Source organism: Vibrio paracholerae (assembly GCF_037672085.1).
In the GTDB taxonomy this organism is placed as follows: Bacteria; Pseudomonadota; Gammaproteobacteria; order Enterobacterales; family Vibrionaceae; genus Vibrio; species Vibrio cholerae.
In genome coordinates, this window is sequence record NZ_JBBHLM010000002.1 from 1,682,759 (window position 1) to 1,913,444 (window position 230,686).

Here is a 230,686-nt window from a genome sequence, read left to right on the forward strand (position 1 = left end):
GACAAGGTTTACCACTTCCTCACTTTGCTCAGTATCGGCATCTATTGGCTTTTGATCGCCGGTGTCACGATTCGCGTTGTCTTGAAAAGACGTGCGGTCAGCGTTTCTTTAGCTTGGTTGATGGTGATTTACATCATCCCGTTTGTGGGGGTGCTCTGTTATTTCCTGTTTGGGGAACTCAACCTCGGCCGTAAAAGAGCCGAACGCGCTAAAGAGATGTTTACCCCTTTCGGCCACTGGTTCCGCTCGCTCAATGATTGCCAAGCCCATGTACAAGAAGGGATGGGAGCACATATCTCACGAATTGATGAGCTGTGTAACAACCGAATGGGCATACCTGCCCTCAGTGGTAATACCTTATCTTTACTGAACTCTCCGAATGAAATCTTGCACGCCATCATTGATGATATTGAACGCGCCCAGTTTCAAATTCGTATGGTGTTCTACATCTGGCATCCTGGTGGTTTAGCCGATGCCGTTGCTTCGGCCTTGATTCAAGCCTCAAAACGCGGTGTCAACGTCAAACTGTTGCTCGATTCTGCTGGCAGCCCACGTTTTTTCCGTAGCCCTTGGGAAAAAATGATGCGCGACGCCGGAGTTGAGGTAGTACAAGCGTTAGAAGTCAGCCCTTGGCGGATCTTCCTACGTCGGCTAGATCTGCGCCAACATCGCAAAATCATTGTGATTGACGATGAAATCGCCTACACCGGCTCCATGAATATGGTTGACCCTGCCTACTTCAAGCAAAATGCAGGCGTGGGCCAGTGGATCGATATTATGGTTCGAGTGACAGGACCGACCGTGAATGTCCTCTCGGCCATTCATTGTTGGGATTGGGAATTTGAAACTGGCTCACGCATGTTGCCGAAAAATCCTGAATGCCGCCTCGAATCGAATCAACCTCAGCATCCGATCCAAGTTGTCCCTTCTGGTCCAGGTATGCCTGAGAATTTAATTTCTCAAGTGCTGACGTTAGCGATCAACCAAGCCAATCGATCAGTCTGCATCACTACACCTTATTTCGTGCCAAGCGCAGATTTGCTGGCCACATTGAAAATGACTGCGCAACGTGGCATCAAAGTCGACATTATTATTCCGAAAAAGAACGACTCGCTCATGGTGCAATGGGCTTCAAGAGCGTTTTACGGCGAATTGCTCGAAGCTGGCGTACAGATCCATGAGTTTGATGGAGGTTTGTTGCACACCAAGTCTGTCGTGATTGACCAGCAGTTCTGTTTAGTAGGGACGGTGAATCTGGATATGCGCAGCTTATGGCTTAACTTTGAGCTTACACTCGCCGTGGATGATCTGGAATTTACTCAACAGATGCATTGGCTGCAGCAGCAGTACATTGATCAGTCTCATTCCGTCGTTTATGCCGAGTGGGAGCAGCGCCCATGGTACAACCGATTCTTGGAGCGCGTATTTTATCTCTTTAACCCATTACTGTGATTTTCTCACTGAGTGGGGTTGCCATCCGGCACGGCGCCATGGTTTAAATAACGACTTAAATAACGTTTTGTAAAGTCAGACAAGGACAGCAGATGTCAGAAGGTAAAAAGACCCGCCTCGTTACCGCGGGACGCAACAAAAAATGGACACTTGGCGTGGTTAACCCCCCAGTACAACGCGCTTCTACTGTGGTATTTGATACGGTCGCGCAAAAAAACCAAGCGGCGATCAATCGCGCCAACAAAACCCTGTTTTACGGACGTCGTGGCACCACAACCCACTTCGCTTTTCAAGAAGCAATGGTTGAGATTGAAGGCGGCGCAGGTTGCGTGCTCTACCCTTGTGGCGCAGCGGCCATCACCAACGCGATTCTCTCTTTTGTTGCACAAGGTGACCATATCTTGATGGTCGATACCTGTTACGAGCCCACCCGAGACTTTTGTGAGAAAGTCCTGAAAAAGCTTGGTGTATCAACCACCTATTATGATCCTATGCTTGGTGAAGGTATTCGCGAGCTGATTCAACCCAATACCAAGGTTCTGTTTACCGAATCACCAGGCTCACTAACCATGGAAGTGCAAGATCTTCCCACACTCTCTCGCATCGCTCACCAGCACGATATCGTTGTCATGTTGGATAACACTTGGGCGGCAGGAGTACTGTTTTCACCTTTCGAACATGGCGTCGATATTTCCATTCAAGCCGCGACCAAATACATTGTCGGTCATTCTGATGTGATGCTCGGTACTGCGGTCGCCAATGAAAAGTGTTGGGCACAACTGCGTGAACACAGCTATTTGATGGGACAATACGCCTCACCTGACGATGTGTACATGGCAATGCGTGGATTGCGTACTCTCGATGTACGTTTACGCCAGCATGAACAAAACAGTTTACAGATTGCCCAGTGGTTGCAAACTCGCCCAGAAGTCGATCATGTTCGCCACCCTGCGTTAGAGACCTGTCCGGGGCACGAGTTTTTTGAACGTGATTTTACTGGCGGCAATGGCTTGTTCTCTTTTGTGTTGAAAACGACGCATCCAGAAGCCACAACCGCTCTACTCGATGGCATGCAACACTTCAGCATGGGCTTTTCTTGGGGGGGATTTGAAAGTTTGATCTTAGCCCATGAACCCAAAGCCTTTACCTCTCTTCGCTCAGTCGCGAATCCTCACTTATGCGGCACTCTGATCCGGGTTCATATCGGGCTAGAAAATGTCGAAGATTTAATCGCCGATCTGGAAGCGGGTTTTGCGCGCTACAACCAACATCTCAACGCCTGAACTTAGATAACCCTCCCCTCACTCCCATTTACTTGTCGGTATTACCAGATTTAAATCAAGTAGATGGGAGGCATAACCACATCAATAATCGATAACCCCTCCGACATCGTCCCGACCGTGACCATACGCACAACAATTTATTGCAAATCAGCAGCTATCCAAAACTTATGCAACGCTATACCTTAAGTTACTGCCTAAGGTTCCATCGAATGCTCATCTGAAGGGCAAACCGACGGCAACGATTCACGTTGTATTTTTTCGAGAGTAAGTGACGAATTATGGAAGTTTTCGTTCAGATTTTACTGCTGCTGGCAGTCACCATTTTGATCGTTGTCGGTTTTCAACGGCTACACGCACCAACCAGCCTCGCTTACCTACTGGTTGGCGTGATATTAGGCCCTTATACGATTGGCCCCACCATTGTATTGGCTGAGTTTGATGCCATTTCAGAATTTGGCGTGGTCTTTCTGCTGTTCACGATCGGCTTAAACTACTCACTTCCTCAGCTACGTATGTTGCGAGGTCAAGTTCTTACTCTAGGCAGTGGCCAAGTGGTTTTTACAACGTTATTCGTCACTCTCCTCCTCTGGCTTTGTGGCTTAACTCCCGCGGTCGCCTTTGTCTTTGGTGCTGTTTTTGCACAATCTTCTACCACTATTATGTCTAGCTTGCTCAGTGAGTCAGGTGAAACCAACACTCAGCATGGTCGATTTGGCTTAGCCATGTCCGTCTTTCAAGATGTTACAGCAGTACCTTTTTTAGTATTAATCCCACTACTGGGTACCGCATTAGCTCTTGATACACTGATGCTCAACTTAGGTTGGGCGATGCTCAAAGTTATCTGTGCTTTTGCATTAGTGATCTTGTTGGGTAAATGGCTATTACGACCGCTGTTCCATTTGGTTTCACAAAAACGTTCATCAGAAATTTTTACTCTCACCGTCCTTCTTGTCGCGCTACTGGCTGCTTGGACAACAGACAGCTTAGGTTTATCGCTGGCTTTTGGTGGTTTTCTGGCAGGCATGATCCTTGGAGAGACAGAATTTCGCCATCAAGTCGAATCCAGTATCCGTCCTTTTCGTGATGTCCTTTTAGGGTTATTTTTTATCGCGATAGGTATGCGTTTTGATCCATTCGCGCTACCTCCCATTTGGCACTGGGCATTACTCGGTGCCCTAGTGATTATTGGTAGCAAAATCGTGATCGTTTTCCTGCTACTCAGAAAAAATGCCACCCCCAAGGTTGCCTTACAGACAGGATTATTGCTCGCTGTCGGTGGTGAGTTTGGTCTAGCGCTCGTGGCTATCGCGATGGACTCTACAGTGATGAGTGCCGAATTAAGCCAAATCGCTATTACGGCTGTTTTGCTGTCCATGGTTATTGGCGCTGTTTTGATCCGTTTTAATCAGCAGATAGCCGCTCTGTTCTTTAAAGACATTCACAACGGCGCTTATGACTCTCCAGACTTTAGCGATACCCCCACTCCTCAAGTCGTGATCGGTGGATACGGTCGTGTGGGTCATACCATTGCCGTGTTGCTGGAATCTCGCGGTATCCCTTATATCGCTTTTGATAATGATCCTCATCGAGTCCAATTCGGCCGCGAGCAAGAAAAGCATGCGGTTTATTATGGAGAGATCTCCGATCACGAATTACTGGATGCAATTCACATCCAACAAGTTGCTTTGGTAATTATTACGGTAGATGGCCATGATGTCGTCTGGTCAACCTTAAAGTTGCTGCGTCAACTCTGCCCACAAGTTCCGGTTATTGCACGAGCGAGAGATTTAGAATCGAGTATTCGCCTGCGCGATGCGGGGGCGGTAAAAGCCTACCCAGAGACCATAGAGTCAAGCTTGCATCTTGGGCAGACCGCACTGCAAATTCTCGGTGTGCCTGATACTGAAATTGATACGCTTATCCAAGGGGTGCGAGATCGCGGGTACATTACGGTACTGAATGATAATGAACAGAATGAAACCCATCAATAAAACAAAAAGTTACAACTCTGTTCATGGTAAACCTTCACAAAATCACTCATAACTTAAGAACAGAAAAGCTTTAGGATTTACTCTGTACCTAAAATGTTAAGCGCAACAACAGCATTAACGGAGACTGAACGATGAAAAGATTTGCTCACATTGTGTATGTGGTTGACGGCTCATTTCCAGCCCCTTCCGCATCATTAACTACTGCAGCAGCATTGGCCAAAAACCATCATGCACGTTTAACTTTGCTTTTAGTTAATCAAGTACCTTCTTTTTCAACGGAAGTTCAGCACCTCTATCAACAAGCGCTACAACAACAAAGTGATGAACTAGAAAAATTAGCCAATAGCTTAAATCTCTCTGATTCTGTCTCGGTCAGCATCAGAACGGGGAAAAAATACGTTGAAGTGATTCATGCAGTGCAGGAATTACACTGTGACCTTGTGATTAAAGAATGCGAAGACGCGGCTTGGTTGCAACATCTTTTTGGCAGTGATGACATGCATTTACTGCGCAAGTGTCCGACACCTGTCTGGCTAATGAAACCTAAGCAAGTTCCCAAATATCGCAATGTGGTGGCCGCCATAGATTTAGAGAGTGACTCTCTGGAACCAAATCAAAAAGATAAACAATTGCTTAACCAAAAAATCTTAGAGATAGCGGCATCAATTAGCCTGATTGATAACGCCAATTTACACGTAATAAACGCCTACGATGTTCCGCAAGCAGGATTTATTGGCTTGTGGGTAGGAGAGTCCGATAAAAATGAGCAACAGTTGTATGAAAATGAACGGCGAGCCAAACGCTATGCGTTAGACAGTTGCCTAGCTCGCTTTAAACAAAAAGTTGGGGAGGAAACCTATCAGTACCTCAATCCACGCTTACATTTGGTGCAAGGCGCAGCGGCGCATGAGATCCCTAAATTTGCCCAATCGGCTAATGCTGATCTCGTAGTGATGGGCACGCTGGCTCGCTCAGGGATTGCGGGAGTTCTGATTGGCAATACCGCTGAAAATATTCTTTATCAGCTCAACTGTGCAGTAGTGACACTCAAGCCTGAAGGTTTTGTGTCACCGATTTTAGCTCCAAGCAAGTCATGAAACTTTCTTCTCACACGATGTTTCAAACGCCTTAGAGTTGGCAGAGTGGAATGAGATATTCACCTTATCGCGTGGGATTGGCTTGGCAGGGACAGCCAACTAAATGGTCGTTGACCAAACCACACGCTTGCATAAAGGCATAACAAATCGTTTCGCCCACAAACTTAAAGCCACGTTTTTTCAGAAATTTGCTCATGGCTTTTGATTCTTCCGTTGAGGCGGGTACATCGCTCATGCTTACCCAGCGGTTGATTTTGGGTTGACCACCGACAAATTGCCACAACGCGGCGTCTAAAGAGCCGAACTCCTGTTGTAACGCCAAGGCGGCTCGCGCATTCGAGAACACAGAAGCAATTTTGCCGCGATGCTTTACTACATCATACTCGGCAATGATCTGCTCAACATGGCTTTCATCACACAGTGCAAGGCGCTGTAAATCATAACCTAAAAAGGCTTGGCGATACCCTTCGCGCTTTTTCAATACCGTGAGCCAGCTTAATCCCGCTTGCGCCCCTTCCAAGGTGAGAAACTCGAATAGCTTGGTATCATCATGCACAGCTCTGCCCCACTCTTTATCGTGATATTCACGCTCTAAGGGATGGTTTATCGCCCAAGCACATACGCCCTGTTCCGCATTCATCATGCTTATCCTTCTTCGTTCAATGAGCAACGTGGCTCCAAAGAGCCACGTATTTTAAGGTCTCTAATCAGCGTTCACTGACATTATCGCTATTGTGGGACTTTTACATGATGGAATAAGCGATACAGCACCGGCACGACAATCAGAGTCAGTACGGTCGCAAAGCCCAAACCAAACATGATGGTTACCGCCATAGGCCGGAAGAAAATATCCGGCAGTAATGGGATCATACCGAGTATGGTGGTGACCGCCGCCATACAGACGGGGCGAACACGGCTCAAAGACGCATCGACAACCGCTAAATACGGATCTTTGCCGGAGTGCATTTCAATTTCGATCTGATCCAGTAACACAATGCCGTTTTTGAGTAACATACCCGAAAGACTCAAGAAGCCGAGCAAGGCCATAAACCCAAACGGCGTATTCAGCGCCAACAAACCTGTCGTCACCCCGATGACCGCCAAAGGTACTGTCAGCCAAACGATCAGCGACTCCTTCACCGAGTTAAATAAGAATACGGTGATAAGGAACATGAACAAATAACCCAATGGCATGGTTTTAAACAAAGAAGCTTTAGCATCACCGGATGACTCATACTCACCGCCCCATTCAAGGAAATAACCCGGCGGTAAAGGAATGGCTTCAATCTGTGGCTGCAAACGCTGTTGTAACGTGGCCGCTGTTTCTTCGCCTAACAAATCTGGGTCCGCCATCACCGTCAGCATGCGCTTACGATTTTTACGCACAATCAGCGGATCTTCCCAACGCATTTCGTAACCAAGGGTCACTTGCTGCAATGGAATATACTCACTCAGTGCTGGGCTCCAGATTTTCATGCCTTCGATATTACGAATGTCCACCCGCTCTTCTTCCGGCAAACGTGCCACAATCGGCATCAAGGTGGTGCCATCCCGATACACCCCTATGGTTTTACCCGAGAATGACATGGCTAAAAACTCATCCACATCCGCCTTGGTGATCCCATAACGACGCGCTTGGCTTTCATTAAACTGCGGCTCCAACACTTTGGTGCGTTCACGCCAATCGTGGCGGATGTTGTAGGCACCGGGGTCAGCGTACATCACATCCATCACTTGCGCTGCGATACTGCGCAGTACCGTTGGGTCTGAACCTACAATGCGCGCTTCAATTTTGGCTCCGCCACCTGGCCCTAACTCAATCTGTTTCAGCTTGTAGTTAATCTGAGGATAGCGGGCGTCTAAGTGCGCCCGAAAACGCGCCATCAAGGCAGCGAGCTGTTGGTAGTCCGTAACCCGTGTGGTGATCTCACCGTAAGCGGCATAACTTTTCTCTGGTGAGTAAGTCAGCATGAAGCGTTGTAGACCTTTGCCTGCGGTAGTGGTCACGCTGTCGACACTTTCTTGAGCCGACAACCATTTTTCCAGCTCTAATAAAATGGCATCCGTCGCTCGAATATCCGTCCCTTCAGGCATCCAAACATCGACCATAAACATAGGAGTGGTCGATGATGGGAAGAAAGCTTGTTTCACTTTAGTAAAGCCATACAAACTCGCTGCAAGTCCGAGCACCAATACGCCCATCGTGAGCCAAGCGCGCTTCATACAAAACTCAAGGAATCGTCGATAGACCACAAAGATAAAACCTTGGTAGGGATCGCTTTCTTCACCGCTGGCTGGCGCTTTCTGACCACGGAAGAACAGATCGGCAAAAAATGGCGTCAGCGAAATGGCCGTAAACCAACTCAGCATCAGCGAAATAAGCAGTACCGTGAACAAGGTTCCACAGTATTCACCCGTTGCATCTTCCGAAAGGCCAATAGGCGCAAAGGCAGTCACGGCAATCACTGTCGCTCCGAGCAGTGGCCATTTGGTTTGGGTGACAATGTCCGTTGCCGCTTGCAAGCGCGTTCGGCCTTTCTGCGTGCCAATCAAAATCCCCTCGACCACCACAATCGCATTATCCACCAGCATCCCTAAAGCGATAACCAGCGCGCCCAATGAAATACGCTGTAGGTCAATTTTGAAATACTGCATGAAAATGAAGGTGCCCAGTACGGTCAAAAGCAGGATCAGACCAATCAACAGCCCCGAGCGCAGCCCCATAAAGAACAGTAATACGATGATAACGATGGCGACCGCTTGTCCAAGGCTCACCACAAAACCACTGACCGACTTATCAACTTCTTTGGGCTGGCTATACACTTCAGCAATATCAATCCCGATCGGTTGTTGATATTTGAGCTCTGCCAAGCGGCGATCGAAGCGTTGCCCAACTTCCACCACGTTGACGCCTTGAGCGAACGAGACCCCCACGTTAAGCGCGAGCTTACCGTTAAAGGTGATAACGTTACTTGGAACTTCCACGTAGCCACGTTTAACTTCGGCCACATCGCGTAGATAAATCAGCCCTTGTGCGCCTCTTTCACTCAGGATCAGGTCGCCCAATTTCTCCACATCGTCAAACTCACCAGTGGGATGAATGCGAATGTACTCAGAGCCGATCCGGATCGCTCCGGCATCCGAGACTAAGTTTTGTGTCGAGAGCAGGTTGAAGACGGTTTGCGGCGAAATTCCCAGCGTGCTGATCCGTTTCATCGAGATCTCGATGAAAACCTGCTCTTGCTGCTGCCCGCTGACTGAGACTTTACTGACGCCATCAATTAACTCCAATTCACGGCGCAGATAATCCACATAATCAAGTAGCTCTTTATAGCTGTAACCTTCGCCAGTGACCGCCAACAAGATGCCATACACATCACCAAAATCATCGATCACCAAAGGCGGACTCACCCCCGGCGGTAAAGCGCCTTTTAAATCATTCACTTTACGCCGCAGCTCATCCCAGATTTGCGGCAAATCATCCGGACCATAATTGTTTTTCATTGTTACCGTGATCTGGGATAAACCACGGCTCGAAATCGAATTCACCTCATCGACATAAGTTAATTGCTGAATCGCTTTTTCCAGCGGATAAGTCACTTCCTCTTCCACTTGCTGGGGAGTTGCCCCCGGATAAGAGGTCACCACCATGGCATCTTTAATAGTAAAAGCGGGGTCTTCCAAACGTCCTAAATTAAAAAATGCGGCCGTCCCTCCAATCAAAAAAATCAGCGAAACCATCCAACTGATCACGCGATTATTGATGAAGTAAGCGGCAACACCTTGGTTCTCATTATTCTCTGGCGGGGTCTGCTTCTGTTCACTCATTGCCACGCTCCTCAAGGACTTGTACTTTCATTCCATCTCTCAATCTTGCAACGCCAGCGACCACTAAACGATCTCCCGCGTTAATTCCTTCACTGACTTGAACATGGTTGCGTGACGCTTTCGCTAACCGCACCTGACGTTTGCTCACCGTATTGTCGTTGTTGAGCAACCAAACATATTGAGCGGTTTTGTCTAACTCATCACCGTCGGCATTAAAAATGGCCTCAATCGGAACACTGATGGTGTTGAGTGGGTTTAGCCCAACATGTTGCCCTTTGGCACTCACTTCAACAGCCATGCCATCCAAGATCAGTTCTTGCTCTGGCATGGGCAGAGAAAGGGTGACAGTAAATGTCCCCGTGGCAGGGTCTGGCTCAGTGGTGAACTCTTTTATGCGTGCGGGATAAACTTGACCACTTGGGACACGCACCACGGTTTCTATCTTCGCCAACTCGCTGGACGTCGGCTGTGTCGCATACAGGCGATCAGGCAGTTGAATCAAGACTTCAACACTATCGATATTGTGAATATTGACGATTTGTTGACCAACCTGAACACTTTCAAACTGCTCGGCGCTGATACGCGAGATGATGCCATCCATTGGTGCACGTAATTGGGTGAAGGAGAGACGAAGTTTCGCCAACTCAAGCTCAGCACGAGCGATTTGGCGCTGCGCAGCAATTTCGTCAAACTGTGATTTGGCTAATAAGCCTTTTTCGACCAGTGGTTGTGAACGCCGATATTGACTATCAATCACGGAAAATCGTGCTTGAGCATTATCGACAGCCAAACGGTAATCGGTCGGCTCAATTTCAGCCAAGATGTCGCCTTGCTTAACGCGAGCGCCCTCTTTGACATGGAACTTACTGATTTCACCTGCCACTCGAAAACTCAAATGAGAACGTTCAGCCGCATTGGCTACCGCCGGAAAAAAGAGCTTATCACTGACTTTTTCTCCTGCCTGCGCCACGTTCACCCGTGGTAGCGTATCGCGTTCAAGCTTCGCGGGTTCACTGCATCCTGCGATCAACAGTAAATGAGCCAACCAAGCGGTGTAACGAATTTTTTTCATCCTACAGTCCTCGCTCCTTGACCCATTCACGCACTTTTATGCCCTCGGTCACGCCACTGACACCGGAAATAATGATCCGGTCGCCATCATTTAAGCCTGTAAGCACTTGGCGTTGATCATTCAAAGTAACCGCAGCTTTACTGACCAGCCCCGCGTCATCGACTCGCCATACGTATTTTCCCCCTTGCTCTGCAAACAATGCAGAAGTGGGGACCACCGTCGCGCTACCGCTCGGAGCCATGAGGCTTACACGCCCCGCCATACCCGGCAAAATGCCGACATCATTGGGTCTTTCCATCACCATAGTCACTTTATAAGAGCGGGTTTTGGAATCGGCCTCAGTATCTATCTCTTGAAATTGCAGCGGATATTGGCGGTTAGGGAACGAGTCAAACACCATATGCACTTCTACACCATCATGAGAAAAGCGATTAAGCAAATGATCGGGAAGGAGAAACTGCACTTTGAGCAGTTGATTGGTTTGAATATTCATCACCCCTTGCTTGGCTGCAACATACTCATACTGCTCTGCTGGGATCAGCGAAATAGTGCCATCATAAGGGGCGATCAATTGGGTATAACGTAGATTGGCTCTGGCTTGCTCCCAGGTGGCTTTCGCGGAATTGTGATTGGCTTGAGCTTGGTCGAAATCCTGCTCGGACACGACTTTGTCTTGTCGTAATCGCTGTGCCCGCTGAAATTGCACATCGGCTAATTGAAAATTGGCGTTGGCTTGCTGTTCTAACAACGCATATTCGTCAGGGTTGAGTCTGGCAAGTACCTCACCTTTCTTCACCTCTTGTCCGGCTAAAACATCAATGGTTTGTAGTTGTCCGGGTACACGGAAAGCGAGCACCGCGCGATCGCCAGCCGCCGTAGTGGCTGGAAATTGGCGAGAAAAGGTGTTGTTACCTACGGACACAGTGGTCAGTTTAGCTGGCCGCGAATCGGGCTCAGGCACGGGAGGAAGCTCTTTTCCACACCCCACCAGCAAAGTGGAGCAGATGGAAAAGGCCAAAAGGGTTTTGTTCATACCAATTACCTATGCTTAGACATAGCTCAAACATAGGTGAATCAGTGCGTTAACTCCACTCGCACCATCGATTTTTAACCAAATATTAGCGAAAGTAAGAGCGGCATTTCATACCGCTCAATAATAACTCGCGCCTATCTATACCCAAACAACTTGGAGTTGCAGGTAGGCGGCAAGTGAGTGAGTCCCCATGAACATAGGCAAACTATGTGATTGGGGTGAACAAACGTAGCCAACACCGCTGCGGCTTCAAGTAGTAAGGGGATATTCACTACGATTTGTAATTGGCGCTGGTGACTAGAGTTTGCGAAACTCGCGGTTGACCTTAAACGCTTCGGAGGTGACATACGCCTCCACACCACGAATTCGACTCTCGACTTGGCTGAGATCGCGATCTAGCGTGTGCAACAGCTCTTTTGGTGCTTGCCCTTGTGCCCAAGGTTTGCTTTTCAGCGTATGCTCTTGCTGACTACGAATATCTTCGCGGTACTGCTTCGGTAGCTTCTCCAGCATCAGAGCCATTGCCACATAAGCAACCAGCACTAAAAACGTCCCACCCAGCAAGGCGGCGGTGATCACTAAAATTCGCACCAGCCAAACCTCTAGGCCGAAGTAATTCGCTAATCCTGCACAAACCCCCGCTATTTTGCCGTTATATGGGTCGCGGTACAGCTCGCGTTTACTCATAGCGATTTCTCCAGTTTGGGGTTTCATCGTCTAAGATCCGCTCTAAGGTTTCCACGCGCTCTTGCAAGCGATTTGCCTTATCCGACAGGGTGCGCAGAAGTTGCAGCTCCTCATCCGATAGACCATCCCCGGTTTTGCGTTTACTCCGGTAGTGGAGGATCAGCCACAGCGGTGCAACAAAGATACAAAAAACGATCAATGGCACGGCGATAAAAAATGAGGACATAGTCTACTCCCAATTATTGGTCTGATTTCATCTGAGCTTTAAGCTTGTTTAGCTCTTTTTCAATCTCATCTTGTGCTTGTAGCTCAGCAAATTCTTGCTCTAAAGAGCGCACTTGGCCTGATTGTGCATAAAGATCGGCTTCCGCTTCCAGCTCATCGACTTTACGCGAGAACTGCTCAAACTTTGCCATCGCTTCTTCGCTACGACCCGCGTGCAAATGACGCTGCACATCGCGACGATGACTCGCCGCTTGGCTACGAATCGCTAACGCTTGCTGTTTCGCACGGGTTTCAGTGATTTTGGTTTCGAGCTTACCAATTTCGCCCGTCAGCTTTTCAATGGTTTCTTCGACAAGCGTCTGCTCTGTGTGCAAGCCTTTCAGCACATGTTGCAGTTTCTGCTTCTCGATCAGTGCCGCGCGCGCCAAATCTTCACGTTGTTTAGTCAGCGCCAGCGTCGCTTTGTTCTGCCAATCCTCTAACTGCTGTTCAATCGACTCCACTTTACGCGCCAGCTCTTTTTTATCTGCCATTGCTTTGGCGGAATTGGTACGCACTTCCACTAACGTATCTTCCATCTCTTGAATAATCAGGCGGATCATTTTCTCTGGATCTTCTGCTTTATCCAGTAGCGCGCTGATGTTGGAATTTACGATGTCTGCAAAACGAGAAAAAATACCCATGACGTTTCTCCTATCCTTCAGTGCCAAACACTGAGATTACCGCTGCAGCCCCATGCTGTGCGTTGGTTGCAAAGATAAATCCAAATTACGTGCCAACTTTTAAATCCATATTTTTCAATCAATTACAAATATACCGACTTTTCCACTCAGCATGCTATGATGAAATTCACCAACAGTTGGTCAATTTCACCACTTTGAGGAAATAGAGGATGCAACAAAGCTTGCTCGGAGAGTCACCTGCGTTTTTAGCGGTGTTAGACAAAGTCTCACGTTTAGCGCCGATCGATCGTCCTGTGCTGGTCATTGGCGAGCGCGGAACGGGTAAAGAGTTGATCGCCCAGCGCTTGCACTATTTATCAAAACGTTGGGAACAACCGCTGGTGTCGCTAAACTGCTCGACGCTCAGTGAAGGACTGATCGATTCAGAGCTGTTTGGCCATGAATCAGGCTCGTTTACTGGAGCCAAAGGACGCCATCAAGGACGTTTTGAACGTGCCGAAGGCGGTACGCTGTTTTTAGATGAATTGGCCACTGCACCACTCTCAGTGCAAGAAAAACTGCTACGCGTGATCGAATACAGCCAATATGAACGTGTCGGTGGCAACCAAGTATTAAACGCGAATGTGCGTTTGGTATGTGCGACCAACGCGAATTTACCGCAAATGGCTCAGCAAGGCACATTTCGCGCGGACTTACTGGACAGACTGGCGTTTGACGTGATTCATTTGCCTGCACTTCGCCATCGGCCAGAAGATATTGCGCTGCTTGCCGAACATTTTGCTATTCGCATGTGCCGTGAACTACAACTGCCACTCTTTGTTGGTTTTAGCCCCAATGCATTACACCAACTGCAAGCCTACTCTTGGCCGGGCAATGTGCGTGAGTTGAAAAACGTGGTGGAGCGCGCGGTGTATCAACATGGATTGAATAGCCAACCAATTGATCAGTTAGTCTTTAACCCGTTCCAATCCAGTGACATTGTCACCGACGTATCTGAGCGGGTTGACGTTCACCATACCACTCATACCGACTTCCATTTGCCTCTTGACTACAAGGCATGGCAGCAACAGTGTGATATTGAGTTGTTACAAGCGGCACTCACGCAAGCGAAATTTAATCAAAAGCACGCCGCGCAGTTGCTGGGACTCAGCTATCATCAATTTCGAGGCATGATGAGAAAGTACCCACAAATGAACAGTGAAAACGCCTCGCCTCATGTTGAGTGATATGCGGTAAATGCGCCTTTTCACTTGGTTTCGTTCGAAAAACAATGGTAAATTAGCGGGATTTTGAGGCTTGCCAGACTCTGGCCAGCGCCTCGTGACTGACTCAGATCACTATGAATGCATTATTACGATTTACGCTAGGGCTGTGCAGCATGACTCTGCTGGCAGGCTGCGGAGAAAACATCGACCACAGTAAGATCCGCAGTAGCGGCTTTGTCTACTGTGGTGAAAGTGCGCCGACCACCTTTAATCCGCAGCTGGCGGATAACGATATCACCTCTGATGCACTCGGTCCGCAGATCTACAACACCTTGCTGACGATAGACCCCGAAACACACTTACCCGTTGCCAGTTTAGCCAGTAGCTGGACCGTTAATAGCACCGGACTTGAGTATGTGTTTAAGCTGCGTCCCGATGTCGCGTTTCAAACCACTCCTTGGTTTAGCCCGACACGTCCACTCAATGCCGATGACGTCGTGTTCAGTTTTCGACGCATTATTGACCCGACCAATCCCTACCACAAAGTAGGCCAAACTCAATATCCTTGGTTTAAAGGTATTGATTTTCAGAATCTATTGGTTGATGTCAGCGCGCTCGATGACTTAACCGTAAAGTTTGTCCTTAGCCGGCCTGATAACAGTTTTTTATCCAACATCGCCACTAGCCACGCGGTGATTCTGTCGTTGGAATACGCCAATCAGCTCATCATTGATGATGAAAAAGAGAAGCTGGATAACCTTCCACTGGGTACTGGGCCTTTTTACCTTGCCGAATACCATCCGCGCGATTTAATTCGTTTGAAACGTCATCTCCAATATTGGGAAGGTGCGGCAAAAGTCGAGCAAGTGGTGTTTGATATTTCACAACGTGGGACTGGCATGCTGGCCAAATTGCTGCGCAATGAATGTGATGTGCTCAATGCACCGATTTCCAGCCAGCTGCCCGCGATTGAAAAGAACCAAGATATTGTGCTGCAAACCACACCAGCCATGAATGTGGCCTTTATCGCGGTGAACACTCAACATCCTGCGTTAAATGACAATCGCGTGCGTAAAGCACTCAATTTCGCGATTAATCGACAAAATATCTTAGATTCTGTCTATTACGGCACTGGAAGCATTGCTTTTACCATCTTGCCCCCCACCTCTTGGGCCTATCAGCAAGATACTGCGCAGATTCGCTATGATCGCAACTACGCGCGATCTTTGCTGCGTGAGGCTGGATTTGCAACGGGGTTGGAACTGACCATGTCAGTGCCTGTAGAGCCGAAAGCGTACAATCCTAGCCCACGCAAAACGGCAGAGCTGATCCAAGCGAATCTCGCCGACATTGGGGTGACATTACGCCTCATCAGTGAAGATCGCTCAGAGCGCAAAGAGCTGAGTATACGCAACAATATTGACCTGTACTTAAGTGGTTGGACGGGAGATACGGGAGACCCGGATAACTTCTTACGCCCTTTACTCTCTTGTGATTCCAACCGTGCAGGTCTCAATGTCTCCATGTGGTGCGACAGTGACTTTGATTTTCTGTTGGACTTGGCGCTTGAGGTCAACAAGCCGCGCTATCGCCTCAATCTGTATCATCAGGCGCAAAACATCCTCAATCAGGAGTTTCCAGTGATTCCTCTCGCCCACGGCATACAGTTTACCGCTTATAGCAAATCATTAATGGGCGTTCGCATTAGTCCATTTAATGTCCAACCGTTTAATACTGTAGAGAGGGTGGCCGAGTAATGTTCGTCTATACGGTCCGTAAATTTAACTTATTTATCATCACCTTGCTCATCTTGACCATGGTCGGCTACAGCTTGGCTAGATTTGACCCGCACTCTCCTTGGACGCTGATCGGCTTTTGGCAAGGATGGTCAAGCTATTTGGTGCAACTGATGGAATTCAACTTTGGCCTCAATAAAAATGGGGTGCCGATTATCCATGAGTTACTGATGGTATTTCCAGCCACCATTGAGCTGTGTACCATCGCGTTTATCCTCTCTTTGCTCGTGGGAATTCCTATCGGAACGCTGGCGGGGATGCGACAAGGGAAATGGCTAGACACCATTATCTCGTTCATTTCGATGTCTGGTTATTCTGCCCCTATTTTCTGGCTGGCTATGATGATGATCATGGCGTTTTCACTGCATTTCCCGGTATTTCCTGTGGCGGGACGCTATGACTTGCTGTATCAAATTGATCACATTACCGGCTTTGCCCTGATTGATGCCTTTTTATCGCAGTCCCCCTACCGCAGCCAAGCGCTACAAAGTGTGATAGAGCATTTAACGCTGCCCTGCCTGGTATTGGCACTCGCGCCGACCACGCAAGTCATCGGCCAAATGCGCGCTTCGGTTGCCGAAGTGATAAACCAAAACTACATTCGCGCAGCCAAAATTAAAGGCCTATCTAATTACAAGATCGTCACTCAACATGTTTTACGCAATGCGATTCCGCCAATGATCCCCAAATTTGGTGTTCAGCTTTCCAGCATGCTGACTTTAGCCATTATTACCGAATCGATCTTTAACTGGCCTGGCATCGGCCGTTGGTTATTAGATGCATTAGCAAACCGTGATTTTATGTCGATCCAAGCAGGCGTTATCGTTGTCGGTACTCTGGTCCTAACGGCCAATATCCTCTCTGATTTGATTGGAGCAGCAGCTAACCCCTTGGTAAGGAAAGAGTGGTATGTTAAGCGATAGTATTTATCAAGAAGAACATATTCCAACCCAGTTTGAGCGTTTCTGGCGAAGCTTTCGCGCGAATAATCTCGCCATGTTTGGCTTGTGGTCTATGCTGTTTATTGCATTGGTGACCATTTTGTCGCCTTGGATTACACCTTACGATCCGCAAATGCACTCCAGCGTGTTACTCCTGCCTCCCTCGTGGGAGCTAGAAGGCACTGTTGATTATTTCCTTGGCACTGATGACCTAGGTCGGGATATTTTGTCTCGTCTTATCGATGGTTCACTGTTTAGCATAGGCGCTGCAGTCTTGATTACACTGATTGCAACCTTAGTCGGAGGAACCATTGGTGCACTGGCTGGCATGACCAAAGGGCTGCTCTCTAGCACCCTAAATCATATTCTCGATACGGTGATGTCCATCCCCTCACTGCTATTGGCGATCATTTTTGTGGCCTTTTTGGGTGCTGGTGAATTCAACATTTTACTGGCGATTGGTCTAGCACTGATCCCGCGCTTTATTCGCTCCGTGTATGTTGCGGTACACAATGAAGTGGAAAAAGATTATGTGATGGCGGCGCGTCTAGATGGTGCAAATGAATTTTATCTACTCTGGCATTCGATTTTCCCTAATATTTTGCCCATTATCGTAGCGGAAATTACCATGGCACTCTCGATTGCGATTCTGGATATCACCGCGCTCGGATTTTTAGGGCTTGGTGCGCAATCACCCAGTACAGAGTGGGGAGCGATGCTCGGTGATTCAGTCGAGCTCATCTATATTGCTCCTTGGACAGTGACTCTCCCCGGCTTAGCCATTATGTTTACGGTGGTGGTGATTAACTTGGTCGGCGATGGTGCGCGCCAAGCCCTCAATGCGGGAGTCGAATAATGCCGTTACTTGATATTCGTCACTTGACGATTGAGATTGATACTCCACAAGGTCTTGTGAAAGCGGTTGATCGTATGAGCTTGACCATGAATGAAGGGGAAATTCGTGGCTTAGTGGGTGAATCAGGCTCAGGTAAGAGCTTGGTAGCGAAAGCGATTGTCGGTATCTGTAAAGAAAACTGGCGCGTCACGGCTGACCGTATGCGTCTTGGCAATATTGATTTGTTGCAGCTCACCCCGCGGGAACGCCGACGCGTGATCGCACGCGATGTGGCAATGATTTTCCAAGAGCCTTCCACCTGTCTTGATCCATCTGAAGAGGTTGGACGACAACTGATTGAGTCCATCCCATTTCGCACCTTCGAAGGACGCTGGTGGGAGCGTTTCACTTGGCGGAAAAAGCAGGCGATTGCTCTGCTGCACAAAGTCGGCATCAAAGATCACAAAGACATCATGTCCAGCTACCCTTATGAGCTGACGGATGGCGAGTGTCAGAAAGTAATGATTGCGATGGCCATTGCTGCCAAACCGAAATTGCTGATCGCAGATGAACCCACCAACGACGTGGACCCCATCACTCAATCGCAAATTTTACGTTTGCTGAGTCGCATGAATCAGGTCAATAACACCTCGATCCTGCTCATCGGCCATGACTTAACCACCATTACTCAGTGGGCGGATCGCATTACGGTTATGTATTGCGGGCAATCGGTGGAATCGGCGGAAACTGCAAAAATTGTGGCAGAGCCAAAGCACCCCTACACCGCAGCGCTGCTGAAAGCCATGCCAGATTTTAGTGACTGGATCCCGCACAAACAGAAATTACAATCTCTCCCCGGCTCAATTCCGCCACTGCAACACTTACCGATTGGCTGCCGCTTAGGGCCACGTTGCCCTTACGCTCAGCGTCAGTGTGTTGAAGTCCCTCATTCGCGCTGGGTAAAAAACCATAAATTTTCTTGCCATTTCCCGCTCAACATGGAGTCGCCACAATGAGTGCGCTGTTAGAAGTCACCAATCTGCACAAAGACTTTGTCACTCGCTCAGGCTTTTTACGCAAACAGATCCAACATGCAGTAAAGCCGATCAGCTTTACTCTTGAAGCAGGACAAACGATTGGTTTTATTGGTCAAAATGGCTCAGGAAAATCCACTCTCGCTCGCATGTTAGCGGGGATGGTTGCCCCGACCGGTGGCGAGATCCGCGTTAACGGGGAGTTGTTAGAACATAAAGACTACTCGACGCGCTGTAAATTGATCCGGATGATTTTCCAAGACCCGAATACCTCGCTCAATCCACGTTTACAGATTGGGACGATTCTGGAAGGGCCGCTGAAACGAAATACCGGCATGACACCAGAAGCGCGAATGCGCCGCGTAAAAGATACGTTGCAACGTGTCGGTTTACTGCCAGAGCATGCTTACTTCTATCCTCAGATGCTGGCGACAGGTCAGAAACAGCGTGTCTGCTTGGCTCGTGCGCTCATCTTACAGCCTTCCATCATTATTGCCGATGAGGCCTTGAACGGTCTGGATATGGCGATGCGCTCGCAAATCCTCAATCTGTTTTTGGAACTGCAAGAAGAGATGGGCGTCTCCTTTGTGTATGTATCCCAGCATATCGGAGTGATCAAGCACATCACTGACAAAATCATCGTCATGCATGAAGGAGACGTGGTCGAAGCGGGGGAAACTCACGAAGTGTTGGCGGATCCTCAGCATCCCATCACCCAACGTATGATTGAGAGCCACTTTACCAAGGCTCCCACCTTTAAGTATTGAGTGATGAAAAGAGGGATTGCGCTCGGGCTTCTCACCCTTATTAGCCACTGTACCTTTGGTCAAGAGAATTGGCGCGATCCCGCCTTTATTGAACGGGCTTTTCTCAACATTGCACTGCGTAACGAGTACTCCGCAGGTGAAAAACCACTCAGTAAATGGCGTGAGTCTCTACGCATCTATTTTGATCACCAAGTGCCTGATAAAGCCCTGCATGAGCAATTAGCACGCGATCATGTACAACACCTCGCCCAAGTGACTGGGCACTCGATTCAGGTGGTGACAAACCGTACTGAGGCCAACGTGATTTGGGTGTTCACCCAACAATCAAAGTGGCAACAAGCCTTAGAAGAGTTGGCGGGTAAATCCGCCACCCAAACCATGCATGGTGCAATCTGTCAGGCCAATTATTCCACCAATTCGGCCTCTGAGATTGTTGCGGCTTCAGTCGTGATTCCGGTCGATCAAGCTCGTGACCATGGCAAACTGCTGGCGTGTATTGTCGAGGAGATCACTCAGGTGATGGGATTACCCAATGATTCAGAGCTCGCCTACCCTTCGATCTTTAACGATAAAACGCCGGAAGATTTGCTGTCCCCATTGGATGTGATTTTACTCAAGCTGCTCTACGAACCTGAATTAAGCAGTGGCATGAGGCAACCGCAACTGCAAAGTTTGCTCAAAGCAAAGCTCAAACAGTACGAGCAGCAAGGTGTATTGGAGAATGCGGTGCAAGAAGCGCGTTCTTCACCGCTGTATGAGTGGTTACGCTAAATACTTCACCGCACCAGTTAGCGGCGGTGAGTGAGTTTTTTCAGTTCAAAGTCAAACTCATCAGGGAACAAAATCACCCCTTCTTCATTGTCGTTAGGAAAAACCACTACGGATAAATCATCCTGCTCTAAACCTTGTGTCCAGCGACTAAACCATTTGTTCAAGCCAATCGATTCTGGCTCACACTCAGCCCATTCGCCGGTTGCCCACGCTTGCGCAAATTCACGATGCGGCCATACCGGAACACACTCTTCCTCTTCCGTATTGAGCATTACGCAGCCGTGCTCATCTTTTAAAATCCACACTTGCTGGTTAGCCACAATCTCTTTTAAACAATAATTGAATCGTTGCTCTTGGTCATATTGATTGATGAGCGCCATTTGCTCTGCGGTTAATGGATTGGACATGTCTTTTTCCTATCAGGATGTGGTTATGGACGCAATTTTCGAGGGATTTGCCCCATTGCACAAGAAAAATATCCATGGCAACACCATGCTTTAAGGGTCGATAAACATAAAAGGCAGTAAAAATAAGCGCCCAATCATGGGCGCTTCGTTAAATCAGAAGTTAGTTTTAATCGAGAGGCAGATCTGGCGCAATCCATTCTCCATCAGCATCCTGCTCGATACGTAACCGTTGATCGCCAGCAGGCGTCCTTAAGTATCTATCACCATTCACCAACACCACGTGATAGTAGTAATGGCCTACTCGCACAACACGGATGAAACGACTTAGCCATTGTCCACCCAAATAAGTTTTAATGGTGGCTTTATGTAGCCCGTTAGTGGCTATCTGAATATTAGTGATTTGATCTCTTACCCGATACATTTCAATTTTTTGCGCGGGAATTTTTCCTTTCGGCAAGGTTTCATCAAACGGTTTAGGACGATAAAACTCAATTTTTGCTGTATCAATATTGCCAAATAACAGTTGATCCACTTGCTCACGAGCATTCAAATAAGCGTGAGATAGACGATTTTTCCGTGCTAATTGGGCATAGTTTTCTGACCACTTGGTGTTGAGCGCACCAGTAAAGTGCACATTGGTCATCAACTGATGGAAATTCGCAAAATCATCGACATTTTGCAAAATAATGGCGCCATTTTCATCGACTTGGAAGAAGTCGCGCAATCCACCCTGACCAGGTCCAAAAGCATCATCATTCAGATATTGTTTAGGCACAAAATAGGTGGCCGGGAAGTTATCGTTAATCACCGCGCCGGGGTTGGCATCATCCGCACCGTGATGCACTAACTCCATACCATTATTCCGGCCTAGTCGGTCATTGATTTTGTCTTTCAGGCCGATAACTCGGTCCGAAATAATCCCAAGGTGCATATTGTTTACCTTGTTGTACAAATCTTCGTTTTCAAACAACTCCTTGATCTTTGGAGCTAATTTTTCAGGATCCTTGATGGACTTTTTCCAATCCGCCCACGGCTCCGGCATTTTGAACATATCGGGAGCGCCGTAATCCGAAATATGCGTCATCACACTAAACAAGTCATAGTCGGCCGTCATCGGTTTTCGACTGGTGGGATTGCCCATCACCATCAAAGGTGTTGGAGCGATAGTATTGCCATTCTCAACCACATACACCCTCCACAATCCCTGTTCATCTTTACGGTAGTGAAGCTCGACACCATTGGAAACCCCATAGTACATACCAGTCTCAGAGCTATATTCCAGTTCTGGAATTAATGGCTTATCACCACTTTGCAACTCTTTTAAGCGCTTATCATCAATACTCAAATGTACGGGCACAGCGGCACCACTATTGATCGCATTGTCTGAGTATTGATTAAAGCGATCCACCTGCGCTCGAGCGGATGCTTTCGCGTATTTTTGATCCACAGGAATAAAACCAGCGTGTGGTCCCCAATCCGAACTTTTGGATTTAATCAGTAAGCTCTTACTGCTGTACAGCCCCGATTCCAACAAACTGCGGTTATTCGGGTCAACAAATCGAATACCAATTACCAGGTTTTCTTCGTCGGCAATGTTCGCGATTACTTTGCGGTCCGTGCTTGGAATACCCACGACTTTATCTGGATCAAAATCTGGGCGATCTTTGGATGAGATACGAAAATCGCGAGACTGATAGACTTTCGGGGCATAAGGATCGGTATTTTTCCGCTTAATCTTCTGTACTCGCTGTTTGATTTTGAGCGAAGTGGATTTGGCACCTTTCACAATATCCGTAACAGGCAGCACGTTCATTTGATCAAAGATGGTTTTGGGTAAGCTTAACCACGCGTCTTTAGCCTGCTTTCGTGCCACTTTCAGATCAACATCAAACACCTCACCCACCACACGTTTATTACTGCCGATCTCAATGACGTTAATGGCAGAATTAACCTTATATCTTCTCGGTAATGACTTTGAAATAACCTTCCCGGTCATTTTTCCGGTTGTAAAAGCCGCCTTACCGATTGGTAAGAAAAAGCCAACATCAGAGATAAGACCAAGCGACCCCATACCGTAATTTCCTTTTTGAAAATCTTCCACGGTAGCCCAAACCGGAACAATCGCCTGCATAACACCTTTCGCATAATCCCATGCTGTTGTGGTAGTTTTTAACTGATCTCGATTATCTATCATATGTTTAGATATAACACTCGCGATCAAATCCTGATCCAAACCATAGCTCATGCTTGCTTGCGTATACTGGGATTTACAGTAGTTATACCAAAAATACATTGACTCCATATTCTCCCAAGTACATTTAGGGGCAACGCTTGGATTCAATTCAGAAAAAAGAGGGGATTCATCACTTAAATCATTGTAATCCAAATCCTGATCTCTAAACGAAATACTATCGATATCAAATAGACCAGCAATAGAGCTTGGCAAGCGCACGGTATAACCTAAATTGGTACTGGTTAAGATGTATGCCTTGGCCTCTGCATCAGTTACGCTTGTGGCAAGCCCATTTCCACCAACCGTCTGTTGTGCTTTATACAGTTTTATTCCGTGATGTAGTCGAGCAGCACCCTGTTTTGATTTTCCTAGAGTAAATTCTGATTTACCTGTCAATTTTGCTTTAGACTCAATAACTGCGCCTAAAAATGAACCGAGCTTTTTCGATAAACGATTATGGTTTTTATGCCATTCATTTTGCACTGTATTAGTAAGGCTACCTAATGCTTGGTTATCTTTCTGAATCCAACTAGCATCTACATCGTAACCATAACCTGGAAGTAGACTCAATCGACCATGAATCAAATAAGGTTTCCATAATTCATTCACTGCATGATGACCAATCCCATAACCATAAAGCCTTGATTTTGTATACATTTCATCCGTTAATGGATACATATGTATATACTCAACAGCCCCTGGCTGACACTCATCAGAACAATCAGACATCTGTACATCAACGACTACGATTTCTGATTGAAGATCTTGATAGGTGCTATGCCATGACAATAAAGAATCCACGACCGCATCTTTTCGTTGCTCGTCACTCATATTGCCAGCGAATTTAAGCGGCAAGTTTGAATCAGTAAAAGTTGAATAGACTAAATCACGAAACGCTTGTTTCACATCCAGTTGGGTCAAACCAACCTCTTGCAATTCATCAAACAGCGCTGGCTCCAAACCGCTGCCGATGTAAGCTTCTAAAGCTTTTTCGGTCAATTTTAACGACAAGCGATGCAGTAAGCTGGATTTAATGTTATTGGGCGATCCATAAGTGTAAACCGTGTCGATACCGACGGCATCAAGGGCGGCTTTCACGCTGAGCATCTCCCAATCTTCTAAATTATCCGCTTCTTTTTGATAAACAGTCGCCGCAATTTGTACGAAGTTTTTACCTAAGAAGCCCCCTTCGACACCTCGGTTATTGATCGTACCCGCCTCAATATCAATACTCACCTCAGGGTTGTTTGAAGAAAATACCGCCAGTGCTAGCTCTACCCCATCCAAATCAGGATAACGCATCGTAATTTGCATATGTAAGTACGCATCGGTCGGATGAATATTCAGCTCATGATCCAAACTTTCACGTGGAGGAACAAAATCCCAAGGAGGAATTGCTACAACCGATAACGGCTTAAATGAAAAATCACTATTCCAAAACATGGGTAGATTCCCCTTGAATGGCCCGTCAATCACTTTCTTATTTTGAATCTCCCCTGCAAATGAGTAATAGTCCGATATTCCAAGACTCCAATCTTTAGGTATGTATGCAGATAACGGCTCTAGCATATTATCGTAATAATCACTGAACGTAGCATCCAGGGCATGACCAATATACATACCGTGATCTTTGAATTTTCGAACAGAAATGGCTTCCCCTCCAAAATTTGACTTGGAATAAATCTTTGGGAAGCCGATATCGAGTGAATCCTCTGACATTTGATCATAGTTATCTTCGATATTTGACCACTCTCGTATCAAGTGTTCATTGAGAAACTCTGCATTATTGAGCAATTGCATACTTGACGTAATATTGGGGGAATATTGGAACGCTAGTGATGCTTGGATTTGCTGTTCACTACCGTATTCAAAATGCGAGTCTTGCTCTAACTCCGCCAAAATATGTAGACGCAGTAAGGCTGCCAAACGTGACCTATCAATATTTTCCGATACAAGCCCATGCCTTATCGCAGGCTCAATCAAACTCGTTTGCAAAAATCGCTCAATATTTTCCTTGGTTTTTTCTTCAAGGAAATTGCGTGACAAGCCGTTATTGTATGCTCCCTTTACGCCGGTTTTTCCCGCTAAAACCTCTTTGACAAAGATTGCATAATTTACAACGTTACTGGTGTTTTTGAGTCGATAATCCTCTTCACCAATCGAGATAGGAAGCAAATCAACAAAGTCAGCACTCAAATCTTGCTGCAAGCTAATCAGAAACGGCACGCTGAGAAGATCGGTCAACATTAACAGGTTGGAAATTGGCCCAGCCTTCACAGCTTGCTGCTCATAGAGTGCAACGCCAGACTGCAAATCGTAACTTTGTTGTACTAATTCACTACGTACATGACCGGGAAACGCCACATTGGTAACAATACATTGGGCATCAGGGTCATTATCCCCTGTGGTCATTGCATCACGTTTGAATGATAGTATCCCCGCCTGATCGTCGAGCACACCAAAATAGACCTCTTTGGAGCGGTAGGGACTTTTCCCCCTTATCTGCCCGTTGTATCGCATCACTTCAACGTTGATTATGGTGCCTTTGGCTATCTTATAATCTTGTTGGAACTCTGTATCTACCGAGACTTGGCAAGCGTATTATTCTGTATCAGGATAATAGATATTTTGCGCAGAGTACCTTACTGGCAAAGCACCATAAGCTATATTAGGTAAAATACTCAACACTGGAAGCATGGCTGAAAAAATCAAGCTATGCCTAAGCGATTTCTCTTTTTTCATAAGTAAGAAAATTCCTATTTATATTTTAATCATAACCCCATATCCAAATTTAATTAAGTTGACATATCATTCCATGATGCTTAGGGATAGTTTGAGTCTTTAAGACAGCATGAGCATTACAAATGTGTTATTTACCCATACTTACAATAGCCTAACATTGATTTTTGATACAAAAAAGAGTCAGAGTTAGCATGCTAGAATAAAAACATAACACTCAATATATAATATTGAAAAAATAAAAACATTTAGAAAAACAATTAAAAAATTAAACGTATAAAATAATTAACTAACAATGTGGTAAATTAAAAATCATTATCGTGAGATATTAAATTGATCAAACAATTAACATAAAACTAAAAAACAAAATTATCACAACTTATCTTTCCTTTGTCTTTTGTTAATTCTATAGGCTTTATTATCACTAAGAGTGAACTGAGATTGTTCATTGACATAAAAGTCAAATAATTTGACTTTTATGTCAATGGTGAGCAATAAGGGAATGAATGTAGGGCAAGTATAAAAATTTTTGAAAATTCCCACCCGACATCAATAAGACGGGTGGGAATATACCTAAACGACTTGGCGTTGCAGGCAGCAAGTGAGTTCATCCCTATGAGCCTAGACAGACTATGTGATTGAGGAGAACGAAGGCCACTGCTTCAAGTAGGAAGAAGACCTGCGTATGAAATCACACTAACTCTGTTTGTAGCCAAGGCCAACCTTGCTTCTTACGGCTTAGGGTGTTTTCCATCATCAGTACGCCGTCTTTTGCATGCTTAGCCAGTTTGTCTGACCATTCTCCTTTAAACAGCAGACGAGTTTGCGCGGTAGTGATGTCGGTCAGCATCAGTGCTGCAAGAGCCAATGATTCCTCATCACAACGACGTTGCAGATCTGCCTCCAAGGCATCAATCATATCCACGACTTGCTCTAGCGTAGCCAGTTCAACCTGACCTACCACCAACTCACGGCCATTGAATGGGTAAGCTTTAAGATCTTTTTCGACCAGCTGCGCCGCACTTAAACCTTCAATGTCAGTTTTCGCAATCAGTAGCGCTTTGATAAAGCCTTCCAGATCGGTAATGCCCGCTAATACCGCTAACTCAGCCACCGCATCTCGGTCTTTTTGCGTGCAGGTTGGTGAGGCAAAGCCAACCGTGTCAGACAAAATGGCAGAGATCATCAGTAACGCGAGTGGGCGTGTTATTTCTGCATTTTCCATTTTGAACAGATTGAACAAAATAGTGCTGGTACAACCGACAGGCCAAATCCACGCTTCCAGTGGATTCACTGTCATCACATCACCAAGACGATGGTGATCGACAATCCCAAGAATTTCGGCTTGATTGAGATCATCCGGTGCTTGCGCTAAATCGGTGTAATCCACTAACCACACTTGTTCGCCCGCCACACTGGTACGTAATTCTGGCTGCTCAACGCCAGCCACATTCAAAATGTGTTGTGTTTCGCGGTTGATTTCACCTTGGCGTACCGCCTTCGCTTCTAAACCACGCGCTTTTAAAAGCTCAGTCGCCACTAATGCGCTACAAATACTGTCACTGTCTGGGTTTTTATGACCAACGACTAAAATCATTCTGTTACCTATTTTCTCTTTGCCATCAAACGGGCGTAAACAAAGGGTGCACTCTACTCAATTTCATAATTTCTTCATGGTGCTAAATCAAAAAAACCTTTTTCTGCCTACAACTCGCTTGAAATTGCGAATAGTTCTCAACTATATTGTCGATAATAATTCTCATTCATTGCACGCGGTATTCTATGAACTCTTTAAAATGGCCAAACATGGCAAATCATCGCGTCCTTGTCTCTCTGTTTAACCTCAGATACAAGCGACTGCTGCTGCCTATCGCTCTCTTTGCTTTGCTTGTCAGTGAGAATACTCGCGCAGTGACAGTCGAAACCTTAGCGGATTCATTCTGGGCGGTGTCAACTTATGTGGCCTTTACTTTAGCGATTTATCATTGGGTGTCTCGCTGGCTGGATGGTGCACACGCTTTAGTCAGCGCTTATCACCGCTCGCGAAACCTACAAGTGGTGATTGCCGCTCTACTGGGTGCTTTGCCAGGTTGCGGAGGGGCGATTGTTGTCACTACGCAATTTGTCAGCGGCAAAGTGGGTTTTGGAGCTTTGGTCGCGGTATTAACGGCCACGATGGGCGATGCCGCTTTCTTGCTGCTCGCCAGCCAACCAGTGACTGGGCTTTATGTGATTGGGATTGGGGTTGTAACGGGTTGTGTCACTGGTCTAGTGATCAATGCTCTGCATCGGGATGATTTTATGCGTCCTGCGCTCACTGAACTGAGCAATAAACTGCGGACATCTTGCTGCTCCGCCACTAGCGCCGTCTCTTTTAAAGCGATCAATCTCCAAGGGTTATTCTGGAAATACCTTTTACTCCCTGCATCCCTAGTGGCGTTTGCCTCTTCATTTCAAATCGACATCAACCAAGTGTTGTCACTGCCTGAAATGAGTATCGAATGGATAGGTGCTTTACTGGCCGTTAGCAGTATGCTACTGTGGGCGCTCACGCAAGAAATTGAAGATTATCAATCCACCGTGAGTGAAGACGATAAAATCCGCACTTCACACCCGATGCAAAAAGCCGCGCAGGATACCAACTTCGTAAGTGCGTGGGTGATCATCGCCTTTCTTGCCTTCGAATTGACCCTGCACTTTACGGGATTTGAAATTGGCGCAAATTGGGGGAATTGGGGCGTATGGATGCCTGCACTTGGCATTATGATTGGCCTCTTACCCGGCTGCGGACCGCAGATCCTCGTCACCAGTTTGTACTTGTCGGGTGCACTGCCATTTTCAGCCCAATTGTCGAATGCGATTTCGAACGATGGTGATGCGTTATTCCCCGCCATTGCGTTAGCACCGAAAGCCGCGTTAATGGCCACGCTCTATTCCTCAATTCCCGCCGCGATAGTGGGCTACGGTTACTTTTGGTTGTTTGAGATGTAATTGACAAACAAGGAGCTCTTAACCCCTTGTTTGTGATTGAATAATAAAGCTAACCCACTGTAAAAATGGCGCGGCTTTGTAACCCCTTCTCTAAGTTAACGATGAGCAGTTTGGAAGGTTCGCTGCTTAATTGCTCTCCTGTCCAATAGTCATACCATTGCACCGGATGATTGGCGACCAAGGTAAACACTTGAGCTTTACCGTTGAAGTTAAACAAGCAGTGCAGATCATTCTTATCGGTCAGCGGTAAGAAGGCATGGCGCATGCTCAGAGAAGTGATTTTGGCCGCCTTCTGACTGTATTGGAATCGTTTGAGTAAACGTTTCAGGCTCTGTTTTGCAAACGGTGTTAATGTCGGCAGTGGGTCGCCTGACAATAGCAAACCACCGCTGGCGAGCAGTAAATTACGGTGGAATTCGTAGCTGGCGCGATCGGCACTTTGATTGGGCAGCGAGGTGAGCGTTAAGCAATCCGGATCGATTTGCCACAGCTGCCGGTGCTGCCAACTGCGCATTAAGGTTTCACGCGCAATTTGGCAAAAGCGATCGGCATTGCGCTCTACATCATCCGACACACGCATTGCATCCACCAAACCCAGTGAAGGCCACATCGGCGCATTACAACCGAGTAGCCATGCATCGCCTGCGCCTTCCGCGATGGCTTGCATGCCCATTCGATACGCTTCTACACCCGTAACACCCGATTGAAAACGCTGGCCTTGTAGCGTTCCCCAGTAGTTGGCATCCAGCTTAAAAAGCTCAACGCCCCACTCTTCACGTAAGGTTTTGACCACTTGGGTCAAATGCTCTTGCACGTCAGGATGAGAGCCATCCAACACATACCAAGGAGTACAACGCCAACCGCCATAAGTGATCTCTTCGGCTTTGAGTGGCTGACCTGCGGCATTTTTCACAAACCAGTCCGGATGCTGACGAAAAACCGCAGAATCCGCTTCCGCGATAAAAGGCGCGAGCCAGATAGCGGGCTTTTTACCTTGAGCGCGAATATCGGCAATCACTTGCTCAATACCACTGGGGAATTTTTGGGATGGCGTAAGCCAATCGCCCATAAAGGCTTGATAGCCATCATCCAGCAGCACCCACTCCAATTCTGGATGACGCTCCGCCAATATCGCGACATTCTCTTTGATATCTTGCTCGGTCACCTCTGCATAATAGGCGTACCAAGAACACCAGCCCATTGGTGCAGGATCTTTGAGATGGGGTCTTGGCGGATGGTGGCGAGAAATCGCCTCTGCATAGGCTTGGTAAAGCTCCGACATGGATTCGCCTTCTAAGCAAATCACCGATTCCAACTGATTGGTGATCCAATCTTGTGGTCGGGTTTCCTCTCCATCAATAAACGCGCTTAACACCCAATGCTGCGGGTGGCGATGCACTTCAAAAAAGCCCGCAAAACGCTGGCAAGAAGTAAAGCCAAACAACAGATAGCGGCCAGCGGCCTCTATCATCAAGGTATTGTAAAAACGCTTTGGCGCATCATGCGGGTAGATGCGGTAACTGAGATTGTTATCTGGGCATCGTCCAACTTCTTGGATATGGCTTAGCGTCCCTGAGGTTTGCGACAGCATTTGAAACCCATCCCCCACCAAGCGGGCATCCGATTCGACATCCAATAAAGTGCTAAACAGTGGATAACGGCGTTCAAAAGGTCGATTATGTAGCCCGATATATCGCGCGGAAAGCTCATTACCTGCGATCTCCAGCTCAATGTCCGATTGCTGCTCTAGGATTTCTCGCCCATTGGCTAATCTGAGATGGCTCATTGATTCTCTCCTTTTTGCTCTGAGTATCCACCCAACTGCGTATAAAACAGGCTATTTATACTCAAACTGTTTATAACTGCGATCAAGCAACAAACTCAATCTAAAACGCCTAGCTCTCGTTTTACCATGACCATGTGATCTCAAGAAATGCCTATAGCCAATTTAGGTAACAAAACTGTGCGGCTGCACAATCAATGTGCAAGATTTTTAAGATAATTTTGATCATTAAGGTTACACACGGCGTTTGCTCTGAGTTATCCACAGAAAATGTGGATAAGGCTACTGGTGTCGAAAAGCGATTGCACCACGACGATAACCCCATGAGTGCAAGGAAAAACAGGTAAAAAAATCCCCGAGTAACACTCAGGGATTGTGGGGTATTTGGGAGACGCTGATGGTTGTCAGTATTAATCTTTTAGATAGATCAGCCAGTACCACATGCCAACAAACACACCGCCACCAACAATATTGCCTAAGGTCACTGGAATGAGGTTATTGACGATGAAGTTAACAAAGTTGAGATCTGCATACTGAGCGATATTCGCTCCTGTCATTGCCCAAAAACTCTCTGGCGCAAAATACTTAATCCCAATCGCCATCGGTACTTGGAACATATTGGCAATACAGTGCTCAAAACCGGAAGAGACAAACATGGCCACCGGCAGGATCAAGACCATCACTTTATCGGTTAACGAGCGGGCACTAAAGGTCATCCAAACCGCCAAACAAACTAGGATGTTACACATCAATCCAAGCGCGAAAGCTTGCAAGAAGGTGTGATGCAATTTGTGCTGGGAAATCGCCATCGCATTTAAGCCAAGCTGACCGCCATCTTCCATAAACTGACGGGTGGCGAGCATGATAAACACTAAGATAATCGAACCACACAAATTACCGAAGTAGACCACTGTCCAGTTGCGAACCAATTCTTTCCACGAAATTTTACCACTCGCTTTCGCCACCAAAATCAACACTGAACTGGTAAACAGCTCACCGCCAGTAATGACGACTAGGATTAAACCTAAGCTAAAAGCTAAGCCGCCGAGCAGCTTAGTCACCCCGTAAGGCATATCGTGGGCACCAGTCGTGACTACGGTATAAAAAACAAAGGCAATACCGATTTGGATGCCAGCAGAAATCGCCAACAGGAAAGATTTGTACGCCGCTTTTTTAGCTTTACCTTCACCCGTAATGGCGGCACGTTCAGCCATCTGGGGTGGGAGAAGAGAATCGAATTGGTTATGTTCCATGAGCTTGTTACATTTTGACACACAACAGAAGAGGTGGCGGATAATCGCTCTATTTCCCCTTGAGTTCAAGGGCTATTTGTCATGTTCACGAAAAATGTTTAGATACCCGTCCTACTTGGAGTCACAGCGCGGTTTTCTCCGTCTATTCACCTCAACTCTCGCGTTCGGTGGTCACCTTGACCTTCACTCCTCTCGCAGTGAATTTTGTGCTGTTGTTCAAAACATTTTCCTCATCTTGCGCTGAAAAAAACACCAGATCGGGTCAAGCTAACAGTTCTGCGAGCACAAGATTGCGTGTTGATGCTGCGCAGCCTATTGTTGCCGCAACAACAGCTTAAAAAGGTAATAGCCATGAAATTCACTCAACAGCACATCGATGAGCTTAATTTACTGCTGCAATTTGATTTGAGCAGCGCAGCGACCGGCATCAAAGTGCACCACGATGCGTCTGAAGCGGTACAAGCCGCTGTGATTCGTCTGTATAACAAAGGCTTATGTACTCAACCTGATGGTGGTTACCTCACCGATGAAGGCATCGAGATTGCCGAACACGCTGACCGTGTACTGCGTGTACTGAACGCGTAATCCTGTTTTGAATGAGCGCTTTACTGCGCTCATTGCCTTTCTCCCTTGATTCCAACTGTGTTACGGTAGCCACCTCATTCGCTCTTAGATAAAGGATGAACTGATGAAAAGAGTTGTCGTGATAGGTGCAGGATGGCTAGGTTTGCCACTGGCACAATGGCTTAAGCAACAAGGCCATATTGTGTATGCGACACGCACTACCCCACAGGCTGTTCAAACTCTTGAAGATCAAGGTATTGAGAGTTTTGTTTGCCAATTAGATCAACCCGATGGTTTAAGCGATGCTTTGCTTGAGCGGCAATGCGATACCGTCATTGGCTGCTTTCCTCCCGGTTTTCGTCAAGGCGCTGGCGAGCACTATGCCAAACATTGGCAAAACTTGGTGCAGCATGCCAAACAGGCCAATATTCAAAAACTGGTGATGATCAGTTCAACCTCTGTGTATCCCGATATCGCCAAAGCGATGAATGAACAAGACGCCTCTTTGGCATTGGCACTGGATAATTCCGCTTTTGATGCGAAAGCGCGCATCTTACTCAAAGCCGAACAGCATGTGATCACCTCAGGTATGGATTACACCATTCTGCGTTGCAGTGGCCTGATGGGGCCTAAACGCCACCCATCACGCTTTGTCAGCAAAATGGCACAAGTCAGCCGACTCGCGCCAGCCAATATGCTGCATCTGTATGACGCGATTGGTATCGCTCATTTTTCACTAGAGCAGCTCCCCTACTCGATTATCAACGCCACAACCCCCAACACGGTCAGTAAAGCGGAGTTTTATCAGGCCGCACTCGACGCAGTAGCAAGCGAACTGCCTCTGCCACCGCTGTGTGATAAAGAGGAGAAACGGATTGTGTGCGACAAATTATTGGCAGCTGGTTACCGTTTTCATTTCTCTCACACCTTAGAGGCTGTGCACGGTTATGAGTAAACGCTTGTATCAACAGATTGAAACCCTATGGGATTACTTGCAGTTGCACCAACAACCCGACGTTGCGGATCTGATTTTGGTGCTCGGCAGTAACGATGTCCGTGTGGCAGAACATGCGGCAAAACTCTACCACCAAGGCCTTGCCCCTTATGTACTGTTTTCCGGTGGCTTTGGCCGTTTTACTCAAGGGGTATTTAACCACAGTGAGGCGGAGACTTTTGCCGCGATCGCTAAAGATGCTGGTGTCCCTGAACACGCGATTTTGCTTGAGACACAATCGACCAATAGTGGTGAAAATCTACATTTCAGCCATCAGCTATTGGTGCAACAAGCTTGGCCTGCCAAACGCATCTTACTGGTGCAAAAACCTTATATGGAACGTCGCGCTTATGCGACATTTATGCAACAGTGGCCAGAATCGGTCGAAAGTGTGCAGGTTACCTCACCCGCAGGCAGTTTTTTTGACTATTTAACTTCAGAGCTCACCAGTGATTTTGTGCTCAATGCCATGCTGGGCGATTTTGAACGCATCCGAGATTATCCAGCGCTGGGTTTTCAAATCACGCAACCTATCCCAGAGCCAGTGATGCAGGCCTATCAAGCTTTGTTGCCATTAAAAGTGCATCTTGAAATGTCATGATTGTGGCATCGGTTTTGCTTAGCTATTTTGGGGTATAGGTTACTTTTTTAGATAGTGACTTTTTTAGATAGTGACTTTTTTAGATAGTTACTTTTTTAGGTAGATGCTACTTTTTGAATAGAAGTGACTTTGGGAATGGAAGTGACTTTTTGGATAGAAGTGACTGTTTGAGTAAAAATGAACGTTGAGGTCGCCTCCACTTTCCAAACAGCAATCAAGGAGTTTGATTATGGAATTACAACGTCACCACTGCTACGACCTTATTCACATAGGAATGCGTGAATTGTTGGAAGATCGTATGGGCTATTACTCTGCGCTTGATTATCAGCAGACCTTGTATGGCATGACGGGTAAATCCAGCTGTTTAACCATGTCCGATGATGAATTAGCGTCAACCCTTGAAGCCCTAAGAAGCGAAGGCTACCTTCACGAATTACATGACTTCTCCAACTAGTCTGATGGCTCAGGTAAGTACACTGAACTTCGTCATGTGTGACAGATGAGGATGGCGAAAGCCATCCTTTGTTTATCTCCGTATCCCTCCTGACTTCAAATCATTACGGCCTTGAGCATGGCTTAAGCGACCGGTGCTTGCCTCTATAGAGAACCCAAACATCGCTTAACAGTTTTTCTTGCCAAAGAGTTTCGCTACACTGTCGCCACTCATTTGACTGGACGTACCCAAAATGAAACAACTGCTCGACTTTATTCCACTGATCATTTTTTTCGCTTTATATAAGTTTTATGACATCTACGTAGCAACAGGGGCGCTGATCGCCGCCACGACAGTTCAAGTGATTGTCACTTATGCTATGTACAAAAAAGTGGAGAAAATGCAGCTCATCACATTCGTGATGGTTGCTCTGTTTGGTGGCATGACCTTAGCCCTGCATGACGATAACTTCATCAAATGGAAAGTGACGATTGTGTATGTGGTTTTTGCGCTCGGTCTAACCATCAGCCAGATCATGGGTAAGCCTGCGATCAAAGGGATGCTCGGTAAAGAGCTCACCTTGCCGGATGCGGTATGGTCAACCATTAACTGGGCATGGGTGATGTTTTTCAGCGGCTGCGCTGCACTCAATCTTTATGTTGCCTACCACCTACCGCTTGATGTCTGGGTTAATTTCAAGGTATTTGGTCTGTTGGCGGCAACCTTAGTGTTTACTCTGCTCACGGGAGGCTACATCTACAAACACCTTCCCCATGAACCCAAACAGAAAAACCAATAAATTGTCCTGATGGCATACCCAAACGATTTGGCACTTCAAGCAGGAAGGAGATTGGCTGGGCATAAAGGGATGATCCAGTGACGAATTTGTGGTTATAATCCGCCCCCTAATCCACAGCGACCGTATTCGGTCGCTGTTTTGTTTGCTGTGGATCCCCAAATGAATCAAACCGTAAATTCACCTAAAGGCCAGCTTCTGCTGCGCACACTCGCAATGCCTGCCGATACGAATGCAAATGGCGATATTTTTGGCGGCTGGATCATGTCTCAACTCGACTTAGCGGGCGGTATTCTCGCGAAAGAGATCTCCTGTGGACGCATCGTGACTGTTTCTGTTTCCAGTATCACTTTTAAAAAACCTGTCAAAGTCGGTGACGTGGTATGTTGCTACGGCGAATGCACCAAGATTGGCCGCACATCGATGTCGATCAATCTCGAAGTGTGGGTTAAGCCGGTCAAAGAAGAGGGGGTCGGCGAACGTTTTCAAGTGTGTGAAGCCACCTTTAACTATGTGGCGATTGATGCAAATGGCCGTCCCAGAGCAATAAGCCTCAGCAATGGATCACAGAAATCATCTTGATAGGCTGTGTTTCACAAGCGAGTTGCGTAGAGTATTGACTTTGCTTTTGGTCAGTTGATAAGGATTAAAGTGTTATGTGGTATGTGATTTTTGCGCAGGATGTCGAGAACTCATTAGAAAAACGTCTGAGCGTACGCCCAAAACATCTGGAGCGTTTACAACAACTGCAAGATGAAGGCCGTCTGCTCACTGCAGGCCCCATGCCAGCCATCGATTCCGAAAATCCGGGACAGGCAGGCTTTACTGGCTCAACCGTGATCGCGGAGTTCGCCTCCTTAGTTGAAGCACAAGCTTGGGCGGATGCCGATCCTTATGTCGCGGCGGGTGTTTATGCCAACGTCATTGTTAAACCTTTCAAAAAAGTATTCTGATATGAAAAAAATCGTCCTGAGCAGCGTTATCGCCTCGACTCTCCTTCTCGTCGGTTGCAGCTCTGGCTCAGCAGAAAAACAGCGTAACCTTGAGCTATTGGCGGGTAACCGCGCCAGCTTACTCTCGACCGAGTTACCATTGGAGTTTGGCCCTCTGAATATTCTCCGTGCTACCGCCAAAGGCAGTACTGTTGAGCTAATGATGGTGTACAACACGGATGCCAATAATGCCAAACCGACCGAACAAGTACTGCAAAGCGCGGTCAGTAGCTTCTGTGCTAACAAAGACATCCGTTCGAATCTGGATGTTGGGATCAGCTACCGCATCCAAATGCGCAACACGCGTGGTCAATTAATGGCCGATCAGTTGGTCACGAAAGAGAGCTGCAAGCAAGGTTAAGCGAGTTTACAGTCATCAAGCTATACCCAAACGACTTGGAGTTGCAGGTAGGCGGCAAGTGAGTTCATCCCCATGAGCATAGATACATTATGTGATTGGGATGAACGAACGTAGCCAACACCGCTGCAGCTTCAAGTAGCAAGGGGATATTCCAGATTGACTCTCGAGCAACACAAACGAAAAGAACAAAGGCCTCATAAGAGGCCTTTGCGGTTTCTAACGGTTTACTCAAACTACTTGGCGTTGTAGGTAAACCTCAAGTAGGAAGCGTATATCAGGCTTGCCATTCTGCGCGCAGTGCTTTCGCTGCGTTGACCATGTTAGTGAGTGCCGCTTCCACTTCTGGCCAGTTGCGGGTTTTTAGACCGCAATCTGGGTTGACCCACAAACGCTGTGCTGGAATTTTTTCTGCTGCTTTGCGCAGCAGATCTTCAATCCATGTTTGTGCAGGAATGTTCGGTGAGTGAATGTCGTACACGCCTGGGCCAATTTCGTTCGGGTAGTTAAACTCTTCAAACGCTTTGAGCAGCTCCATGTTGGAGCGCGATGTTTCAATGGTGATCACGTCGGCATCCAGTGCCGCAACCGATTCGATGATCTCGTTGAATTCGCTGTAACACATATGGGTATGAATTTGCGTTTCCGGACGCGCGCTACCCGCGGAAATCTTAAACGCTTGCACTGCCCAATCTAAATAGGTTTGATGATCGCGTTTTTTCAGTGGTAAACCTTCACGAATCGCGGGTTCATCAATTTGAATAATATTGATGCCTGCATCTTGCAAATCCGCCACTTCATCACGCAGTGCCAACGCCAATTGCTGAGCAATCTCTTGGCGACTGATGTCTTCACGTGGGAAGGTCCAGCACAGAATGGTCACAGGCCCCGTCAACATCCCTTTCATCTGCTTAGAAGTTAGAGATTGCGCGTAAGTTGACCACTCCACCGTGATCGGTTTTTCACGTTCGATATCCGCCACCACAATCGCAGGTTTTACGCAGCGTGAACCGTAGCTCTGCACCCAACCAAACTGCGTGGTTTGGAAACCGGCGAGGTTTTCAGCAAAGTATTCCACCATGTCGTTACGTTCCGCTTCACCGTGTACCAGCACATCTAGCCCTAGTGCTTCTTGGCGTTTCACTGCATCAGCAATATGGCCTTTCAGTGCTTGCACATACTCTTGCTCGCTCAGCTTGCCTTGGCGATACGCACTACGCTCAGTACGGATCTCACCCGTTTGTGGGAAAGAGCCAATGGTCGTGGTCGGTAAGAAAGGCAGACCCAATACTTCTGCTTGGTGATGAGCACGCTCAATATAAGGCGCACTCCGCTCTGCCAATGCCGCCGTAATATTGTTGATACGCGCTTGCACAGAAGCCTTGTTCACCGTGTGAGAAGATTTGCGCGCAGCAATCGGCTGGCTGTAGGTATCACACGCTAAAATTGCGGCGGCATCCCCCTCCAGAGCACAGCCGAGCAAGGCGACTTCGGTCACTTTCTGCTTAGCAAACGCAAACCAGCTGCGGGTTTCTGCGCTTAGATCGCCTTCCAGATCCAGATCGACAGGGCTGTGCAGCAGTGAACAGGAACTGGCGACCCACAAACGCTCACCCAGCAAGGTTTTTACAGGTTGTAGACGAGCCAGAATGGCACTCAAATCGGCACGCCAAACGTTACGGCCATTGATGACCCCCGCAGAAAGCACCCAATCGGAAGGCAAGCGGTTCACAATAGTTTCGAGCTGCGCTGGAGCGGCCGAAATATCCACATGCAAACCATCGACAGGCAGTTCGACTATCTTATCAAGCGTGTCTAACACTGAATCAAAGTAAGTGGTCAGGAGCAGTTTGACGTCACCGCGGATCACCTGATAAGCCAGCTTAAATGCTTCTTGCCAACGGGGTTCCAGCTCTAACGCCAAAATAGGCTCATCGATTTGTACCCATTGCACACCCTGCTTCGCCAGCTTGCTCAGAATCGCTTGGTAAGCGGTCAATAAACGCGGCAACAGCGTTAAGCGATCAAAGCCCTCTTCCACTTCTTTACCTAAATAGAGGTAGCTCACAGGACCAAGCAGCACTGGTTTTACATCGTGACCCGCTTGCAGCGCTTCATTCACCTCTTCAAACAGTTGTGGCCAGCTTACATTAAACGTGTCGTGAGAGCTGAACTCCGGCACGATATAGTGATAGTTGGTGTTGAACCACTTGGTCATATCAGAAGCCGCACTGCCCGTTCCGCAACCACAAGCATTTTGTGACTGACCACGACCGACACGGAACAAAGTATCTAAATCAGGAAAACCGTGGCTATGGCGCTTAGGCACATGGCCGAGTAACAGCGTGGTGGTGAGTACATGGTCGTACCAAGCAAAGTCACCCGCGGTCACAAAGTCTAATCCGGCTTCTTTTTGCAATGCCCAGTTGTGTTGGCGAATTTGACTACCGACCTGTTTCAAAGCCGCTTGGTCAATCTCACCACGCCAGTATTTTTCAAGAGCAAATTTAAGTTCGCGTTTTTCGCCAATGCGGGGATAACCAAGAATGTGTGTCGTTGTCATGTGAAAATCCTTTGTCTGTTCTTAATAGGTCGTAGAAGCTCTAAGCTGCCTCAGCACATCGAAAGATGTCTGGATGGCTAAACTATCGCGTTGTACGCCTTCGAGGACAAGGTTCATTTATTCAACTTGTTTATTAGTAATTTTCATGTTGGCACTGGCAACTATCAATTTACCTTTACTATTTATCACCAAACTGCTTGGAGTTGCAGGTAGGCAGTAAGTGAGCTCATCCCCATGAGCATAGACACACTATGTGATTGGGGTGAACGAATGTAGCCAACACCGCTGCGGCTTCAAGCAGGAGGGTTATAGCCATCTAGATGTTTACAGCTCCGAAAAATCGGCGTAACTTAGCTAAAAATTCATGTTGGCTTAGGGATAAGTGAGGAGAGTTCATGATAGAGCTGAAACATTTGAAAACGCTGATCTCGCTACGCGATACCGGTTCACTGACCGCCACCGCGACCTCGTTGCATCTCACCCAGTCTGCGCTCTCGCATCAGATTAAAGACTTGGAAGCGCGAATTGGCGGGCAGCTTTTTTTGCGTAAAACACGCCCAGTGCGTTTTACCACCGAAGGCGAAATTTTGCTGCGTTTGGCGGACGATATTTTGCCTAAGATGTCGCGCGCCGAGAATGAACTGGCGAGCCTTAAAGAAGATGTGAATGGACGCCTGCACATGGCGATTGAGTGCCACTCCTGCTTTCAATGGCTAATGCCCGCCCTGCGCGAATATCAGGTCAGTTGGCCAAATGTGGCGCTGGATTTTTCGTCCGGCTTTGGGTTTGAACCTCTACCCGCGCTGTTAGCGGGGGAATTGGATTTGGTGATCACCTCAGATATTTTGCCGCGCTCAGAAGTGCATTATGAGCCGCTGTTTGATTTTGAAATGCGCCTTATCACCGCCACCAACCACCCGTTGGCAGACAAAGCAGGTATTGAACCCCAAGATTTGATCGATCAAACCATGCTCACCTATCCGGTGCAAAAGCAAAGGTTGGATGTCGTAAAACACTTTTTGCACCCCGCAGGCGTTGAGCCCGCACGCTGGAAGCAAGCCGACAATACCTTGATGCTGGTACAAATGGTGTCGGCAGGATTAGGCGTCGCGGCTCTACCGAATTGGGCAATCAGCGAGTTTTCACGCCAAGGGCTCATCACCAGTAAACCGTTAGGTAAAGGGCTATGGCGTCGCTTGTTTGCCGCCACTCGCCATAGCGAAAAAGACAAACGCTACCTGCAAGCCTTTTTCGCTACCGCACGCCAACAATGCAAAAGCCACCTTGATGGGATCAAGATGGCTTCACTTTAGGCATCACTACCGAGCATAAGCTTTGAACTGGTTGGTAAGAGGATCGTATTGATAACCCAGTACGTCTAACTTACCGACCAGATGCTCAATATCCATTTCATAAGTGCTGATCAACTCATCCAGACTGTCACATTCCAAACGCAGTTTTTCATTGACGATGCCCAGCAAGATCACGCTATCGAAGTTTCGTACGTTGCTCAGATCCATCACATCACTCCTGATTGAATGTTTTCACTCAGCGTTTCCGCTCCCCAACTTCATCAAGCATAGTCGCTATTTGGGTAACGAAAAGTGATCTGTGCGACGCACTTCACTCCACTGCGCTACAACGGCATTTGATACAAACCGTGGAATCCGGTTGCGGATGCCAGTACCAAAAGCCCTGCGAGCAATAACTGCCATTTAGTGACGGTTTTGCCAGAGATCAAATGCCAGCACCACGCCACGACACCTGCAATCAGCAAACCAAAGCTCATCACAATCGGCATCAATAGTGTTTGCAGTTGCTCGTCATTCAAACCAGAAACATAAGGCAAGAGGCATAACGCAGTGAGCATGGCAGATACAATCCCTACCACAGGCAAGATTCGATGAAAGGCTTGTAAGCGTGAGCGAGCCAGTGTCAGTAGCAAATGTCCGAACATCGCACCCAGCAGGAAAATCGCCGCAACGATATTGAGCGATGCAGGCCATGCCGGCGCTTCGCTGATCAAAATCCCGACGTAAGCCAGTGCTAAACCATTGGCTAAATACATCACCCACAGCGGGCCTTCTTCACGCGTTTTTTTAGTCTGCACTTGCGAATAGAAGTAAAACAGTGCAAACACCACCAGAAATGCTTCAATTTTGATCGACGCTACGGCCAACCAGAGCACCGCTAACGCAGGCAATACTTTGTGGATACGACCACGCTGCCCGGGGCAAATTTCCCCCTTGACCAGCACCAGTGTCAAAATGATTTGCGCGCCCAATAACATAGGTGCGAATACGGAAATCAGAGAATAAAGCATAGTTTGCCAAATCAGAGAGCTGTCGAGGTGGCAGATAATAGCAAACCTCCTTCGAGAACCCCAAGCAGCGGCCGCGAATTTCCTCTGTGGATGAAACTCCGGTGGTGTGAACTACTCAGACCAGATCGCAAAATGGCTAAAAGTGCAGCAAGCCAAACAAAAGTGGGACGACAAAACATCACAATAGGTTATAGTTTGCGTCCAACTATAACTAGAGAATGATATGAAAATTCGATTATTAGTCAGCATTTTATGCATCCTGTTCGCCGGTTGCGCCTTACAACAAACCAACCGCGCACTCCAACCCGACCAACGCTGGGTCACTCAAACACTGCCCAATGGCCTTACTTACCATCTCTACCCAGACAGTGAACAAGAAGTCTCTATTCGTTTGTACGTTCACGCAGGTTCAATGCAAGAAACCGCGCAGCAAACGGGTTACGCTCACTTCATCGAACATATGGCATTTAACGGAACCCGCCATTATCAGCACAATGATGTGATTCGGATGTTTGAGCAAAGTGGTGCCCAGTTTGGTGCCGACTTTAACGCTTTAACCGGCTACGACCGCACGGTTTATCAGCTCGACCTACCTAATGCGCAAAATATCGATAAAGCGCTATTGTGGTTTGCTGATATTGCTGACGGTTTAGCGTTTGACGCTGATGAAGTCGAAAAAGAGAAAGGGGTGATTTTGGGGGAGTTTCGCGCCTCACGCACAGAAAACATGAGCTTAGAGCAGCAGTTTTATCTGCACCAGATCCAAGGGACCTCCTACGCGGATCGCGATCCCCTCGGCTCACGCGAGTTGGTGCAAGCCGCCACTCCAGACAGTTTGAAAGCCTTCTACCAACAGTGGTATCAACCTCAATTAGCGGAACTGGTCATTACTGGTAACTTTACCCTTGAACAAGGCCAACAGTGGGTTGAGAACTATTTCTCCTCATGGAAGAAAGGCACCACCGAAAAGCCAGCTTCGATTTATCACCAAGCCCTGAATAACCAAGACCTAGTCGCTCCGGTGACTGCAGGAGAATCGCCTAGCCTGACCTTGATCTTCCCCCAAGGCTCAGCAGCGATTAAAGACTATGCCAGCCAGCAAGAGTTTTGGCGCGACGACGTCAGCGAACAGCTATTGCACACACGCCTAGGGGCGGCATTCAATGATGCAGCGCAAGCTACGACGGGCATTTACGCGAGCCATTATGTAGTCGAAGGCCAGCGTTACACTATCATCAGTGTCGGATTTGCGGCCGAGCAAAGAGAGAAAGTGCAAGCCTTGTTACTGGAAACGCTCGCTTCAGTGCGTGATTACGGGGTGACCAAAAATGAGTTGGATATCATTATGCGCGGTTATCGTGAGCATTTAACCTTTTTACAAGAAGATCGCGAAGCCATAACCCCAGCGAGTCATGCCAATCAAAAAGTCTACTCAATTGTATTTGATGAACCGATCCAAGCGACGCTCGATTACCAAGCGAGCTTGAGCAAATTTATTGCCTCAGCGACACCAGAAATGATCAATCGTCATATCCAACAGCAATTGAGCCAAAACCCTGTCTGGGTTGTTGGCGTTGCGGCCACTGAAGATGCGCAAGCGTTGAAAAATGCCTTGCCACAATGGCGTAACGACCTAGCGCAACCTGGCAATCAGCCTATCGACCAACAAGTCGATAGCCCATTCACCCAGCAATTTACTGCGGGCGAAGTGGTGAAACAACTCGATATTAATGACGAACCACAGGTGACTTATTGGCAGCTTGATAACGGTATTGACGTCTATTATCTGCGCAATATTGAAGCCAAAGATCGCGTCTTTGTTCAATACGCCAGTTCGGGTGGCCAATTCGCGTTACCTGCAGACCTACTCCCTGCCGCTGAAATTGCTCCTGCAGTGCAAATGCGAAGTGGTTTAGATACGTTGAACGGCTCTCAGTTTGATCGCTACCTTCGTCAGAAAGACATTGGTTTCTATAGCTATATTGCATCGACCAGTCATGGTTTCGAAGCCAATAGTAAAGCGCAAGAGTTACCTGAGCTGCTGGAAATACTCCATTTATTGTCAACTCAAGTCAAAGTCAGTCCTGATCAGCTCAATTCAGTGAAAACCGAATTTACTCAAAATCGTAGTACGTATTTTGACTCTCCTATCGGCACTTTCATACGTGAGGTCAGCCATCAAAGCTTTATCGAGGGCAGCCCATACAGAATGCGCACTCCTGAACAGGTCGCCCAAGTCACGGCACAGCAAATTGAGCAGGTTCATCAACGTCTCTTCAGTGAAGGACGCAATAATACGCTGGTCATCGTCGGTGATATTGAGCGCTCTCAAATCACCCCGATGTTGCGTCAGTACGTAGCAAGCTTACCTTTGACCAAGGGAACGCTTTCACCTATGACCAGCCAGTTGCTCAAACCGGTTGTACCACGCCTAGAATTAGCACTTAACAATGAAAACTCGACTCAATATTCCTTACGCCTGCTCTCTGAAACTCAGCCGCGTACAGCAAAAACCGTCTTTATCGATGATATGTTGCAACGTATTGCGACTCAGCGTTTACTCACTGAAGTTCGTGAGCATCAAGGTTTAGACTACACGCCACAAGTGATCCCTTACGTGGTCGATGGAGATATTCTCAATGATTGGATACTGTCAGCCTTAGTTGACCCGAAAAGTGAACCACAAGTGGCCAAAGTGATGCATGAAGTTGCGAATGAGCTTGCCCAAGGTGTGATGCAGCAAGAATGGGATATCGTCAAGCAGAAGTTCTTGATAGATATGAAAACACTTGAGAAATCACCCGCGCAACAAGCCTACACCGTGGTACGTTATGCGATTCATCATTATGGGATTGAGGCCATCTACAAGTTTGAGGAGATGACACAATCCATCACCCTCAGCGAAGTCAACCAACGAGCTCAAGCGTTATTTGGCAAAGATACGATGTCACAAGAGCTGATCATGACGCCTAAGGCTAATCCTAAAGGCTAAGCGCTGAGCACACTCATCGAATCAATACTCATTATTCAACCTAAACCAAGCCCGCCAAGCGGGCTTTGTTATGAGTGGCGTTTTGGGGAACCGATATTTCCCCGGCTTTGCTGGCTATATCAACTCGCTAAATAAGCGAGCAGACGCTGCGCAGTCACAATCCCTTTGTATTTATTACCCTCGACTAAAACCCAAGGTGGCGGTGGATTGGTTTTGAGCAACGAGGCTAATAGCTTGAGGTCTGTATCATGAGCCAGTTTGACTTGCGGCGTGCGCATGATTTGATTGACGGGTTTGCGCCAAATAGCGGCTTCACGTGCCGTTTCTAATTCAGTACCCATGGTAGGTGTAAGGTGTAAATTCAGCGCGGCTCTATCCACCAAGCCGACACATTCACCGGCCGTGACGACCGGTAAAACATCGGACTGCACCGAGTTAAAGTATTCCACCGCCAACGAGAGTGGATCTCCGGGGTCGAGCCGATATTGAGTGAAAATCGCTAAACTTTGCAGTGTTGTAATTTCGCTTGATTGCTTATCGGCTTCACGGTTGGTCAGCTTAAGATGTTTGCGATAATCCGAGGCATGAATAAGGTTACTCAGTGGCAAAGGCTTGGCGAAAAAGAATCCCTGTAATAGGTCTACCCCCAACGACTTGAGGACATACACTTCATGTTCAGTCTCTACCCCTTCGGCGACAACCTTAACACCCAAAGTATGGGCAAGATCGGTCATCATTTTTACGATGGCGTAGCGGCGTGACCCCACTTCGATATTAGTCACAAACTCTCGATCGATTTTCAAATAATCAAACTGACACTCCGTTAGGTAAGAGAACGAAGAAAAGCCCGTGCCAAAATCATCAATCGCGACAGTAACTCCACGATTTCGTAAATACTGCAGCACTTCGCCGCCTTGTGATTGAGAGTCAAAGTAAGCCGTTTCCGTTAACTCCACCGTGATATTTTTCGCCAAAGTCGGCGTTTCAGCGAGCATGTCAACCACGCTTTGTAAAATCTGCTCAGCACTCAAGTCGCTGTTTAACGAACGATTGATGCTGACTCCCACATGGTGACCAAATAAGGCGTGAATTTTAGGCAGATCCTTCAGGGCTTTGCCGCCAACCAACTCATCTAACTGATTGATCAGCCCCAGCTCTTCGGCTATTGAAATTAACTCTTGCGTTGATGCATGCAAAATCTCAGGAGCTTGAAAACGGCAAAGCGCCTCAAACTTCACCACAGACCAACTCTGGCTATCCACAATGGGCTGATAAAACACTTCGACATCGCCATTTGCTATCCATTTCTGTACCCATTTTTCCAGTGTTTTACGACGCTCAATCTGCTGATGGATTGCGCGATCATAAAAGTTGATATGTCGAGTTTCCCCCGCGTGGTGCTCCAACATGGCTTGGATGGCATGGGGAACGAGGCGCTCTATTTTATCGGTATCCACATTTAACACCGAAACCCCTAAACGCCCCTTAGCAACGGCTTGATGAGCTTCCTGCCCACCTCGTTGTCGTAACTCAATAAAAAACTGGCGTAAAGTACGCTGTAACCCAACCAAAGGCTGAGCTTCTAGGTTTTTCTCCGCATCCAACTGACACAGAAAAATCCCTTCACCGTGATAGCCACACAGTTGCACTTGTCGGTTCTGCGCCAAACTGGCAGCCAGCAGGCGGATCTGCGCATAGTATTTATCGCTGCTGAATTTAGGCTGTATCGCCAACACAAATCCAGTGGTGGTTTGCTGCTTAGGTAAACGCTGTTTCAACTGAGCACTGAATTTAGACAGCGTCGGTAATTGTGTCAGTAATTCGACATCGCCCGCTTGCTTATCCAGTACGCGATCCAAATGCGGTGCCAGATCCGTGGTAAAGCCGATATAAAAGATCTGCCCTTTCTGAGGACTTAAACGTTTAATGGATAGGTCTTGCGGCCAAACTTCGCCAGAAGCGCGCTGAGATAAAATCGTTCCGCTCCAGCCGCCTTGCTCACGCAATTGCTGCCACATATCCACATAGAAATGCTGCGAATGTTTGCCCGAATTGAACATACTGGTTTTTAACCCCAGTAGCTCATTTTGTTGATATCCCGTTTGCTGCTCAAAATAACGATTGCACGCCAAAATTCGCGTTTGATCATCGGTAATCACAACCCCATGATGGTCATTATCAAATAAAGCATCAAAGGCAAAGGCGGATTCCATACCAGAATGGAAAATCAGTAATGGTGTAATCGTCCCTCGAACAAGCTGGCTACTCACTTCGTCAACCGAAAACGAGACTAATGCCACCAACTTTTCGGCGCTCACCAATAAGGTATTGAGACTCTGTGGCGCTGAACCTGCTTGCGCGAAAAAGCCCGCGGCATCCTCGCGCTGAGTCAAAGGCAAGTACTCAAGAAAATCGTCGGGCTTGGTAATCGAGCGAGAATTTCCCACCAGTGATTGCCACATCACAATATCGTAATCCATGTGCTGACTGGCTAACTGGTAACACCAATCGAGTGGTGCATAACGAGTTTTGAAGCCGATACTTTGTGGTTGTACGGTTGATACATTCACACTCATCCGGTATCCCTAAACTGATGATGTTGATTCTGTGACCACCTTAGAACAGCTTGTCACCCCATACAATGAACTCTGACGCATAACGTTAACTTATCCCTAACTAAAGTATTAGTAACTAAAAACTAACTTGCCTACTTTTCTTTTAGACCTTGATTCCTTTCGTGGATTATTTCGCAAGTAAGAGTGAAATAATCCCTTAGCAAAATCGGGGCAATGTTACGGTAGATACTGGCCTTGCAAGCCGCTATAATGCCGCCCTCTTAATCTTGAGGCCAAAATATGCACAGCGAAGTTACCCCTATCCACCACTACAAAAAATACTGGGCCGAGTGTTTCGGCACAGCGCCATTCTTACCGACCAGTCGTGAAGAAATGGATCAATTAGGCTGGGATAGCTGTGATGTGATTATCGTGACCGGCGATGCTTATGTTGATCACCCAAGCTTTGGTATGGCGATCATCGGCCGCTTGCTTGAAGCACAAGGCTTCCGAGTTGGGATCATTGCGCAGCCAGAATGGCAAACTAAAGATGCCTTCATGGCGCTTGGCAAACCGAACCTGTTTTTCGGTGTAACCGCCGGTAACATGGACTCAATGATCAACCGCTACACGGCGGATAAAAAAATTCGTCACGACGATGCGTACACCCCAAACAACAAAGGTGGTATGCGTCCTGATCGCTGTTCATTGGTTTACTCACAACGTTGTCGTGAAGCCTACAAAGATGTGCCGATTGTGCTTGGTGGTATTGAAGCCAGCCTGCGTCGTGTCGCGCATTACGATTACTGGTCAGACAAAGTTCGCCGCTCTATCCTGCTGGATGCGAAAGCCGATATTTTGCTATTCGGTAACGCAGAGCGCGCACTGGTTGAAGTGGCACACCGCTTAGCCAATGGCGAATCCATCAATAAGATGGTTGATGTGCGCGGCACCGCAGTGAATTTGGCTCAAGTCCCTGAACATTTTAAGATTATCGATTCCACCCGCATTGATCAGCCAAACAAACCCTTTGTGCCCAGCAATCCGTATGAAGTGGAAACCCAGTGCGCGACCAAAGGTGATGAGAAAGAAGAAGCGAAACCTATCACCATTCGCCCATCGCGCCATGATGCGAAGACCACCGCAGTGCGTCTGCCTTCATTTGAAAAGCTGGTGAATGACCGTATTTTGTACGCGCACGCCAGCCGTGTGTTGCATTTAGAAACCAACCCTTATTCAGGCCGTGCGCTGGTGCAGCGTCATGGTGACCGTGAACTTTGGGTTAACCAAGCACCGATCCCGCTCACGACTGAAGAGATGGATTTCGTGTTTGGCCTTTACTACGCCCGTGTTCCGCACCCTAAATATGGCGATGCGAAAATTCCGGCGTACGACATGATCAAAACCTCGGTCAACATTATGCGTGGCTGTTTTGGTGGCTGTTCATTCTGCTCTATCACCGAGCACGAAGGGCGCATCATCCAGAACCGTTCGCAAGAGTCGATCATCAATGAGCTGAAAGAAATCCGCGACAAAGTGCCGGGCTTTACTGGTGTGATTTCAGACTTGGGTGGCCCAACAGCGAACATGTACCGCCTTGGCTGTTCAGATCCAAAAGCAGAAGCGAACTGTCGTCGCCCAAGCTGTGTGTTCCCGGGAATCTGTCATAAGCTGAATACCGACCACAAACACACCATCGATCTGTATCGTGCAGCGCGTGATGTGGATGGCATTAAGAAAGTGGTGATCGCTTCTGGTGTACGTTACGACTTGGCGATTGAATCGCCTGAGTACGTGCGTGAGCTGGTGACTCACCACGTCGGAGGCTATTTGAAGATTGCTCCTGAGCATACGGAAAAAGGCCCACTGAGCATGATGATGAAACCGGGCATGGGGACGTATGATCGCTTTAAAGAGCTGTTTGAAAAATACAGCGCTGAAGCAGGTAAAAAACAGTATCTGATCCCTTACTTCATTGCCGCTCACCCGGGGACTGAAGATGAAGACATGGTCAACCTCGCACTGTGGCTGAAATCCAACAACTACCGTTGTGACCAAGTACAGAACTTCTATCCATCGCCAATGTGTAATGCTACCGCGATGTATCATGCAGAAGTGAACCCGCTGAAACGCGTGAAATACAAGAAACCGGAAAAGGTGCCAGTGGCGAAAGGTGAAGCGCAACGTCGCTTGCATAAAGCCCTGCTGCGCTACCATGATCCTGCCAACTGGCCGATGATTCGTGAAGCACTGATTGCGATGGGCAAACGTCATCTGATTGGTGATCGCCCTGAGTGTCTGATCCCAGAAAAAGATTCAGACCTAGTCACCCCAGCACAAAGCCGCAAATCAGGTCGTCATGGCGCGAATCGTTTTGCGACCAAGCATACGCATAGCCAACCGGGCTTTGATGCGCTGCGTGGTAACAAATCTGGCGGCCAAGGTCGTCCGAACAGCGGCAATAAATCGAATCAGGGCAAACCTGCCAGCAGTAAACCGACAGGCAATAAGCCAACGGCGAACAAACCTGCGGACAACCAACCTGCTCGCGGTGAACAAAACCGAGGCCAACAAGGTCAACGTGGTTCAGCGACAGGCGGTAAACCGCAAGGTTCTGGGCGTCCTGCCAGCCGTGGAAATACTCAACGTCAGCCGCAACGCGCACGTTAAACCCTATTTACCTTATTCTCTCGCTTCTAGGGAGAGTTCCTTATCCCCCCTTCTAGGAGAGGCTCTTCTTCTCCTCCTTCTAGGGGAGATCCTTCTTCTCCCCCTCTAGGGGAGATCCTTCTTCTCCCCCTCTAGGGGAGATCCTTCTTCTCCCCCTCTAGGGGAGGTCCTTCTTCTCTCCTCCCCCTTTTAGGGGGAGGTCGGGAGGGGGTATTTTCAAAGCATCGGCACCACCGAAAGCAGTAACAATCCCCCCATCACCCCATTAAACCAACGCACATAATTGGGATGGTTCATCCAGTAGCTCAGTTGTTTGCCTGCGGCAGTCCACACACTGACTGAAGGTAAATTCACTAACGCAAACACCAACGCAATCAAACCGAGCTGTAGCCAACTCGCATTCGGGTTAAATACACTCACCGCCGTGAGCGCCATTGACCAACCTTTTGGGTTCACTTCATTGAGGTGGGTTTTATCGCGTATGTGGCGATTGGCTTAAACAGCCATACCAAGCAATCACAGCTCAGCTTTGAGCAGCATGTCCGCTTTGCCAAAGAAGTGGTGGAATGCCATAACATTACTGGCATGAACGAATACTTACTGCGCGTGGAAACCAAAGACCTAGTGGCTTACAAGCGCTTCCATGCCGATGTGCTTGGCGAATGTGCAGTAGTCAAATCCATCACCACCATGGTGGTGATGGATTCACCCAAAGATGAGCGGCAGTAACCTCACCAACAAGCACAGCTGCAAAAAGAAACGCCTTCCAAATGGAAGGCGTTTTTACATTAATCACAGATTAATCGGTTAGCTCACTGGCCAATTCTTCGGCGAATTTCTGCTCCGCCGTTTTTGGCTTTTCGGTTTGCGCAAAACCGCGTAGCCCCACCACATGTACGTGCTCGTGATCTTTAAACACTTTACGTACCAGTTTGTAAGTGGTGCCCTTCTCTGGGCTGATGTTCTCTGGCGCTGCAATCAGTAACTGCATATCCAGACGCTCACACAGCTCAAACAAGGTGGCGATGGATTTGGCATCCAGTCGCGCGGCTTCATCAAGGAATAACAGGCGACAAGGCACAATATCTTTACTGCGCAGACGACGCGACTCTTCTTCCCAGCTTTGTACCACCATCAGCAGGATGGACTGACCGGTACCGATCGCTTCACCGGTCGACAATGCTCCTGACTCAGCTTGCAGCCAACCATCCGAACCACGGTTGACTTCCACACTCAGCTCTAGGTAGTTACGATAATCCAAAAGCTCCTCACCCAAGACTTGAGGTGAACGTTGACCCATATCGATGTGTGGGTTCACACGTTGGAAAAGCTTCGCCATCGCTTCTGAGAAGGTGTAACGCGCGCTTTCAAACAGATCTTTGTGTTGCGCTTGCTGCTCAGACAATCCTGCTAAAAGGATTTCATGACTCTCACGCACTTTCACATTCAGGCGCACGCCATTCACCTGACCAAAGGAGATGTTCGACAGTCCTTGGTTGAGCATGCGGATACGGTTTTGCTCACGCTGAATAGTTTTGCGGATGATGCTGGCTACCGAATCTGAACTGATCGCCAAACGTTGCTCACGCTGAGTCAACTCTTCGGTTAGACGCGCCAGCTCCACTTCCATCTCTTCAATCGCTTCGACCGGATCGTCGGTGCGAATGATGTCTTGACGAATGCGCTCACGCAGATGCTGATATACCGCAATGTAGAACAGCACTTTACGCTCAGGACGTGAGTTATCTTCCGACTGACGCAGTGCATCGCGCAGATCTTCATTGTTGGCGACCGCGAGACGCAGCGCACCCAAGGATTTATCCGACATTGAACGCAGTTCATCGGCAGACAGGTAAGCCAACTCACGCTTGTGCAGACGACGTTCAACATCGTTCTCACGCGCCAGACGCAGTACCGAGCACCAACCCGCTTTCGCGTTGACCACGAAAGTACGCAGATCTTGATAATCTTTCTCGACTTTCTTCATGCGCTTGACCAGCGCTTTCATTTCCAGCTCAGTAGATGTGATGGTGCGTTCGTATTCGCTCTTACGGCTGCGCGAAGTGTGCAGACGTTCTTGCAGCTCATCGCGACGACGCTGAGCACGCTCAATCGCACCTTCGTCAGCATGCACACCAAACTCTTGTAGCTCTTGTTTGAACTCTTGCACCGTTTCCAGCTTAGCTTGGTGCGAACTTTTCAGTGATGCCAACAGCTGATTGTATTGGCTGAGCTGAGCTTGCGCCTGTTTCAGCTCTTCACGGCTGCGGGTACGTTCACTTTCCGCCTGCACCAATTTCGCTTTGAGCTGTTCACTCAGCTCACTGCTTTGGTTGAGCAGATCCACCGAGTCGGAATAAGCAAAGTGGTGACGGCGTTCAAGCAGATCCGACAGCGCAAAAATTTGCGCTTTGAGTTGCTGCAGTGCATGGTCCGCTTGCTGGTATTGTTGCTCCAGCGCATCAAACTGCTCTGGGTCGGCATCGAGTACTGCCGCCACTTTTTCCAGCTCGCTGATGGTGCGGCCATGCGCCGCGATAAAGGCTTTTGCCTCAGTCAGCTGTTGCAGTTTCTCTTCAAGCTCTTGGTAACGGGCTTCGAGCGTCTCTTCGTCAAGTAGACTCATTTGCGGCGCAAGTTTGTCTAGCGCAGCTAACGCTTGTTTACTGGCTTGCAACTGGCTACGCAGTTGCTGCTCTTGCGCTTCAAATTCGCTGATCGAACGCAGCAGTTGGTTACGCTTATCGCGCGCATTCGCCAAGGCTTGTTCAGGATCAGCATCAAACGCCACTTGCAAGTGCATCGCGACAAACTGGTTGAAGCTCGAGTACAGACGTTGCAGCTTTTGCGAATCGAACGAAGCTTTGGCGTGTTGCTCAACCACGTCATCACGCTCTTCACGCAGCAGCTCTAAACGCTGCTCACGCGCCGCACGGCCAAACAGTGGAATGGCTGGGAAGCGCGAGTAGCGCATTTGGCGCTGATTAAGCTGAACGCACACCGCGCCTTCCAGCTCTTCGGCATTGAATGAACTGTCATCAAACGCATCCACATCGCCTTCGATGAGGTAGAGATCTTCCGGACAGTCATCCAGTTCAACCAGTTTTTCTTTAATACCAGAGAGATCTGACACCACAATCGCGTGACGTGCAGGGCCGTACATCGCACTAAAATACGGCGCATCATCAATGGTGATGTCGTCATAGATTTCTGACAGCAGCACACCGCCGAGCGTATCTGCCAGCCCTTTTAGACGTGGATCGTTAGAGCCCCCCGGAGACGCTAAACGCTCAATTTCGCTATCGAGTTTCGCGCGGCGCTCGGCGAGCTTATCTTTCGCCATGGATTGGGCTTTTTCCAGCTCCAACACTTGCTGCATGTGCGCCATGACAGACTGGCTATCGGCAAGTTCTGCACCACTTTGCTCGCGTAGCGTTTCTAACGCATCGTTAGCTTTGATCCATGCAGGCGCAATCGACTCAAAACGGGCGATTTGCGTTTGCAGCTCTTGCTCTTGATGGCGCAGCTGACCACGCTGTTCACGGCAGTTTTCCTGCTCGGTTTCCAGCTCTTCTAAGAGTGCCGAGTGGCGCTCACGCTCTAGCTCGACGGTCGCGGCATCATCCAAGGCCACACTATGTTGTTTGTGGTATTGGGTTGCCAGATCACGCACGCTGCGTTGCTGTTCAAGTTGGCGCTCAAGGTCACGCTGTTGTGCTTGCCACTGCGCTTCATTTTGCAGCACATTCTGAGCTTCACGCGCTTGGCGGATCACTTGCTGCGCTTGGCTCGCAGCTTCACTGCGCGCGACCTCACCCAGCACGCGTTTCACCAATTCAAAGGCATGGTTAAACTGCTGCGCCGCGGCCGAAGACATATCGAGCTTATGCTTGAGTGCTAACAGTTCGCTGGTGCGCGTTTCCTGCTCCGCTTTCAGTTGAGTCGCTAACGCTTGCGCACTTTCCGCAGTGAGTTCTGGCCTATCCAGTAAGCGGCGCGCTTTATCGAGCGCTTGCACGGCTTGCTGATATTGCAGTGCACGGGTTTGCTGCACATCAAGGGCTTGCTGATAATCGGCCAATTGCGATTTGAGGCTATCGACTTCCTCTTCGCTAATGATCGCACGCTCTTCAGCCTGCATCACTCGTTCATTGGCTTCTTCGACCACCATCATCTGCTCTTCGAGGCGGAAATTCAGCTCTTCGAGATCTTCTTGATAGCGTTCAATTTTTTCCTGCTGACGCAGCGCGTTTTGCACCAATTGCAAGTGGTCAGACGCGCCTTGGTAATCTTGTTCCAGCGCCGACTCTTGCTCAACCAGCAGTTCTAACTCTTCATGAACACGGTTCAGCAAGCTGTTTTGCTCAATCAGGGTTTCACGAGAAGAGAACAGCTCACCGCGCAGAGCCAAGGTTTGTTCCACCTTGTTACGGCGATCATTGGCGTGGCGCATGTAGTCTGCGGCTACATAGTTGGTCGATTCGGTGATCAGGTGTTTGAACAGATCGCGATCCGCTTGCGTGGTCTTGATCGCTTCCAGCGTCATGCGGTTTTCACGCAGCGCGGATTCCATATCTTGGAACGCTTTCTTCACGCCGCCATTTTGTGGCAGCAAATAATCACGCAGTGAGCGGGTGATTGCACTGGAAATACCGCCGTAAAGCGAAGCTTCAATCAAACGGTAGAATTTTGAACGGTCTGAGCTGTTACGCAGTTTTTTCGGGATCACGCCAAATTCAAACATCTGTGCGTGGTAGTCGACAATCGAAGGGAAAGATTTGAAGTGCGCGCCTTCAATTTGACCCACGGCATCTTTCACTTCATTGATTTGGCGAACACGCGCATGTTTGTCGGACACGGTTTCGACCAACACATCGGTCGGTTTAACATGGCTTGGCAAACCTTGGATCAAGAAAGGTTTGATATCGACTTTCTTATCGCGTCCCGCCACTTGTTGCAGCTTCACCGCAAACAGTAAACGTTGGTTACGTGAGTTCACCACATCCAGCGCGGCGTAACACGCCCCCGCTTGCAGCTTACCGTACAAACCTTTATCGCGTGACGCTTGCGAGCTCCCCGCTTCGGTGGTGTTACGGAAATGGAGCAGGCTTTGGTCTGGGATCAAAGCGGTGATAAACGCCGCCATGGTAGTAGACTTACCCGCACCGTTACCACCGGATAAAGTGGTCACTAAATTATCAATGTCAAAGGTACGCGCAAAGAAGCCGTTCCAGTTGATCATGGTTAGCGATTGATATTTACCTCGTTCAATCATGCTTCATCTTCCCACTCGGTTTGCTCTTCGTCGTACTCAGCTGTTGGGTTTTCCAACAGGCTTTGCTGGCTTGGTTCTGGGGTATGTACCACGGCTTCACCATCACGGATCAGACGCAGCTGCGCTTCACGCACATCACCGCCCAAACGCACATCCGCACCAAAACGAAATACCGCTTCAGTGATGCGGAATTTGCCCGTATCACCAATGGTGATCAGCATACCGAGGCGACGTAACCGACGCAGCGAAGTACGTACTTTTTCAAACAGCTTCTCGCGATCCAGATCCGATCCGCTCGCACGGTTGGTCACCAGCTTCATCAGCTTCTTCTCTTCCACCAGTGTCAGTAGCTCATCGTACAGCTCTTGGTTAGTGAAAATGCCTTCATGCGCTAAACGTTCAGGGCTCAAATAGAGGAAACAGAGCACTTTACCCACCAGCATATCCAGCTCAGAGAGCACACTGCGGTTGATAAGCGACGTGGAACGAGGACGCAGATAGAAAAAACCTTCCGGCGCGCGCACCAGTTCAGTGTGGTAGCGTTGATAAAACAGCGCCAAATCCGGCTCAAAATCTGACAGGAAGGCGTGGTTATCCAAATCGTCACTGGAAACATGACGCCCCGCGCGCAGCAAACTGTCTAGCGCTGGAAATAGCGGGTTTGCAATCGCTTTGGCCAGATTCTCTGGCATGTATTCATTAATATCGGTCGATGACATTCGCTTGTACCTTTGCGCCAAAATCGTTGATCGCCGTCCAGTCAGGCTGGATAGCGCGGTAGTCGGACTCGGAGTAACCTAGCCTTACCGCTTGGTCGACAACCATTCGGGCTAAATCGAAATGATGGGTTCGTGGATGGCTGGTTAGGTAATCACGCAGCACAAGGGCTAAATCAATCGCTGCGCCCTGCTCTTTATGCACTTTCAGCATGTCGCCAATCCGCTGCGCAAGTTCATCGTTCACTTGTTGCAGCTCTTCGTATTCCACTTCTGTCGGCACATGACCAGTAACTTCTTCGTCACGCAGGGTCAAGGTTTCATCACGCAGATCGGATAGACGTTCTGCATCGGCGTAAGTGAGATACCAAGGTTGTTCAAAATAGTCGTTCATTGACTGACGCAGACGTTGGCTGAACGCGCGGTTCTGATCCATATCAATCGCGGTACGAATAAACTTGTGGACGTGGCGATCGTAACCGATCCAAAGATCAATCGACTGCTGACCCCAACTCGTGATGCGGTCAAGCTTCATCTGCAGCGCAAACAGCGTCTCTTCGATAAACTCAAGCTCAGGATCACCATAGACGCGCTCTTGAATATCGAGAATTTGCGTTTGCAGCTCATCACCTGCCGCTTGCAAGGTATCTTGCAGCTCACGCAGTGTGGCGGAAGTCTCAGACAGCAAGGCCTCACAGTTGTTGATCGCATCGCGCCAATCTTTATTCAGCAGATCGGCAATCTGCTCTTTGACCGATTGCTGCTGCTCATCCATCACACGCTGGTTAAGGTCGATGCGATCGAAGATTTCACTCACCGAATATTTGAGCACGCCAAACACGTTTTTGCGCCAATGGGCGACACCGCCGCCCTGCTGCGCGGATTCCACGGCTTTCGCCATCTCATCCGCCACCATAGAGAGTTGGATGGATAGTTTGAGTTTGGAAAATTCGCGATGACGAACATAGTAATCGGTAATGCCGATCGCTAAAGGAGTCAGACGGTAGATGCTGGCACCTTCCGTCATTTCGCTGGTAAAGCGGCTTAGTAAGCGCTGCTTGACCAGATCATTAATCGCATTGTTAGCCCGAAAGGCTGAGGCTTCTCCCGATTCTGCAAACAAGCGCGTCACTATCGCGAATGCATCGTGAAGTTCCCCTTCTCCGAGCTCTTCATCAAATCTTTCATTACTGAGCACAGCAATCGCGAGCAAAAATGCCAGCCGCTCAGTAGGTAGATTCAATGAGAAGTCATACTGTTTTACCCAAGTGACGAGTTCGTCGATGGGCTTTTGCACAGTATCCTGAGTAAACTCACTCATTGTGTGTCCTGTTATTGTTTTTTCTTAGCCCATACGTGAATGTATCGGCCCAATGAGAGGTAAGGCTCCTGACGGCAGAATTTGCGCTCCAGTGCCACCAAATCCTCATACTGGTATTCGCCCATATTTTTCATGTTTCCGATGTAATCACTGAAACAACGAATACCGGATTTCCCGCAGATCTCAAAACCCGATTCTTCTATCCATTGGTAGACCTCTTCGGGGAGCAAGCCTTTCTGCGGTTGTAATTTAAACCGTTTGCGGTGCGGCATATCCCCTAGCACGTGCGGAATGTTGCCACACACGGCGTTTTTGTAAACCAAACCGTGATAGTTGTAAAACATCACCGACACCATGCCGCCCGGTCTGACTTGCGCCAACAAATTTTGCAACGCCGGTTTGGGCTCCGCTAACCATTCCATCACCGCATGAAACAGCACCAAATCCACGGGCGCCTCAAGGTGTGCTTGAATCGTCTGCACTGGTGAATGGACGAAGCGATACTGCTCAAGCAGGCCATTGTTTGCAATATCCTGTTCGGCCAATTGCAACATTTCCGAAGAAAGATCACAGAGTGTCACTCGATGCCCAAGGCGAGCGATTTTTTGCGATACTTGCGCCAAGCCGCCACCCGCATCGAGTACGTGCAATGGAACTTTTTGCGTGCCCAGTTGACTGAGAAGCAGCTCCAAATCTTCCCAAACAATGACTTGGCGGATCTCACCTTTGTCAGAACCGTATATATTTTTTGCAAATTTGTGGGCAATATCGTCGAAATTGCGATCTTCTGTCACAGTAGCTTGAGTTATGATAACGAACCGTGCCTGCTATTCTGTCATACGAATGGCAGGAATAAAGAGGCTTCGACTCTTTTTATAATCAAGTGCTGTTTTTTCGGACTGTTTTCTCTATGTTTGAGCTGAAAAAAATATTTTCTTCACTGTTGATGCCTCTGCCAGCGCTGCTGATCATTGGTTTCGTGGGCCTGATGCTGATCATGTTCACGGCAAAACGTAAAACTGGCTGCCTAGTAGTGTTGTTCTCCCTCACTGGGTTATTTCTGGTTTCCTTTCAACCCGTGGCGACTCGTTTGTTGATGCCACTTGAACGTACTTACACGGCATTTTTACCCGTAGAAGGTACTCTTGACTACGTCATGGTGCTCGGTAATGGCCACGTCATAGATGATGATATTCCCCCCACCTCTGAACTTACTCGTGCTGCGCTCATGCGCTTAACAGAAGGCATTCGTATTAGTCGTATGTATCCGGGTTCGAAACTTATCCTCTCCGGTTACGCTGGCGGTAGCGAAGTTAGCCATGCTCGGATGATGGCGCGTGTCGCTTTGGCGTTAGGCGTACCTAAATCGGATATCATTTTGCTAGAAACCGCTAAAGATACTTGGGAAGAAGCGCGCCAAGCGGCCGCTTTCGTACAACAAAAACGTATGGTGTTAGTCACCTCAGCGAGCCACATGAAACGTGCGATGCGCGAGTTTGAATCAGCGGGTTTAAACCCGATCCCAGCTCCAACTAATTACTTAGGCCACCTCAATATCGTTCAACCTTGGGATAAATACATTCCAAGAGCGCGTTATCTTGAGCAAACCGAGCAGTATTGGCATGAAACGTTAGGACTGATGTGGCAAACCCTACGAGATACTATCGCAGGAGATCGCAGTGAACCTGAATTTACCCCATCCGTTGTTGAAGAGACACCGAGCGCTCCTTAGTTTTCATTGAATTAATGAATACGTAGGAAGACGATGGACGAATTAATTGTGAAATGTCTTATAGTTTGATGAATGAATTTCGTTGCGATGGTGAGATTTGCAGTCTAAAATCCATCCGCAAACGATAAAAACGAGTAAATATTTAAACCGCTGTTTCTCGGCGGTTTTTGTTTTTTATTACTTTAGGTTTATTACTTTAGGCATAGTGATTGAAGCGCTTTACGTACGGCATAGTGTTGGACATGTGCTCGCACAGAGTGTGAAGATTCGCTCAGTCTCGCCTTACTTCTGCTGATTAAATCCACCGATGTTATTCGCTGGCAGCAGTCATCGACAGGAACACTCTATGGCTACGATTAAAGATGTGGCGCGCCTTGCGGGCGTGTCAACTACCACTGTTTCTCACGTCATCAATAAAACTCGCTTTGTGGCAGAAACCACCCAAGAGAAAGTGATGGAAGCCGTTAAGCAGCTAAACTACGCCCCAAGTGCCGTAGCACGCAGCTTAAAGTGCAATACCACTCGCACGATTGGTATGTTAGTGACCCAATCCACCAACCTGTTTTTCTCGGAAGTCATCGACGGTGTGGAAAGCTACTGTTACCGTCAAGGCTATACGCTGATCCTGTGTAACACAGGCGGCATCTATGAAAAGCAACGCGATTATATCCGCATGCTGGCCGAAAAACGGGTTGATGGCATTTTGGTGATGTGTTCAGACCTGACCCAAGAGCTGCAAGATATGTTGGATGGACACAAAGATATTCCAAAAGTGGTTATGGATTGGGGCCCAGAAACGTCACACGCCGATAAAATCATCGATAACTCAGAAGAAGGCGGCTATCTCGCGACCAAATATCTCACCGATCGCGGTCACACTGAGATTGCATGTTTGAGTGGTCACTTCGTCAAAGCCGCATGCCAAGAGCGCATCCAAGGTTTCCGTCGCGCGATGGCGGAAGCCAATTTGACCGTCAATGAAGATTGGATCTTGGAAGGCAACTTTGAGTGTGATACTGCCGTTTTAGCGGCGGATAAAATCATTGCGATGGACAAGCGCCCCACGGCGGTATTCTGTTTCAACGATACGATGGCATTAGGTCTGATGAGCCGTTTGCAACAGAAAGGCATACGTATCCCAGAAGATATGTCTGTCATCGGTTACGATAATATCGAATTAGCAGAATACTTCTCTCCACCACTGACCACAGTGCACCAACCTAAGCGTCGTGTGGGTAAGAACGCATTTGAAATTTTGCTAGAACGCATTAAAGATAAAGAACACGAGCGCCGTATTTTCGAAATGCACCCGGAGATCGTAGAGCGCGACACGGTGAAAGACTTGACAAAATCCTAACTTTCTTGACAATTCATAACGCCTATATTTGAAAGCTTGTCACATAAATATGACAAAACATATGTAGTGCGAGTATTATTAGTAGGGCTCATTCTCACATTTGAAATATCAGTATGTGAGAATGACCCAAGAATGATTAATTTTTATCAGGAAAATGTCACGCACAGGGCAAACCATTCGAAAGAGTGGGACGCAAAGCCTCCGGCCTAAACCAGAAGACGTGGTAGGTAGCGGGGTTACCGATGGCAAAATGCATACACTATGTTGACTCATCATTGACACTATGAATGCATGCTTTCGCTAATTTTCTCGGACCTGACTTGGTGGCGTATGTAACAATACTCCGAGACTAACAGCATGGATAAACCAGTATTAAAAGATTCAATGCGGCTCTTTGAGCAGCTAGGACGTGTTAAATCTCGTTCAATGTTTGGTGGCTTTGGTATTTTCGTCGACGAAACTATGTTTGCGCTTGTGGTTAACGATACGCTGCACATCCGTGCAGATGACGCCACAATCGAAAAGTATAAACGGCAAGGTTATGAACCTTATGTTTACAAAAAACGTGGCTTCCCCGTTGTAACTAAGTACTACGCTCTACCTGAAGATTGTTGGAGTCATCCAGACTCTATCCTCAATGAAGCGCGTGCAGCACTAGAGGTCGCTAAGGCCGAACGTGAAACTCAAGCACAAGCGAAACCTGATCGTTTGAAAGATCTTCCTAATTTGCGTTTAGCAACAGAAAGAATGCTCAAAAAAGCAGGTATCGAAACCGTCGAGTCTCTTCACACTCTTGGCTCTGTCGAAGCTTATAAAGCGGTTCAACGAACCCACACGGCAGAGGTGAGTTTAGAGTTGCTATGGGCTCTAGAAGGCGCAATCGAAGGTAAACATTGGTCGGTGATCCCACAAAATCGTCGTGATGAGCTATTAAGGCATCTCTGAGTTTCATTTTGAGTTCATCAACGCCTGTAATCATCCAGTGTTTTTACACACCCTATATTTCATAACGCGTCCAAAGTGGCGCGTTATTTTTTTGAAAGAAAAACGGCCTTTGGCCTGTCTTTACTTTTAGGCTCTCTATGTATCTCCAGTAAATTCAGTTACAGACGATATACTTGAGTAATGAGCGATACTCTAATGACTTGGAGTGACAAGTTGGCGGTCAGTGTGTGCACCCACATCAAACCAGAGACACTCTATGATTGGGTGAAGAAACGTATAGCCCATACCGCTGAAGAGCCAAGTAAAACGGGCAATATCACGCCCTACAAACCATAAAGTAATGACTAGGTACTCGAATGTATAAAAAACTCATCATCGCCATTGTTTTGATTGCGATTGCCGCGCTCTTGGTGACACAGTTTAGCCAATACCTCACACTGGATGTCGCGAAAGCCAAACAAGCCGAATTGGCGAATTATATTGATGCCCATTTGCTGCAAGCCGCACTGATCTATTTTGTGGTGTATGTTCTCCTAACCGCATTTTCAATCCCCGGCGCAACGGTCGTGACTTTGTTGGGAGCTGCCCTATTTGGCTTTTGGTTGAGCTTACTGCTGGCTTCTTTTGCCAGTACCATTGGTGCCACTCTCGCCTTTCTCAGTAGCCGCTTCTTATTGCGAGATTGGGTGCAAGCTAAATTCGCTGATAAATTGCAAACCATCAATCAAGGTATTGAGCGAGATGGCGCGTTTTATTTACTCTCTCTGCGACTGATCCCGATTTTTCCATTTTTCCTGATTAACTTAGTGATGGGGCTAACACCTATCTCCACTTGGCGTTACTACTGGGTCAGCCAACTTGGTATGCTGCCAGGTACGGCGGTGTATCTCAATGCTGGTACTCAACTGGCGGAAATCTCAAGCCTAGGCGAAATTGTATCGCTCCCTGTGCTCGCTTCATTCGTTTTGTTAGGCGTATTTCCGATAGTGGTGAAATGGCTCATGGGCAAAGTTCAGCAGCGTGCCACTCAATCGCCGGTGAAGTAAGTCACTCTTGGTAAAATTAAGCTAGGAAGGACAATGAAAATCTACACGGCTACTCATCCGCTTGAAGCGCACATGCTGATGCAGCTTTTGCATCAGCAAGGGATAGCGTGTGAGTTGCGTGGAGAAATGCTGTTTGCGCTGCGCGGCGAGATCCCGATGGATTCCAGCAGCGCCCCTTCACTTTGGCTACAGAAACCGGAGCAACAAACCGCAGCGCAGCAAATCATCCGTGAATTTCTCAATCCCCCACCCGCCGAATGCTGGCAATGCCCAGCGTGTGGGGAGCATCATGAAGGGCAATTTTCCGCCTGCTGGCAGTGTGGTTTTAGCCAAACCGCTCAGTGAGGGATTAACGGATTTGGCGCTGGATAAACTCGATAGAACGCTGATTAAAAAGCTCAGGCTGCTCGACATTACATACATGACCGCAGTTTGGGATTTCATACAGCTCACTTTGTGCGTGGAGCGCCACCATCTCTTTCACCGGATGGATGAACATGTAGTCCTTCTCTCCCATCAAATATAAGGTTGGGATCGGCAATTCACGGTCGCGGAAATAACGCATCAGCGGATTCACCTCAGCGGTTAACGTAAACCAACGTTTAAATTCTTTCTGACAGAGCTTTTGCGCTTCACGAATAAACAGATGGCGAGACTCTTTTTGACTACGCTGCGGCATCACTATATAAGCAAATAAGCGATACAGCCACATGTACGGGATGAGGTGCTTACTCAAATGTCCTAGCTTAACCAACACTTGCGAACGAGCATTAAGCCGTGTAACCGCGCCACCAAGCACCATAGAATTGACCCGATGCGTGGCAAGCTCAGCAAGGTTACGGACTATGATGGTACCCAGCGACATGCCCACAAAATGCGCCGACTGGATTTTCAAGTGATCAAGCACTTTCAGTACATCCAGCGTCACGGTCTTAAACGTATAGCGATTGGCAATCCAGTCTCTCAGTAACTGATTGGATTTCCCATGGCCGCGCAAATCAATCAGCAATAAATTGAAATGTTGCCGATACGCTTTGATCTGCTTGAACCATATGGATGAGCTGCCCCCCGCACCATGAACGAACACCACCCACTCCTGACTTGTCGGGTGAAGATAAGTTTTGTGAAACAGCACTTTTTCGGCAATGGCAGTCATAGGGGAAGACATTGAAACCTCTTAATTACGCAGGCCAAGACTACCATAATCTTAGTCGAGAGAATCCCCCCAGTTGTAAGAAACTGTTGAGTGAAACAGAAAAAAGGCACCTTGCGGTGCCTGAGAAATGATTCATAGACCCAAACGATTTGGAGTGGCAGCCCACACCGCTGCCGCTTCAAATCGGACGGTGATATCGTTAGCCAAATCGCGCGAGCCGATACATCTTCATATACTCTTGGGCAGACTCTTCCCAACTGAAGTTTTGCTGCATCGCACGTTGTTGTACTTTCAGCATCTCTTCTGGCTGCTGCAGATAAAACAGAAGTGCCCGCTGCATAGTAATCAATAGCGCTTCTGGCGTGGGCTCTTGGTAACCAAAGCCTGTCGCGCGCTCCGGGAATTTATCGTAATCGTTCACCGTATCTTTCAAGCCACCCACTTCACGAACAATAGGCAGAGTGCCATAAGCCATGCTGTAGATCTGATTGAGCCCACAGGCTTCAAATTCAGAAGGCATTAAGAAGAAATCCGATCCCGCTTCAACCCAGTGCGCTAAACGCTCACTGTAGGTCTCGACAAACGCAAACTTGGCCCTATGAAAATGAGCAATCTTATTCAGCCGCGCAGCGACTTCCGGTTCACCAGTACCAACAATCACCACTTGAACTTTATTGCGCAGGAACTGCTCTAAAATCGGCAACAAGTAATGAAAGCCTTTCTGATGCGTTAAACGGCAAACCATACCAAACAGAGGTACATCGGTAACTGGCAGGTGTAACTCTTCCTGCAGCGCCGTTTTACACAGCACTTTACCCTTGCGCATCGACTCAGGCTCATCGTTGTAGGTCGCAGGCAGATAGTGGTCGGCTCTTGGATTCCACTCACTGTAATCACAACCGTTGACAATACCGTGTAAATCGCGCGCTCGGCGCACAAAATCATCCACCAGCCCGTGAGCCCCAAGAGGCGTTAAAAGCTCAGCCGCATAATTAGGACTCACCGCATTCACTTTATCCGCAAAAGCGATCCCCGCCCGCAGCATGCTCACGTGATCGTGACCGTATTGCAGAAATTCCATACCCGATAAATTGAGCTCAGGAATGACTTCTAATTGATGGTAGGAAAAGATCCCTTTAAAAATCGCGTTATGCACCGTCAGCACACTTTTGACTTGCTCAAAAAAGCTGTCATAGCGATAACGGGTTTTCAGCAAAAAAGGCACTAAGCCTGTGTGCCAATCATTCGCATGAATGATGTCAGGCTGAATACCAAGTTTCGGCAGTACGTCCAAACACGCTGCAGAGAAAAAACCAAACCGTTCACCATTATCCGCATAGGCTTGATTATTCTCAGCATACAGCGCCGGGCGGTCAAAATAAGCAGGGCAATCAATTAGATAGATTGGCACACCGTCTAGCTCGCATTTTAAAACACGATACTGAGTGTGCGGCCAGTGTGTCAGCTCTGTTTCCAGTACTAACTCTGCGTCTTCCTTTCCCGGTACTGAACGATAAGCAGGCAGCGCAATGGCTACCTGCTGATGCAACGCTTTCAACGCTTGTGGCAGCGCTTTTGCCACATCGGCCAGGCCACCACTTTTTACCAGCCCCTGTACTTCTGAAACGGTAAACCAAACGTTGAATTGTTCCATTCTAGAATCCTACCTTACTACCTTTCGCAATCACCACAATCCCTTCATCGGAAACGTGGAAACGCTTTCTGTCCAGTTCCAAATCTTCACCAATGATGGTACCGGCGGCGATCTCGACATCTTTATCGATAATGGCGCGCTTAATCGTGCAGCCAGCTCCAATCTTTACATCGCCCAAGATAACAGATTCACTAATAAAAGAGCCAGCAGCAATGTTGCTACGGAAACCCAGAACCGATTTATAAATGGTTGATCCTTGGATATAACTTCCCCCAGAGATCAAGCTATCTGTGATTTTGACTTTCTTGTCTTTGACATCCACAAACGTCGCAGGTGGCAAAGGAGGATAGTAGGTGTGCAGTGGCCAGCTGCGGTTGTATAGCGAAAATTCTGGCTCTTTGTCGAGTAAGTCCATATGTGCCGACCAGTACGATTCGATGGTTCCGACATCACGCCAGTAGGTCGATTCCTTCTCTCCCTTAATTTTGTTGGTCGTGAAGTCATATACATAGACTTTACCGCGCGGGAACATTTTCGGAATGATGTCTTTGCCAAAGTCATGGCTGGACTGGTTATTTTCAGCATCTTCACGCAGTTCTTTACTGAGCGTTTCCGCTTCGAAGATGTAGTTACCCATCGAGACCAGTGCCCACTCAGGCTCACCGGGGATCGATTTGGGATTGCTCGGTTTCTCTTCAAAACCGACCATTTTGCCGTTTTCATCCACTTCAATCACACCAAACTGAGAGGCTTGGCTGATCGGCATACGCAGTGCAGAAACGGTCAATTCCGCTTCCATACGGCGATGGAAATCGAGCATTTGGCGAATATCCATCTTGTAAATATGGTCTGAGCCAAAAATACAGACTTGATCTGGCGCGACGATCTCAACAAAACGGAGGTTTTGATAAATCGCATCGGCAGTACCTTCATACCAACGTTTTCCATCACGCATCTGTGCAGGAATAATGTCGATAAAACGATCCGTGATCCCAGAAAGATTCCAGCCCTTTTTCATATGAATGTATAGCGATTGCGATTTGAACTGCGTCAGAACATAAATCCGCATTAAATCGGCATTCACGAAGTTATTGAGTGCAAAGTCGATTAAACGGTAGCTTCCACCAAAAGGAACTGCCGGCTTGGTACGAGTTTCAGTCAACGGTTTCAAACGTGACCCTTCTCCTCCCGCCAAAATCATGCCTAATACTCCAGCCATGTGTTGTTCTCCATTCTTTTATAATATTTGCCGAACCACGAAATTTTGCTTGGGGGTTCTGGCTCGGCGCTCCATGCTAACCGACAGCAACATCAGTACGACAGCCAGCACAAATGTGCTGAATAAACAATGCAATCGGTTGGCTATACGTTATCGAATCCTTGGCCGAATACCAATCAATTTCTTAAAATCTCAGTGGTGAAACAAGACGAGATGGAAAAGACTTATTCCAACTCACACTCTTGGGGTGGTTCAATGACATAAACCTCATATTCAGCCATCACGGCACATTAACTGCCTGAATGTCAGCCCACCTCCTAAATAATGAAAATGATGATTTAGCGAAGAAAATCGCTCAATACATAGAAAAGAATACGTAGCGGATAAATATCGGACTGAGAAAGAGCGTTGGGTTCTGGGGCGCAAAGTTTGCGAGAAGGTAACGCCAGAACTCGCTATACCCAAACTACTTGGATTTACAGGTAGGCGGCAAGTGAGTTCATCCCCATGAGCATAGATAAGCTATGTGATTGGGGTGAGCAAACGTAGCCAACACCGCTGCAGCTTCAAGTAGGAAGGGTATAAAAGGACTCAGATTGAGTGGTTAATCTCATAGTAGGCAGGATCAAAGTGTAAGACTCTTTCGTGAGTCACACTCTGGCAAATTGATGATGAAAAGCATCAATACCAATCTGGTATTTCTCAGAACTGCTTCGCAAAGCCTGATACAAAAATAAGACAAGGCAGCGAAGCTGCCTTGTCTTATTTTGATTGAACAAAGGATGAGTCGGATTATTTCGCGTTTTTGCGTTTATCCGTGACCAACCATTTACCCTCTTGGTAAACCGCCATCCAACCGGAAGGTTTACCCTCTGTCTCGGTACGCACATAATGCTCTTTCTCTTTACGAGAGAAGCGCACCACAGCAGGTAAGCCATCAGGGTCATGCGCGGGAGCAGAAGTCAGATACTGGTATTTTTCTGGCAAACGCTCAGCAAAACGTTTCAACTCTTCCACCAAAGGCGCGCGCGTTTCACGCGATTTAGGGAAATTGCTCGCCGCAAAGAACAGGCCTGATGCCCCATCACGCAGCACAAAATACGCATCCGAATTTTCACAAGGCAGTTCAGGGAAATGCACTGGTTCTTCTTTCGGTGGTGCAACTTCGCCATTTTTCAGGATCTTACGCGTATTTTTACAAGCATCGTTGGTACAACCCATGTACTTACCAAAGCGGCCATTTTTCAACACCATGTCTGAGCCACATTTATCACACTCGACGGTTGGGCCTTCATAGCCTTTGACTTTGAACTCGCCTTCTTCAACGATAAAGCCTTCACAGTTCGGATTGTTACCACAAACATGTAGCTTACGCTTATCGTCAATCAGATACGCATCCATCGCCGTTTCACAAATTGGGCAACGCTTCTTAGCACGCAGTGCTGCGGTTTCGACATCCTCTTCGAGAACGTTGATCACCCCTTCTTCGTCACCTAAGTTGATGGTGGTTTTGCAGCGCTCTTTCGGCGGTAATGCATAGCCAGAACAGCCTAAAAACACCCCAGTCGATGCTGTACGAATCCCCATCGGACGCGAACAGGTCGGACACAAAATGTTGGTCATCACGATGTGATTAGGCTTCATGCCACCTAAGCTTTCATCTTGCTCCGCCGTTTCGAGGTCGCGACTGAAATCAGCAAAGAACTCATCCAGTACTGCTGTCCAGTTCACTTCACCTTCGGCGATTTGATCGAGTTTCTCTTCCATACGCGCGGTAAAATCGTAGTTCATCAAGTCGTCAAAATTCTCATCAAGACGATCGGTGACAATTTCACCCATTTTTTCCGCGAAGAAACGGCGCTGATCGACTTTCACATAGCCACGGTCTTGAATGGTGGAAATGATCGATGCATACGTCGATGGGCGACCAATGCCACGCTTTTCCAACTCTTTCACCAATGCCGCTTCCGTGTAACGCGCTGGCGGTTTGGTAAAGTGCTGTTTCGGATCTAAGCTGACAAGCTTTAGGCTATCACCGACCTTCACCGGAGGCAGGATCTGATCTTCGTTTTTACCCAACGGGCGCTGTACGCGAGTCCAACCATCAAACTTGAGGATACGACCTTTCGCTTTCAGGGTGTACTCTGCCGCTTTTACACTGACTGTCGTGGAATCGTATTGCGCAGGTGTCATTTGACAAGCCACAAACTGATTCCAAATCAGGGCATACAGTTTGTGTGCATCCGCTTCCATTCCTTCCAGATCGTCGGCGGTGACAGTCACATCCGAAGGACGAATCGCTTCGTGCGCCTCTTGGGCATTTTGCTTGCTGCCATACACATTTGGCTGGCTTGGCAAATACGCCTCACCGTAATGCTTGGTGATGTAGCCACGCAGATTCTCGACCGCTTCCGCACTCAAGTTGGTTGAATCGGTACGCATATAGGTGATGTAACCCGCTTCATACAAGCGCTGAGCGAGCATCATGGTCTTTTTCACCCCATAGCCAAGGCGAGTACTCGCGGCTTGCTGCAGGGTTGACGTAATAAAAGGCGCACTCGGTTTACTGGTGGTCGGTTTGTCTTCGCGTTTGCACACTTCGTACTGCGCTTTATTGAGCGCAGCAACCGCCGCCAGGGCTTGCGTTTCGTTCACGGGCTTGAAAGCTAAACCGTCTTTTTGGGCCACCAATAGGCGAAAATCTTGCTTGTCTGCGGTCAAGGTATCGGCATTGATGTCCCAAAACTCTTCCGGAACAAACGCTTTGATTTCGCGTTCACGCTCAACCAGAAGTTTCACGGCGACAGACTGTACGCGACCGGCAGAAAGGCCACGCGCCACTTTTTTCCACAGCAGTGGTGAGACCATAAAGCCCACCACGCGGTCCATGAAACGGCGTGCTTGTTGAGCGTTAACGCCATCCATATTCAGTTCACCTGGCTGCTTAAAAGCCTGCTGAATGGCGTTTTTGGTGATTTCGTTAAATACCACTCGTTTATATCGCTTTTCATCGCCACCGATGATCTCACGAAGGTGCCAAGCGATGGCTTCTCCCTCGCGGTCCAAGTCGGTTGCGAGATAAACGCTGTCAGCGTCTTTCGCGAGCTTTTGCAGCTCAGCCACCACTTTCTCTTTACCGGGCAGAATTTGGTAATTGGCTTGCCAGCCGTGATACGGATCGACACCCATCTTTTTGATCAGCGCTGCGCGTTCTTTTTCACGCTTCTGCTGCTCTTTATCAGTAGTAGATGCTTTCTTAGTCGATGCTGCCGCCGCTTTACCGGTCGGTGTGGCCGTTTGCCCTGCTGTAGGCAGATCACGCACGTGTCCCACACTGGATTTCACGATAAAGTCTTTACCAAGATACTTATTGATGGTTTTAGCCTTGGCTGGCGACTCGACGATAACGAGTGATTTACCCATATTGACTCAATTGTCCTTCATCATTTGGCGCGATTTAAATCGCATGACGTTCTAAAATGTAATTCTTTTTTTACTATCGAGCCAGATAACAAGAAGATCAACTTGTTTTTTCTAAAAGCTTTTTATTTGCTCGACAAATCGACGAAATGTTGTTCTGCTGTCAAAAACGCGCCCATACTAAAGTGAAGCGCGGTATACCGCGACCCCAAAACGACGAAATATGCAATAACTCACAAATTCATCTAGAGAACAAATCGCCCTTTTCCTGCTTTCTGTCAAGGTTATCACCGGTTACCTACTTATAATGCCTGCATCCAATGGTAAGGAGTTATCACCATGAGCCATAAAAAACCGATCACTGAATTTGAACTTTTACTGATTGCTAACCAGTTAATTCAAGATCATGAGTGTTACATCGAAGGCATGCGTGCCACTCAAGTGGAAGAGAAAGAAGGCGTGTTAGTGTTTAAAGGTGAGTATTTCCTCACTGAACAAGGCCTTCCTACTGAGAAAACCACAGCGGTATTTAATATGTTTAAATATCTCGCTCATCATCTCTCACCCGAATTTACCCTACAAAAATAATAAAAGCCTCGTAATGAGGCTTTTTTCAATCACTTACATCTATTCCAAAACCGATTTTATCGCCATCGGTTTTGGGCAGAGAGTGACACTTTAGCGGCTTAATTGCGCAAACTTGTCAAAGTAATCGGGGAACGTTTTTGACGTGCATTTCGGATCATTGATCGTCACTGGTGTATCACTCAACGCGACCAGAGAAAAACACATCGCCATCCGGTGATCGTCATAGGTATCGATTGCCGCATGGATGAGCTTAGTTGGAGGCGTAATCACAATGAAATCTTCCCCCTCTTCGACTGTCGCGCCCACTTTACGCAGTTCGGTGGCCATTGCTGCCAAGCGATCCGTCTCTTTTACGCGCCAGTTGTAAACGTTACGAATGGCCGTGGTACCTTTGGCAAAAAGTGCAGTCGTCGCTATCGTCATCGCCGCATCTGGGATATGGTTAAAATCGAGATCTACCGCATTCAGTTCACCACGGCGAGCAATCACATAATCATCGCCCCACTCAATTTGCGCGCCCATCTTTTCCAATGCATCCGCAAATTGAATATCCCCTTGGATGCTGTTTTTACCAATACCGGTCACTTTTACCTCACCGCCTTTAATGGCAGCTGCAGCAAGGAAATAGGAAGCAGAAGAGGCATCACCTTCAACGAGGAACTGCCCCGGAGACACATAAGATTGCCCCGCTGGGATCACAAATTCTTGATAATCGTGGTTGATCACCTGAACACCAAACTGTTCCATGATGTGCAGTGTAATGTCGATGTAAGGCTTAGAAACCAGCTCACCGACGATCTTGATGGTCACTTTGCCCAGCGCCAACGGTGCCGACATAAGAAAGGCGGTCAAAAACTGACTAGAGATAGAACCATCGATAGTCACCGTTCCTGCTTGTAAGCCCGTCCCTTGAATACGCAGTGGCGGAAAGTTTTCCTGCTCCAGATACTCAATTTGTGCGCCGGCTTGACGAAGAGCATCCACCAAGTGGCCAATCGGGCGCTCTTTCATGCGCGGTTCACCAGTCAGTACATAGTCGCCTTGTCCAAGACACAACGCCGCCGCTAGCGGGCGCATTGCAGTGCCTGCGTTACCTAAAAACAGCTCTAATGGCTGAGTCGTGTGAAAGGCTTGGCCCAAACCTTCTACTTCACAGGTGGTTTTATCGGCCGAGAGGCGATAGTTCACACCCAGCTTGGTCAAAGCATTGAGCATATGGCGAATATCGTCGCTATCGAGCAAGTTAGTAAGACGAGTCGTGCCTGAGGCTAGCGCAGCCAGCAAGAGCGCACGGTTTGAAACGCTTTTGGAACCGGGAAGATTCACTTCCCCAGAGATGAGTTCAATCGGTTGTAGAGTCAAGCTTTCCATTGGATGTTGTGTTTCCTTGCGCCGCTGAAAGTCCTTGTGGTAATGGGTCGCGGCGAAAATTCTTCGTATCCGCAGACTAACCAAATTCATGCGCTAGCGCTAGCCTTTATCTTGCTCGCAATGAATTTTTATTTCTGTTTATGCAATCTCGACCAAGCCTGGGATTTCGCAAGCATCAAGATTGGCAAACTTCATCAAAATCACTAAGATCGCGGCTCATTCACTTTCGGAATGGCTCACTGGGACTTCTAAGGCAAACCAATACGATGGCTATTTATCTGACCGAATTATCGCCGGAAACGTTGACATTCCCCTCTCCTTTTACTGCGTTAGACGACCCTAACGGCCTGCTTGCATTTGGCGGCGATCTCCGTCCTGAGCGAATTTGGGCGGCTTATCAACAAGGCATTTTCCCTTGGTATGGCCCTGAAGACCCGATTTTGTGGTGGAGCCCTTCGCCACGTGCCGTGTTTGACCCTACTCGGTTTCAACCTGCCAAAAGCGTGAAGAAGTTCCAACGTAAACATCAGTATCGGGTTAGCGTGAATCACGCGACGTCGCAAGTGATTGAGCAGTGCGCGCTCACTCGCCCTGCGGATCAACGTTGGCTCAATGACTCAATGCGCCATGCGTATGGCGAGTTGGCGAAACAAGGTCGTTGCCATTCTGTCGAGGTGTGGCAGGGCGAACAACTGGTGGGTGGGCTTTATGGCATTTCCGTTGGCCAACTGTTTTGTGGCGAATCCATGTTTAGCCTCGCAACCAATGCCTCGAAAATTGCGCTTTGGTATTTTTGCGACCATTTTTCTCGCCATCAAGGGCAGTTGATTGATTGCCAAGTGGTGAATCCGCATTTGCAATCTTTAGGCGCAACGACCTTGAGCCGTGAACAATTTATCCAATCGTTGCTATCTTTTAAGGAGAAGCAGGTGCTCAGTGGCTGTTTTGAAACTCAGTGGCTCGCCACCCCCACTTCGCCATGTGCCTTTGAGGATTGATGCATGAGCTCAGATATTCAGCAAATTCGTATTGGCTTAACCAATAACCATCCTTGTAGCTATTTAGCGGATCGGATGGAGCGCGTCGCCGTGGCGATTGATCCGCAGATGCAAACACCCGAAACCTATGAAGTGCTGATGGCAAATGGTTTTCGGCGCAGCGGCGATACCATCTACAAACCGCATTGTGATCATTGCCAGTCTTGCCAAGCTCTGCGAATTCCTGCGCCCGATTTTGTGCCAAGCAAAAGCCAAAAACGTTTACTCAAGCTGCTCAGCCAAGAGTTTCATTGGCAGTTGAAACCAGAACTGGATGAAGATTGGTACACCCTTTACGCGCGTTATATTTTCGCTCGTCATCGCCACGGCTCCATGTACCCACCCAATAAAATGGAATTTGCCAAATTTGCCCGTGCAAAATGGCTTAATACTCAATATTTACATCTTTATCAGGGCGAAAAGTTGGTCGCGATTGCCGTCACCGATTTACTCCCAAACAGTGCGAGTGCGTTTTACACCTTTTATGACCCAGATATTTCGATCTCTTTAGGCACCTTAGCGGTACTTTGTCAGCTCAATTACTGCCAACAGACCAAAAAGCAGTGGCTTTATTTGGGATATCAAATCGATGAATGCCCAGCTATGAACTACAAAGTCCGGTTCAATCCACATCAAAGGCTAGTAAATCAACGTTGGCGAGGGTAGAATACGCCGCAACTTCCCATATTGAACGTTTAATGGCAGAATCCTGCGCCGTTAAAGATCGCCAAATTTCTAAAGAGGATTAAATGGCTAAAGAAGACGTAATTGAGATGCAAGGCACTGTCCTTGATACTCTTCCTAACACAATGTTCCGTGTAGAGCTTGAAAATGGTCACGTAGTGACAGCTCACATCTCGGGAAAAATGCGCAAAAACTACATCCGCATTCTAACCGGTGACAAAGTCACTGTTGAGATGACTCCTTACGATTTGTCTAAAGGTCGCATCGTCTTCCGTGCTCGTTAATCTCTGATTTCCGAACGCAACAAAAAGCGGAGCTTATGCTCCGCTTTTTGTTTTGCTACAGCACTTATTAATCAATACATTAGCAAAATATCGACGGCGTTCAACCAAGAATCCATATACCCTTCTTACTTAAAGCAGTCGCGGTGTTGGCTACCACTTCAAGTGATTTGGGTATAACAAAGAATCAAGCTCAAGTATAGCGCCGCAGCTCTTTATCACTGTAGCAGCCTGCTGTATTCATGCCGTACTCCGGACACAAAAAAGGCGCGATAACGCGCCTTTTTAAGATAAGAGTTAATTCTCTTACTCGATATCAATCACATCGAATTCGACTTCTGGGTTGACGTCAGCATCGTAATCAATGCCTTCAATGCCAAAGCCAAACAGCTTGATGAACTCTTCTTTGTACATGTCGTAATCGGTCAGCTCACGCAGGTTCTCTGTGGTGATTTGTGGCCACAGATCACGGCAGTGCTGCTGAATGTCATCACGCAGTTCCCAGTCATCCAAACGCAGACGATTGTGATCATCCACTTCCGGCGCTGAACCATCTTCTTTGTACAGACGTTGACTGAACATGCGGTAAATCTGCTCCATACAGCCTTCATGCACGCCCTGTTCACGCATCTTCTTGAACACCATCGCGATGTAGAGCGGCATCACAGGAATCGCAGAGCTTGCTTGAGTCACCACAGATTTCAAGACTGCAACGTTCGCGGTACCGCCTTTCGCTGCCAGCTTTTCGTTCAGCGCTGTCGCTGCGCGATCTAGGTCCATCTTGGCACGGCCTAAAGCGCCATCCCAGTAGATTGGCCAAGTCAATTCAGTACCGATATAGCTGTACGCCACGGTTTTGCAACCTTCAGCAAGAACACCCGCCTCTTCCAGCGCTTGGATCCACAGTTCCCAATCTTGACCGCCCATCACGGTGACAGTGTCAGCGATTTCTTGCTCGGTCGCAGGTTCAACACTGGCTTCAATGATCACATCTTTATTGGTATCTACCGCGGTAGAGGTATACGTTTCGCCGATCGGTTTCAGTGCAGAGCGCACTAGCTCACCCGTGTCTGGCATCTTACGCACTGGAGAAGCCAATGAGTAAACCACCAAATCAATCTGGCCAAGGTCTTGCTTAATCAGCTCAATCGCTTTTTGCTTCGCTTCGTTCGAGAACGCATCGCCGTTCAGGCTTTTTGCGTACAAGCCCGCTTCGTGCGCTAGCTTGTCAAACGCTGCTGCATTGTAGAAACCCGCAGTACCTGGTTTTTTGTCAGTGCCCGGCTTTTCGAAAAATACGCCGATCGTCGCCGCACCACCGCCAAACGCCGCAGCGATGCGTGATGACAGACCATAGCCGCTAGACGATCCAACAACCAACACGCGCTTAGGTGCGTTTTTGATCGGACCTTGTGCTTTTGTGTAGGCAATTTGTTCTTTTACGTTCGCTTCACAACCCACTGGGTGCGTTGTTGTACAGATAAATCCACGAATTTTAGGTTTGATGATCATATTCAACTTCCTTAAAAAATCGTCGCTAGGATAAAAGGTTCAGACACAAACCGCATCTAATTTCTCTCAATTTCGCCGAAAATGGCCAGTGGTTGGAGCACTCATTGGGGCATTTTTCCCGTTATGCTCACAAAAAACTCAATCAATAAAAATAAAGAGGGCTTCTGATTTTCCCCAAACAACTTGGAGTTGCAGCTAGGCGGCAAGTAAGTGAGTCCCCATGAGCATAGACAAACTATGTGATTGGGGTGAACGAACGTAGCCAACACCGCTGCAGCTTCAAGTAGGAAGGGGATAGAAGCCCTCGATACTCTATTTTATTTGTTACGCCACACTGTTTAACTTAGGTTTAGTGGTCTGATGGGTATGGATTTGCGAGAAATCATGGCTGAAATGATCGACCTGAATCGCACGGCTACGCAGTTTTTCTGCCGCCAGAATCGAGGCCACTTCATCTGCGCTCAACACACCCGCTTGCTCTGCTTGTGCCAAGCGATCAACCAGTAGTCCTTTACGCGCCACTTTGCCCTCTTTCACCCCTTGTTGCAGTTTACGCTCTAAGCCTTTAACGCTGTACATGGCCAAAAACGCGTTTTCCATCAAGCCAACGCTGTCATCTTCACCTTTACCGATGTAGCACAGCGCGGTTAAACGATCACGATGCGCTCCTGGGGTCATCAGACTTTCTGCGAGTTTGACCGCTAACTCATCACTCGGTGGTGCAAAGTGGTTGCCTAGCGGGAACAGCAGCCCTTTCAAGATGGCTCCGACCCCAGTCACAGGGTAATTACGATACGCTTGATTAAGCGATTTCGCTGCGTGATGCAAACAGTACTGCATCGCATAGTGTACGTAGTCTAAATCCGCTTGATGGCGGCCTTCATCTTCATACTTTTTCAGTACCGCCGAGCCCATGTACAGATAGCTCAGTGCATCGCCTAAGCGTGCTGAAATCATCTCTTTACGTTTGAGCTCGCCACCCAAGGTGAGCATTGCCACATCCGCACTCACCGCTAAAGCACGGCTCAGGCGAGTCATCTGCTTATAGTAGTCTTGTGTGGGGCCACTCATATTCGCTTTAATAAAGCGTGAACCCGTCAGTGCAGCAAACAGAGCACCAAAGCTGTTTTTGGTCGCGTGGGCAATGTGCTTGAACAGCAGTTCATCAAACGCTTTCGCCCCTTCTTGTTGATCTGGATTGGCTGCCGCTTCCATCTCTTTGAGAACATAAGGATGGCAACGAGTCGCACCTTGACCGAAGATCATCAGGTTACGCGTCAAAATGTTCGCCCCTTCAACCGTGATTGCCACGGGTACGCCGAGATAGTGCGTCGCCAGATAGTTCATTGGGCCATCTTGGATAGCACGACCAGAATGAATATCCATCGCATCATTCAAAATGGTGCGCGCGATTTCCGTCATGTGGTATTTGGCAATCGCCGTGACAATTCCCGGTTTCTCTTTGAGATCCAAAGAGGTGGTGGTCAAAGTACGGGTCGCTTCCAGCAAGTAGGTTAAACCGCCGATACGTCCCATGGCTTCCGCCACACCTTCAAATTTACCAATCGACATCCCAAACTGCTTACGCACATAGCCATATGCGCCTGTGGTGCGAGCGGTGAGGTGGCCAATCGCGGTACCCAATGCAGGTAGGGAGATCCCGCGTCCTGCCGAGAGACACTCCACCAACATGCGCCAGCCTTTACCTGCGTAATCCGCCCCACCAATCAGCCAATCCATTGGGATAAACACATCTTGACCACGGGTTGGGCCGTTCATAAAGGCCAAACCTAGTGGGTCGTGGCGTTCGCCAATCTCTACGCCTTCATGGGAGGCAGGGATCAGCGCACAAGTAATACCAATGTCTTCTTTATCGCCAAGCAGATGCTCTGGGTCACTCAGTTTGAAAGCAAGACCCAGCACAGTCGCCACTGGTGCCAGCGTGATGTAACGCTTGTTCCAGCTTAAACGGATGCCCAGCACGTCTTTGCCTTCATGCTTGCCGTAGCAGACCACACCTTGGTCAGGAATGCTGCCCGCATCCGAACCCGCTTCCGGCCCTGTCAATGCAAAGCAAGGAATATCGGTGCCATCGGCCAAACGTGGCAGCCAGTAATCTTTCTGCTCTTGGGTGCCGTAGTGTGACAACAGCTCACCAGGGCCCAATGAGTTCGGTACCATGACCGTCACTGCAGTGCTGATGCTACGCGTAGCAATGCGTGACACTATGGTCGAGTTCGCCAGAGCCGAGAACTCACGGCCACCGTACTCTTTGGAAATAATCAGCGAGAAGAAACGCTCTTTACGTAGGTAGTCCCACACCTCTTTGGGGAGATCGCGATCTTGTTTGACTATCTTGTAGTCATCCAACATAGCGAGCAGAGTTTCCAACTCGTTGTCGATGAAAGATTGCTCCTCCGCTGACAAGGTCGGTTTCGGATAATGGTGCAGCTTGGTGAAATCAGGCTTACCAGAGAACAGTTCACCATCCCACCATACACTGCCCGCTTCCATCGCTTCTTTCTCGGTTTGTGACAGAGGAGGAAGCACTTTCTTAAACATTTTGAAAGCGGGGTCGCTGATCCATTTTCTGCGTAGAGAGCTCATATTCAGATCCTTTTGTTCACTGGTTACACTGTTATTTTTGTTATGAATCGGTTAGTTATTTCGCCGCCACACCGGCCGCGAGGTATGGAATCAGTTGATCGACCACAGACTTAGGATCAACTTTGCTTCCAAAATCATTTTCTGCAATCTCTGCCAACGCTTGACTCGACGCCATGGTAAAGACGCAGGTACCTAAGGTGAAATGCAACCGCCAAAACAAGGTTTCGCGAGTCAAGTTGGGGTTCGCCTTAAGCACGGAATCGGTAAATAGGGTTAGCACATCATTGTAGCGATTGGTAATAAACCAACGGAGATGGCCCTGCACATCGGTATAACCCCGACCAATCAGCAGCATAAAACGGCTGGTGCCATTGGGGCGCAATTCGCTTAACGAACGCAAGGGAGCACGTAGCGCTTCAAAAACTTCAGCCATATCGTAATCGTCCCGCTCGTTAAGCCGCTCAAGCGACTGTTTCATCTCCGGCATGAAAGCTTCGAGATAACGATTGAGTACCGCTCGAACTAAGGTTTTTTTGTCACCAAAATGGTAGTTGACCGACGCAAGGTTCACCCCCGCTTTACTGGTGATCGTGCGCAAAGAGGTATCATTGAAACCGTATTCCGCAAACAGCCCTTCTGCTACATCCAATATTTTTTCCTTAGTACTACTGCGTAATGCCATTTCAATCACTCGTATCAAACAACTGTTTGAAATATACTCTCGCCACATTTGATTAACAAGCGATTAACATCACATTTTCTCGCCATGGTCTGACCAGATGCAGCTAAGTGCTTGCAACACGATGAAAAGTCGTCCACAAAAAAATTTAAAAATAATTTGCGAACTTTTGGAACTCTTTGCCAAACGTCCAGTCTGAATAGACGTGATTGACAGAGCTTTGAGAGTTTTACTGGCCGTCAAATTTGGTTCTCGACCCGCTGTCACCAATTACGCTGCTTTTTCCTTTTTATTAACTCCTATACTTGTGTACGCCCAAAACCAGATTGTTTTGGGCGTTTTTTTATCTGGTTTATTTTGCTCAAGTCGGTTCATTGGTAGCTTTTCATTCAAAAATTCAGGACTTAGAGCACCGCGATAAGTCGTTAGGCCCCCAGTCACAAGGGCGGTTACTCGAAGAGAGTTTGATCCAAACCCTAGTCGTGGCGATCGAACTGCGTATAATGTGCGACCCCATTCAGAGCTCGATTTTCTTATGCTGATCACTCAATCACCTATCACTGAACACCGTTTCGCAGGGCAAACCTTTTACCTCAAACGGGATGACAAGCTTCATCCACATTTCAGTGGTAACAAAGCCCGCAAATTGATGACGTTGCTTGAAGGGGATTTTCCCGGCATCACCACCTTAATCAGCTATGGATCGGCACAAGCTAACTCGCTCTACTCTTTTGCAGCACTTGCTAAACTGCGCGGTTGGCGCTTGGAGTTTTACGTTGACCATATTCCCGCGTGGCTGAAAAATTATCCAATAGGTAACTACCGTGGTGCACTGGAATTGGGAGCAACCATTATTGAAACGCGCTCACTAGGGGCTAGGCATCCACGAGAATTTATTCAGCAACAACGCAAGCCAAATGCCGATTGCTTGGTGATTGAGGAAGGTGCGCACAGCCCCTTTGCTGAACCGGGGATCAAACAGTTGGCGTTAGAAATGCTCGAATGGATCCGCTACCAAGCCCAGCCAGATTGGGTGGTCGCCCTGCCTTCCGGCACCGGAACCACGGCGCTCTACTTACACAAATATTTGCAACCACACGGTGTTGAAGTCATTACCTGCCCTTGTGTGGGTGACGAATCCTACTTACGTGAGCAGTTTTTAATGCTCGGTGAAACCTCTCACCCGACGGTTCTGACCTCTACGACTAAGCACTATTTCGGTCATCTTTATCAAGAGGATTATCAGATATGGCAAGCGTTACTGGCACAAACTCATATTGAATTTGATCTGTTATACGACCCGCTGATGTGGCGTTTATTGTCAGCTTGGCGTACCGAGAACCCAGAGCGAAACTTGCTTTATCTACACCAAGGCGGTTTACTGGGAAATGAAAGTATGTTGCCGCGTTATCAGCGGCAGTTTAGCGAATATACCCTTCCTACTTGAAGCTGCAGGTAGTTTGGGTATAACCAGAGGATGGAGAGTTTTCAATGCGTACTTTGATTGGGGTAGTCGTGACATTAAGTTACAGTGTCGCGTTGCATGCGGCACCGACGCCAGCGAAACTGCCGATCGTGATCGGCGATGATATTGCTAAACGGGTCTGCTATTACCAAGATCAGGCTTATTCAGAAGGCGCCGTGATCTTAGTCGGTGAAGTGTATCTCTCTTGTCAGCGCGCCAATGATTTTGAAACCAATGGCCCGCTGAAATGGTTACCTCTGAATGGGCAGAGCAATCAAACACCGAAACCTAAGCTAGTCCACCCATAAGGGTATATTTGACTTCAAGGTACTCTTCAAGGCCGTGTTTCGCCCCTTCTCTACCAAGGCCCGACTCTTTGATGCCACCAAAAGGCGCTAACGTGGTGGAAATCAACCCTTCGTTGATGCCGACAATCCCCGCTTCGAGTGCTTCACTCATGTGCCATGCCCGGCGCAAAGATTGGGTATAACAATAAGCGGCCAAACCCGAATCGGTCGCATTGGCTCGCTCGATCACTTCTTGCTCAGAGCTAAAACGAAACAGTGCGGCCAAGGGGCCGAAGGTTTCTTCGTCAGCAACGCGCATTTCGTCGGTCACTTCGGTTAACACGTGTGGCTGGAATAAACGGCTGCCCGCTTCAGGCAGCGCACCAAACATCACTTTCGCTCCTTTGCTTTGAGCATCCACTATATGTGATGTGACTTTAGCAACCGCGGCATCATTGATCAGCGGACCGATGTTTACACCTGCATCCAAACCATAACCAACGTTGAGTCTGCTGACCCGATCCACCAACTTGGCAGCAAATTGATCGTATACCGCGTCATGGACATAAATCCGGTTAGCGCACACGCAAGTTTGTCCAGCATTACGAAATTTCGCCACCATCACACCATCAATCGCAGCATTAATGTCCGCATCTTCAAACACAATAAACGGCGCATTTCCTCCCAGCTCAAGCGAGAGTTTTTTCACATTATTAGCTGATTGTGCCATCAAAAGCTTGCCAACTCCGGTTGAGCCAGTAAATGAGAGTTTGCGTACCGTTTTGCTTTCCGTCAGTACACGCCCGACTTCAATCGCATCGCCCGTCACCACTTGCAATAAACCATCAGGGATTCCCGCTTGTTGCGCGAGATCGGCCAAAGCTAAAGCCGTAAACGGCGTATCCGGCGCTGGTTTTAACACCACGGCGCAACCAGCTGCAAAGGCAGGGGCACATTTACGGGTAATCATGGCGGCGGGGAAATTCCAAGGCGTAATCGCGGCAACAACCCCAACAGGCTGGCGAGAAACCATAATTCGCGCATCAGGTTTATGGGATGGGATCAGCTCGCCATAAGCGCGTTTGGCTTCTTCAGCGTACCATTCCACAAAGCTTGCGGCGTAGTGAATTTCCCCCTTGGCTTCAGCCAGCGGTTTACCTTGTTCAATGGTTAATAACTTCGCCAATGATGCATGATGCTGTTCAATAAGCTCATACCAACGGCGCAAAATTTTGGCTTTATTTTCAGCGGGTTGCTGGCGCCATAAAATTTGCGCTGCCTGCGCACCTGCAATCGCTTCTTGCACCTGAGCCGCACTCAAGAAAGGAACAGAGCCAATAAGGGAGCCATCAAACGGATTGGTTACCGTTTGCCTTGCCTGTGACTCACCTAAAATCCACTGCCCATTAATAAAGGCGCTTTGGTGAAAAAATGGAAAATCGGTCGGTAACATGGCAAGACTCCTCATCAGTGACCCGTTAGCCTCTAGGCTTTAGTTCTATACTCAAATGACTTGGAGAGGATACACCGTAGCTCAGCACAAACACACGAATGATTTCATCCATCATGATTTGCTGCTGTTTGGCATCAGGCAGTTCCACCGCGGCCAGCAACTGCGGCCATAAAAACTGACCATGAAAGAGATTCATCAAGGTTGTCGCCATGGGAGGCACTTCTTTCTCAATCAGTTTTCCATCCTTAATGGCAGCTTGCAGCCATACAGTCAGCGCCGTATCTTGAGTCCCCATCAACGCGAGATATTGCTGCGTTAAGGCTGGATCGCGCACAAATTCCCCCACAATCATCCGCAGCACATCAAGGCCAATCGTTCGATACAGTAGGTCAATTTTTGCCGCAAAGTAGTCGTGCAACTGATCCGCCAGAGAGCGGGTAGATTGATACTCAAAGCCAACCTTATGCGGTTGTGCCACCAGAAGATTGATCACTTCAATAAAGAGCAATTCTTTACTGGTAAAGTGGCGATACAAGGTGCGTTTTGAGGTACCTGCGCGTTCACAAACGCGATCCATATTCGCTGCATGGAATCCAAACTGGGTAAACTCTTCTTTTGCTGCTTCAATCAGCGCCAACCGTTTTTGCTCACTGAGTTTCATACCACGATTTCCTCAATTTCATCGGTTATCAATATCATCTGCTATCACTATAAGTCCGACTTTCTTGAAAGTACACCCGTGAGTTTCCCCATAATAAAAGTATCGACATGATCGCTTTGAAATGGCAGTTAAACAGCCAATCAGTGGCACAGTTAGCAAACTGATTATTCATCAAGCCTGAGCGAAAATGCTTACTGGTGAGGCTATCTCTTTGTTATTAACTGTGTAGAATTGTTGCGCACAAGACTACCTACGAATAAAACCCATGGCTACGGATAGAAACGGCAACCATCATTTAATCTGTTGTGACGAATGTGGGCTCGTGTCAAGCTTACCTAAGTTAAGCCAAGGGCACATTGCTCATTGCCCACGCTGCGGACATACGCTCACACAAATTCAAAAACATCCGTATCAGACCACTATCGCTCTCGCGATAAGCAGTCTGATTTTGCTGATGCTGAGCCTCTCTTTCCCTTTTATGTCATTTAGCGTACAAGGACTGACTCAAGAAATTACGCTATTGAATGCGGCTAAAATGCTTGAAGAGTTTCAAAACGTTTTACTCGCTATTTTACTGTTTTCGACGGTCATCTTACTGCCCGCCCTGTATCTGGTGATCATTCTCTTTCTTTATGTGAAAGCGCTACGGTCCAAAAAAGCATTACCCTCAACATCAGAACTCTGGCTCACCAAACATCTGTGCAATCTGCTGTTTAAAGTACAGCCTTGGTTGATGGTGGATGTCTTTTTGATTGGAGTGTTGGTTAGCCTCATTAAAATCGCTTCTCTTGCAGACGTCTCCATGGGCAACTCTTTTTGGGCATTCTGCTGCTTTTCGGCCTTAATGGTAAAAACCGTGTCATCGGTTGATCGCTTCTGGTTGTGGCAACATTTTATTCCTGCACGTGTCCCTCAGGGAGTGGCGTCAGGCCACACTCATTGCACGCACAATCACATTAATTGCCACAACTGCCAGCAAATCAATCCCATTACATCCGCCAAACATCCGAAATGCGTGCGCTGCGGAAGTCGATTGCATGCTTACCATCCAAAGTTAAATTTGCAGTGGGCTTGGGCACTGTTGCTGGCTGCCATCATTTTTTATATTCCGGCCAATCTTTATCCGATGATGTATACCGTGAGTCTCGGAAAATCAGAAGGCTCAACCATTATGCAAGGGGTGATTGTACTGTGGCAGCTCGGCTCTTATCCGGTGGCGATGGTGATTTTCTTAGCCAGTATTTTTATCCCTATGGCCAAAATGTTTGCGCTCGGTTGGCTCTACTGGCAAGCCGGAAAGCTCAACGTATTTCCAGAGCAGCAGAACCTAAAGCGGCTCAAACTTTATCGTGTGACCGAATTCATTGGCCGCTGGTCAATGATTGATATTTTCGTCGTCGCTATCTTGGTCGCGTTAATTCAACTGCATAATCTGATGGCGATTTATCCCGGCCCTGCCGCTCTCTCTTTTGCGGCAGTGGTCATTTTAACCATGCTATCTGCTATGGTTTTTGACTCACGAATCTTGTGGCAAGAGCCACCCGTATCCCACCAACAACAATGAATTGAGAAACTTCTATGAGTGATGAACCTCAAGTTAACGCTGAAGTGAGTGCGCAAAAGCAGCTCTCTGCGATTTGGATCATTCCTATTCTGGCGCTTGCGATGGGACTGTGGATGCTGTTTCAGTACGTCAATAGCACCGGGCCGAAAATCACCCTCATTCTGCCGACGGCAGATGGGCTTGAAGTGGGGAAAACCCAAATTAAAGCGCTCAATGTCAATGTCGGGGTGATTACCGACATTAAGCTCAGCGATGATTACCGACACATCATTGCCACCGCGCAAATGGTGAAAGATGCCGATCGCATGCTTCGCGAAGATTCGCTTTTGTGGGTTGTGAAACCTCGGATTGGTAAAGAAGGGATTTCCGGACTCGATACCCTACTTTCTGGCGCTTATATCCAGCTGCAGCCCGGCCAATCCAAAACGTTTCAAGATGAATTTTCTGTGCTCGACTTACCCCCTATTGCACCGCCTGATGCCAAAGGGTTACGCCTGATTCTGACCAATAAAGAGGCAGGGAAACTGAGTGTCGGCGATCCCGTTATGTACGAAGGATTCACGGTTGGCCGCGTGGAAAGCACCCAGTTTGATGTGGAAAGCAAAAAGGCTCAATACCAACTTTTTATCTTTGCCCCTTACGATAAATTGGTGAATACACGCTCCTTTTTCTGGCTCAATTCTGGGATCAATCTTCAACTGAATGCCGAAGGGCTCGAATTCAGCTTAGGGTCGATAGAAAGCCTACTCAAAGGCGGAGTCACCTTTGGCCAGCTACAAGAAGACGACTCGGGCCAACAAATTACCCAGCAAATGACCGAATTCCTCCTGTTTGACGATGTGAAACAGATCCGTGAAGGTATGTACGGTGACTACATCGAGTTTGTGATGATGTTTGATGAATCGGTACGCGGACTCAGACCTTTAGCACCCGTTGAATATCGCGGTTTAAGGATAGGGACGGTGACTAAAATTCCACTCAAGACAGAAAGCACCAATGTCTACATTAATATCAAACGCATTCCTGTTTTGGTCAGAATCGAACTCGGACGTCTCTATGATAACTTTGGCACAACCGATCTCCCCAACTTGAAAAAGCGTATGCAAGATGAGTTTGCCAAGGGCTTAAAAGCCTCCTTAAAAACAGGAAACTTAGTGACTGGCGCGCTGTATATCGATACCGATTACTTCCCTGATGAGCCAACCGATCCCCTAACCCAATTTGATGGGTACCCAATGTTTCCGACCAAACAAGGCGGATTTGCAGAAGTGCAAAAACAAGTCACCGAACTTCTGAGAAAGCTCAACGGATTGCCTATGGATGATACGTTGGCGTCGCTCAACAGTACGTTAAAAACCTCAGAAGCGCTGTTGGCTTCGGCAGAACGCATTCTCAAAAAACAAGAGACACAAAATCTGCCAGCGGATATTCAAGCGAGCCTAAAACAACTGGAAACCACTATAGGTGGTTTTGGCCCTGAGTCGACGGTGTATCGTGAGCTTGAAACCACATTAAGAGAGCTCAACCAAGTGATGGCCGAATTTAAACCTGTGCTGCGCACCATTAATGAAAAACCTAATGCATTGATTTTTGGTGAAAGTAATGCAGCAGATCCGATTCCCGTGAAAGGAAAGCAAGAATGAAAACATGGTTATTAATGATGTTAACCACATTGTTGGTCGGCTGCGGAGGAACGCCACAGCCCAAAGTCAGTTTTTATTTACTGCCAAACAACCCAGAACTGAGCGAGCTTACCCAACCCAAAACATTGCCTTTGCTGGTGGTTCAACCCGTGGAATTGGCGGCTTATCTGGATACGCAAGGGATTGTTTATCGTCAGTCGGAAACGCAGGTGATCCAAGCCAGACAAAACCAGTGGGCACAGCGCCTTAGCCCACAACTGACACAGCGTATCACCAATGATCTGCGCCGTAAGCAATCTCGCTACTGGCCTGCGCCTTTGAATGCTTCATCCATCCAGCAAGAGCACTGGAAACTGCAGGTAAGATTGCAGCGATTTAATGGTGTCTACACGGGCAATGCCGAAGTGGCTGGCAGTTGGGAGCTGCTCAACCCAAAAGGAGAAAGCATGTTAAACCAAGAGTTTAGTTTTCAGGTGCCGCTCAAAGATACGGGCTACCCCGCTCTGGTTGAAGCGCTCTCTGCGGGTATAGATCAACTTTCAACTCAGATCGAAACCCGATTGGTAACTCGCTAAACAGACAATCAGGTTACCTGATCCAACAGAAAGCTCGACACAATGTACACCAGCAAGTTTACTTTTTACCATCACTCAAGGTATGATGCGCGACAAGTTAACCACATGGTGGTCAAGGTTGCCTGCCAATTTGAAGTTGCAGGTAAAAACGTCAAAGGCATGGGGATTCGTACAGACTCCCCTTTCCCAATTGTGAAATTGAGGAGCAACACACTATGAATCCTTCTTTTACTCGTTCAATGGCTGTAAAGCGCTCATTGCTTAGCGCGGTGATCGCCTCGGCTTTATTGTTGGCTGGCTGCGGTGAAGCGCCACAAGTCAGTGCCCCCGCTCCTGTGACCAAACCCGCATTAACCGAGATTGTCGCGAATCAGCGTGCCTCTGACCTTACTTTTAATGGCGTAGTGCGCGCCGCTAAGAGGGCTGATCTCGCTTTTCGTATTAGTGGCCGTTTAACGGATATCGCAGTAAAAGAAGGCGACCAAGTGAAAAAAGGCCAGTTACTGGCGAGCCTCGACTCACGAGATGCCAAAACGGCGCTGGAAGCTGCGCAACTTGAGCTAAAAAATACCGAACAAGAGTACCGCCGCGCCAAAGCCATTTTTGAGAAAACCCAAGCCATTTCTAAAGCCGAGCTGGATAAAGTCACCAATCGCTACGATCTTGCCAAAAACCGCGTAGAAGAAGCCAAACGCAAACTGGAGTACACCCAAATCACCGCCCCGTTTGATGGCGTCATCAGTGAAAAAACCGTCGAGAATTTTGCTCAAGTGCAAGCCAATCAAGTGATCATGATTTTGCAAGATCTGAATGATTTGGAAGTGGCGATTGAGATCCCGCATCGTGTCATGCTCTCAGGTGTGCGCAATACCCGCGCGATCGCCGAGTTAAGCGCGATTCCCAATCAGCAATTTGATTTACAGCTGCGTACCTACTCCACTCAGCCAAGTTCGGATTCACAAACTTACTCTGTAGTGCTTGGTTTTGAAGATTTGAAAGGCTTTCGCGTGATGCCCGGCATGTCGGCCAAAGTGCTGCCGGTTGCCGAGGATACCGCTGCGCAAAACACGCTCATCACCCTACCACTCACCGCTCTAGTGCCAGATAACCAAGGCAAACAATTTGTGTGGGTAGTCAATGCGCAAGACCAAGCGGAAAAACGTTACGTCGACATTGGCACCACCTACAAAGATCGCGTGGTGATCACTCAGCATCTCAAACCGGGTGAGCAGGTTATTATCGCCGGTGTTTCGAGTGTGCGCGAAGGCATGACCGTTCGTCCCTACACGGATAACAACGGAGCCCAATAATGGATATTGCACGTTATACCCTTGCCAAACGCACCAGCGTTTGGGTGCTGATAGCCCTAACCTTGATTGGCGGCTACATCAGCTACCTCAAATTGGGTCGTTTTGAAGATCCTGAGTTTGTGATTCGCCAAGCGGTGATTGTGACGCCCTATCCGGGTGCCACCGCGCAAGAAGTTTCCGATGAAGTGACCGATGTCATCGAAGGTGCGGTGCAAGCGCTGCAAGAGCTAAAAGAAGTCAAATCGGTTTCGATGCAAGGCCGCTCTGAAGTGACGGTAGAAATCAAACTCGAATTTGCCAAATCCTCCGCGCAGTTGCAGCAGGTATGGGACAAATTACGCCGCAAAGTCGCGGATGCGCAGCGCCAACTGCCTCCCGGTGCGGGCGCTTCAATCGTTAACGATGACTTCTCTGACGTGTACGCGCTGTTTTACGCAGTGACAGGAGAAGGCTTTAACGACAAACAGCTGCAAGACTACGTCGATACGCTGCGCCGTGAACTGGTTTTGGTGCCGGGTGTTGCCAAAGCCGCCACATTGGCTGAGCAGCAAGAAGCGATCTTTATCGAGATGTCCAGCGAACGCATGGCGGAATTTGGCCTTTCGGTTGAACGCGTGCTGCAAGTGCTACAAAAGCAGAGCCTAGTCACCGTTGCAGGCAGCGTCGATGCTCAGCAGATGCGCATTCCGGTGATCCCTAAATCCAACATCAGCTCCTTGGCTGACCTCACTAATTTGCAAGTGGCGGTCGGTAGCAACAATGCGGTGGTACGCCTAGGTGATATTGCCAACATCAGCCGTGGCTACACCGAGCCAGCATCGATGCTGATGCGCTATAACGGTCAGCGTGCAATTGGCTTTGGTATCTCGAATGTCACCGGCGGTAACGTGGTCGAGATGGGCGATGCCGTCAAAGCACGCTTGGCTGAACTTGAAAGCCAGCGTCCACTGGGCATGGATCTGCATGTGATTTCGATGCAGTCTGACTCGGTGCGCGCTTCGGTGGCCAATTTTATCGATAACCTGATTGCCGCTGTCGCCATCGTGTTTGTCGTGCTCCTGCTGTTCATGGGCGTACGCTCAGGCGTCATTATCGGTTTTGTTTTGCTGCTTACTGTTGCCGGTACCTTATGTGTGATGCTGATTGATGACATCGCCATGCAGCGGATTTCGCTCGGCGCGCTCATCATCGCCCTCGGCATGTTGGTGGATAACGCGATTGTGGTCACTGATGGCGTACTCGTGCGTTTTCAACAAGATCCGAACGCCGATAAACAGCAAGTGGTCTCTGAGGTGGTCAATACCACTAAATGGCCACTGCTGGGCGGTACGGTGGTGGGTATTTTTGCCTTCAGCGCAATTGGCCTGTCCCCTTCCGATATGGGCGAATATGCCGGCTCACTGTTTTGGGTGATCCTCTACTCGATGTTTTTGAGTTGGGTGTTTGCGGTGACCGTCACCCCCATGCTGTGCCATGACTTTCTACGCGTTAAAGCTCCCACCAAAGAGGCGAAACCGTCTAAATTGGTAACGGGTTATAAAGCTGTACTGCAATGGGTGTTAAGCCACCGCGTGGTCAGCTGTGCGATGCTACTCGGCACCTTAGTGGCAGCGGTATGGGGCGCTCAGTTTATTCCGCCGGGCTTTATGCCAGAGTCGCAACGACCACAATTTGTGGTTGACGTGTACTTGCCACAAGGCTCGGATATTCGCCGCACCGAACAGGTTGTCGCCAGCATTGAGAAAGACGTGGCGCAAAAAGACGGTATTACCAATATCACCAGTTTCATCGGCGGTGGTGGCCTGCGTTTTATGCTGACCTACTCACCCGAGGCGCGTAACCCAAGTTACGGCCAACTGCTGATTGATATTGATGACTACACCAAAATTGCCCCATTAGTAGGCGAGTTGCAAAATGAGCTGGATGCCAAATACCCGGATGCCTCAATCAAGGTGTGGAAGTTTATGCTCGGTCGCGGCGGCGGCAAGAAAATTGAAGCCGGTTTCAAAGGCCCAGACAGCCATGTGCTGCGCCAATTGGCTGAACAAGCCAAAGCAATTATGCATAACGACCCGAACTTGATTGCGGTGCAAGATGACTGGCGTCAACAAGTGCCGGTATTGCAACCCGTGTATTCCGCGCAAGAAGCACAGCGCCTTGGCTTAACCACACAAGAAATCAGCGCCGCGATCGCGCAAACGCTCAATGGCCGTAATGTTGGAGTGTATCGCGAAGGCAATGACTTGATCCCGTTGATGGTTCGCGCACCAGAAAATGAACGCCACCACGAACGTGCGATTGAAAACAGTGAAGTGTTCAGTGCGCAAGCCGGTCGTTACGTTCCGGTGAGCCAACTGGTGGATTCGGTCGATACTGTCTATCAAGATGCCTTACTGCGCCGTATTAACCGCATGCCGACCATCTTGGTACAAGCTGACCCTGCGCCGGGTGTGATGACGGCCGATGCGTTCAATAATGTGCGCGAAAAAATTGAGCAAATTGAGTTGCCAGCTGGCTATGAGCTGATTTGGTACGGTGAATACAAAGCCTCGAAAGACGCCAATGAAGGCTTGGCGCTCTCCGCGCCTTACGGCTTTGCGGCGATGATTCTCGCGGTGGTGTTTATGTTTAACGCGCTGCGTCAGCCACTCGTGATCTGGATGACCGCCCCCTTTGCCGTCGTGGGTGTCACCATTGGCCTTATCGCCTTTCAAACTCCGTTCGAGTTTATGGCGATCCTCGGCTTTTTAAGCTTGATTGGTATGATGGTGAAAAACGCGATTGTGTTGGTTGACCAAGCGGATGCGGAAATTCGCGAAGGTAAAGAAGCTTACTTCGCGATTATTGATGCGGCGGTGAGCCGTGCACGCCCGGTTCTGCTAGGTGCATTCACCACGATTTTAGGTGTGGCTCCACTTCTGGTAGACCCATTCTTTAAGAGTATGGCGGTCACCATTATGTTTGGTTTGCTGTTTGCCACCATTCTGACCTTAGTCGTGATCCCGCTCTTCTATGCCGTGCTGTTTAGAGTGAAAGTCGCCAAAGCATAATCAGGCGGTTAATCTCACCCTTCCCAACCAATAAGGCTCCGCAAGGAGCCTTATTATTCGAGAAAACCAAGCACAATTGTTGTGATTTTGCCCACTCCAGCTACTTTGTAAGCAAACGCACTCAATGCGCGAGTTTTTTTCGGATTTCTGCTTGACCATCCACAATAGAATCATTAAATTAGCGCCTCGTTAGCCAAGCGGTTAACGATTCGGTGAGTTGTCCGAGTGGCTGAAGGAGCACGCCTGGAAAGTGTGTATACGGCAACGTATCGAGAGTTCGAATCTCTCACTCACCGCCACATTCAAGTTTAAAGACGTCCTAGGGCGTCTTTTTTGCTATTTATACCCAAACGACTGAGCATTGCACCAATACAGCGGCAATGCCCAATCGCAGGGAAACTCCCTAATCATCCTGTTTCGAGCACAACCCGATGAACCGTAAAAAGAAAATTAATCAGACATTACAAAAACGCCTTAAAAAGCAACATGCGAAATTACACCCGAGCAACAAGCCTCGTTATATTTCTAAAGCAGAGCGGGCTAAACTCGCAGCAGAACAAGAAGCGAATCCCGAGCTTGGAACCCGCGATGCAAACCCTACTGAGCCCTCGCTGAGCAATAGCGCATTACAGTAATAGACGGTGCTCAATCGGGTGAAATTGACTGGCGACATCGATTAAATGTTGCGCGGTCAGTTTCGGCACCCCATACACTTCCACCTTAACCTGAAAGCGTTGCGCAATTCTGGTCACCAAAGGCTCAAAATCACCATCCCCAGAGACGAGCACCACGGTATCCACCTCCTGAGCTAATTCATAGCCATCAAGGGCAATCCCGACATCCCAATCCCCTTTCGCGCTACCATCACTGCGCTGGATAAAAGGTTTTAGCATCACCTCAAAGCCAATCCCTCGTAAAATATGATGAAATTGCCTCTGCTGCGGATCTTTACTGGCAATCGCATAGGCATTGGCTTTCACTACCGTACGATTTTGCGTCACTTGCGACCAAAACTGATTGTAATCAAAGTGCCGGCCATATTGCTCGCGGCAGGTGTAATACACGTTTTGCACATCCACCAAAATGGCAATTTTTTCCATTGATTCCTACTTAGTTATTCTTGATTTAAGGCTTAACTCCGCACTTATTCTACACCGTTATTTAGAAACCAATTCATACATATGCTATTTAGGGCTGTAGTTCGGCGGTAAAGTCACCAAATCTATTTCTTTTGACAACCCCCCTCTTGGCACTGGGTTTGGCCAAACCAGCGCGAGAGGCGCATTCTGTGCTTGGCAAACAGGAGATACATTCGGTCACTGATCCCCTTTAAAATCGGCAGACGAGTAATGAAAAGCCAGCGATGTCGATTGACCAAACGCCACGCAAGCACTGTCACATCTAAGCCATATAAAAGTTGTCCTTGCTGATCGATACCGTGCAAGATAGACAATGCACGTTGTTTATCGATCGATGGGTAGCAGGACATCGTATCCGTATCATGCACATCCACCAGCAAAATTCGCGCTTGGTGATCCGCCGTTTTTAATGCGCGCATCTCGTTACAACAGAGCGGACATTGTCCATCAAAAAAGATCACCAGATCTGGCTTATTCATGGCTATTGACCTCAGATTCATCATTGCAATCTGTTACGCACACTCTCTTTTCGAGGATCAATCCCATTACCGCAACCGCAGCGCGTGATCGCTCAATCCCTTTGACCGTATAAACGCTCATTAACCCCATCATCGGTATTGAGAGTGGAACTTGAGTAAAAAAATTGGCCTGTACTGTTTTACCAACGATTTACGAGTGAACGATAACCCGCTACTTGAGCAAGCCGCGCAGCAAGTGGATCGCTTAATCTGTTTGTACTGTTATCCCTCGATTACGCCATTTTTGGCGCGCTACGCCCAGCAAACACAATGGGGCGAAGCCAAAAAAAGGTTTCTCAACCAAACCTTGGTTGACTTAGACCATTCGCTCAGTACGCTAGGCCAAAAGCTCTGGGTGACGCCACTTTTGCCCTATCAGGCGCTGCGCCATCTGCTGACTCAAGTCGAGATTACGGATATTTATGTGGATGCAGTGGCGGGCTCAGATGAGCGCCAAGCTATCGCGCGCATTCATCAGGACTTTTCTTCTGTGCATATCCATCAGCAAGCTCTGCACAGCTTATTGAGTGAGCCGCAGTTGCCGTTTGCACTTGAGGCGCTACCGAGCACCTTTACCCAATTTCGTAAGCAAGTAGAAACGCTCTCCCTCTCTTCTGCGCCGATGGGTTATCCGCGTGTTTTGCCACCCATTGAGCAAGGCTGGCAGTTGCCTTTGATGGATATTGTTACCGAGCCGAATCACAGCGCCTTTGTCGGTGGTGAGCAAGCAGGGCTGACGCATTGCCAACACTATTTCTCCTCCATGCTCCCCAGTCGTTATAAAGAGACGCGCAATGGGTTAGACGGTATGGATTATTCCACTAAGTTTTCGCCTTGGCTCGCGCTCGGCGCGGTTTCGCCAAAAACCATTTATGCCATGTTGCAGCGTTATGAAGCTGTACATGGCGCGAACGATTCCACCTACTGGATTTTCTTTGAGTTACTGTGGCGTGAATATTTTTACTGGTACGCGCGGCGCTATGGCGCAAAACTGTTTCGCTTCTCTGGGATTGGCGAGAAAAAACCGCTCACCAGTTTCTATGCGCAGCGCTTTTTACAGTGGAAGCACGGAGTAACGCCTTTCCCCATTGTGAATGCCTGTATGCGGCAACTGAATCAAACGGGTTACATGTCCAACCGTGGTCGACAGTTAGTCGCCAGCTGTCTAGTTCACGAACTAGGCTTAGATTGGCGCTATGGTGCCGCTTATTTTGAAACCCAGTTAGTGGATTACGATGTCGGATCCAACTGGGGCAACTGGCAGTATTTGGCGGGAGTCGGAGCCGACCCACGCGGCTCGCGGCAATTCAACCTCGCAAAACAGGCGCACACTTACGATCCAAAGGGCGAATTCGTTGCCAAATGGTGCGGAACGGCTTGTGGCAAGCTAAATGCTCTCGAAAATTTGCGCTCGACAGTGTCGATATGGTTGACTGGCCAATCGCCGCCAGCGCGTCACATCTTATCCATCATCCTCATAATAAGGAAAGCTCATCATGAATATCGTGATCATCGGTGGCAGCGGCGGTATTGGTTTGGCGATGGTGCAAGAAGCACTGAACCGTTTTAGTGAGGCCAACGTGCATGCGACTTACCATAGTACTACGCCGACGTGGCAGCACCCTCGGCTGAATTGGCACGCACTCGATGCCACCCAAGAAGCGCAGGTACAAGCCCTGAGTGAGAAATTTAGCCGAGTCGATTGGCTCATCAACTGTGTCGGCGTACTGCATACGGCAAGTAAAGGACCAGAAAAGAACCTCAATGCCTTAGACGCGGATTTTTTCCTCTACAACCTGACCCACAATGCCTTGCCTAGCCTACTGCTTGCCAAGCATTTCACCGCCAAACTGAAGCAGAGTGAGGCGGGCAAGTTTGCCACGCTTTCCGCCAAAGTTGGCAGTATTAGTGATAACCAACTCGGCGGTTGGTACAGCTATCGAGCATCGAAAGCGGCGCTCAATATGCTACTGAAAACGTTAGCGATTGAATGGCAACGCTCACTGAAAAAAGGGGTGGTGTTGGCACTGCATCCCGGCACGACCGACACCAAACTCTCTGCGCCGTTTCACAGCAATGTCGCCCCAGAGAAACTGTTCAGCTCCGCCCGTGTTGCGCACGATTTGATTGGTTTGATTGCAGCGGCAACGCCTGAACAAAGCGGCGGATTTTATGCCTACGATGGTCAGGCGTTGCCTTGGTAAAGCGTAGGGATTAGCTAAAGGTGGATAGATTAGCTAAAGGTGGATAGATACAGCGCCTCAACCTTATCGCGCGCCCATTGAGTTTTACGCAAAAACTTGAGCGATGATTTAATCGATGGGTCATTTGCAAAGCAGTTGATATTGATACGCTGATGTAACCCACTCCAGCCATAATGCTCCACCAAGCGAGTGACGATTTTTTCTAGGCTTAGGCCGTGCAGCGGGTTGTTAACTTGTTGGTTCATTAGAGGGTTCTCTGTGAAAATCTGCCTTTCATCAGGCAGAAAATGGGAATAGGCGATGAAGCTGCGCCCACCCTTGGTAAAGTGAAGCTGCCAATCTTACTTCAGTATCCCCAGCGCTTTCAATTTGCGATAGATGGTATTTCTGCTCAGCCCAAGCAAACGCGAGGTTTGGCTAATGTTGCCTTGCGTTGCTTGGTAGGTTTTGAGTGTTCTACCTTCTCTCGGTTTCTTCTAGAAACGTGGAGTGAACCAATATAACCAACACTGCAACTCCAAGTTGTTTGGGTATAGAACGACGAATATCACACTTAATTGTGTGTGGTACAAATCTATAGCGAGTGAATTATTTTTGCTATTTCGGCAAAACCCAACATCCATTAATTTTAGCTCATCAGTTAAATACTTTATGAGCCAATAAATGATCACCGAACTCACCAATGCCCATTTAATTAAAGGCAACCTTCAAGCAAATAGTAAAAATGAAGTTTTTGCAGAATTGGCGCAAATGTTACTTGAGAATAACCGCATCAGTAACAAAGAGGATTTTTTAAACGACATTGAAATACGTGAAAAATTAAGTGTCACCTCAATGGACGGCATCGCCTACCCACACTCAAAAAGTAAAGCCGTTACAAAACCTGCCATCGCTGTTGGTGTAAAGCACGAAGGCATTGAATATGGAGACGATGAAGGCATAAGACCGACCGTATTCTTCATGATTGCCTCACCCGATAACGGTGCAGACCACCATATTTATGTTCTTCAAGAATTATTCGGAAAATTTAGCGAAGAGTTTATTGAAGATATTCATAACGCAAAAAACGAACATCAAATCCTTAATATTTTAATTCAATCATAAGGCGTGAAATTATGAGTACCCTAACCGCTCAAGCTACTAATAATAGTAGCGATTTCAAAAAAATTCTCAGTACCATGAAAGGCCACCTTTTATTTGGCACCTCACATATGTTGCCATTTATTGTTGCCGGTGGTGTACTATTGGCGCTGGCGGTAATGGCATCAGGTAAAGGTGCGGTTCCTGCGGACGGTTTATTGGCGGATATTTCTAATATCGGCATTAAAGGTCTGGTGCTGTTCCCAATTATTTTGGGTGGTTTCATCGGTTATTCCATTGCCGACAAACCAGCACTCGCGCCAGCGATGATCTCATCTGGTATCATGGCTGACATGGGCGGCGGCTTCCTTGGTTGTATCGTAGCGGGCTTCATCGCGGGTGGTGTGGTATTCCAACTTAAGAAGATCCCTCTTTCTGCCAACATGACTGCGTTGGGCGCTTACTTTATCTACCCTCTTATCGGCACGCTTATCTCTGCAGGTATCGTTCTATGGGGTATCGGTGAGCCAATCAAACTGTTCATGGCTTCGATGAACGAATTCCTAGCTTCAATGGCTGGCGCTTCTAAAGTGGTTCTAGGCACGATTCTTGGTGGTATGACGGCATTCGATATGGGGGGTCCAATCAACAAAGTCGCAACGCTATTCGCTCAAACTCAAGTGGACACTCAACCATGGCTAATGGGTGGTGTGGGCATCGCAATCTGTACGCCTCCTCTAGGCATGGCGCTAGCCACCTTCCTATTCAAGAAGAAGTTCACTAAGCAAGAGCAAGAAGCAGGTAAAGCAGCAGCAATCATGGGTTCTATCGGCATCTCTGAAGGCGCTATCCCGTTTGCAGCCAACGACCCAATGCGCGTTCTGCCTTCGATTGTGGCGGGTGGTATTGTCGGTTGTGTGTTCGGCTTCCTAACCGATGTTCTATTACACGCACCATGGGGCGGTCTAATCACAGCGCCTGTATCAAGCAACATTCCAATGTACGTTGTGGGTATCGCACTAGGCTCACTAACAACCGCACTTATCGTTGGCTTCTGGAAACCAGTAGCTGAAGAAGAAGCAGAAGATGAAGTTGCTTCGGTTGCACCAACCCTAGCTCAAACAGCACCAGCAGCAGGCGAAGGCGAGTACGATATAGTTGCTGTCACCTGTTGCCCATCTGGCGTAGCACACACTTTCATGGCAGCCAAAGCACTTGAGAAAGCAGGCGCAGCCGCTGGCATCAAAATCAAAGTCGAAACGCAAGGTCAAAATGGCATTAAAAACCGCATTACTGACTTAGACATCGCCAATGCGAAGCTGGTTATCCTCGCTCACGATATCCAAGTGAAAGACGCTCACCGCTTTACCAACGCGAAAGTCATCGAATGTTCGACCAAGGAGGCGATGAAAAAAGCCGCCGAACTTATCCAAGCTTAAACCTTAAGTTCCTCCCCCAGAGCCCTTTCCCCCAAAGGGCTCTATTTTATTTGCGACATTACCTTTTGCTGACTTGGGGAGAATAGCGTGACAACGCTTGCCCCTTCTCTGCCGGTTTAACAATCAAACCGATGCCCACAAAAAACAGGACACACGCGATAATTTGCGCACTGCCAAGCACTTCATCATACATAAAATAACCAGAGACCAAGGCAAACACGGGCACCAACAAAGTCAGTGGTGCTGTGGTACTGAGTGGATAGCGAATCAGTAGTCGGTTCCACACCCAATAGCCAAACAAGGTTGTGGGATAAGCTTGAAAAACCACCGCCACGGTGGTGCTGACATCCCAAACCTTCACGGCTTGTTCAATGATCTCAGGGCCATAGAGAACCACGGCAAATAGCACCAGAGGAACGGGTGCAAAAAGCATCCCCCATACATTGAAAGCAAACGCTTGAGTGGTTTTAGAAGCTTTGACGATCATTCCCATCACCGTCCAGCACGTTGCTGCAATCATAATAAACATCAGCCCCTGCATGGTAATGTTGCCATTCGTCGCGGAAACCAATATCAGTAGAGCGACCAACGCCATACCCGCACCGAGCACTTTGCGCTTGGACGCCGACTCTTTATGAACCAAGATACCAACGGCCATGCTAATCAGTGCATTCGATGACAGTAAAACCGAAGACATACCCGATGAGAGGCCAGCCGTGATCGACCAAGAAGCCATGCCCCAGATGCCCACGCCAAACACCACGCCGTAAGCCAATAGATAGCGCCAAGCAACGTTGGGACGGGCAATAAAAAATATCGCGGGGATCACCGCCAAGCTAAATCGCGCTGCGGTGGCCAATAGTGGATGCACGTCCGTAATCCCCAATTTGATCATCGAGAAGTTAAATCCCCAAATCGCCATAACAAAAATGGCTAAAAATAAATCGTTTCGACTCATTACTGTCCTCCCTTTTGGTTGAAAAAGAGTATTACTTGGGTACAGTTAACGGTACAGATACAATTTTTTACGCAAAAACCAGTACAGTTGAAGAGAATGAGTATTTATAGAGCGTTGGCAAATCAGTTTATTCGTGAAATCGAAGCAGGAAAACTTGCAGAAGGAAACCGAATGCCTTCGCTCCGTCAGCTGTCTAAGCAGCAGGGCGTAAGTATGTCGACTGCCGTCAGTTGCTATCATGAATTAGAATCCCAAGGATGGATTCATGCTCGCCCGCAAGCTGGCTATTACGTAGCTCCGCAACGCAGCAAACACAAAACGCCAGAATGGGCGCAGTTCGTCAGCCAGGTTTCAACCGTCAATCAAAGCTTCGCGATTCACTCCCCACAAAATGGGCCACTCGGCATTTCCAGCACCAATATCGATGAAACCGCGTTAAACGAGTTGGAGTGTAGTTTTCGACGTGCGAATAAACGGATAGGAAAACGCCTCAACCAATATCCGAATCCCCGTGGGGAGCCATCTCTGCGTCATGCGCTGAGCGATCATTTCGCCAAGCTTGGACTGCATATCAATCCGGATGAGTTGATCATCACCTCAGGCTGTATGCCAGCCATCAAGGCAGCACTTGAAGCCTGTACCCAAGTGGGTGATGCCATCGCGATCAGCTCACCTTGCTTTAGTGGAATTTTGGATTTGCTCGGGCAAATGGGACGACAGATCGTGGAAATTCCCTCTTTGGACGATGGGGTCGATCTGCAACAATTGGAAGCGCATTTGCAACAAGGCGTCGTAAAAGCGGGCGTATTTTGCACCTCGCACATGAACCCTCAGGGGATCACCATGTCGGCGCAGCAAAAACAAAAGCTGGCCGAGCTTGCCAATCATTATCAAGTGCCGATGATTGAGGATGATGTTTACTTAGAACTGTCCTATTCTGAGCACACACCCCTGCCAGCGAAATGCTATGACCAAGGTGGATTCATCCTTTGGTGTGGCTCTGTGTCTAAGAGTTTGTCGCCCAGTTATCGTCTCGGCTGGTGTCTACCCGGACGGTTCATTGAACGCTATCAGCAACAACACAGCGCAGCCTGTTTTGGCGTCTCTTTACCGATCCAGCTGGCCATTGCCGACTTTATCGAAACGGGTCACTACGCTAAGCAGTTAAAGCGCCGTCGCAGCAAGCTGTTGGCCTTACGACAAGCCTATCTCGCCTTTTTGTCTGAACGGCTACCAAGTAAAGTGAATATCAGTCACCCACAAGGGGGCATGGTGCTCTGGCTGCAAGTTCCTGGTTTGAATCTGAGCCAGTTTATCGCGTTGATAGAAGAGAACCGGATCGATATCCGCTTAGGGCAACGGTTCAGTACGTTGTCGCTCTACAACGACTGCCTGCGCATCAATATTGGGTTTGAATTAACCAAAGAAGTGCAAGATGAGCTGAGTCAGCTCGCCAAAGCAATAACTCAATCTTGTTAACTCGCCTAGAAACGGCCGTGTCGTTGGCTACTTTTTCATCTGCACCAATGCCGCGGCATTTAAAATCGCGTCTTTCGTTGTCACGTCAATGACTTTAATGTGCTTGAAGCGTTCTGGTTCTTTAATCGCCACATCGTGCGCAAAGATCACCAGTTTCGCTCGTTGCACATCTTTGCCCGTGATTCGATTGATGATGCCGTTGGCGCCTTGTGTTTCTACTTTGATTTTCACTCCCGCCAGACAGGCGGCTTTTTCGAGTGATTTAGCCGCTAAAAACGTATGAGCAACGCCAGAAGGGCACGAGGTGACGGCAAGAATGTCGGCTTGCCCTTCTCCAATCACCGATGAAAAAGCAAGTGACTGCCCCTGCTCACTGTCCTGCTCGTGCACCGTTTTCTTCAGGGCAATAGCAATCAGTGCCGTGGTCAATGCACCGGCGATAGTGCCAAGAATATACCCTAGCTTGCCGTCCACAACGGGCAGCACAATCCAACCGCCCCAAGGGGCATGATTGAGCACTTGAAAGAGAAAACCAATCACGTTGCCAACAATACCACCCACAATAATTGCAGGTAATACGCGTGCGGGATCAGCGGCGGCAAATGGAATCGCCCCTTCACTAATGCCAATCATACCCATGATGCCCGCCGCTTTTCCGGCTTCACGTTCATCTCGCTTGAATTTACTTGGTGACAATAAGGTCGCAAGCGCCATCCCCAATGGTGGGGTACAAATGGCAATCCCCACCCCACCCATTAGCCAAGGTTGGGTGTTGACTTGAGTTTGGGCAAAAAGCGTGGCGACTTTATTGATTGGGCCGCCCATGTCAAAGGCAGTCATCGCCCCCAATACCGCTCCGAGCACCACTTTGCCGGAATCGGCCATCGACGCCAAAAATTGATTGAGCCACAGCATACTGCTGGCAATCGGTACGCCGATTAACCACATTACAGCACCACAGGTTACAAACGTCCCCACCAGCGGATAGATGAAGATGGACCCCAGCGAGCTCATGCTGTCGGGGAGAGCGATTCTTTTCAGCTGACGAACCACAAAGCCTGCAAAAAAACCCACGATGATCGCGCCAATAAAGCCGGTTTGATATTGGTTTATCGCAATCCAAGTGCCAATCATACCTGGGGCCAAACCGGGTTTATCTGCCATCGAGTAAGCTATATAACCACCCAATACCACAGTAAACAGGGTTAAACCGGCAATACCCATTTGAGCGATATCCGCCAACACGCCCTCTTCTGGCACTGCTCCGTGACCAGACATCATCACTGAAAGCGAGAGCAACACCCCACCCGCCACAATAAACGGCATCATGTGAGAGGTACCAAACAATAGATGCTCTTTAACGCGAGCTAATCTTTGTGCCATTGGGCTCAGCGGCGGGTAATCGGCATAATCCATTACTGGTGTAGAGCTTAATGTTGAGTGGTGTGGGTGAATGAAAAGGGCGAGTGCCTGCTCAACACTTTCTGCGGATTTAAGCTGTTCAACAAATCCCTCTTCAATCAATTTACTGGAGATTTGTGCCAATACTTCAATGTGGTGATGATCTTCTCCATCCGGTGATGCCAGCATAAAAAACACATCAGAAAGCTGACCATCTTCTGCGCCATAATCAATCCCTTTGCGGCTAATACCAACCGCAACAGCAGGCAACGCCACCGCAGCACTTTTGGCGTGTGGAATGGCAATCCCTTCTTCAAACCCTGTATTTCCGATCTCTTCTCGTCGCCAGATGTCGTTTAAAAATTGCTGCTTATCGGTCAATTTTCCTGCGTTATCGAGCAACTCAACCAGCTCAATCAGAACATCTTCTTTGTTATTGGCTTTCAGATCTAAACAGATGATTTCAGATTCGATCAGATGGGTAATATCCACAATTGTTTTACCTTACTGTTGTTTGAATTGGCATTGCCATCCCGATGCGCCTCGCGCACGCGCGTGGCTAAGAGTAACGAGCGATACTCCTTCAATACACAGGACAAAAGAGGCAATAACTGGATTAATGTAACATTCGATTTGAACTGTGAACTGGGTCTTGGCCGAAAACGGAGTATTTGCCAAGCGCTATGTTACTATCGCCGCAAAAATAACAATGAGGGATTTCCATGAAAATTGTTGCGGTCACTGCCTGCCCAACGGGCATTGCTCATACTTACATGGCGGCCGATGCTTTGACCAAAGCCGCACCAAAGTACAATGTGCAGATCAAAGTGGAAACTCAAGGTGCGATGGGTATCGAGAATCCTCTCACGCCTTATGACCTCTCTCATGCCGATAAGGTGTTGATCGTCTCCGATATCGACATCGAACAGCCTGCACGATTTGAAGGGATGAAGGTGGTGAAGCTCACGATCGAAGAAGTGCTACTCAATGTCGATACAGTCTTTCTCGTCCACTGCCGCTGATCCTTGGCATGATGCATGAATTCCAAGTCACCTTCTTGGTGAATGATGTGAATGCCAGCGCCCATGTTGCCCAACCGCTGTCTCGCGTTGCGCGTAAGTTCAAAAGTACCCTACATATCATCAACATCACCAGAAACCGCAGTGCTGAACTCACTAAATCTCTCGCAGTATTGCAGGTGGGATTACAAGAAGGTGATTTATGCCAAATCACCGCCATCGGTATTGATGCTGAACTCGCCTGTTTCGTGATTAAAGACATGCTTTCTGCGCATTACACGGTTGTGGGCTCCAAGATCAACTATGAATTCTCTAGCCTGCTCGCAGAGCGCCTGCCACAAATATGCCCGCCGAGTGAGGTCAAATGGCACTATGCTAAAGCCCATACCACACTGACCAAATTCGAGTGTTTGAAAGGGTTAGCGCAACTGATCTACCCCGTTTCGCCCGATGAGCTGATTTTAGCTTTTATCAAACGTGAAGAACGCTCTTCCACCTGCGTAGCGCCTGGGATTGCGATTCCCCATGTGATGTTTGCAGACATAGAACACATTGCGGTTGCCGTTATTAAGAATGATGAGGCGATGGATTGGGCCTCTCAAATGGGAGAGGTACATTTAGCGATTGCTTTGGTAATACCAAGTAAGCCCAATCGAGAGCAAATCATTACCGCAACCAACCTGACCCGAAATTTACTGTGCGATCAAATGGTGGAACGTTTACTGCTGACACGCAGCGGCGTTGATTTACAAGCTCTGCTGATGTACGCGATGTCACGCTTGTTAAATTGAAGCGCGATAGTCCGTTGGTGTACGGCCTGTACGATTTTTGAAAACGCGGCAGAAGTAATTCACATCTTTAAACCCACAGCGTAGCGCCACTTCATTGAGCTTAAAGTTGTACTTTTTCAGCATAAATTTTGCTCTATCAACCCTGACCCACGTAATGTAATCGGCCAAGGTCATATGCCCTTGCTGACGAAACAGCCTCGATAAATGGTTGGCAGAGATACTAAAACGCGAAGCAATACTCTCTCGCGTGATCGGGCGGTGAAAATTCTCTTGGATATAGATACAGATCCCTTGGTAGAGATCCTGCACTCGGTTTTGTGGCTGCTCTGTCGGCGCATTCAACATAGTCTGGGTATATTGAAGCAGAGCTTGCAGCAACAGCTCATCCATCGGTTTTTTATGATTCTCACGCGCCAATGAGCTGAGCGCTTCTAAGATGTTATCAATAGCAAACCCTGAGCGCGTTTGGATACTGTGCTTTTGAATATCATAAAAGTTGGCTTCGCCTTTGCGCTTACTAACAAAACTCAGTCCTAGTTGGCGGCGTCCAAATAGCATGCTCAACACGGAGCAATCGGTATCCCAGTTCGGTTTATTCCAACAGTTAGCGGGAATAAAAATCGCATCTCCGGCTTTGGCAATTATTTTCGTGACTTTACGGTCATGGCTTTCCATTTCATTTATATACTCTCCACCTAAAACCAATTCTAAGCGTGGAAAATTCACCTGATAACTGAATTCAGGCGGTGTATGAAAATCACCCGCAAACCAAATATGATGAAATGATTCACGCTCATTAAGCACCGAGGAAATCAAATCATCAAATATCATATGCAAACTCTCACTTCGTCATCGAATTTTTATTAACGTCAGGTATACCCCGAATGCCATTGAGTCTCTTTGAGCAACATCACATTCAAGTCAGAATGATACAATAATCCAGTTTTAACACCAATTCTCTAGCACAGAACCTCACCATGAATAACAACAAACACAATATAAACAAATGAAAATTAATGAATTAACCTTATGTTCATTACTTAAAATTGGCTTTACCATCCCAATAGATGCTACGAGATCTAAATCACACCAAACCAATATCGTTACAATCCTCCAGTGAATGTTTTATTTCTGCACTAATAAGAAAAATAAAAAAATTAAAGAATAACTCTGACATAAAAATAAAATGTACAGAGGTCTCTATGATCAACCAATTGATTAATGCCGATTTAATTCAGCTTGATCTGCAAGCGAATTCCAAACAAGCCGTATTTGAAGAACTGATAAATATCCTACATGCCCAAGGGCGAATTTCAGATAAAGCGGCATTCTTAAAAGATATTCAAGCTCGTGAAGAGTTAGGTAATACCGGATTTGAAGATGGTGTCGCTATTCCGCATGCTAAAAGTGCAGCGGTGACTCAACCAGCTGTTGCAATTGGTGTCAGCCGAGAGGGTATCGACTATGGCGCAGAAGATGGTTTGCCTTCCAAGCTTTTTTTCATGATCGCCTCCCCCGATGGCGGCGATAACCACCACATTGAAGTGTTGGCCGAACTCTCTTCCAAACTGATTGAAGAAGGTTTTATCGAGGCTTTTCTCAACACCAAAAACTCAGAGCAAGCACTAGAATTACTGCTGAAAAAATCCGCGCCTACACCTCTTGCAAACCAAGCAGAAAGCAAAGGGCTGATTATCGGTGTTACCGGTTGCCCGGCGGGTATTGCTCACACTTACCTTGCGGCTGAAGCACTGGAAAAAGGCGCGGCGGCTTTGGGTTTTGAGATCAAAGTGGAAACCAATGGCTCGATTGGGGTGAAAAATAGCCCAAGTGCGGAAGAGATTGAACGCGCTGAAGCGATTGTTGTCGCCTGTGATAAACAAGTCGACATGGCACGTTTTGCCGGCAAACGCCTCATCAAAACAAATGTGAAAGCGCCAATTCGTGATGCACAAAAGCTGATTAATGAAGCGTTAAGGGCGCCAACTTATCAAGCTGAAACGGTTAAGACTCAATCGGTGGCAAATAAAGCCTCACAAGCTCGCTCAGATTTGTATCGCTTTTTGATGAATGGCGTTTCGCACATGATCCCATTTGTGGTAACCGGCGGGCTTTTAATTGCACTGGCTCTCGCGGTGGGTGGTGAGCCAACCGAAGCAGGCATGGCCATTCCTGCGGGCAGTATGTGGAACCAAATCCTTGAAGTGGGCGTAGTGGCCTTTACCTTGATGATTCCCATCCTTGCCGGCTACATCGCCTACGCCATTGCCGATCGCCCTGCGCTCGCTCCCGGTTTGATTGGTGGCTGGATTGCCAATAACGGCTCTTTTTATGGTGCTGACGCAGGTACAGGGTTTATCGGTGCCATCATCGCAGGTCTATTGGTCGGTTATTTCGTGAAGTGGATTACTTCCATTAACTATCACAAGTTTATCCAACCCCTAGTGCCGATCATGATCGCGCCGATCACGGCATCGCTGTTCATCGCTGGTCTGTTCATTTTCGTTATTGGCGCTCCCATTGCGAGCCTGATGGATGGCCTCACGGCTCTACTGACTAGTATGAGTTCCGGCAACGTTATTCTGCTCGGCATCGTACTCGGTGGCATGGCAGGCTTTGATATGGGAGGCCCATTCAACAAAGTCGCTTTCCTATTCTCTGTAGGCATGATTGCCAGCGGCCAAACTCAATTTATGGGGGCGATGGCCTGTGCGATTCCCGTTGCACCACTCGGCATGGCACTCGCAACAGCGATGGGCCGTAAGCTCGAACTGTTTGAGTCTTCTGAGCTTGAAGCTGGTAAAGCCGCAGGCGCGATGGGCTTAGTCGGTATCTCTGAAGGCGCCATTCCTTTTGCGGCGCAAGACCCAATGTCAGTCATTCCAGCCAACGTGTTGGGCTCTATGGTTGCCGCTGTCATGGCATTTTCTTTTGGCATCACCAACAGTGTGGCTCACGGTGGCCCCGTAGTCGCCCTGCTTGGCACAATGAACTACCCACTGCTTGCCCTACTTTGTATGGCGGCTGGTGCAGGTGTCACCGCCATCACCTGTGTGACGCTCAAAAAAATCCGCTCACAAAAGTTTGAAGCCGCTGCGGCTTAATTCTCCCTTCCTCGTTATGGCTTGAGGTTCCACTCAAGCCATCTTTCTAACGGTGACGACAATGACTCAGATTCCGACTCAGGATACAGCCCTACCAGAGGCAGTATTCTTCCCGATGACCAACCACATCCAAAACTACGCATGGGGCAGTAAAACCGCTTTGCAGCAGTTGTTTGATCTCGAAAATCCAACCCATGAACCCCAAGCAGAGCTATGGATGGGCGCTCATCCTAATGGCTGCTCCGGTATCGCCATTAACGGAAAAATCGTTCAACTTTCCGACTTTATTGCGCAAAATCCACACTTGATTTTGGGTGAATATACTGCACGGCAGTTCGGCGAACTCCCTTATCTGTTTAAAATTTTGGCGGCGGAAAATGCACTCTCCATTCAGGTCCATCCAAACAAACAACAAGCAGAGCGAGGCTTCGCCCAAGAGGAGAAATTAGGCATTGCGCCCACGGCTGCCTACCGAAATTACAAAGACCCAAATCACAAACCGGAATTGGTTTATGCGCTCACCGAATACCAAGCCATGAATGGCTTTCGTGCCAACCAGGAAATCCTTAACTACTTTATTGAATTATCGATAGATGAGATTCAGCCGCTCGTTGACGCATTCCAATCAAATCCGACAGAACAAGGGCTCAGAGACTTTTTCTCAGGGCTACTCTCATTACAAGGGGAGATCAAAAACCGTGCGCTTGAAGTATTGATAACTCAAGCTAAGCAGATTGATCTGCCTCTTTTCCAGTTGATCGTCGAATTGGAAAAACACTATCCCAATGATATTGGTTTATTCGCCCCTCTGATGCTCAATGTGATTACCTTGCAGCCAGGTGAAGCGATGTTTTTAGACGCAGAAACGCCGCACGCGTATTTGCACGGAACAGGCCTTGAGATTATGGCCAACTCAGACAATGTGCTACGCGCAGGGCTCACGCCAAAATATATGGATATTGATGAATTGGTGGCATGTACTCAGTTCAAACATAAGCCACTTGAACAACTACGCCTTAAGCCTGAACTCATTGACGGGTGTGAACAATATCCGATCCCAGTTGCCGATTTTAAATTTGCCATCATCCCACCTGCAACTCAGCAGACTATCGGCGTTCAGAGTGCAGAAATTGTGCTGCCTCTCGATTCTTCAATGATATTGACACATACAAATGGTGAGCAATGCCTTGTACGAAAAGGACAATCTGTCTTTATTCCGGCTTATGCTGAGCAATACACCATTGAGTGTGATGGTCGTGTAGCAAGAGCTTTTAGTGCCTAGTATTAGCCTAAAAGGCCAGTTTCACTTATTCCCAAGATTCGAGTGCTCGATTTAGGGTAATAATTGAAATTGGCCAAATTAAATGGAGGGGCAGTTAACAGGGCAAATGTTTAACCGCATTAACCCTCAGATACTGTATAGCCCGGAACTTTAAACCAGCGGCGGCACATATCGAGGAAATAGCCGTACAACACACCCATTCCACACGACACCAATGCATTGGTGGCCACAGCAGTAATGATTTGATCGGTAGAGGCGCCTACGGTGAAGAGAATGGCGGCATAAACCGGCGATTGAAAGAGAACATAAGCCACGAGATCGGAAAGATTTTTCATCCAACCGGTTGAGGAAACTTTGCGCCCTTGGCGAAGAACATAATCTCTAAACACACCATACGGCCAAGCGATCGCAATATTAACGGGAATGGAAAGGGTTCGCGAAGCAAGTGATTGTTGAAAGGTCATTCCAGACACAAAAATCTCAATAACCATGCCTGTTACAAAACAAAAGACGACCATCGCAAAAGTATCAGCCGCTGCATGACGAATACAAAACGGACCACGAGCTTTCATTTACATCCCCTATAAAATATATCACTACAATTTTGCAACCATGACCAAACATGTCACTGCCATAATTCCGAATTGGCAGTTTATGGAACTATTAAACCATACAAAAATCAGTTTTAGGCTTTGTTTTTAAACTCGCGTGGTAAATAAAAAACCAAAAAAAGTAATTAAAGTAGCATCTACAGCTACTTTTACGCGTTCTTAGTCAAAACATCGGTTGGTCAGTTTACGTTTAGTAATTTTATTACATCTCGCTGAGGCAGTTTCTTGCCAGCCGAACTTGGCCACACGCATAAGAAAGGAAAAAAAGAAAGAAAGAAGGAAGAAACAGAGTGATTTACTCTACCGATGGTAAAGAAGGTTCGCGATGAAACTGGTACAGACGCTCTGAGTGTTGTTCAAGCGCCATATCTAGCTCATGCTCTGCAATGGGTTTAGCGATAATGTCATCTGCCCCTGCAGAGAGCATTTTATCTCGGGTATCTTTGAAAACATCTGCGGTACAACCAAACAGCAGTATCTTGGCTTGCGGCAGTGGCAACTGACGAATTTCTCTGGTGGCTTGGATGCCATCTTTTAACGGCATGTGGTTATCCATTAAAACGAGATCAAATGAGCTTTCCTGTAACGCGGTAATCGCTTGTACACCATCCATCACACTATGGCACTCGAAACCTTTATTGCGCATAAAAGCTTCCAGAATCATGATGTTCGTACGATTATCTTCGACAATCAGCACCCGTAAACCGGGATACGTTTTGGCTTTAGTAGGTTTCACATCTTCGGTCACCGGTTCGGTAATCGCTAATTTAACGCTCACCTTAAAACAAGAACCCTGCCCAACTTCACTTTGCACTAAAACACTGCCATTCATTAATTCCGCAATCTGTTTAACAATAGCCAAGCCTAAGCCTGTACCACCAAAACGCCGTGTTGTGTGTGATTCCGCCTGTTCAAAGGGTCGAAAGATACGCCCTAATGACTCTTGCGCGATGCCGATCCCCGTATCCTGCACTTTGATGATCAAGTAATTCTCTTCGTCACAGCTTTCTTCACTTAACCCTATTGCGACAAAGCCTGCTTCGGTAAATTTCACCGCATTACTAAGCAGATTGAAGATAATTTGCCGCAGACGCGCCTTGTCACCGTAGTACCAGCGTCCATCGGCAATTTCAGAATTCAGTTGGAATTTCAGTCCTTTTTCTGCACAAAGGCTGGAATAGATACTTTTGATGCTGCCGATGATCGATTTGAGCGGAAATGCACTGTGATCCAACTCGAATTTGCCTTGCTCTATTTTTGAATAATCTAAAATCTCATTGAGCAGTGACATCATATGTTCGCCCGATTCGTAGAGACTGGTGAGGTGCTGTCGCTGCTTAGGGGTCAATTCATCTTTCAATAGGATTTGCGCGGTACCGAGCACACCATTCATCGGCGTTCGGATTTCATGGGAAAGCGTAGCTAAAAATGCACTTTTCGCTTTGGTCGAGGCCTGAGCTTTGACTTTCTCTGCTTCTAGGTAAACCGTTTTTTGGTTGAAAGTATCAATAAGATGGCGGATCTCATCCTGAGATTTGTACCGAATATCGATAATTTCACCCTCTCTCGACTCACTCACCTTTTTCGCAATTAAGACAATTGGGCGGATCCAATAATGGCTAATTAAAAAATACCCCACCATCACACAGAGCAGTAGGATCGGCATCAATCCTTTTTCGATGTTGATGATTAAGTCGAAGATGATTTCATCGACATGCTGATTCGCATTCACCACTTCAATCTGCCAATTGAACTCGCCAAAACTATAGTAACTGACCAACGCATTATCATAAGTGCGGAAGTTATGTGAGACGACCTCAACCCCAAAGGCATCTTTAAGATTCACACCTAAGTTGTACTGCTCTGCTGTCGCAGAAACGAATTGGATTAAGCTTTCAAGTGAGAGATCAACGGTAGCAACGCCCGCAAACTGACCGTTACGATAATAAGGGGTCGAGACAGTGATCATTTCCACACGGGTATAGGGGTCAACATAGACAGGTGACCAGAAATATAGCCCTTCGGCTTCACGTTCTGCAGCCAAGTACCAGCTTTCTCGATCATACCCCCGGCTTTGGGGTTATTCCATGAGCTCAGTTGGTCAACCTGTCCATCGGTTGCTTTATTAAAAAACAAGCTGTCATATCTTAGTGAGGGGTGAGTTGCCGATAGATTGGGTTCCGGCCACAACCCTCCGCTAATGATCACTCCGCCAACAACAGAAAATAGTGAGCGCAGCATGCGCTCTTGCTCTTCCTTATCGGCTGCGCTTTTGCCAATGCTGGTAACACTCTGCAGAACCCCTATCGAGTTATTCAATGGCTCACGAATTTGGGTAGCCAGTAACTCCGCTCTCAGGGCTAGATTATTTTTCAGCTCTTTTCTAAATGGGACTTCAAGCCCCCAATAACTCAGCGTTCCTACAATCGCAAGGAAGAAGGCCAAATAAATGGTCAGCGCTAGAATACTTTTCTTTTTAAGCGAGGAGCGAATAGCCATAACCAACTGAATTATTTTTTGTTTACAAAATTATAGCGAAATTATTCTGTCAGGCTTTCTTTTCTCATCGATTTTCCATGGCGCTGTGCACAAACTAACATTCTTAGGCAGGAATTTGAGCCTTAAACGCTGAACAGAGAGAACAAGCGGATGCTCTGAGCACGCTTTCCAGATAAAATGGGCGCACTGATATTTATTGAGCACTCACATCTCATGCAAACCTTACAAGAAATCCTGCAGCAGCCGGAATTAGAAAACAAACTCCTCAATCAAGCTAAAACCGTCGGTATTGTTACCGCTATGGCATGCTGTCCTAATGTCTTACCCCCTGAAGAATGGCTCCCCTTCCTATGGGGTGGAGAAGAGATTGCACCTTTTTCGGATCCTATCCAATTAGAAAACTATTTCGAGCACATCATCGCACTTTGGAATGAAACACGATCTCAGCTACTAGAAGGCAACTGGCAATGGCCAACTGACTACTTGTTGGATGAGGCAGAAATCGTGAATCAAGAGGTACGTGATTTTTGCGAGGGGATGCTACAAGGTTGGCAATTAGCGCGTGATGATTGGGAAGTGCTGATGCCAGATGATAGTTCAGATAATACCCTGCTTGGTGGCGTGCTTCTTTCATTAAGTATGCTCTACGATCCTGAAACATCGATCGCCACACTTTATGAGCAAGGCTTCACAGGTTTAGAGCAATTTGCTGAAATTTATCATGCGATTCCAGTGATGTTGTGTGGTATCACACAACGTGGTGTCACGTTAGCAGAAGCTCAGTAGCCATCATGTTTGCTAGACATGCCCATTTTACAGACGATGGGCATGTCTATTTTCAGCACAACAGACAGCTTACTTACGCGTTGCCCTTCACTTTTAAATTCAGTTGTTCAGCGAAATCCAACATACGATTAAGCGGGATAAGTGATTTCACTCTCAGCGCTTCATCTACAAAAATTTCATGCTGTTTACCACCTTCACGCAGTGCTTGTGCAATAGCCTGAAGGCCATTCATCGCCATCCAAGGACAATGCGCACAACTACGACAAGTTGCTCCCGCACCTGCAGTTGGTGCCTCAATCAGCTCCTTCTCGGGAACCATTTGCTGCATTTTAAAGAAGATACCTTTATCCGTAGCAACAATCATTTTCTGCTGTGGTAATGTCTTAGCCGCTTTAATGAGTTGGCTTGTTGAGCCTACCGCATCCGCCAATTCAACAACACTAGCAGGCGATTCAGGATGAACCAAAATCGCAGCATCAGGATAAAGTGCCTTCATCTTACGCAGAGCATCAGCAGAAAACTCATCATGCACGACACATTCACCCTGCCATAACAGCATATCTGCGCCCGTTTTCTTAGCAATATAAGCACCTAAGTGTCGATCTGGGCCCCAAATAATAGGTTTACCCTCAGCATCTAAGTGCTCAACAATTTCCAGCGCAATGCTTGATGTCACTACCCAGTCAGCACGCGCTTTCACCGCCGCTGACGTATTGGCGTAAACCACTACCGTATGATCAGGGTGCGCATCGCAAAATTCAGTGAACTTGTCTGCAGGGCAGCCAAGGTCGAGAGAGCACTCCGCTTCAAGTGTCGGCATTAAAATGCGTTTTTCTGGGGTCAAAATCTTTGCAGACTCCCCCATGAAACGTACGCCTGCAATAATCAAGGTCGTTGCTGGATGACGATTGCCAAATTTTGCCATCTCTAGCGAATCACCCACAAACCCACCTGTCGCTTCAGCAAGCGCTTGAATTTCAGGATCCGTATAGTAATGAGCAATCAACACCGCATCTTTCTCAATTAAGAGTTGTTTGATCTCAGCGATATAAGCTTGCTTTTCCTCATCCCTAAGAGGGATAGGTTTTGGGGGAAAGGGATAAACTGTATTTATAGTATCGAGTATGTGGCTCATTGCTCTTGCTCTACACAACTTCCATAGACGGAGCATTGTACACTCTAGCCAGCAGCAAGCAAAATTGAATGCCCTAAACAAGGAGGGAGAAATAATGTGTAGCTATGAATAACCCTGCCCATAACAGAGTGAAAAGCTGAAACGAACAAGAGCTGCATTCGCAGCTCTTGTCTTTATTTAAGGCTTTCTTTGGCAATTTTAGCAGAAGCACTGTCGGGATATTCATCGACCGTTTGCTGATAAAATTTGCGTGCCTGTTCGGCATTATTATTGCGCTTCGCAATATCGCCTAATTTGACTAATGCATCAGCACGTTTGTTAGAGCTTTTATCCGAGACGACCGCAGCAAAACTTTTCGCTGCTTCTTTATCTTCTTTTTTAGCAAAGTAGAGTTGGCCTAACCAATAATGCGCATTGGCAGAGAAGGTCGAATTGGGGTAGTCAGTCTGAAACTTTTGGAAAGCGGCAATAGCACCAGCATAATCACGCTTTTTAAGGATCAGATCAACGGCATTCTGGTAAGCAGCCTGTTCATTAGTATCGCTACTGAAGGTGCCCTGTACAGCTTCATCATTGCTGCTTGTTGATAGTTTGCCTGCTGCGGAAGGCGATTTCATCTCACCACGCAAACGATCAAGTTCTACAAACAATTCCCTTTGACGCTGCAACATTTGTTGCATGTCGTAATTGTTTTTTTCAATCTGGCCCCGTAATTCATTGACTTCAAGTGTCATATCATCGAGTTGCTTTTGCATTTGCAACTGAACGATATTGCGGCTTTCAACTAAACGTTCAAGACGTTCAATTTCAGAACCCCGTGAACCACTTGTTGAGCTACCAGAGCTGCCACCTAGACTCGATACTGGAGCAGGTGCAGCGAGCACAGAGCTCGCTGCACTAGCCAGTAACATCAGCATGACAAGGTGCTTTAAGTTACTGAACATGAGGCATCACCTCAATTAGTAAACCAGGACTGCACGACGGTTTTTCGCGTACGCATCTTCTGATTGACCTAGTACTAGAGGCTTCTCTTCACCGTAGCTAACGATAGACAGTTGACCAGCTTGAACACCCAGAGCTTCTAAGTACTTAGCAACTGCTTGAGCACGACGCTCACCCAGTGCGATGTTGTACTCTGGAGTACCGCGCTCATCAGCGTGACCTTCGATAGTTACGCGTAGGCTTGGGTTTTTAACCAGGTAAGCAGCGTGTGCTGCTAACATTGCTTCGTAGTCGCTCGCGATAGTCGCGTTGTCGAATGCGAAGTAGATAGTTTGGTTTTGACGCAGAGCTTGCTCTTTCAGTTCTTGCTCAGTCAGTTGACCTTGTGCGTTCAGACCATTTGAATCAACAGTTGAAACTGCTGATTGGTTAGTTTGAGAACCTGAATTCGCAGCATCATCGCTTGAACTACAAGCGGTAACAGCCAAAACTGGTAGCGCAATCAGTAGACTTTTAAGAACTTTGTTAAGTTGCATTTCCTATTCCTTTCTATTAAACAGTTACTTGTTATAAAAACGGTGACCATGCTGGAGCACGAACGCGTCCATTGGTTGCCGGTAGTCTTGCTTTAAAGCGTCCATCAATGGAAACCATCGACAAAACGTTGGCCTGATTGTAGATGGAGCTATATATCACCATGCTACCATTCGGCGCAATGCTTGGGGATTCATCTAACAAGGTTTTTGTTAGAATCTGCATTACCCCAGTTTGTAGATCCTGCTTCGCGAGATTGAAGCCGGAGTCACTACGATTCACCATCACCAAGAATTTTCCATCCGGTGTAATTTGGCCACCCAAGTTTTGGCTACCTTGCCAAGTTAAACGCTTGGTTTCACCACCGGACAAATTTACTTGATAAATCTGTGGTTTGCCACCTCTATCTGAAGTGAAAATTAAAGATTTACCATCCGGGTGCCAGAAGGGCTCGGTGTTGTTGGAACGGCCACTAGTCACTTCTTTTAAGTTACGAGTTGCCAAGTCCATAGTGTAGACCTGTAAATTACCAGTTTTTGATAAAACCAGCGCTAGCGTTTTACCATCTGGCGAGAATCTGGGCGCACCATTATGACGAGGGAATGAAGTCAGCTTATCTCGCTTCCCACTATAGATATTCATCATATAGATTTCGGCTTGCCCGTTTTGGAAACTAACATAAGCCAGTGTCTGACCATCAGGCGACCAAGCAGGTGACATAAGTGGCTGTTTAGAACGAAGTACAAGACGTTCGTTGTAGCCATCGTAATCAGCAATTCTCAGTTGATAAGGATAAGGATCCTTATCATTGACCACAACGTAAGCAATACGCGTCAAGAAAGCGCCACGTTCTCCCGTCAATTCTTCATAAACTAAGTCGGCAATACGGTGTGCGTACTCACGCATCCTAGATGCAGGAACGGTAGCCACTTTATTAAGTAAAACATGATCTTTAGACAATACCAATTGACCATCCTGAGACAAAGCTTTGCTCTGCCCTTGGGTCAGTTGCCCACGTACAATATCGATCAGTTGATAGCTAATCACATAGCTACCTTCTGCATTTTGCGTGATGGTACCCGTCAATAAAGAGTCAACGCCCATAGACGTCCATCTACCAAAATTAACCTGCTCTTCACTGTAGGGTGTTTGCGGCATTTTGCTGGTAGGTACTGGGCTAAATTTACCACTACGCTGCAAGTCAGAGGCAATGACTGCTGACACATCTTCAGGCAACTTGTTTACGCCTTCCCACTTGAAAGGAACTATCGCAATCGGACGTGCAGAATCAATACCGTCAGTGATAACAAGCTCCAATGCTGCATTCGCAATATTAGTAAAGCCGGTACCGATGAGCATCAAAACAAAAATTAATCGCTTAAACACAAGCCTTCCCTTCCTTATTCAGGTGCTACGGTTAAATTAATATTCTTAAGTTTTTCCACTACGTCAGGTTGATCTTTAGGTAATGGAAAACTATTCACTTGGGCAACAGCACGTTTGGTTGCTGCACATAAACGACTATCGCCATCCAAAACAGTTAAACTCCCTAGCAGTGCGCCAGTTGCTGTTGGAATAAGCTTTAGGTTCACCCTACACTGCTTTCCACGAAAGCTATCTTCTACTAACAGATTTTGCCGAATCAGTTGTGTATAAAGGGCACCATAACGTCCCACTTCCGAAGTAACAAACTGCTGACGTGCAGCATTATTTTGCTGACTTTCTTCACTTAAGCTACCAAAAATGTCATTCAAGGCAGCCTCTTGAGCTTTACGTTCAGCTTCTGCTTTTGCAGCACGTTCTTTTTCTTTCTTAGCTTTATCAGCAGCCTCTTTGGCCGCCTTTTCTTTTGCTAAACGTTCTTGTTCAGCTTTCGCTGCTACTTCTTTTTCTCGTTTGGCTTTTTCTTCCGCAAGTTTGGCTTCTTTTTCACGCTCAACACGTTGCTGTTCTGCCTTTGCAGCTGCGGCTTCTTTCGCAACGCGTTCTTGCTCTGCTTTTTTAGCTGCATCTTCTTTTACTTTGCGTTCAGCCTCAGCCTTCGCTGCACGCTCTTTTTCTTCACGAGCTTTCTGCTCAGCGGCTAAGCGCTCTTGTTCTTTCTGCTCACGCAACTTTTCCGCTTCACGAGCCGCTTTGGCTTCTTTAGCCTGTTGCTCTTTCAACTGGCGGATCCGCTCTTCTTCTGCTTGTCGATTTTTCTCTAGCTGTTCGCTTTCACGACGGAGCTTATCCAGTCGGTCTTGCTCTTTTTTCGCAGCATCTTCACGCTGACTACGAATTTGCTGAGCTTGTTGACGAACTAGCTTAGGATCAATCACCACAGCTTCAATCATCTGTCCTACAGGCTCAGGGTCAGACATGGTAAAATCGGCCCCCCAAAGCAAAATCGCCATCAGAGTGCCATGCATAGCCAGTGAAATAGTTATTGATTTAGCATCGTTACTTTTTCTGGACTTATTCTCTTTCATGCTCAGTGTTAAACCTACTACTTAAGGTCCGTCAGTAACCCTACTTTGGGTATACCAGCTCGGCCTAGCTCGTCCAAAACTAAAACGATCTCTGCGTAAGGCGTAGCAGCATCACCACCAACCGCAACCGGAGAGTTAGGCTTAAGTGTGAGCTCAGCTTTCACTCGTACAATAACATCTTGCAGGGATAGGCCACGTTGCATTTCTTCGTCATTGACGCTTAAGCCAACATTACCCTCTTTATCAACCTCGACGATGATAAAGCTAGATTCGCTATCGCCCGCCAGATCTTGTGCTGATTTGGCCGAATGGGTTTTCGGCAACTCTACATCGACACCTTGAGTTACAAACGGTGATGTCACCATAAAAATGATGAGGAGAACCAGCATAACGTCGATATAGGGAACCACGTTAATCTCTGCTTTCATCTCACGTTTTTTGGTTTGATAGCCAGCCATAATTATTCCCTGCCAGCCATCGCTTGACGGTGGAGAATGGTATGAAACTCTTCTGAGAAAGTTGCATAAATATGTTCAAGCTTACTCACTTTATTGCTAAGACGGTTGTAAGCCATAACTGCTGGAATAGCAGCAAATAGACCAATCGCCGTTGCAATCAGAGCTTCTGCAATCCCAGGTGCCACCATCGCTAACGTGGCTTGCTTTACCTCTCCAAGAGCGATAAAGGCATGCATGATACCCCACACTGTTCCAAATAGACCGATGTATGGACTAATAGAACCCACGGTTGCCAAGAAAGGTAAGCTGGTTTCAAGTGAATCGACTTCGCGAGCTACTGCTACGCGCATAGAACGTCCAGTACCTTCCATTACAAAGTCTGGTGCTCCTGGGTTAGTTTTGCGTAGACGTGCAAACTCAGTAAAGCCGGCATAAAAAATTTCTTCGATGCCATAAATGTCATCTTTACGTTTTTTGACATCTTGATATAACGCACCAAGGTCCATGCCGGACCAAAAGCGATCTTCAAACGCATCGGCTTCTCGTTCAGCTGACGAGATAATTTTACTACGTTTGATGATTGCCGCCCACGAGGCAACCGACATACCCAAAAGGGTCAGCATTACCATTTTTACTAATAAGCTAGCTTGTAAAAAAAGGTCAAGAAATGAAATATCAGCAGTCACTGCAGTTTAACTCCAAACTGATTAATTGAGGCAAAGCTCTGGGCCTCATACTCTCATTGTCAATACATGCTACCTTAACCTTAGCTTTAGACAACAAAGCGCCATCAGGATTAACAAGTTCCTGACAGAAAGTTAAAGAAGCCTTTTTTAATTCGGACACTCGGGTCACGACTTCTAAATGTGCATCTAACTTAGCACCTTTAAGAAAATCGATTTCCATGTGTCTGACCACAAAACCAATACCTTGTTCCAGCAAAATCTGCTGGTGAACACCAACAGCGCGGAGCATCTCAGTACGGGCTCTTTCAAAGAATTTTAGATAATTTGCGTGATAAACCACTCCACCAGCGTCAGTATCTTCGTAATACACCGTGACTGGCCAATGAAAAGTGTTCATGATTTGGATAAAAATCTCATACGCCGAGGAATGGTCGCTACTATAGCGCAACTCGCTCACGATAGTACAAGCCTGCGTAATGTTTTCTTACCTAATGATAAAAAATTAGCGCTGTCTCAAAATTACAGCGCTAATCTGCATAAAAACTCATCAACAATACGAATTGATCTAGCTTGTTAGCTGCACCAACGTCAAATAACTCAGAATGGTCAATGATAGATATGGGCTGAACACGATCTGCCATATCCAGTGGCGGGGTCTAAACCCTACCCCAAAGACCATACTGGCACATATTGCCCAAATCATCAGCGGCGCAATGACTGCGTTGAAGCCGCCGATTCGATCTGCGTAACTACTTGGATCCCACATGACCATAGCGGTATTGTAGAAGCCTAATAGTAGCGATAAGGCCTTGAGCAAGGCCTTATCGGTGATGTCGTGGCAGCGAGCGATCTTTTCAGACCACTTTAATTGCCAATCACTCACTATCTTTATCCATCATCTCAGTGTGCTCTAACCAAAGAGCATTGATGATGCCGAATGCACAGGCGAGTAATACGCCAAGGATCCATGCGAAATACCACATAATGAGCGCTCCTTAGTACAGTGAATTCTTGTTATCTTCGATGAATTTATCATCGAGACGGCCAAACATTTTGTAGTAACTCCAGATGGTGTAGCCCAAAATGATGGGTACCATGACAAATGCAACCACAGTCATCAGTTCTAGCGTCAGCTTGCTTGAAGTTGCATCCCACATAGTCAAGCTATGAGCCGGATTCAAACTTGAAGGCATCACGAATGGGAACATGGCGAAACCTGCGGTGAAGATAACGCCAGCGTTACCTAAGCTAGAGGTTAAAAATGCCAAGCCACCTTTATCTAGACGTGACGCCAAAACCGAGAGTAGAGGCATCAAAACACCCAGCGCAGGAGCTAACCACAGTACTGGTACTTGTTCAAAGTTGTGTAGCCAAGCGCCCGCTTCACGAATCACTTCTTTGTTAAGCGGATTCGATGCTGCATTACCGTCAATCGCACCAACAATCATATAACCGTCGATGTACTGAATCCAAAAGCCCGCGGCCACAAAACACGCAGCGGTGAGCAAACCGGTCAGTTGTGCCACATTACGTGCACGTTGGTGTACATGCGATGTCGTTTTCATCTGCAGCCATGCAGAGCCTTGTAGCAAAGTCATGAACAAGCTCACAAGACCACAGAGCAGAGCAAATGGATTGAGCAGACCAAAGAATGAACCATGGTAAGTCGGCATCAAGAAATCACTCAGTTGGAAAGGGACACCTTGTAGCAGGTTACCGAATGCCACACCAAAGATAACCGGCGGAATGAATCCTGACGCTGAAATCGCTAAATCCCAGTTATTACGCCATTTTGTGCTCTCGATTTTTGAGCGATAGTCTAGACCGACAGGACGTAGCCACAGCGCAGCAAGTGTCACAATCATGGCCAGGTAGAAACCTGAAAATGAGGTAGCGTAAACCAACGGCCATGCGGCAAATAAAGCACCACCGGCTGTGATGAGCCAAACTTGGTTTCCATCCCAGTGTGGGGCAATAGAGTTAATCATCACTCGGCGTTCGTTATCAGTTTTACCAATGATAGGGACTAGCGCCCCAACGCCCATATCAAAGCCATCTGTGATGGCAAAACCCACGAGGAGCACACCAATCAGTACCCACCAAATGAGTCGTAAGATCTCGTAATCAAACATGGTTGTTTCTCCTTGCCTTATGCTTCAACTTGGCGGTTGACTTGATCCTGAACGGACTCTGTGCCTTGTTCAAAATGGTAACGTCCGGTTTTCAGGCTGCTTGGACCTTTACGAGCGAACTTAACCATTAAGTACACTTCTGCAATCAAGAAGATGGTGTAGAGTGCCAAAATCGCCAGCATTGAAGTAATGATCTCTCCTGCACTCAATGCAGAAGCGGCAACGTTAACGGGAAGAATTTCACCGACCGCCCAAGGTTGACGACCATATTCAGCAACAAACCAACCTGTCTCGACCGCAATCCAAGGTAGTGGGATACTGAATAGTGCGGCTTTGAGAACCCACTTTTTCTGTTCAATTTTCTGGCGACAGGTTTGGATAAAGGCGGCACCAAACACGACTAGCATAATAATGCCACAAGCCACCATGATGCGGAAAGACCAGAACAGTGGCCATACTGTTGGGATAGAATCATCCGCTGCCGCTTGGATTTGCTCTTCTGTCGCATCCGTCACTTTATCCGTGTAACGCTTCAGAAGTAGGCCATAACCGAGATCATGTTTTACTTCATCAAAGGCAGCCATGTTTTCCGGCGTTTTTTCACCAGAACGCAGACGCTCTAGTAGATCGTAAGCGTAAATACCGGTGCGAATTCGCTCAACGTGTTCATCACGCAAATCACGCAGGCCTACAACTTGTTCGTCAAGTGAACGTGTTGCAATGATCCCCAGTGCAAATGGAATTTTGATCGCGTAGTCGGTCCGCATTTCCTCTTGATTTGGAATACCAAACAAGGTGAATGCTGCAGGTGCTGGCTCGGTGTGCCATTCAGACTCAATCGCCGCCAGTTTCACGCGCTGAACTTCACCAAGCTCATAGCCTGATTCATCACCAAGCACGATAACGGATAGTACAGAAGCCATACCGAATGATGCCGCAATCGCAAATGAACGACGCGCAAAAGCAACATCGCGACCTTTCAATAGGTAGTACGCACTGATACCCAAAATGAACATTGCGCCTGTGGTATAACCTGCCGCAACGGTGTGAACGAACTTCACTTGGGCAACTGGGTTCAGTACCACATCAGCAAAGCTCACCATTTCCATACGCATGGTTTCAAAGTTAAACTCTGAGCCTACTGGGTTTTGCATCCAGCCGTTTGCAACCAGAATCCATAGAGCAGAGAAGTTTGAGCCTAATGCGACTAACCAAGTCACGACTAAGTGTTGTCGTTTGGAAAGTCTGTCCCACCCAAAGAAGAATAAACCAACAAATGTAGATTCTAGGAAGAAGGCTACCAGCGCTTCAATCGCAAGTGGAGCACCAAAAATGTCACCTACATAATGAGAATAGTAAGACCAGTTGGTACCAAACTGGAACTCCATGGTAAGGCCGGTTGCCACACCTAGAGCAAAGTTAATCCCGAACAGCTTACCCCAGAATTTGGTCATGTCCTTGTAAATCTGCTTGTCGGTCATGACATAGAGTGACTCCATGATAGCAAGCAAAAATGCCATCCCTAGAGTGAGGGGAACAAACAGGAAGTGATACATCGCAGTAAGTGCAAATTGCAACCGCGATAAATCAACGACATCGATCATGGTAACTCCTTTGTGTCGGCTGAATGACACGTTCGACATAGAACAACAATTACAATGTTAAAAAAACTATAACACTTTGCTACAAAATAAATTTGTTGTTGCAACTATGTACCACTATGGTTAGTTAATTGTTAAGTTGTAGCTAATATAGCTGTGGCTAATACTAATGCCAAAACCCGCTTGTTTCAAAAGGTTTATAGGAGAACCGCGCCTTGATCTAAATCAAGTTTCGCGCCAGCTATGTGGTTAATAAACAAACAAAATGATCCAAATCAAAAGAGGTAAGCAATTTGTGTTATCTAGTCGTGAAAAAAGCCATGTAATTCGCTTGAAAACAATCAACGGATTAACATCACATCCAAAAAATCCAACAATTGAGTGAGGGAAGGAAATACAAGAAATGAGAACTTTGTCAAAAAAGAGTATCTCGCTCGGTTTAACAAGCGAGATTTGTAACATTATTTTTCAATACCGAAATGCAAATAAGCGCGATCCGTCGCGATACGGCCGCGTGGTGTACGTTGTAAATAACCCTGCTGAATGAGAAATGGCTCAAGAACATCTTCTATCGTATCTTTCTCTTCGCCAATGGCTGCCGCAAGGTTATCGATTCCGACTGGGCCACCTGAAAACTTTTCCATTATTGCTAACAGCAGCTTTCTATCCATGTAATCAAAGCCTTGATGGTCAACATCAAGCATATTGAGTGCCCTATCAGCGGTTTGCGCACAAATGTGCCCATCCCCTTTTACTTCGGCATAATCTCGTACCCTGCGCAGCAGGCGATTGGCAATCCGTGGGGTTCCACGTGCACGGCGAGCCACTTCAAGCGCACCCTCACTCTCCATTGAAAGACCGAGACACTGCGCACTACGTTGTACTATGTATTGCAAATCAGCAACTTTGTAATATTCCAAACGTTGGACAATCCCAAATCGGTCACGTAGTGGTGACGTCAGCGAACCTGCCCGGGTGGTGGCTCCAATTAAAGTAAAAGGAGGGAGATCAATTTTGATTGAGCGCGCTGCTGGGCCTTCACCAATCATGATATCGAGTTGGTAATCTTCCATAGCAGGATAGAGCACTTCCTCAACCATAGGACTCAAACGATGAATTTCATCAATAAACAGCACATCGTTTTCTTCAAGGTTGGTTAACAGTGCCGCTAAATCTCCCGCTTTTTCCAATACCGGGCCTGAAGTAGTACGAATATTTACGCCCATTTCGTTAGCGACTATGTTTGCTAAGGTGGTTTTACCCAAGCCCGGAGGCCCGAAAATCAGCAGATGGTCTAAGGCTTCTTGGCGCATTTGTGCTGCTTTAATGAAGATTTCCATCTGATCACGAACATGATCTTGACCTTGGTAATCGGCAAGCTTTTTGGGGCGAATCGCTCGATCAATCACCTCCTCATCTTTGAAGTGGTTGCTGATTGGAGCAATTAAACGATCGGCTTCTATCATATTTTCTCTATTGGCTTAATGGCGATTGTTTTTAACAACGGAAGAACGTAAACCGTTACACCATAGATTTGAGCGCTTCACGGATCAACTCTTCACTGCTCATTCCTGCTTTAGCCACTTGCGATACCGCTTTGGAAGCTTGAGGGGGCTTGTAACCTAGCGCCAATAGCGCGCTCATGGCTTCTTCCTGAGCATTTTGAGCAATCACGGGCGTAGAATCGATAGGTGCCGCATCGGTTGCAGGTGTAAAGAGATCACCCGCACCCCATCCTTTCAAACGATCTTTCATTTCCACCACCAATCGCTCAGCCGTTTTCTTCCCGACTCCCGGTAATTTAATGAGGGTAGAGATATCTTCTTTTTCGACGCAAGTCACAAACTGATTTGCTGTCATACCAGAAAGTATTGCGAGCCCCATTTTGGGTCCCACCCCATTGGCTTTGATCACCTCGCGAAATAGCGCTCGCTCATTGACCGTGTTAAATCCGTACAATAGCTGTGCATCTTCCCGCACGACAAAATGAGTATAGATGATGGCTTCTTCACCGATATTGGGAAGTTCGTAAATACAACTCATCGGCATTTGTACTTCATAGCCAATCCCGCCGATTTCAATCAAAATTTGTGGTGGGAGTTTTTCAATCAGCGTACCGCGAAGACGTCCAATCACGTGGGATTCCTTACTTGATGAGGGAGCAAAAATGTGCACAAGATGATAATCAATAACTGGATGGATAGCCAGTAAAAAGCATATTGAACCTGTTTACCGATAGCGACCTTTTCGAGCACTCGTCGCTTGACCGGCGAGCGCGATGAGGGTTTTGTTGGTATTAGCGTGACAGATCGCCACCCCTAATGCATCCGCAGCGTCCGCTTGCGGTTTACCAGGTAACTTCAACATTTGTTGCACCATATGCTGCACTTGGCTTTTATCCGCCGCCCCCGTTCCAACCACCGCCTGTTTGATGAGGCGCGCAGCATACTCATAAACGGGTAAATCCGCATTCACCGCTGCGACAATCGCACTCCCCCGCGCTTGGCCAAGTTTTAACGCAGAGTCCGCATTCTTGGCCATAAAGACTTGCTCAATGGCAAAGGCATCCGGCTGAAATTGGGTGATGATTTCACTCACGCCCGCATAGATTTGTTTCAGGCGTAACGGTAACTCGAGATCGGAAGTACGGATACAACCGCTACCGAGGTAGATAAGGTGTCGTCCTTGCTGACGAATCACACCATACCCCGTCACGCGCGATCCAGGATCAATCCCTAAGATGACAGACATAACTCACTTGCCTTGTTCGTTTAAAGATGGGCTACACGCGCCAGAAAAAGAGAGTGGGCTTACGCCCACCCTTTCATTTGTTGCTCGTTACTTACGACGCCAAGTTGTACCATTCGGTCCATCTTCAAGCACAATTCCCATTTCGTTCAACTTGTCACGCGCCAAGTCAGCATTAGCCCAATCTTTTGCCGCACGAGAATCATTACGTAGCTTGATTAAAGCTTCAATTTGCGCCGCATCTTCATCTTCCGCACTGCCTTGGAAGAAAGCCTCAGGCTCTTGGTAAAGAATACCGATCACATCAGCCAACTCACGCATTAAGCTGCCCAAAGCGCTCGCATTGATCATATCTTCACTCTTGAGTCGGTTGATTTCACGAGCCATATCAAACAGCACCGAATACGCTTCTGGCGTATTGAAATCATCGTTCATAGCAGCAGTAAAGCGCGTCACGTACTCTTCGCCACCCGCAGCTGGCACGCTACGATCTAAACCACGCAGTGCGTTATAGAGCCGCTCTAACGAAGCACGTGCTTGATTGAGGTTTTCTTCACTGTAGTTTAATTGGCTTCTGTAGTGTCCTGACATCAAGAAATAACGCACCGTTTCTGCGTCATAATGGCCCAAGACATCGCGAATAGTGAAGAAGTTATCGAGTGATTTCGACATCTTCTCTTTATCCACCATCACCATACCACTGTGCATCCAAGTGTTGACGTATTGGGTATCATGGGCACAGCAAGATTGCGCAATTTCGTTTTCATGATGCGGAAATTGCAGGTCAGAGCCACCACCGTGGATGTCGAAATGGTTACCCAAAATTGACGAGTTCATCGCTGAACACTCGATGTGCCAGCCCGGACGGCCAGGGCCCCAAGGGGATTCCCATGTTGGCTCACCCGGTTTCGACATTTTCCAGAGCACGAAATCCAGCGGACTGCGCTTTGCCGCTTCGATATCCACACGTGCTCCCGCTTGGAGTTGATCAAGATCTTGCTTGGAAAGTTTACCGTACTCGCTGTATTGGCTCACTTCAAACATCACATCACCGTTATCAGCAACATAAGCAAAACCACGCTCAATCAGGCGCTCAACCAGAACAATGATCTCTTCGATATAAGCCGTCGCACGTGGTTCAACATCGGGACGTTTGATATTCAGGGCATCGAAATCCGCATACATTTCTTGAATCAAGCGTTCTGTCAATGATTCGCACGTTTCTGCGTTTTCTGCAGCACGCTTGATGATCTTGTCATCGATGTCGGTGATATTACGCACAAAGGTCAGATCGTAGCCAAGGTAACGAAGATAACGAGCTACCACGTCAAATGAAACAAATGTCCGCCCATGTCCGATATGACAGAGATCATAAATAGTGACTCCACACACATACATGCCCACTTTGCCGGCAACGATTGGTTTAAATTCCTCTTTCTGTCTTGTGAGTGAGTTATAAATCTTCAACATGATCTCTATCTGATTACCATCAAAATTATAAATGGCGGACAGTATAACAACTCAAAGATTACTAGGTCATCCATTTGATGTTTTGAATGCACAAAAAGTTAGGCTAAACTCTGGCTCTCAATGGATAAATGCGAAGGTAAAACTCATGATCACCCTGCATACCAATTTTGGTGACATCAAAATTCAGCTCAACTTTGAAAAAGCGCCAGTAACCAGCGCAAACTTTGAGCAATATTGCCGTGAAGGTTTCTACGACAACACTCTCTTTCACCGTGTGATTGACGGCTTTATGATTCAAGGCGGCGGTATGACTTCGGGACTGCGTGAAAAAGAGACTCGCGATCCTATTCGTAACGAAGCAAATAATGGTCTGAGCAATAAAGTGGGTACGATTGCCATGGCGCGCACCATGGATCCTCACTCAGCGAGCTCACAATTCTTCATTAACGTGAATAACAACACTTTCCTCGATTTTCGTTCTGAAAGTCGTGATGGTTGGGGTTACTGCGTGTTTGGTGAAGTGGTTGAAGGCATGGATATCGTTAATAAGATCAAGGGTGTGAGCACCGGTTCTTATGGCATGCACCAAGATGTCCCTCTAGAGGAAGTGGTGATCACTGGCACCACTATCGAAGCTTAATTTTACTCGGAGCGCTTAGGCGCTCCTTTTGCTGTGAAACATGCATACACTATTTATTTCCGATCTTCATCTCTCCCCCAAGCATCCTGATATCACCGCTTCCTTCATTCAATTTATGCGCGAAGAAGCCATCAAAGCGGATGCACTTTATGTCCTTGGCGACCTTTTTGATTTTTGGATTGGGGATGATGACCCAACCGCCTTTGCCGAGCAGATTAAATCCGAGTTTCGCCAACTGACTCAACAAGGTGTGCCATGCTATTTCACTAAAGGAAATCGCGATTTTCTGGTTGGAAAACGGTTTGCTCAACAAACAGGAGTGCAGCTGTTACCGGATGAAGCCGTGATCGACTTATATGGGCAAAAAGCCGTCGTAGTGCATGGAGATACACTCTGCACCCAAGATACACGCTACCTTGCATTTCGAGCCAAAGTACATCAGCCTTGGTTACAGCGATTATTTGGACTTCTTCCTTTTGCACTTAAGCAAAAGCTTGTCCGCAAAATACAGTCAGACATACGAGATGACAAACAACATAAGTCCATGATGATCATGGATGTTACACCCAGCGAAGTCATCGCGGTTATGCATCGATATAACGTAGATTTAATGATTCACGGTCATACACACCGCCCTGCGATTCACTCCATTCAAACCGAAGACCAGACTCTCAAAACACGGATTGTGTTAGGTGATTGGTATAGCCAAAGCTCGATCTTGGTCTATTCTAAACTAACTGGCTACTCATTATTGTCGAGACCACTCATAAATATTGAGTAATCAATTAGTAATAACCATGTTCTTGACCAATACTTATCTCGGTAAACCCTTAAAATACTGACAAAATAAACAACAACCCGAAAATAGGTAAATCTTTGAAGTACTCGTATGTCGCTAGACAACCCATATTGGATCGTGAAAAAAGCACCATCGGTTACGAACTTCTCTTTCGTGATGGGCCTAAAAACACGTTTCCAGACATCGATCCCGAGGAAGCCACTAGCCGCCTCCTTTCCGATCATTTCTTGACCGCACACTACAGCACTCTGGGTGATCTTCTTGGATTCGTAAACTTCCCTTATCAAAGTTTACTCAATATGGTGCCCACGCTGTTTCCGGTTAAAAGTCTGGTTGTCGAAATTCTTGAAGATTGCCCACCAACCCCTGAACTGCTCAGCGCTATCAAAAAAATGGCTCAGCTCGGATACAAAATTGCACTGGATGATTTTATCCCAAGCAATGATTGGAAAGCATTTCTACCTTATATCTCGATTATCAAATTTGATATTCGTCTCGTGCCTATCCCGAAAGCCAAGCTCTTTATCAATAAACTGCGCTCCATGAAAATTGAGTTTCTGGCCGAAAAAGTTGAAACCTACGAAGAGTTTGAACAGGCCAAGCAAGCGGGTTTCCACTATTTTCAAGGTTACTTTTTTAGTAAGCCTGAAATTATTCAGCGCAAAGCCCTGCAACCCTCTTTTCTGACCATTGTGCAACTACTTAAAGAAGTCGCGAAACCCGAAGTTGATTTTCGTGAAATTGAAACGATTGTCGCCAAAGACATTTCTCTTTCATATAAGCTACTCACGTTCGTAAACTCTTCAGCAACAGTGAGTTCAAAAATCCAATCTTTCCGTCAAGCGCTGGTCTATCTAGGGCAACAGAAACTCCGTAAATTCATTTCGCTCGTTGCGATTGCTTCAACACAAGATTCTAAGCCTGATTATCTATACAACCTTGCCATTCTACGCGCCCGTTTTTGCGAAATGCTCAGTGAACGAGTGCCGACAAACATCGCCCCTGGAACCGGATTTCTAACCGGCATGTTTTCTGTGCTAGACAGCCTACTTGATCAGTCTCTTGATTCCATTGTCAAAGAAATGCCCATCGAGGAAGAAGTCAAACAAGCTTTAACTCAAGGCAGTGGTACTTTAGGGCAAATATTGGCATTGAATAAAGCTTATGAAATGGCAGATTGGGGGCAAGTCGTGGCTCTTGGACAAGCACTTAACCTTCCAAACGAGGCGCCAACGGAATGCTATATCGAAGCCGTCAAATGGACAGCGGATCTTCTTGGTGTACAAACCTAAACTGGTAATTACGCTTACGGGCCGATAAACTCCATCTACCTACTCAACGTTTATCATTTCTATGTCCTGTTATTGCGGAAATACTCAACCTTACTCGCAATGTTGCGAACCTATTCATCTCAATCCTCACAGTGCTCAAGTTCCTGAACAGCTGATGCGAGCACGTTTTAGTGCCCATATTTTAAAGAATGTTGAGTTTGTGATTGAAACATACCATCCCTCTTGCCAAGCCAGTAATGAGCGTGATGCGATTAGCGAATCGGTACATAGCCATTGGCTTCGCCTTGAGATCATTTCGACCCAAATGGGCGCAACCCCTAACGAAGGTTTTGTTCACTTTAAAGCGTTTTTTGAGCAAGAGGGTAAAGCGTTTTGTCTTGAAGAGCGTTCTCGATTTCTCAAAGAAAATAACTGTTGGTTTTATATTGACGGTGAATTTCCCGCCGCCATCAAACAAGGCCGCAACGACCCTTGTGCTTGTGGTAGTGGCAAGAAATATAAAAAGTGCTGTGGATAATAGAGTAAAGCCTGCATGCGCAGGCTTTCGCTTATTCTTGATCGACCATCCATTTCTTAAACGCTTTGCGTTCTTCCTTTGAGGCTTTGCTATACCAAAGTTGAAGTTGTTCTAAGTTATTCTGGGGTATCGTTGAGGCATTTTCTAGTTTTAGGTTTGTATCTACTGCTGTTTCGTGGTTGGGAGTTGGCAAAATAACTCTAGTGTAGCCAATAGCAGCAATCCCGCCTTTTTGATTATACTCAGTAGCCTCATGGTTATAATTCCGGCCTAACTGGATTCCAGCTTTAGGAAGAGTATCTTCTTGTTTGATGATTTCTCGGCCAGACTCATCAACAAGTTTCCATTCGAGATGAGTGATTTTTTTGCGAGCCTCCGTTGCATCTTTGTATTTAGGAAGCTCAAAGCTTAAATTTACATCTGAGGCAATAAATTTCGCTATGATTACATCACTATAAACTTTTGTAACGTCTTCGCGCTCATTGAAACTGGATATATAACGAAATACAATTTGGTTTTCTCCATTTTTAAGCTCAGCTTTTTTGTCTCCAAACAATTGCCCATCAAGTTGTGGGGAATGCATATTGACAGATAACAAGTCAATTTCTGCCGGTAAATTCAACTCAATATTTGCCAGTACAGAACCCGAGCTCAGAATATAGATTAACCCTATAACACCATAAAACTTCTTCATTTCCTATTTACCTTCTATTAATTCACTTCAAAATACTTCCTAACTTAGGCTACAGCAATATCAACCACATAAACATCAAACAGTGTGGTGAAGTTCAATGTGTTCATAAAATAAAAAAGCTCGGCACATTGCCGAGCTTGAACTATGAGACGAGAGGTAAAGATTACCAGTAAACACGCGCACCGATAGCGAACTTGTTCTCAGAATCTTTAGTCTCTTGTTTAGAGTAACCATACTCAGCATAAGTACGGAACCATGATGCTGGCTTGTATTCGAGACCTAGATAGCCGTAGTCTGTATCCTTACATTCTACTTTATTCCCTGCTTTATCTTTACATATATCATTACCGACTTCGAAATCGACCATTTGGTAACCGATATAAGGTTTAAGAGTCTTAGTTAGCTGATGAGTGACACCCAAGCTCACTGCATCTTGGTCATTGTTTTTTCCATCTTTATCAAATGCAGAGTAAGTTACACCAAACAAAGTGCTGCCTAGTGTGTATTCACCAGTAACCTCATAGAATTTAGTTTCATCGCCTGGAGTTTTTTCCCATTGACCAACGCCAGCATGTAATGCTAAGTCACCGAAAGAAGTACCTGCATACAGTTCTAACAATTCTTCGTTTGGATTAGCTGCATCACTTTCAGGTAAACCATAGCTTGCTTTTACCCAGAATGAATCGTGAGTAAATTCATATTTGATCAATGAGCTGTTCAACCAAGCCATTGGATACAATACACCGTCACTCTGGCCATATACGTAAGAGTATTCAGCACCGTATACGTCATCAGCGATAACAGACTGTTTACCAAACTTTAGCGAGCCATATTCAGTACCAACACCCAACCAATGCTTACGTACATCCCACTTATCAGCTTCAGTTCCCTTTTGGCTTCGAATGCTAAATTCTACTTCACCTAGAATATCAACACCTTGCTCAAGAGTATATTTCGCTTTCACACCAGCACGTGATGAACCAGCATTCAAAGTGGCATCTTTGTGTTCTTCAAAATCAGCCTGAACACGGATTTGACCGTAAAAATCAACGGTACCTGCGTCTGATTTTAGAATTTCAACTGCGTTTGCAGAGCCTGCGGCTGCAAGCACTGCGAGTGCTAATAGAGTTTTTTTCATGTTAATCCACTGCCTTTTCTTAATATGGGAATTCCTTGTCCGGTTCCCTGTTTTTTGATGATGGTTTTCCAACTCTTTGTTTGGTCACCACCGCCATTAGATTCGTGGTTAAGATTGCAAAAGAATATTCTGTATGTCAAATACCATAAAAAAAACAAAGAAAAAAAACATAAAATCTTTAAATTCAACAAATTACATTGTTTTCATGATTTTTTTCGGCTGACTTCTTAACAAAAATAGGCCAAATCACAGACTCACAACAACCCGAGAAAACAGCATTAAATTCCAAAAATTAACACATAAATGGCAAAATTAGGATATTAATAAAAATTAAACCTAGGATTTGGAGCTATATATTTTTTATAAAACAAAATAAATTTAAGTTCCTGAAGGTTCAGTTTTTATTTGTGAACAAGATCTAGATTTCTATCAAAAGCACACGATTTCGTGAAGTAGGTATCACTCAGTGATCTGTGCTACCATCGTGCCATCGCACTTTGGACACCTCTATGCTGACAAAAAACATTCAAGATTCCATTCGCAACAGTTATCAAAACTTACAAAATCAATTGGAAAACTTCATTCCTCGTCGCGCTCAAAATTTCTTAGTTGCCGAGATGGCCAAAACCCTTTGTGGGTCTTATCACAAATCGACTCGAATGTTAGTGGCAGAAGCAGGAACGGGCATAGGCAAGTCTCTCTCCTACTTAATGGCGGTTATCCCCGTGGCGGTGGTCAATAAGCGGAAAGTCGTGATCTCCACAGCCACAGTGGCCCTTCAAGAGCAACTGCTCAATAAAGACTTACCGCTTTATCGCAGGATCAGTGATCAAAACTTCTCATTTATTCTTGCGAAAGGCCGTCAACGTTATTGTTGTAGCGAACGTTTAGCCGCAGCCTGTGGGATTGATGATGGGCAAATCGCGCTATTTGAAAGTAAACCCAAACCTCATGAGACAGAGCTGCTTGCAGAGCTGCATACTGCCCTGAGCCAAGGGAAATGGGATGGTGACCGCGATGGCTGGCCAAGCCCGATTAGTGATGAATTGTGGTCAGTCATTGTCAGCGATAAACATAGCTGTAATGGCAGCTTTAGTGCTCATCGCCACTGTCCATTTCAGAAGGCACGTTCAGAACTGGATAAGGCCGATGTGATTATTGCTAACCATAGCCTAGTAATGGCCGACGCGGATTTAGGTGGGGGCGTTATCCTGCCCGCCCCCGAAGAAACGATTTATGTTTTTGACGAAGCGCACCATCTCCCTACGGTCGCGCGCGAGCATGCATCGGCTGCCGCGACGTTAAAAGGAGCCGCGAGCTGGTTAGAAAAGCTCAATCAATCCTTATCCAAGTTCACCGCTCTAGGTGATGAAAAACGTGCCGAGCGATTCGCTGAAGAGGCGCGCACGGCGATACAGTACTTAATCCCGACTTTGAATCAGTTACCCAAACAGTTTGTGGCTGAACAATTTGTTGAGGGAATTTACCGTTTTGAGCACGGCGAGTTACCACAATGGCTGGCTGATGAGTCACAAGCTCTCAGTAAGTCATCACAAAAAGCGATGCAATCTGTGAGTAAAGTAGCTGATTTAATTGCTGAAAAAGTAAAAGAAGGCGAACTCGCAACACGCATCGCTGAACCTGCGTTGGGCGAATTGGGGTTTTACGTACAGCGTTTAGAAAACTTGACCCAAGTATGGCAATTAATGGCAAAACCCAACAAAGATAAGGGAGCGCCTTTAGCGCGCTGGCTTGAAGTCAGTCCTGAACGAGAAGGTGACTATTTAGTCAGTGTTTCGCCTCTGGAAATCGGCTGGCAACTGGATCAGCAGATTTGGAGCCGCTGTGTGGGGGCGATATTAGTTTCTGCGACCTTAAGAGCATTAAATTCATTCAGCTTCTTCTGCAGGCAAGCAGGGATCAGTGACAAAGTGGAAGATGGAGTGCAATTTTTAGCTTTAGCCTCGCCATTTGATTACCCCACACAAGGTGAATTGCTGATCCCCAAAATGGACATGGAGCCACAAGCCGAGGGCTATACCGCCTATTTAGCCAAAAAAGTATTGTGTTATCTGCAAGCTGACAAAGCCAATTTGGTCCTCTTTGCTTCTTATTGGCAAATGCGTGAAGTGGCAGAGTCTTTAAAAGTCGAGTTCACCAAACGTGGTTGGGCACTGCAGGTGCAAGGTGAGAAATCTCGATCAGAAATTCTAAATAAACATAAAAAGCTGATTGAAAAACAGAAAACCAGTGTTTTATTTGGCACTGGAAGTTTTTCGGAAGGTCTAGATCTGCCCGGTGAACTCCTCGAAAATCTGATCATCACCAAAATCCCGTTTGCCGTTCCAACCTCTCCGGTAGAACAAGCCCATGCCGAATATATTCAAGAGCTGGGCGGTAACCCTTTCATGCAAATTACCGTTCCTGAAGCCAGCAAAAAGCTCATCCAGTCGGTTGGGCGTCTACTGCGCAAAGAGCGGGATTCTGGTAGAGTGGTCATCCTTGATCGGCGGGTAGTATCAAAGCGTTACGGAAAAGCGTTGTTGGATGCCTTACCGCCCTTTAAGCGCACGATTGAATACTGATAATAACGATTAACTCACCACAATTAGGATTGCGCTTTTGATGGAATGGATAGAACCCACCACGATAATGGTGCTGGCTCTTGTTGCTTTTATTGCCGGATTTATCGATGCGGTCGCAGGCGGCGGCGGAATGTTGACCGTGCCAGCACTACTTTCGCTAGGTTTACCGCCTCATTTGGCTTTGGGAACCAATAAATTAGCTGCGACGTTTGCTTCATCAACCGCGGCATGGACTTACTATCGTCAAAAACTCTTTGATCCTGCATGTTGGAAACGCGCTTTTATTGCAACCTTGATTGGCGCCATACTGGGCACCTTGGCCGTTGATGCGATCAGCACGGATTGGCTACGTAAAGTACTCCCGCTGATTATTCTGGCTGCGGCTTTATATACGGTTTTGCATCGCCCCCATCAAACGGAACAAAGTGTCACACCTGAACCATGTCCTAAATTGCATCGCAAGCAGATCCTGCAAGGCATAGGGCTAGGATTTTATGATGGCTTAGCGGGTCCTGGCACTGGCGCGTTCTGGACGGTCAGCTCAATGGCGCTGTATCGCTTCAATATCCTGCTGGCTTCGGGACTTGCCAAAGCCATGAACTTAACCAGTAATTTCACCTCACTGGTGACTTTTGCACTACTCGGTCATATTGATTGGCTGTTGGGTTTGACCATGGGAGTCTGTTTGATGGCAGGTGCGTACGTCGGAGCTCACTCAGCCATTCGCTTTGGAGCGCCGTTTATCCGTCCCCTATTTATTTTAGTGGTCACCATTTTGGCGGGGAAATTGGCTTATGACGCATGGTGGGTGGGATGATGGAGAGCTACAACAAATTTCATACGATTCTCAACGAGCTCAAGCATTCTGCCGCCCAGCTCGACCGTCAACGTGGTGAACATCATCGCCCGTTATTTGATGAGGTGTTATTCCATTGCCACGGAAAGCTATTAACACCTTGTGTTGAAGAAGCTCATTCAACACTGCAAGCCTTAATCCGTGAAAAAGAGAGTGGACGTTTGACGGCATTGCGCGCGGAATATTTATCTGAACGGCTACTTGCACAAATCGCCGCACTGACTCGTGAGCTTTCAACTCAAACTGTGCGTCGTAACGAACCAAAACCGCACGCTTATTTTAAAAAACCCATTAATGAGCTTTATCAGGAGCTAGCTCAACATCAAGATTGGGAACGTCGTTTGATGGATTTGGTGCGTGATAAAGCCCTGTTGCTTGAGCAAGCCTCAGCAACAGAGAAAGCGGCGGCTCAGCAAGCTCTGTTGCAATCTGAGCAGCGACTCAACCGCTGCCGTGAAGCAAAAATAAAAATTGAGAAACGAATTACTACTCAAGAGAGAAAAGCGTAAATGTCGACTCCATCGATTCCACTGAATGAAGCCTCTGATGAGATCAAACTCGCGGTCGATCTTATCTATTTATTAGAGTCTCATGCGATTGAGCCCCAGATCGCGCTTGCTGCGCTTGAGATCGTCAAACGCGATTTTGAACAAAAACTGGCAGACGCTGCAGTATCACCCAGTATTCAACCACAAACCATCGCTCCCCTGTCAGACGAGTAACTCTCGTCTGACAACGCTTGGCCTCAGTTCACTTTAAACTGCCCGACGAGAGTTTGTTGTTCAAACGACAGCCACACAATTTTCCTACCCACTTTTTCGGATCTTATTTTTTCTTACTTTGTTGGTTCACTATTGAACCAATAATTCGCCGGACTTGAGATCCCGAGCTTAGGTGATAACATCAGCCCCAAGTCAACCAAAAGGAATCGCAATGAAAGTTATCAGCTTCAACATAAATGGACTCAGAGCCAGATTGCATCAACTGCAAGCGTTGATCGACAAGCATCAACCTGATGTGATTGGCCTACAAGAGATCAAAGTCCATGATGAGGCGTTTCCTCGTCAAGAAGTCGAGGCCATGGGCTATCAAGTCTATTTTCACGGTCAAAAAGCGCACTACGGTGTGGCCATTTTATGCAAACAAACGCCTGTCGAAGTGATCAAAGGCTTTCCAACCGACAATGAAGAACACCAAAAGCGCATGATCATGGCGACATTCGCTGATCAAAATGGGCAAAAGACCACCATTCTCAATGGCTATTTCCCACAAGGTGACAACGTCGAACACGAAACCAAGTTTCCTTACAAACGTCAGTTTTATCGTGATTTGATGACCTATCTGCGTGAACACCGCAGTAATTCAGAGCGTCTGGTCGTGATGGGTGACATCAATATCAGCCCACTCGATCTGGATATCGGGATCGGTGAAGCCAACCGCAAACGCTGGCTGCAAACAGGAAAATGTTCATTCCAGCCTGAAGAGCGTGAATGGTTACAAACGCTTTTAGATTGGGGACTGGTCGATACTTTCCGCCAATTGCATCCTGACGTCAGTGACCAATTTTCGTGGTTTGATTACCGCTCACGCGGCTTTGAAGACAACCGTGGACTTCGAATCGATGTGATTTTGGCAACACCAACGCTAGCTGAAACCTGCCAAGAGGCTGGCATCGATTATGAGTTACGAGCGATCGATAAACCTTCCGATCATGCGCCTATCTGGGCAACATTCAAGTAATCGAGTGCTCTGACGGCTTACTTAAAAATCCCCATCGACATTGATGGGGATTTTTTATTTAGCTGCGAGGCTTTAGGTAGGCAAGAAAACGTTGTTCCGCCTGTTTAAAACACCACAAAATGATGAAAGTCAGCGCCATATAAAACAGCCCTGCACTCAAAAAAGCTTCAAATGGCGCATAGTATCGAGAATTGACTAATCGTGCCGCGCCAGTCAAATCCATGATGGTGACGATCCCTGCCACGGCACTGCCATGCAGCATAAAAATCACTTCATTACTGTAAGCAGGTAAGGAACGACGCAGCGCACTAGGTAAAATAATTCTTTGGTAAGTTTGAAAACGGCTCATACCATAAGCTTTGGCAGCTTCTACTTCACCTTTCGGAAGCCCGTTGATCGCCCCACGGATAATTTCCGCCGTATAAGCCGAGGTATTTAAGATAAAGGCCACCAAAGCACAAAACCAAGCATGCTCCCATAAGGTATCTTTGACCGGAAACCACTGATCCATACCGTAATAAATCAGATAAAGCTGCACTAAGAGTGGCGTTCCACGCAGAAAATAGATGTATCCCCATGCCGGAAGGCTAAACCATTTTTGCTTGCTATTTCGGGCAATCGCCAGCGGAATGGCGCACAGCAAGCCGATTACGAGTGAAAGGCTCACGAGCCAGACAGTGGTCCAAAGTCCACTTAGGTAAATAGGCAAACTGTCGATAATCAGAGAAAAGTCCATCTTTACCTCGTATGAATACTGAATTTACGTTCTAGCAGCTTGAGCAAACCGGTCGACACACTGGTAAAAAATAGAAAGATGATGGCCACCGCCATGTAAAAGGTAAACGGCATCTTGGTCGAGCCAGCGGCCAGCGAACTGATGCGTACCATATCTTCAAGGCCGATGATTGAGACAAGAGCGGTCGTTTTCAGCAGCACCAGCCAGTTATTGCCAAACCCAGGAATAGCATGGCGAATCATCTGCGGTAATAAAATTCTCCGAAAGCTCATCGCTGCACTCATACCGTATGCTTTCGCCGCTTCCAATTCACCTTTATCCACGGCAAGGATTGCGCCACGAAACGTTTCCGCCATATAAGCCCCAAAAATGAAGCCGATAGTTAACACGCCCGCGACAAAAGGGCTGATATCTACATAATCGGGCAGATAGGCTACCCATTCATGATTCGGATCTCGGGCTGTCAGCCATTGGTTGATGAACTCATTAAACCAACTGAGACCATTGTTGAGTAAAATCTGCCCACCAAAGAAGATCAGCATCATGAGTACTAAATCCGGAATACCGCGAATGATAGTGGTATAGAGTGTCGCAATGGCTCGAGCCCAGCGGTAGGGTGCCATTTTAGCGAGTGCGCCTAACATACCTAGCAGCATCGCTAGCAAAAGGGACAGCACGGCAACTTCAATAGTCAGCAGCGCGCCTTTCAGAATAGAGGCTTCATAGCCTTGTAAATCCAGCATATGACTCGTTCCCTGAGTTGGATTACGGGTTGTTGGTGACATCAGGAACGAGTGCCAACAACCCGAAATACAGTGAGCTTTAATCGCGAATCCATGATTTCAAGCTACCGTCCTGTGGACGGCAACTCGAAGTGATAAGAACGCTTTTATTCACCGTAAACGTCATACTTGAAGTATTTGGCTTGTATTTGTTGATAAATCCCTTTTTCACGCAGTGCCGTGATCGCCGCATCGAGTTTTTCGGTTAACTCTTTGTCTTGCTTGCGCACCGCTATGCCCATACCTTCACCAAACCATTTTGGGTCTGTCAGTGAAGGGCCAACAAATTCATAAGCATCACCACCGGGTTTGTTGAGCATGCCCTCTTCTAATGCGGAGGCATCCCCTAATACTGCGGCGATCCGGCCATTGGCAAGGTCTAAATACGCTTCATCAAACGAACCATAACGCACGATATCGACAGTACCACCATAATTGTCAGTGATGTATTTATCGTGGGTTGTTGCACGTTGCACGCCAATTTTAACACCCTTCAAGCCTTCTTTAGTAAAGGCTAAATTCGCACCTTTTTTAGCAATAAATTTGTTTGGGATCAGTGCGTATTTACCGGTGAAATCCACTTTTTTCTTACGCTCTTCAGTGATCGACATCGCTGCAATAATGGCATCGTACTTACGCGCTAACAAAGACGGAATAATGCCATCCCAATCCTGTGGTACGATTTTGCACTCGACTTTCATCTCAGTACACAACGCATTGGCCATATCCACGTCAAACCCTTTCAAAGAGCCATCGGCTTCTGTCCAGCTAAACGGAGGATAAGCGCCCTCAATACCAAAACGTACTGTTTTCCATTCTTTGGCTTGCGTTACCCCACTGATTGTTGTGGCAATTAATGCTGTCGCAACTAACCACTTTTTCATATCCATACTCCTGTGATTGTTTGTCTTAATGTTGTGTTTACTATTGTTGTAATATCAATTTCTTACTTAAAAATTACTCTTCAAAACTCAGGCTCGACTGCTCGCTATTCTTATCAGTAACCACAGTGTCCATAGCAACCGCCGATCTCATCTTTCGAAACAATAGATGCTCTCGATTTGCCCATCTAATAAATAGACGAAATAAACTGCTTCAACCGCTCAGAATCAGGATTTTTAAACAGTTTTTCAGGTTTACCCTGCTCTTCTACTTTGCCTTGATGCAAGAACATCACATGATTGGAGACATCACGAGCAAACGCCATCTCATGGGTCACAACTAACATAGTGCGGCCTTCTTCTGCCAAATCTCGCATTACGCCCAGTACTTCACCGACAAGTTCCGGATCGAGTGCTGAAGTCGGCTCATCAAACAACATGACTTCAGGCTCTACGGCAAGAGCCCGTGCGATCGCCGCGCGCTGTTGTTGACCACCCGAAAGGTGTCCGGGGTAATAGTCTTTACGTTCGTATAAACCGACTTTGCGCAGTAGACGCTCGGCTTGCTCAATGGCTTGCGCTTTGGGCACACCGAGAACGTGTACCGGAGCCTCAATAACGTTTTCAAGCACGGTCATGTGTGACCAAAGATTGAAACTCTGAAACACCATGGCTAAACGTGAGCGGATGCGCTGCACTTGCTTCTCTTTGGCTGGCTGCACTATGCCTTGATGCGTGGTTTTCATCTGAATCAATTCACCCTTGACCCAGATTTCACCCGCAGTGGGAGTTTCTAATAAATTGATACAACGAAGAAAAGTACTTTTGCCAGAACCTGACGATCCAATGATGGAAATAACATCGCCTTTTTGTGCTTGAAGGGAGATGCCTTTCAGCACTTCATTCTGACCAAAAGTTTTGTGCAAATTCTTAATTTCAAGCGCGGGTACATCTGTCATGCGCTAACGCTCCCTGTTTATATCAATGAACTTCACTGTTCATTTTTGAAACAAGCTAACACTCAACCCAAAGCCGCGCAACAAATTATTAACCCAACAAATATGACTGAATAACGATTTAATTTGCACACTAATGCAAATATAAGTCGATTCATCTTCTTCTCTTTTTGGTACAATTTACTCTCACATTTACTGAATGCTTTCATTCCAATCGCATAATTTTCTTATGTTCAAGCGGACTTAGTACTTATCTACAACGCCCAATAACTTGCACATCACACGATTAATAAATAGTCACTCTGGTAAGATAAAATTATTAATAAATTTTTAACAATGTCACATTCCGTACACATCCTCACTTCTACTGTTAGCAAAGCCTGCATTTTTCTGATCCTTTTTCAACGTTTTAAAGCGTAATAAAACTCGCAAGATGAAAAAATATTTCAAAGCAAATGCACCCTATGTGTCTGATATCACTAGGCATGTGTAGTTTTCTTTCATATTTATTCGTAAAGTGATCAAGATCAATCGCCCTTATTGATAAGCACGTTAAACTCGCCACAAATATAAGGTCATCATAATGATCAGTATTTGTGTTAGAAGTAGCCCATTTGACTCGTGTCAGAAACGCTTCAACACTTTCTTTATGCATGCAATTAAACAGTATTCACCACTGAATTACTTACTTTTACAAATATGAGGAATCATATGTCAGACGTTATGAACAAAGAGCGCTCAGACATTGAGACGAAAAGCTACCGGGAGCTTCACCGTCCTGCGTCTGAGTTTGCAACTCGCTCAGAATACTTGGATCATGAACTGCAGATCATGAAACCACGCCGCTTTGGTCTCAACTTACCAGGGCGAGATTTCCGCTTTGAACTAGAAGATTTAGTTCCTGCACTCGCTGGAACTATCGGCATTATTGCCATGTATTCTGCTGTAATGATGTCTTGGGCCGACGGTTTAACTCAAGCGTGGGACCACATTAACTTAGGCAAAGAGTTTGCTATCGAAGTCGCACGTGTGGAAATGCTTTTCCCTGCGCTGTTCTTCTGTGTGATTGCCTCAGGTTTCTTAAACCCTCGCGCTAACCTTGCTGGCAACCACGGCCCAATGATTCCTCTGATTGGCTCTATCGCTCTGGCCGGCGCTCACCCTCTTGCTCTTGCTATTCTTCTCGGCGTTTTTGGTTTATTGCTCAGCTACTTCAAGGGTGGTTCAAAACTGGTCAACCTCACTTCTGAGGGGACGGCTGGTGGCCTACTTATTTTCCTTGGTTTCACTGGAGCCATGAGCCAAATCACCTCAATACAAGATTGGGCCGTTGGCTTGCAATCTGCCGACGTTGCGGCAGGCAGCATGGGCTACATTGGTCTTGTCGTGCTTGGCGTGAACATCGTGATTTATGCTCTGCTCGCTAAGTTTAACCTGCGCTGGTTAGCGATCCCGGTGTGTGCATTTACTGGCCTTGTGATTGCGCTTGCTTTAGGTGCGGGTTTTGACCTGAAATTTGAAACCCAAATGGGCTTGCCAAACCTAAACCCTGTTTATTGGTGGGGCAGCACTGAGCAAGGTTGGATGTTGGGAATGCCAAATCTGCAACATTTCATTGCTTCATTACCATTTGCGATTCTTGCCGTAGCGATGTGGTCGCCAGACTTCTTAGGCCACCGTATCTTCCAAGAGTTGAACTATCCAAAACGTACTGAAAAAGTATTAATGGATGTGGATGACACCATGACTATGTGTTCTATCCGTCAAATGGTGGGCACCTCTCTGGGTGGCGGTAACATCACCTCTTCTTGGGGTACATACATGATCCCAGCGGCGATTGCGAAACGCCCAATTCCAGGAGGAGCTATCATCCTCGGCTGTTTGGTGATGACAATTGCGATTCTTGGTTTCCCAATGGATGCGGCAGTATGGCCACCGGTTATGCGCTGTGCTTTGCTAGTGGGTGTATTCTTACCACTCCTTGAAGCAGGCATGCAAATGGTGAAGAACACCAAAGACTCACAAGCAGCAGGTATCTGTATTTTCGGTTCAGCGGTGGTAAACCCTGTACTAGCTTGGGCTTTGACTATGCTTCTGGACAACAATGGTCTGATTGGTGACAAAGAGCGCGCTGCAAAATTGTCATTCATAGACAAAGTTTTGATCCCCGGTGGTGTGCTAATCATCTGTTTGGTTGCTATGCTTGCTGTTGGCATGCTGGAAAGCCAATACGGTCTGCAAGCTTGGTTATAATCGCCATTCTTGATTTGGGTAGCGCTGACTGCGCTACCCAAACTTTATTTTAATTTTTTAACTTTTATTGATTTAGTTTAAGGTTTACGAAAAATTTTTAGCGTAGAGTGGCTACATTAAAGGAACTAATAGCGATATCCATATTCAAATAGTCACAGTGTGAATTTGGATATCGTTATTGAAGAGTGTACTGCTCCCCTCGGGGATAGCTGGCTCAACGGCGAAAACAGTACGTGTTTTTTCTACTCATAAAGGTAGGTATGTCATGGCAGAGCAATTTGCTAAAGCTTGGGAAGGTTTTGCGGCAGGTGACTGGCAAAACGAAGTTAACGTTCGTGATTTTATTCAAAAGAACTACACACCGTACGAAGGCGACGAATCTTTCCTAGTCTCAGAAGGTACTGAAGCGACCAACAAGCTTTGGGCTAAAGTAATGGAAGGTATCAGACAGGAAAACTCAACTCACGCTCCTGTTGACTTCGACACTTCTCTTATCTCTACCATCACAGCTCACGACGCTGGCTACATCAACAAAGATCTTGAAAAGATCGTTGGTCTACAAACCGATGCTCCACTGAAACGCGCTATCATCCCTAACGGTGGTATCCGCATGGTGGAAGGTTCATGCAAAGCATACGGTCGTGAACTGGATCCACAAGTTTCAAAAATCTACTCTGAATACCGCAAAACTCACAACGCAGGTGTATTCGACATCTACACTCCAGAAATTCTGGCTTGTCGTAAATCAGGCGTATTGACTGGTCTTCCAGATGCTTACGGCCGTGGTCGTATCATCGGTGACTACCGTCGTGTGGCTCTGTACGGTATCGACTTCCTAATGAAGGATAAACTGGCTCAGTTCAAGTCTCTGCAAGAGCGTTTTGAAACTGGCGAAGATCTGCAAATGACCATGCAATTGCGTGAAGAAATTGCAGAACAACATCGTGCGCTTGGCCAAATGAAACAGATGGCAGCGAAATACGGTTACGATATTTCTCGCCCAGCTGAAACAGCACAAGAAGCAATCCAGTGGACTTACTTCGGCTACCTAGCGGCTGTGAAGTCTCAAAACGGTGCTGCAATGTCTCTTGGCCGTACTTCAACTTTCTTGGACGTGTACATTGAGCGCGACATGAAAGCTGGCAAGATCACAGAAGTTGAAGCGCAAGAAATGATCGACCACTTCGTTATGAAGCTGCGTATGGTTCGTTTCCTACGTACTCCTGAGTACGATGAGCTGTTCTCTGGCGACCCAATCTGGGCAACTGAGTCTATGGGTGGTATGGGTCTGGACGGTCGTACGCTGGTTACACGTACTAACTTCCGCTTCCTGAACTCACTGTACACCATGGGTCCATCTCCAGAGCCAAACATCACGGTTCTTTGGTCTGAAAAGCTGCCTGAAGGCTTTAAGAAGTTCTGTGCAAAAGTGTCTATCGATACCTCGTCTATCCAGTACGAAAACGATGACTTGATGCGTCCTGACTTCAACAATGATGACTACGCTATCGCATGTTGTGTATCACCAATGGTGATTGGTAAACACATGCAGTTCTTCGGTGCTCGCGCTAACCTTGCTAAAACACTGCTATACGTTATCAACGGCGGTGTGGACGAGAAGCTGAAAATCCAAGTGGGTCCAAAAATGCCTAAGATCACCGACGAAGTGCTCGACTTCGACGATGTATGGCACAAACTGGATCACTTCATGGATTGGTTGGCAACACAGTACGTCACATCACTGAACGCTATCCACTACATGCATGACAAGTACAGCTACGAAGCGGCTCTAATGGCGCTGCATGATCGTGATGTATACCGTACTATGGCGTGTGGTATCGCTGGTCTGTCTGTGGCTGCTGACTCACTGTCTGCAATCAAGTACGCGAAAGTAAAACCAATTCGTGACGAAGACGGTGTAGCTATCGATTTTGAAATCGAAGGCGACTATCCAAAATTCGGTAACAACGATGCACGCGTTGACGACATCGCTTGTGAACTGGTTGAACGTTTCATGAACAAAATTCGTTCACTGAAAACTTACCGTAACGCAGTACCAACTCAGTCTATCCTAACTATCACGTCAAACGTGGTATACGGCAAGAAGACAGGTAACACGCCAGATGGTCGTCGTGCAGGTGCTCCATTCGCACCGGGTGCAAACCCAATGCACGGTCGTGACGAGAAAGGTGCGGTAGCGTCTCTGACTTCAGTAGGTAAACTGCCATTTGCTCACGCGAAAGACGGTATCTCTTATACCTTCTCTATCGTGCCAAATGCACTGGGTAAAGATGAGAACTCTCAGCGTGCCAACCTTGCTGGTCTGATGGATGGTTACTTCCACCACGAAGCCGGTATCGAAGGTGGCCAACACCTGAACGTTAACGTTCTAAACCGTGACACTCTGCTTGATGCAGTTAAACACCCAGAGAAGTACCCACAACTGACTATCCGTGTATCTGGATACGCAGTGCGCTTTAACTCTCTGACTGCTGAACAGCAACAAGACGTTATCGCTCGTACTTTCACTGAATCTCTATAAGATTTAGTGAGCCTCTTCAAAGCCCCGTTTCGACGGGGCTTTTTGTTTTTCCGCACTACATCATGTATTTCTGTATCTCACGGCACATTTGTGCTTTTTTCTATTAGGTTTATTCGCCACAATAGCTCATGATTGATGAGCTTTTGTTTTATTTCTCCGAGACATAGTCGACTAACCATGAAATCGATTCGCTATTTACCTTTACTGTTCATCAGTACTTACGCGGCTGCGGCGCAGACTTCAACCTTCTCTTTGAGCATCGATAACGACGGTGTATTCGGGGTAGATCAAAATTACACCAATGGCCTTTTCCTGAGCTATACCTCTGGAGCTATTACCCCTTATTGGGCTGTGAAACCACTCAGCTTATCCATTTGGGGCGCTCCCAGTTTGGATAAGTGGGAATTCACCCTTGGGCATAAAATGTGGACACCTTCTGATATTGAATTGACCAAACCACAATCGAATGAACGCCCCTATGCAGGTTATTTACACACTGAATTCAATTACCTCAGCCTACATCCCCAACAAGCACAACGCTTTAATCTCACCTTAGGGATGACAGGGGAAAGCGCCTTGTCAGAAGAGGCGCAAAAATTGGTGCACAGCATTACGAAATCCGATGAGCCCAATGGCTGGGCATACCAAGTGGAAGATCAATTGGTGGGTAGCCTAGGTTATCGCTCCCATTTTAACTGGGGTCGCTACCATGCTTTAGCCGGCACAGAGTTAGAGCTGGCCAATATTTCTGAAGTCAATATCGGCAACTTTCGCAGTGACCTTTCCTCTGGACTCATGTTGCGCTGGGGAACCGATTTAGAAAACAACTTTGGCGCAGCCCAAATTTCGGTTGAGAATCCGTTTACTCCCGGCATGATTGGGGCATCCAACCAAGGCTGGTTTGTGTTCACTGGTATCGAGGGTCGCTATCGATTTAACGATGTGACGATTGAAGGTGACAGACCGCTGCATGGCTTAGATCAACCAGCCGAATATTACCAAGTGCATGTTGAACCGTGGCAAGCCACTGCTGTGGTCGGTTTCGCTATGTATGCTCGTAGTTTTGGAGCCAGTTTAACCTTTACCGCTAACACTCCTGAATTTAAAGAAGATAAAGAGTCGATTAGCGGTACCGGTAACGTGGCTCTGTACGCTTTCTTCTAACGTGGAAAACCGATGCTCTACAACGTAAAGCGTCGGCAATCATGCTCTAAACTTCCTGCACGTGTCTCGACTTCACGGCTGGTCACGCGCAGTTGAGTGTTGTACGACTCCAACGCTTGCATTGCACTCGAAATCTGGCTCATGCTGTCAGCCATCGCTTGACTGGTTGCCGACAGCTCTTTTATCGACGAGAAAATTCTTTCCGTTTGCGATGCGGCCTCATCCGTCCCTTGGGTAATTCGCTGTAACGCTTGCATGGCTTGATTACCTTTGCTTTGTCCTTCTTCCATGGTCTGCTCTGATTGGTTCATAAACAAAATCACTTCCGCACTCTCTTTTTTCATGGTTTCTATCGTGCCGGAAATTTCGCTGACTGCATTGACCGTTCTGACCGCTAAACTGCGCACCTCATCGGCAACAACCGCAAATCCGCGGCCTTGCTCACCCGCACGAGCCGCTTCAATCGCCGCATTGAGTGCCAATAAATTCGTTTGCTCTGCGATACCGTTAATGATGTCCATCACAGAGTCGACTTTGGCGGAAGCTTGCTCTAGCTGCTGAATATGGCTGGCGGCTGACTGCAAAATACTCCCGACCTCTCGTAAAGAACCAATCGCAGCACTAATAACTTTACTGCCTTCCGCAGCCGCCAAAGTCGAGGCTTTACTCACATTGGCGACCACTTCGAGAGAATGAGAGACTTGCTGCGTGGTCAAACTGACCTCTTCGGTTGCTGACGCGAGTCTTTGGGTTTGATCCATCACATCAGACTGACCGCGCACCAGATTATCAATCGCTTGATTGAGCGCCACAGCATCCCCCGACAATGCCACACTACGATCTTGCACGACATGCACTAAGCCGCCGAGATTTTCGCAACTTTTGTTTACCGCAAATGCTAACTGATTAAATTCATCTTTTTTATTGGATGTCAGAGCTAAGCGCTGAGAGAGATCGCCAGAAGAGAGCTTTTCTAATACGCGGCCTATCTGCGTTAACGCTTTAGATAGCGAGAAACTCACCATCATAAACAGCAATATGGTCAACACCGCCAGAATCACGCAAGCGACTAGAATGGAGAGCAAGGTTTGCTCACCCGCTTTCTCAGCTAACGATTGATAATGACCACTCACCTCATCTAGCCGCTGTGCAGTTGACTCAATAACACCTTGTGCTTTCGCTTCACTATTTAGCAATTTTTGTTCAATATCTTGCACTTGCTGCGACAGCTCACTGACTCGCAAAAATGTGGTTTTAAACTGTTCAATTTCCGCTTTATACAGATCGAGCATGGCGTAAGATTGCGACATGCTGACAAAACCCGCTAACGCCCGATTGAATAAGCGCAAGTTTTGTTCATTCGGTTGTAATAAGTAATTTTGCTGGGCTTTGATCATGGCTTGAAAATCGGAATTGATGGTTACCATTCCGGTTTCATCAATTTTCTTTTCTATAGTCGCTGCCAGTTTTTTCAGATCGGCCAGCTTACCATCATCGACGTTAAAACCAAGATCGCCTTTAATCTCAAGCCACGGCTGCATATCGTCGTTAAAAGCCTGCACCGCTTGCTGTAAAGCGTTGCCTTCATTAGCAAAGTTATTCTTGGCAAGAAAGCGCTTATCCCCTTCCACTTTCTGCATTAGCTGAGCCAAGCGCGTTTTAATCTCAGACACCTTGCTTGAGGAGAGATGCTCACGCTCAGCGGCTAATTCAAACAGCTGTGCTTGAGTCGCAAATAAAGCCGCAGAGCCCGCCGTCACATTGCCACTTTGTTGATATTGCGAGTTCATCTTAGATAAACTTTGCGCGGTAAAAACCGCTAACCCGATGAAGCCCAAGCAAAGTACAAGGATAAATAAGGTGATTTTTTGCTTTTGTGAAAGTTGCGTGACATCCATCTTTTCACTTCCTTTTTAAATATTGCATCACTGCACTGTTCAGTTCGCCAGCTTGCCCACTGGCAACAGATACTCTTTCTTTATGGATAGCAAAAGTTTAGACCTAGGATGCCGAACTTACCCATTTTTCACTGAAATTGATTGTTCGCGTCCAAGAGAGTCGGATACATAAGAGCACCTCTGGGCAGGATGAGCAGAAGGGAGAAAAAGTCCAAATGCTTACCAGCCCTTGCTGTAACTGGTGATGCAACCAATTATCAGGGAGATAAACCTATTTAATCCCTGCTATTTGTAATAAAATAACGGCCAAACTACATAACTGAGAAGCGCTCATGTCTACCATTGGTCGAATTCACTCTTTCGAATCTTGTGGCACTGTTGATGGCCCAGGAATCCGCTTTATTGTCTTCCTGCAAGGGTGCCTGTTCCGCTGCAAGTATTGTCATAACCGAGACACTTGGGATACCCATACGGGTCGTGAAGTCACGGTTGAGGAAATCATCAAAGAAGCGAAATCTTATCGCCATTTTATGAACGCTTCTGGTGGCGGCATCACCTGCTCTGGTGGGGAAGCCATGCTGCAACCCGAATTTGTTCGTGACTTATTCCGCGCCGCGAAAGCCGAAGGTATTCATACCTGTTTAGACACCAATGGCTACGTACGTAAATTCACACCTGTGATTGATGAAGTGTTAGAAGTGACTGATTTGGTGATGCTCGATATCAAACAGATGGATGATGAAATTCACCAAGATTTGATTGGCGTGTCTAACAAACGTACCTTAGATTTTGCGCGCTACCTGCATCAAATTGGTCAAAAAACTTGGTTGCGTTACGTGGTAGTTCCAGGTTACACCGATGATGAAGCTTCCGCACATCAACTGGGTGAATTTATTAAAGACATGGAAAACATAGAGAAGATTGAGTTGCTGCCTTACCACAAACTTGGCGCGCACAAATGGGAAGCCATGGGTGAAGAATATCCACTGGAAGGAGTGAATCCACCAAGCAAAGAAACCATGGATAAAGTCGTCGCAATCCTTGAGCAGTATCACTCAAACGTAAAATATTGATTCATCCTCTTGGCGTTATCGTAAAAAATACCAACCTCGGGTTGGTATTTTTTTAGGTAACGCAATTGGAACTCGCACAAATCGCTTCAACCATCATTCTCTTCATCGTGTTGTTCTGGGTAAGAAAAGATACCCAACACGCGCTGTGGCCAAAGTTTCGGGATGACAAATCATTCCAACATCTCACCTACTTTGTAATGTTGGGCCTCTTTCTGCTTTGGTCAGCACAAGCCAGTGTCAAAGAAGGATTGAGCATTCATTTTCTCGCCTTAACCACACTGACTATGATGTATGGTTGGCGCAGCGCTTTTATTCTCACCCTGCCGGTCAGCGCCGCCCTCGCACTGTTTGGCAAAGTAAGTTTTGCCGCTTTACCCGAATATCTGCTGCTGTCGAGTTTGCTGCCAATCTTGATCAGTTACTCAGTTTTTGCATTAAGCTATCACTACCTACCGAGAAACATCTTCGTGTTTATATTTGTAGCTGGCTTTTTTAATGCCGGCGTTACTGGCAGTTTGCATCTGTTGCTTAACTCCCTTTATATCTGGCAACTAGGGACTTATGACTGGACCACAATCACCGATAACTATTTGATTTTTGTTCCGCTACTCGCCTTCCCCGAAGGCCTACTGAATGGCATGGCACTCGCCATTTTGGCCATATTCCGCCCTGAGTGGCTGCGCGTTTTTTCCGATCGCGATTATTTGTACAACCACTATCATCATTAAGCATGCTGTTTTTTTGTGCTTTCACTATTAAAACCGTGTTGAGATCATGTTTCACTCTGCACCAATGCTGTTAACCTTAAATCAGCAAAATAATAACTCTGATTTGAAGTGAGGCTTTACATGGAAATGACCAACGCTCAGCGTTTGATCCTATCGAACCAATATTTCCTTATGTCACAACTCGACCCTAATAACGCAAACAAATACAAGCGCTTACAAACAATTGTTGAGCGTGGCTATGAGCTACACATGCGTGAACTGAACCGCGAGTTTGGCTGCCTGCCTGAAACCGAGTGTCGTGAAATCATCGACATCATGGAGATGTACCATGCGATGCAAGAATCCAACCGAATGCTGGACGATGCTGCACGCAAAGATGTAGACCAACGCCGTTTGACATTCCTAGGCTTTGATATGGCGACCGAAGCACAGTTGGTCAATTACGTCCGTTTCTTAGTGGACTCTGAAGGTCTCTATCCTCAGTTTGATAAAGGCGAACACCATTTCAACAGCCAAATGCCGATGTTGGTAAAATATCGCCGTATGCTGACCACTTGGCGCAACTGCCCACGCCAATACCATCTATCAGGCAATGAATTGCGTCAAATCATGAACGCTTAGTATCTATCTCTTTTCTATCCGTACAAAAAGCTGGCCTCGGTCAGCTTTTTGTTTTGCCTTTATTGCCTCTTTCAGCACCTACTTTGTTATTCCCCCTCTCCTATTTAGCCGAAATCACGAAATTGAAATTTATCCATAATTGTTAAGCAAAAGAGTGAATTACGGACTAGGCTTAAATTGTTAGGGAATTGTATACAGCGGTTGTATGTCGTCATGACATTTTCAAAGGGGAAACAACTATGAGTATTTTTGAACACTTTCAGGCACGCTATGAAGCCGCCAAGGATGAAGAGCTATCCATTCAGGACTTTCTGGCTCTGTGTAAAGAAAACAAAAGTGCTTATGCCAATGCCGCAGAGCGCTTGTTACTGGCTATCGGTGAACCCGAGATGATTGATACATCCAAACACTCGCGCCTTAGCCGTATTTTTTCCAACCGAGTGATTGCTCGTTATAAAACTTTCGAAGATTTTTATGGCATGGAAGAGGCCATAGAACAGATCGTCGCTTACCTCAAGCATGCAGCGCAAGGCTTGGAAGAGCGCAAACAGATTCTCTATTTACTCGGCCCAGTGGGCGGTGGTAAATCTTCACTGGCAGAAAAGCTCAAAGCATTGATGCAACAAATGCCCATTTATGTGTTATCAGCCAATGGTCAACGCAGCCCTGTTAATGATCATCCCTTCTGTCTATTTGATGTGAATGAAGATGGTGAACTGCTTAAACAAGAATATGGCATTGACCGTCGTTACTTGCGTTCCATCATGTCACCTTGGGCCGCCAAACGCCTGCATGAATTTGGCGGTGACATCACTAAGTTCAAAGTAGTGAAAGTACGCCCATCTATTTTGGATCAAATCGCGGTCGCCAAAACTGAACCGGGTGATGAAAACAACCAAGATATTTCGTCTCTGGTCGGTAAAGTCGATATCCGTAAACTCGAACACTTTTCACAAGATGACCCAGATGCCTACAGCTACTCCGGTGCGCTATGCCGCGCCAACCAAGGTTTGATGGAATTCGTGGAAATGTTCAAAGCACCGATTAAAGTGCTACACCCACTGTTAACGGCCACCCAAGAGGGTAACTATAACGGCACCGAAGGACTCTCTGCTTTACCGTTTGATGGGATGATCCTCGCCCACTCCAACGAATCTGAATGGCAGACTTTCCGTAACAACAAAAACAACGAAGCGTTCCTAGACCGGGTTTACATTGTCAAAGTACCTTACTGTTTGCGCGTTTCAGAAGAGGTCAAAATCTACCAAAAACTGCTGGATCACAGTGAGCTCTCCAAGGCCCCTTGTGCCCCAAGCACACTCGATCTGCTGGCGCAATTTAGCGTGCTGTCACGCCTGAAAGTGCCAGAAAACTCTTCCTTATTCTCAAAAATGCGCGTCTATGATGGTGAAACACTCAAAGATACCGATCCAAAAGCCAAAAGTTATCAAGAGTACCGTGATTACGCAGGCGTTGACGAAGGCATGTCTGGGCTTTCCACCCGCTTCGCGTTCAAAATCCTGTCTCGCGTATTCAACTTCGATCACTCAGAAGTCGCTGCGAACCCAGTGCATCTGTTCTACGTTATTGAACAGCAAGTCGAGCGTGAGCAATTTCCACAAGAAACCGCCGATCGCTACTATGAGTTCCTCAAAGGCTATTTAATCCCACGCTATGTCGAATTCATTGGCAAAGAGATCCAAACCGCTTACCTAGAGTCTTACTCTGAGTACGGTCAGAATATTTTTGACCGCTACGTCACCTACGCCGACTTCTGGATTCAAGATCAAGAGTATCGCGATCCAGAAACGGGCCAACTGTTTGACCGCTCTGCACTCAACAGTGAACTGGAGAAAATTGAGAAAACTGCGGGGATCAGCAATCCAAAAGATTTCCGTAATGAAATCGTTAACTTCGTACTTCGTGCACGTGCCAACAACAATGGCCAAAACCCAGTGTGGACCAGTTACGAGAAATTGCGCACTGTGATTGAGAAAAAGATGTTCTCCAATACTGAAGATCTGCTTCCAGTCATCTCCTTTAACGCTAAGACCTCATCCGACGATCAGAAGAAACACGATGACTTCGTCGCTCGTATGATGGAAAAAGGATACACCGAAAAACAAGTCCGCTTGCTGTCTGAGTGGTACTTGCGAGTACGTAAATCCTCATAGTGTGTATGCCGTGTAATGGTCGGTGGTAGTGCAACTACCGCCACCTACGGTTACCTACCCCACAGAATCGCTGTTGGGCTGTAGGTCACCCCCTCAACAAACTCGCGTTCGAGTTTGAGGTGATGTCATTAGGGAGAGGCTCATGGCGCAATTTATCGACAGAAGGCTAAACGGCAAAAATAAAAGCACCGTCAACCGACAACGCTTTTTACGCCGTTACAAAGAGCAGATTAAAGAGTCGGTTGCGGATGCCGTTAACCGCCGCTCAATCACTAATACCGAGTCTGGAGAAGATGTTTCGATTCCAACTCGTGACATTAAAGAGCCGATGTTTCATCAAGGCAAAGGCGGTGTGCGTGAACGTGTGCATCCGGGCAATGACCAGTTTATTCGTGGCGATAAAATCGATCGCCCTAAAGGTGGTCAAGGCAGCGGCGGCTCAGGTGAAGGTGAGGCCAGTGCCGATGGTGAAGGCAGCGATGATTTCGTATTCCAAATTTCCAAAGATGAATACCTCGATATTCTGTTTGAAGATTTGGCGCTACCCAATCTTAAAAAAAACCAAGTTAACAAAATCACCGAATGGAAAACCCATCGTGCGGGTTTTCAAACCTCAGGTGTGCCCTCCAATATTTCTGTGGTGCGTTCACTGCAGCAATCTTTAGCGCGCCGCACGGCGATGACCGCTGGTAAACGCCGTTTGATGAGTGAGTTGGAAGAGGAACTCGAACGTATTCAGCGCAGCGAACCACCACAAATCATGGAAGAGATGCGCATCAAGCAAGAGATTGAAGAGCTACGCAATAAAATCGATAGCGTGCCCTTTATCGACACCTTTGATTTGCGCTTCAAAAACTACGAAAAGCGCCCGATTCCCTCCAGTCAGGCAGTGATGTTCTGCTTAATGGATGTTTCTGGGTCTATGGATCAACCCACCAAAGATATTGCGAAGCGTTTTTATGTATTGCTCTATCTATTCCTAACTCGCACCTATGAAAATGTAGAAGTGGTGTTTATCCGTCACCATACCCAAGCTAAGGAAGTGAATGAACACGACTTTTTCTATTCACAAGAAACCGGCGGCACCATAGTTTCCAGTGCACTCAAGCTGATGCATGAAATTATTGAAGCTCGCTACCCACTCGGTGAGTGGAACATCTATGGCGCGCAAGCCTCTGATGGGGATAACTGGGCAGATGATTCACCCCGCTGCAAAGAGTTACTCTCTAACAAGCTGCTGCCCTATTGCCAATACTATGCCTATATCGAAATCACGCGTCGCTCACACCAAACGTTGTGGCACGAATATGAAAAATTACAGGCCTCCTTCGATAACTTCGCGATGAAGAACATCCGCAGTGTTGAAGATATTTTCCCTGTGTTTAGGGAGCTATTCCAAAAGGAAAATGCGTAGGGAGATTGTGAGATGACTACCAAAGCCAAAGCCGCACCTAAGCGTAAAGCAACGAACAGTAAGCGACTGCCCGATGGCCCAGATTGGACGTTTGAACTGATCGAGCGCTACCACCAAGAAATCCGTCGCGTGGCAGAGCTTTATCGTTTGGACACTTACCCAAACCAGATTGAGATCATCACCTCAGAGCAGATGATGGATGCCTATTCCAGCATCGGTATGCCGATCAACTACAACCACTGGTCGTTTGGTAAAAAATTCATCCAAACCGAGCAAACCTACAAACATGGCCAGATGGGGTTGGCATACGAGATTGTGATTAACTCCGATCCTTGTATCGCCTATCTGATGGAAGAAAACACCGTAACCATGCAAGCCCTGGTGATGGCGCATGCCTGTTACGGCCACAACTCCTTCTTCAAAGGCAACTATCTATTCCAAACCTGGACAGATGCCAGCTCGATCATCGATTACCTGCTGTTTGCCAAAAACTACATTGCCGAGTGTGAACAAAAATTTGGCGTGAACGAAGTGGAAAAGCTGCTCGACTCCTGCCATGCCTTAATGAATTACGGAGTTGACCGTTATAAACGTCCCGAAAAAATCTCGATTGCCGAAGAGAAAGCGCGGCAAGAAGAGCGCGAAGCTTATCTGCAATCGCAAGTGAATGCCTTATGGCGAACCGTGCCGAAAAAGGCCGTAGAGCAAGAGAAGCAACGCCGCTTCCCGAGTGAACCACAAGAAAATATTCTCTATTTTATTGAGAAACACGCCCCTTTGCTGGAGCCTTGGCAGCGTGAAATCGTGCGTATTGTGCGTAAAGTCAGCCAGTATTTTTATCCACAAAAGCAGACGCAAGTCATGAACGAAGGATGGGCGACGTTTTGGCACTACACCATACTCAACCATCTTTATGATGAAGGCTTACTCAGCGACAAGTTCATGCTGGAGTTTTTGCACAGTCACACCAGCGTTGTGGCACAGCCGCCCTACAACAGCCGTTATTTCAGTGGCATTAACCCTTATGCACTCGGTTTTGCCATGTTCCGTGATATTAAGCGGATCTGCGAAGAGCCGACCGAGGAAGATAAAGAGTGGTTCCCTGAATTGGTGGGGTCAAACTGGTTGGATGCAGTGCATTTTGCAATGCGTAACTTTAAAGACGAAAGCTTTATCAGCCAATATCTGTCACCTAAGCTGATCCGCGACTTTAAGTTCTTTGCGATCTGCGATGATGATAGAAAAAATCACATTGAAATCAGTGCTATTCACGATGATCTCGGATATCAACAAATCCGCGAGAAACTCGCGGCGCAATACAATCTCAGTAATCTTGAACCCAACATTCAAGTGTATAGCGTTGATGTTCGAGGCGACCGTTCGTTAACCTTGCAGTATGTACCACACGATCGTATTCCGTTAGATCCAAGCTACGAGGAGGTGCTGAAACACTTGCACCGTCTATGGGGTTTTGAAGTCAAACTGGAGGAGGTCAAAGACACAGGAAGAAGAGAGATCCTCGCAACCTGCCCCAAAAAGAACGACTCGGAAAGTCGAATCTAAGTACTGGGGCTGCAATACAACATCCCTAACACTTAATAAAAAAGCTCCTGCAAAGGAGCTTTTTTCTGCTTAGCTGATTTTTTCTACTTAGCTGAAAGATAACTACTGCGCACGCTCAGCCACGATGCGTCGCACCACTTCCAAATCTTCTGGCGTGTCCACCCCTGCTGGCGGTGCTTCTAGCGCAACCGCAACATGGATTTTCTCACCATGCCACAACACACGAAGTTGCTCTAAACATTCAATCTTTTCAAGCTGGCTTGGCTGCCAATCCAGATAAGTGTTGATAAAGCCTGCGCGGTAGGCATAGATGCCGATATGGCGCAGCAAAGGCTGAACGATAGCTTTATCGGCTTTGGCGAAGTTATCACGATCCCAAGGAATCGTGGCACGACTGAAGTACAGCGCATAACCGTTTTTATCGGTGATCACTTTTACCGCATTCGGGTTGAATACTTCCGCTTCATCGGTAATTTCCACCGCCAACGTTGCCATCGGCGCGCTGCATGCCGCTAAATTATCCGCGACTTGGCGAATAATCGCCGGTGGGATCAAAGGCTCATCACCCTGCACATTCACCACAATGTGATCGGCGGGAATCGCCATTTTCGCCACCACTTCCGCCAGACGTTCTGTGCCGGATTGATGATTCGGTGACGTCATACACACCACACCACCGAAGGCTTGAACCGCTTGTTCAACACGCTCATCATCGGTTGCAATGATCACGCGGTCAGCTCCCGCTTGCATGGCTTGTTCATATACCCACTGAATCATTGGCTTGCCGCCAATGTCGGCGAGAGGCTTACCCGGTAAGCGCGTGGATTGGTAACGCGCAGGGATCACGACAGTAAATGACATTAGCGTCCCTCATCCATGCTCATGCTACGAGCTTCCGGCTCTAAAAGCACAGGAATGCCTTCTTTGATGGGATAAGCCAGACGATCCAACTTACAAATCAGCTCTTGGCGATCTTTATCGTAAGTCAGCTTACCTTTACATACTGGGCAAGCGACGATTTCAAGCAGACGGTGATCCATACGATTCCATTACCTCTTTAATTTTGTCCACAATACGCTGCTCCGCTTCTGGAGCAAACTGAGCTGAAACGGGAAGATACCACCAATTTGGCTGGGCAAACTCAGCGCATTTTACGGCATCTTTTTCTGTCATGATCAGATGATCGCCTTGCTGCGCCAGTTGATTCAACTGAGCAGCATCAAAGGCTTGATGATCGGCAAAACCTTGGCAGTGAACTAAATCGGCATTGAGTTCACGCAAGGTATTAAAAAATCGGGAAGGATGTCCAATCCCTGCGATGGCGCACAAGCGAGTGAGCTTACTCACTGCACAGCGTTCACCCGTCTTAAGATTCACCGCATCCGTCGGTTGCAGATGCATTGCGATTTCATTGGTCTTTGCCACGCCACCATTAGTGATAATGAAATCGACTTCATCGAGTCGGCTGACAGGTTCACGCAGAGGACCTAAAGGGAGCAATTGCTGGTTACCGAAACGGCGAACGCCATCCACTACTGCAATTTCAATATCACGCTGCAGCGCATAGTGCTGCAAGCCATCATCCGTAATGATGATGTTGACCCCGTGCTCAAGCAGCGCTTTTACCGCTTGGCTGCGTACAGGATCGACCGCTACAGGCGCTTTGGTACGCTGAAAAATGAGTTTCGGCTCATCACCGCAATGCTGAGCTGGCGTTTGCTCATTCACCACGAGCGGATAGCTGGGCGCTTTAGCGCCATAACCACGTGAAACGACCCCGGGACAATAGCCAAGGTTTTGCAGCGTTTCCACCAGCCAAACCACAACAGGGGTTTTGCCATTACCACCGGCTGTAATGTTACCCACCACGACCACGGGTAAGGGTGCACGATAGGAGGGTTTGTCGCCCGTTTGATATGCTTTACGCCGTGAGCGGCTGATGACACCAAACAGTACGCTGAATGGCCACAACAGTGGCCATAACAGATAACCTAATGGATGGCGGTGAAACCAGATCTTTTCTATCACCACTATTCACCAAACTGGATGCGATGAAGCTGAGCGTATGCGCCATCTTGCGCCAACAAATCGGCATGGCGACCACGCTCAATGATTTCACCTTCATCAACCACAAGAATTTCATCTGCTTGTTCGATGGTAGATAAACGGTGCGCAATGACCAGCACGGTTTTGTTTTTCTGCAGCTCATCTAACGCCGCTTGAATGGCACGCTCCGATTCAGTATCCAGTGCTGAGGTCGCTTCATCAAGGATCAGCACAGGTGCATCGCGCAGCAATGCGCGAGCAATCGCCACTCGCTGACGCTGACCGCCAGATAAACTGGTGCCATTCTCACCGATCACGGTATCCAAACCTTGCGGCATGTTTTCAATAAACTCCATCGCATGGGCTTGACGTGCGGCTTGCTCAATCTGCTCGCGGGTGTATTCACCTTCGGCAGCGTAAGCGATGTTATTGGCGATGGTGTCGTTAAACAGATGTACGTTTTGCGAAACCAAGGCAAAGTGACGACGCAGATTGGTCAGCTTGTAATCACGCACATCGTGCCCATCAAGACAGATCGATCCACTGTCGACATCATAGAAACGAGTAAACAGGTTCGCGATGGTTGATTTTCCAGAACCAGAACGGCCGACCAGTGCTACTGTTTTTCCTGGTGGAATTGAGAATGAGACATGGGATAACGCAGGTTTTTCTTTGCCTTGGTAGGTGAAAGTTACGTCTTTCACTTCCACTTCACCGTTGGCGCGATCTGCTTCATATTTGCCATTATCGCGCTCGGTTTCGAGATCCATCAAACCAAACAAGGTTTGGCAAGCGGCCATGCCACGCTGGAATTCCGACGTTACGCTGGTCAAAGCTTTCAGCGGACGCATTAGGCCAAACATGGCTGAGAACACCACAGTAAATGTACCCGGAGTCAACTCAGCGCGAATCGAATCGACACTGGCTAAAAAGAGCACCGCAAACAGGGCAAGTGAGGCAATCATTTGAATCACGGGATCTGCAATCGACTGCGCCGATACCAGCTTCATGGTTTGTTGGCGCATGCTGTTACTGACTTTGTCAAAGCGTTTGCGTTCGACCTCTTGACCGCCGTAGCTCAGAACCACTTTATGGCCCTTGAGCATCTGCTCTGCCGATGAAGTCACATGCCCCATCGCCGTTTGCATGTTGCGCGAAATCTTGCGAAAACGCTTAGAAACAAAGCCAATCGCAAAGGCCACCACTGGTGCAACTACGATCAATACCAAAGAGAGTTGCCAACTATTCCAAAACATCAAGGTGAGCAAGCCAATAATGCTCGCCCCTTCACGCACAATACTGACTAATGCGCGACTGGTTGCCCCTGCCACTTGTTCAGAGTCGTATGTGATGCGTGATAATAAGCCGCCCGTTGACTCTTGGTCGAAAAAACGCACGGGCATGTGCATGAAATGGTTAAATAGACGGCGACGCATCTGCATCACCACGTTACCGGAAACCCAGCTCAAACAGTAAGAAGAGGCAAACCCACTTAAACCACGCACAAACATGAGCCCTAAAATCATAAACGGCAGAATGCGCAAGAAGTTGGATTCAGCATTACCAAAACCTTCATCCAATAAAGGTTTTAGTAAAGAAATCATATAGGTATCAGCAGCGGCATTAATAACTAAGGCTATAGTTGAAACCACCAAGCCCGCTTTGTATAAGCGGATATAAGTCCACAGACGCTTAAAGGTCTGCCAGTTAGATTCGTCAGAGTGCAATGACATAAAGAAGCTTTTCTGATTATAAAATTGCGCTCATTCTACTCCTTTACGCAGCATCTGCCTATACCAAGGCTGCCAGCCAAGGCTACGTTGGGTAAACCAATCCAGCTGATCTGGATAGAAAAAGAGGCTAATTTGCCCAGCTTGTCCAGTATCTAGCCACTCAACTTGCTGAGCTTGATAACGTGCCACGACTTGCGGATTAGGCAAGTTCCAGCGGTTATCTTTCGCCACAGAAGCAATCGCAAGTTTGGGATTCACTTGGGCAATAAACTCTGCAGTGGACGACGTTTTACTGCCGTGGTGCGGTACGATCATCACCTCACTTTGCAGTTGCACTCCGTCGCGAGCAAGCAGCCACTCCCCCATAGCCGTGACATCCCCGGAGAGCAGTACAGAATGGTTAGATTGAGTATCAGTCATACGAATCACACACGAATGCGGGTTGTACGCTCGGCTAACCGCTTGTGGTGGCCATAACACCGTAAAATGGAGAGATTGCCACTGCCAGCTTTCACCACGGATACAAGGCATAAACTCTGTCCCGAGTTGGCTAGCGCGAATCCAATCGGGTTGCCAGCGCTCAGCTAAACCTTGCCAATCACCCGCATGATCATTATCAAGATGACTTAAAATCACTCCATCGACCTGGCGTAGCCCTCGCTGCTGTAGCATAGGCTCAATCACACTTTGCACATAGCTGCCTCCCGGCCAACTGCTGCCTGTATCGTAGACTATCGCTCGCTCATCTTGCTCAATCACAATCGCCAAGCCATGTCCAACATCCAGCACATCCATTCGCCAAAGCGGAGTGATAGAGGGAAACCACCACCATAAGCCAATCATACCCAACAATAAGCTGCAGGCTTTTAGGCTCATAAATCGATAAAGCAAGAGGATGGCCACACTCGCTGCGACCACACCTTGTACTTTGCTGGGTACCACCCACCAGCCTACATCGGCAAACTGCAAAGCCCAATCGAGCGGTAAAAACGTCCAATCCAACCAAGGCCAGTAAGCGGCGGCCGCACTGGGCCATACCACCATAAGTAATAGGCCCAAAAACAAAGCTGGGACAATCACCAACGAAAACCAAGGAATAAACACCAAATTGTACAGAACTGCCGTTACGCTTAAGCCACCGAAAAAATAGGCTGTGACCGGGGCCATTAAACAGACGAGAAACACCTGTGCCCAGAGCAGAGCTTTCCACCACACCTGACGCTGGCTTTGACTGGCTAATTGGTAGAGAACAATCGCGACCGCCAAAAACGACATCCAGAAACTGTTTGAAAGTGAGGTGAAGGGTGACCAAACCAAGACAGCAACCAAGGTGAGTAAAATCCGCTTTAGTGCAGAAAGAGGAAAAGCCAACATGACCAACGCCACATTAAGTAAACACATGATCAATGCACGCTGAGTGGGTAACGTAAATCCGGCCAGCCAAGCGTAGAACACCGCCAGTAAAGCCCCACACACAAAAGGAGACCAAAGTAACTTAGCATGAAGACGCATCATGCCGAGCCCGAGAAAATAACCCACGCTAAAAGCGATACCAATGTGCAGCCCCGAAATCGCCACTAAATGAATTAAGCCACTATTGCGTAAGGCTCGCCACTCTTGCTCATCAATACCGTTTCGCTCGCCAAACGTCAGGGCTAAAATAATCCCTTGAAAAGGGCTATTTAGCGTCAATGTAACAAGCTTTTGCTGCAAGCTTGACCTAAAGTCTTCTTGAGGTGAAATTGTGTATGGTGTATTGGCCTTAACGCTCACCCTAGCGATGACAGATTGAGCCATATAATGAGCTTCTGCATCAAAACCGATTTCATTGAGCCGACCAATAACCGGATTTACTGTCGCTGAAAATTCGAATAGATCATTCGGCTGCAAAAGAATAGGGGTAGTTAAGCGTACTCGAGGTAGAAACAATGTGCCCAAGCTTTGGCCATTGACCTCATAAATTAAGGCAAATCCTTCATGAGCATAACGGGTTTGCCTAAAAAAGCTGTCGGCACGGCCTTTTATGATAATATCTGGCCCTGCTTGATAGAGCACATTGGATTGATCTCGTATAAGGTTGCCTTGCAGCACAATGATTAGTATGGCAACCACGAAGCCAAGGAATTTACGGCCAGCCCGGTGATAACCGAGCAAACCAATAAAAATAAGGCATAACCAAGCCCAACCCCAGCTCGGCATCCAAGGCCAATAAGGGGCAGACAGCACGGTGATCGAAAAAGAGATAAACGACCAGTAATTCGACAAGAGAGTCATAATCCCGTATGCCAAGAAAATTCATTAAACGGTTTATGCCTGACCACGATGTGATCAAACGCCAAAAAGCGCTGCGCGTGTTTGGTAATGTGCTGTATAACCCAAACCTATGGTGCTTAAACCGCCGCTCTGCCGCTGGCGCGTTTGCGGTCGGTCTGTTTATGGCCTTTGTGCCACTGCCCAGCCAAATGATCATGGCTGCTGGCCTAGCCATCATGCTTGGTGTCAATCTACCGCTCTCCATCGCTCTGGTATGGATCACCAACCCAATCACTATGCCAGTGATATTCTATTTCACTTACAAAGTCGGTGCATGGTTGATGGGTACTCCCGCTCAATCCTTCCACTTTGAGCTCACTTGGGAATTTTTACTCAATCAGATGAGCACCATTGGGCCGCCGTTCTTACTCGGCTGTGCATTTTGCGCGGTGTTGGCATCGTTAATTGGTTACTTTGGCATTCGCGGTTTGTGGCGTTACTCAGTTGTACGCAGTTGGCAAAAACGCCGCACCAGTAAAATGCCGGAGAATCTGCCTTAACGCATCTTATGCACTCACGATTGCAAGAGAGTTGCGAACAAGCGCAGCTTAAACAATGCAAACCCTGTTTACTCAGCATGAAAAAAGGACCCGAAGGTCCTTTTTTGTTTGATGTTATTTACTACTCAACACTTGCGCAGGATTAAGTCGGCTTGCACGCCGCGCGGGGTACCAAGTCGCCAGCAAACTCAGCACAATCGCCGTCCCTGAAACCAGCAGTACATCTGCCCACTCAACCTGTGAAGGAAGAAAATCAACGAAATAGATATCACCGGATAAAAATTGATGGCCGATCAGATGTTCTAACCCTTTGATCAAAGTCGTTAAATTAAAGGCGACAACCACACCCAATACACTGCCGACCACACTACCCAGAACCCCAGAAAACACGCCTTGCCAGACGAAAATACGTTTGATCAAGCCATCGGTCGCGCCCATGGTGCGCAAAATAGCGATTTCGCCTGCGCGATCTTTTACCGCCATCATCAGAGTCGAGACGATGTTAAAGCTCGCGACTCCAATCACCAGTACCATCACTAAATACATAATAGTGCGCACCAACTGAATATCGCGATACAAAAAACCGTACTTTTGCTGCCAACTGTGCAGATAGACGTATTCGCTCAGTTGATTACCCACATCACGTACAATCTTCGTTGCTTGCAGCACATCCGCCACCTTAACGGAGATACCGGTAACACCACTACCTAAGTGAGCATAAGCTTGGGCATCTTCTAGCGGCAGTAGCGCTAAGCTGTGATCAATCTGCCCGTTCAGTGCCAATAAGCCGCTGACTTTCACGCGTACCCGCTTCGGCGCTTGAACCTTGTCACCACTGGTGGCACTTGGGATCATCAAGGTAATGAAATCACCAACCTGCACGCCTAATTTCTCCGCAACGCCTTGGCCTAAAATCACCTGCTGCTGGCCGGGGCGAAACTCTTGCCACGCCTGTGCGGTAATAAACAGCGACAAGCGTGATACGGCTTGTTCACGCTGCGGATCCACACCGCGCACTTCAATCGCTTTAAGCTGAGTGCCACTTTCGGCAAGTGCTGTGATCTTCACATATGGCGCTGCCGCGACAATTTGTGGGTGACGCGCGGCTTGCGCCATTAAATCAGGCCAGCGTTCGACAGGTCCGCGCACGCCCTCAAATTCCCCATGTGGGATAACTGACAGAACACGGGTTTGCAATTCACGCTCAAAACCATTCATCGCCGAAAGGCCGATGATGATCACCGCCACCCCAACCGCAATCCCAATCGTGGACGACAGCGAAATAAACGACACCATTTTGTTGCGTTGTTTAGCGCGACTAAAGCGTCCGCCAATAAACAGAGCGAGAGAGGAAAACACTTAAGCCCCCGTGATATCGGTTAGCAGCCCATCTTTCATGTGCATGTGACGATCCATTTTCGCCGCCAACTCGCCATCGTGAGTGACCACCAAAAAGGCGGTACCGGATTCGCGGTTCAACTCACGCATCAAATCGTAAATAGACAGCGCCGTTTTATGGTCCAGATTGCCCGTCGGTTCATCGGCCAGCACCAAATCTGGTTTATTGACTAACGCGCGAGCAATGGCGACTCGTTGTCTTTCGCCGCCTGATAATTCCGATGGACGATGCGCCACGCGATGGCCTAAACCCACTCGCTCAAGCAGGCTCTGCGCCTTCGCTTTGGCTTTCGCCACATTCATGCCACCGATCAAGAGCGGCATCGCCACATTTTCTAAAGCAGAAAAATCCGCCAGCAAATGGTGAAACTGATAAACAAATCCCAAGTGCTGATTGCGGATCTTCGCTTGCTTATTCGAACTTAACCGATGCAAAAACTGGCCAAGAAACTCCACTTGCCCTTCACTGGCGTCATCCAGTGCACCCAAAATATGCAGCAAGGTACTCTTGCCTGAGCCAGAGGAGCCGATGATTGAGACCAACTCACCGCGTTTTAGCTCAAAACTCACCCCTTTAAGAACCTGAGTTTGCAACTCCCCTTCTTGATAGGTTTTGCAAACCTGATGACAACGTAAAAGGTTATTCATAACGTAACGCCTCAGCGGGTTGAACAGAAGATGCGCGATAGGCTGGAAACAGCGTTGCCAACAGGCTTAATACAATCGCAAGAACAATAACGAGGACAATCTGCAGCGGATCAATCGCCACTGGCAAACTGCCACCCACCGAAAAAAGGGCAACACCTAAAGCTTCCATCAGGCTATTTAAATTGGCCGCCAACAGCACGCCAAGTAAACCACCAACCAACGCACCAATCACCCCGCTGCTGGCGCCTTGTACCATGAAAATCGCCAGCACATGTTGTGACTGCATGCCTTGGGTTTTTAAAATCGCCACTTCGGCTTGCTTCTCCATCACCACCATGATCAGTGCAGAAATAATATTAAACGCGGCCACCCCAACGATAAGTCCGAGCATCAGCCCCATCATGTTCTTTTCCATACGTACCGCTTGAAACAGTTCACCGCGCTGCTCACGCCAGTCGCTCCATTGCCAATCTTGCGGCAATGGCTGTTCGGCAAGCTGACTGACCACAAACGGGTCATCAAAAAATAACCGCCAACCTGAAATGGTCTGCGCATCATAGCGCAATAGCTTGGCCGCATCGCGCAGATGGGTCACCATGAGTTGCCCATCCACATCCGAACCGGTATTAAAAATTCCCGCTACCGTAAAGTTTCGCTGACTGGGCAAACGGCCCAAAGGCGTAAATTGGCTCGCTTCTGTCACCATCAAACGCACTTTATCACCCACGGTGACATTCAAACTGCGCGCAAGAAGATGCCCAAGGAAGAGTTGATACTCGCCCGCTTGCAAAGCCGTTACCCGCCCCGCAATCAGGTGTTGCTCAATCGGATCATTTTGTTGTGGCTCGATACCAATCAGCAACCCCGCGGCCAGTTGCGAGGCACTTTGCACCACCGCTTCACTGCGCACTAAAGGCTCTGGTGGGCGCTGAGTCGATAATGCCGTGACAAAATCTGGGGGCGTTGCGCTGAGGGTGGTTTTGCCTGCAGCTTCGGTGACGACCGCTTGAGGTAACACCCCAAGAATGCGTGACTTAAGCTGCGCCTCAAAACCGTTCATCACCGATAAGACAGTAACCAGCGACATCACACCGATCGTGATCCCCGCCGTCGACATATAAGAGACAAAGCGGCTAAAACGATCCCCTGAGCGGCCGCGCAGATAGCGCAAACCAATAAAAGCCGAAATCGGATGAAACATAAATCCAACCATAGGAAGAGAATGGCGTTAATGTAGCGAGAATCCCTGCGCGGTTGTAGTTTTTCTTTATCAAATCTGTGTAAGAGAACGTTTATTTCACACCCATAACAAGGACATACCTTGATTAGTTACTGCTTATGACGATAATCAACACAGATGTGAGAAGGAACCCTCTATGAATGACCAAGAATTCTTTACTGTTCACCACGCGCTAACCATCAATGTGGAGCCGTTGGCGGAGCATTTCACCCTACCTTCTCATGAGATTTTTGAAGCAGAGATCCCCGCGCCATTTGTGGTCGCCAGCGAATTTAGCCAGTTGGAACAACTCAGTGATAGCGCGCGCATGGAGCTGAAAAACAGCGAATTTAAAAGCGTATTGCAACTGCTTGAAGCGCAAAATGCCAAACTCAATCTGCTACTGACCTTCATGTTGTCGCAGCAAAATGATGCACAGCATCGCAGCAGCACAACCCGTTTTGGTGCCAGCCAACTGACCTATTTGGCCAAATCGCCACTGCAGATTGGACAAAAAGTGCGGGTAAAACTGTTTTTGGAATACCCTCCCGCTGCGATTTACTGCTACGCCAGTGTGATGCAATGCCAGCAAGAGCCTGAACACACCTTAGTGACACTCAAATACGATCTGCTGCGCGATGTGGATCAGGATTTGCTGATCAAAGCCGCTCTCAACCAACAGCAGCGCCTGCTGCGTCAACGCTCACTAGACCGAGAAAAACCTCAAGCGTGACTATGACTACACACTCTTTACTCTCTCTGTTTTCGGCGCAAGGTGCCGGAGACAAAAAAGCCATCGGTAATTTACACGGCGCAAGTTTAGCGCTGGCCATTGCGGAACTCGCCAATGCTCATGCTAGCCATACTCTGCTCGCCGTGCCCGATCCACAAACTGCGCTCAAATTGCTACACGAAGTGGAACAGTTTAGCCACAGCGAAGTGGCGCTCTTCCCCGATTGGGAAACGCTGCCCTACGATAATTTTTCACCCCATCAGGACATCATTTCTGATCGTATTTCGCGTTTGTATCAGCTCCCAAGCTTAACGCGCGGTATCACGATTGTCCCGGTCAGTACCTTGCTTCAGCGCCAGTCACCACGTGACTTTTTGTTGCAGCACACCTTAATCGTTAAACGTGGCGATCACTTTTCACTGGATAAACTGCGCTTGCAGTTAGAAAACAGCGGCTATCGCCATGTCGATCAGGTCTTTGGCCCCGGTGAATACGCCAGTCGTGGTTCGATTCTTGATCTCTTCCCGATGGGCAGTAGCGATCCGTTTAGAATCGATTTCTTTGATGATGAAATCGACACCATTCGCACCTTTGACCCAGACAATCAGCGCTCAATCGCTGAAATGGATGAAATTCGCCTGCTGCCCGCCCATGAGTTTCCGACGACTGCCGCGGCGATCGAAGAGTTTCGTAACCGCTGGCGACAGCGTTTTGAAGCGCGCCGCGAGCCGGAATCGGTTTACAGCCAAGTATCTAAAGGTACTTGGCCCGCAGGGATTGAGTATTGGCAGCCACTCTTTTTTGAGCACAGCGAGACCCTGTTTGATTACCTGCCCGCCAACAGCCAGCTTTTGGTGGTGGGCGAGCTGGAAAAAGCCATCGACCAGTTCTTAACCGATGTCGATTACCGCTACGACCAACGCAATATCGACCCACTGCGCCCACTGCTGCCGCCCAATGAGTTGTGGCTGCGTAAAGATGAGCTATTTGCGCATTTTAAAGCGCTGTCACAAGTGCAACTAAGCAGCTCACCTATCGAGCTGCGTGCCGGTCGAATGAATGCGCAAGTTCAACCACTACCCGTATTGGCCGTTGAACATCAAAACAAAGAGCCTTTAGCGGAACTGCGCCAATTTAGCGAACAATTTACCGGCAAAATCATTTTCTCAGTCGAATCGGAAGGTCGCCGTGAAGCGCTACTGGAGTTGTTACAGCGCATTAAATTGCGCCCGCAAAGCCAAAATGATTTCAGCCTTGCGTGCCAACAAACGGAAAAATACTCACTGGTGCTCGGCTCAGCAGAGCGCGGATTTATCTATGGTGATAACCAAGTTGCCTTGATTTGTGAGAGCGATTTACTGGGCGATCGGGTGATTCAACGTCGCCGCAAAAAAGATCGCAAAAACGTCACCAACAGTGATGCGGTGATCCGCAACCTTGCTGAACTCAAACCGGGGCAACCTGTTGTCCATATTGATCACGGGATCGGACGCTACTTAGGCTTACAAACCCTTGAAGCGGGTGGCATGGTCAGCGAATACGTGATGCTGGAGTATCAAAACGAAGCCAAGCTGTATGTGCCGGTTTCGTCACTGAACCTTATCAGCCGCTACTCCGGTGGCGCAGAAGAAGCCGCCCAATTGCATAAATTAGGGGGTGAAGCGTGGGTCAAAGCGCGCCGCAAAGCGGCGGAAAAAGTGCGCGATGTCGCGGCAGAACTTTTGGATGTGTATGCCAAGCGCGAAATCAAACCGGGCTTTAAATTCCATCTCGACCGTGAACAATACGCGACCTTCAAAGCCACCTTCCCGTTTGAAGAAACCGATGACCAAGCGATGGCGATCAACGCTGTGCTATCCGACATGTGCCAAGCCAAAGCCATGGATCGTTTGGTGTGTGGTGACGTAGGCTTTGGTAAAACCGAAGTAGCGATGCGCGCCGCGTTTGTCGCGACCGATAACGGCAAGCAAGTCGCCGTGTTAGTCCCTACAACTCTACTGGCGCAGCAGCATTTTGAAAATTTCCGCGACCGCTTTGCTAACTTGCCGATCCGCGTCGAAGTGCTCTCCCGCTTTAAATCAGCCAAAGAGCAAAAACAAATCCTACAAGATGTGGCGGACGGCAAAATCGATATTCTGGTCGGTACCCATAAGTTGCTCTCTAGCGAAATTCGTTTTGCGGATCTTGGCTTGCTGATTGTTGACGAAGAACACCGTTTTGGGGTGCGCCAAAAAGAAAAAGTCAAAGCGATGCGTGCCGATGTGGATATTCTGACTCTCACTGCGACGCCGATCCCACGTACACTCAACATGGCCATGAGTGGTATGCGTGATCTGTCGATTATTGCCACCCCTCCAGCGCGCCGTTTAGCCATCAAAACCTTTGTTCGTCAAAGTGAAGATAGTGTGATCCGTGAAGCGGTACTGCGTGAAATTATGCGCGGTGGTCAGGTGTACTTTCTGCATAATCAGGTTGAAACCATCGATAAAGTGGCCGCAGATTTAGAAAAACTGGTGCCTGAAGCGCGGATTACCGTCGCTCACGGGCAGATGCGTGAACGTGAGCTGGAAAAAGTGATGAACGATTTCTACCACCAGCGTTTCAATTTGCTGGTGTGTACCACGATCATCGAAACCGGTATCGACGTTCCGACCGCGAATACCATCATCATGGATCGCGCTGACAGCTTAGGTTTAGCTCAGTTGCACCAGTTACGTGGACGTGTCGGTCGTTCGCATCACCAAGCCTATGCTTACCTGCTAACGCCACCGCCCAAAGCGATTACCAAAGATGCAGTCAAACGCCTAGAGGCGATTGCCTCTTTAGAAGATTTGGGGGCCGGCTTTACTCTCGCCACGCACGACTTGGAAATTCGCGGGGCCGGTGAATTGTTAGGCGAAGAGCAAAGTGGCCAGATTCAGTCGGTCGGTTTTACTCTGTATATGGAAATGCTCGAACAAGCGGTCGAAGCCCTAAAATCAGGCAAAGAACCTGCGCTGGATGATTTACTGCGTGAGCAGACCGAAGTCGAAATGCGACTACCAGCCTTACTGCCGGAAGAGTACATCCCCGATATCAATACGCGGTTATCCATGTACAAACAGATCGCCAGCGTAGCGAGTGAAGACGAATTGGCTGAACTCAAAGTCGAATTGATTGATCGCTTTGGTAAATTACCGGACGCCGCGTTAAACTTACTCGCCATTGCCGAACTGAAACTCAATGCTATGCGCCTAAAAGTGCGTAAAATTGAGGCGCATGAGCGTGGCGGATACGTAGAGTTCTATCCCAATGCTGACATTAACCCGGTGTTTTTGGTTAAACTGCTGCAATCGCAACCAAAGTTACTGGCGATGGATGGACCAACCAAATTGAAATTTACTTTGCCTTTGGTTGAACGCAGCGCGCGCATTCAATTTGTCGCTGACATGTTGAAGAATTTCCAGCAAAATGTACTACCTGCTCAGTAAGATTCTCAAATTGATAGGACAGGTAAGCGGCAAATCAGTACGCCTCTAATCGCGAGATAACACTCAGATTAGGGAGAATGAACTAAGCCAATCTCTTCGCGGGATTCATTCGCAAGAGATATAGCACAAATCACCAGTAATGACCCAGTGTGAAACACTGAACGATGGAGTGACAATGAAAAGATTGATCCCACTGCTGCTGTTGCTGATTGCAATGCCCAGCATGGCGGCTCGGCAGTTTGATATTGAAGTGATCATTTTTAAACGAGCAGTCGATGCGGAAAAAGTGAGTGAGTCTTGGCCTAACAGCTTACCTGCCATCAATGTTGATCGCGCAGGCAGTTTTGCCGATGTTAGTTTTCGCCAAAGTAAAGGCGTAACACTATTGCCAAGCTCCGCTTATCAACTCAATAGTGAAGCGCAGAAATTACGCAACCACGCAGGCTTCAATGTGTTACTGCATACCGCTTGGCGTCAAAATGATCAGGGTCGCCAATCCGCTCCTGTATTCCATATTCAAGCAGGGCGAGATTTCTCGGGGCAATTTCAAGCCAATGGAAATCCAGTTGGCAGCACAGTCACCGCTCCCGTAGATGGTGTCAGTGAAATGAGCATCGCCAACCCGCTGTATGAACTTGATGGCACTTTGCAAATTTACGTTCAGCACTTTTTGTTTGCTGAAGCCGTGCTGGATTTGAAAAAGCCCTCGGTACGCGAAGTCGTATTGCAAGACTCGCCTTTAGAACTGGGCACCAATGAAGAGCAAGGCGCAACGGTACAAGCCGGCATGCTTGAATCGGTCTCACCTAAAGTTCAGGAAGAAACCTTCCTGAAAAGTTATCGTCTCGATCAGAAACGCCGTATGCGTAGTGGTGAAACCCACTATCTGGATCACCCTCTCATGGGCGTGATCATTCAAGTCCGCCGCGTTGCTGAGTAAGACTCGATCGTGAGTTTGAATACGCGGTTTAAGCGGATTCAAACTCACCCCCTTCTAGAGATCAGAGTTGTTAGTGCCACCTCCCGTCTGTTTCAAAAGTGATTCACTCTCTCACATTTAATGAGTGGACTTGTCTATCAAACAAGAACTCATGTTTATAAGCCTTTGAGTGGGTTGAACCTTCTAGCATTTGCCACTGATAATCTTATCGCTCTCAGCATTTCGTTATTGATGCCACCATCTCTTCCACGTATTTGGGCATCAATCTAACGAGAGAGTAAGGAAACTCATTATACAACCCACTCGAACTGTCAAGAGAGATGAAGGTCAAGCCATGAAACAGACAAAAACGTTGACCGCGATAAGCGTTCTCGCCTTGAGCCATTTAATGACTCAAAGCCCCGCATTCGCGTCAAGCAGCAGTGATATACAGACCAAATTGAAATGGTCGTGGTCAACCAGTACATTTCACCCTGAGTCAAACCAAGTCATGGCCGCGCCTGTGGTGGTGCAGCTCAACGACGATAATGTGGCGGATATCATAGTCGTCACTTTTGAAGGCAATCAATATACTCAAGGTGGTTATATTCGCGCACTCAGTGGTGTGGATGGTTCCGAATTGTGGAGTTATAGCAACGGTGGAGTGATTGCCGATGCTCGTTATCCGGTCGCCGCTGCCGATCTGGATGGTGATGGTAATGTTGAGATCGTATCAACCAGTACATTAACCCCCTACATCAATATCTTAGACAACCACGGAAACATCAAGAAACAGATCCTCAAGTCGGCGTCAGGCTGGCGTTCAGTAGGTGCAATTACTCTCGCTGATGTTACAGGCGATGGTAAACTTGAAATTCTTTCTGCCGATGGCGTGTATAGCTATGACTCAGGATTACTATTCAGCCACGACTGGGCACCTGGTGCGATTGCTTTTGATAGCAATGGCGATGGCCAACGTGAAGTCTTTGCCAACGGTACACTCTACCAAAACAACGGTGCTTACCTATGGCAATACCAAGCCAATGACACTGTTTGGTTCTCTTCCGTTGCAAACCTTGATGGTGATGATAAGCCTGAACTGGTCGTGTCGGTTCCAGCGTCTTTGAGCACACCAGAAAACAGTGAAATCGCCGTGCTTGAGCATGATGGCTCAGTAAAATGGCGAGTCAACAATCTATCTAACCCAGGTGGCAGCGTGCAAGCCGTCTCCAGTTTTCTGGGTAAACCAAGCTCCAGCGCAACCACTGTTGATGCTCAGTCTGCCGTTTATGGCTACACTCACTGGGCACATCAACAACGTGTTCTCGCAGAAAATCATCAGTTAGCGATTCGTTCTGGTGCTGTAGTCGATGGAATTGGGGCTAATAGCCAAAACATGATCGGCGGCAGCGGTGGCTCACTCAGCACAATTGATACCAGTAAAGTCCGCGCCATTGATGTGACTTACGGTAAAAACAAATACACCTGGAAGTATGGTGTCCTCGAGATGAGCTTTACTCTCGATAACGGCGCAAAAGTCACCGTGGGAGCAAAAGATTCTGCGTTTACTTACCCAGGATTAGAGTGGAAAACCAAAACGGTTCCTTATCTTGGTCTTGAGTGGCGTACCAAAACCGTCTCTTACTGGTTCTTTGGCTGGCACACTAAACAAGTGGCTTATTTAGCGCCTGTATGGAAAGAGAAAACCATCCCTTATGCCGTACCTGTGACACTGTCGAAATCGACTACTGTACGTTATGACATTCCACAAGGCTCACAGCTCTTGGGTATGAATGTGTGGAGTAAAGAGAAACCCCTCTTTAAACACAAACAGCAAGTCAATGCGGTGCAGTTCCTAGTTGGTAAAGTGACTGCTGACCAATCACACATGGGCATTGTGTACGCGGGTTACTACGCGGTTGACATGTACGATGCGCAAGGCAACAAAGTATGGTCTGTGGCTAACGATGACCTGAACAGCGGCAAAATTGGTGTCTCCGCTTACGACTTTACCGGTGATGGTATTGATGAAGTTCTGATCCAAGACCGCTTAAGAATGCGTATCCTTGATGGGAAAACTGGACGAGTACTGAGCACGATTGCCAACTCATCTGGTACTTTATGGGAATATCCGGTTGTTGTTGATTTAGCAGGCAATAATAATGCTGCGCTGATTATGGTTGCTAACAATTACGATCGTGAAAGCAACCTCAATAATGGTGTATTCGTCTACGAGTCAGCCAATCCAAGCAAACCTTGGAAAAATGCAACTCGTATCTGGAACCAATACGCATTTAATCTCTCAGATATTAATGCTGATGGCACCGTACCTTCTCATGCACAACCAAGCTGGTTAACCCACAACAGCTTCCGTTCAGCGACCATTCGCGTTCCGCTGAAGTAAAGAAACTCCTGCAAGCCGCTCCATCCGGAGCGGCTTTTTTGTTATTAGTCTCGAACAAACCATTAAAACGTCCAAAATAAAACACAACCAAATGGCCACTTTTGGTTCTTCCTGTCTCAATCAAGGCTCACCTTCTCATATATAAAACCATTAAATATCATGAAGATAAGAACGTCATCATTTGACATAGTCGCTGGATTGAATAGCAATCATCACCACATAGATAATCTCTAGGCTTTTGGTGTATTTCCTGTGTTGTCATTCCTTATTGACCTTCTTTACCCATCTTCAATGCAAAAGTAAGAGTGATACTACTGAGAATACAAAGACATTAACGGATAAGCCATAAGGTAACATTATGAAACTTAATCTCCCCATGTACGCGCTTGGATCGCTCATTCTGGCTCAAGCTCCAGCATTTGCGCACAATGAAATTCAGACCAAACTAAAATGGTCATGGTCTACGAGTACTTTTCATCCAGAGTCCAACCAAGTCATGGTCGCACCCATCGTGGTGCAGCTCAACGACGATAACGGCGACGGAAAAATCGACGAAAAAGATGTAGCAGATATCATAGTCGTCACTTTTGAAGACAATCAATATACTCAAGGTGGCTATATTCGCGCTCTTAGTGGAGTAGATGGTTCCGAGTTGTGGAGTTATAGCAACGGTGGAGTGATTGCCGATGCTCGTTATCCAGTCGCCGCTGCCGATCTGGATGGGGATGGAAATATTGAGATCGTATCAACCAGTACATTAACCCCCTACATCAATATCTTAGACAACCACGGAAACATCAAGAAACAGATCCTCAAGTCGGCGTCAGGCTGGCGTTCTGTGGGCGCAATGACTCTCGCAGATGTTACAGGCGATGGTAAACTTGAAATTCTTTCTGCCGATGGCGTGTATAGCTATGACTCAGGATTACTATTCAGCCACGACTGGGCACCTGGTGCGATTGCTTTTGACAGCAATGGCAATGGCCAACGTGAAGTATTCGCTGACGGCACTTTGTACCAAAACAACGGTAATTATTTATGGCAATATCAAGCCAATGATACCGTCTGGTTCTCATCTGTGGCTAACCTTGATGGGGATAATAAACCTGAACTTGTAATTTCTGTTCCTGCTTCATTAAGCACGCCAGAGAATAGTGAAATTGCCGTTCTTGAACATGACGGTACGATAAAATGGCAAGTAAATAACATGTCCAACCCAGGAGGAAGCGTACAAGCTGTTTCCAGTTTTCTGGGGAAACCGAGTGTAAATTCAATAATCGTTGATACTAAATCTTATGTATATGGCTACACCGATTGCGCCTATCTACGACAAATCATGGCTGGAAAAGATCGATTATTAGCCATCCGCTCTGGCGCTGTAGTTGACGCGATTGGTGCCAATAGCCAAAACATGATTGGTGGAAGTGGCGGTTATCTAAGCACAATCGATACCAGTAAAGTCCGTGCGGTAGAGGTGACTTATGGTAAAAACAAATACACTTGGGCCTATGGCATTCTTGAGATGACGTTCACGCTTGATGATGGCTCTAAAGTTACTACCGGCTCAAAAGACTCTGCTTATACCTTCTTTGGCATCAGAAAAGCAACCACGGCACATTACGTTATTCCAAAAGGATCGCAACTCTTAGGAATGAATGTGTGGAGTAAAGAGAAACATATTCACAAGCATAAACAACAGATCAATGCAGTGCAGCTCTTAGTCGGTAAAGTGACTGCGGATCAATCGCACATGGGTATCGTTTATGCGGGCTACAATGCGGTTGACATGTATGATGCCAACGGTAATAAAGTATGGTCTGTGGCTAACGATGACCTGAACAGCGGCAAAATTGGTGTCTCCGCTTACGACTTTACCGGTGATGGTATTGACGAAGTGTTGGTTCAAGATCGTCTGAGAATGCGTATTCTTGATGGCAAAACTGGCCGTGTGATGGGCATTATTGCGAACTCTTCTGGCACCTTATGGGAATACCCAGTCGTCGCCGATTTAGAAGGCAACAACAACGCCTCACTGATCATGGTTGCCAATGACTATGATCGCGAAAGCCAAGTCAACCACGGTGTGTTTGTGTATGAGTCCGCCGATCCAAGCAAGCCTTGGCGAAATGCAACTCGTATCTGGAACCAATACGCATTTAATCTCTCAGATATTAATGCTGATGGCACCGTACCTTCTCATGCACAACCAAGCTGGTTAACCCACAACAGCTTCCGTTCAGCGACCATTCGCGTTCCGTTGAAGTAAAGATACTTCTGCCAGCCGCTCCATCCGGAGCGGCTTTTTTATCGCTATGCTCACACCTTCTTCCACTCTTACGCCACAAAGCCACTGATTTTCCACAAATCTTACTTCGTTGCTTATAATCAAGAGACGAGTGCATCGGATGATACCTTTACTACTTGAAGCGCAGTGGTATTGGCTAGGTTCGTTCCCCCAATCATAGAACTTTCTATGTTCATGGGGATGCTCCCACTTGCCACCTAACTCCAAGTCGTTTGGGTATACATAAAAAGCTAAAGGGATAAACCATGACTCCGGATTTTCAAATCGTCACTCAGCGCTTGCAGCTTCGTCTCATCACTGCCGATGAAGCTGAAGAGTTGGTACAGTGTATTCGTCAGTCACAAACGCTTCATCAATGGGTGGACTGGTGTCATGCGTTGTTTAGCCAGCAAGAAGCAGAGCAGTTTATTCAAGCCACACGGCTTAATTGGGTTAAAGCCGAAGCTTATGGATTTGGCGTATTTGAACGACAAACGCAAACCTTAGTCGGGATGGTGGCGATTAATGAGTTTTACCATACTTTCAATATGGCTAGTCTGGGGTATTGGATTGGGGATCGTTATCAAAGACAAGGCTATGGTAAGGAAGCGCTCACTGCGCTGATTTTGTTCTGTTTTGAACGTTTGGAATTAACACGTTTGGAGATCGTTTGTGACCCGGAAAATGTGCCCAGTCAGGCATTAGCGCTGCGCTGTGGCGCCAATCGAGAGCAGTTAGCACCCAACCGCTTTTTGTATGCAGGCGAGCCGAAAGCCGGCATTGTGTTCTCTTTAATTCCATAGCCTGTCTATGTTGATAGACATACACTGACTGACCGCCTAACGGCCCCCCTTTCGTTTTGGGATAGATAAAAATCAAGCGGCTACGAGTGCCGCTTGATTCTATCTAACATGATTAGTGTAGCTTGAGGTTTGGACGCAGAACGCGGTTAATACGCCCCACCAACATCATCAAACCGGTTTTAATCATGCCGTGCAGCGCCATTTGGTGCATACGGTATAAAGAGATGTACACCACGCGAGCAATACGCCCTTCGACCATCATAGAGCCACGAGTTAAGTTACCCATTAGGCTACCGACCGTTGAGAAACGGCTGAGGGAAACCAGTGAGCCATGATCTTTATAAACGTAAGCTTTGAGCTCGCGGCCATACATTTTGGCCACAATATTACGAAATGCCAGTGAAGCCATTTGGTGCGCCGCCTGTGCGCGAGGTGGTACAAATTTGCCATCCGCCTGTGTGCACTGGGCTAAGTCGCCAATGACAAAGATGTCATCATCACGTGTGGTTTGTAGTGTGCCTTTCACGACCAATTGGTTAATCCGGTTCGTTTCAAGGCCTGCGATATCTTTCATGAAATCAGGTGCTTTGATCCCAGCAGCCCAAACCATGATGTGCGCAGAAATCTTTTCGCCATCTTTGGTCGTCAGGCCATCTTTCTCCGCTTTGGTCACCATGGTCATCGTGCGTACATTGACGCCTAACTTGGTCAGCTCTTGGTGTGCTGCCGCCGAAATGCGTGGTGGCAGTGCTGGCAAAATACGCTCACCCGCTTCAATCAAGTTCACGTTCAGCTTGCTTGAATCGAGGTCACCAAATCCATAAGTGCGTAACTCTTTGACCGCATTATGTAATTCAGCCGATAGCTCAACACCTGTTGCGCCCGCGCCAACGATAGCGATATCCACAGAACCTTGACCGTTTTTCGCGTGCAGCTTCAAAAACTCGTTGTTCATTTCCGTACGGAAACGGTTTGCTTGCTCTGGGCTATCTAGGAAAATACAGTGCTCTTTCACGCCCGGAGTATTGAAATCATTAGACGTCGAGCCAATCGCTAATACCAGAATATCGTATTCTAAATCACGCTTTGGCATCAGCAGCTCACCATGCTCATCTTTCAGTTCACTGAGCGTGATCGTTTTACTTTCACGATCAATCGACGCTAAGCTACCGAGCTGGAAATCGAAGCTATGATTTTTCGCATGTGCGCGGTAACTCAGCGCATCTACGCCTTCATCCAATGAACCTGTTGCCACTTCATGCAACAAAGGTTTCCAGAGATGACTTGAATTGCGATCCACCAAGGTTACATTGGCTCGACCTTTGCGCCCGAGTGTGCGACCCAGTTTGGTCACCAGCTCTAAACCGCCAGCGCCACCACCTACAACGATAATTCGTGTCACAACAACAATCCTCAAATAAAGATGAATAATTATTATCCAGCCCGATTGCTCGTGCTGAGGGAATCTGTTATGCCATGATGCGTTTAACATCCAGCAGACTTGGGTGAGGTTTGGTTACTCTCAGTGGCACGTTACTCGGCAGCAAAAAGCTGCGCTAACACAAATAATCGGCAAGTTTTCCACTCGCTCTCAATTTATTTTGATATTTATCAACAAATCTTAGTGCTGGTCATTATATAGGGCTGATTTCATCACGCAACCACAGATTAAGTCATTCTCATTAGATTTTTTGTGGGTTTGGATAAGTAAAAACAGCCTCCAAAAGAGGCTGTTCAAGATCGTATCGCTTAGGGAAACTAAGCCGCTTTGAAGGCTTTCATCACTTGCAAATGATGAGAGATTTTTTTGAATTTATGCGTTTGAGTGTCATCCCAAACAATGTCGTAATAGTCTTGTAGCTCTTGCGCGGTTTTCTGGTTATCGTGAATTTCATCCTGACGCGACAGGATCACCAGACAGCGACCTTGATTCTTGGCTCGGAATTTTTCAACGCATTTGGTGGAGATGTCTTCGTACTCTTCTGGGCGATCAATGCGCCCCTGCATCGTCAATTCAGGATGCAAGTTAGGATTAAAGATAACCTGCTTTATTCCACACAAAAAACCTATCCGCTCAGACCAATAACCACCGAGCCCGACACCGCAAATCAGTGGATTTGGATCGCCAGACTGCTCGATCGCCTTATGCACCTCTTTCAGTAGATGTTGCATATCATGTTTGGGATGTAAGGTGCTGTAATTAATGAAACGCACATCGCTATCAATGAATTGCAATTGCAGCACTTTTTCATGGTTACCCGGGCTATTTGAATCGAATCCGTGTAAGTAAATAATCATAATGTCTCCCCCGTTCCTTGAGGTTTTAATCTACCACGAAGAGTATGGTTTTAAACAGCCTAGTAGACTATCAGTAAAGAGAATTTCACCGTAAAGAGAATTTGAACCGCATTTCTCCAAACAAGGTTACCGCTGACGGCAGCATCCGCTCATCACGTAATGCTTGGTTATGCTTTTGGCTAGCCTTGTTTCGACTGCAAAGTCTGCGCAAGTTGCTGCGCCTGATCTCGATAAAGTTCGTCAGCCCAAAGTTGATAAGCCAATAGATACCAGAGCATTGCCATCATAGTGGTACGCGGTCGCCAAGCTTGAACACCAGAGACCCAAGCATCGATATCGGATAATTCGCGCCGTTGGCAGTAACGGAATACCGCATCAAGTACGTTTTCACCAGCGACATCAATACTCAGCGCTAAATCAATGCGCGGATCGGCCAAGGCGGCGTATTCCCAATCGATGACTCTTTGTCCTTGCTCGGTTTTCACCATGTTATAGCCAGCCAGATCAAAGTGACAAAGCACTTGCCCCACATCGGTGAGATTGGGCACAGACCGCCACTGCTCATAGAGCGCTTTAACCTCATCGGTTTTCAGGTCATCTCGGATCTGTAGCCAGTAGTGGTCAACTCGACCAAGATAGTTAAAAGGCGCTACCGGAATGCGATGGATATCCAACTCATGAATGCGCGTTTGCGTTTTCAATACCACGTCAAAAGCGACACCATCACGCAGTGATTCGCCATCGATCCATTCCACAAGCAAGCCGTGTTCATTAACCAGTTCGGCTTTCGGGCCGATATGATCATGCTCAATCGCTTTGAGGATTTGATACTCTTGAAATCGAGAAATAGAAAAGGCTTTGGTAATAGGCGTTGCTGGACGCCACACGAAAGCACGATCGCCCGCAACGATTTTCCAGCAACGATTAGTGAGACCTCCGGTCAAGGTCTGCGCATATTCTGGCGGCACAAAGAAAAAGTGATTTAATGACAACAACGACGGATCCAGTGCGCTTGCTTCTCGCCATGCAATCTTTGCCATAACCAACTCCTTCCCTGTGCTAGTGGATTACAAACCGAGTAAGCTCTTTGACTGTTGCTTACGGATTTCGGTTTCGTCAGCCCACTCGATTAAACCTGTTTGTAGATCCATCAAACGCATGGTCATCTTGTAGTAGACATCTTTATCACTACCCGCGTTTTTCACAATGCTCGATAGATTGCCGTACAGCATGTATTGCGCGCCGACCATCTTACCAAACTGGATCGCTGTGCTTTGGTTAACGAGTTCGTCATTATTCTGGAAGTTCAACTGATCGCGAACCGCTTCAACACGATCCATATCGACGAAACGGAACTTGCCTGAATTGAGCATCTTGGTGCTGATGGTGTCCGTGATCGATTCGGTATCTATATGTTCACTGGTTTTGTTCTTAATACGTTCAACAAACACAATCGGGCGACCATCGCGAGTGATGGCAGAAACCGAGCCTGACATCATCATGCTATCCACCATTTCTGCAGCAATTTTTTGCAGGTCGGTCGAACCAAAGTCAACATTGACGGTTTCTACCGCTTGCGCATCACCGTAGCTCACTTTATTCGAACATCCCCCTAAGATAACCGCCAAACCTAGCAGGGCAATGACACTTTTTTTCATCGTGATTCCTCTTAAAAACGTATTTTTATCGATCGCTTATTCGACCGCTTTTTTATTGATCGCTTTCGCGGATCTGGACGCGAAACTGCTTACCGTTCGGGTTCACCGAAACCTCAGTCAGTGACACGGTTTCCATACCTCGCAAAATGATGGTTTTCCATGGGCTTAACTTGGTATTCACTTCAAGCCCATCATTGTCATACCAATAAAAACGGTACTGTACATGCACATCGCTTTTTTGGTTACTCTGCAAACGAACCACGCCTCGAGTATGTCCATCCACTGCCGTGGTTGAAATGTCCTCAATACTTAAGCTTTTGCTTAAAGTGCTGTCGTTAAATAAGACTTGCTGTGATGCGCCATCCACTCGCAAACCTGCAGTGTTAGCACTGCATCCCACTAAGAGTAAAGCGGTTAATACTGCTAATAGCCACGTTCTCATTACCGTATCCCTAGTTGTTTATGCCAAATTGTCACATTGTTACCTTGGTGAGATAGCCAAACTAGCGCTGTGCCATTTTCTGGAACATGAAAGGTATAGTGAGTCCCTGCAATATCCAGCACTTGATCACCCGCTTTCACCACTTGGGTGGCCGTATTGACTGTGGCGGGCAAGGTTAACCAGCTGCGTGTATCAGGCTGCTCCGTTAACGTATTCCAAATATTAAACACTAAATTGGCGACATCCTCTTCCTGAGTCGTCTCTTTGCGCAGCTGATCTTTGGCGACCACACGCAGCGCTTGGCGCAGTACCAGCGCAGGCATCTGCTCCGTTAATGCCTGCTTAGCCATCAAATCCACATCAGTAACTGGCATAGAGGCCAAACTAGCGCCATTTAGACTGATCGGTACACGACTTTGCGCCACCGATGATGAATAATAAGGTAGAGCCAAAGAATACAGCGCCGTATTGCCACGACTGTCAGACAAAGGTAAAGAGAGTCGCCATGCTTGCTTAGGTTGTACTATGCCCTGCTCTTCTATCACGATGACTCGGCCTTGCGCAGAGGTTAAGCGTTTAGGCTCACCATATTGCTGTTTAAGAAGCTTGAGATCTTCTTGCATGCCAAGCCGAGACGCGACTCGAAGTGTCCCATCAATAACCGATGGATTATTGGGGGCAACCGCCAGCGCTCTGCGGTAGTCAACATAAGCCGAGTTCAAATCATTATCCGCTTCATAAAGCAGCGCCGAAAGATACAACAGATAGCCATTTTGCACCGCTTCTAAGGTTTTTCCGGCATCTGGATATTGCGCAAGCACACTGCCTAAGTTCGGGGATAATCCTTGTGAACGCATCTCTTGCTCAGCACTGGACAACGCTTGTTCACGGCGTTTTTTGGCGGCTTCCTGAACTTGGTTAGCGCGGCGCATTTCAACTAATGCACCATCCAGATCATTATTGCGCACATAATTTAGCCCTAAGTACAGGTGCAAAAAGCCCAGTTCATAATCGGCAGGTTCGTACTCATTCAAGTTATCGTTGACTGCCAGCGAACCCACACTGGTCGCTGTACTACTCACAGAGATGATCGCTCGGTCTTGCTGCTGTTTAACCGCCAAATCTGCAGCAGCCAAACTTTGCTGGCTTTCTGCGTATTGCTGGCTAAGAAAATAAACCCGACCTTTTTCAAGGTTGTCTAACACTTCCCCAGCGACATAATCGGGCAACAACTGCGTCGCTTGTTGGTATTGCCCAGCGGCTACGGATTGGTATAAGTCCCTGTTTTGCGCACTGTAATGACTAAAAAGATTGCCCGCAGTGAGATTGGCACACCCCGCGAGCAGTAATGAGGTAAGAATGAGGCTACGCATAGGTCGTTTAATGTATTGAACCACGTGATTCGTCACCATCAACATCGGAGAATGAAGTTAGCCCATCAAAAGCGGCCCAAGCGGACGACCACCCACCAAATGCATATGGATGTGATAGACCTCCTGACCCCCATGTGAGTTACAGTTCATGATCAAGCGATAGCCGTTTTCGGCGATCCCTTCTTGCTCAGCGATTTTTTTGGCGACAGTAAACAGCCGACCGAGTGCTAATTCATCTTCAACTTCAACATCATTGACCGTTGGGATGAGCTTATTGGGGATGATCAAAATATGGCTTGGCGCGCGCGGATGAATGTCTCGAAATGCAGTGACCAACTCATCTTGATAAAGAATATCAGCGGGAATCTCTCTACGAACGATTTTGCTGAAAATGGTTTCTTCCGCCATGACGTACTCCGTACAAAGGTTTTGATTAAGAATTTTTCTGGCTTGAGTATGCGTCAAGGCATAGTAAAGCTCAATAAAAAACACCGTACAGTTAAAAGAACCTGAGCAAGCTCACTGGTGAAAGGTTTTTTTTGCTGTATCGGTCATAAAACGTGTTTCCTAACATCAATACAATAATGATTGTTTTGTTACTTTTTTAAGACAAATTTGTCTTTGATGAATTCTAATAACAATGAGTGATTTTCGAGGGAGAGAAATTATGCAGGGTTCCGTTATTCGGCGTATGTATGCCGGCTTTGCGCTGATCATCATCATGTTTGTGGTGACTGTCGCTATCATGCTTCGTGGCATGAATCAAATTCACAGCAATTTTGAAAGTGTTTCAACCACTGCATTGCCTCTCGTCTCTCTCTCTAATCAGACGAGTGTTCAACTCTTGTCTGCCGATAAATCGTTTAAAGACTTTCTGACTACGCAAGATACTTCGCTCATGGACGGTATGCGTCAAGAGTTTGCTCAGTCTAAACAGCGCTTTCAATCTGTTTTGGCGGAACTGAGTCAAGCCAGTGTGAATCATCCCGAACTGGCGCAGCCAATCACGGAATTAAAGCAACTCGAAACCCGCTATTTTAGTGAAGCTGACCTTGCTATGGATAACTATCAAGCCATGTTTGCCGCTCAAGCTTCCGTACAGAAGTCGACTCGTGAGTTTCAACGCCTTCACTCAGAATTGAGTGTTGGGATGAAAGAGTTTGTCGATGACAACGACAGCATTTCTGTCAAAGTGATGGCCAAAAGCTACTTCATCAAATTAAAAGATGCGGAAGTGATCACTTCTGACGCCTTAGCCAGCTCAGATGTCGCCTTTGTAGAAAAAGCGGTCAATCAAAACAAAAAGGCGGTCACCCATCTAAACTACGCGTACCGTGGCCTCACCACGCAGATGCCGCAGTTGAAAGAGCGTTTTGATGAGCCAGTCGCGAAATTCACCCAAGATATCGGCCAAAAAGGCGGCGTGCTGGATCAGCACAATGAATATCTGCAAGCTCGCGCTGCGCTTTATAACAATATTGCCAACCTCGCCAGTGAAGTGGACAAAGCGATGACCATTTTAGGCGCGTTTAACCAAACGGCGACCGATGACCTGAACCAATCCCTTGCTGAAGCCGGTTCAGTTTACCAACAAGGTGCGATTAAAGCGGTAGTAATTGGTATTGCCGTGGTTCTGTTAGCTACTGCGATTGGTTACCACATAGCACACAGTGTTCGTGAACCCGTAACTCGGATCCTCAAAACCTTAGAAAGCCTCACCCAAGGTAATATGACGCAACGAATTGAGATTCGCTACAACAACGAATTCAGCCGCCTGAGCCGTCACATCAATAGTCTTGCCGATAACCTGCACGACATTTTAGTCAAACTCAACAGTGCCTCTGATGATTTGACCGCGACAGCATCGACAAACCAAACGACCTCACTGAGTGCACAAAATAAGCTCAACAGTCAACGTGAACAGACCTCTAGCGTCGCAGCCGCAATGACGGAAATGGCTCACTCGGTGCAAGAAGTCGCCAATAGTGCACAGAATTCACTGGGTATGGTGCAACAAGTCGAAACCGCATCAGAGTCAGGTCGCCAAATCATGAGCACCAACATCAGCACAATCCGTCAGCTTGAAACGCGCTTAATCGAGTCAGTTGAAGCGGTCGGTGATTTACGCAAGATGAGCAGCCAAATCGGCTCTATCTTGGATGTCATCCGCAACATTGCTGAGCAAACGAACCTTTTAGCTCTTAATGCAGCGATTGAAGCAGCACGTGCGGGAGAACAAGGCCGCGGCTTTGCGGTGGTGGCGGATGAAGTGCGCGTTCTTGCGCAGCGCACAACGCAATCGACCTCAGAAATCGAATCGATGATCAGTAATCTGCAATCCAGCTCTTCATTAGCCAGTAAGGTTATTGAGAGCTGTATGCAAGATATGGAACTCTCTGTCGAACAAGCTTCCCATGCCAACAGTGCCATGGAGGAAATTCAAGCATTGATCATCGAAATCAGCCATATGAGTACGCATATCTCCCAAGCGGCGGGTGAGCAAAACGAAACCACCACCTCGATCGCCCGCAGCATCGAAGATATCAACCATATCTCAGATGAAAGCTACCAAGCGATGTCGCAAATTGCGCAAACCAGTGCGAATTTGACCGCACTCGCCAACCAACAGAGTGAGTTAGTCCATAGGTTTAAACTCTAATCAGATGAACGGCTAGCACTCTTGCTAGGCACTCTTCCTGTCAATTTTTCCACAAAGAGCGACTTTTCATCAGAGTCGCTCTTGTTTTTTCAACGCCTCATCGTTATATGAGTAACAAGCTTGCGCCACTTTTCCCTCCACTCATGCAAGCAAATCATGAGGACACTTTATGGCTATTCACGTAGGGATTATCGACCAGGATCCGGTTCGCTTAGTGACACCGCTGCTCGATAATCGAACCGTTAGCCGCCACATTATTTTTATTGGCGACCATACCCAAACACTAATTTATCAACGCCTTAGCGACGTTTTAAACAAGCGTAATATCTCAACAGACTTCTTTGAAATTCCCGCCGGCTCAAACACCTCCGCCATCAAAAGTGCGATTCGAGAACTTGCCGAAACACTTAAAGCGCGTGGTGAAGAGGTCAAATTCAACGCCAGTTGTGGGTTACGCCACCGATTGCTGTCAGCATACGAAGTGTTCCGCACCTATCACTGGCCAATTTTTGTCGTAGAGCCCAATAGTGACTGCTTATGCTGGCTGTATCCTGAAGGCAATAACGATACTCAAGTTCAAGACCGCATCACCATTGCCGACTACCTCACCATTTTTGGTGCGCGTGGCGAATTCAATGAGCATCAACTCTCTCCACAATTAGATCAGCAGTTGTATCAGTTGGGTGAACGCTGGGCGAGTAATGCATTGGAATTAGGCCCAGGCCTCGCCACCCTCAATTACCTCGCCACCACTTGCAGAAAAGAGCAGAAGCTGGATGTGGAATTATCTGACAAGCAGCAAGGCTATCGCGAATTAAATATGCTGCTCAGTGATCTCGTTGAGGCCAAGATTGCCAGTTATGAAAACGGCATTCTCACGTTCATAAACGAAGAGGCTCGCCGCTTTGCTAATGGAGAATGGCTAGAAACCTTAGTTCACAGCACTGTAAAACAGATCCAAGATGACATGCCAACCATTCAAGATCGCTCGCTCAATGTACAAGTCTATCGCCAGCTTGGAGAGAAAGAAGTACGTAACGAGTTGGATGTCGCGACCGTGGTAAACAATAAGCTACACATTATTGAGTGTAAAACCAAAGGGATGCGTGATGACGGTGACGATACTCTATACAAACTCGAATCACTGCGCGATCTTCTCGGTGGCCTACAGGCCCGAGCAATGTTGGTCAGCTTCCGCCCTCTGCGCCATAACGATATTACGCGGGCTGAAGACTTGGGGCTGGCACTGATTGGCCCAGATGAGCTGAAAGATTTGAAAACCCATTTAACCCAATGGTTCAAAGCCGCGGGGGGAAATTAAGTCAATCTCTATACCCAAACAACTTGGAGTTGCAGGTAGGCGGCAAGTGAGTTCATCCCCATGAACATAGAGAGACTATGTGATTGGGGCGAACGAACGTAGCCAACACCCCTGCAGCTTCAAGTCGAAAGGGTGTAACTATCATCACTAAACTCAAGGGATTGAGATTAATTTGAATAGTTAAAAGCCCGCATGACAATGCGGGCTTCTTTAACAAAAACGAACAGTGCTAGATTAGCAATCGTCTTCAGTAAAATTGGACGGCAGCGTCAATTTCATCTGATTCCAGATGTGTCCGCTAGCAATACCATACTGACGAATAACCTGAGGCAAATGCTCACGCTCACCGCTTTGGCATACAGCTAACAGCTGACGGTAGAATTCCATGGCCAATTCACGCGCTTGAGGATTGGAAAAATAGTAACTTCCCACACGGTCATACAGCTTTTTCAACCCGTTAAAAATCAAACCGTAAATCTGGTTACCAGAATGGAAAGCGAGACGCTGGAATAGCATGTAATCGTAGAAATTAAATGTTTTCGCGATCAAGATTTCCTGCCTTTTGAGCTCATCTTTTTCGCTGTCTTCTTTCACGTGCTGCTGGATTTTTTCCGCATACGGAGAAGCTGCGATAAACGCATCCCAAGAAGGAGCCTTAACCAAAGCTTCGCAGGACTCAATCACATTGATCATGATCCGCTCTGCGCTCTCTTTATTTAGCTTAAAAGCGTAACGCATGAAAATGGGACTGATATTGGTTCTTGCAGCTAGTAAGTCTTCAACAATGCTGGTGGCATTCTCTGCATCAAGAGTCATCAAGGTATCTAGAATATGCAAACCTGACGTTTCCATAAACTGATTCACTTTGGTGGGTTTACCGTGTTGAATCGTGAGCCAACCATCACGCGCTAAACGCTGTAACACTTCACGTAGAGTGGTACGCGTAACACCGATCAATTCAGAAAGCTCACGCTCTGCAGGTAAGATGGAACCTGGCGGAAAGCGGCCGTTCCAAATACTTTCAATAATATACTTCTCAGCGAAACCGGCTGGGCTTTTTGCCTTAATGACCATTAATGACTAATCCAATACTTGTTTTATTTGGGTCGAATGGCACTCATCATACCACTAGTTGGTGTACGTCGAAAACCAAGCATCGATAAACTTGTCACAAAGAAATCATAGTGCAATTACTCTAATTTAACTTGGGCGAATCATTGTGAACATTTTGCTTATAAGATGACTGGTAAACACTTTTCTTTTCATCGACTACATAAAACACCTGAAATTAAATGGACACAGCTCACACTCTCCTGTTTCTAATTAGCAAAATAAACTTACTCGAAAGAGGTATTTCTTTGGAGTAAAGATGTATTAAATTCAATTTCACCTAACTCACGGCTTCTAAATGAATTTTTCGTCAACTTTGTGTTATGCTTACACCACTTAGATCGCGTTTTTTAACGAAAGTTTAGTAACTTTTTAGCATCATGATATTTGTTGTTGACTATTGTGTAACGACAAGTAGAGTTGCGGTCGAAGTATGGAGTGCTTGTTTTTCTCAGGGAGTGACTTAGCCGGAATTGAATCGGTGACCAACCTTATTTTCTTGCTAAATCACTGTTGAAAAGATTTTGTCTACACACTGAGTCTAATGCTTTGGTGAAAGCAGGTACGACACAAAGTCTATCTATAACAACAGTTAAAGAGTAATCATCATGCCGATGTCCCTCGGAAACGCGTTTATCAAGAATTTCCTTGGTAAAGCGCCTGATTGGTATAAAGTTGCCATCATTGCTTTTCTCATTATTAACCCAATAGTGTTCTTCTTTATTAATCCCTTCCTCGCGGGTTGGCTATTAGTGGTTGAGTTTATCTTTACTCTGGCCATGGCACTGAAATGCTATCCTCTACAGCCCGGTGGTTTACTTGCGATTGAAGCGATTGCGATTGGGATGACAAGTCCGGGACAAGTTAAGCATGAACTGGTTGCCAATATCGAGGTATTGCTACTGTTGGTGTTTATGGTGGCAGGCATCTATTTTATGAAGCAGCTGCTGCTGTTTATTTTCACTAAAATTTTGCTTGGCATTCGCTCTAAAGTTCTCCTTTCTATAGCCTTTAGCGTTACTGCAGCCTTTCTTTCTGCCTTCCTAGATGCACTAACAGTCATTGCGGTTATCATCAGTGTTGCTGTGGGTTTCTACTCGATTTATCACAAGGTCGCTTCGGGGCAAAGTGTTCATTCTTCTCACGATCACACCCATGATGAAGGTATTTCAGAATTAACTCGTGATGACTTAGAAAACTATCGCGCGTTTTTACGCTCGCTGCTCATGCACGCTGGTGTGGGTACGGCGCTAGGTGGCGTGACCACCATGGTAGGAGAACCTCAAAACCTGATCATTGCTGACCAAGCAGGCTGGCAATTTGGTGAGTTCTTACTCCGCATGGCCCCCGTTACTGTGCCCGTATTTATTGCCGGTATGCTGACCTGCATGCTGGTTGAGAAATTCCGCATTTTTGGCTATGGCGCTCGTCTTCCTGCCAATGTTCGTCAAATTCTGCTCGATTTTGACTCTGAAGAACGCAAAAACCGCACGAATCAAGACGTTGCCAAATTGTGGGTACAGGGTGCTATTGCAGTTTGGTTGATCGTCGGTTTGGCTCTCCACTTAGCAGCAGTTGGTTTGATTGGCTTGTCGGTGATTATCTTAGCTACGGCGTTTACTGGTGTGATTGAAGAGCATTCGCTGGGTAAAGCGTTTGAAGAAGCACTGCCGTTTACCGCATTGCTGGCTGTGTTCTTCTCGATTGTTGCGGTTATTATCGACCAAGAGTTGTTCAAACCCGTGATTGATGCGGTATTAAATGTCGAAGATCACGGCACTCAACTCGCACTGTTTTACGTGGCGAACGGTTTGCTTTCAATGGTGTCAGATAATGTATTCGTAGGGACGGTTTACATCACGGAAGTAAAAACTGCGCTGACTGAAGGTATGATCTCACGTGACCAGTTTGACTTATTAGCGGTCGCCATCAATACCGGCACCAACTTACCTTCAGTAGCCACACCGAACGGTCAAGCGGCATTCTTGTTCTTACTTACGTCAGCTTTGGCGCCACTAATCCGTCTATCTTACGGACGCATGGTTATCATGGCGTTTCCTTATACTCTAGTGCTTTCATTCGTTGGTTTTATTGGCATCATGTTCTTACTGGAACCCATGACTGAAGTATTCTACAGCCTAGGTTGGATCAGCCATCATGTGGCTCCAGCAGCGGATGCGTTGCTACCAAGTGGCCACTAAATTTCAATTGCACCTGAAACTAATCCAAGATACAAAGCTCTGAGTATTCAGAGCTTTTCTTTTTAACAAGGATCTATCTGTGCGTATATTATCCTCCCTTAAAACCTTCTCTCAGTCGCGGTTATCTTGGCTGTTGCTGCTGGCATTTGTGGTTTTCTTTACTTTGTGTGCCATGTATTTTCAACACGTGATGCTACTGGCACCTTGTGTCATGTGCATCTATGAGCGTATCGCTATGCTGGGTATTGGTGTCGCTGCCTTGATTGGTGTAATTGCACCACAAAACCCTATCGTACGTTGGCTCGGTTTTGCTGCTTGGGGTGCCAGCAGCTACAAAGGTTTGATGCTGGCTATCGAGCATGTGAACTACCAGTTTAACCCTTCGCCTTTTGCTACTTGCGATCTGTTTGTCACCTTCCCGGCTTGGGCTCCGCTCAACCAATGGGCTCCCAATCTGTTTGAAGCGTATGGTGATTGTAGTAAGGTTGTGTGGCAATTTTTGACGCTATCTATGCCGCAGTGGCTCGTCGTTATTTTCGCGGCAAACTTGCTCGCGTTAGCGATTTTTGTCATTGCACAACTGGCTAAAACCTCCCGTTAAGCCAATCGCATCGCTCAATCCGGCTGATAAAAAAGGCGCTTAAAGCGCCTTTTTTACTTTTGTTGTTTCTGCTGTTTAATCTCGTATAGGTGCAGGAGCCAATACATCACGATTACCGTTATGTCCTGGTGCACTTACAATACCTTGAGCTTCAAGCTGTTCGACAATACGTGCAGCGCGGTTATAACCAATCTTAAACCGCCGTTGTACCCCAGAAACCGAGCCTCTGCGCGTTTCGACAACGTGCTCAACCACTTGATCAAACAGTGGGTCGAGCTCTTCATCTGATTCAGACTGCTCTCCAGGCAATAAGGCTTCTGGACCGTGATCACCTTGGATAATCTCACTGATGTAATTCGGCTTGCCCCTAGCCTTCCAGTTATTGACCACGGCATGTACATCGTCATCCGAAGCAAATGCACCATGTACGCGAATCGTATGGCTGGAGCCTGCGGGTAAATAGAGCATATCGCCCATACCAAGGAGTGATTCTGCGCCGCTTTGATCCAAAATCGTCCGAGAGTCTGTTTTCGTGGAGACGGTAAAGGCAACGCGGGTCGGAATGTTGGCTTTAATCAGACCCGTAATCACATCCACAGATGGGCGCTGCGTAGCCAAAATCAAGTGGATACCCGCCGCACGGGCTTTTTGTGCCAAACGCGCAATCAGCTCTTCGACTTTTTTACCCACGACCATCATCAGGTCAGCAAATTCATCGACCACGACCACAATATAAGGCAGTTTTTCTAATAGTGGCGGCTCACTCGCCATGCTATCTCCGTCTTTCCAAAGAGGATCGTAGATAGGATGTCCGGCTTCAGCAGCCATACGCAGTTTATCGTTAAAGCCTTTGATATTACGTACACCAAGTACCGACATCAGCTTATAACGACGCTCCATTTCTCCGACACACCAGCGCAGCGCGTTAGAGGCATCTTTCATGTCGGTCACCACTTCCGCTAACAGATGAGGAATACCTTCATACACGGAAAGCTCCAACATTTTCGGGTCAATCATGATGAAGCGGACATCTTCTGGGGAAGCCTTATATAACATGCTAAGGATCATCACGTTGACCCCAACCGACTTACCCGAACCAGTGGTACCCGCCACCAACACATGAGGCATTTTAGACAGATCCGCTACCACGGCATCGCCGGCGATATCTTGGCCAAGCACCACAGTCGTCGGTGACTTCGACTCTTTAAATTGAGGACTGGCAATCACATCGGATAGATACACGGTTTGACGTGACATGTTTGGTAGCTCAAGCCCCACATAGGGTTTACCGGGGATAACTTCCACGACACGCACAGCCATCGCCGAGAGTGAACGGGCTAAGTCCATCGACAGACTAGAAATCCGGCTCACTTTCACACCTGGTGCTAGATCCAACTCAAAGCGCGTGATCACAGGACCTGGGAAAATATCCACGACTTGGGCTTGGATCTTGTAATCAGCCAGTTTGGACTCAACCAAACGCGCGATCTCTTCTAAAGCTTCACGATCGATAAAGTTTTCACGCTTTTCCGGATGATAAAGCAGCTCTAACGTTGGCATTGGTTCTGTCGGTTTTGGCAGGTTTACTGACTTCTGCATCAAAAACGGGTTTTGTTGCGCTGCCGCATTCACTTGTGCTTGGGACACGATGTTTTGAAATGCCGCTACATCGCGATCGTCAGGCTCATCCTCGTCTTCCCAATCAGACTCTATTGCGGGCGAAACCATAACCGAAGTCATATCTTCGGATTCATCTTCATCATCTGACCAATTCAAGTTAACAATGCTGGGCTCAACCTCTTCATCTTCCACATCAATATTGAACGAGTGGTTAAAGTTTTCAGAGAGGCTCTCCTCTTCTTCATCCACCGTGATGGAAGTGGTCAAAATGGAATCGTCAACATCAGCAAGAGTGCTGGAGGTAAGAATGCTTGGCACTGCATCATCCTCGACAGCATAGTCATCGACTAGACGAGCTTGTTGCTCCAGTTCTTCTATCGTGGCATCCCATTGCTGAGTGCGCGCAGAGCTGACAGGCTCTACCTGTGTATTTTGAGCGGCTACGCGTGAGAAATGGGGGGCAAGTTCGCGCTGCCTTGGCGGCTCTGGTTTCAACTCGACTTTAGGCTCCACTTGGGGCTCAAAATGAATGTCAGGTACGTCACGCTCTTCTGGCATATGAATATTAAAGCGACGTAAGCTCGGGGCTGGCTCATCAATCTCAGTATCCATTGGCGCAGAAAATGTAGGTTCTAGCTCTTCAACTGGCAGCTCAGGCTTCACCAACGCCGGTTTCACACGCTCCGCTTTTTCACCACGTAAACGGTTAAACAGTCCCACAAATGCGGCAATACTGCGTTCACCAATCCATTCCACAATCCGCAGCCAAGAGATCCCCGTCAACAAGGTGATGCCAGCCCCCCACAAAAAGAGCAACACAAGCGTTGTTCCAAGAATGTTCAAGGTCGGCAGTGCTAAGCTGGTCAACACATCGCCAATCACTCCACCTGATGAAAAATACCAAATGTCATCAAAGTTGATGTCGGCAAGACCACAACTGGTCAATAGCACTATGGTTAGACCAAGGAGTCGGGTGCCCCAAAGGGTGAAATCGATTTCGTCACCTTCATCACGTTTGCGTAACAGCACCCATGCTGCAAATGCAATAATAAAAGGCAATGGATAGGCTAAAGAGCCAAAAACGAAGAATAGGGTGTCTGCCAGCCAAGCACCCGCTAAACCAGCTGCATTGTGAATATCTGTCCCCCAAGCCGTTTGCGACCAAGACGGGTCAGCGGGGTTAAAACTAAACAGAGCAACGGCAAGGAATATCGAAAACAAGAAAGCTAAGATCAATCCGCTTTCTTTAAGACGTTGTGAGCCATTGAGTCGAGAAGAAGATGCCTCTTCACTCGTTTTAATAATGGTTTCGACTTTATTTTTGTTCTCTTTGAACATAAACCAACTTGACTATGATTAAGGCCATAATGCGCAACACTATACGCAGTTTCATGGCGGTGAAACAGTCCGAGCGGCCAACGCCGCTCGGTTTGTTTGGAGATTTAACCATATCAAGGGCAAAAACCCAATTCGCGAAAGTCAGAATGTGGAAAGATCTCCAACATTCGCTTTAAGTTAGCGAGTTTTAATCACTAATTGGTTGGTTTGCTTCACTTCTTCCATGACCACGTAAGTACGAGTGTCATTGACTCCCGGCAAACGGAGCAAGGTATCACCTAACAAACGGCGATAAGCACCCATATCCGATACACGGGTTTTTAGCAGATAGTCAAAATCACCAGAAACTAGGTGACACTCTTGAATATCATCCAACTTTTGTACCGCGGCATTAAACTGTTCAAATACATCGGGCGCGCCACGATTTAACGTAATTTCAACAAATACCAACAGTGACGCATCCAAATACTGAGGGTTCAATAATGCGGTATAACCAGTAATAAACCCTTGGCGTTCTAGACGACGAACACGCTCAAGACATGGTGTAGGTGAAAGCCCTACACGCTTTGATAACTCTACGTTTGAAATTCGACCGTCTTTTTGCAATTCATTCAATATATTGCGATCTATACGGTCTAAGTCCTTAGACGGCTTCTTATAACTATCCACCATTTTTTATTCCACCTTATTACTTCCTTGCAAAAAAATATACTACAACTTCTTAATATTTAGCATCAAATTTTTCACACTAGTAACTATACTAGCCACAAATTCGATAGAACAACCCTACATATAGTCAATACAACCAAATTAATCTAAGGAGTTAGGATGATCATTGGCGTTCCTAAAGAAATCAAGAACCACGAATATCGTGTGGGCATGATTCCAGCTAGCGTGCGGGAACTTGTCTCACACGGACACCAAGTTTACGTAGAAACAAATGCCGGATCCGGCATCGGCTTTTCAGACGATGATTACATCGCTGTAGGCGCATCCATTCTTCCTACCGCTGCAGACGTCTTCGCGAAAGCAGAGATGATTGTAAAGGTTAAAGAACCTCAAGCTACCGAGCGAGCCATGCTCAAAGAGGGGCAAATTTTATTTACTTATTTGCACCTAGCTCCAGATTTTCCACAAACTGAAGAGCTAATCAAGAGCAAAGCCGTCTGCATAGCCTATGAGACTGTAACAGATAATATGGGTCGCTTACCACTACTGGCACCTATGTCTGAAGTCGCAGGCCGGATGTCCATTCAGGCTGGTGCTCAGACATTAGAAAAATCGCGTGGCGGCAGTGGCTTATTACTCGGTGGCGTCCCCGGTGTTGCTCCTGCAAAAGTCGTGGTACTCGGCGGCGGCGTAGTCGGCGCTAACGCAGCCCGTATGGCTATTGGCCTACGAGCTGATGTCACTATCCTAGATCGCAACATCGATACCCTACGTAAACTCGATGAAGAGTTTCAAGGCCGAGCCAACGTTGTGTATTCCACCGCAGATGCCATCGAAAAATACGTATTAGAAGCCGACTTAGTGATCGGTGCCGTTCTTATCCCTGGTGCTGCTGCACCGAAACTGGTCACTCAGCAACACATCAAACGCATGAAACCCGGTTCAGCCGTAGTTGATGTCGCGATCGACCAAGGGGGCTGCTTCGAAACCTCTCACCCTACCACTCACGCAGAGCCCACTTATATTGTTGATGATGTGGTGCACTACTGTGTAGCCAACATGCCCGGTGCTGTGGCGCGCACTTCTACCTTTGCTCTTAATAACGCCACGCTACCATATATCGTTAAACTCGCCAATAAAGGCTACCAAAAAGCCCTACTGGAAGATGCAGGATTTTTAAAAGGCCTCAACGTAATTCACGGAAAAGTGACTTACAAAGAGGTTGCAGAAAACTTTGGCCTCGATTATATCGACCCCGCCAAAGCGATTGCGATGTTTAATTAATGATTCAGAGAGCCGATATTATCGGCTCTCGCCTCTTCAGTTCAGCGCCAAGCATTGACCACTAAATTACGCGGTGTTGCTTTACGATCGCAAAACTCACTCACCCTGACTTGATAGCCCTGATCCTGCAAATAGAGCGCTTTATCCAACACTAGCCAAAGCTCTAGCAGCCGTCGAAAGCCGTCTTGAACTAAACTTATCCGTTCCATCTGCCAGAATCGCTGATGACCTAAACTTTCAAAATGAGCAAAATCGACGTGAGTGAAATCCATAGCGATATTTTTCTCTTGTACCGCCCATTGGCAAAATTCGGCAAACCCTTGGCTGAGTTTTGATTTCTGAATGCTCGGGATAGGTATATAACCCGCTTGATGACCCACTTGACTCACCAGAGCATCAAATCCCAACCGATAAGCCATCTCTAGCTGTCGTTGCCGTCTAATCCTTTCCCCTCCGGTCACGGTTTCTTGCAGTGGCAGTCGAAGTTCTCGACGGGTCAATTGCAAATCTGACTGAGCCGCCACTTTCGACATCGCGTGATATTCGTTATCTCGAATCAAATGGTAGCAGCAGGGAGAAAAGCTAATCGCTGCGGCATGCGAAGAGGTGGCGTAATGCAACATCTTTACGTGTAAGTCACCACACGCATGTAAGGCAACAGCATGGGTACTGGAGTTAAACAGGGCCGCAGAACGCTCATCAAATGCATCCCCCTGCACAAACTGCATAGGGAGTTGCAGCGCATCGGCTTCTTGTTGTCCAGAGCAGCAAAGCTGGGCTTGATACTCAAAACTGACCACTGGTTGCTGAGTCACCCCCGCCAAAATACGCCCCAAGTAACCTTTTCCAGCACACCACTCTAACCACTGAGTGCCTTGATGGTGCGCAACAAGCACTTTACTGATCGCTTCTATTTGTTGCCATTTACGTCCGGGGATCCCTTTATCAAAAAACTTTGGTAATGGGAGTGAAAGCAAGGAAGAGTCTGAAATATCGAATGCGAGTTTCATCTCCTTTAACCGAGGAAAAAAGCCAGATAAGACGGAAGAGAGTTTCTCTGGCTCGGTTTTGTACTCCACGACCTCATCCCGACTAAGAGCATAGAGCCAAGCCGTTAACTCGGGATACGCATCCCCCCAAGGCAACGCCGATAAACGGCAAGCATGAAAAGCCTCATAACGCCAAAAAGGTTGGGTTTGAGTTAAGAATGAATCGAGTTGTATGAATAGAGCTTGCATGCTTCCTCCTATCGGTGAGCCATTCTAGGAGGAAGCACAATGAAGTGAAAGTAAAAGCGCGTTAACGCACAGGCAGATCAATGTCCTTAAACATTTCTGCTATTTCAATATTCGATTTCAAAGAGATGGCTTGCTCCACTACTGGACGGGTAAGATGCGGAGCAAAGCGCTCCATAAAATCAAACATATAAGAGCGAAGGAAAGTACCACGGCGAAAGCCAATACTGGTCGTGCTAGCGCTGAAAATATGGCTTGCATCAATCGCCACTAGATCCGTGTCCTGCTTTTTGTCTACCGCCATGCTAGCGATTACACCGACACCGATACCCATACGGACATACGTTTTGATCACATCCGCATCGGTGGCAGTAAAGACCACTTTAGGTGCCATGCCTACTCGATTGAATGCGCTATCAAGCTCTGAACGTCCAGTAAAGCCGAAAACATAGGTCACTAATGGATAAGCCGCTAAATCTTCTATAGTCACCTGCTCTTTCTTGGTCAGTGGGTGATCTTTAGGCACCACTATCGAGCGATTCCAGTGATAACAAGGCAACATGATCGCATCTTGGTACAAATGCAAAGCTTCCGTCGCAATCGCAAAATTTGCCGTACCTTTGGCAATCGCTTCTGACATTTGGGTTGGCGTGCCTTGATGCATGTGCAAAGAAACTCTTGGATAACGCTTAGTAAAACCTTTAATCACCTCTGGCAGAGCATAGCGGGCTTGGGTATGGGTAGTAGAAATATTCAGCGTGCCCATTTCTGGATGGGTATGCTCGGCGGCAACTGCTTTGATGCTTTCGACTCGCGATAAAATTTCCGTCGCAATTCGCACTATATGCTCGCCCGCAGGCGTTACTTGCGTTAAATGCTTGCCACTTCGTTCAAAAATTTGAATTCCAAGCTCATCTTCTAACAGCCTGACTTGTTTACTGATCCCCGGCTGAGAGGTATATAGGTTTTCTGCGGTCGCAGAGACATTCAAATTATGATTGACCACTTCCACAATGTACTTTAACTGCTGCAGTTTCATGTTTTTCCCATAATCCTTTGCGGTGTTTTGCCACAGACACACATATTTTATAATTATTAGTTATAACGCTTCAGAGCGACAATTCCTAGCCTTTATCGATAGAAGCGTGAAGTGAATATTCAGCGTCTTGCTTATTCGGTGGAAAATTTGCCACGCAACGCTCAAACTCATCTTGGGAAAGCGGTTTTTGCTTGATAAAACAGGAATAATCAAAAGAGTAAATTGTCGGGATCACAACGAGCGTGTATCCTTAATCGTTAGCCATTGAAAACTGAAGATACGGATTTTATGAATATAGGTTTAATCATTGCTCTGGTGGCCATTTTGCTCATTTTGGTTCTTGGCTACAACATCATGTTGCAATATCGGGTGAAAGTCGAAAGCGCCAAGAAACAGGAATCATCACGCTATGTGGCGATTATTGATGCAACTGAAGATTTAATCGGCAATGCTCACCATTTGCCATTCAGTAAAGAGCTTTTAGTCTGCTTGAATAACCGCATTCTAGATTCACTACAAAGTATGTATGACCTTGACCCTAAAAATAAACAACTGGCTCAACGTATCGAAAATATGAAGGGACAAATCAACCACCTACAAAATAGCCATCCAGGTGGTGAAAGTACTTCATTTAAAGTACCTAGCAGTGATAAGCAAGCCATCATCATGCTAAAGTTGGTTAAACGCCTGCGTGACACCATTCGCAGCGAGCACAATAAAGGTCGGTTTGAAACCCAAGCCTATGTGGCAGAAAATGCTCGCTTAGAGACTATTCAGATTCGTATTAATATTGAAAATGTAATCAAACGTGCGAATGATTCGATTGTACGTGGTCAGCCTGGTACCGCAATTCAGTTGTTACGAAAAGGGATCGATGTGCTGGCATCAAAGAATGATAGTTATTCCAACCAAGCCCGTGAAAAACTACAAACCATGTATGATGACCTTGAGCAGAAACGCCAAAATAAAAGTGCTTCTGACTTACAACAGAGTGAAGTTAATGAGCGTAAAAGTGATATGGATGCGCTCTTCGGCGAGAAGAAAAAGTGGTAAGATACCACGCGACAATGACTTGATTAACTTCAGGCCGCTTATGCGGCCTTTTTCTTAAATAGTGCCCATGATTCATCCATCTACTATCCAACAACTTTTAGAACCGATTAACCATTTCTTGCTATGCCCGACCCCTGACGAATGGGTTGAAGAAGCGCGCAAACCTGAAAACCTACGTATTTTATTGTTAGACCATTTGTTATGTGAGCTGAAAGCTGGTCAATCCGCCATGTTTCTAATTCGTAAGTACGCGGTTGATAAGGAGAGTGAACTTTCGCTATTGGATTGGTTTAAACCTTATGAAGACTTCGCGTATCGAAAAATTGGAGATATCCACTCGCTTAAAGGCAAAAGCCAAATATCCAAAGCGATCATTGCCAAATCGGATTCTCCTTATAGCCAAGATTTGATCGATAAAATGGTATTGCTGATCAAAGAAGAGCTACACCATTTCTATCAAGTGTTGGAAATTATGCAAGCACGCAATGTGGAGTATGAGCCTATTCCGGCTAGCCGTTATGCCAAAGGCCTTCTAGCCCATATGAAGACCCATGAGCCACAGACATTGATTGATAAGTTGATAGTAGGCGCTTACATTGAAGCTCGCTCTTGTGAGCGCTTTGCCAAACTAGCACCATACTTAGATGACGAGATAGCCAAATTCTATGTTTCTCTGCTTCGCTCTGAAGCTCGTCATTATCAAGACTACTTACAGCTTGCTGAACAAATTGCGGGCTACGATATCTCTGAGCGTGTTGCGTATTTTGGCCAAGTCGAAGCGGAGTTAATTTCCACTCCCGATAGCGATTTCAAGTTTCACAGTGGTATTCCTAGATAGCCTTTTTAAAAAGCCCAGTACTGTGACTGGGCTTAAGTTTATCCAATCTAGTAAAGCTAGACTAAAGAGCAGTTTATCTCTTCCAGAACCACTTCAGGATGTGCGGCTTGGGTGATAGGACGACCGATCACGAGATAATCGGAACCAGAGGCAATGGCTTGGGCTGGAGTCATAATACGGCGTTGATCGCCTTGCTCTGAACCCGCTGGACGAATTCCTGGCGTCACCAGTTTGAATTCACGCCCTAAATTCTGCTTCAATAGTGATGCTTCTTGTGCAGAGCACACCACACCATCAAGACCCGCATTTTTAGTGAGCGTTGCTAATCGCAGCACATGATCTTGTGGTGCACTCAGGATGCCAATACCTTGTAAATCGGTAGATTCCATACTGGTCAATACAGTGACACCAATCAGCAGTGGGCGATCCTTACCATACGGTTCCAGAATCTCACGTGATGCTGCCATCATTCGTTCGCCACCACTGGCGTGCACATTCACCATCCAAACCCCAAGCTCAGCGGCAGCTTTCACTGCTTTTGAGCAGGTATTGGGGATATCGTGAAATTTCAGATCCAGAAACACAGAAAAACCACGTTTATGCAGCTCACGGACAAAATCAGGACCGAATAGAGTAAACATCTCTTTACCCACTTTGAGTCGACATGTGCTTGGGTCAATTTTGTCCACAAACGCGAGCGCATCCGCCAGATTGTCATAGTCCAGTGCAACAATCACTTTTGGGTCGTTCATCGTTTCTCCTATCTGTATATCGAGTTAAAAAAAAGCAGCCATAAATAGCTGCATCATGCTTCTGATTTTTTAATTACTCACCATCTAAACCTCTGATTGGCTTGATTGAGCCCCAGTTTTTACATGATGGGCAATGCCAATAGAGTGAATGGGTCGAAAAGCCACATTTACGGCAACGGTAGTGGGGTTTTACTTTAAGCTGCTCCCCCACTAAGCGTTGTAACGTAGAGAGACTGGCTTTGGCTCTACCCTCTTCTGCTTCAGCAATATGGTAATCAATCAACCGGTAAAAGCCTTTCATCGTAGGATTTTTAACCAGCTGACGAGTTAAAATCTCTTGTGCAGCGGCAATACCTTCATGCTGTGCAACCAGCTGAGCGAGCATTAATTCTGCCGATACCCCAGCTTTATTGGCAATACAGCGACGTAAGAAGGTTATCAAGTCTTGCTCTCGGCCCAAATGGTGGTAACACTCAGCCAACGTATTGAGCACTTCACCGATAAAATCAATATCTTGCTCAAGAACCATCTCTAGATGGTCGATAGTCTTCTGATAGTCTTCGTTTTGCAGGTAGAGTTTGCCGAGTGAAATGGTTGCACGTACACATTTTGGATCTTCTTGTAATGCTTTTTTAAACAGTTGAATCGCTTTGTTATCGTTACCGTCCGCCTTTTCAAGCATGGCCAGCTCGCAGTAGAAATGCGCAATATTCACCTTCATACGTTTGCGGCCAAGCTTAACCAAAGCGGTCGCACACTCAATCGCTTTGTGCCACTCACGAGTCTGTTGATAAATTGCCGTGAGCTGCTGGAGTGCGGATTCACGATGCTCAGGCTCATCAATCAGTTGTTCAAATATTTTCTCAGCACGATCAAGAAAACCGGACACCATGTAGTCCTTAGCTAACTGCTGCAGGGCCAAGTTTTTTTGGTCGATGGTCAAACCAGAACGAGAAATAAGGTTTTGGTGAATACGAATAGCGCGATCCACTTCGCCACGAGAACGGAAAAGGTTGCCAAGTGCCAGATGGGTATCAATGGTTTCATTATCGACTTGTAATAATTCGATAAAGTGATCAACTGCTTTATCCGATTGATCGGAGAGTAAGAGGTTCAAGCCCGTCACATATTGACGCGAAATGTGGTGTGATTGTTTCTGTTTATCTTGCTGGGCGCTACGATGCCCCATGTACCAGCCGTAGGCAGCAGCGATTGGTAATAACAGGAACAGTATTTCTAACATCGAAGACAGCCTTATCCGCTATGTACTTTCGTTTCTGGTACGGATTGCTGACTGGCCAATTTTAACTGTTTGGTAAGTTTGCGAATTCTCAGTTGCGATTTGAAGTGCATTCCACCGAAGATAACCGTTGCACAAGCAAAGCCGACAATAAAAACCGTACCCAGTAAGGTCGATAAATGAAACTCACCTTGCGCTAGTAAGTAGTTAAATACCACAAGCGACTGGTTTTGCGAGCCTAATGCTAATGCGATTAAGAAAAGAGCGAGTACGGCGACCATCTTTATAATTTTCATAAGTCATTACCTTTTCACAAATTGGCACACCGATTATGCAGGAAAATGGCGCCACAAACCACGGCTAATAGTCACGCTGATATAAAAAAGCGGCACGCTAGATTAGCATGCCGCTCGTGTGAACAAAGTTTAGCCAGATTACAAGTTAACGCGTTCGCGTAGCTCTTTGCCTGGTTTAAAATGCGGGACGTACTTACCTTCCAACTCAACCTTATCGCCAGTCTTAGGATTACGCCCAACACGAGGCTCACGATAGTGTAAGGAAAAGCTACCGAAACCACGAATCTCGATGCGCTCACCCGCTTCTAACGTAGAGGCCATATGCTCAAGGATATTTTTTACCGCATCTTCGATCTCTTTCGCAGACAAGTGCGTTTGTTCGGCACAGAGTCTTTCTATCAGTTCGGACTTAGTCATAGTTTCCCTCTTCGAGTTGTTACCACTCAATTATAGTCAGTAATATCAATTCCAACAAACACTTGATTTACATTGTAGAAAAAGAACTCGACGTCGAGCGAGATCTTACATTGGATTTGTTGTTCTATTTCTAAGAGTGGACGTTATGAGACTCTTTGGCAACTTCTTATACTTAATCTTAGGTAGCGATCATAAGATTACAAACAATCACCATCACTAAAAGCGGTGGTTTAGAGATGACAACAAAAAAGGAGCCTTGCGGCTCCTTTTGTCTATTAGCGTTTGGCTATTATTCGCCTTTCGCCGCTTTGAAAGCGTCAGCCATAGCATTACCGAACGCAGCTTCATCTTGCTTGTTCAGAGTTGCCATTACTTCTTGCTCTTCAGCTTCATCTTTCGCTTTGATAGACAGGTTGATTACGCGGTTTTTACGGTCAACACCAGTAAATTTCGCTTCAACTTTGTCACCAACGTTCAGGATCAGTGATGCATCTTCGATACGATCACGTGATACTTCAGAAGCGCGGATGTAACCTTCAACACCGTCTTCCAGTTCGATGGTTGCGCCTTTCGCGTCAACTGCAGTAACAGTACCGTTAACCAGAGCACCTTTCTTGTTGTCTGCAACATAAGCGTTGAATGGATCGTTCTCCATTTGCTTGATGCCCAGAGAAATACGCTCACGCTCAGCGTCTACTGCTAGAACTACTGCAGAGATTTCGTCGCCTTTCTTGAATTCACGAACTGCTTCTTCTCCTGGTACGTTCCAAGAGATGTCAGACAGATGAACCAGACCGTCGATACCGCCTTCTAGACCGATGAAGATACCAAAGTCAGTGATAGACTTGATCTTACCAGTTACTTTGTCGCCTTTAGCTTGCGCTTCAGCGAATGATTGCCATGGGTTAGCTTTACACTGTTTCAGGCCTAGAGAGATACGACGACGCTCTTCGTCGATATCCAGAACCATAACCTCAACTTCGTCGCCAACATTAACAACTTTAGATGGGTGGATGTTCTTGTTCGTCCAGTCCATTTCAGAAACGTGTACTAGACCTTCAACGCCTTCTTCGATTTCAACGAAGCAGCCGTAGTCAGTCAGGTTAGTTACACGGCCAGACAGTTTGTGACCTTCTGGGTAACGCTTAGCGATTGCTACCCATGGATCTTCGCCTAGCTGTTTCAGACCTAGAGATACGCGAGTACGATCACGATCGAACTTCAGTACTTTAACTAGGATCTCGTCACCAACGTTAACGATTTCTGATGGATGCTTAACGCGCTTCCAAGCCATATCAGTGATGTGTAGCAGACCGTCAACGCCGCCCAGATCAACGAACGCACCGTAGTCAGTCAGGTTCTTAACGATACCTTTAACTTCAGTACCTTCTTGCAGAGTTTCAAGCAATTCATCACGCTCTACGCTGCTTTCAGATTCGATAACTGCACGACGAGAAACAACAACGTTGTTACGCTTCTGGTCTAGCTTGATAACTTTGAACTCTAGCTCTTTGTTTTCTAGGTGAGCTGTGTCACGGATTGGACGTACGTCAACCAGAGAACCTGGCAGGAACGCACGGATGCCGTTCAGTTCAACAGTGAAACCGCCTTTCACTTTACCGTTAATGATACCGATAACAGTTGCAGCTTCTTCGTAAGCTTTTTCAAGTACGATCCAAGCTTCATGGCGCTTCGCTTTCTCACGAGAAAGTTGAGTTTCGCCGAAACCATCTTCAACCGCGTCCAGAGCTACGTCTACTTGAGAACCAACTTGAACTTCTAGTTCGCCAGCAGCGTTCTTGAATTGTTCAGCAGGAATAGCAGACTCAGACTTCAGGCCAGCATCAACCAGAACGTAGCCGTTCTCGATTGCTACTACAGTACCTTTAACGATAGTACCTTGTTGGAATTGGGTCTCGTTCAGAAACTCTTCAAAGAGTTGAGCAAAAGATTCAGTCATTTATTTAATCTTCAATAATTAAACGGCCACGGGTGTCCTACCACGTGGGGTTATTAAATTCGCCAGTCATCATCCTTGCGACCGACGTTCTTACCTAGCGTGAACCATTCACACTAGCTTAGATTCGATATATTGTAGCGCTTGTTCCAACACTTCATCGATAGTCAATGTGGTTGAATCAAGCACTAATGCGTCTTCGGCAGGACGTAATGGAGCAACAGCACGATTTCTGTCGCGATCGTCTCTTTCCTGAATTTCGCTTAAAAGGGCGTCAAATTTAACATCAAGCCCCTTCAGTTGCAACTGCTTGAAGCGTCTACGGGCTCTTTCTTCCGCACTCGCATCAAGGAAAATTTTTGCTTCCGCCGCTGAAAAAACCACAGTGCCCATATCACGGCCATCTGCAACTAATCCAATACCACTAGCAAACGCGCGTTGACGGCGCAGCAGCGCTTCACGTACCCGAGGTAATGCCGCGACTTTTGACGCAGCCATCCCCGTTTCTTCTTTACGCAGCTCGCGGGACACATCTTCACCTTCGAGAATCACTTTCACTAAGTCGCCTTCTGCGATGAACTGCACATCAAGATGCGTAGCAAGAGGAACCAGAGCGTCTTCAGATTCAAGATCAACGCCATGGTGAAGAGCAGCTAATGCCAACACGCGATAAATCGCGCCAGAATCCAATAGCTGAAAACCGAGTTTTTTAGCCAACAACATGCACAATGTGCCTTTACCTGCACCGCTAGGTCCATCAACGGTAACCACTGGCGTATGAGAAGACATGTATTTCTCCACTTTTTTGTTTTTAGGCGATTGGAATCGTCACGCCCGCGTTTTCGGCGAAGAATTATAAGTGCAAAGGCTCTCTGGTGCTAGGCAAGAGTCCTGATTAACCATAAAAAGGCTACTGAGTTAAAAAATTAACTCGGCCGTAGCCGAGTTATTCCAAGTGATATTATTACGGCTTACAACAAGATCCTCGTGGCGTTGTTGCGCACCGTAGCTTCACCAATCCCTTTTACATTCGTCAAATCATCGATATGAGAAAAAGGACCGTTGGCTTCTCGATAATCGACAATCGCCTGAGCTTTCTTAAGCCCGATACCTTTGAGTAACGTCGCCAGTTCTTCTGCCGAGGCGGTGTTAATGTTGACGGTGATAACAATACCTTCTTCTACCTGTGCAGCAGATGCCGTTTGTTCGGCATTGGCCAGTAACGGTAATGTCGGCAGACAGAGAGAAAGAAGTAATGTCACTACTTTAGTTTTGATTTGCATGATAGACCCTCATTTTGGTTGTAGAGGGTTTATGATAGCGAGGGTAAAAATGATGGAAATTTCGACATTTTATAAATAGAACGGGCTACTGCTGTAGCCCGTTTCTTTAAACATATCAATTACATTAAGAATGATTATTCTGTCGCAATGTGATACTCAATATCGGTATTTTGACGCAACACACTGATCACACCCGCCAGATCTTGCTGAGAACCGATACGTGCTAACTGTGTAGCGATCTGTTCGTGATAAGCTGGTGTCAGTTTACTTTCCACTTTGCTCAACTCAATCACAACGATATTGCCGTCAAAATCTTTCGCTTGGGCATAAACCTTCTCGCCCTCTTGTGGTTTCACCATGGCGTAAACCGTATTGGCAAGCGGCGAGCTACGATCGATCATTTGTAATTCGCCAAAAGAAACGCCTTTTTCTGCTAGCAGATCCGTTTCACCCGCTTTCAATGCAGTCACAAGCTGATTGCCCAATTCAAGTGCTTGCTGTTCACCTTTCATACGAGATAGCTGCTCAACCACTTGCGCTTTGACTTCATCGAGTGGCAGCAAAGTTTCTGGACGAAACTCTTCAACACGAACCACCACCACATGCTCCGGAGCCACTTCAATCACCTCAGAGTTGAGACCATCTTCTTTCACTTCTGGTGACTTCAACGCTTGTAATACCGCAGGAGTGCTTAACACTGAAGGTACTTGCTCAACTGAGATAAAATCAGTGTGCACAACCGTTGCTGAGATAGCCTTGGCTGCTTTATCCAGAGAGTCTGATTGTTCGAATGCCATCTTTTCGAGTTCGCTCTGCTTAGCATAGAAACTATCTAGGGCTTGCTGATCAATCAGTTCTTGTTTGATCTCCTGTTCAACTTCACTGTAAGGTTTCACTACTGGCGCTTTGATGTCGTCTAAGCGAATGATGTGATAACCGAAATCCGATTTGACTAGGCCCGAAACTTGGCCATTTTCAGTCAATGCAAATGCTGCCGCTTCAAAGGCTGGGTCCATAGTGTCAGGTTCAATCCAACCCAGTGAGCCGCCCTCTGCTGCACTACCGATATCTTGTGATTTTTCTTTCGCTAAAGTCGCAAAATCAGCACCAGCATTCAGTTCATCCAAAATCGCTTGCGCTTTTTGCTCATCATTACCTTCAATAAGGATATGGCTCACATTGCGCTGTTCTGCGGTAGAGTACTTATCCAAATGTTCTTGGTAATATTGCTGTGCTGCCGCATCATCAATGGTCACTTGAGCTTTCAGTCCATCAGCAGAGAGCTCAACATAAGAGACTTTTACCTGCTCAGGGCGAGTAAAACGCTCGGTGTTAGCTTTGTAGTACTGATCGATCTCTTCATCGCTCAACGTCACTTTTTTTGCAAAGTCTTGTAGAGATAAGGTGATCGTACGAATATCACGCGTCTGAGAAATCAATTCATCTTGCAAGTTTACTTCACCAGAAAGGCTGAATTCACTTCCTTGCAAAGCACTCATCAATTGGTTACGCACCAAATCTTTGCGTAAATATTCAGCATACATTTCAGGAGTGAATCCTGCGCGACGCAGAGTCGCTTGGTAAGCCGCAGGGTCAAATACACCTTGAGATTGAAATTGTGGAACGTCTAAGATCAATTGACGAACTTGTTCATCGCTCACACGTAGCCCTAGTGACGCCGCATGTTGCTCTAAGAGCAAGTCGTTAACCATACGATCCAATACTGACTTGCGGAAAGAGGCAACATAGGCCGGATCCGCCAGCAAGTTTGAAAAATAATCGCCCAGTTGAGCTTGCATACGGTTACGTTCGTTTTGATAGGCTTGCTCAAAATCACCACGACTGATTTCCGCATTGCCGACTTTAGCGGCCGCGTTATTACCGCCGCTGATCAGGTAGTTACCTACACCAGCAAAAATGAAAGACAGGATGATTAATCCAAGGATAATTTTAACCGCGATGCTGTTCACGCCTTCGCGTAATCGATCCATCATAGTGCTACTACTCTCCGGGGTTGATATCAGGCACGTAAGCCCAAAATGAATGGCGCGATAATATCAGAAAAAGAAATGCGCATCAGTAGGATGCGCATAATTTCAAAAGGTTCGAATTTATTTTGCAGAAAAGTGCAAAATCTTCATTCAAATTAGTTGCAAGCGTCTTTCAGAGCTTTACCTGCTTTGAATGAAGGCACTTTCGCTTCAGAGATTTTGATCTCTTCGCCAGTTTTTGGATTACGACCAGTACGCGCTGCGCGAGTACGTACGCTGAACGTGCCAAAACCAACCAGTGCCACTTGGTCACCAGATTGTAGTGTGCCGCTGACGGCTTCGATGAATGCGTCAAGAGCGCGACCCGCAGAGGCTTTAGAAATATCTGCGTTCGCTGCAATTTGTTCTACTAGTTGTGTCTTATTCACTGTGATTCCCCTTTGGTCACCCTTTATTATTTTATCGGTGCCGATTTCGTTCCATTAAAGTTTAAAACTAGCCTAAAGCCTTGTTGCATCAGGGCTAGAAGCTATTGACAGTAACGTTAGCCTTCAAAAAAAACGCTGACAAGCCTTTTTAGACCTATCAGCGTAAAGATTTACTTATTTTTGCTATGCATCACTCTTTTTGCTCTCAAAGCTAACCCCGGTCGGGTCTTGCTCCAAGGCAACTTTGAGCACCTCGTCAATCCACTGCACTGGAAGTACTTGCAGATCGGCGATCACGTTATCTGGGATCTCCTCCAGATCGCGCTCATTATCTTTCGGGATCAGCACCGTTTTGATGCCACCGCGATGTGCTGCCAGCAGTTTCTCTTTCAAACCACCAATCGGTAATACTTCACCACGCAGAGTGATTTCACCGGTCATGGCAACTTCTGCTTTGACTGGGTTACCGGTCAAACTAGAAACCAGCGCTGTACACATGGCGATACCCGCACTTGGGCCATCTTTAGGTGTCGCACCTTCTGGGACATGGACATGGATATCTTTTTTCTCGTAGAAATCAGGGTTGATGCCCAATTTTTCTGCACGAGAGCGCACCACCGTCATCGCCGCTTGAATCGACTCTTGCATCACATCGCCCAGTGAACCGGTTTGGGTAAGTTTACCTTTACCCGGCATCGATTGGGTTTCGATGGTCAGTAAATCACCGCCCACTTCCGTCCACGCGAGGCCATTCACTTGACCAATACGGTTGCTCTCTTCCGCTTTACCGTAGTCAAAACGTTGTACACCTAAAAACTCTTTTAAGTTCTGTTGGTTTACAACAACGGTTTTCACGCCTTTATCGAGCAGAATTTTCTTCACGGCTTTACGACAGATCTTTGAGATTTCGCGCTCCAGACCACGCACGCCCGCTTCGCGAGTGTAATAGCGAATGATGCCGACAATCGCAGAATCTTCAATCACTATCTCACTTGGCTTGAGGCCGTTACGCTCAACTTGCTTACTGACCAGATGGTCTTTGGCAATATTGAGTTTTTCATCTTCGGTGTACCCCGATAAACGAATCACTTCCATACGGTCTAGTAATGGGCCCGGAATGTTCATCGAGTTTGAAGTCGCAACGAACATCACATCCGACAGGTCATAATCCACTTCTAGGTAGTGATCGTTAAACGAGTTGTTTTGCTCAGGGTCAAGCACCTCTAGCAGTGCAGAAGCCGGATCGCCACGCATATCCGATGACATCTTGTCGATTTCATCGAGCAAGAAGAGTGGGTTTTTCACCCCAACTTTCGCCATTTTCTGAATAAGCTTACCCGGCATAGAGCCAATGTAGGTGCGGCGATGACCACGAATTTCCGCTTCGTCACGCACGCCACCCAGTGCCATACGCACATACTGACGCCCAGTCGCAGCGGCAATCGAGCGACCCAGCGAGGTTTTACCCACACCCGGAGGCCCCACTAAGCATAGGATTGGACCTTTAAGCTTATTAATACGACTTTGCACGGCGAGATATTCCAAAATACGCTCTTTAACCCGCTCTAAGCCGTAGTGGTCAGCATTGAGGATCTCTTCTGCTTTAGAGAGATCTTTTTTCACCTTGCTGCGCTTAGTCCACGGAACATTGACCATCCAATCGATGTAGCTACGCACTACCGTTGCTTCTGCTGACATCGGCGACATCATTTTCAGCTTGTGCAGCTCTTGCTCTGCTTTGTCGCGTGCCTCTTTCGGCATCTTCGACTCTTCGATTTTCTTTTTCAGCGTTTCAAATTCGTCAGGCGCGTCATCCATCTCGCCTAATTCTTTTTGAATCGCTTTCATCTGTTCATTCAGATAGTACTCGCGCTGTGACTTTTCCATCTGCTTTTTAACGCGGGTGCGGATGCGCTTCTCAACCTGCAGCAGATCGATTTCAGACTCCATCTGCCCCATTAAGAATTCTAAACGTTCACTGACATCCAGCAGTTCAAGCACTTTCTGTTTATCGACCAATTTCAGCGGCATGTGCGCGGCAATCGTGTCTGCTAAACGTGCGGCTTCATCAATCCCGTTCAGTGAAGTGAGTACCTCAGGCGGGATTTTTTTGTTGAGTTTGATAAAGCCTTCAAACTGGTTAATCGCACTGCGAACCACCACTTCTTGCTCACGCTCATCCAATTCTGGTGTCACCAGATATTGTGCATCGGCAAAGAAATACTCTTCTTCATAGAATTGAGTGATTTTGGCACGCTGTTGACCTTCGACCAGTACTTTCACTGTGCCATCAGGCAATTTCAGCAACTGTAAGATGGTTGCGACGGTACCGACTTCAAATAAGTCGGCGACTTTCGGCTCATCGGTTTCCGCTTTCTTTTGCGCCACCAATAACACTTGCTTGTTGTTATCCATCGCCGCTTCTAGGCACTGGATCGATTTTTCTCGGCCAACAAACAAAGGAATGACCATATGTGGATAGACAACCACGTCGCGCAGGGGTAGTACGGGGATCTCGATACGCTCGGAACGCTCCAAGTTCATATTTTTCTCTCTTCCGCTTTGCATTTGTTACGCAGTATATGGGGGCTAACTAACTGGATTCAATGACAGAATAAAAAAAAGGAGGTATTGAATACCTCCTCGTTATTTTTTGTTGCTTGAGATTACTCCGCACCAGCGGCTTGGCTCTCATTAGCGCTGTAAATCAGTAGCGGTGCGGACTCTCCGTTGATCACAGATTCGTCAATCACCACCTTGCTGACCTCTTCCATTGAAGGCAGTTCGTACATGGTTTCCAGTAGAACTGCTTCAAGGATTGAACGTAGACCACGCGCACCGGTTTTACGCTTCATCGCTTTAGCGGCAATCGCTTTCAGCGCATCTTCACGAAACTCCAGATCAACGTTTTCCAGTTCAAACAACGCAGCATACTGTTTGGTCAATGCATTCTTTGGTTCACACAGAATTTGAATCAATGCCGCTTCATCCAGTTCAGTCAGCGTTGCCGTAACAGGCAGACGACCAATGAACTCTGGGATCAAACCGTATTTCACCAAATCTTCAGGTTCAACCTGAGTGAACAGTTCACTCAAGGTTTTGCTGTTGTCTTTAGAACGCACATCCGCGCCAAAACCGATACCAGTCCCTGTCGCAACACGTTGTTCAATCACTTTATCTAGGCCAGCAAACGCGCCACCACAGATAAACAGGATTTTCGAGGTGTCTACTTGCAGGAATTCCTGCTGAGGATGTTTACGGCCACCTTGTGGTGGAACCGAAGCAACTGTACCTTCAATCAGTTTTAACAGCGCTTGCTGAACTCCTTCACCCGACACGTCACGTGTGATGGATGGGTTTTCAGACTTACGAGAAATTTTGTCAATTTCATCGATATAGACGATACCACGCTCCGCTTTTGCAACATCGTAATCGCATTTTTGCAGCAGCTTTTGAATGATATTTTCTACATCTTCGCCCACGTAACCTGCTTCGGTTAATGTGGTCGCATCCGCCATGGTAAATGGCACATCCAGCAAACGCGCCAGCGTTTCAGCCAGTAGTGTTTTACCGCTACCCGTTGGGCCAATCAGCAAAATATTACTTTTGCCCAGCTCAACGCCTTCGCTAGTCGTATCACCATTACGTAAACGCTTGTAGTGGTTATATACCGCAACGGCTAGCACTTTTTTGGCGTGTTCTTGACCAATCACATAATCGTCGAGATGTTCACGAATCTTTCTTGGCGTCGGTAACGCCGCTGATTCCTTTTTTGGCAGAACATCTTTGATCTCTTCGCGGATGATGTCGTTGCATAAATCAACGCACTCATCACAAATGTACACGGACGGACCTGCGATCAGTTTGCGAACTTCGTGCTGGCTTTTGCCACAGAAAGAGCAGTACAGCAGTTTACTACTACCGCCCTCTTTGCTTTTGTCTGTCATTCGCTAACCTCTTAGCCTTTACTCACTTTGGTTTGAGTGTATAACAATTCAATCAAAATTGCGTTATACAATTGCGAGCTTACTCGCCACGGTGTTTCAGCACCGCATCCACCAAACCGTATTCCACTGCTTGATCTGCCGACATGAAGTTATCACGATCGGTATCACGTTCAATCACTTCAAGTGGCTGGCCTGTGTGCTCTGCCAACAAACGGTTCAGTTTGTTTTTAATGGTCAGAATTTCTTGAGCATGAATTTGAATATCAGAGGCTTGGCCTTGGAATCCACCCAGTGGTTGGTGAATCATGACGCGAGAATTCGGCAGTACATAACGCTTGCCCGGTGCACCACCAGCAAGCAAGAAAGCGCCCATTGAACAGGCTTGCCCCATACACACTGTGCTCACGTTTGGCTTGATGAACTGCATAGTATCGTAAATCGACATCCCTGCAGTGACACTGCCACCGGGTGAGTTGATGTAAAGGAAAATATCTTTATCAGGGTTTTCAGATTCTAAGAAAAGCAGTTGAGCCACGACAAGGTTTGCCATGTGATCTTCTACTTGCCCGGTTAAGAAAATCACTCGTTCTTTTAGTAAGCGAGAATAGATGTCGTATGAACGCTCACCACGAGAGGTTTGTTCAACCACCATAGGTACGAGTGCGTCAAAAATGGGCGACATTGCATTTTTTTCTTGGTAGCTCATAGTCTTATATCCCTAAAATAAATGGCCCGGATGATGGGTATCACACGGACCATTGTTAGCAGATGATTGCTTGTTTCGTCAACCTTCTACGCTACAGTTTGCTTATTAAGCAGCAACTGGGTTCATCAGCTCGCTGAAGCTGATCGCTTTTTCAGTTACTTTTGCTTTCGCAATGATCGCGTCTACCGCTTGCTCTTCAAGAGCAACGTTACGCATGTTGTTCATCAGCTGTTGGTTTTGCTCGTAGTAAGAAACCACTTCTGATGGGTCTTCATACGCAGTCGCCATTTCAGTGATCAGTGCTTTGACTTTTTCTTCGTCCGCTTTCAGCTCGTGAGTACGGATCACTTCACCCAGCAGCAGACCTACCACTACGCGACGTTTCGCTTGCTCTTCGAACAGTTCACGAGGCAGTTGAGCCGCAGCTTCAACATTGCCACCGAAACGTTGTGCAGCTTGCTGACGCAAAACGTTGATCTCTTGATCGATCAGTGCAGAAGGAACTTGGATTTCGTTCTCTTTTACCAGACCTTCAATCGCTTGCTCTTTGATGCGCGCTTTGATCGCTTGCTTCAGTTCGCGTTCCATGTTCTTACGTACTTCTGCTTTCAGAGCGTCAACGCCGCCTTCAGCTACGCCAAAACGTGCAACGAACTCATCGTTCAGTTCTGGCAGTTCACGTGCTTCTACTTTGTTCACTTTGATAGCAAACTTAGCCGCTTTACCTTTCAGGTTTTCAGCGTGGTAATCTTCTGGGAAGTTCACATCGATAACGAATTCCATGCCCTTGGTTTTGCCAACGATACCGTCTTCAAAACCTGGGATCATGCGGCCTGCGCCCATTTCCAGAGGGAAGTTTTCTGCTTTACCGCCTTCAAACTCTACGCCATCGATAGAACCTACGAAATCGATAGAAACGCGCTTGCCGTTTTCTGCCGCTTCGTCAACTTCTTTCCAAGTCGCTTGTTGCTTGCGCAGAGTTTCCAGCATTTCTGCTACGTCAGCGTCAGTCACTTCTGCTGCTGGTTTCTCTACTGCGATGTTTTCTAGGCCTTTCAGCTCAACTTCTGGGTAAACTTCAAATGTTGCTGTGAAAACCAGATCTTTACCTTCGCCAATTTCAACTGGAGCAAACGTTGGCGCGCCAGCTGGATTGATTTTCTCTTTTACGATCGCTTCGATGAAGTGGCGTTGCATCACTTCACCCAGCACGTCTTGACGTACTGCTTTGCCGTACATTTTCGCAACCATCTTCATTGGCACTTTGCCTTTACGGAAACCATCGAAACGACGGTTTTTCGCAATGTTGCGTAATTCAGCTGCTACAGCGTCTTCGATGTTTGCAGCTGGAACAGTAATATTCAGACGGCGCTGTAGGCCTTCTAGCGTTTCAACAGTAACTTGCATTATTTCTAAACCTCAAAACTGGCTCAGGGTTCCTGAGCGTCATGAGCCAACACGACGTGTGGCTGCATCCTTGTGTTGTGCCCGATTGAACACTGATATGTAAATATTGAGCATCGGCTTTCAAGCGAATCACCAGAAAACCAGACTAATGAGCGATATCTTTTGGCAAAGGTATCTCCGATTAGTCTCAGGACCAAATTTCAGACGCGACATTCTAACGACCACAGCCGGAGCTGTCGAGTTAATCCCCGGTCAGAGTCAAGCCAATCTCCTGAAAACCCAATCAAGTGCTAAAAATTCCACCAAAAGGAAACCGATAGCGACTCTGAAATGGGGACAATATAGGCTTTTTCAATGGAATCGAGGCTTTTTTTTATTGAAAAGCGTAAAAAGAGATCTTGCTCTTGTTTTGCAGACCGAGATTGCGATCTTTTTAGACGCTTCGGCTGTGCATTCTCAGTATGATGTAACGAAAGGATTTGTAGATAAGAGCCAAGGATGCCATCCATTCGTCGTCTCAGCTTGATGTTGTGGGTCATGTTTATTGTGCTGGTGAGCATGAGCACGCACTTATACTGGCGTTTCCAGTATCAAGCGCTGCTCAATGAGCATCAGTCGCAGCTTGATCGTTTTTCAAGCCATATCGTTGCGACTTTAGATAAATACGCCCACATTCCCCATCTGATTTCTAAAGATAAAGAGTTGGTGGATGCACTGGTCTCGGCACAAAATTCGGCGCAAATCGACATCACCAATCGCTATTTAGAGCAAGTCAATGAAGTCATCCAAGCCGCAGATACCTATTTGATCGACCGCTTTGGCAACACGATCGCATCCAGTAACTGGAATTTGGATCGCTCTTTTATCGGACGCAACTTTGCATGGCGACCTTATTTTTACCTCTCCATTGCGGGTCAAAAAAGCCAATATTTTGCGCTGGGGTCAACCTCAGGACAACGCGGCTACTATTACGCTTATCCAGTGATTTATGCGGCGGAAATCTTAGGGGTTATCGTGGTCAAAATGGATTTGTCGGCCATTGAGCAGGGCTGGCAAAGCAAGAGCAGCTATTTTGTGGCGACCGATGATCATCAAGTGGTATTTATGTCGAGCCAACCCGCTTGGCTGTTTCATAGCGTTGCAGATTTATCTCCCGCACAGCTCAACGACATTCGCCAAAGCCAGCAATATTTAGACAGCCCTATTCCTTCCCTCGGCTGGCAGGGCGACTTGCAAGCGGAGCAAAGCGAATGGCACAAGCCTGAAAAACATTGGCTGCAAGATGACTACATTGTTTCGAGTCGCCCGCTTCCTGAACTTGCTCTGACCATTCGCGTACTTTCACCGAAAATCGAACTCTTTTGGTCGGCGTTTGGCTTAGTGATTATTCTCTGCATGTTGTTTGCGATTGTGTATTTGGGCTTTCAACTGTGGCATCACCGGCAGCTGCGTCAGCGGCAAATCGAGCAGCTGCAGCAAGAGACCAAGCAGAAGCTTGAATTTGAGGTGATGGAGCGCACCGCCAAATTGCATGCGGAAATTGCTGAACGGATCAAAACCGAGCACGCGCTGCGCCAAACACAAGATGAGCTGATCCAAGCGGCGAAACTGGCAGTGCTCGGCCAAATGTCGGCCAGTATTAGCCACGAGCTGAACAATCCGCTGGCGGCGATCCGCAGTTTTGCCGATAACGGCCGCCGTTTCCTTGCCACCAACAAGCCTGAACGCGCTGAAGAAAATCTCTCGCGTATTTCCGCACTGACGGAGCGCATGGCGAAAATCAGTGAGCAGCTTAAATCTTTCGCCCGAAAATCCACTTCCAATGAACAGCAAGACGTGCAGTTGTACCCGTTGATTTTGTCGGCCAAAGAGTTGATGACTGGGCAATTTAAAGCGCAGATGACGTTGTTAGAGCTGTGCGACCTCAAAACGCCCGTTTGGGTACGCGTCAATCCCATCCAGTTAGAACAAGTGCTGATTAATCTGCTCACCAATGCGCTGCAAGCGTTAGAGGGACAAGCGGAGCGCGTGGTTCAAATCCGTTTGCAAACCTCTGAACAGCAAATAGCGCTTTTCGTTGATGATAATGGCCCCGGTGTCGGCATTGAAACCTTGCCCCATCTGTTTGAACCCTTCCACACCACGAAAAAGAATGGTTTAGGGCTTGGACTTTCTATTTCACAGCAAATTTTGCACAGCATGCAGGGAACATTGAGCGTGGCGACTTCACCACTCGGTGGAGCGCGCTTTACCATCACCCTGCCTCGTTTCACACCTCTCAATATGGACTAACCATGTGTGATGTATTTTTGATTGATGATGAGAGCGATATCCGCATTGCGCTCGCTCAAAGTTTCGAATTGGCCGACCTCAACGCGCAGTTTTTTGCCAGTGTCGAAGAGGCACTGCTGGCAATCAAGGCGCAAGGACTCCCATTGGTGATCGTCAGTGATATCTGCTTACCCGGTTTAAGTGGACAGAATTTACTGAGCTCCGTATTACATCAAGACAGTGAACTGCCTGTCATTCTTATCACTGGACATGGCGATATTTCGATGGCGGTCAAAGCCATGCATGATGGTGCTTACGATTTTATTGAAAAGCCCTTCGCGCCTGAGAGGTTGATTGACACGGTACACCGTGCCATCGAAAAACGTCGCCTTACTTTGGAAAACCGTCAGCTAAAACGCAGTTTAAAAGTCAGCCAAACCTTAGGCCCGCGAATTATTGGTGAAACCGCCGCCATTCAAACTCTGCGCGATACCATTGCCCAAGTCGCGGATACCCAAGCGGATATTTTATTGTTTGGTGAAACAGGAACCGGCAAGGAGTTGGTTGCCCGTTCACTGCATGAACAGAGCGCGCGCCGTGAACAGAATTTTGTTGCGATTAACTGTGGTGCGGTGCCGGAGAACTTGATTGAGAGCGAGCTGTACGGCCATGAAAAAGGCGCGTTTACGGGGGCAGACAGCCGTCGAGTGGGTAAGTTTGAGCATGCTCAAGGTGGCACTCTGTTTTTAGATGAGATTGAATCGATGCCGATGCAAGCGCAGATCCGGCTGCTGCGTGTGCTGCAAGAGCGAGTGATCGAACGGATTGGCTCGAATGAACTCATCCCCCTTGATATTAGGGTGATTGCCGCCACTAAAATCGATTTAAAACAAGCCGCTGCCGAAGGGAAATTTCGGCAAGATCTCTACTATCGGCTCAACATTGTCACCTTAACGATCCCACCGCTACGTGAGCGCAGAGAGGACATTCCTGCCCTTTTCCACCATTTCTTACTGGTCGCTGCCGCACGTTATGGTAAAGCGGCTACAGCACTGACGGCCTCCGATGTGCAAAGCTTGCTTAGTCACGATTGGCCGGGCAACGTGCGGGAATTGCGTAATGCCGCAGAGCGCTATGTGTTACTCGGTAAGTTGGCGCAATTTGCTGAAAGCCATGAGCCAAAATCCAAATTACTCGGACTGAATGAACAAGTCGCGGAGTTTGAGAAGTCAATTTTGGAGCAGACGCTGATTGAGTGTGGTGGCAGCATTAAAGCCACCATGGAGCGTCTCCACCTTCCACGTAAAACCTTGTATGACAAAATGCAGAAATATCAGCTCGATAAAGAGAGTTACAAACCCTAACACCATCCCGCGTTCTGGTTAAAAGTCTAGGTCTCAGATTTAAGGTCGGCATAAAAAAACCAAGCCCTTCGCATGCGAAGGGCTTGTCGTTATTTGCAGACTTAAGCGTTCAGCACTAGCGAGTGATGATTTCCGGCCCCATCAAGAGCGTCGGTAACCAAGTGGATACCCAAGGCACATAAGTGACAATAATGAGGAAGAGGAACATGACGCCCACCCAAGGCAGTGCAGCTTTAACCACATTCATCATCGACATCTTGGCTACCCCAGAGGTCACAAACAGGTTTAAGCCGACGGGCGGCGTGATCATGCCAATCTCCATGTTCACCACCATCATGATGCCGAGATGGATAGGGTCGATGCCCAGTGCAATCGCAATCGGGAATACCAAGGGAGCGACGATAACCAGAAGACCCGATGGCTCCATAAACTGACCACCCACCAACAAGATCAGGTTCACGACAATCAAGAAGGTAATTGGACCAAGCCCAGCAGACAGCATGGATTCGGTGATCATCTGCGGGATGCGCTCTTCGGTCAGTACATGTTTTAAGATAAGCGCGTTAGCAATGATGAACATCAGCATGATGGTCAGCTTACCTGCATCATACAAAGTCGCTTTGGTGTCTTTGTGGACAAAGGTTTCCACTACTTTGACCAGTACCGGTTTGGTATTGGTCTTATCCGCAAACGGCCCCATATCACGATAGATGAAGTTGGCGATAAAAAAGGAGTACACCGCCGCCACAGCTGCCGCTTCTGTTGGGGTAAAGATCCCTCCGTAGATCCCACCGAGAATAATCACCACCAGTAATAAGCCCCAGCTTGCTTCTTTGGCTGCTTTTAGCGCTTCTTTCCAGCCAACAAAGGGCTGCTTGGGTAGATTTTTTATCCGCGCGGTAATGTAAATCGCGATGATCAACATTAGACCAGCCAATAAGCCTGGGACAACACCACCTAAGAACATGCGGCCAACCGAAACGTTGGTCGCCGCTGAGTACACCACCATCACAATCGAAGGCGGGATCAAAATACCCAAGGTTCCTGCGTTACAAATCACCCCCGCCGCAAACTCTTTGCTGTAGCCGTTTTTGACCATGCCCGCAATCACGATACTGCCGATGGCAACCACCGTTGCCGGAGATGAGCCCGAGAGCGCCGCAAACATCATACAGGCGACCACAGAAGCAATCGCTAAACCGCCGCGGAACCAGCCAACCATAGCAATCGCAAAACGGATGATTCGTTTAGCCACACCGCCAGTAGACATAAACGTTGAGGCGAGAATAAAAAACGGGATCGCCAATAAAGTGTAGTGGCCAGCAAACGCGTTAAACAGGGTTTGTGCAACCGAAGCTAAAGAGGCATCCGAGTGCCACAATAGGAACAAAATACTGGATAAGCCCAGCGAGATAGCAATCGGCACGCCAACAATCATCATGCCGATAACCAGAATAAATAACAGTGCAACGGCCATGGCTTACTTCTCCTTGCCTTGAGTCTTAGGCATCATTGCCTCACCCGCTTCTGAAAGCTCTGCTTTCAGTGCTTCTAAATCTTCTTCGGCTTCATGACCGGCAATCATGCGATCCAGTTTGCCAGTGAGAATTTGCCAAGCGATCTGCAGAAACCGGAAAGTCAGCAGCGCCATACCTATCGGTAGAGCGGCATAAGGGATAAAACGCGGCAGCTTTTCATAGCGCTCACCTTCATTGAACCAATCCGCCATAAACTGCAGCATTTCAGGCATGGGAATATCATCAGTTTCATACCATGCACGTTCGCTAATAAAGGGGTACCAGTAGTTCCAAGAACCGATCAGTAAGAGGATTGAAAATGCCAAACAACAGGCCACAGCAACTAATGCATACAGCTTACGCAATCGTGCTGGTGCGATATTGATCAGCACATCGACACCAATATGAAAGTGGCGTTTTACCCCAAATGAAGCCCCGACAAGCACCATCCAAGCGAACATAAACACTGTTCCCTCAAGCGCCCAGAGAATATTGTCGTTGAATAGATAACGCATGATGACGTTGGCAAAAGTGAGTAGCGTCATCGCGCCCATAAAAAACGCGATCAGAAATTCTTCAATCGAGTCGGTAAACTGGCCGACTCTTGAAAACCATGACTGTTCCATGTGATACATCGCTCTAATAGTGTGACGAACAGACAAACGGCCCCACCGTGATGGGGCCAAATAAAGGTTACTTCTGGTTAGCTGCCAGAGCGGCTTCAATCAGATCAGCACCGATGTCTTTCTCAAACTTCTGCCATACCGGTTTGAGTGCATCGACCCATTGCTGACGCTGCTCTGGAGTCAGAGTGCGTACGACACCGCCCGCTTCAATGATGTACTGCTTATTGAGCTCTTCCACTTTGTTGGATTCTGCGTTGCGCTCAATCGTGACTTCATTGAGGATCTTGGCAAACTGATCACGAACATCTGCAGGTAAGCCATCCCACCATTTACTTGAGGTCACCACGAGGTAATCCAAAATGCCGTGGTTGGTTTCGGTGGTGCCATCTTGTACTTCAAAGTACTTTTGTCCGTAGATGTTTGACCAAGTATTTTCTTGTCCATCAATGACTTTGGTCTGTAAACCGCCGTAGGTTTCCGCAAACGACATTTTCTGTGGGTTAGCACCGATCTGCTCAAACTGAGCCACCAACACATCGGACGCTTGTACACGGAATTTCAACCCTTTGGCATCCGCAGGCACCAGAATTGGCTTGTTGGCAGAGATCTGCTTCATCCCGTTGTGCCAGAACTCCAAGCCTTTTACACCACGGCGAGTCATGGCATTTTTCAGCTCTTCGCCCTTGGCGGAACTTTGGAAACGGTCAACGGCATCCACATCTTCAAAAAGGAAAGGCAGGTCAAAAATACGGTACTTTTTGGTGAATTTTTCAAATTTAGACAGCGAAGGTGCCGCCAGTTGTACGTCGCCGTTGAGCAGGGCTTCTAACACTTTGTCATCATCGTACAGCGTTGAGTTAGGGAAGACCTGCATACAGGCTTTACCGTTCATCTCTTCGTTGACGCGTTTTTCCAGCAGTGATGCCGCAATCCCTTTCGGATGTTTGTCGGTATTGGTCACATGGCTGAACTTGATCACGATTTCGCCTGGGTCACAATTAGCGGCAGCATTAAAGCTTGTGACAGCGAGGATAGAAGCGGCAATTAGGGTAAGCGGCTTGAACATTCTTATTCTCCTTGGTTGGATTTTTCAGCCCATCATTGGACTGCGTACCCATACCAAAGCAACTTGCGCGCCATTCATTACACAAAATTAACATTTATTTAAAATCAGTAACTTGTAAAACCAGTGATTGCATTCCTCTCTTGTGTTCGAGGTTTCAGCCATAAAAAATGGGTGGAAATCCACCCATCCAATTTCAGTAATGGGTCACTTTCCACCCATACGTAACAGGCCTTAGGAAGAACAACTGATCTCCAGTTTTTTCCCCCATTCTGGCGGTAACTTTGCGTAGCGTTCAAATTCGGGATGCTCGGCATAAGGGCTAGTCAACACAGTGGCTAAGCGTTGCATCTCCTCAAAATCGCCTCGTTCAGCAAACTCAATTGCTTGCTGCGCAAGGTAGTTACGCAAGATGTATTTCGGGTTCACTTGGCGCATGGCTTGGCAGCGCTCACGGGTGCTAATTGGCAGACCATCTTGCCCAAGCTCACGGGCAGCGCGGGTAAGATAGCGCTCGATCCAAGCCTTAGCCGCTTCGCGATCTAACACCAAATCGATCACCGCCTCGTTTCCTTGCCGATCCAGACAGGAGAGCTCGCGTAAAAAGCGCGTGTAATCGGTGTGATTGTTGGCCAGTAGCGCGAAGAAATCAGCAAACAGCTCACCATCCCCCTCTTGCTGAGTCGCTAAACCGAGTTTCGCGCGCATCAAACGGCTGAAATGCAGATTGAGGCGTTCAGAATAACTCCCCAGTGCGGCTTCTAAATCGTCTTTGTCGATCAAAGGTGACAGTGCATGCGCTAATGCGGAGAGGTTCCAAAGGCCAATGCGTGGCTGCTGATCAAAGGCATATCGTCCCTGATAATCCGAGTGATTGCAGATGAAGTTCGGATCGTAGTCATCCAAAAAGGCAAAGGGACCATAATCAAAGGTTTCCCCGAGAATCGACATATTATCGGTATTCATCACCCCGTGGTTAAAGCCGTAAGCTTGCCACTGCGCAATCATCAGTGCAGTGCGCTCAACCACTTGCGAAAACCAAGCCGCATAAGGTTTCGATGTTTGCACGCAATCTGGGAAATGCCATTCGATGACTTTATCTGCCAGTAATTTCAGGTTCGCATGCTGATCGGTGTAAAAGAAATGCTCGAAATGGCCAAACCGCACATGGGTATGGGCTAAACGCACCAAGAGTGCGCCGCGCTCTTCACGCTCTCGATAGACTGGCGTTTCACTACTCATTAGTGCTAATGCGCGGGTTGTGGCAATACCGAGTCCTGCCATCGCTTCACTGCACAAATATTCACGAAGGGATGAGCGCAGCACCGCACGACCATCACCCATCCGTGAATAAGGCGTAAGCCCTGCGCCCTTGAGATGGATATCAAACACGTCGCCTTGCTTGGTCGCCATTTCCGCCAATAATAAACCGCGACCATCGCCTAAATCGGGGTTATACACCCCAAACTGATGACCTGCATATTTCATTGCGATGGGATAAAAATCAGCAGGTAACTGCTGCCCTGACAGCGATAACAATAACTCATCATTCGGTGCTTCAGGCAAACCAAATTGTTGCGCCAAACGAGCATTCCACATCCCCCAACGTACATTTTGCAAAGGCTGAGGATGAACTGGGGTATAAAAAGCTTGGGGTAACGCCGCAAAACGTCGGCTAAGATGAACAGCATTCCACACTGACATAACTAGACTCGCGATCAATGGTTTGCTCGCACGGTAGCAAATACTTGACCTTTTCACTAGGTTTTATTGTGCTGACGTTGTGGAGAAAGATAACCCGAACCTCTCGCTCAACGTCCCCTTTCTTCCTATGCTTACCAAAGGTGTTAGAAGGCAGCTCAAGTGGATAAAAACCCGCGGATAAAAAAGCCGAAGCAATCTGCTTCGGCTTTGGTGAATCTTAGGTGTTGCTATAACAGCATAAAGGTGAAGCCTAATGCCAATAAGGAAAACACCAGCGTACGACCCACAACACCTAGCGCACTAGGTTGCACCATTTCAACGTGTTCCATATCGATCTCCTCACCTTTATGTTTATGACACGGTAATGACAATATGGTGAAACTTTGAAAAATCAGCAAGAGATTGAGACGTTAATTTTTTGTGACAAAAGTGGGATGCCGCCAGTTCTTCCAAGGGATGAGCGAAATCGACTTTAGTCTCAAACTAAAGATCGACCTTGCACGCGTGAAATGGGCTACCTATACCTATATAAACCTCACTCACGATAAAGGGACAACCAATGAGAACAATGAAGGCCATGTTATTGACGCTGTTGGCGTTAATCAGCAGCAAATTGTTTGCACAAGAACCGATCCTCACGATAACCCATCAAGGGCAAACCGTTTCGGCCACTTATCAAGAACTGTTAGCCCGCAGTGATTTAACTATCGTCACCGAAACGCCGTGGACACAAGGTAATACGGAGTTTAAAGGCATTTCTGCTCAGGCATTATTAGCTTGGATGGGAGTAAAACAAGCCGACCTTAAAGTGATTGCCCTAAACAAATATTGGGCCGAAATCCCTTATTCTGATATTGAGAAGTACAACCCTGTTTTCGCGATTCAAAATAATGGCAAACCGATGCAGATCCGTGACCGTGGACCAATTTGGTCAATCTATCCACTCAGTAGTAGCGGCGAGTTAGATAATGAAATACTGCACAGCCGTATGGTTTGGCAGATCAGCAGTATAGAAATCATCACTCCTTAACGACGATGAAGAAGTCTCTACTTGCATTTTTCACGCTAGTATTCGCCATGGTCTTGCTGTCAATCTGGGCCATGGTTCGCTTTACTAATACTTATAATATGCTCACCAAGTACACCCAACTGGCGGCTTGGTCTTTGGCGCAATTGGAGCAGCTCAAACAATTGGGGGTAGATGAATTTCAAGGCTACTATTTCTCTCGTCCTATCACTAAAACCGAATTCGCCACTTTTTGCTATCACTATTTTTCCTCAGAGAATGCCTCGCTATCCACGCAAATTAATGAGTAATGCATTAGTAATACCATGCAACAAGATTGACTCAATCTCTCACTCTCCCTTAATCAACGAAACCATCGACAGCAGAGAAACTTAACGTTTTGCTAACAAGTTCAAGCTTATAATAGCCATTTACCGTTAGAATATTTGTTCTAATCACAACACGAGTAAAAGGCATGGAATCGCTTTTAAACGATTTTCCTGTGGTCACGAAAATTGTGGTCGCATGGGGAGAGATGGATGCGCTGCAACACGTCAATAATGTGGTCTACTTTCGCTACTTTGAAACCGCGCGAATAGATTACTTCGGTCATCTTAAGCTGATGGAAGAGTTACAACGCACCCAAATTGGCCCTGTGTTATCGGAGACACAAGCACGTTATAAAATTCCGGTCACTTTTCCCGATACCCTGCTGATTGGTTCACGCATTACCTCTGTTCAAGCAGATCGCTTTAGCATGGAATACCAAGTGGTGAGCCAAAAACTTGGTAAAGTGACTACCATCGGTCGCGCTACGGTTGTGATGTTTAACTTTAAAACGGGTGAGAAAGCCTTGCTACCGCCTACAGTGCTCGAAGCCATTCACACTCTACAAGGTGAATCTGCCTCGATTAACGATGCATAGACAAACCCTGTGCTTGAGGTGAAAGCGCGTTCCCACTTCAGGTGATAAGGGCACAGTCACCAAGCTATCAAACCTGCTTGGTGACTATCTCGGTGAGTATCTGCAACGCTGTGACATCCAATGCTCAACGCCAAATTATCTTCTCTTTTCAAAGAGTTGTTCACCATATCAAATCATTACGTTACATTCTGCATCCTTCAAAGTGCCTCATTCAATTGAAGATTGTGCATTTCCAAATCGGCCTATATTGTGGAGTTGTTGTTAATGGAACTAACACGATAATTCTCAGGCTAGGTGACATAAGAAGGGATATCAGGTAAGCAACGGACTCAGAAAAAATACGCAAGTAGTATTAGCAAGTGGGTTAGCCGATGCTGCCAAAAACAGCATCGGCATAATATGAACAATAAGATAGCTTACTCAGGATCAGTTTACTGGCGTTTCATCACCGCTCATCGGTTCACTCAGCAGATCATTATTAGAAATCTCACTGCTAGGTAAAGCATTGGTAACCACCTCATCATTGCTCGCCACTATGTCACTTTTTGTCGATTGAGGGAAAGCGGTGAAATTCGTCGTCATCACTAAAACCAATGAAAGACAAGCTACCACAACGGATGACAAGTTGATTGGTTTCTCTTTGCGCTGTGTCTGTAACCAAGCGGGAATCCACAATGTTGTACAGAGCAGCACAATAATCGCCGTATGCCAAACCGAGTCGCGAGTGGTCAGCAGCCAAGGTGCCGTGATAAAAACCAATACAGTTTGCCAAGTAAAGACTTGCAATGAATGTCGGCCAAGATAGCTCAGCGGTTCATACACTAATGCCGTTGGGAAAAAGCGGACTACAACAGAAATTAAGTAGATCCACACACTCAAGCTCAGCACCCGTAGCCATCCTAGCTCAGGCTTACTAGAAGCGGCATACACCATCTTTTTAGTGATACCCAATGGCGATAAAAGATCGCGATAAGCCATAAAGATAACCAAAGCTATCGCCGCACAAAGCCAAACCAATTTAGGATGGAACCACGCCAACTCGCCTTGGCGCTTGCTATAACCTAATGCACCACCAAAGAAAAACAGCAATTGCCAAGCAAAAGGGTCAAAGTAACCGAGCTCAGGAATGTATTCTGCAGAAAGCCACTTAAATAGCGGAACGAGCATGGAGCCTTGAATCAAACCACTGCTTGCCCATATCAACACACTCAGCGCAAGAACCCATTTAAGATAACCGCGACGAAACCCGTATAAAGCTAGAGGGAATAGCAGCATATACATGATATAGAGTGGCAAAATTTCCAGATAGGCCGGTTTATTGAGCAGTAAGAAGCTCATCAACATGGTCATAAAAGGCATAGTAGGCAGATTACTAAAGCTGCCACCAAACACTTTCACTTGTTCGGCAAAATAGTGGCTGCCCAACCAAAACCACAACATGGCAATAAATAGTCCTGCAATGTGGTATTTGTAGATGATGAACGCACGATGCCACACTTTTCCAGCCGCTTGGCGGTCAGTGTATTCACGGCGGCTATAGACCATGCCAGCCAGTAGTCCAGACATGAAAATAAAACCTTCAGCGGCACCAAACACACCTACAGGCTCATGAGTAATCTTTTGCAGTATGGTTTTACCGCCGCTGTACCAGATAAGATGGTTGAAGGTGATCAGCACCAACAATAATCCTCGGATACTGTCCAATGCGGGGATGCGTTTCATGGGTATCTCCCTGCGTTTTCAGTCCAATAAATTGGCGGTAACAAAAATACCAAGTCGACTAAAAATGCGGATAAGCAGTTGAAATATTGGGTAATACGGCAGGATGGCGATATCTAGTTGGGACTTGCCTTTCCCTGAGCACGCGGATCCTTGCACCACCTGATGGCTTTGTAAATAGGGGATATAAAAAAAAACGAGAGGCCGCACAGCTTGATGATGATAGTGATGAATAATCACAAATAACACGCCACCCAACGCGACAAAGTTTAAAGCAATCACCACGACAATCGATGGCTTAGGGCTGACAATAAAAAACCCCAGCAAATTAGCTTTGCTGGGGTCTGAAATAATGGCACGCCCTACAGGATTCGAACCTGTGACCACATGCTTAGAAGGCACGTGCTCTATCCAACTGAGCTAAGGGCGCGCTACAGGGTGAGGATTATACGAGTTAAACGGGCTAGATCAACGCCTTTGTCTAACTTTCTGTTTCGAATGAGCAATATTTTACCGATCTCATCTCAACTGCCGAAAAACAGAACAAAGCAAACGTTTGCCTGTGGATGTTATCAAAAATATCTGCGACAATGCGCGCAAAAATTTTCGCTCCAAACCTGTAAGGAAAGTCATGACTGCTCAAAATATTGATGGAACGCTGATTTCGCAAACGGTGCGCTCAGAAGTGGCAGCCCGTGTTAAAGCTCGTGTTCAAGCTGGGTTACGAGCCCCAGGACTGGCGGTTGTGTTGGTGGGCGAAGATCCTGCTTCACAAGTGTATGTCGGCAGTAAACGCCGTGCCTGTGAAGAAGTCGGTTTTGTCTCCAAATCTTTCGATTTACCCGCCACCGCTAGCGAAGAAGCCTTGCTGTCACTGGTTGAAGAACTCAATAACGATCCGCAAATCGATGGCATTTTGGTACAACTGCCGTTACCTGCGGGTATGGATACCACCAAAGTGTTGGAAAGTATTCACCCAGAGAAAGATGTGGATGGCTTCCACCCTTACAACGTCGGTCGCTTGGCGCAGCGCATTCCGAAACTGCGCTCTTGCACACCCAAAGGCATTATTACTCTGCTTGAACGCTACAATATTCCACTACGCGGCAAACACGCGGTGATTGTGGGAGCTTCCAACATTGTCGGTCGTCCGATGACGTTAGAGCTACTCTTGGCAGGCTGTACCACCACCACTTGCCATCGCTTTACTCAAGATCTCGAAGGCCATATTCGCCAAGCAGATATCTTGGTGGTCGCGGTCGGTAAACCTAACTTTATTCCGGGAGCATGGATTAAAGAAGGTGCTGTTGTGGTCGATGTTGGCATTAACCGCTTAGATACTGGCAAGCTGGTTGGCGATGTGGAATACGATGTTGCCCGTACGCGTGCAAGTTTTATCACTCCAGTACCCGGTGGTGTAGGACCTATGACCGTCGCAAGCTTGATTGAAAACACTATGATGGCGTGTGAGCAGTTCCACACTCAAGGTTAGCCACGGTGGCTATCTGCAACGCCAAAGCGTCGCGGTATTCACACTCACCTTGTGTTAACGCCTTGTACTAACACCTGAGAAGCAGTAAGAGGTCAATACTATGCATGGATTGACCTCTTTCGTTCTGTTTGCGCTTTATACTCCAACCAATCACCTCTTTCTAAAACCGCTAGAGATCGGTCATCAGCTGTTCATATTCATTGGTAGCATCTTGCATCAAATGTTCCAAATCCTGAGCATCGGGCGCTTCTAGTGCGATCTGCCAAGGCCGTTTTTGATTAGTACTGACGATTCGAACATGGCCTTGCTGTTTTTCAAACTTAACCTGCTCAAATTCAGCCACATGATGTTGATGCGTTTCCAATACATCAACCGATAATTTTCCCAACGGATTAACTTCAACATGAGCATGCAACTGCGGTTTACCTGCTACTCGATACTGTCTATGCACTGTGATCATACTTTCCCTCCTAGCGTAACGTCGGTTGAACCTTATTGAGTTTAGAACAACCGATTGAACTTGAGGTGTGAATATCATCTCTAACCGATTATCCAACACACCACTGTTTGAATTCCCTGAGATTTATAGCCCCCCTCAATAACGCTGAGACTGTTCCCGTATCGGTAACTCTCGGTTCTTCTTTTGTTATCTAGTCAATTCCAGCGGTTGTACAAATAATCGGACTAGATAAAAGAAAAACCTAAGCCCATTTTGGAGGCCATTGATATGCCGTACAAAATTACTGCTCTGCAACCGTTTGGAGTGATCGTAGAACCGAAACATGCTCCGATTCATGTCAATGAGTTAGATATTGATGAGTTACGCGAACTCTTTTTGCGTGAACAACTTGTGTTACTGCGTGGTTTTGAAACCTTTGAACATTCGGAGCAGTTTGCGGACTACTGCGAACGTTGGGGAGAAGTGAGTGTTTGGCCGTTTGGGCGCGTATTAGATCTGGTACAAAAAGAGGATCCTGGCGATCACATTTTTGATAGCAGCTACATGCCTATGCATTGGGATGGCATGTATCGCCCACAAGTCCCTGAATACCAAATCTTTCAGTGTGTAAAGGCTCCTTTACCGGGGCATGGCGGGCGTACGACCTTCAGTCATACCATGCTGGCCTTACAGAACGCCCCTCAGCCAGATCTTGAGCTTTGGCAGCAAGTCACCGGACACTACCAGCGTAAAATGGAGTTTTACCACAGTAAAACCGTCTCCCCGATTGTGATGCAGCATCCATACCGAGACTATCAAGTAATACGCTACAACGAGCCGCATTTTGAAGAAAATGGCGACCTGCTCAATCCACCTGATGTATCACTGTCTGGAATTACCCCTGAGCAAGCGATCGAGTTTCACAAAAGTTTACGCCGTGCACTGTACGACCCACGTAACTTCTACGCTCATGAGTGGCAAACGGGTGACATAGTGATCACCGATAACTTCTCCTTACTCCATGGCCGTGAAGGCTTTACCTCTCACACGCCGCGTCACATTCGTCGTGTGCAAGTGTTAAGTAATCCTCCTTATAACAATCCAAGCTTGGAGTCGTACCAATGTCCACAAAAATAACCGACATCGTCATTATCGGCGCAGGCCCAGTTGGGTTAATGAGTGCCTACTTAGCACAGCGCTGCGGTTTAAACGCGCTGATCATTGATAAGTCAGCCGAACCACTTCAAGTCGGACGCGCCGATGCGTTAAATGCCCGCACCTTACAACTGCTCGAAGTCGCGAAGCTTTTTGATGATCTTTACCCTTTAGGCAAGCCGTGTAATACCAGCTCGGTTTGGGCTAATGGCCATTTTATCTCGCGCCAATCGAGCTGGTGGGAAGCCTTGGAAGGCTGCTTGCACAAACACTTTTTGATGTTAGGTCAATCGTTTGTTGAGCAGCTGTTGGACAAGAAATTACTTGAAGCGAATGCCCCCGTTTGGCGCAACACAAGCGTCGACAATATCGAGCTCAATCAAGCAGGCTGCCTCACTCATCTCAGCAATGGTGAGCGTATTCAATCGCGCTTTGTGATTGGTGCGGATGGGTCTCAATCTTTTGTGCGTCGTCATTTTAGTGTGCCTTTTCACATTGTGCGCCCCGAAATTATCTGGGCGGTGATTGATGGTGTGATTGACAGTGACTTTCCTAAAGTCCCTGAAATTATTGTGTTCCAAGCAGAAACCTCAGATGTGGCATGGATCCCTCGCGAAGGTGAAATCGATCGCTTTTATGTCCGTATGGATACGCACGATTTCACCTTAGAGCAGGCTATCTCCAAAATTAACCGGGCAATGGCACCTCATCAATTGGGTTTTAAAGAAGTGGTCTGGTTCTCGCAATTTGCCGTGAAAGAATCGGTAGCAGAACATTACAGCGTCGATGACCGGGTTTTCCTTGCAGGGGATGCCTGTCACGTACACTCAGTCAACGGTGGACAAGGATTAAATACTGGGGTTGCTGACGCATTTAACCTGATCTGGAAACTGAGTATGGTGATTAAAGGTCAAGCCTCTCCTGCTTTATTGAAAAGTTATCACGCTGAACGTCAACCAGTGGCGCAGAGCGTGATCGACAGCTCCGGCGAACTGGTACGCTCAACGAAGTTTTCAGCCACCAACACCCATGCGCAAGACTACGTAAAAATCGTTGAAAAGCGTTCAGGTAATATCACGGGAATGGGCATTCGCTACTCCGAAGAAGGCTTAGCTGGCACTCGAATGTGGGATTTCGTGCTCAATCAAGGTACTGAGATCACTCGTTTGTACTCACTGCTTGACTACTCAAGATGGACACTGTTCTTGTTTAGTGATGACGAATGCGTGGTTGACGTGCCGCCGCATGTACATGTGATCCGCATCGGTACCCAATCCGAAAATGCTCAACACTGGACACGTCACGCACCTTATCCGGGACAAGCGGTATTGGTTCGCCCTGATGCTTACATCGAATGGGTCACTCCACTGCATCAGGTTCACAGTGTGTTGGCAGAAGGTGTGTTGACAGAATTCAACTTATCTCACTAGTTCAATACCTGCGTTCACTCGATCTTCATCAAGCCCTAAACGGGCTTGGTGACTTTCCCCGGCACTACAAGCCATCGACACACCCATGCGGCTCATTGCGCGTTGGCTCTACCTGTTTAAACACTCTCCATTAACCACACAATGTTCCCACCAGATAATCGATAAATAAACGCACCCTTGGCGGCAAATTTTTACGACTGGGGTAAAGAATATTCATGGTAGTACTGATCTGATAGAAGTCCGGAAACAATCGCACCAGCGATGCATCAGGCAACTTATCAATCAAAAAACTGGCAATCGATCCCACACCCAAACCATTTTGCACCATGGTCATGACGCCAAGCGGAGAATTACTGCTGTGTTTGCTATGGAATTTGACCTGATGTTGTACGCCCTCTTGATTGGTTAAAGTTAGGGTTTGGTTAGGCAGATTTAAGCGTGTGAGATAGACCCAATCGTGCTGCTCTAAATCCTGAATCGTATGGATCGGCGGCGCGTTCTCTAAATAGGTTTGACTGGCATAAATACCTAACTCAAAAGGCGCTATAACACGGCCAACTAAAGAGGATGACGTCAGCTCACCAATTCGGATCACCATATCCAGATTAGAATCCACCAAATCTTGCAGTCCATCATCGAGCTGAATATCGAAATTCACCTTAGGGTACTGCTTATAAAACTCAGCCAGTAGCGGGTTGAGCAAAAAAGTGCCGACATCAATAGTGGTACCAATGCGGATCGTTCCGGAAACTTCTGACGCTAAGTGGTTAACGGAGCAAAGCGCCTCCTCCGCAATATTCAATAATCCGTGGCTGCGTTGATAAAATGTGTCCCCCTCTGTGGTTAAACTGATTTTACGGGTAGTTCGGTTTAGCAAGCGCACATTCACTGTTTTTTCTAAAGCGGTGATCTGTTCACTGACCTTAGATTTGGTCATACCTAATGCTTCTGCTGCACAAGTAAAAGAACCACACTCAACCACTTTATTGAATATCACTATGCGTTTTAACTCATTTAGCATGACTGTTCCTTTATTAGTAACTTTGGGTTCTATTTTCATTATCTAGTCAGTACAAGGAATAGCAGAAATAATAATTCCGCCTGTTAGAGATGAGTAATTTTTATTGGTTTCAAGCAGATTTCATATAACCAAACGATTTTTTGAATTTGTGGCATTAATTCCAATTCCTATGTGCGGAATTAATTCACCTAGAGTAGATGTACGGTGAGATGAGTAGATACGTTATCCAATTATTGATGAATGGTTCAATAATGAGCCAAGATGTCATTCTCATTTGTGCACAAATTACTCAACAAGAAAACGACCGTATTGAATATGTTGAATTGCATTCAACCAATCCAACGAATGAGGAAAATTTATGCTCGATGCTCAACAAGAAACCTATGTGGAGAAGATCTCATTTATTCTTCTAAATCAACTGATTGCACAATGCAATGCCAGTTACAACGGGCTTGCTCACTTAAAAAGTCAAATTCGTAGATTTGTAAATAGCCAAGAGAAAATTAAATTACTCCTCCCCGCTTTCCCCTGTAAAACAAATAACTTAGATAAAGTACTTAGCCATACACCCGATCTCGGTGAATATGTCGTTTTAAGAAAGTTTGTTCAATGCATCCGTGACATTGAATCCGTTTATGAACCGGGTGTGACGTTTTATATCTTTTCTGACTATCATACATTCTCTGATTATATCTCCGTCGACTTAGACCACCATTATGATTACTCAGACAATCTGCGTAAAATGGTAGCAAACATGAATTGCAGTGATGCATTAAAAATTGTCAATTTCGAACATTTTGATGAATTTTCCGATCTGAAAGACACGGAATATTTTGATGGATTACGTGAGAAGTTTGGTGATCCTGACTATGCAGAGAATTTCACTGAACTTAAATTAAAAAATAATAAGATGAATCAAACCTATCTGGGTTTGAAAAAGTTCATGAATCAGGATCAGAAATTCGTTCTTGCTCCTCTCTCATACAAAGATCGCCGACGTCGCCTTGCGGATATCGCTAAGGGGATGATGGTGCAGGGCAAAGCGCTGGATAACTTCTTGCAGCAAAAATTTGCCGATTGCATTCGATTAAGCATTCATGAACATCCGATGATAGGTAAGAAATACTCGTTGTTTCTGTTCCATGAACGCCAATTCAAAACGCCTTGGCACAGTACTTTGTTGTTTGATGCCAGCCGCGGCGAATTCATTATTGATAGTAAAGAAAATCACTT

Annotated in this window: 194 protein-coding genes, 2 tRNA genes, 6 pseudogenes and 1 riboswitch (2 of these 203 cut by a window edge); of the genes and pseudogenes, 94 read left to right on the plus strand and 108 right to left on the minus strand. The window is 47.1% G+C overall.

Features of this window, described 5'->3' with window-relative positions:
- From cls to R4537_RS12810, 4 genes are all read left to right on the plus strand, one after another.
- Window positions 1–1,452, plus strand: the 3' portion of a protein-coding gene (gene cls, locus R4537_RS12795; protein ID WP_071178378.1) for a cardiolipin synthase. It extends 3 nt beyond the left edge of the window; the window shows 1,452 of its 1,455 coding nt (coding positions 4–1,455); its start codon lies off the left edge, out of view; its stop codon occupies window positions 1,450–1,452.
- 92 nt (window positions 1,453–1,544) lie between these two features.
- Window positions 1,545–2,735: a cystathionine beta-lyase gene (locus R4537_RS12800; RefSeq protein WP_071178379.1), complete on the plus strand. Its 1,191-nt coding sequence runs from the start codon at window positions 1,545–1,547 to the stop codon at window positions 2,733–2,735.
- A 278-nt stretch (window positions 2,736–3,013) separates the two neighbouring features.
- Window positions 3,014–4,726, plus strand: a complete 1,713-nt coding sequence (locus tag R4537_RS12805) for a cation:proton antiporter (RefSeq protein WP_080286441.1) — start codon at window positions 3,014–3,016, stop codon at window positions 4,724–4,726.
- 131 nt (window positions 4,727–4,857) lie between these two features.
- Window positions 4,858–5,823 carry a universal stress protein gene (locus tag R4537_RS12810; protein ID WP_000819134.1) on the plus strand — a complete coding sequence of 322 codons (966 nt, stop codon included), beginning with the start codon at window positions 4,858–4,860 and terminating at the stop codon, window positions 5,821–5,823.
- Window positions 5,824–5,887: 64 nt separating this feature from the next.
- Here R4537_RS12810 and R4537_RS12815 read toward each other — a convergent pair whose 3' ends face one another.
- From R4537_RS12815 to pspA, 7 genes are all read right to left on the minus strand, one after another.
- A complete protein-coding gene (locus R4537_RS12815; protein ID WP_071178380.1) occupies window positions 5,888–6,466 on the minus strand; it encodes a DNA-3-methyladenine glycosylase I in 579 nt (192 codons plus the stop codon).
- Between the two features lie 86 nt (window positions 6,467–6,552).
- Complete coding sequence (gene vexK, locus R4537_RS12820; protein WP_071178381.1) at window positions 6,553–9,651, minus strand: efflux RND transporter permease subunit VexK; 3,099 nt, start codon at window positions 9,649–9,651, stop codon at window positions 6,553–6,555.
- Window positions 9,644–10,723 (minus strand): efflux RND transporter periplasmic adaptor subunit, encoded by a 1,080-nt coding sequence (locus tag R4537_RS12825; RefSeq protein WP_071178382.1) that lies wholly within the window; start codon window positions 10,721–10,723, stop codon window positions 9,644–9,646. The genes vexK and R4537_RS12825 overlap by 8 nt, the downstream gene beginning before the upstream one ends.
- 1 nt (window position 10,724) lies before the next feature.
- The gene (locus R4537_RS12830) at window positions 10,725–11,756 is read right to left on the minus strand and encodes an efflux RND transporter periplasmic adaptor subunit (RefSeq protein WP_071178383.1); all 1,032 of its coding nucleotides are present in this window, start codon (window positions 11,754–11,756) and stop codon (window positions 10,725–10,727) included.
- A gap of 297 nt (window positions 11,757–12,053) precedes the next feature.
- Window positions 12,054–12,443, minus strand: coding sequence for an envelope stress response membrane protein PspC (gene pspC, locus R4537_RS12835; protein ID WP_057644624.1), 390 nt, complete (start codon window positions 12,441–12,443; stop codon window positions 12,054–12,056).
- Window positions 12,436–12,669, minus strand: coding sequence for an envelope stress response membrane protein PspB (gene pspB / locus R4537_RS12840; RefSeq protein ID WP_071178384.1), 234 nt, complete (start codon window positions 12,667–12,669; stop codon window positions 12,436–12,438). The genes pspC and pspB overlap by 8 nt, the downstream gene beginning before the upstream one ends.
- A gap of 13 nt (window positions 12,670–12,682) precedes the next feature.
- Window positions 12,683–13,351, minus strand: coding sequence for a phage shock protein PspA (gene pspA / locus R4537_RS12845; RefSeq protein ID WP_071178385.1), 669 nt, complete (start codon window positions 13,349–13,351; stop codon window positions 12,683–12,685).
- 209 nt (window positions 13,352–13,560) lie between these two features.
- On the opposite strand from pspA, the gene pspF reads away from it, so the two are divergent.
- The 7 genes from pspF (at window position 13,561) to R4537_RS12880 (ending at window position 20,700) form a co-directional block, all read left to right on the plus strand.
- The gene (gene pspF, locus R4537_RS12850) at window positions 13,561–14,577 is read left to right on the plus strand and encodes a phage shock protein operon transcriptional activator (RefSeq protein ID WP_071178386.1); all 1,017 of its coding nucleotides are present in this window, start codon (window positions 13,561–13,563) and stop codon (window positions 14,575–14,577) included.
- A gap of 152 nt (window positions 14,578–14,729) precedes the next feature.
- The gene (locus tag R4537_RS12855; protein WP_175463836.1) at window positions 14,730–16,313 is read left to right on the plus strand and encodes an ABC transporter substrate-binding protein; all 1,584 of its coding nucleotides are present in this window, start codon (window positions 14,730–14,732) and stop codon (window positions 16,311–16,313) included.
- Window positions 16,313–17,275: an ABC transporter permease gene (locus R4537_RS12860; RefSeq protein WP_071178388.1), complete on the plus strand. Its 963-nt coding sequence runs from the start codon at window positions 16,313–16,315 to the stop codon at window positions 17,273–17,275. Before R4537_RS12855 ends, R4537_RS12860 begins: the two co-directional genes overlap by 1 nt.
- On the plus strand, window positions 17,262–18,149 hold the full coding sequence (sapC, locus tag R4537_RS12865; protein ID WP_071178389.1) for a putrescine export ABC transporter permease SapC: 888 nt from the start codon (window positions 17,262–17,264) through the stop codon (window positions 18,147–18,149). The genes R4537_RS12860 and sapC overlap by 14 nt, the downstream gene beginning before the upstream one ends.
- Window positions 18,149–19,144, plus strand: coding sequence for a peptide ABC transporter ATP-binding protein (locus R4537_RS12870; protein ID WP_001128845.1), 996 nt, complete (start codon window positions 18,149–18,151; stop codon window positions 19,142–19,144). The genes sapC and R4537_RS12870 overlap by 1 nt, the downstream gene beginning before the upstream one ends.
- Window positions 19,141–19,929, plus strand: coding sequence for a peptide ABC transporter ATP-binding protein (locus R4537_RS12875; RefSeq protein ID WP_071178390.1), 789 nt, complete (start codon window positions 19,141–19,143; stop codon window positions 19,927–19,929). The genes R4537_RS12870 and R4537_RS12875 overlap by 4 nt, the downstream gene beginning before the upstream one ends.
- Window positions 19,930–20,700, plus strand: coding sequence for a DUF2927 domain-containing protein (locus R4537_RS12880; RefSeq protein WP_071178391.1), 771 nt, complete (start codon window positions 19,930–19,932; stop codon window positions 20,698–20,700).
- Window positions 20,701–20,717: 17 nt separating this feature from the next.
- Here the strand turns inward: R4537_RS12880 and R4537_RS12885 are convergent, their stop codons facing one another.
- The 4 genes from R4537_RS12885 to R4537_RS12900 form a co-directional block, all read right to left on the minus strand.
- Window positions 20,718–21,107 (minus strand): DUF2750 domain-containing protein, encoded by a 390-nt coding sequence (locus R4537_RS12885; RefSeq protein ID WP_000070234.1) that lies wholly within the window; start codon window positions 21,105–21,107, stop codon window positions 20,718–20,720.
- A 166-nt stretch (window positions 21,108–21,273) separates the two neighbouring features.
- The gene (locus R4537_RS12890) at window positions 21,274–25,752 is read right to left on the minus strand and encodes an anthrax toxin-like adenylyl cyclase domain-containing protein (protein WP_071178581.1); all 4,479 of its coding nucleotides are present in this window, start codon (window positions 25,750–25,752) and stop codon (window positions 21,274–21,276) included.
- 189 nt (window positions 25,753–25,941) lie between these two features.
- Complete coding sequence (locus R4537_RS12895) at window positions 25,942–26,082, minus strand: hypothetical protein (RefSeq protein WP_175463837.1); 141 nt, start codon at window positions 26,080–26,082, stop codon at window positions 25,942–25,944.
- 688 nt (window positions 26,083–26,770) lie between these two features.
- Window positions 26,771–27,676, minus strand: a complete 906-nt coding sequence (locus R4537_RS12900) for a manganese-dependent inorganic pyrophosphatase (RefSeq protein ID WP_071178392.1) — start codon at window positions 27,674–27,676, stop codon at window positions 26,771–26,773.
- A gap of 185 nt (window positions 27,677–27,861) precedes the next feature.
- Between R4537_RS12900 and R4537_RS12905 the strand changes: the two genes are divergently transcribed.
- The gene (locus tag R4537_RS12905; RefSeq protein ID WP_001910572.1) at window positions 27,862–29,070 is read left to right on the plus strand and encodes a putative manganese transporter; all 1,209 of its coding nucleotides are present in this window, start codon (window positions 27,862–27,864) and stop codon (window positions 29,068–29,070) included.
- 49 nt (window positions 29,071–29,119) lie between these two features.
- Here R4537_RS12905 and R4537_RS12910 read toward each other — a convergent pair whose 3' ends face one another.
- On the minus strand, window positions 29,120–30,856 hold the full coding sequence (locus tag R4537_RS12910) for a glycoside hydrolase family 36 protein (RefSeq protein ID WP_071178393.1): 1,737 nt from the start codon (window positions 30,854–30,856) through the stop codon (window positions 29,120–29,122).
- Window positions 30,857–31,263: 407 nt separating this feature from the next.
- Window positions 31,264–32,106, minus strand: a complete 843-nt coding sequence (gene focA, locus R4537_RS12915) for a formate transporter FocA (RefSeq protein ID WP_000400843.1) — start codon at window positions 32,104–32,106, stop codon at window positions 31,264–31,266.
- 351 nt (window positions 32,107–32,457) lie between these two features.
- On the opposite strand from focA, the gene R4537_RS12920 reads away from it, so the two are divergent.
- The 8 genes from R4537_RS12920 to R4537_RS12955 all read left to right on the plus strand — a co-directional run bounded on the left by R4537_RS12920 (window position 32,458) and on the right by R4537_RS12955 (window position 36,847).
- Window positions 32,458–32,691 (plus strand): TIGR02647 family protein, encoded by a 234-nt coding sequence (locus tag R4537_RS12920; RefSeq protein ID WP_000673326.1) that lies wholly within the window; start codon window positions 32,458–32,460, stop codon window positions 32,689–32,691.
- A 103-nt stretch (window positions 32,692–32,794) separates the two neighbouring features.
- Window positions 32,795–33,625: an NAD(P)H-binding protein gene (locus R4537_RS12925; protein WP_000832741.1), complete on the plus strand. Its 831-nt coding sequence runs from the start codon at window positions 32,795–32,797 to the stop codon at window positions 33,623–33,625.
- Window positions 33,618–34,265: a YdcF family protein gene (locus tag R4537_RS12930; RefSeq protein ID WP_000044446.1), complete on the plus strand. Its 648-nt coding sequence runs from the start codon at window positions 33,618–33,620 to the stop codon at window positions 34,263–34,265. The genes R4537_RS12925 and R4537_RS12930 overlap by 8 nt, the downstream gene beginning before the upstream one ends.
- A 229-nt stretch (window positions 34,266–34,494) precedes the next feature.
- The gene (locus R4537_RS12935) at window positions 34,495–34,719 is read left to right on the plus strand and encodes a hypothetical protein (protein WP_000422989.1); all 225 of its coding nucleotides are present in this window, start codon (window positions 34,495–34,497) and stop codon (window positions 34,717–34,719) included.
- A gap of 232 nt (window positions 34,720–34,951) precedes the next feature.
- Entirely contained in the window at window positions 34,952–35,497 is a 546-nt protein-coding gene (locus R4537_RS12940) for a septation protein A (protein ID WP_000811598.1), read from the plus strand.
- A gap of 159 nt (window positions 35,498–35,656) precedes the next feature.
- Complete coding sequence (gene yciA, locus R4537_RS12945; RefSeq protein ID WP_001077272.1) at window positions 35,657–36,076, plus strand: acyl-CoA thioester hydrolase YciA; 420 nt, start codon at window positions 35,657–35,659, stop codon at window positions 36,074–36,076.
- Between the two features lie 74 nt (window positions 36,077–36,150).
- Window positions 36,151–36,447: a YciI family protein gene (locus R4537_RS12950; RefSeq protein WP_000270410.1), complete on the plus strand. Its 297-nt coding sequence runs from the start codon at window positions 36,151–36,153 to the stop codon at window positions 36,445–36,447.
- Window position 36,448: 1 nt separating this feature from the next.
- Window positions 36,449–36,847, plus strand: a complete 399-nt coding sequence (locus R4537_RS12955) for a GspS/AspS pilotin family protein (protein ID WP_000725069.1) — start codon at window positions 36,449–36,451, stop codon at window positions 36,845–36,847.
- Between the two features lie 274 nt (window positions 36,848–37,121).
- Here R4537_RS12955 and metE read toward each other — a convergent pair whose 3' ends face one another.
- Entirely contained in the window at window positions 37,122–39,407 is a 2,286-nt protein-coding gene (gene metE / locus R4537_RS12960; protein ID WP_071178394.1) for a 5-methyltetrahydropteroyltriglutamate--homocysteine S-methyltransferase, read from the minus strand.
- 395 nt (window positions 39,408–39,802) lie between these two features.
- Here metE and metR point away from each other — a divergent pair, with 395 nt between their 5' ends.
- Window positions 39,803–40,720 (plus strand): HTH-type transcriptional regulator MetR, encoded by a 918-nt coding sequence (metR, locus tag R4537_RS12965; protein WP_071178395.1) that lies wholly within the window; start codon window positions 39,803–39,805, stop codon window positions 40,718–40,720.
- Window positions 40,721–40,726: 6 nt separating this feature from the next.
- Here the strand turns inward: metR and R4537_RS12970 are convergent, their stop codons facing one another.
- Window positions 40,727–40,927, minus strand: a complete 201-nt coding sequence (locus R4537_RS12970) for a DUF4250 domain-containing protein (RefSeq protein WP_000366101.1) — start codon at window positions 40,925–40,927, stop codon at window positions 40,727–40,729.
- A 116-nt stretch (window positions 40,928–41,043) separates the two neighbouring features.
- Window positions 41,044–41,730: a hypothetical protein gene (locus R4537_RS12975; protein ID WP_071178396.1), complete on the minus strand. Its 687-nt coding sequence runs from the start codon at window positions 41,728–41,730 to the stop codon at window positions 41,044–41,046.
- A gap of 223 nt (window positions 41,731–41,953) precedes the next feature.
- On the opposite strand from R4537_RS12975, the gene R4537_RS12980 reads away from it, so the two are divergent.
- Window positions 41,954–44,722 (plus strand): M16 family metallopeptidase, encoded by a 2,769-nt coding sequence (locus tag R4537_RS12980; protein WP_071178397.1) that lies wholly within the window; start codon window positions 41,954–41,956, stop codon window positions 44,720–44,722.
- A 119-nt stretch (window positions 44,723–44,841) separates the two neighbouring features.
- Here R4537_RS12980 and R4537_RS12985 read toward each other — a convergent pair whose 3' ends face one another.
- Complete coding sequence (locus tag R4537_RS12985) at window positions 44,842–47,298, minus strand: sensor domain-containing phosphodiesterase (protein ID WP_071178398.1); 2,457 nt, start codon at window positions 47,296–47,298, stop codon at window positions 44,842–44,844.
- A gap of 279 nt (window positions 47,299–47,577) precedes the next feature.
- On the opposite strand from R4537_RS12985, the gene R4537_RS12990 reads away from it, so the two are divergent.
- A complete protein-coding gene (locus R4537_RS12990; RefSeq protein ID WP_071178399.1) occupies window positions 47,578–49,947 on the plus strand; it encodes a YgiQ family radical SAM protein in 2,370 nt (789 codons plus the stop codon).
- 216 nt (window positions 49,948–50,163) lie between these two features.
- Here R4537_RS12990 and R4537_RS12995 read toward each other — a convergent pair.
- Window positions 50,164–50,403: pseudogene (locus R4537_RS12995) on the minus strand (LysE family translocator); the annotation flags it as partial.
- 3 nt (window positions 50,404–50,406) lie between these two features.
- Here R4537_RS12995 and R4537_RS13000 point away from each other — a divergent pair.
- Window positions 50,407–50,676: pseudogene (locus tag R4537_RS13000) on the plus strand (Lrp/AsnC ligand binding domain-containing protein); the annotation flags it as partial.
- A 70-nt stretch (window positions 50,677–50,746) separates the two neighbouring features.
- Here the strand turns inward: R4537_RS13000 and mukB are convergent.
- Genes mukB through cmoM form a run of 4 tightly spaced genes read right to left on the minus strand, consistent with a single transcriptional unit; the run spans window position 50,747 to window position 58,053 of the window.
- Window positions 50,747–55,222 carry a chromosome partition protein MukB gene (gene mukB / locus R4537_RS13005; RefSeq protein WP_071178400.1) on the minus strand — a complete coding sequence of 1,492 codons (4,476 nt, stop codon included), beginning with the start codon at window positions 55,220–55,222 and terminating at the stop codon, window positions 50,747–50,749.
- Complete coding sequence (mukE, locus tag R4537_RS13010; protein WP_000099361.1) at window positions 55,219–55,941, minus strand: chromosome partition protein MukE; 723 nt, start codon at window positions 55,939–55,941, stop codon at window positions 55,219–55,221. Before mukE ends, mukB begins: the two co-directional genes overlap by 4 nt.
- Window positions 55,922–57,259, minus strand: a complete 1,338-nt coding sequence (gene mukF, locus R4537_RS13015) for a chromosome partition protein MukF (RefSeq protein ID WP_071178401.1) — start codon at window positions 57,257–57,259, stop codon at window positions 55,922–55,924. Before mukF ends, mukE begins: the two co-directional genes overlap by 20 nt.
- Window positions 57,260–57,270: 11 nt before the next feature.
- Window positions 57,271–58,053, minus strand: a complete 783-nt coding sequence (gene cmoM, locus R4537_RS13020) for a tRNA uridine 5-oxyacetic acid(34) methyltransferase CmoM (protein ID WP_071178402.1) — start codon at window positions 58,051–58,053, stop codon at window positions 57,271–57,273.
- 116 nt (window positions 58,054–58,169) lie between these two features.
- On the opposite strand from cmoM, the gene elyC reads away from it, so the two are divergent.
- The 6 genes from elyC (at window position 58,170) to R4537_RS13050 (ending at window position 62,684) form a co-directional block, all read left to right on the plus strand.
- Window positions 58,170–58,991 carry an envelope biogenesis factor ElyC gene (gene elyC / locus R4537_RS13025; RefSeq protein ID WP_000462424.1) on the plus strand — a complete coding sequence of 274 codons (822 nt, stop codon included), beginning with the start codon at window positions 58,170–58,172 and terminating at the stop codon, window positions 58,989–58,991.
- 346 nt (window positions 58,992–59,337) lie between these two features.
- Complete coding sequence (gene purR / locus R4537_RS13030) at window positions 59,338–60,348, plus strand: HTH-type transcriptional repressor PurR (protein WP_000201016.1); 1,011 nt, start codon at window positions 59,338–59,340, stop codon at window positions 60,346–60,348.
- A gap of 157 nt (window positions 60,349–60,505) precedes the next feature.
- Window positions 60,506–60,592: riboswitch (cyclic di-GMP riboswitch) on the plus strand.
- Between the two features lie 113 nt (window positions 60,593–60,705).
- The gene (locus tag R4537_RS13035; protein ID WP_071178403.1) at window positions 60,706–61,293 is read left to right on the plus strand and encodes a TfoX/Sxy family DNA transformation protein; all 588 of its coding nucleotides are present in this window, start codon (window positions 60,706–60,708) and stop codon (window positions 61,291–61,293) included.
- A 180-nt stretch (window positions 61,294–61,473) separates the two neighbouring features.
- Entirely contained in the window at window positions 61,474–61,629 is a 156-nt protein-coding gene (locus tag R4537_RS13040; RefSeq protein WP_175463838.1) for a hypothetical protein, read from the plus strand.
- Window positions 61,630–61,649: 20 nt separating this feature from the next.
- Window positions 61,650–62,339, plus strand: a complete 690-nt coding sequence (locus R4537_RS13045) for a TVP38/TMEM64 family protein (protein WP_033928611.1) — start codon at window positions 61,650–61,652, stop codon at window positions 62,337–62,339.
- A gap of 33 nt (window positions 62,340–62,372) precedes the next feature.
- Window positions 62,373–62,684: a putative signal transducing protein gene (locus R4537_RS13050; RefSeq protein ID WP_071178404.1), complete on the plus strand. Its 312-nt coding sequence runs from the start codon at window positions 62,373–62,375 to the stop codon at window positions 62,682–62,684.
- Window positions 62,685–62,688: 4 nt separating this feature from the next.
- Here the strand turns inward: R4537_RS13050 and R4537_RS13055 are convergent, their stop codons facing one another.
- From R4537_RS13055 to topA, 4 genes are all read right to left on the minus strand, one after another.
- Window positions 62,689–63,507, minus strand: coding sequence for an alpha/beta fold hydrolase (locus tag R4537_RS13055; RefSeq protein ID WP_000097999.1), 819 nt, complete (start codon window positions 63,505–63,507; stop codon window positions 62,689–62,691).
- A 187-nt stretch (window positions 63,508–63,694) separates the two neighbouring features.
- Window positions 63,695–65,149 carry a glycogen synthase GlgA gene (glgA, locus tag R4537_RS13060; RefSeq protein ID WP_071178405.1) on the minus strand — a complete coding sequence of 485 codons (1,455 nt, stop codon included), beginning with the start codon at window positions 65,147–65,149 and terminating at the stop codon, window positions 63,695–63,697.
- A gap of 1 nt (window position 65,150) precedes the next feature.
- On the minus strand, window positions 65,151–66,368 hold the full coding sequence (gene glgC, locus R4537_RS13065) for a glucose-1-phosphate adenylyltransferase (RefSeq protein ID WP_002032549.1): 1,218 nt from the start codon (window positions 66,366–66,368) through the stop codon (window positions 65,151–65,153).
- 792 nt (window positions 66,369–67,160) lie between these two features.
- Complete coding sequence (gene topA / locus R4537_RS13070; protein WP_000520432.1) at window positions 67,161–69,791, minus strand: type I DNA topoisomerase; 2,631 nt, start codon at window positions 69,789–69,791, stop codon at window positions 67,161–67,163.
- Between the two features lie 336 nt (window positions 69,792–70,127).
- Between topA and R4537_RS13075 the strand changes: the two genes are divergently transcribed.
- The gene (locus R4537_RS13075) at window positions 70,128–70,376 is read left to right on the plus strand and encodes a YciN family protein (protein ID WP_000018503.1); all 249 of its coding nucleotides are present in this window, start codon (window positions 70,128–70,130) and stop codon (window positions 70,374–70,376) included.
- A gap of 90 nt (window positions 70,377–70,466) precedes the next feature.
- Here the strand turns inward: R4537_RS13075 and aroA are convergent, their stop codons facing one another.
- A complete protein-coding gene (aroA, locus tag R4537_RS13080; protein WP_071178406.1) occupies window positions 70,467–71,747 on the minus strand; it encodes a 3-phosphoshikimate 1-carboxyvinyltransferase in 1,281 nt (426 codons plus the stop codon).
- Between the two features lie 266 nt (window positions 71,748–72,013).
- Here aroA and aat point away from each other — a divergent pair, with 266 nt between their 5' ends.
- From aat to infA, 3 genes are all read left to right on the plus strand, one after another.
- Complete coding sequence (gene aat / locus R4537_RS13085; protein ID WP_071178407.1) at window positions 72,014–72,745, plus strand: leucyl/phenylalanyl-tRNA--protein transferase; 732 nt, start codon at window positions 72,014–72,016, stop codon at window positions 72,743–72,745.
- A gap of 3 nt (window positions 72,746–72,748) precedes the next feature.
- On the plus strand, window positions 72,749–73,450 hold the full coding sequence (locus R4537_RS13090) for an arginyltransferase (protein ID WP_000093315.1): 702 nt from the start codon (window positions 72,749–72,751) through the stop codon (window positions 73,448–73,450).
- A gap of 83 nt (window positions 73,451–73,533) precedes the next feature.
- A complete protein-coding gene (infA, locus tag R4537_RS13095; protein ID WP_001040192.1) occupies window positions 73,534–73,752 on the plus strand; it encodes a translation initiation factor IF-1 in 219 nt (72 codons plus the stop codon).
- Between the two features lie 303 nt (window positions 73,753–74,055).
- Here infA and fabV read toward each other — a convergent pair whose 3' ends face one another.
- The 3 genes from fabV to psrA all read right to left on the minus strand — a co-directional run bounded on the left by fabV (window position 74,056) and on the right by psrA (window position 78,550).
- Window positions 74,056–75,261 (minus strand): enoyl-ACP reductase FabV, encoded by a 1,206-nt coding sequence (fabV, locus tag R4537_RS13100; RefSeq protein ID WP_000584512.1) that lies wholly within the window; start codon window positions 75,259–75,261, stop codon window positions 74,056–74,058.
- 324 nt (window positions 75,262–75,585) lie between these two features.
- Window positions 75,586–77,868 carry an acyl-CoA dehydrogenase gene (locus tag R4537_RS13105; RefSeq protein ID WP_071178408.1) on the minus strand — a complete coding sequence of 761 codons (2,283 nt, stop codon included), beginning with the start codon at window positions 77,866–77,868 and terminating at the stop codon, window positions 75,586–75,588.
- 55 nt (window positions 77,869–77,923) lie between these two features.
- Window positions 77,924–78,550: a TetR family transcriptional repressor PsrA gene (psrA, locus tag R4537_RS13110; RefSeq protein WP_001208101.1), complete on the minus strand. Its 627-nt coding sequence runs from the start codon at window positions 78,548–78,550 to the stop codon at window positions 77,924–77,926.
- A 532-nt stretch (window positions 78,551–79,082) separates the two neighbouring features.
- Here psrA and R4537_RS13115 point away from each other — a divergent pair.
- Together R4537_RS13115 and R4537_RS13120 are read left to right on the plus strand one after the other, a co-directional pair.
- Complete coding sequence (locus tag R4537_RS13115) at window positions 79,083–79,994, plus strand: 1-aminocyclopropane-1-carboxylate deaminase/D-cysteine desulfhydrase (RefSeq protein ID WP_071178409.1); 912 nt, start codon at window positions 79,083–79,085, stop codon at window positions 79,992–79,994.
- Between the two features lie 44 nt (window positions 79,995–80,038).
- Entirely contained in the window at window positions 80,039–80,320 is a 282-nt protein-coding gene (locus R4537_RS13120; RefSeq protein ID WP_001259523.1) for a YnjH family protein, read from the plus strand.
- On the opposite strand, the gene R4537_RS13125 is transcribed toward R4537_RS13120, so the two are convergent.
- Together R4537_RS13125 and breR are read right to left on the minus strand one after the other, a co-directional pair.
- The gene (locus R4537_RS13125; protein ID WP_071178410.1) at window positions 80,301–81,752 is read right to left on the minus strand and encodes an NAD-dependent succinate-semialdehyde dehydrogenase; all 1,452 of its coding nucleotides are present in this window, start codon (window positions 81,750–81,752) and stop codon (window positions 80,301–80,303) included. The genes R4537_RS13120 and R4537_RS13125 overlap by 20 nt on opposite strands.
- 25 nt (window positions 81,753–81,777) lie before the next feature.
- Window positions 81,778–82,413, minus strand: a complete 636-nt coding sequence (gene breR / locus R4537_RS13130) for a bile response transcriptional repressor BreR (protein ID WP_000777174.1) — start codon at window positions 82,411–82,413, stop codon at window positions 81,778–81,780.
- Window positions 82,414–82,678: 265 nt separating this feature from the next.
- Between breR and R4537_RS13135 the strand changes: the two genes are divergently transcribed.
- The 7 genes from R4537_RS13135 to R4537_RS13165 all read left to right on the plus strand — a co-directional run bounded on the left by R4537_RS13135 (window position 82,679) and on the right by R4537_RS13165 (window position 91,190).
- Complete coding sequence (locus tag R4537_RS13135) at window positions 82,679–83,977, plus strand: paraquat-inducible protein A (protein WP_032480988.1); 1,299 nt, start codon at window positions 82,679–82,681, stop codon at window positions 83,975–83,977.
- A 14-nt stretch (window positions 83,978–83,991) separates the two neighbouring features.
- Entirely contained in the window at window positions 83,992–85,620 is a 1,629-nt protein-coding gene (gene pqiB, locus R4537_RS13140; protein WP_001278823.1) for an intermembrane transport protein PqiB, read from the plus strand.
- A complete protein-coding gene (locus R4537_RS13145; protein ID WP_032480986.1) occupies window positions 85,617–86,195 on the plus strand; it encodes a PqiC family protein in 579 nt (192 codons plus the stop codon). Before pqiB ends, R4537_RS13145 begins: the two co-directional genes overlap by 4 nt.
- 215 nt (window positions 86,196–86,410) lie before the next feature.
- A complete protein-coding gene (vexC, locus tag R4537_RS13150) occupies window positions 86,411–87,505 on the plus strand; it encodes a multidrug efflux RND transporter periplasmic adaptor subunit VexC (protein WP_032480985.1) in 1,095 nt (364 codons plus the stop codon).
- Window positions 87,505–90,555: an efflux RND transporter permease subunit VexD gene (gene vexD / locus R4537_RS13155; protein WP_071178411.1), complete on the plus strand. Its 3,051-nt coding sequence runs from the start codon at window positions 87,505–87,507 to the stop codon at window positions 90,553–90,555. Before vexC ends, vexD begins: the two co-directional genes overlap by 1 nt.
- Window positions 90,556–90,766: 211 nt before the next feature.
- Window positions 90,767–90,854: transfer RNA gene (locus R4537_RS13160), tRNA-Ser, on the plus strand.
- Window positions 90,855–90,986: 132 nt separating this feature from the next.
- A complete protein-coding gene (locus tag R4537_RS13165; protein ID WP_001080333.1) occupies window positions 90,987–91,190 on the plus strand; it encodes a DUF2986 domain-containing protein in 204 nt (67 codons plus the stop codon).
- Here R4537_RS13165 and R4537_RS13170 read toward each other — a convergent pair.
- From R4537_RS13170 to R4537_RS13180, 3 genes are all read right to left on the minus strand, one after another.
- Window positions 91,182–91,655, minus strand: a complete 474-nt coding sequence (locus R4537_RS13170) for a LabA-like NYN domain-containing protein (protein ID WP_000410960.1) — start codon at window positions 91,653–91,655, stop codon at window positions 91,182–91,184. The two genes, R4537_RS13165 and R4537_RS13170, sit on opposite strands and share 9 nt — an antisense overlap.
- Window positions 91,656–91,777: 122 nt before the next feature.
- The gene (locus tag R4537_RS13175; RefSeq protein ID WP_071178412.1) at window positions 91,778–92,173 is read right to left on the minus strand and encodes a thiol-disulfide oxidoreductase DCC family protein; all 396 of its coding nucleotides are present in this window, start codon (window positions 92,171–92,173) and stop codon (window positions 91,778–91,780) included.
- The gene (locus tag R4537_RS13180) at window positions 92,166–92,294 is read right to left on the minus strand and encodes a hypothetical protein (RefSeq protein ID WP_001891361.1); all 129 of its coding nucleotides are present in this window, start codon (window positions 92,292–92,294) and stop codon (window positions 92,166–92,168) included. Before R4537_RS13180 ends, R4537_RS13175 begins: the two co-directional genes overlap by 8 nt.
- Before the next feature lie 30 nt (window positions 92,295–92,324).
- On the opposite strand from R4537_RS13180, the pseudogene R4537_RS13185 reads away from it, so the two are divergent.
- A pseudogene (locus R4537_RS13185) lies at window positions 92,325–93,712 on the plus strand (DASH family cryptochrome).
- A complete protein-coding gene (locus R4537_RS13190) occupies window positions 93,709–94,416 on the plus strand; it encodes an SDR family oxidoreductase (RefSeq protein WP_071178413.1) in 708 nt (235 codons plus the stop codon). The pseudogene R4537_RS13185 and the gene R4537_RS13190 overlap by 4 nt, the downstream one beginning before the upstream one ends.
- 29 nt (window positions 94,417–94,445) lie before the next feature.
- Here the strand turns inward: R4537_RS13190 and R4537_RS13195 are convergent, their stop codons facing one another.
- A complete protein-coding gene (locus tag R4537_RS13195; RefSeq protein ID WP_001076091.1) occupies window positions 94,446–94,661 on the minus strand; it encodes a VF530 family protein in 216 nt (71 codons plus the stop codon).
- Between the two features lie 96 nt (window positions 94,662–94,757).
- Window positions 94,758–94,874 (minus strand): annotated as a pseudogene (locus R4537_RS13200) (helix-turn-helix domain-containing protein); the annotation flags it as partial.
- A gap of 205 nt (window positions 94,875–95,079) precedes the next feature.
- Between R4537_RS13200 and R4537_RS13205 the strand changes: the two are divergent.
- Window positions 95,080–95,520: a PTS sugar transporter subunit IIA gene (locus tag R4537_RS13205; RefSeq protein ID WP_000627273.1), complete on the plus strand. Its 441-nt coding sequence runs from the start codon at window positions 95,080–95,082 to the stop codon at window positions 95,518–95,520.
- An 11-nt stretch (window positions 95,521–95,531) separates the two neighbouring features.
- Window positions 95,532–96,935 carry a PTS fructose transporter subunit IIBC gene (locus R4537_RS13210; RefSeq protein ID WP_071178415.1) on the plus strand — a complete coding sequence of 468 codons (1,404 nt, stop codon included), beginning with the start codon at window positions 95,532–95,534 and terminating at the stop codon, window positions 96,933–96,935.
- A gap of 58 nt (window positions 96,936–96,993) precedes the next feature.
- Here R4537_RS13210 and R4537_RS13215 read toward each other — a convergent pair whose 3' ends face one another.
- Window positions 96,994–97,893: an EamA family transporter gene (locus tag R4537_RS13215; protein WP_071178416.1), complete on the minus strand. Its 900-nt coding sequence runs from the start codon at window positions 97,891–97,893 to the stop codon at window positions 96,994–96,996.
- A 96-nt stretch (window positions 97,894–97,989) separates the two neighbouring features.
- Between R4537_RS13215 and R4537_RS13220 the strand changes: the two genes are divergently transcribed.
- Window positions 97,990–99,372: an aminotransferase-like domain-containing protein gene (locus R4537_RS13220; protein ID WP_175463840.1), complete on the plus strand. Its 1,383-nt coding sequence runs from the start codon at window positions 97,990–97,992 to the stop codon at window positions 99,370–99,372.
- Window positions 99,373–99,399: 27 nt separating this feature from the next.
- On the opposite strand, the gene R4537_RS13225 is transcribed toward R4537_RS13220, so the two are convergent.
- Window positions 99,400–101,265 carry a fructose-specific PTS transporter subunit EIIC gene (locus R4537_RS13225; RefSeq protein ID WP_071178417.1) on the minus strand — a complete coding sequence of 622 codons (1,866 nt, stop codon included), beginning with the start codon at window positions 101,263–101,265 and terminating at the stop codon, window positions 99,400–99,402.
- Window positions 101,266–101,495: 230 nt separating this feature from the next.
- Between R4537_RS13225 and R4537_RS13230 the strand changes: the two genes are divergently transcribed.
- Both R4537_RS13230 and R4537_RS13235 read left to right on the plus strand, forming a co-directional pair.
- Window positions 101,496–101,795 (plus strand): PTS fructose transporter subunit IIB, encoded by a 300-nt coding sequence (locus R4537_RS13230; protein ID WP_071178418.1) that lies wholly within the window; start codon window positions 101,496–101,498, stop codon window positions 101,793–101,795.
- Between the two features lie 8 nt (window positions 101,796–101,803).
- The gene (locus R4537_RS13235; RefSeq protein WP_071178419.1) at window positions 101,804–102,583 is read left to right on the plus strand and encodes a PTS sugar transporter subunit IIA; all 780 of its coding nucleotides are present in this window, start codon (window positions 101,804–101,806) and stop codon (window positions 102,581–102,583) included.
- On the opposite strand, the gene R4537_RS13240 is transcribed toward R4537_RS13235, so the two are convergent.
- Complete coding sequence (locus tag R4537_RS13240) at window positions 102,575–103,414, minus strand: helix-turn-helix domain-containing protein (RefSeq protein WP_000575418.1); 840 nt, start codon at window positions 103,412–103,414, stop codon at window positions 102,575–102,577. The genes R4537_RS13235 and R4537_RS13240 overlap by 9 nt on opposite strands.
- A gap of 371 nt (window positions 103,415–103,785) precedes the next feature.
- Here R4537_RS13240 and R4537_RS13245 point away from each other — a divergent pair, with 371 nt between their 5' ends.
- On the plus strand, window positions 103,786–105,687 hold the full coding sequence (locus R4537_RS13245) for a fructose-specific PTS transporter subunit EIIC (protein ID WP_071178420.1): 1,902 nt from the start codon (window positions 103,786–103,788) through the stop codon (window positions 105,685–105,687).
- A gap of 61 nt (window positions 105,688–105,748) precedes the next feature.
- Window positions 105,749–106,969 (plus strand): mannose-6-phosphate isomerase, class I, encoded by a 1,221-nt coding sequence (gene manA / locus R4537_RS13250; protein WP_071178421.1) that lies wholly within the window; start codon window positions 105,749–105,751, stop codon window positions 106,967–106,969.
- A gap of 119 nt (window positions 106,970–107,088) precedes the next feature.
- Here the strand turns inward: manA and R4537_RS13255 are convergent, their stop codons facing one another.
- The gene (locus R4537_RS13255; protein WP_057645169.1) at window positions 107,089–107,541 is read right to left on the minus strand and encodes an L-alanine exporter AlaE; all 453 of its coding nucleotides are present in this window, start codon (window positions 107,539–107,541) and stop codon (window positions 107,089–107,091) included.
- Window positions 107,542–107,875: 334 nt separating this feature from the next.
- A pseudogene (gene cqsR, locus R4537_RS13260) lies at window positions 107,876–110,079 on the minus strand (hybrid sensor histidine kinase/response regulator CqsR).
- A gap of 213 nt (window positions 110,080–110,292) precedes the next feature.
- Between cqsR and R4537_RS13265 the strand changes: the two are divergent.
- Window positions 110,293–110,865, plus strand: a complete 573-nt coding sequence (locus tag R4537_RS13265; RefSeq protein ID WP_071178584.1) for a UPF0149 family protein — start codon at window positions 110,293–110,295, stop codon at window positions 110,863–110,865.
- Between the two features lie 73 nt (window positions 110,866–110,938).
- Here the strand turns inward: R4537_RS13265 and nadA are convergent, their stop codons facing one another.
- From nadA to cysS, 16 genes are all read right to left on the minus strand, one after another.
- Window positions 110,939–112,000, minus strand: a complete 1,062-nt coding sequence (gene nadA / locus R4537_RS13270; RefSeq protein ID WP_071178422.1) for a quinolinate synthase NadA — start codon at window positions 111,998–112,000, stop codon at window positions 110,939–110,941.
- A gap of 173 nt (window positions 112,001–112,173) precedes the next feature.
- Window positions 112,174–112,944 (minus strand): tol-pal system protein YbgF, encoded by a 771-nt coding sequence (gene ybgF, locus R4537_RS13275; protein ID WP_071178423.1) that lies wholly within the window; start codon window positions 112,942–112,944, stop codon window positions 112,174–112,176.
- Between the two features lie 15 nt (window positions 112,945–112,959).
- Entirely contained in the window at window positions 112,960–113,478 is a 519-nt protein-coding gene (pal, locus tag R4537_RS13280) for a peptidoglycan-associated lipoprotein Pal (RefSeq protein WP_001176629.1), read from the minus strand.
- A 31-nt stretch (window positions 113,479–113,509) separates the two neighbouring features.
- Window positions 113,510–114,862, minus strand: coding sequence for a Tol-Pal system beta propeller repeat protein TolB (tolB, locus tag R4537_RS13285; RefSeq protein WP_000476461.1), 1,353 nt, complete (start codon window positions 114,860–114,862; stop codon window positions 113,510–113,512).
- A gap of 14 nt (window positions 114,863–114,876) precedes the next feature.
- Window positions 114,877–115,947 carry a cell envelope integrity protein TolA gene (gene tolA, locus R4537_RS13290; RefSeq protein WP_001924997.1) on the minus strand — a complete coding sequence of 357 codons (1,071 nt, stop codon included), beginning with the start codon at window positions 115,945–115,947 and terminating at the stop codon, window positions 114,877–114,879.
- Window positions 115,948–115,964: 17 nt separating this feature from the next.
- The gene (locus R4537_RS13295; protein ID WP_000929547.1) at window positions 115,965–116,405 is read right to left on the minus strand and encodes an ExbD/TolR family protein; all 441 of its coding nucleotides are present in this window, start codon (window positions 116,403–116,405) and stop codon (window positions 115,965–115,967) included.
- A 2-nt stretch (window positions 116,406–116,407) separates the two neighbouring features.
- On the minus strand, window positions 116,408–117,091 hold the full coding sequence (tolQ, locus tag R4537_RS13300) for a protein TolQ (RefSeq protein ID WP_000123086.1): 684 nt from the start codon (window positions 117,089–117,091) through the stop codon (window positions 116,408–116,410).
- Complete coding sequence (gene ybgC / locus R4537_RS13305) at window positions 117,081–117,488, minus strand: tol-pal system-associated acyl-CoA thioesterase (protein WP_071178424.1); 408 nt, start codon at window positions 117,486–117,488, stop codon at window positions 117,081–117,083. Before ybgC ends, tolQ begins: the two co-directional genes overlap by 11 nt.
- A gap of 168 nt (window positions 117,489–117,656) precedes the next feature.
- Window positions 117,657–117,974, minus strand: a complete 318-nt coding sequence (gene ybgE, locus R4537_RS13310; protein WP_071178425.1) for a cyd operon protein YbgE — start codon at window positions 117,972–117,974, stop codon at window positions 117,657–117,659.
- On the minus strand, window positions 117,967–118,074 hold the full coding sequence (cydX, locus tag R4537_RS13315) for a cytochrome bd-I oxidase subunit CydX (protein WP_000270285.1): 108 nt from the start codon (window positions 118,072–118,074) through the stop codon (window positions 117,967–117,969). The genes ybgE and cydX overlap by 8 nt, the downstream gene beginning before the upstream one ends.
- Before the next feature lie 12 nt (window positions 118,075–118,086).
- Complete coding sequence (cydB, locus tag R4537_RS13320) at window positions 118,087–119,223, minus strand: cytochrome d ubiquinol oxidase subunit II (RefSeq protein WP_071178426.1); 1,137 nt, start codon at window positions 119,221–119,223, stop codon at window positions 118,087–118,089.
- A gap of 17 nt (window positions 119,224–119,240) precedes the next feature.
- Entirely contained in the window at window positions 119,241–120,827 is a 1,587-nt protein-coding gene (gene cydA / locus R4537_RS13325) for a cytochrome ubiquinol oxidase subunit I (RefSeq protein WP_071178427.1), read from the minus strand.
- 458 nt (window positions 120,828–121,285) lie between these two features.
- Entirely contained in the window at window positions 121,286–122,290 is a 1,005-nt protein-coding gene (gene ruvB, locus R4537_RS13330; protein ID WP_000568487.1) for a Holliday junction branch migration DNA helicase RuvB, read from the minus strand.
- Between the two features lie 55 nt (window positions 122,291–122,345).
- The gene (ruvA, locus tag R4537_RS13335) at window positions 122,346–122,960 is read right to left on the minus strand and encodes a Holliday junction branch migration protein RuvA (RefSeq protein WP_000580349.1); all 615 of its coding nucleotides are present in this window, start codon (window positions 122,958–122,960) and stop codon (window positions 122,346–122,348) included.
- A gap of 93 nt (window positions 122,961–123,053) precedes the next feature.
- Window positions 123,054–123,575 (minus strand): crossover junction endodeoxyribonuclease RuvC, encoded by a 522-nt coding sequence (gene ruvC, locus R4537_RS13340; RefSeq protein ID WP_000111359.1) that lies wholly within the window; start codon window positions 123,573–123,575, stop codon window positions 123,054–123,056.
- Window positions 123,576–123,662: 87 nt separating this feature from the next.
- Complete coding sequence (cysS, locus tag R4537_RS13345) at window positions 123,663–125,042, minus strand: cysteine--tRNA ligase (RefSeq protein ID WP_071178428.1); 1,380 nt, start codon at window positions 125,040–125,042, stop codon at window positions 123,663–123,665.
- A gap of 145 nt (window positions 125,043–125,187) precedes the next feature.
- Here cysS and R4537_RS13350 point away from each other — a divergent pair, with 145 nt between their 5' ends.
- The 4 genes from R4537_RS13350 to R4537_RS13365 all read left to right on the plus strand — a co-directional run bounded on the left by R4537_RS13350 (window position 125,188) and on the right by R4537_RS13365 (window position 128,290).
- On the plus strand, window positions 125,188–125,682 hold the full coding sequence (locus R4537_RS13350) for a peptidylprolyl isomerase (protein ID WP_000631302.1): 495 nt from the start codon (window positions 125,188–125,190) through the stop codon (window positions 125,680–125,682).
- Between the two features lie 40 nt (window positions 125,683–125,722).
- Window positions 125,723–126,463, plus strand: coding sequence for a UDP-2,3-diacylglucosamine diphosphatase (gene lpxH / locus R4537_RS13355; protein ID WP_071178429.1), 741 nt, complete (start codon window positions 125,723–125,725; stop codon window positions 126,461–126,463).
- 95 nt (window positions 126,464–126,558) lie between these two features.
- Entirely contained in the window at window positions 126,559–127,773 is a 1,215-nt protein-coding gene (locus R4537_RS13360; protein ID WP_001903180.1) for an EAL and HDOD domain-containing protein, read from the plus strand.
- Between the two features lie 61 nt (window positions 127,774–127,834).
- Entirely contained in the window at window positions 127,835–128,290 is a 456-nt protein-coding gene (locus tag R4537_RS13365) for a YchJ family protein (RefSeq protein WP_080483333.1), read from the plus strand.
- A 31-nt stretch (window positions 128,291–128,321) separates the two neighbouring features.
- Here R4537_RS13365 and R4537_RS13370 read toward each other — a convergent pair whose 3' ends face one another.
- A complete protein-coding gene (locus tag R4537_RS13370) occupies window positions 128,322–128,984 on the minus strand; it encodes a DUF2057 family protein (RefSeq protein WP_071178430.1) in 663 nt (220 codons plus the stop codon).
- A gap of 163 nt (window positions 128,985–129,147) precedes the next feature.
- A complete protein-coding gene (locus R4537_RS13375) occupies window positions 129,148–130,122 on the minus strand; it encodes a porin (RefSeq protein WP_071178431.1) in 975 nt (324 codons plus the stop codon).
- A 509-nt stretch (window positions 130,123–130,631) separates the two neighbouring features.
- On the opposite strand from R4537_RS13375, the gene dinG reads away from it, so the two are divergent.
- The 5 genes from dinG (at window position 130,632) to xthA (ending at window position 135,303) form a co-directional block, all read left to right on the plus strand.
- On the plus strand, window positions 130,632–132,707 hold the full coding sequence (gene dinG, locus R4537_RS13380) for an ATP-dependent DNA helicase DinG (protein WP_071178432.1): 2,076 nt from the start codon (window positions 130,632–130,634) through the stop codon (window positions 132,705–132,707).
- A 40-nt stretch (window positions 132,708–132,747) separates the two neighbouring features.
- Window positions 132,748–133,524, plus strand: a complete 777-nt coding sequence (locus R4537_RS13385; RefSeq protein ID WP_001881611.1) for a sulfite exporter TauE/SafE family protein — start codon at window positions 132,748–132,750, stop codon at window positions 133,522–133,524.
- The gene (locus R4537_RS13390) at window positions 133,524–134,072 is read left to right on the plus strand and encodes a primosomal replication protein (RefSeq protein WP_071178585.1); all 549 of its coding nucleotides are present in this window, start codon (window positions 133,524–133,526) and stop codon (window positions 134,070–134,072) included. The genes R4537_RS13385 and R4537_RS13390 overlap by 1 nt, the downstream gene beginning before the upstream one ends.
- On the plus strand, window positions 134,073–134,285 hold the full coding sequence (gene rsmS, locus R4537_RS13395) for a pleiotropic regulatory protein RsmS (RefSeq protein WP_071178433.1): 213 nt from the start codon (window positions 134,073–134,075) through the stop codon (window positions 134,283–134,285).
- Between the two features lie 211 nt (window positions 134,286–134,496).
- The gene (xthA, locus tag R4537_RS13400; RefSeq protein ID WP_000864798.1) at window positions 134,497–135,303 is read left to right on the plus strand and encodes an exodeoxyribonuclease III; all 807 of its coding nucleotides are present in this window, start codon (window positions 134,497–134,499) and stop codon (window positions 135,301–135,303) included.
- A gap of 58 nt (window positions 135,304–135,361) precedes the next feature.
- On the opposite strand, the gene R4537_RS13405 is transcribed toward xthA, so the two are convergent.
- The 4 genes from R4537_RS13405 to R4537_RS13420 form a co-directional block, all read right to left on the minus strand.
- Complete coding sequence (locus R4537_RS13405; RefSeq protein ID WP_000347798.1) at window positions 135,362–136,039, minus strand: ABC transporter permease; 678 nt, start codon at window positions 136,037–136,039, stop codon at window positions 135,362–135,364.
- A 2-nt stretch (window positions 136,040–136,041) separates the two neighbouring features.
- Window positions 136,042–136,782: an ABC transporter permease gene (locus tag R4537_RS13410; RefSeq protein WP_000886243.1), complete on the minus strand. Its 741-nt coding sequence runs from the start codon at window positions 136,780–136,782 to the stop codon at window positions 136,042–136,044.
- Between the two features lie 146 nt (window positions 136,783–136,928).
- Window positions 136,929–137,705: an ABC transporter substrate-binding protein gene (locus tag R4537_RS13415; protein ID WP_071178434.1), complete on the minus strand. Its 777-nt coding sequence runs from the start codon at window positions 137,703–137,705 to the stop codon at window positions 136,929–136,931.
- Between the two features lie 185 nt (window positions 137,706–137,890).
- Window positions 137,891–138,661, minus strand: coding sequence for an ABC transporter ATP-binding protein (locus R4537_RS13420; RefSeq protein WP_071178435.1), 771 nt, complete (start codon window positions 138,659–138,661; stop codon window positions 137,891–137,893).
- A 708-nt stretch (window positions 138,662–139,369) separates the two neighbouring features.
- Between R4537_RS13420 and R4537_RS13425 the strand changes: the two genes are divergently transcribed.
- The 3 genes from R4537_RS13425 (at window position 139,370) to R4537_RS13435 (ending at window position 144,617) form a co-directional block, all read left to right on the plus strand.
- Window positions 139,370–140,911: a DUF3360 family protein gene (locus R4537_RS13425; protein WP_071178436.1), complete on the plus strand. Its 1,542-nt coding sequence runs from the start codon at window positions 139,370–139,372 to the stop codon at window positions 140,909–140,911.
- A gap of 265 nt (window positions 140,912–141,176) precedes the next feature.
- A complete protein-coding gene (pflB, locus tag R4537_RS13430; protein WP_071178437.1) occupies window positions 141,177–143,453 on the plus strand; it encodes a formate C-acetyltransferase in 2,277 nt (758 codons plus the stop codon).
- A 177-nt stretch (window positions 143,454–143,630) separates the two neighbouring features.
- Complete coding sequence (locus R4537_RS13435; protein WP_071178438.1) at window positions 143,631–144,617, plus strand: lipid A deacylase LpxR family protein; 987 nt, start codon at window positions 143,631–143,633, stop codon at window positions 144,615–144,617.
- Between the two features lie 17 nt (window positions 144,618–144,634).
- On the opposite strand, the gene R4537_RS13440 is transcribed toward R4537_RS13435, so the two are convergent.
- On the minus strand, window positions 144,635–146,515 hold the full coding sequence (locus tag R4537_RS13440) for a methyl-accepting chemotaxis protein (protein ID WP_071178439.1): 1,881 nt from the start codon (window positions 146,513–146,515) through the stop codon (window positions 144,635–144,637).
- A gap of 332 nt (window positions 146,516–146,847) precedes the next feature.
- Between R4537_RS13440 and pflA the strand changes: the two genes are divergently transcribed.
- The 6 genes from pflA to R4537_RS13470 all read left to right on the plus strand — a co-directional run bounded on the left by pflA (window position 146,848) and on the right by R4537_RS13470 (window position 154,088).
- Complete coding sequence (gene pflA / locus R4537_RS13445) at window positions 146,848–147,588, plus strand: pyruvate formate lyase 1-activating protein (protein ID WP_000103943.1); 741 nt, start codon at window positions 146,848–146,850, stop codon at window positions 147,586–147,588.
- A gap of 65 nt (window positions 147,589–147,653) precedes the next feature.
- Entirely contained in the window at window positions 147,654–148,316 is a 663-nt protein-coding gene (locus R4537_RS13450) for an energy-coupling factor ABC transporter permease (RefSeq protein WP_071178440.1), read from the plus strand.
- A gap of 120 nt (window positions 148,317–148,436) precedes the next feature.
- Window positions 148,437–148,937, plus strand: a complete 501-nt coding sequence (locus R4537_RS13455; RefSeq protein WP_000426108.1) for a YfbU family protein — start codon at window positions 148,437–148,439, stop codon at window positions 148,935–148,937.
- Between the two features lie 239 nt (window positions 148,938–149,176).
- Window positions 149,177–151,111 carry a PrkA family serine protein kinase gene (locus R4537_RS13460; RefSeq protein ID WP_000021517.1) on the plus strand — a complete coding sequence of 645 codons (1,935 nt, stop codon included), beginning with the start codon at window positions 149,177–149,179 and terminating at the stop codon, window positions 151,109–151,111.
- A 142-nt stretch (window positions 151,112–151,253) separates the two neighbouring features.
- Window positions 151,254–152,525: a YeaH/YhbH family protein gene (locus R4537_RS13465; RefSeq protein WP_029627336.1), complete on the plus strand. Its 1,272-nt coding sequence runs from the start codon at window positions 151,254–151,256 to the stop codon at window positions 152,523–152,525.
- Between the two features lie 12 nt (window positions 152,526–152,537).
- Entirely contained in the window at window positions 152,538–154,088 is a 1,551-nt protein-coding gene (locus tag R4537_RS13470; protein ID WP_071178441.1) for a SpoVR family protein, read from the plus strand.
- Window positions 154,089–154,190: 102 nt separating this feature from the next.
- On the opposite strand, the gene kdsB is transcribed toward R4537_RS13470, so the two are convergent.
- From kdsB to R4537_RS13495, 5 genes are read right to left on the minus strand one after another with little or no spacing between them, the layout of a single operon-like run.
- Window positions 154,191–154,949 carry a 3-deoxy-manno-octulosonate cytidylyltransferase gene (gene kdsB / locus R4537_RS13475; protein WP_071178442.1) on the minus strand — a complete coding sequence of 253 codons (759 nt, stop codon included), beginning with the start codon at window positions 154,947–154,949 and terminating at the stop codon, window positions 154,191–154,193.
- Window positions 154,949–155,128, minus strand: coding sequence for a Trm112 family protein (locus tag R4537_RS13480; protein ID WP_000350068.1), 180 nt, complete (start codon window positions 155,126–155,128; stop codon window positions 154,949–154,951). The genes kdsB and R4537_RS13480 overlap by 1 nt, the downstream gene beginning before the upstream one ends.
- Window positions 155,109–156,116, minus strand: a complete 1,008-nt coding sequence (gene lpxK / locus R4537_RS13485; RefSeq protein ID WP_071178586.1) for a tetraacyldisaccharide 4'-kinase — start codon at window positions 156,114–156,116, stop codon at window positions 155,109–155,111. The genes R4537_RS13480 and lpxK overlap by 20 nt, the downstream gene beginning before the upstream one ends.
- Before the next feature lie 2 nt (window positions 156,117–156,118).
- A complete protein-coding gene (gene msbA, locus R4537_RS13490) occupies window positions 156,119–157,867 on the minus strand; it encodes a lipid A ABC transporter ATP-binding protein/permease MsbA (RefSeq protein WP_071178443.1) in 1,749 nt (582 codons plus the stop codon).
- A 30-nt stretch (window positions 157,868–157,897) separates the two neighbouring features.
- Complete coding sequence (locus R4537_RS13495; protein WP_071178587.1) at window positions 157,898–160,027, minus strand: DNA internalization-related competence protein ComEC/Rec2; 2,130 nt, start codon at window positions 160,025–160,027, stop codon at window positions 157,898–157,900.
- Between the two features lie 122 nt (window positions 160,028–160,149).
- Here R4537_RS13495 and R4537_RS13500 point away from each other — a divergent pair, with 122 nt between their 5' ends.
- The gene (locus R4537_RS13500; protein ID WP_071178444.1) at window positions 160,150–160,680 is read left to right on the plus strand and encodes a DUF2062 domain-containing protein; all 531 of its coding nucleotides are present in this window, start codon (window positions 160,150–160,152) and stop codon (window positions 160,678–160,680) included.
- Window positions 160,681–160,794: 114 nt separating this feature from the next.
- On the opposite strand, the gene lolE is transcribed toward R4537_RS13500, so the two are convergent.
- Genes lolE through lolC form a run of 3 tightly spaced genes read right to left on the minus strand, consistent with a single transcriptional unit; the run spans window position 160,795 to window position 163,927 of the window.
- A complete protein-coding gene (lolE, locus tag R4537_RS13505; protein WP_071178445.1) occupies window positions 160,795–162,039 on the minus strand; it encodes a lipoprotein-releasing ABC transporter permease subunit LolE in 1,245 nt (414 codons plus the stop codon).
- Window positions 162,040–162,726 carry a lipoprotein-releasing ABC transporter ATP-binding protein LolD gene (gene lolD / locus R4537_RS13510; protein WP_071178446.1) on the minus strand — a complete coding sequence of 229 codons (687 nt, stop codon included), beginning with the start codon at window positions 162,724–162,726 and terminating at the stop codon, window positions 162,040–162,042. It abuts the gene before it with no gap.
- Complete coding sequence (gene lolC / locus R4537_RS13515) at window positions 162,719–163,927, minus strand: lipoprotein-releasing ABC transporter permease subunit LolC (RefSeq protein WP_000468903.1); 1,209 nt, start codon at window positions 163,925–163,927, stop codon at window positions 162,719–162,721. The genes lolD and lolC overlap by 8 nt, the downstream gene beginning before the upstream one ends.
- Window positions 163,928–164,102: 175 nt before the next feature.
- On the opposite strand from lolC, the gene R4537_RS13520 reads away from it, so the two are divergent.
- From R4537_RS13520 to R4537_RS13545, 6 genes are all read left to right on the plus strand, one after another.
- Window positions 164,103–164,678, plus strand: coding sequence for a PilZ domain-containing protein (locus R4537_RS13520; protein ID WP_071178447.1), 576 nt, complete (start codon window positions 164,103–164,105; stop codon window positions 164,676–164,678).
- A gap of 2 nt (window positions 164,679–164,680) precedes the next feature.
- Window positions 164,681–168,148: a transcription-repair coupling factor gene (mfd, locus tag R4537_RS13525; RefSeq protein ID WP_071178448.1), complete on the plus strand. Its 3,468-nt coding sequence runs from the start codon at window positions 164,681–164,683 to the stop codon at window positions 168,146–168,148.
- A 175-nt stretch (window positions 168,149–168,323) separates the two neighbouring features.
- Window positions 168,324–169,088 (plus strand): peptidoglycan binding protein CsiV, encoded by a 765-nt coding sequence (locus tag R4537_RS13530; protein ID WP_071178449.1) that lies wholly within the window; start codon window positions 168,324–168,326, stop codon window positions 169,086–169,088.
- 334 nt (window positions 169,089–169,422) lie between these two features.
- A complete protein-coding gene (locus R4537_RS13535) occupies window positions 169,423–171,471 on the plus strand; it encodes a beta-prism lectin domain-containing protein (protein WP_071178450.1) in 2,049 nt (682 codons plus the stop codon).
- 358 nt (window positions 171,472–171,829) lie between these two features.
- A complete protein-coding gene (locus R4537_RS13540) occupies window positions 171,830–173,737 on the plus strand; it encodes a beta-prism lectin domain-containing protein (RefSeq protein ID WP_071178451.1) in 1,908 nt (635 codons plus the stop codon).
- A gap of 284 nt (window positions 173,738–174,021) precedes the next feature.
- On the plus strand, window positions 174,022–174,558 hold the full coding sequence (locus tag R4537_RS13545) for a GNAT family N-acetyltransferase (protein ID WP_000186700.1): 537 nt from the start codon (window positions 174,022–174,024) through the stop codon (window positions 174,556–174,558).
- Between the two features lie 112 nt (window positions 174,559–174,670).
- Here R4537_RS13545 and R4537_RS13550 read toward each other — a convergent pair whose 3' ends face one another.
- The 7 genes from R4537_RS13550 to hinT all read right to left on the minus strand — a co-directional run bounded on the left by R4537_RS13550 (window position 174,671) and on the right by hinT (window position 180,737).
- Window positions 174,671–175,960, minus strand: coding sequence for an NAD(P)/FAD-dependent oxidoreductase (locus tag R4537_RS13550; RefSeq protein WP_000196857.1), 1,290 nt, complete (start codon window positions 175,958–175,960; stop codon window positions 174,671–174,673).
- Window positions 175,961–176,316: 356 nt separating this feature from the next.
- A complete protein-coding gene (gene ycfP, locus R4537_RS13555) occupies window positions 176,317–176,856 on the minus strand; it encodes an alpha/beta hydrolase YcfP (protein ID WP_071178452.1) in 540 nt (179 codons plus the stop codon).
- 179 nt (window positions 176,857–177,035) lie between these two features.
- Window positions 177,036–177,896, minus strand: coding sequence for a phosphotransferase (locus R4537_RS13560; RefSeq protein ID WP_071178453.1), 861 nt, complete (start codon window positions 177,894–177,896; stop codon window positions 177,036–177,038).
- 27 nt (window positions 177,897–177,923) lie between these two features.
- Window positions 177,924–178,514, minus strand: a complete 591-nt coding sequence (lpoB, locus tag R4537_RS13565; RefSeq protein WP_000750164.1) for a penicillin-binding protein activator LpoB — start codon at window positions 178,512–178,514, stop codon at window positions 177,924–177,926.
- 52 nt (window positions 178,515–178,566) lie between these two features.
- Complete coding sequence (locus R4537_RS13570; RefSeq protein WP_001261382.1) at window positions 178,567–178,956, minus strand: YcfL family putative periplasmic lipoprotein; 390 nt, start codon at window positions 178,954–178,956, stop codon at window positions 178,567–178,569.
- Window positions 178,956–180,374: a COG3014 family protein gene (locus R4537_RS13575; RefSeq protein ID WP_071178454.1), complete on the minus strand. Its 1,419-nt coding sequence runs from the start codon at window positions 180,372–180,374 to the stop codon at window positions 178,956–178,958. The genes R4537_RS13570 and R4537_RS13575 overlap by 1 nt, the downstream gene beginning before the upstream one ends.
- 12 nt (window positions 180,375–180,386) lie before the next feature.
- Window positions 180,387–180,737: a purine nucleoside phosphoramidase gene (gene hinT / locus R4537_RS13580; protein WP_000807128.1), complete on the minus strand. Its 351-nt coding sequence runs from the start codon at window positions 180,735–180,737 to the stop codon at window positions 180,387–180,389.
- Window positions 180,738–180,996: 259 nt separating this feature from the next.
- On the opposite strand from hinT, the gene R4537_RS13585 reads away from it, so the two are divergent.
- Window positions 180,997–182,988: a methyl-accepting chemotaxis protein gene (locus R4537_RS13585; protein ID WP_071178455.1), complete on the plus strand. Its 1,992-nt coding sequence runs from the start codon at window positions 180,997–180,999 to the stop codon at window positions 182,986–182,988.
- A 169-nt stretch (window positions 182,989–183,157) separates the two neighbouring features.
- Window positions 183,158–184,309, plus strand: a complete 1,152-nt coding sequence (locus tag R4537_RS13590) for a DUF1887 family protein (RefSeq protein ID WP_071178456.1) — start codon at window positions 183,158–183,160, stop codon at window positions 184,307–184,309.
- Between the two features lie 234 nt (window positions 184,310–184,543).
- On the opposite strand, the gene fadR is transcribed toward R4537_RS13590, so the two are convergent.
- Window positions 184,544–185,383, minus strand: a complete 840-nt coding sequence (fadR, locus tag R4537_RS13595) for a fatty acid metabolism transcriptional regulator FadR (RefSeq protein WP_000234819.1) — start codon at window positions 185,381–185,383, stop codon at window positions 184,544–184,546.
- Window positions 185,384–186,027: 644 nt separating this feature from the next.
- On the opposite strand from fadR, the gene nhaB reads away from it, so the two are divergent.
- On the plus strand, window positions 186,028–187,620 hold the full coding sequence (gene nhaB / locus R4537_RS13600; protein ID WP_071178457.1) for a Na(+)/H(+) antiporter NhaB: 1,593 nt from the start codon (window positions 186,028–186,030) through the stop codon (window positions 187,618–187,620).
- Between the two features lie 79 nt (window positions 187,621–187,699).
- Entirely contained in the window at window positions 187,700–188,221 is a 522-nt protein-coding gene (dsbB, locus tag R4537_RS13605) for a disulfide bond formation protein DsbB (protein WP_071178458.1), read from the plus strand.
- A 75-nt stretch (window positions 188,222–188,296) separates the two neighbouring features.
- On the opposite strand, the gene ftsK is transcribed toward dsbB, so the two are convergent.
- Both ftsK and lrp read right to left on the minus strand, forming a co-directional pair.
- Window positions 188,297–191,179: a DNA translocase FtsK gene (gene ftsK / locus R4537_RS13610; protein WP_071178459.1), complete on the minus strand. Its 2,883-nt coding sequence runs from the start codon at window positions 191,177–191,179 to the stop codon at window positions 188,297–188,299.
- 177 nt (window positions 191,180–191,356) lie between these two features.
- Window positions 191,357–191,851 carry a leucine-responsive transcriptional regulator Lrp gene (gene lrp, locus R4537_RS13615; RefSeq protein ID WP_000228497.1) on the minus strand — a complete coding sequence of 165 codons (495 nt, stop codon included), beginning with the start codon at window positions 191,849–191,851 and terminating at the stop codon, window positions 191,357–191,359.
- 156 nt (window positions 191,852–192,007) lie between these two features.
- On the opposite strand from lrp, the gene ald reads away from it, so the two are divergent.
- On the plus strand, window positions 192,008–193,132 hold the full coding sequence (ald, locus tag R4537_RS13620) for an alanine dehydrogenase (protein ID WP_000583513.1): 1,125 nt from the start codon (window positions 192,008–192,010) through the stop codon (window positions 193,130–193,132).
- A gap of 41 nt (window positions 193,133–193,173) precedes the next feature.
- On the opposite strand, the gene R4537_RS13625 is transcribed toward ald, so the two are convergent.
- Window positions 193,174–194,370: a methyltransferase gene (locus tag R4537_RS13625; RefSeq protein ID WP_071178460.1), complete on the minus strand. Its 1,197-nt coding sequence runs from the start codon at window positions 194,368–194,370 to the stop codon at window positions 193,174–193,176.
- 61 nt (window positions 194,371–194,431) lie between these two features.
- On the minus strand, window positions 194,432–195,406 hold the full coding sequence (cysB, locus tag R4537_RS13630) for an HTH-type transcriptional regulator CysB (RefSeq protein WP_000776222.1): 975 nt from the start codon (window positions 195,404–195,406) through the stop codon (window positions 194,432–194,434).
- A 288-nt stretch (window positions 195,407–195,694) separates the two neighbouring features.
- Between cysB and R4537_RS13635 the strand changes: the two genes are divergently transcribed.
- On the plus strand, window positions 195,695–196,459 hold the full coding sequence (locus R4537_RS13635) for a hypothetical protein (protein ID WP_001020615.1): 765 nt from the start codon (window positions 195,695–195,697) through the stop codon (window positions 196,457–196,459).
- Window positions 196,460–196,526: 67 nt separating this feature from the next.
- Window positions 196,527–197,297: a tRNA isopentenyl-2-thiomethyl-A-37 hydroxylase MiaE gene (gene miaE, locus R4537_RS13640; RefSeq protein WP_071178461.1), complete on the plus strand. Its 771-nt coding sequence runs from the start codon at window positions 196,527–196,529 to the stop codon at window positions 197,295–197,297.
- A 56-nt stretch (window positions 197,298–197,353) separates the two neighbouring features.
- On the opposite strand, the gene pyrF is transcribed toward miaE, so the two are convergent.
- The 14 genes from pyrF to R4537_RS13710 form a co-directional block, all read right to left on the minus strand.
- Window positions 197,354–198,049, minus strand: coding sequence for an orotidine-5'-phosphate decarboxylase (gene pyrF, locus R4537_RS13645; protein ID WP_000999560.1), 696 nt, complete (start codon window positions 198,047–198,049; stop codon window positions 197,354–197,356).
- A 73-nt stretch (window positions 198,050–198,122) separates the two neighbouring features.
- Window positions 198,123–199,292 (minus strand): lipopolysaccharide assembly protein LapB, encoded by a 1,170-nt coding sequence (lapB, locus tag R4537_RS13650; protein WP_000889965.1) that lies wholly within the window; start codon window positions 199,290–199,292, stop codon window positions 198,123–198,125.
- An 11-nt stretch (window positions 199,293–199,303) separates the two neighbouring features.
- A complete protein-coding gene (locus tag R4537_RS13655; protein ID WP_071178462.1) occupies window positions 199,304–199,585 on the minus strand; it encodes a LapA family protein in 282 nt (93 codons plus the stop codon).
- Between the two features lie 138 nt (window positions 199,586–199,723).
- Window positions 199,724–200,002 carry an integration host factor subunit beta gene (gene ihfB, locus R4537_RS13660; protein ID WP_000167341.1) on the minus strand — a complete coding sequence of 93 codons (279 nt, stop codon included), beginning with the start codon at window positions 200,000–200,002 and terminating at the stop codon, window positions 199,724–199,726.
- A 289-nt stretch (window positions 200,003–200,291) separates the two neighbouring features.
- Window positions 200,292–201,962 carry a 30S ribosomal protein S1 gene (rpsA, locus tag R4537_RS13665; protein WP_000140316.1) on the minus strand — a complete coding sequence of 557 codons (1,671 nt, stop codon included), beginning with the start codon at window positions 201,960–201,962 and terminating at the stop codon, window positions 200,292–200,294.
- 108 nt (window positions 201,963–202,070) lie between these two features.
- Entirely contained in the window at window positions 202,071–202,748 is a 678-nt protein-coding gene (gene cmk / locus R4537_RS13670) for a (d)CMP kinase (protein ID WP_071178463.1), read from the minus strand.
- 182 nt (window positions 202,749–202,930) lie between these two features.
- The gene (locus tag R4537_RS13675) at window positions 202,931–203,242 is read right to left on the minus strand and encodes a ComEA family DNA-binding protein (protein ID WP_071178464.1); all 312 of its coding nucleotides are present in this window, start codon (window positions 203,240–203,242) and stop codon (window positions 202,931–202,933) included.
- A 134-nt stretch (window positions 203,243–203,376) separates the two neighbouring features.
- Window positions 203,377–205,236, minus strand: coding sequence for a peptidylprolyl isomerase (ppiD, locus tag R4537_RS13680; protein WP_071178465.1), 1,860 nt, complete (start codon window positions 205,234–205,236; stop codon window positions 203,377–203,379).
- A gap of 152 nt (window positions 205,237–205,388) precedes the next feature.
- The gene (locus R4537_RS13685; protein ID WP_071178466.1) at window positions 205,389–205,661 is read right to left on the minus strand and encodes an HU family DNA-binding protein; all 273 of its coding nucleotides are present in this window, start codon (window positions 205,659–205,661) and stop codon (window positions 205,389–205,391) included.
- 183 nt (window positions 205,662–205,844) lie between these two features.
- Window positions 205,845–208,205 (minus strand): endopeptidase La, encoded by a 2,361-nt coding sequence (gene lon / locus R4537_RS13690; protein WP_001047611.1) that lies wholly within the window; start codon window positions 208,203–208,205, stop codon window positions 205,845–205,847.
- 122 nt (window positions 208,206–208,327) lie between these two features.
- Complete coding sequence (gene clpX, locus R4537_RS13695; protein WP_000130332.1) at window positions 208,328–209,608, minus strand: ATP-dependent protease ATP-binding subunit ClpX; 1,281 nt, start codon at window positions 209,606–209,608, stop codon at window positions 208,328–208,330.
- Between the two features lie 79 nt (window positions 209,609–209,687).
- Window positions 209,688–210,314, minus strand: coding sequence for an ATP-dependent Clp endopeptidase proteolytic subunit ClpP (gene clpP, locus R4537_RS13700; RefSeq protein ID WP_000121679.1), 627 nt, complete (start codon window positions 210,312–210,314; stop codon window positions 209,688–209,690).
- 105 nt (window positions 210,315–210,419) lie between these two features.
- Window positions 210,420–211,721 carry a trigger factor gene (gene tig, locus R4537_RS13705; RefSeq protein ID WP_001198441.1) on the minus strand — a complete coding sequence of 434 codons (1,302 nt, stop codon included), beginning with the start codon at window positions 211,719–211,721 and terminating at the stop codon, window positions 210,420–210,422.
- 290 nt (window positions 211,722–212,011) lie between these two features.
- Complete coding sequence (locus R4537_RS13710; protein WP_165819065.1) at window positions 212,012–212,230, minus strand: TolB protein; 219 nt, start codon at window positions 212,228–212,230, stop codon at window positions 212,012–212,014.
- Between R4537_RS13710 and R4537_RS13715 the strand changes: the two genes are divergently transcribed.
- Together R4537_RS13715 and R4537_RS13720 are read left to right on the plus strand one after the other, a co-directional pair.
- Window positions 212,220–214,013 carry a sensor histidine kinase gene (locus R4537_RS13715; RefSeq protein WP_071178467.1) on the plus strand — a complete coding sequence of 598 codons (1,794 nt, stop codon included), beginning with the start codon at window positions 212,220–212,222 and terminating at the stop codon, window positions 214,011–214,013. The genes R4537_RS13710 and R4537_RS13715 overlap by 11 nt on opposite strands.
- 2 nt (window positions 214,014–214,015) lie before the next feature.
- Window positions 214,016–215,356 carry a sigma-54-dependent transcriptional regulator gene (locus R4537_RS13720; RefSeq protein WP_000332943.1) on the plus strand — a complete coding sequence of 447 codons (1,341 nt, stop codon included), beginning with the start codon at window positions 214,016–214,018 and terminating at the stop codon, window positions 215,354–215,356.
- A gap of 115 nt (window positions 215,357–215,471) precedes the next feature.
- Here R4537_RS13720 and R4537_RS13725 read toward each other — a convergent pair whose 3' ends face one another.
- From R4537_RS13725 to R4537_RS13740, 4 genes are all read right to left on the minus strand, one after another.
- Window positions 215,472–216,833, minus strand: coding sequence for a TRAP transporter large permease (locus R4537_RS13725; protein WP_000257380.1), 1,362 nt, complete (start codon window positions 216,831–216,833; stop codon window positions 215,472–215,474).
- A 3-nt stretch (window positions 216,834–216,836) separates the two neighbouring features.
- Window positions 216,837–217,499 carry a TRAP transporter small permease gene (locus R4537_RS13730; protein WP_000438260.1) on the minus strand — a complete coding sequence of 221 codons (663 nt, stop codon included), beginning with the start codon at window positions 217,497–217,499 and terminating at the stop codon, window positions 216,837–216,839.
- 67 nt (window positions 217,500–217,566) lie between these two features.
- A complete protein-coding gene (gene dctP / locus R4537_RS13735; RefSeq protein ID WP_000476112.1) occupies window positions 217,567–218,565 on the minus strand; it encodes a TRAP transporter solute-binding subunit DctP in 999 nt (332 codons plus the stop codon).
- A 231-nt stretch (window positions 218,566–218,796) separates the two neighbouring features.
- Window positions 218,797–220,266 (minus strand): protein adenylyltransferase SelO, encoded by a 1,470-nt coding sequence (locus tag R4537_RS13740; protein WP_071178468.1) that lies wholly within the window; start codon window positions 220,264–220,266, stop codon window positions 218,797–218,799.
- A 568-nt stretch (window positions 220,267–220,834) separates the two neighbouring features.
- Between R4537_RS13740 and R4537_RS13745 the strand changes: the two genes are divergently transcribed.
- The 3 genes and pseudogenes from R4537_RS13745 (at window position 220,835) to R4537_RS13755 (ending at window position 222,197) form a co-directional block, all read left to right on the plus strand.
- Window positions 220,835–221,296 (plus strand): putative pterin-binding protein, encoded by a 462-nt coding sequence (locus tag R4537_RS13745; RefSeq protein WP_000646483.1) that lies wholly within the window; start codon window positions 220,835–220,837, stop codon window positions 221,294–221,296.
- Window positions 221,297–221,430: 134 nt separating this feature from the next.
- Window positions 221,431–221,583: pseudogene (locus R4537_RS13750) on the plus strand (GGDEF-domain containing protein); the annotation flags it as partial.
- A gap of 164 nt (window positions 221,584–221,747) precedes the next feature.
- Entirely contained in the window at window positions 221,748–222,197 is a 450-nt protein-coding gene (locus R4537_RS13755; RefSeq protein WP_071178470.1) for an acyl-CoA thioesterase, read from the plus strand.
- A gap of 426 nt (window positions 222,198–222,623) precedes the next feature.
- Here R4537_RS13755 and R4537_RS13760 read toward each other — a convergent pair whose 3' ends face one another.
- From R4537_RS13760 to R4537_RS13770, 3 genes are all read right to left on the minus strand, one after another.
- Window positions 222,624–223,919, minus strand: a complete 1,296-nt coding sequence (locus R4537_RS13760; protein WP_071178471.1) for an OpgC domain-containing protein — start codon at window positions 223,917–223,919, stop codon at window positions 222,624–222,626.
- 18 nt (window positions 223,920–223,937) lie between these two features.
- Window positions 223,938–224,303 (minus strand): integrase, encoded by a 366-nt coding sequence (locus R4537_RS13765; protein ID WP_224217236.1) that lies wholly within the window; start codon window positions 224,301–224,303, stop codon window positions 223,938–223,940.
- Window positions 224,270–224,346, minus strand: a tRNA-Arg gene (locus R4537_RS13770). The genes R4537_RS13765 and R4537_RS13770 overlap by 34 nt, the downstream gene beginning before the upstream one ends.
- Window positions 224,347–224,547: 201 nt before the next feature.
- On the opposite strand from R4537_RS13770, the gene folD reads away from it, so the two are divergent.
- Window positions 224,548–225,408, plus strand: a complete 861-nt coding sequence (gene folD / locus R4537_RS13775) for a bifunctional methylenetetrahydrofolate dehydrogenase/methenyltetrahydrofolate cyclohydrolase FolD (RefSeq protein WP_000126770.1) — start codon at window positions 224,548–224,550, stop codon at window positions 225,406–225,408.
- A gap of 169 nt (window positions 225,409–225,577) precedes the next feature.
- On the opposite strand, the gene R4537_RS13780 is transcribed toward folD, so the two are convergent.
- Window positions 225,578–225,868, minus strand: coding sequence for a hypothetical protein (locus R4537_RS13780; protein WP_000633735.1), 291 nt, complete (start codon window positions 225,866–225,868; stop codon window positions 225,578–225,580).
- Window positions 225,869–226,135: 267 nt separating this feature from the next.
- Between R4537_RS13780 and R4537_RS13785 the strand changes: the two genes are divergently transcribed.
- Complete coding sequence (locus R4537_RS13785; RefSeq protein WP_001146421.1) at window positions 226,136–226,984, plus strand: TauD/TfdA dioxygenase family protein; 849 nt, start codon at window positions 226,136–226,138, stop codon at window positions 226,982–226,984.
- The gene (locus tag R4537_RS13790) at window positions 226,969–228,432 is read left to right on the plus strand and encodes an FAD-binding protein (RefSeq protein ID WP_071178473.1); all 1,464 of its coding nucleotides are present in this window, start codon (window positions 226,969–226,971) and stop codon (window positions 228,430–228,432) included. Before R4537_RS13785 ends, R4537_RS13790 begins: the two co-directional genes overlap by 16 nt.
- A gap of 130 nt (window positions 228,433–228,562) precedes the next feature.
- Here R4537_RS13790 and R4537_RS13795 read toward each other — a convergent pair whose 3' ends face one another.
- Entirely contained in the window at window positions 228,563–229,453 is an 891-nt protein-coding gene (locus R4537_RS13795) for a LysR family transcriptional regulator (RefSeq protein ID WP_000931266.1), read from the minus strand.
- A gap of 358 nt (window positions 229,454–229,811) precedes the next feature.
- On the opposite strand from R4537_RS13795, the gene R4537_RS13800 reads away from it, so the two are divergent.
- A protein-coding gene (locus R4537_RS13800) for an L-tyrosine/L-tryptophan isonitrile synthase family protein (RefSeq protein ID WP_071178474.1) crosses the window boundary here: on the plus strand, window positions 229,812–230,686 show its start. Its footprint extends 952 nt past the window's final position; 875 of the gene's 1,827 nt are visible here — the first part of the coding sequence; its start codon is at window positions 229,812–229,814; its stop codon lies beyond the right edge, outside the window.

Coding starts and splice junctions, on each gene's coding strand:
- R4537_RS12800 (WP_071178379.1), top strand. CDS start 1,545: ATGTCAGAAGGTAAAAAGACCCGCCTCGTTACCGCGGGACGCAACAAA.
- R4537_RS12805 (WP_080286441.1), top strand. CDS start 3,014: ATGGAAGTTTTCGTTCAGATTTTACTGCTGCTGGCAGTCACCATTTTG.
- R4537_RS12810 (WP_000819134.1), top strand. CDS start 4,858: ATGAAAAGATTTGCTCACATTGTGTATGTGGTTGACGGCTCATTTCCA.
- R4537_RS12815 (WP_071178380.1), bottom strand. CDS start 6,466: ATGATGAATGCGGAACAGGGCGTATGTGCTTGGGCGATAAACCATCCC.
- vexK (WP_071178381.1), bottom strand. CDS start 9,651: ATGAGTGAACAGAAGCAGACCCCGCCAGAGAATAATGAGAACCAAGGT.
- R4537_RS12825 (WP_071178382.1), bottom strand. CDS start 10,723: ATGAAAAAAATTCGTTACACCGCTTGGTTGGCTCATTTACTGTTGATC.
- R4537_RS12830 (WP_071178383.1), bottom strand. CDS start 11,756: ATGAACAAAACCCTTTTGGCCTTTTCCATCTGCTCCACTTTGCTGGTG.
- pspC (WP_057644624.1), bottom strand. CDS start 12,443: ATGAGTAAACGCGAGCTGTACCGCGACCCATATAACGGCAAAATAGCG.
- pspB (WP_071178384.1), bottom strand. CDS start 12,669: ATGTCCTCATTTTTTATCGCCGTGCCATTGATCGTTTTTTGTATCTTT.
- pspA (WP_071178385.1), bottom strand. CDS start 13,351: ATGGGTATTTTTTCTCGTTTTGCAGACATCGTAAATTCCAACATCAGC.
- pspF (WP_071178386.1), top strand. CDS start 13,561: ATGCAACAAAGCTTGCTCGGAGAGTCACCTGCGTTTTTAGCGGTGTTA.
- R4537_RS12855 (WP_175463836.1), top strand. CDS start 14,730: ATGACTCTGCTGGCAGGCTGCGGAGAAAACATCGACCACAGTAAGATC.
- R4537_RS12860 (WP_071178388.1), top strand. CDS start 16,313: ATGTTCGTCTATACGGTCCGTAAATTTAACTTATTTATCATCACCTTG.
- sapC (WP_071178389.1), top strand. CDS start 17,262: ATGTTAAGCGATAGTATTTATCAAGAAGAACATATTCCAACCCAGTTT.
- R4537_RS12870 (WP_001128845.1), top strand. CDS start 18,149: ATGCCGTTACTTGATATTCGTCACTTGACGATTGAGATTGATACTCCA.
- R4537_RS12875 (WP_071178390.1), top strand. CDS start 19,141: ATGAGTGCGCTGTTAGAAGTCACCAATCTGCACAAAGACTTTGTCACT.
- R4537_RS12885 (WP_000070234.1), bottom strand. CDS start 21,107: ATGTCCAATCCATTAACCGCAGAGCAAATGGCGCTCATCAATCAATAT.
- R4537_RS12890 (WP_071178581.1), bottom strand. CDS start 25,752: ATGACCACAGGGGATAATGACCCTGATGCCCAATGTATTGTTACCAAT.
- R4537_RS12895 (WP_175463837.1), bottom strand. CDS start 26,082: ATGAAAAAAGAGAAATCGCTTAGGCATAGCTTGATTTTTTCAGCCATG.
- R4537_RS12900 (WP_071178392.1), bottom strand. CDS start 27,676: ATGATTTTAGTCGTTGGTCATAAAAACCCAGACAGTGACAGTATTTGT.
- R4537_RS12905 (WP_001910572.1), top strand. CDS start 27,862: ATGAACTCTTTAAAATGGCCAAACATGGCAAATCATCGCGTCCTTGTC.
- R4537_RS12910 (WP_071178393.1), bottom strand. CDS start 30,856: ATGAGCCATCTCAGATTAGCCAATGGGCGAGAAATCCTAGAGCAGCAA.
- focA (WP_000400843.1), bottom strand. CDS start 32,106: ATGGAACATAACCAATTCGATTCTCTTCTCCCACCCCAGATGGCTGAA.
- R4537_RS12920 (WP_000673326.1), top strand. CDS start 32,458: ATGAAATTCACTCAACAGCACATCGATGAGCTTAATTTACTGCTGCAA.
- R4537_RS12925 (WP_000832741.1), top strand. CDS start 32,795: ATGAAAAGAGTTGTCGTGATAGGTGCAGGATGGCTAGGTTTGCCACTG.
- R4537_RS12930 (WP_000044446.1), top strand. CDS start 33,618: ATGAGTAAACGCTTGTATCAACAGATTGAAACCCTATGGGATTACTTG.
- R4537_RS12935 (WP_000422989.1), top strand. CDS start 34,495: ATGGAATTACAACGTCACCACTGCTACGACCTTATTCACATAGGAATG.
- R4537_RS12940 (WP_000811598.1), top strand. CDS start 34,952: ATGAAACAACTGCTCGACTTTATTCCACTGATCATTTTTTTCGCTTTA.
- yciA (WP_001077272.1), top strand. CDS start 35,657: ATGAATCAAACCGTAAATTCACCTAAAGGCCAGCTTCTGCTGCGCACA.
- R4537_RS12950 (WP_000270410.1), top strand. CDS start 36,151: ATGTGGTATGTGATTTTTGCGCAGGATGTCGAGAACTCATTAGAAAAA.
- R4537_RS12955 (WP_000725069.1), top strand. CDS start 36,449: ATGAAAAAAATCGTCCTGAGCAGCGTTATCGCCTCGACTCTCCTTCTC.
- metE (WP_071178394.1), bottom strand. CDS start 39,407: ATGACAACGACACACATTCTTGGTTATCCCCGCATTGGCGAAAAACGC.
- metR (WP_071178395.1), top strand. CDS start 39,803: ATGATAGAGCTGAAACATTTGAAAACGCTGATCTCGCTACGCGATACC.
- R4537_RS12970 (WP_000366101.1), bottom strand. CDS start 40,927: ATGGATCTGAGCAACGTACGAAACTTCGATAGCGTGATCTTGCTGGGC.
- R4537_RS12975 (WP_071178396.1), bottom strand. CDS start 41,730: ATGCTTTATTCTCTGATTTCCGTATTCGCACCTATGTTATTGGGCGCG.
- R4537_RS12980 (WP_071178397.1), top strand. CDS start 41,954: ATGAAAATTCGATTATTAGTCAGCATTTTATGCATCCTGTTCGCCGGT.
- R4537_RS12985 (WP_071178398.1), bottom strand. CDS start 47,298: ATGAGTGTGAATGTATCAACCGTACAACCACAAAGTATCGGCTTCAAA.
- R4537_RS12990 (WP_071178399.1), top strand. CDS start 47,578: ATGCACAGCGAAGTTACCCCTATCCACCACTACAAAAAATACTGGGCC.
- mukB (WP_071178400.1), bottom strand. CDS start 55,222: ATGATTGAACGAGGTAAATATCAATCGCTAACCATGATCAACTGGAAC.
- mukE (WP_000099361.1), bottom strand. CDS start 55,941: ATGTCATCGACCGATATTAATGAATACATGCCAGAGAATCTGGCCAAA.
- mukF (WP_071178401.1), bottom strand. CDS start 57,259: ATGAGTGAGTTTACTCAGGATACTGTGCAAAAGCCCATCGACGAACTC.
- elyC (WP_000462424.1), top strand. CDS start 58,170: ATGTTTGAGCTGAAAAAAATATTTTCTTCACTGTTGATGCCTCTGCCA.
- purR (WP_000201016.1), top strand. CDS start 59,338: ATGGCTACGATTAAAGATGTGGCGCGCCTTGCGGGCGTGTCAACTACC.
- R4537_RS13035 (WP_071178403.1), top strand. CDS start 60,706: ATGGATAAACCAGTATTAAAAGATTCAATGCGGCTCTTTGAGCAGCTA.
- R4537_RS13040 (WP_175463838.1), top strand. CDS start 61,474: ATGAGCGATACTCTAATGACTTGGAGTGACAAGTTGGCGGTCAGTGTG.
- R4537_RS13045 (WP_033928611.1), top strand. CDS start 61,650: ATGTATAAAAAACTCATCATCGCCATTGTTTTGATTGCGATTGCCGCG.
- R4537_RS13050 (WP_071178404.1), top strand. CDS start 62,373: ATGAAAATCTACACGGCTACTCATCCGCTTGAAGCGCACATGCTGATG.
- R4537_RS13055 (WP_000097999.1), bottom strand. CDS start 63,507: ATGTCTTCCCCTATGACTGCCATTGCCGAAAAAGTGCTGTTTCACAAA.
- glgA (WP_071178405.1), bottom strand. CDS start 65,149: ATGGAACAATTCAACGTTTGGTTTACCGTTTCAGAAGTACAGGGGCTG.
- glgC (WP_002032549.1), bottom strand. CDS start 66,368: ATGGCTGGAGTATTAGGCATGATTTTGGCGGGAGGAGAAGGGTCACGT.
- topA (WP_000520432.1), bottom strand. CDS start 69,791: ATGGGTAAATCACTCGTTATCGTCGAGTCGCCAGCCAAGGCTAAAACC.
- R4537_RS13075 (WP_000018503.1), top strand. CDS start 70,128: ATGAGCCATAAAAAACCGATCACTGAATTTGAACTTTTACTGATTGCT.
- aroA (WP_071178406.1), bottom strand. CDS start 71,747: ATGGAAAGCTTGACTCTACAACCGATTGAACTCATCTCTGGGGAAGTG.
- aat (WP_071178407.1), top strand. CDS start 72,014: ATGGCTATTTATCTGACCGAATTATCGCCGGAAACGTTGACATTCCCC.
- R4537_RS13090 (WP_000093315.1), top strand. CDS start 72,749: ATGAGCTCAGATATTCAGCAAATTCGTATTGGCTTAACCAATAACCAT.
- infA (WP_001040192.1), top strand. CDS start 73,534: ATGGCTAAAGAAGACGTAATTGAGATGCAAGGCACTGTCCTTGATACT.
- fabV (WP_000584512.1), bottom strand. CDS start 75,261: ATGATCATCAAACCTAAAATTCGTGGATTTATCTGTACAACAACGCAC.
- R4537_RS13105 (WP_071178408.1), bottom strand. CDS start 77,868: ATGAGCTCTCTACGCAGAAAATGGATCAGCGACCCCGCTTTCAAAATG.
- psrA (WP_001208101.1), bottom strand. CDS start 78,550: ATGGCATTACGCAGTAGTACTAAGGAAAAAATATTGGATGTAGCAGAA.
- R4537_RS13115 (WP_071178409.1), top strand. CDS start 79,083: ATGCTGATCACTCAATCACCTATCACTGAACACCGTTTCGCAGGGCAA.
- R4537_RS13120 (WP_001259523.1), top strand. CDS start 80,039: ATGCGTACTTTGATTGGGGTAGTCGTGACATTAAGTTACAGTGTCGCG.
- R4537_RS13125 (WP_071178410.1), bottom strand. CDS start 81,752: ATGTTACCGACCGATTTTCCATTTTTTCACCAAAGCGCCTTTATTAAT.
- breR (WP_000777174.1), bottom strand. CDS start 82,413: ATGAAACTCAGTGAGCAAAAACGGTTGGCGCTGATTGAAGCAGCAAAA.
- R4537_RS13135 (WP_032480988.1), top strand. CDS start 82,679: ATGGCTACGGATAGAAACGGCAACCATCATTTAATCTGTTGTGACGAA.
- pqiB (WP_001278823.1), top strand. CDS start 83,992: ATGAGTGATGAACCTCAAGTTAACGCTGAAGTGAGTGCGCAAAAGCAG.
- R4537_RS13145 (WP_032480986.1), top strand. CDS start 85,617: ATGAAAACATGGTTATTAATGATGTTAACCACATTGTTGGTCGGCTGC.
- vexC (WP_032480985.1), top strand. CDS start 86,411: ATGAATCCTTCTTTTACTCGTTCAATGGCTGTAAAGCGCTCATTGCTT.
- vexD (WP_071178411.1), top strand. CDS start 87,505: ATGGATATTGCACGTTATACCCTTGCCAAACGCACCAGCGTTTGGGTG.
- R4537_RS13165 (WP_001080333.1), top strand. CDS start 90,987: ATGAACCGTAAAAAGAAAATTAATCAGACATTACAAAAACGCCTTAAA.
- R4537_RS13170 (WP_000410960.1), bottom strand. CDS start 91,655: ATGGAAAAAATTGCCATTTTGGTGGATGTGCAAAACGTGTATTACACC.
- R4537_RS13175 (WP_071178412.1), bottom strand. CDS start 92,173: ATGAATAAGCCAGATCTGGTGATCTTTTTTGATGGACAATGTCCGCTC.
- R4537_RS13180 (WP_001891361.1), bottom strand. CDS start 92,294: ATGAGCGTTTATACGGTCAAAGGGATTGAGCGATCACGCGCTGCGGTT.
- R4537_RS13190 (WP_071178413.1), top strand. CDS start 93,709: ATGAATATCGTGATCATCGGTGGCAGCGGCGGTATTGGTTTGGCGATG.
- R4537_RS13195 (WP_001076091.1), bottom strand. CDS start 94,661: ATGAACCAACAAGTTAACAACCCGCTGCACGGCCTAAGCCTAGAAAAA.
- R4537_RS13205 (WP_000627273.1), top strand. CDS start 95,080: ATGATCACCGAACTCACCAATGCCCATTTAATTAAAGGCAACCTTCAA.
- R4537_RS13210 (WP_071178415.1), top strand. CDS start 95,532: ATGAGTACCCTAACCGCTCAAGCTACTAATAATAGTAGCGATTTCAAA.
- R4537_RS13215 (WP_071178416.1), bottom strand. CDS start 97,893: ATGAGTCGAAACGATTTATTTTTAGCCATTTTTGTTATGGCGATTTGG.
- R4537_RS13220 (WP_175463840.1), top strand. CDS start 97,990: ATGAGTATTTATAGAGCGTTGGCAAATCAGTTTATTCGTGAAATCGAA.
- R4537_RS13230 (WP_071178418.1), top strand. CDS start 101,496: ATGAAAATTGTTGCGGTCACTGCCTGCCCAACGGGCATTGCTCATACT.
- R4537_RS13235 (WP_071178419.1), top strand. CDS start 101,804: ATGATGCATGAATTCCAAGTCACCTTCTTGGTGAATGATGTGAATGCC.
- R4537_RS13240 (WP_000575418.1), bottom strand. CDS start 103,414: ATGATATTTGATGATTTGATTTCCTCGGTGCTTAATGAGCGTGAATCA.
- R4537_RS13245 (WP_071178420.1), top strand. CDS start 103,786: ATGATCAACCAATTGATTAATGCCGATTTAATTCAGCTTGATCTGCAA.
- manA (WP_071178421.1), top strand. CDS start 105,749: ATGACTCAGATTCCGACTCAGGATACAGCCCTACCAGAGGCAGTATTC.
- R4537_RS13255 (WP_057645169.1), bottom strand. CDS start 107,541: ATGAAAGCTCGTGGTCCGTTTTGTATTCGTCATGCAGCGGCTGATACT.
- R4537_RS13265 (WP_071178584.1), top strand. CDS start 110,293: ATGCAAACCTTACAAGAAATCCTGCAGCAGCCGGAATTAGAAAACAAA.
- nadA (WP_071178422.1), bottom strand. CDS start 112,000: ATGAGCCACATACTCGATACTATAAATACAGTTTATCCCTTTCCCCCA.
- ybgF (WP_071178423.1), bottom strand. CDS start 112,944: ATGTTCAGTAACTTAAAGCACCTTGTCATGCTGATGTTACTGGCTAGT.
- pal (WP_001176629.1), bottom strand. CDS start 113,478: ATGCAACTTAACAAAGTTCTTAAAAGTCTACTGATTGCGCTACCAGTT.
- tolA (WP_001924997.1), bottom strand. CDS start 115,947: ATGAAAGAGAATAAGTCCAGAAAAAGTAACGATGCTAAATCAATAACT.
- R4537_RS13295 (WP_000929547.1), bottom strand. CDS start 116,405: ATGGCTGGCTATCAAACCAAAAAACGTGAGATGAAAGCAGAGATTAAC.
- ybgC (WP_071178424.1), bottom strand. CDS start 117,488: ATGAACACTTTTCATTGGCCAGTCACGGTGTATTACGAAGATACTGAC.
- cydX (WP_000270285.1), bottom strand. CDS start 118,074: ATGTGGTATTTCGCATGGATCCTTGGCGTATTACTCGCCTGTGCATTC.
- cydB (WP_071178426.1), bottom strand. CDS start 119,223: ATGTTTGATTACGAGATCTTACGACTCATTTGGTGGGTACTGATTGGT.
- cydA (WP_071178427.1), bottom strand. CDS start 120,827: ATGATCGATGTCGTTGATTTATCGCGGTTGCAATTTGCACTTACTGCG.
- ruvB (WP_000568487.1), bottom strand. CDS start 122,290: ATGATAGAAGCCGATCGTTTAATTGCTCCAATCAGCAACCACTTCAAA.
- ruvC (WP_000111359.1), bottom strand. CDS start 123,575: ATGTCTGTCATCTTAGGGATTGATCCTGGATCGCGCGTGACGGGGTAT.
- cysS (WP_071178428.1), bottom strand. CDS start 125,042: ATGTTGAAGATTTATAACTCACTCACAAGACAGAAAGAGGAATTTAAA.
- R4537_RS13350 (WP_000631302.1), top strand. CDS start 125,188: ATGATCACCCTGCATACCAATTTTGGTGACATCAAAATTCAGCTCAAC.
- lpxH (WP_071178429.1), top strand. CDS start 125,723: ATGCATACACTATTTATTTCCGATCTTCATCTCTCCCCCAAGCATCCT.
- R4537_RS13365 (WP_080483333.1), top strand. CDS start 127,835: ATGTCCTGTTATTGCGGAAATACTCAACCTTACTCGCAATGTTGCGAA.
- R4537_RS13370 (WP_071178430.1), bottom strand. CDS start 128,984: ATGAAGAAGTTTTATGGTGTTATAGGGTTAATCTATATTCTGAGCTCG.
- R4537_RS13375 (WP_071178431.1), bottom strand. CDS start 130,122: ATGAAAAAAACTCTATTAGCACTCGCAGTGCTTGCAGCCGCAGGCTCT.
- dinG (WP_071178432.1), top strand. CDS start 130,632: ATGCTGACAAAAAACATTCAAGATTCCATTCGCAACAGTTATCAAAAC.
- R4537_RS13385 (WP_001881611.1), top strand. CDS start 132,748: ATGGAATGGATAGAACCCACCACGATAATGGTGCTGGCTCTTGTTGCT.
- R4537_RS13390 (WP_071178585.1), top strand. CDS start 133,524: ATGGAGAGCTACAACAAATTTCATACGATTCTCAACGAGCTCAAGCAT.
- rsmS (WP_071178433.1), top strand. CDS start 134,073: ATGTCGACTCCATCGATTCCACTGAATGAAGCCTCTGATGAGATCAAA.
- xthA (WP_000864798.1), top strand. CDS start 134,497: ATGAAAGTTATCAGCTTCAACATAAATGGACTCAGAGCCAGATTGCAT.
- R4537_RS13405 (WP_000347798.1), bottom strand. CDS start 136,039: ATGGACTTTTCTCTGATTATCGACAGTTTGCCTATTTACCTAAGTGGA.
- R4537_RS13410 (WP_000886243.1), bottom strand. CDS start 136,782: ATGCTGGATTTACAAGGCTATGAAGCCTCTATTCTGAAAGGCGCGCTG.
- R4537_RS13415 (WP_071178434.1), bottom strand. CDS start 137,705: ATGAAAAAGTGGTTAGTTGCGACAGCATTAATTGCCACAACAATCAGT.
- R4537_RS13420 (WP_071178435.1), bottom strand. CDS start 138,661: ATGACAGATGTACCCGCGCTTGAAATTAAGAATTTGCACAAAACTTTT.
- R4537_RS13425 (WP_071178436.1), top strand. CDS start 139,370: ATGTCAGACGTTATGAACAAAGAGCGCTCAGACATTGAGACGAAAAGC.
- pflB (WP_071178437.1), top strand. CDS start 141,177: ATGGCAGAGCAATTTGCTAAAGCTTGGGAAGGTTTTGCGGCAGGTGAC.
- R4537_RS13435 (WP_071178438.1), top strand. CDS start 143,631: ATGAAATCGATTCGCTATTTACCTTTACTGTTCATCAGTACTTACGCG.
- R4537_RS13440 (WP_071178439.1), bottom strand. CDS start 146,515: ATGGATGTCACGCAACTTTCACAAAAGCAAAAAATCACCTTATTTATC.
- pflA (WP_000103943.1), top strand. CDS start 146,848: ATGTCTACCATTGGTCGAATTCACTCTTTCGAATCTTGTGGCACTGTT.
- R4537_RS13455 (WP_000426108.1), top strand. CDS start 148,437: ATGGAAATGACCAACGCTCAGCGTTTGATCCTATCGAACCAATATTTC.
- R4537_RS13460 (WP_000021517.1), top strand. CDS start 149,177: ATGAGTATTTTTGAACACTTTCAGGCACGCTATGAAGCCGCCAAGGAT.
- R4537_RS13465 (WP_029627336.1), top strand. CDS start 151,254: ATGGCGCAATTTATCGACAGAAGGCTAAACGGCAAAAATAAAAGCACC.
- R4537_RS13470 (WP_071178441.1), top strand. CDS start 152,538: ATGACTACCAAAGCCAAAGCCGCACCTAAGCGTAAAGCAACGAACAGT.
- kdsB (WP_071178442.1), bottom strand. CDS start 154,949: ATGTCATTTACTGTCGTGATCCCTGCGCGTTACCAATCCACGCGCTTA.
- R4537_RS13480 (WP_000350068.1), bottom strand. CDS start 155,128: ATGGATCACCGTCTGCTTGAAATCGTCGCTTGCCCAGTATGTAAAGGT.
- msbA (WP_071178443.1), bottom strand. CDS start 157,867: ATGTCATTGCACTCTGACGAATCTAACTGGCAGACCTTTAAGCGTCTG.
- R4537_RS13500 (WP_071178444.1), top strand. CDS start 160,150: ATGCCAAGAAAATTCATTAAACGGTTTATGCCTGACCACGATGTGATC.
- lolD (WP_071178446.1), bottom strand. CDS start 162,726: ATGAATAACCTTTTACGTTGTCATCAGGTTTGCAAAACCTATCAAGAA.
- lolC (WP_000468903.1), bottom strand. CDS start 163,927: ATGTTTCATCCGATTTCGGCTTTTATTGGTTTGCGCTATCTGCGCGGC.
- R4537_RS13520 (WP_071178447.1), top strand. CDS start 164,103: ATGAATGACCAAGAATTCTTTACTGTTCACCACGCGCTAACCATCAAT.
- mfd (WP_071178448.1), top strand. CDS start 164,681: ATGACTACACACTCTTTACTCTCTCTGTTTTCGGCGCAAGGTGCCGGA.
- R4537_RS13530 (WP_071178449.1), top strand. CDS start 168,324: ATGAAAAGATTGATCCCACTGCTGCTGTTGCTGATTGCAATGCCCAGC.
- R4537_RS13535 (WP_071178450.1), top strand. CDS start 169,423: ATGAAACAGACAAAAACGTTGACCGCGATAAGCGTTCTCGCCTTGAGC.
- R4537_RS13540 (WP_071178451.1), top strand. CDS start 171,830: ATGAAACTTAATCTCCCCATGTACGCGCTTGGATCGCTCATTCTGGCT.
- R4537_RS13545 (WP_000186700.1), top strand. CDS start 174,022: ATGACTCCGGATTTTCAAATCGTCACTCAGCGCTTGCAGCTTCGTCTC.
- ycfP (WP_071178452.1), bottom strand. CDS start 176,856: ATGATTATTTACTTACACGGATTCGATTCAAATAGCCCGGGTAACCAT.
- R4537_RS13560 (WP_071178453.1), bottom strand. CDS start 177,896: ATGGCAAAGATTGCATGGCGAGAAGCAAGCGCACTGGATCCGTCGTTG.
- lpoB (WP_000750164.1), bottom strand. CDS start 178,514: ATGAAAAAAAGTGTCATTGCCCTGCTAGGTTTGGCGGTTATCTTAGGG.
- R4537_RS13570 (WP_001261382.1), bottom strand. CDS start 178,956: ATGAGAACGTGGCTATTAGCAGTATTAACCGCTTTACTCTTAGTGGGA.
- R4537_RS13575 (WP_071178454.1), bottom strand. CDS start 180,374: ATGTTGATGGTGACGAATCACGTGGTTCAATACATTAAACGACCTATG.
- hinT (WP_000807128.1), bottom strand. CDS start 180,737: ATGGCGGAAGAAACCATTTTCAGCAAAATCGTTCGTAGAGAGATTCCC.
- R4537_RS13585 (WP_071178455.1), top strand. CDS start 180,997: ATGCAGGGTTCCGTTATTCGGCGTATGTATGCCGGCTTTGCGCTGATC.
- R4537_RS13590 (WP_071178456.1), top strand. CDS start 183,158: ATGGCTATTCACGTAGGGATTATCGACCAGGATCCGGTTCGCTTAGTG.
- fadR (WP_000234819.1), bottom strand. CDS start 185,383: ATGGTCATTAAGGCAAAAAGCCCAGCCGGTTTCGCTGAGAAGTATATT.
- nhaB (WP_071178457.1), top strand. CDS start 186,028: ATGCCGATGTCCCTCGGAAACGCGTTTATCAAGAATTTCCTTGGTAAA.
- ftsK (WP_071178459.1), bottom strand. CDS start 191,179: ATGTTCAAAGAGAACAAAAATAAAGTCGAAACCATTATTAAAACGAGT.
- lrp (WP_000228497.1), bottom strand. CDS start 191,851: ATGGTGGATAGTTATAAGAAGCCGTCTAAGGACTTAGACCGTATAGAT.
- ald (WP_000583513.1), top strand. CDS start 192,008: ATGATCATTGGCGTTCCTAAAGAAATCAAGAACCACGAATATCGTGTG.
- R4537_RS13625 (WP_071178460.1), bottom strand. CDS start 194,370: ATGCAAGCTCTATTCATACAACTCGATTCATTCTTAACTCAAACCCAA.
- cysB (WP_000776222.1), bottom strand. CDS start 195,406: ATGAAACTGCAGCAGTTAAAGTACATTGTGGAAGTGGTCAATCATAAT.
- R4537_RS13635 (WP_001020615.1), top strand. CDS start 195,695: ATGAATATAGGTTTAATCATTGCTCTGGTGGCCATTTTGCTCATTTTG.
- miaE (WP_071178461.1), top strand. CDS start 196,527: ATGATTCATCCATCTACTATCCAACAACTTTTAGAACCGATTAACCAT.
- pyrF (WP_000999560.1), bottom strand. CDS start 198,049: ATGAACGACCCAAAAGTGATTGTTGCACTGGACTATGACAATCTGGCG.
- lapB (WP_000889965.1), bottom strand. CDS start 199,292: ATGTTAGAAATACTGTTCCTGTTATTACCAATCGCTGCTGCCTACGGC.
- R4537_RS13655 (WP_071178462.1), bottom strand. CDS start 199,585: ATGAAAATTATAAAGATGGTCGCCGTACTCGCTCTTTTCTTAATCGCA.
- ihfB (WP_000167341.1), bottom strand. CDS start 200,002: ATGACTAAGTCCGAACTGATAGAAAGACTCTGTGCCGAACAAACGCAC.
- rpsA (WP_000140316.1), bottom strand. CDS start 201,962: ATGACTGAATCTTTTGCTCAACTCTTTGAAGAGTTTCTGAACGAGACC.
- cmk (WP_071178463.1), bottom strand. CDS start 202,748: ATGTCTTCTCATACGCCAGTGGTTACCGTTGATGGACCTAGCGGTGCA.
- R4537_RS13675 (WP_071178464.1), bottom strand. CDS start 203,242: ATGCAAATCAAAACTAAAGTAGTGACATTACTTCTTTCTCTCTGTCTG.
- ppiD (WP_071178465.1), bottom strand. CDS start 205,236: ATGATGGATCGATTACGCGAAGGCGTGAACAGCATCGCGGTTAAAATT.
- lon (WP_001047611.1), bottom strand. CDS start 208,205: ATGAACTTGGAGCGTTCCGAGCGTATCGAGATCCCCGTACTACCCCTG.
- clpX (WP_000130332.1), bottom strand. CDS start 209,608: ATGACAGACAAAAGCAAAGAGGGCGGTAGTAGTAAACTGCTGTACTGC.
- clpP (WP_000121679.1), bottom strand. CDS start 210,314: ATGAGCTACCAAGAAAAAAATGCAATGTCGCCCATTTTTGACGCACTC.
- tig (WP_001198441.1), bottom strand. CDS start 211,721: ATGCAAGTTACTGTTGAAACGCTAGAAGGCCTACAGCGCCGTCTGAAT.
- R4537_RS13715 (WP_071178467.1), top strand. CDS start 212,220: ATGCCATCCATTCGTCGTCTCAGCTTGATGTTGTGGGTCATGTTTATT.
- R4537_RS13710 (WP_165819065.1), bottom strand. CDS start 212,230: ATGGATGGCATCCTTGGCTCTTATCTACAAATCCTTTCGTTACATCAT.
- R4537_RS13720 (WP_000332943.1), top strand. CDS start 214,016: ATGTGTGATGTATTTTTGATTGATGATGAGAGCGATATCCGCATTGCG.
- R4537_RS13725 (WP_000257380.1), bottom strand. CDS start 216,833: ATGGCCGTTGCACTGTTATTTATTCTGGTTATCGGCATGATGATTGTT.
- R4537_RS13730 (WP_000438260.1), bottom strand. CDS start 217,499: ATGGAACAGTCATGGTTTTCAAGAGTCGGCCAGTTTACCGACTCGATT.
- dctP (WP_000476112.1), bottom strand. CDS start 218,565: ATGTTCAAGCCGCTTACCCTAATTGCCGCTTCTATCCTCGCTGTCACA.
- R4537_RS13740 (WP_071178468.1), bottom strand. CDS start 220,266: ATGTCAGTGTGGAATGCTGTTCATCTTAGCCGACGTTTTGCGGCGTTA.
- R4537_RS13745 (WP_000646483.1), top strand. CDS start 220,835: ATGAAGGCCATGTTATTGACGCTGTTGGCGTTAATCAGCAGCAAATTG.
- R4537_RS13755 (WP_071178470.1), top strand. CDS start 221,748: ATGGAATCGCTTTTAAACGATTTTCCTGTGGTCACGAAAATTGTGGTC.
- R4537_RS13760 (WP_071178471.1), bottom strand. CDS start 223,919: ATGAAACGCATCCCCGCATTGGACAGTATCCGAGGATTATTGTTGGTG.
- folD (WP_000126770.1), top strand. CDS start 224,548: ATGACTGCTCAAAATATTGATGGAACGCTGATTTCGCAAACGGTGCGC.
- R4537_RS13780 (WP_000633735.1), bottom strand. CDS start 225,868: ATGATCACAGTGCATAGACAGTATCGAGTAGCAGGTAAACCGCAGTTG.
- R4537_RS13785 (WP_001146421.1), top strand. CDS start 226,136: ATGCCGTACAAAATTACTGCTCTGCAACCGTTTGGAGTGATCGTAGAA.
- R4537_RS13790 (WP_071178473.1), top strand. CDS start 226,969: ATGTCCACAAAAATAACCGACATCGTCATTATCGGCGCAGGCCCAGTT.
- R4537_RS13795 (WP_000931266.1), bottom strand. CDS start 229,453: ATGCTAAATGAGTTAAAACGCATAGTGATATTCAATAAAGTGGTTGAG.